The 230,686-nt window shown below is 39.5% G+C and carries 221 protein-coding genes, 4 tRNA genes, 6 pseudogenes and 1 other annotated feature (1 of these 232 cut by a window edge); of the genes and pseudogenes, 41 read left to right on the top strand and 190 right to left on the bottom strand.

All coding sequences use genetic code 11. From position 1 onward, the window contains the following. From adhE to AA980_RS21270, 5 genes are all read right to left on the bottom strand, one after another. Window positions 1-1,529, bottom strand: partial view of a bifunctional acetaldehyde-CoA/alcohol dehydrogenase gene (gene adhE, locus AA980_RS21290; protein ID WP_024028051.1) — the 5' portion only. It extends 1,069 nt beyond the left edge of the window; the window shows 1,529 of its 2,598 coding nt (coding positions 1-1,529); the start codon lies at window positions 1,527-1,529; the stop codon falls past the left edge of the window. A gap of 129 nt (window positions 1,530-1,658) precedes the next feature. Beyond that, the gene (locus tag AA980_RS21285) at window positions 1,659-1,886 is read right to left on the bottom strand and encodes a hypothetical protein (protein WP_024028052.1); all 228 of its coding nucleotides are present in this window, start codon (window positions 1,884-1,886) and stop codon (window positions 1,659-1,661) included. 170 nt (window positions 1,887-2,056) lie between these two features. Beyond that, window positions 2,057-2,551, bottom strand: a complete 495-nt coding sequence (locus AA980_RS21280) for a hypothetical protein (RefSeq protein ID WP_024028053.1) — start codon at window positions 2,549-2,551, stop codon at window positions 2,057-2,059. Further along, the gene (locus AA980_RS21275) at window positions 2,541-2,921 is read right to left on the bottom strand and encodes a hypothetical protein (RefSeq protein WP_024028054.1); all 381 of its coding nucleotides are present in this window, start codon (window positions 2,919-2,921) and stop codon (window positions 2,541-2,543) included. Before AA980_RS21275 ends, AA980_RS21280 begins: the two co-directional genes overlap by 11 nt. 186 nt (window positions 2,922-3,107) lie before the next feature. After that, entirely contained in the window at window positions 3,108-3,608 is a 501-nt protein-coding gene (locus AA980_RS21270) for a hypothetical protein (protein ID WP_024028055.1), read from the bottom strand. 384 nt (window positions 3,609-3,992) lie between these two features. On the opposite strand from AA980_RS21270, the gene AA980_RS21265 reads away from it, so the two are divergent. After that, window positions 3,993-5,003, top strand: coding sequence for a 2-oxoacid:acceptor oxidoreductase family protein (locus tag AA980_RS21265; protein ID WP_024028056.1), 1,011 nt, complete (start codon window positions 3,993-3,995; stop codon window positions 5,001-5,003). An 18-nt stretch (window positions 5,004-5,021) separates the two neighbouring features. Then, window positions 5,022-7,334 carry a thiamine pyrophosphate-dependent enzyme gene (locus tag AA980_RS21260; protein ID WP_024028057.1) on the top strand — a complete coding sequence of 771 codons (2,313 nt, stop codon included), beginning with the start codon at window positions 5,022-5,024 and terminating at the stop codon, window positions 7,332-7,334. A 105-nt stretch (window positions 7,335-7,439) separates the two neighbouring features. Here AA980_RS21260 and AA980_RS21255 read toward each other — a convergent pair whose 3' ends face one another. The 4 genes from AA980_RS21255 to AA980_RS21240 form a co-directional block, all read right to left on the bottom strand. After that, complete coding sequence (locus AA980_RS21255; RefSeq protein ID WP_024028058.1) at window positions 7,440-7,925, bottom strand: nitroreductase family protein; 486 nt, start codon at window positions 7,923-7,925, stop codon at window positions 7,440-7,442. Between the two features lie 2 nt (window positions 7,926-7,927). Next, entirely contained in the window at window positions 7,928-8,563 is a 636-nt protein-coding gene (locus AA980_RS21250) for a hypothetical protein (RefSeq protein ID WP_024028059.1), read from the bottom strand. Window positions 8,564-8,683: 120 nt separating this feature from the next. Beyond that, entirely contained in the window at window positions 8,684-8,941 is a 258-nt protein-coding gene (locus AA980_RS21245) for a fructokinase (RefSeq protein ID WP_024028060.1), read from the bottom strand. 13 nt (window positions 8,942-8,954) lie between these two features. Further along, window positions 8,955-9,386: a MarR family winged helix-turn-helix transcriptional regulator gene (locus AA980_RS21240; RefSeq protein WP_024028061.1), complete on the bottom strand. Its 432-nt coding sequence runs from the start codon at window positions 9,384-9,386 to the stop codon at window positions 8,955-8,957. 274 nt (window positions 9,387-9,660) lie between these two features. Between AA980_RS21240 and AA980_RS21230 the strand changes: the two genes are divergently transcribed. Then, window positions 9,661-10,116 (top strand): CBS domain-containing protein, encoded by a 456-nt coding sequence (locus AA980_RS21230; protein WP_024028063.1) that lies wholly within the window; start codon window positions 9,661-9,663, stop codon window positions 10,114-10,116. Between the two features lie 64 nt (window positions 10,117-10,180). Beyond that, window positions 10,181-11,425, top strand: a complete 1,245-nt coding sequence (locus tag AA980_RS21225; RefSeq protein ID WP_024028064.1) for an MFS transporter — start codon at window positions 10,181-10,183, stop codon at window positions 11,423-11,425. Window positions 11,426-11,460: 35 nt separating this feature from the next. On the opposite strand, the gene AA980_RS21220 is transcribed toward AA980_RS21225, so the two are convergent. From AA980_RS21220 to AA980_RS28090, 14 genes are all read right to left on the bottom strand, one after another. Beyond that, window positions 11,461-12,366 (bottom strand): TIGR01777 family oxidoreductase, encoded by a 906-nt coding sequence (locus tag AA980_RS21220; protein ID WP_024028065.1) that lies wholly within the window; start codon window positions 12,364-12,366, stop codon window positions 11,461-11,463. Window positions 12,367-12,578: 212 nt separating this feature from the next. Beyond that, window positions 12,579-13,337 carry a CPBP family glutamic-type intramembrane protease gene (locus tag AA980_RS21215; protein ID WP_024028066.1) on the bottom strand — a complete coding sequence of 253 codons (759 nt, stop codon included), beginning with the start codon at window positions 13,335-13,337 and terminating at the stop codon, window positions 12,579-12,581. A gap of 240 nt (window positions 13,338-13,577) precedes the next feature. Beyond that, entirely contained in the window at window positions 13,578-14,282 is a 705-nt protein-coding gene (locus AA980_RS21210; RefSeq protein WP_034723871.1) for a DUF2161 domain-containing phosphodiesterase, read from the bottom strand. Window positions 14,283-14,400: 118 nt separating this feature from the next. After that, on the bottom strand, window positions 14,401-15,870 hold the full coding sequence (locus tag AA980_RS21205) for a protein adenylyltransferase SelO (RefSeq protein WP_024028068.1): 1,470 nt from the start codon (window positions 15,868-15,870) through the stop codon (window positions 14,401-14,403). 190 nt (window positions 15,871-16,060) lie between these two features. Continuing rightward, window positions 16,061-18,442 (bottom strand): polyprenyl synthetase family protein, encoded by a 2,382-nt coding sequence (locus AA980_RS21200; RefSeq protein ID WP_024028069.1) that lies wholly within the window; start codon window positions 18,440-18,442, stop codon window positions 16,061-16,063. A gap of 154 nt (window positions 18,443-18,596) precedes the next feature. Beyond that, window positions 18,597-19,286: a respiratory nitrate reductase subunit gamma gene (gene narI / locus AA980_RS21195; RefSeq protein ID WP_024028070.1), complete on the bottom strand. Its 690-nt coding sequence runs from the start codon at window positions 19,284-19,286 to the stop codon at window positions 18,597-18,599. Window positions 19,287-19,348: 62 nt separating this feature from the next. Beyond that, window positions 19,349-19,951: a nitrate reductase molybdenum cofactor assembly chaperone gene (gene narJ / locus AA980_RS21190; protein ID WP_024028071.1), complete on the bottom strand. Its 603-nt coding sequence runs from the start codon at window positions 19,949-19,951 to the stop codon at window positions 19,349-19,351. Then, on the bottom strand, window positions 19,948-21,450 hold the full coding sequence (gene narH, locus AA980_RS21185; RefSeq protein ID WP_024028072.1) for a nitrate reductase subunit beta: 1,503 nt from the start codon (window positions 21,448-21,450) through the stop codon (window positions 19,948-19,950). Before narH ends, narJ begins: the two co-directional genes overlap by 4 nt. Beyond that, complete coding sequence (locus tag AA980_RS21180; protein ID WP_024028073.1) at window positions 21,440-25,123, bottom strand: nitrate reductase subunit alpha; 3,684 nt, start codon at window positions 25,121-25,123, stop codon at window positions 21,440-21,442. Before AA980_RS21180 ends, narH begins: the two co-directional genes overlap by 11 nt. Continuing rightward, a complete protein-coding gene (locus tag AA980_RS21175; protein WP_024028074.1) occupies window positions 25,113-25,400 on the bottom strand; it encodes a hypothetical protein in 288 nt (95 codons plus the stop codon). The genes AA980_RS21180 and AA980_RS21175 overlap by 11 nt, the downstream gene beginning before the upstream one ends. Window positions 25,401-25,417: 17 nt before the next feature. Next, window positions 25,418-25,729: a type III secretion system chaperone family protein gene (locus AA980_RS21170; RefSeq protein ID WP_024028075.1), complete on the bottom strand. Its 312-nt coding sequence runs from the start codon at window positions 25,727-25,729 to the stop codon at window positions 25,418-25,420. 21 nt (window positions 25,730-25,750) lie between these two features. Then, window positions 25,751-26,194 (bottom strand): hemerythrin domain-containing protein, encoded by a 444-nt coding sequence (locus AA980_RS21165; protein ID WP_024028076.1) that lies wholly within the window; start codon window positions 26,192-26,194, stop codon window positions 25,751-25,753. A gap of 233 nt (window positions 26,195-26,427) precedes the next feature. After that, window positions 26,428-27,117 carry a serine hydrolase gene (locus AA980_RS28095; protein WP_160310255.1) on the bottom strand — a complete coding sequence of 230 codons (690 nt, stop codon included), beginning with the start codon at window positions 27,115-27,117 and terminating at the stop codon, window positions 26,428-26,430. A gap of 4 nt (window positions 27,118-27,121) precedes the next feature. Beyond that, window positions 27,122-27,640: a serine hydrolase gene (locus tag AA980_RS28090; RefSeq protein ID WP_024028078.1), complete on the bottom strand. Its 519-nt coding sequence runs from the start codon at window positions 27,638-27,640 to the stop codon at window positions 27,122-27,124. A gap of 210 nt (window positions 27,641-27,850) precedes the next feature. Here AA980_RS28090 and AA980_RS21150 point away from each other — a divergent pair, with 210 nt between their 5' ends. Beyond that, window positions 27,851-29,014, top strand: coding sequence for an acyltransferase family protein (locus tag AA980_RS21150; protein WP_024028079.1), 1,164 nt, complete (start codon window positions 27,851-27,853; stop codon window positions 29,012-29,014). A gap of 123 nt (window positions 29,015-29,137) precedes the next feature. Further along, window positions 29,138-29,959: an RMD1 family protein gene (locus tag AA980_RS21145; protein ID WP_024028080.1), complete on the top strand. Its 822-nt coding sequence runs from the start codon at window positions 29,138-29,140 to the stop codon at window positions 29,957-29,959. Window positions 29,960-30,026: 67 nt separating this feature from the next. Here the strand turns inward: AA980_RS21145 and AA980_RS21140 are convergent, their stop codons facing one another. After that, window positions 30,027-31,100, bottom strand: a complete 1,074-nt coding sequence (locus AA980_RS21140) for an NAD(P)H-dependent flavin oxidoreductase (RefSeq protein WP_024028081.1) — start codon at window positions 31,098-31,100, stop codon at window positions 30,027-30,029. 120 nt (window positions 31,101-31,220) lie between these two features. Next, the gene (locus AA980_RS21135; RefSeq protein WP_034723873.1) at window positions 31,221-32,519 is read right to left on the bottom strand and encodes an MFS transporter; all 1,299 of its coding nucleotides are present in this window, start codon (window positions 32,517-32,519) and stop codon (window positions 31,221-31,223) included. A gap of 94 nt (window positions 32,520-32,613) precedes the next feature. Here AA980_RS21135 and AA980_RS21130 point away from each other — a divergent pair, with 94 nt between their 5' ends. Continuing rightward, the gene (locus tag AA980_RS21130) at window positions 32,614-33,066 is read left to right on the top strand and encodes a DUF2269 family protein (protein WP_024028083.1); all 453 of its coding nucleotides are present in this window, start codon (window positions 32,614-32,616) and stop codon (window positions 33,064-33,066) included. A 113-nt stretch (window positions 33,067-33,179) separates the two neighbouring features. Here AA980_RS21130 and AA980_RS21125 read toward each other — a convergent pair whose 3' ends face one another. The 17 genes and pseudogenes from AA980_RS21125 to AA980_RS21050 form a co-directional block, all read right to left on the bottom strand. Then, window positions 33,180-34,181 carry a ribose-phosphate diphosphokinase gene (locus tag AA980_RS21125; protein ID WP_082195791.1) on the bottom strand — a complete coding sequence of 334 codons (1,002 nt, stop codon included), beginning with the start codon at window positions 34,179-34,181 and terminating at the stop codon, window positions 33,180-33,182. Between the two features lie 61 nt (window positions 34,182-34,242). Then, window positions 34,243-35,343, bottom strand: coding sequence for a DmpA family aminopeptidase (locus AA980_RS21120; protein WP_024028085.1), 1,101 nt, complete (start codon window positions 35,341-35,343; stop codon window positions 34,243-34,245). A 184-nt stretch (window positions 35,344-35,527) separates the two neighbouring features. After that, window positions 35,528-36,427 (bottom strand): acetamidase/formamidase family protein, encoded by a 900-nt coding sequence (locus AA980_RS21115; protein ID WP_034723834.1) that lies wholly within the window; start codon window positions 36,425-36,427, stop codon window positions 35,528-35,530. Between the two features lie 266 nt (window positions 36,428-36,693). Beyond that, entirely contained in the window at window positions 36,694-37,626 is a 933-nt protein-coding gene (locus tag AA980_RS21110; RefSeq protein ID WP_024028087.1) for a metallophosphoesterase family protein, read from the bottom strand. 35 nt (window positions 37,627-37,661) lie between these two features. Continuing rightward, a complete protein-coding gene (locus tag AA980_RS21105) occupies window positions 37,662-39,263 on the bottom strand; it encodes an APC family permease (protein ID WP_024028088.1) in 1,602 nt (533 codons plus the stop codon). 196 nt (window positions 39,264-39,459) lie between these two features. Continuing rightward, window positions 39,460-39,603, bottom strand: a pseudogene (locus AA980_RS26600) (malate dehydrogenase); the annotation flags it as partial. Between the two features lie 26 nt (window positions 39,604-39,629). Beyond that, window positions 39,630-39,998 (bottom strand): BMC domain-containing protein, encoded by a 369-nt coding sequence (locus AA980_RS26595; protein ID WP_024028089.1) that lies wholly within the window; start codon window positions 39,996-39,998, stop codon window positions 39,630-39,632. Beyond that, window positions 39,946-40,881, bottom strand: coding sequence for a phosphate propanoyltransferase (pduL, locus tag AA980_RS21095; protein ID WP_235815135.1), 936 nt, complete (start codon window positions 40,879-40,881; stop codon window positions 39,946-39,948). The genes AA980_RS26595 and pduL overlap by 53 nt, the downstream gene beginning before the upstream one ends. A gap of 42 nt (window positions 40,882-40,923) precedes the next feature. After that, window positions 40,924-41,184: a BMC domain-containing protein gene (locus AA980_RS21090; RefSeq protein ID WP_034723880.1), complete on the bottom strand. Its 261-nt coding sequence runs from the start codon at window positions 41,182-41,184 to the stop codon at window positions 40,924-40,926. Between the two features lie 225 nt (window positions 41,185-41,409). Continuing rightward, window positions 41,410-41,763: a hypothetical protein gene (locus AA980_RS21085; protein WP_024028093.1), complete on the bottom strand. Its 354-nt coding sequence runs from the start codon at window positions 41,761-41,763 to the stop codon at window positions 41,410-41,412. A 13-nt stretch (window positions 41,764-41,776) separates the two neighbouring features. Continuing rightward, window positions 41,777-42,790: a phosphotransferase enzyme family protein gene (locus AA980_RS21080; protein ID WP_024028094.1), complete on the bottom strand. Its 1,014-nt coding sequence runs from the start codon at window positions 42,788-42,790 to the stop codon at window positions 41,777-41,779. 22 nt (window positions 42,791-42,812) lie between these two features. Further along, window positions 42,813-44,075, bottom strand: coding sequence for a class-III pyridoxal-phosphate-dependent aminotransferase (locus AA980_RS21075; RefSeq protein WP_024028095.1), 1,263 nt, complete (start codon window positions 44,073-44,075; stop codon window positions 42,813-42,815). A gap of 65 nt (window positions 44,076-44,140) precedes the next feature. Next, on the bottom strand, window positions 44,141-44,920 hold the full coding sequence (locus AA980_RS21070; RefSeq protein ID WP_024028096.1) for a DeoR/GlpR family DNA-binding transcription regulator: 780 nt from the start codon (window positions 44,918-44,920) through the stop codon (window positions 44,141-44,143). 50 nt (window positions 44,921-44,970) lie between these two features. Continuing rightward, window positions 44,971-45,729 (bottom strand): 3-oxoacyl-ACP reductase FabG, encoded by a 759-nt coding sequence (gene fabG / locus AA980_RS21065; protein ID WP_024028097.1) that lies wholly within the window; start codon window positions 45,727-45,729, stop codon window positions 44,971-44,973. 283 nt (window positions 45,730-46,012) lie between these two features. Beyond that, the gene (locus tag AA980_RS21060) at window positions 46,013-46,564 is read right to left on the bottom strand and encodes a GNAT family N-acetyltransferase (protein WP_024028098.1); all 552 of its coding nucleotides are present in this window, start codon (window positions 46,562-46,564) and stop codon (window positions 46,013-46,015) included. Between the two features lie 274 nt (window positions 46,565-46,838). Then, window positions 46,839-48,224, bottom strand: coding sequence for an amino acid permease (locus AA980_RS21055; protein WP_024028099.1), 1,386 nt, complete (start codon window positions 48,222-48,224; stop codon window positions 46,839-46,841). Between the two features lie 268 nt (window positions 48,225-48,492). Continuing rightward, the gene (locus tag AA980_RS21050) at window positions 48,493-49,236 is read right to left on the bottom strand and encodes an SDR family NAD(P)-dependent oxidoreductase (protein ID WP_024028100.1); all 744 of its coding nucleotides are present in this window, start codon (window positions 49,234-49,236) and stop codon (window positions 48,493-48,495) included. Window positions 49,237-49,511: 275 nt separating this feature from the next. Between AA980_RS21050 and AA980_RS21045 the strand changes: the two genes are divergently transcribed. Beyond that, window positions 49,512-50,525, top strand: a complete 1,014-nt coding sequence (locus tag AA980_RS21045; protein ID WP_024028101.1) for a phosphotransferase enzyme family protein — start codon at window positions 49,512-49,514, stop codon at window positions 50,523-50,525. A 92-nt stretch (window positions 50,526-50,617) separates the two neighbouring features. Here AA980_RS21045 and AA980_RS21040 read toward each other — a convergent pair whose 3' ends face one another. The 3 genes from AA980_RS21040 to AA980_RS21030 all read right to left on the bottom strand — a co-directional run bounded on the left by AA980_RS21040 (window position 50,618) and on the right by AA980_RS21030 (window position 52,436). Further along, the gene (locus AA980_RS21040) at window positions 50,618-51,424 is read right to left on the bottom strand and encodes an RQC domain-containing protein (protein WP_024028102.1); all 807 of its coding nucleotides are present in this window, start codon (window positions 51,422-51,424) and stop codon (window positions 50,618-50,620) included. Window positions 51,425-51,693: 269 nt separating this feature from the next. Further along, a complete protein-coding gene (locus AA980_RS21035; RefSeq protein WP_024028103.1) occupies window positions 51,694-52,035 on the bottom strand; it encodes a hypothetical protein in 342 nt (113 codons plus the stop codon). 152 nt (window positions 52,036-52,187) lie between these two features. Next, on the bottom strand, window positions 52,188-52,436 hold the full coding sequence (locus AA980_RS21030; RefSeq protein ID WP_235815136.1) for a hypothetical protein: 249 nt from the start codon (window positions 52,434-52,436) through the stop codon (window positions 52,188-52,190). Between the two features lie 413 nt (window positions 52,437-52,849). On the opposite strand from AA980_RS21030, the gene AA980_RS21025 reads away from it, so the two are divergent. After that, on the top strand, window positions 52,850-53,908 hold the full coding sequence (locus AA980_RS21025) for a PrsW family intramembrane metalloprotease (RefSeq protein ID WP_024028105.1): 1,059 nt from the start codon (window positions 52,850-52,852) through the stop codon (window positions 53,906-53,908). A 130-nt stretch (window positions 53,909-54,038) separates the two neighbouring features. On the opposite strand, the gene AA980_RS21020 is transcribed toward AA980_RS21025, so the two are convergent. Further along, window positions 54,039-54,359: a ribonuclease E inhibitor RraB gene (locus AA980_RS21020; protein ID WP_024028106.1), complete on the bottom strand. Its 321-nt coding sequence runs from the start codon at window positions 54,357-54,359 to the stop codon at window positions 54,039-54,041. Between the two features lie 151 nt (window positions 54,360-54,510). Next, a complete protein-coding gene (locus tag AA980_RS21015) occupies window positions 54,511-55,611 on the bottom strand; it encodes a glycosyl hydrolase family 18 protein (RefSeq protein ID WP_024028107.1) in 1,101 nt (366 codons plus the stop codon). A 236-nt stretch (window positions 55,612-55,847) separates the two neighbouring features. On the opposite strand from AA980_RS21015, the gene AA980_RS21010 reads away from it, so the two are divergent. Further along, the gene (locus tag AA980_RS21010; protein ID WP_024028108.1) at window positions 55,848-56,336 is read left to right on the top strand and encodes a pyridoxamine 5'-phosphate oxidase family protein; all 489 of its coding nucleotides are present in this window, start codon (window positions 55,848-55,850) and stop codon (window positions 56,334-56,336) included. A gap of 282 nt (window positions 56,337-56,618) precedes the next feature. Here the strand turns inward: AA980_RS21010 and AA980_RS21005 are convergent, their stop codons facing one another. The 3 genes from AA980_RS21005 to AA980_RS20995 all read right to left on the bottom strand — a co-directional run bounded on the left by AA980_RS21005 (window position 56,619) and on the right by AA980_RS20995 (window position 61,124). Then, window positions 56,619-57,632: a pirin family protein gene (locus AA980_RS21005; RefSeq protein WP_024028109.1), complete on the bottom strand. Its 1,014-nt coding sequence runs from the start codon at window positions 57,630-57,632 to the stop codon at window positions 56,619-56,621. Between the two features lie 557 nt (window positions 57,633-58,189). Next, window positions 58,190-59,917, bottom strand: a complete 1,728-nt coding sequence (locus AA980_RS21000) for a glycine betaine ABC transporter substrate-binding protein (protein WP_024028110.1) — start codon at window positions 59,915-59,917, stop codon at window positions 58,190-58,192. A gap of 1 nt (window position 59,918) precedes the next feature. Next, entirely contained in the window at window positions 59,919-61,124 is a 1,206-nt protein-coding gene (locus tag AA980_RS20995; RefSeq protein ID WP_024028111.1) for a quaternary amine ABC transporter ATP-binding protein, read from the bottom strand. Between the two features lie 283 nt (window positions 61,125-61,407). On the opposite strand from AA980_RS20995, the gene AA980_RS20990 reads away from it, so the two are divergent. Both AA980_RS20990 and AA980_RS20985 read left to right on the top strand, forming a co-directional pair. Further along, window positions 61,408-61,602, top strand: coding sequence for a ChaB family protein (locus AA980_RS20990; protein WP_024028112.1), 195 nt, complete (start codon window positions 61,408-61,410; stop codon window positions 61,600-61,602). A 178-nt stretch (window positions 61,603-61,780) separates the two neighbouring features. After that, complete coding sequence (locus AA980_RS20985; RefSeq protein WP_024028113.1) at window positions 61,781-62,476, top strand: class I SAM-dependent methyltransferase; 696 nt, start codon at window positions 61,781-61,783, stop codon at window positions 62,474-62,476. A gap of 422 nt (window positions 62,477-62,898) precedes the next feature. On the opposite strand, the gene AA980_RS20980 is transcribed toward AA980_RS20985, so the two are convergent. The 20 genes from AA980_RS20980 to AA980_RS20885 form a co-directional block, all read right to left on the bottom strand. Further along, window positions 62,899-63,306 (bottom strand): acyl-CoA thioesterase, encoded by a 408-nt coding sequence (locus tag AA980_RS20980; protein WP_024028114.1) that lies wholly within the window; start codon window positions 63,304-63,306, stop codon window positions 62,899-62,901. A 21-nt stretch (window positions 63,307-63,327) separates the two neighbouring features. After that, a complete protein-coding gene (locus tag AA980_RS20975; RefSeq protein WP_024028115.1) occupies window positions 63,328-65,280 on the bottom strand; it encodes a hydantoinase B/oxoprolinase family protein in 1,953 nt (650 codons plus the stop codon). Between the two features lie 60 nt (window positions 65,281-65,340). After that, window positions 65,341-67,377: a hydantoinase/oxoprolinase family protein gene (locus AA980_RS20970; RefSeq protein ID WP_024028116.1), complete on the bottom strand. Its 2,037-nt coding sequence runs from the start codon at window positions 67,375-67,377 to the stop codon at window positions 65,341-65,343. Window positions 67,378-67,441: 64 nt separating this feature from the next. Further along, the gene (locus tag AA980_RS20965; protein WP_024028117.1) at window positions 67,442-67,666 is read right to left on the bottom strand and encodes a hypothetical protein; all 225 of its coding nucleotides are present in this window, start codon (window positions 67,664-67,666) and stop codon (window positions 67,442-67,444) included. A gap of 74 nt (window positions 67,667-67,740) precedes the next feature. Next, window positions 67,741-68,487 (bottom strand): SDR family NAD(P)-dependent oxidoreductase, encoded by a 747-nt coding sequence (locus tag AA980_RS20960; RefSeq protein WP_024028118.1) that lies wholly within the window; start codon window positions 68,485-68,487, stop codon window positions 67,741-67,743. A gap of 56 nt (window positions 68,488-68,543) precedes the next feature. After that, window positions 68,544-69,335, bottom strand: coding sequence for an SDR family NAD(P)-dependent oxidoreductase (locus tag AA980_RS20955; RefSeq protein ID WP_024028119.1), 792 nt, complete (start codon window positions 69,333-69,335; stop codon window positions 68,544-68,546). A gap of 111 nt (window positions 69,336-69,446) precedes the next feature. Further along, window positions 69,447-70,211 (bottom strand): carboxymuconolactone decarboxylase family protein, encoded by a 765-nt coding sequence (locus AA980_RS20950; protein ID WP_024028120.1) that lies wholly within the window; start codon window positions 70,209-70,211, stop codon window positions 69,447-69,449. Window positions 70,212-70,329: 118 nt separating this feature from the next. Further along, window positions 70,330-71,061, bottom strand: coding sequence for an ABC transporter ATP-binding protein (locus AA980_RS20945; protein WP_024028121.1), 732 nt, complete (start codon window positions 71,059-71,061; stop codon window positions 70,330-70,332). After that, entirely contained in the window at window positions 71,054-72,874 is a 1,821-nt protein-coding gene (locus AA980_RS20940) for a branched-chain amino acid ABC transporter ATP-binding protein/permease (RefSeq protein WP_024028122.1), read from the bottom strand. The genes AA980_RS20945 and AA980_RS20940 overlap by 8 nt, the downstream gene beginning before the upstream one ends. Then, window positions 72,871-73,764, bottom strand: coding sequence for a branched-chain amino acid ABC transporter permease (locus AA980_RS20935; protein ID WP_024028123.1), 894 nt, complete (start codon window positions 73,762-73,764; stop codon window positions 72,871-72,873). The genes AA980_RS20940 and AA980_RS20935 overlap by 4 nt, the downstream gene beginning before the upstream one ends. Before the next feature lie 155 nt (window positions 73,765-73,919). Further along, window positions 73,920-75,164, bottom strand: a complete 1,245-nt coding sequence (locus AA980_RS20930) for an ABC transporter substrate-binding protein (RefSeq protein ID WP_024028124.1) — start codon at window positions 75,162-75,164, stop codon at window positions 73,920-73,922. Between the two features lie 20 nt (window positions 75,165-75,184). After that, entirely contained in the window at window positions 75,185-76,357 is a 1,173-nt protein-coding gene (locus tag AA980_RS20925; RefSeq protein ID WP_024028125.1) for an acyl-CoA dehydrogenase family protein, read from the bottom strand. Further along, on the bottom strand, window positions 76,357-77,904 hold the full coding sequence (locus AA980_RS20920) for an acyl-CoA synthetase (RefSeq protein WP_024028126.1): 1,548 nt from the start codon (window positions 77,902-77,904) through the stop codon (window positions 76,357-76,359). Before AA980_RS20920 ends, AA980_RS20925 begins: the two co-directional genes overlap by 1 nt. 22 nt (window positions 77,905-77,926) lie before the next feature. Next, a complete protein-coding gene (locus tag AA980_RS20915) occupies window positions 77,927-78,712 on the bottom strand; it encodes an enoyl-CoA hydratase/isomerase family protein (RefSeq protein ID WP_024028127.1) in 786 nt (261 codons plus the stop codon). A 16-nt stretch (window positions 78,713-78,728) separates the two neighbouring features. Next, complete coding sequence (gene lpdA, locus AA980_RS20910; RefSeq protein WP_024028128.1) at window positions 78,729-80,423, bottom strand: dihydrolipoyl dehydrogenase; 1,695 nt, start codon at window positions 80,421-80,423, stop codon at window positions 78,729-78,731. 11 nt (window positions 80,424-80,434) lie between these two features. Next, window positions 80,435-81,451 (bottom strand): dihydrolipoamide acetyltransferase family protein, encoded by a 1,017-nt coding sequence (locus tag AA980_RS20905; protein ID WP_024028129.1) that lies wholly within the window; start codon window positions 81,449-81,451, stop codon window positions 80,435-80,437. A gap of 17 nt (window positions 81,452-81,468) precedes the next feature. After that, window positions 81,469-82,470 (bottom strand): alpha-ketoacid dehydrogenase subunit beta, encoded by a 1,002-nt coding sequence (locus AA980_RS20900; protein WP_328586690.1) that lies wholly within the window; start codon window positions 82,468-82,470, stop codon window positions 81,469-81,471. Window positions 82,471-82,481: 11 nt separating this feature from the next. Continuing rightward, complete coding sequence (locus tag AA980_RS20895) at window positions 82,482-83,444, bottom strand: thiamine pyrophosphate-dependent dehydrogenase E1 component subunit alpha (RefSeq protein ID WP_407937475.1); 963 nt, start codon at window positions 83,442-83,444, stop codon at window positions 82,482-82,484. Window positions 83,445-83,460: 16 nt separating this feature from the next. Continuing rightward, entirely contained in the window at window positions 83,461-84,066 is a 606-nt protein-coding gene (locus AA980_RS20890) for a TetR/AcrR family transcriptional regulator (protein WP_024028132.1), read from the bottom strand. A 324-nt stretch (window positions 84,067-84,390) separates the two neighbouring features. Continuing rightward, a complete protein-coding gene (locus tag AA980_RS20885; protein WP_024028133.1) occupies window positions 84,391-85,116 on the bottom strand; it encodes a 3-ketoacyl-ACP reductase in 726 nt (241 codons plus the stop codon). Window positions 85,117-85,337: 221 nt separating this feature from the next. On the opposite strand from AA980_RS20885, the gene cls reads away from it, so the two are divergent. Next, window positions 85,338-86,789: a cardiolipin synthase gene (gene cls / locus AA980_RS20880; protein WP_024028134.1), complete on the top strand. Its 1,452-nt coding sequence runs from the start codon at window positions 85,338-85,340 to the stop codon at window positions 86,787-86,789. Between the two features lie 215 nt (window positions 86,790-87,004). Here the strand turns inward: cls and AA980_RS20875 are convergent, their stop codons facing one another. The 16 genes from AA980_RS20875 to AA980_RS20800 form a co-directional block, all read right to left on the bottom strand. Beyond that, complete coding sequence (locus AA980_RS20875; RefSeq protein WP_024028135.1) at window positions 87,005-88,183, bottom strand: thiolase family protein; 1,179 nt, start codon at window positions 88,181-88,183, stop codon at window positions 87,005-87,007. A 104-nt stretch (window positions 88,184-88,287) separates the two neighbouring features. Beyond that, window positions 88,288-89,133: a 3-hydroxyacyl-CoA dehydrogenase NAD-binding domain-containing protein gene (locus AA980_RS20870; RefSeq protein WP_201779391.1), complete on the bottom strand. Its 846-nt coding sequence runs from the start codon at window positions 89,131-89,133 to the stop codon at window positions 88,288-88,290. A gap of 114 nt (window positions 89,134-89,247) precedes the next feature. Next, window positions 89,248-90,705, bottom strand: a complete 1,458-nt coding sequence (locus AA980_RS20865; protein WP_024028137.1) for a 4-hydroxyphenylacetate 3-hydroxylase family protein — start codon at window positions 90,703-90,705, stop codon at window positions 89,248-89,250. A gap of 131 nt (window positions 90,706-90,836) precedes the next feature. Next, the gene (locus AA980_RS20860; RefSeq protein ID WP_024028138.1) at window positions 90,837-92,018 is read right to left on the bottom strand and encodes a M20 family metallopeptidase; all 1,182 of its coding nucleotides are present in this window, start codon (window positions 92,016-92,018) and stop codon (window positions 90,837-90,839) included. A 39-nt stretch (window positions 92,019-92,057) separates the two neighbouring features. Beyond that, window positions 92,058-93,386 carry an MFS transporter gene (locus AA980_RS20855; protein WP_024028139.1) on the bottom strand — a complete coding sequence of 443 codons (1,329 nt, stop codon included), beginning with the start codon at window positions 93,384-93,386 and terminating at the stop codon, window positions 92,058-92,060. Window positions 93,387-93,416: 30 nt separating this feature from the next. Then, window positions 93,417-95,006, bottom strand: coding sequence for a class I adenylate-forming enzyme family protein (locus AA980_RS20850; protein ID WP_024028140.1), 1,590 nt, complete (start codon window positions 95,004-95,006; stop codon window positions 93,417-93,419). Between the two features lie 23 nt (window positions 95,007-95,029). Beyond that, a complete protein-coding gene (locus tag AA980_RS20845) occupies window positions 95,030-95,794 on the bottom strand; it encodes an SDR family NAD(P)-dependent oxidoreductase (RefSeq protein ID WP_024028141.1) in 765 nt (254 codons plus the stop codon). A gap of 234 nt (window positions 95,795-96,028) precedes the next feature. Continuing rightward, the gene (locus tag AA980_RS20840; protein WP_024028142.1) at window positions 96,029-97,426 is read right to left on the bottom strand and encodes a sigma-54 interaction domain-containing protein; all 1,398 of its coding nucleotides are present in this window, start codon (window positions 97,424-97,426) and stop codon (window positions 96,029-96,031) included. 480 nt (window positions 97,427-97,906) lie between these two features. Next, on the bottom strand, window positions 97,907-98,146 hold the full coding sequence (locus tag AA980_RS20835) for a hypothetical protein (RefSeq protein ID WP_024028143.1): 240 nt from the start codon (window positions 98,144-98,146) through the stop codon (window positions 97,907-97,909). 79 nt (window positions 98,147-98,225) lie between these two features. Further along, window positions 98,226-99,647, bottom strand: a complete 1,422-nt coding sequence (locus AA980_RS20830; RefSeq protein ID WP_024028144.1) for an NAD(P)/FAD-dependent oxidoreductase — start codon at window positions 99,645-99,647, stop codon at window positions 98,226-98,228. A gap of 20 nt (window positions 99,648-99,667) precedes the next feature. After that, window positions 99,668-101,134, bottom strand: coding sequence for a sodium/proline symporter (locus AA980_RS20825; protein WP_024028145.1), 1,467 nt, complete (start codon window positions 101,132-101,134; stop codon window positions 99,668-99,670). Window positions 101,135-101,356: 222 nt separating this feature from the next. After that, on the bottom strand, window positions 101,357-101,704 hold the full coding sequence (locus AA980_RS20820) for a cupin domain-containing protein (RefSeq protein WP_024028146.1): 348 nt from the start codon (window positions 101,702-101,704) through the stop codon (window positions 101,357-101,359). Between the two features lie 15 nt (window positions 101,705-101,719). Beyond that, window positions 101,720-102,478 carry an SDR family NAD(P)-dependent oxidoreductase gene (locus AA980_RS20815; RefSeq protein WP_024028147.1) on the bottom strand — a complete coding sequence of 253 codons (759 nt, stop codon included), beginning with the start codon at window positions 102,476-102,478 and terminating at the stop codon, window positions 101,720-101,722. 26 nt (window positions 102,479-102,504) lie between these two features. Next, complete coding sequence (locus AA980_RS20810; protein WP_024028148.1) at window positions 102,505-103,599, bottom strand: Leu/Phe/Val dehydrogenase; 1,095 nt, start codon at window positions 103,597-103,599, stop codon at window positions 102,505-102,507. A gap of 33 nt (window positions 103,600-103,632) precedes the next feature. Next, window positions 103,633-104,457: a thiamine pyrophosphate-dependent enzyme gene (locus AA980_RS20805; protein ID WP_024028149.1), complete on the bottom strand. Its 825-nt coding sequence runs from the start codon at window positions 104,455-104,457 to the stop codon at window positions 103,633-103,635. A 13-nt stretch (window positions 104,458-104,470) separates the two neighbouring features. Next, window positions 104,471-106,147, bottom strand: a complete 1,677-nt coding sequence (locus AA980_RS20800) for a 2-oxoacid:acceptor oxidoreductase family protein (protein ID WP_024028150.1) — start codon at window positions 106,145-106,147, stop codon at window positions 104,471-104,473. Window positions 106,148-106,283: 136 nt separating this feature from the next. Here AA980_RS20800 and AA980_RS20795 point away from each other — a divergent pair, with 136 nt between their 5' ends. Further along, window positions 106,284-106,937, top strand: coding sequence for a GntR family transcriptional regulator (locus AA980_RS20795; RefSeq protein WP_024028151.1), 654 nt, complete (start codon window positions 106,284-106,286; stop codon window positions 106,935-106,937). Window positions 106,938-107,092: 155 nt separating this feature from the next. Here AA980_RS20795 and AA980_RS20790 read toward each other — a convergent pair whose 3' ends face one another. The 20 genes and pseudogenes from AA980_RS20790 to AA980_RS20695 all read right to left on the bottom strand — a co-directional run bounded on the left by AA980_RS20790 (window position 107,093) and on the right by AA980_RS20695 (window position 129,521). Next, the gene (locus tag AA980_RS20790) at window positions 107,093-108,187 is read right to left on the bottom strand and encodes an SDR family oxidoreductase (RefSeq protein ID WP_024028152.1); all 1,095 of its coding nucleotides are present in this window, start codon (window positions 108,185-108,187) and stop codon (window positions 107,093-107,095) included. Between the two features lie 42 nt (window positions 108,188-108,229). After that, window positions 108,230-109,972 carry an acetolactate synthase catalytic subunit gene (locus AA980_RS20785; protein ID WP_024028153.1) on the bottom strand — a complete coding sequence of 581 codons (1,743 nt, stop codon included), beginning with the start codon at window positions 109,970-109,972 and terminating at the stop codon, window positions 108,230-108,232. A gap of 65 nt (window positions 109,973-110,037) precedes the next feature. After that, window positions 110,038-111,471 carry an aldehyde dehydrogenase family protein gene (locus AA980_RS20780; protein WP_034723915.1) on the bottom strand — a complete coding sequence of 478 codons (1,434 nt, stop codon included), beginning with the start codon at window positions 111,469-111,471 and terminating at the stop codon, window positions 110,038-110,040. A 17-nt stretch (window positions 111,472-111,488) separates the two neighbouring features. Then, window positions 111,489-112,466: an NAD(P)H-quinone oxidoreductase gene (locus AA980_RS20775; RefSeq protein ID WP_024028155.1), complete on the bottom strand. Its 978-nt coding sequence runs from the start codon at window positions 112,464-112,466 to the stop codon at window positions 111,489-111,491. Between the two features lie 36 nt (window positions 112,467-112,502). After that, on the bottom strand, window positions 112,503-113,264 hold the full coding sequence (locus AA980_RS20770) for an SDR family NAD(P)-dependent oxidoreductase (protein ID WP_053005481.1): 762 nt from the start codon (window positions 113,262-113,264) through the stop codon (window positions 112,503-112,505). Between the two features lie 335 nt (window positions 113,265-113,599). Next, window positions 113,600-114,889, bottom strand: a complete 1,290-nt coding sequence (locus AA980_RS20765) for an ABC transporter substrate-binding protein (protein WP_024028157.1) — start codon at window positions 114,887-114,889, stop codon at window positions 113,600-113,602. Between the two features lie 27 nt (window positions 114,890-114,916). Beyond that, on the bottom strand, window positions 114,917-115,621 hold the full coding sequence (locus AA980_RS20760; protein WP_024028158.1) for an ABC transporter ATP-binding protein: 705 nt from the start codon (window positions 115,619-115,621) through the stop codon (window positions 114,917-114,919). Beyond that, window positions 115,614-116,330 carry an ABC transporter ATP-binding protein gene (locus tag AA980_RS20755; RefSeq protein WP_024028159.1) on the bottom strand — a complete coding sequence of 239 codons (717 nt, stop codon included), beginning with the start codon at window positions 116,328-116,330 and terminating at the stop codon, window positions 115,614-115,616. The genes AA980_RS20760 and AA980_RS20755 overlap by 8 nt, the downstream gene beginning before the upstream one ends. Further along, on the bottom strand, window positions 116,317-117,315 hold the full coding sequence (locus AA980_RS20750; RefSeq protein WP_024028160.1) for a branched-chain amino acid ABC transporter permease: 999 nt from the start codon (window positions 117,313-117,315) through the stop codon (window positions 116,317-116,319). The genes AA980_RS20755 and AA980_RS20750 overlap by 14 nt, the downstream gene beginning before the upstream one ends. Then, window positions 117,312-118,190, bottom strand: coding sequence for a branched-chain amino acid ABC transporter permease (locus tag AA980_RS20745; RefSeq protein WP_024028161.1), 879 nt, complete (start codon window positions 118,188-118,190; stop codon window positions 117,312-117,314). Before AA980_RS20745 ends, AA980_RS20750 begins: the two co-directional genes overlap by 4 nt. Window positions 118,191-118,197: 7 nt before the next feature. Next, a complete protein-coding gene (locus AA980_RS20740) occupies window positions 118,198-118,992 on the bottom strand; it encodes an amidohydrolase family protein (RefSeq protein ID WP_024028162.1) in 795 nt (264 codons plus the stop codon). Beyond that, window positions 118,992-119,753: an amidohydrolase family protein gene (locus AA980_RS25915; RefSeq protein ID WP_024028163.1), complete on the bottom strand. Its 762-nt coding sequence runs from the start codon at window positions 119,751-119,753 to the stop codon at window positions 118,992-118,994. The genes AA980_RS20740 and AA980_RS25915 overlap by 1 nt, the downstream gene beginning before the upstream one ends. Before the next feature lie 172 nt (window positions 119,754-119,925). Further along, the gene (locus tag AA980_RS20730; protein ID WP_024028164.1) at window positions 119,926-120,948 is read right to left on the bottom strand and encodes a zinc-dependent alcohol dehydrogenase; all 1,023 of its coding nucleotides are present in this window, start codon (window positions 120,946-120,948) and stop codon (window positions 119,926-119,928) included. A gap of 296 nt (window positions 120,949-121,244) precedes the next feature. Continuing rightward, window positions 121,245-122,015 (bottom strand): IclR family transcriptional regulator, encoded by a 771-nt coding sequence (locus tag AA980_RS20725; RefSeq protein ID WP_024028165.1) that lies wholly within the window; start codon window positions 122,013-122,015, stop codon window positions 121,245-121,247. Window positions 122,016-122,451: 436 nt separating this feature from the next. After that, window positions 122,452-122,805: a hypothetical protein gene (locus tag AA980_RS20720; RefSeq protein WP_024028166.1), complete on the bottom strand. Its 354-nt coding sequence runs from the start codon at window positions 122,803-122,805 to the stop codon at window positions 122,452-122,454. A gap of 545 nt (window positions 122,806-123,350) precedes the next feature. Then, complete coding sequence (locus AA980_RS20715; protein WP_024028167.1) at window positions 123,351-123,692, bottom strand: hypothetical protein; 342 nt, start codon at window positions 123,690-123,692, stop codon at window positions 123,351-123,353. 186 nt (window positions 123,693-123,878) lie between these two features. Beyond that, window positions 123,879-124,115, bottom strand: a complete 237-nt coding sequence (locus AA980_RS25910; RefSeq protein WP_024028168.1) for a tyrosine-type recombinase/integrase — start codon at window positions 124,113-124,115, stop codon at window positions 123,879-123,881. Window positions 124,116-124,614: 499 nt separating this feature from the next. Beyond that, window positions 124,615-127,173, bottom strand: a complete 2,559-nt coding sequence (locus AA980_RS20705) for a beta-N-acetylhexosaminidase family protein (RefSeq protein WP_024028169.1) — start codon at window positions 127,171-127,173, stop codon at window positions 124,615-124,617. A 423-nt stretch (window positions 127,174-127,596) separates the two neighbouring features. Further along, the gene (locus tag AA980_RS20700; RefSeq protein ID WP_024028170.1) at window positions 127,597-127,998 is read right to left on the bottom strand and encodes an acyl-CoA thioesterase; all 402 of its coding nucleotides are present in this window, start codon (window positions 127,996-127,998) and stop codon (window positions 127,597-127,599) included. Window positions 127,999-128,034: 36 nt separating this feature from the next. After that, a pseudogene (locus tag AA980_RS20695) lies at window positions 128,035-129,521 on the bottom strand (AMP-binding protein). A gap of 240 nt (window positions 129,522-129,761) precedes the next feature. Here AA980_RS20695 and AA980_RS20690 point away from each other — a divergent pair. Both AA980_RS20690 and AA980_RS20685 read left to right on the top strand, forming a co-directional pair. Next, window positions 129,762-130,016: a Dph6-related ATP pyrophosphatase gene (locus tag AA980_RS20690; protein ID WP_024028171.1), complete on the top strand. Its 255-nt coding sequence runs from the start codon at window positions 129,762-129,764 to the stop codon at window positions 130,014-130,016. A gap of 330 nt (window positions 130,017-130,346) precedes the next feature. Continuing rightward, the gene (locus AA980_RS20685) at window positions 130,347-130,913 is read left to right on the top strand and encodes a DEAD/DEAH box helicase (RefSeq protein WP_082195784.1); all 567 of its coding nucleotides are present in this window, start codon (window positions 130,347-130,349) and stop codon (window positions 130,911-130,913) included. Between the two features lie 193 nt (window positions 130,914-131,106). Here AA980_RS20685 and AA980_RS20680 read toward each other — a convergent pair. From AA980_RS20680 to AA980_RS20670, 4 genes and pseudogenes are all read right to left on the bottom strand, one after another. Continuing rightward, window positions 131,107-131,411 (bottom strand): annotated as a pseudogene (locus AA980_RS20680) (hypothetical protein). Window positions 131,412-131,531: 120 nt separating this feature from the next. Beyond that, the gene (locus AA980_RS27350; RefSeq protein WP_024028174.1) at window positions 131,532-131,705 is read right to left on the bottom strand and encodes a hypothetical protein; all 174 of its coding nucleotides are present in this window, start codon (window positions 131,703-131,705) and stop codon (window positions 131,532-131,534) included. A gap of 538 nt (window positions 131,706-132,243) precedes the next feature. Then, complete coding sequence (locus AA980_RS20675; RefSeq protein WP_082195783.1) at window positions 132,244-133,311, bottom strand: 3'-5' exonuclease; 1,068 nt, start codon at window positions 133,309-133,311, stop codon at window positions 132,244-132,246. A gap of 152 nt (window positions 133,312-133,463) precedes the next feature. After that, entirely contained in the window at window positions 133,464-134,081 is a 618-nt protein-coding gene (locus AA980_RS20670) for a TetR/AcrR family transcriptional regulator (protein ID WP_024028176.1), read from the bottom strand. A gap of 166 nt (window positions 134,082-134,247) precedes the next feature. On the opposite strand from AA980_RS20670, the gene AA980_RS20665 reads away from it, so the two are divergent. Continuing rightward, window positions 134,248-135,441, top strand: a complete 1,194-nt coding sequence (locus AA980_RS20665) for a YhgE/Pip domain-containing protein (RefSeq protein WP_024028177.1) — start codon at window positions 134,248-134,250, stop codon at window positions 135,439-135,441. Between the two features lie 375 nt (window positions 135,442-135,816). On the opposite strand, the pseudogene AA980_RS27925 reads toward AA980_RS20665, so the two are convergent. From AA980_RS27925 to AA980_RS20650, 4 genes and pseudogenes are all read right to left on the bottom strand, one after another. Beyond that, window positions 135,817-136,218: pseudogene (locus AA980_RS27925) on the bottom strand (hypothetical protein); the annotation flags it as partial. Between the two features lie 1,042 nt (window positions 136,219-137,260). After that, on the bottom strand, window positions 137,261-137,428 hold the full coding sequence (locus tag AA980_RS27345; protein ID WP_156351178.1) for a hypothetical protein: 168 nt from the start codon (window positions 137,426-137,428) through the stop codon (window positions 137,261-137,263). A gap of 26 nt (window positions 137,429-137,454) precedes the next feature. Continuing rightward, complete coding sequence (locus tag AA980_RS20655; RefSeq protein WP_024028179.1) at window positions 137,455-138,195, bottom strand: class I SAM-dependent methyltransferase; 741 nt, start codon at window positions 138,193-138,195, stop codon at window positions 137,455-137,457. Between the two features lie 128 nt (window positions 138,196-138,323). Beyond that, window positions 138,324-139,124, bottom strand: coding sequence for a polysaccharide deacetylase family protein (locus tag AA980_RS20650; RefSeq protein WP_024028180.1), 801 nt, complete (start codon window positions 139,122-139,124; stop codon window positions 138,324-138,326). A gap of 944 nt (window positions 139,125-140,068) precedes the next feature. Between AA980_RS20650 and AA980_RS20640 the strand changes: the two genes are divergently transcribed. The 3 genes and pseudogenes from AA980_RS20640 (at window position 140,069) to AA980_RS20630 (ending at window position 142,472) form a co-directional block, all read left to right on the top strand. Next, window positions 140,069-141,124, top strand: a complete 1,056-nt coding sequence (locus AA980_RS20640; protein ID WP_024028182.1) for an AI-2E family transporter — start codon at window positions 140,069-140,071, stop codon at window positions 141,122-141,124. Between the two features lie 641 nt (window positions 141,125-141,765). After that, window positions 141,766-141,987: pseudogene (locus AA980_RS20635) on the top strand (VOC family protein); the annotation flags it as partial. An 86-nt stretch (window positions 141,988-142,073) separates the two neighbouring features. After that, window positions 142,074-142,472 carry a nuclear transport factor 2 family protein gene (locus AA980_RS20630; protein ID WP_024028184.1) on the top strand — a complete coding sequence of 133 codons (399 nt, stop codon included), beginning with the start codon at window positions 142,074-142,076 and terminating at the stop codon, window positions 142,470-142,472. A 108-nt stretch (window positions 142,473-142,580) separates the two neighbouring features. Here AA980_RS20630 and AA980_RS20625 read toward each other — a convergent pair whose 3' ends face one another. The 9 genes from AA980_RS20625 to AA980_RS20585 all read right to left on the bottom strand — a co-directional run bounded on the left by AA980_RS20625 (window position 142,581) and on the right by AA980_RS20585 (window position 149,324). Continuing rightward, on the bottom strand, window positions 142,581-142,922 hold the full coding sequence (locus AA980_RS20625; RefSeq protein ID WP_024028185.1) for an IDEAL domain-containing protein: 342 nt from the start codon (window positions 142,920-142,922) through the stop codon (window positions 142,581-142,583). A 114-nt stretch (window positions 142,923-143,036) separates the two neighbouring features. Further along, the gene (locus AA980_RS20620) at window positions 143,037-143,450 is read right to left on the bottom strand and encodes an RrF2 family transcriptional regulator (protein WP_024028186.1); all 414 of its coding nucleotides are present in this window, start codon (window positions 143,448-143,450) and stop codon (window positions 143,037-143,039) included. Between the two features lie 154 nt (window positions 143,451-143,604). After that, the gene (locus AA980_RS20615; protein WP_024028187.1) at window positions 143,605-143,739 is read right to left on the bottom strand and encodes a BA3454 family stress response protein; all 135 of its coding nucleotides are present in this window, start codon (window positions 143,737-143,739) and stop codon (window positions 143,605-143,607) included. 87 nt (window positions 143,740-143,826) lie between these two features. Beyond that, complete coding sequence (gene spxA / locus AA980_RS20610) at window positions 143,827-144,222, bottom strand: transcriptional regulator SpxA (RefSeq protein ID WP_024028188.1); 396 nt, start codon at window positions 144,220-144,222, stop codon at window positions 143,827-143,829. Window positions 144,223-144,408: 186 nt separating this feature from the next. Continuing rightward, complete coding sequence (locus AA980_RS20605; RefSeq protein ID WP_034723850.1) at window positions 144,409-145,284, bottom strand: aldose 1-epimerase family protein; 876 nt, start codon at window positions 145,282-145,284, stop codon at window positions 144,409-144,411. Between the two features lie 277 nt (window positions 145,285-145,561). Further along, window positions 145,562-146,071: a DoxX family membrane protein gene (locus AA980_RS20600; protein ID WP_024028190.1), complete on the bottom strand. Its 510-nt coding sequence runs from the start codon at window positions 146,069-146,071 to the stop codon at window positions 145,562-145,564. 471 nt (window positions 146,072-146,542) lie between these two features. Further along, window positions 146,543-147,547: an ATP-binding protein gene (locus tag AA980_RS20595; RefSeq protein WP_024028191.1), complete on the bottom strand. Its 1,005-nt coding sequence runs from the start codon at window positions 147,545-147,547 to the stop codon at window positions 146,543-146,545. 449 nt (window positions 147,548-147,996) lie between these two features. After that, a complete protein-coding gene (locus AA980_RS20590) occupies window positions 147,997-148,866 on the bottom strand; it encodes an SDR family oxidoreductase (RefSeq protein WP_024028192.1) in 870 nt (289 codons plus the stop codon). A 110-nt stretch (window positions 148,867-148,976) separates the two neighbouring features. Continuing rightward, entirely contained in the window at window positions 148,977-149,324 is a 348-nt protein-coding gene (locus AA980_RS20585; protein ID WP_024028193.1) for a hypothetical protein, read from the bottom strand. Window positions 149,325-149,557: 233 nt separating this feature from the next. Between AA980_RS20585 and AA980_RS28085 the strand changes: the two genes are divergently transcribed. After that, window positions 149,558-149,683, top strand: coding sequence for a hypothetical protein (locus AA980_RS28085; protein ID WP_268926636.1), 126 nt, complete (start codon window positions 149,558-149,560; stop codon window positions 149,681-149,683). A gap of 137 nt (window positions 149,684-149,820) precedes the next feature. On the opposite strand, the gene AA980_RS20580 is transcribed toward AA980_RS28085, so the two are convergent. Continuing rightward, window positions 149,821-150,825, bottom strand: a complete 1,005-nt coding sequence (locus AA980_RS20580; protein WP_024028194.1) for a DUF3231 family protein — start codon at window positions 150,823-150,825, stop codon at window positions 149,821-149,823. Between the two features lie 186 nt (window positions 150,826-151,011). Here AA980_RS20580 and AA980_RS20575 point away from each other — a divergent pair, with 186 nt between their 5' ends. Then, on the top strand, window positions 151,012-151,203 hold the full coding sequence (locus tag AA980_RS20575; RefSeq protein WP_330217803.1) for a glutaredoxin family protein: 192 nt from the start codon (window positions 151,012-151,014) through the stop codon (window positions 151,201-151,203). Between the two features lie 82 nt (window positions 151,204-151,285). On the opposite strand, the gene AA980_RS20570 is transcribed toward AA980_RS20575, so the two are convergent. Continuing rightward, window positions 151,286-151,996, bottom strand: a complete 711-nt coding sequence (locus AA980_RS20570) for a potassium channel family protein (RefSeq protein ID WP_024028196.1) — start codon at window positions 151,994-151,996, stop codon at window positions 151,286-151,288. A gap of 165 nt (window positions 151,997-152,161) precedes the next feature. Between AA980_RS20570 and AA980_RS28320 the strand changes: the two genes are divergently transcribed. Together AA980_RS28320 and AA980_RS20565 are read left to right on the top strand one after the other, a co-directional pair. Next, the gene (locus AA980_RS28320) at window positions 152,162-152,284 is read left to right on the top strand and encodes a hypothetical protein (protein WP_152681198.1); all 123 of its coding nucleotides are present in this window, start codon (window positions 152,162-152,164) and stop codon (window positions 152,282-152,284) included. A gap of 565 nt (window positions 152,285-152,849) precedes the next feature. Then, window positions 152,850-153,209 carry a Lin0512 family protein gene (locus AA980_RS20565; protein WP_024028198.1) on the top strand — a complete coding sequence of 120 codons (360 nt, stop codon included), beginning with the start codon at window positions 152,850-152,852 and terminating at the stop codon, window positions 153,207-153,209. Window positions 153,210-153,454: 245 nt separating this feature from the next. Here the strand turns inward: AA980_RS20565 and AA980_RS27340 are convergent, their stop codons facing one another. Further along, window positions 153,455-153,592, bottom strand: coding sequence for a hypothetical protein (locus AA980_RS27340; protein WP_156351179.1), 138 nt, complete (start codon window positions 153,590-153,592; stop codon window positions 153,455-153,457). A gap of 238 nt (window positions 153,593-153,830) precedes the next feature. On the opposite strand from AA980_RS27340, the gene AA980_RS20560 reads away from it, so the two are divergent. Beyond that, complete coding sequence (locus AA980_RS20560; protein WP_024028199.1) at window positions 153,831-154,154, top strand: PadR family transcriptional regulator; 324 nt, start codon at window positions 153,831-153,833, stop codon at window positions 154,152-154,154. Window positions 154,155-154,159: 5 nt separating this feature from the next. Then, entirely contained in the window at window positions 154,160-154,711 is a 552-nt protein-coding gene (locus tag AA980_RS20555) for a DUF2812 domain-containing protein (protein WP_024028200.1), read from the top strand. Window positions 154,712-154,779: 68 nt separating this feature from the next. On the opposite strand, the gene AA980_RS20550 is transcribed toward AA980_RS20555, so the two are convergent. The 3 genes from AA980_RS20550 to AA980_RS20540 form a co-directional block, all read right to left on the bottom strand. After that, on the bottom strand, window positions 154,780-155,556 hold the full coding sequence (locus tag AA980_RS20550) for an arylamine N-acetyltransferase family protein (RefSeq protein WP_024028201.1): 777 nt from the start codon (window positions 155,554-155,556) through the stop codon (window positions 154,780-154,782). 72 nt (window positions 155,557-155,628) lie between these two features. Further along, window positions 155,629-156,675 carry a threonine aldolase family protein gene (locus AA980_RS20545; RefSeq protein ID WP_024028202.1) on the bottom strand — a complete coding sequence of 349 codons (1,047 nt, stop codon included), beginning with the start codon at window positions 156,673-156,675 and terminating at the stop codon, window positions 155,629-155,631. Window positions 156,676-156,881: 206 nt separating this feature from the next. Next, window positions 156,882-158,000, bottom strand: coding sequence for an NAD(P)/FAD-dependent oxidoreductase (locus AA980_RS20540; protein WP_024028203.1), 1,119 nt, complete (start codon window positions 157,998-158,000; stop codon window positions 156,882-156,884). 174 nt (window positions 158,001-158,174) lie between these two features. Between AA980_RS20540 and AA980_RS20535 the strand changes: the two genes are divergently transcribed. Further along, window positions 158,175-159,317, top strand: coding sequence for a CAP domain-containing protein (locus tag AA980_RS20535; RefSeq protein WP_024028204.1), 1,143 nt, complete (start codon window positions 158,175-158,177; stop codon window positions 159,315-159,317). 53 nt (window positions 159,318-159,370) lie between these two features. On the opposite strand, the gene AA980_RS20530 is transcribed toward AA980_RS20535, so the two are convergent. From AA980_RS20530 to AA980_RS20475, 12 genes are all read right to left on the bottom strand, one after another. Continuing rightward, window positions 159,371-159,694 carry a BC1872 family protein gene (locus tag AA980_RS20530; RefSeq protein ID WP_024028205.1) on the bottom strand — a complete coding sequence of 108 codons (324 nt, stop codon included), beginning with the start codon at window positions 159,692-159,694 and terminating at the stop codon, window positions 159,371-159,373. 395 nt (window positions 159,695-160,089) lie between these two features. Then, complete coding sequence (locus tag AA980_RS20525; RefSeq protein ID WP_024028206.1) at window positions 160,090-160,560, bottom strand: hypothetical protein; 471 nt, start codon at window positions 160,558-160,560, stop codon at window positions 160,090-160,092. A 130-nt stretch (window positions 160,561-160,690) separates the two neighbouring features. After that, complete coding sequence (locus AA980_RS20520; protein ID WP_024028207.1) at window positions 160,691-161,251, bottom strand: class I SAM-dependent methyltransferase; 561 nt, start codon at window positions 161,249-161,251, stop codon at window positions 160,691-160,693. Between the two features lie 81 nt (window positions 161,252-161,332). Then, the gene (locus tag AA980_RS20515) at window positions 161,333-162,580 is read right to left on the bottom strand and encodes an aminopeptidase P family protein (RefSeq protein WP_024028208.1); all 1,248 of its coding nucleotides are present in this window, start codon (window positions 162,578-162,580) and stop codon (window positions 161,333-161,335) included. Window positions 162,581-162,732: 152 nt separating this feature from the next. Beyond that, the gene (locus AA980_RS20510; protein ID WP_024028209.1) at window positions 162,733-163,896 is read right to left on the bottom strand and encodes an iron-containing alcohol dehydrogenase; all 1,164 of its coding nucleotides are present in this window, start codon (window positions 163,894-163,896) and stop codon (window positions 162,733-162,735) included. Window positions 163,897-164,074: 178 nt separating this feature from the next. Then, complete coding sequence (locus tag AA980_RS20505; protein WP_024028210.1) at window positions 164,075-165,349, bottom strand: L-cysteine desulfidase family protein; 1,275 nt, start codon at window positions 165,347-165,349, stop codon at window positions 164,075-164,077. A gap of 235 nt (window positions 165,350-165,584) precedes the next feature. Further along, window positions 165,585-166,316, bottom strand: coding sequence for a gamma-glutamyl-gamma-aminobutyrate hydrolase family protein (locus AA980_RS20500; RefSeq protein ID WP_024028211.1), 732 nt, complete (start codon window positions 166,314-166,316; stop codon window positions 165,585-165,587). 66 nt (window positions 166,317-166,382) lie between these two features. Next, window positions 166,383-167,414, bottom strand: coding sequence for a threonine aldolase family protein (locus AA980_RS20495; protein WP_024028212.1), 1,032 nt, complete (start codon window positions 167,412-167,414; stop codon window positions 166,383-166,385). 220 nt (window positions 167,415-167,634) lie between these two features. After that, window positions 167,635-167,814, bottom strand: coding sequence for a DUF2187 family protein (locus AA980_RS20490; protein ID WP_047771960.1), 180 nt, complete (start codon window positions 167,812-167,814; stop codon window positions 167,635-167,637). Between the two features lie 57 nt (window positions 167,815-167,871). Further along, complete coding sequence (locus tag AA980_RS20485) at window positions 167,872-168,186, bottom strand: thioredoxin family protein (RefSeq protein WP_024028214.1); 315 nt, start codon at window positions 168,184-168,186, stop codon at window positions 167,872-167,874. Between the two features lie 103 nt (window positions 168,187-168,289). Continuing rightward, on the bottom strand, window positions 168,290-169,807 hold the full coding sequence (gene opuFB, locus AA980_RS20480; RefSeq protein WP_024028215.1) for an osmoprotectant update ABC transporter permease/substrate-binding subunit OpuFB: 1,518 nt from the start codon (window positions 169,805-169,807) through the stop codon (window positions 168,290-168,292). Beyond that, the gene (locus tag AA980_RS20475; RefSeq protein ID WP_024028216.1) at window positions 169,800-170,768 is read right to left on the bottom strand and encodes an ABC transporter ATP-binding protein; all 969 of its coding nucleotides are present in this window, start codon (window positions 170,766-170,768) and stop codon (window positions 169,800-169,802) included. Before AA980_RS20475 ends, opuFB begins: the two co-directional genes overlap by 8 nt. Window positions 170,769-171,075: 307 nt before the next feature. Between AA980_RS20475 and AA980_RS20470 the strand changes: the two genes are divergently transcribed. Then, window positions 171,076-171,321 (top strand): hypothetical protein, encoded by a 246-nt coding sequence (locus AA980_RS20470; RefSeq protein WP_024028217.1) that lies wholly within the window; start codon window positions 171,076-171,078, stop codon window positions 171,319-171,321. A 38-nt stretch (window positions 171,322-171,359) separates the two neighbouring features. Here the strand turns inward: AA980_RS20470 and qoxD are convergent, their stop codons facing one another. The 7 genes from qoxD to AA980_RS28080 form a co-directional block, all read right to left on the bottom strand. Next, window positions 171,360-171,644 carry a cytochrome aa3 quinol oxidase subunit IV gene (gene qoxD, locus AA980_RS20465; RefSeq protein ID WP_024028218.1) on the bottom strand — a complete coding sequence of 95 codons (285 nt, stop codon included), beginning with the start codon at window positions 171,642-171,644 and terminating at the stop codon, window positions 171,360-171,362. Between the two features lie 2 nt (window positions 171,645-171,646). After that, window positions 171,647-172,243 carry a cytochrome aa3 quinol oxidase subunit III gene (gene qoxC, locus AA980_RS20460; protein ID WP_024028219.1) on the bottom strand — a complete coding sequence of 199 codons (597 nt, stop codon included), beginning with the start codon at window positions 172,241-172,243 and terminating at the stop codon, window positions 171,647-171,649. Window positions 172,244-172,246: 3 nt separating this feature from the next. Beyond that, complete coding sequence (qoxB, locus tag AA980_RS20455; RefSeq protein WP_024028220.1) at window positions 172,247-174,190, bottom strand: cytochrome aa3 quinol oxidase subunit I; 1,944 nt, start codon at window positions 174,188-174,190, stop codon at window positions 172,247-172,249. A 57-nt stretch (window positions 174,191-174,247) separates the two neighbouring features. Further along, complete coding sequence (gene qoxA / locus AA980_RS20450; RefSeq protein WP_024028221.1) at window positions 174,248-175,165, bottom strand: cytochrome aa3 quinol oxidase subunit II; 918 nt, start codon at window positions 175,163-175,165, stop codon at window positions 174,248-174,250. A 337-nt stretch (window positions 175,166-175,502) separates the two neighbouring features. Then, window positions 175,503-176,504, bottom strand: coding sequence for an LLM class flavin-dependent oxidoreductase (locus tag AA980_RS20445; protein ID WP_024028222.1), 1,002 nt, complete (start codon window positions 176,502-176,504; stop codon window positions 175,503-175,505). A gap of 121 nt (window positions 176,505-176,625) precedes the next feature. After that, window positions 176,626-176,775 (bottom strand): hypothetical protein, encoded by a 150-nt coding sequence (locus AA980_RS27335; protein WP_156351180.1) that lies wholly within the window; start codon window positions 176,773-176,775, stop codon window positions 176,626-176,628. Between the two features lie 53 nt (window positions 176,776-176,828). Then, window positions 176,829-176,963: a hypothetical protein gene (locus AA980_RS28080; RefSeq protein ID WP_268926637.1), complete on the bottom strand. Its 135-nt coding sequence runs from the start codon at window positions 176,961-176,963 to the stop codon at window positions 176,829-176,831. A gap of 136 nt (window positions 176,964-177,099) precedes the next feature. On the opposite strand from AA980_RS28080, the gene AA980_RS20440 reads away from it, so the two are divergent. The 4 genes from AA980_RS20440 to AA980_RS20425 all read left to right on the top strand — a co-directional run bounded on the left by AA980_RS20440 (window position 177,100) and on the right by AA980_RS20425 (window position 180,949). Next, the gene (locus AA980_RS20440) at window positions 177,100-177,918 is read left to right on the top strand and encodes a S1 family peptidase (RefSeq protein ID WP_024028223.1); all 819 of its coding nucleotides are present in this window, start codon (window positions 177,100-177,102) and stop codon (window positions 177,916-177,918) included. Between the two features lie 216 nt (window positions 177,919-178,134). Beyond that, window positions 178,135-179,118, top strand: a complete 984-nt coding sequence (locus AA980_RS20435) for a ring-cleaving dioxygenase (protein ID WP_024028224.1) — start codon at window positions 178,135-178,137, stop codon at window positions 179,116-179,118. A 227-nt stretch (window positions 179,119-179,345) separates the two neighbouring features. Continuing rightward, entirely contained in the window at window positions 179,346-180,329 is a 984-nt protein-coding gene (guaC, locus tag AA980_RS20430) for a GMP reductase (protein WP_024028225.1), read from the top strand. Between the two features lie 170 nt (window positions 180,330-180,499). After that, complete coding sequence (locus AA980_RS20425; RefSeq protein ID WP_024028226.1) at window positions 180,500-180,949, top strand: S1 domain-containing RNA-binding protein; 450 nt, start codon at window positions 180,500-180,502, stop codon at window positions 180,947-180,949. Window positions 180,950-181,036: 87 nt separating this feature from the next. Here AA980_RS20425 and AA980_RS20420 read toward each other — a convergent pair whose 3' ends face one another. The 6 genes from AA980_RS20420 to AA980_RS20395 form a co-directional block, all read right to left on the bottom strand. Beyond that, a complete protein-coding gene (locus AA980_RS20420) occupies window positions 181,037-182,401 on the bottom strand; it encodes an Nramp family divalent metal transporter (RefSeq protein ID WP_024028227.1) in 1,365 nt (454 codons plus the stop codon). A 235-nt stretch (window positions 182,402-182,636) separates the two neighbouring features. Continuing rightward, window positions 182,637-183,344, bottom strand: coding sequence for a chitin disaccharide deacetylase (gene chbG / locus AA980_RS20415; protein WP_024028228.1), 708 nt, complete (start codon window positions 183,342-183,344; stop codon window positions 182,637-182,639). A 59-nt stretch (window positions 183,345-183,403) separates the two neighbouring features. Further along, entirely contained in the window at window positions 183,404-183,712 is a 309-nt protein-coding gene (locus AA980_RS20410; RefSeq protein ID WP_024028229.1) for a PTS lactose/cellobiose transporter subunit IIA, read from the bottom strand. Window positions 183,713-183,735: 23 nt separating this feature from the next. Continuing rightward, window positions 183,736-185,049, bottom strand: coding sequence for a 6-phospho-beta-glucosidase (locus AA980_RS20405; protein ID WP_024028230.1), 1,314 nt, complete (start codon window positions 185,047-185,049; stop codon window positions 183,736-183,738). Window positions 185,050-185,177: 128 nt separating this feature from the next. Further along, a complete protein-coding gene (locus AA980_RS20400) occupies window positions 185,178-186,521 on the bottom strand; it encodes a PTS sugar transporter subunit IIC (RefSeq protein WP_024028231.1) in 1,344 nt (447 codons plus the stop codon). 8 nt (window positions 186,522-186,529) lie between these two features. Then, window positions 186,530-186,838, bottom strand: a complete 309-nt coding sequence (locus tag AA980_RS20395; protein ID WP_024028232.1) for a PTS sugar transporter subunit IIB — start codon at window positions 186,836-186,838, stop codon at window positions 186,530-186,532. Between the two features lie 275 nt (window positions 186,839-187,113). Here AA980_RS20395 and AA980_RS27920 point away from each other — a divergent pair, with 275 nt between their 5' ends. Continuing rightward, window positions 187,114-187,419, top strand: coding sequence for a GntR family transcriptional regulator (locus AA980_RS27920; protein WP_235815138.1), 306 nt, complete (start codon window positions 187,114-187,116; stop codon window positions 187,417-187,419). Further along, window positions 187,419-187,841 (top strand): GntR family transcriptional regulator, encoded by a 423-nt coding sequence (locus AA980_RS27915; RefSeq protein WP_330217805.1) that lies wholly within the window; start codon window positions 187,419-187,421, stop codon window positions 187,839-187,841. Before AA980_RS27920 ends, AA980_RS27915 begins: the two co-directional genes overlap by 1 nt. 62 nt (window positions 187,842-187,903) lie before the next feature. Here AA980_RS27915 and AA980_RS20385 read toward each other — a convergent pair whose 3' ends face one another. Next, window positions 187,904-188,698: an HAD family hydrolase gene (locus tag AA980_RS20385; protein ID WP_024028233.1), complete on the bottom strand. Its 795-nt coding sequence runs from the start codon at window positions 188,696-188,698 to the stop codon at window positions 187,904-187,906. 206 nt (window positions 188,699-188,904) lie between these two features. On the opposite strand from AA980_RS20385, the gene AA980_RS27060 reads away from it, so the two are divergent. Then, the gene (locus tag AA980_RS27060) at window positions 188,905-189,021 is read left to right on the top strand and encodes a YjcZ family sporulation protein (protein ID WP_082444854.1); all 117 of its coding nucleotides are present in this window, start codon (window positions 188,905-188,907) and stop codon (window positions 189,019-189,021) included. 30 nt (window positions 189,022-189,051) lie between these two features. Then, window positions 189,052-189,192: a YjcZ family sporulation protein gene (locus AA980_RS27055; RefSeq protein WP_024028234.1), complete on the top strand. Its 141-nt coding sequence runs from the start codon at window positions 189,052-189,054 to the stop codon at window positions 189,190-189,192. Between the two features lie 55 nt (window positions 189,193-189,247). Here AA980_RS27055 and AA980_RS20380 read toward each other — a convergent pair whose 3' ends face one another. From AA980_RS20380 to AA980_RS20365, 5 genes are all read right to left on the bottom strand, one after another. Continuing rightward, complete coding sequence (locus tag AA980_RS20380) at window positions 189,248-189,628, bottom strand: RidA family protein (protein ID WP_024028235.1); 381 nt, start codon at window positions 189,626-189,628, stop codon at window positions 189,248-189,250. A gap of 82 nt (window positions 189,629-189,710) precedes the next feature. Then, window positions 189,711-190,547 (bottom strand): M4 family metallopeptidase, encoded by an 837-nt coding sequence (locus AA980_RS28180; RefSeq protein WP_330217804.1) that lies wholly within the window; start codon window positions 190,545-190,547, stop codon window positions 189,711-189,713. Between the two features lie 29 nt (window positions 190,548-190,576). Further along, a complete protein-coding gene (locus tag AA980_RS28175; RefSeq protein WP_328586689.1) occupies window positions 190,577-191,362 on the bottom strand; it encodes a PepSY domain-containing protein in 786 nt (261 codons plus the stop codon). 329 nt (window positions 191,363-191,691) lie between these two features. After that, entirely contained in the window at window positions 191,692-192,321 is a 630-nt protein-coding gene (locus AA980_RS20370; protein WP_024028237.1) for a nucleotidyltransferase family protein, read from the bottom strand. Further along, the gene (locus AA980_RS20365) at window positions 192,322-193,404 is read right to left on the bottom strand and encodes an XdhC family protein (RefSeq protein ID WP_268926639.1); all 1,083 of its coding nucleotides are present in this window, start codon (window positions 193,402-193,404) and stop codon (window positions 192,322-192,324) included. It lies immediately after the preceding gene. Between the two features lie 235 nt (window positions 193,405-193,639). Here AA980_RS20365 and AA980_RS20360 point away from each other — a divergent pair, with 235 nt between their 5' ends. Further along, entirely contained in the window at window positions 193,640-193,948 is a 309-nt protein-coding gene (locus AA980_RS20360) for a hypothetical protein (RefSeq protein WP_024028239.1), read from the top strand. Between the two features lie 141 nt (window positions 193,949-194,089). Here AA980_RS20360 and cyoE read toward each other — a convergent pair whose 3' ends face one another. Continuing rightward, complete coding sequence (gene cyoE, locus AA980_RS20355) at window positions 194,090-195,031, bottom strand: heme o synthase (protein WP_024028240.1); 942 nt, start codon at window positions 195,029-195,031, stop codon at window positions 194,090-194,092. 243 nt (window positions 195,032-195,274) lie between these two features. On the opposite strand from cyoE, the pseudogene AA980_RS28315 reads away from it, so the two are divergent. Further along, a pseudogene (locus tag AA980_RS28315) lies at window positions 195,275-195,400 on the top strand (CotG/ExsB N-terminal domain-containing protein); the annotation flags it as partial. Between the two features lie 32 nt (window positions 195,401-195,432). Here the strand turns inward: AA980_RS28315 and AA980_RS20350 are convergent. The 4 genes from AA980_RS20350 to AA980_RS20335 form a co-directional block, all read right to left on the bottom strand. Beyond that, window positions 195,433-196,071, bottom strand: a complete 639-nt coding sequence (locus tag AA980_RS20350) for a hypothetical protein (RefSeq protein ID WP_152681191.1) — start codon at window positions 196,069-196,071, stop codon at window positions 195,433-195,435. A 207-nt stretch (window positions 196,072-196,278) separates the two neighbouring features. Further along, on the bottom strand, window positions 196,279-197,220 hold the full coding sequence (locus tag AA980_RS20345; RefSeq protein WP_024028242.1) for an N-acetylmuramoyl-L-alanine amidase family protein: 942 nt from the start codon (window positions 197,218-197,220) through the stop codon (window positions 196,279-196,281). Next, window positions 197,217-198,278, bottom strand: a complete 1,062-nt coding sequence (locus AA980_RS20340) for a YARHG domain-containing protein (protein ID WP_024028243.1) — start codon at window positions 198,276-198,278, stop codon at window positions 197,217-197,219. The genes AA980_RS20345 and AA980_RS20340 overlap by 4 nt, the downstream gene beginning before the upstream one ends. 228 nt (window positions 198,279-198,506) lie before the next feature. Continuing rightward, the gene (locus tag AA980_RS20335; protein WP_024028244.1) at window positions 198,507-199,598 is read right to left on the bottom strand and encodes a CotH kinase family protein; all 1,092 of its coding nucleotides are present in this window, start codon (window positions 199,596-199,598) and stop codon (window positions 198,507-198,509) included. A gap of 200 nt (window positions 199,599-199,798) precedes the next feature. Here AA980_RS20335 and AA980_RS20330 point away from each other — a divergent pair, with 200 nt between their 5' ends. Further along, entirely contained in the window at window positions 199,799-200,161 is a 363-nt protein-coding gene (locus AA980_RS20330) for a CotG/ExsB N-terminal domain-containing protein (RefSeq protein ID WP_024028245.1), read from the top strand. A gap of 112 nt (window positions 200,162-200,273) precedes the next feature. Here AA980_RS20330 and AA980_RS20325 read toward each other — a convergent pair whose 3' ends face one another. Further along, on the bottom strand, window positions 200,274-200,996 hold the full coding sequence (locus AA980_RS20325) for a DsbA family oxidoreductase (protein ID WP_024028246.1): 723 nt from the start codon (window positions 200,994-200,996) through the stop codon (window positions 200,274-200,276). Window positions 200,997-201,184: 188 nt separating this feature from the next. Here AA980_RS20325 and AA980_RS20320 point away from each other — a divergent pair, with 188 nt between their 5' ends. After that, window positions 201,185-201,937, top strand: coding sequence for a CPBP family intramembrane glutamic endopeptidase (locus AA980_RS20320; RefSeq protein WP_152681190.1), 753 nt, complete (start codon window positions 201,185-201,187; stop codon window positions 201,935-201,937). Between the two features lie 72 nt (window positions 201,938-202,009). Here the strand turns inward: AA980_RS20320 and AA980_RS20315 are convergent, their stop codons facing one another. The 10 genes from AA980_RS20315 to AA980_RS20275 form a co-directional block, all read right to left on the bottom strand. Next, window positions 202,010-203,545, bottom strand: a complete 1,536-nt coding sequence (locus AA980_RS20315; protein WP_024028248.1) for an amino acid permease — start codon at window positions 203,543-203,545, stop codon at window positions 202,010-202,012. A 20-nt stretch (window positions 203,546-203,565) separates the two neighbouring features. After that, entirely contained in the window at window positions 203,566-203,706 is a 141-nt protein-coding gene (locus AA980_RS27540; RefSeq protein WP_162837350.1) for a hypothetical protein, read from the bottom strand. 28 nt (window positions 203,707-203,734) lie between these two features. Further along, entirely contained in the window at window positions 203,735-204,541 is an 807-nt protein-coding gene (eutC, locus tag AA980_RS20310) for an ethanolamine ammonia-lyase subunit EutC (RefSeq protein ID WP_082195805.1), read from the bottom strand. 250 nt (window positions 204,542-204,791) lie between these two features. Further along, window positions 204,792-206,153, bottom strand: a complete 1,362-nt coding sequence (locus tag AA980_RS20305; protein WP_024028250.1) for an ethanolamine ammonia-lyase subunit EutB — start codon at window positions 206,151-206,153, stop codon at window positions 204,792-204,794. Between the two features lie 195 nt (window positions 206,154-206,348). Continuing rightward, complete coding sequence (locus tag AA980_RS20300; RefSeq protein WP_024028251.1) at window positions 206,349-207,773, bottom strand: ethanolamine ammonia-lyase reactivating factor EutA; 1,425 nt, start codon at window positions 207,771-207,773, stop codon at window positions 206,349-206,351. A 139-nt stretch (window positions 207,774-207,912) separates the two neighbouring features. Then, entirely contained in the window at window positions 207,913-208,353 is a 441-nt protein-coding gene (locus AA980_RS20295) for a EutP/PduV family microcompartment system protein (RefSeq protein ID WP_024028252.1), read from the bottom strand. Beyond that, on the bottom strand, window positions 208,350-208,691 hold the full coding sequence (gene eutS / locus AA980_RS20290; protein WP_024028253.1) for an ethanolamine utilization microcompartment protein EutS: 342 nt from the start codon (window positions 208,689-208,691) through the stop codon (window positions 208,350-208,352). Before eutS ends, AA980_RS20295 begins: the two co-directional genes overlap by 4 nt. Before the next feature lie 24 nt (window positions 208,692-208,715). Then, window positions 208,716-209,372 carry an ethanolamine utilization microcompartment protein EutL gene (gene eutL, locus AA980_RS20285; RefSeq protein WP_024028254.1) on the bottom strand — a complete coding sequence of 219 codons (657 nt, stop codon included), beginning with the start codon at window positions 209,370-209,372 and terminating at the stop codon, window positions 208,716-208,718. Window positions 209,373-209,798: 426 nt separating this feature from the next. Further along, entirely contained in the window at window positions 209,799-213,008 is a 3,210-nt protein-coding gene (locus AA980_RS20280) for a UvrD-helicase domain-containing protein (RefSeq protein ID WP_024028255.1), read from the bottom strand. Further along, window positions 213,001-215,967 carry a PD-(D/E)XK nuclease family protein gene (locus AA980_RS20275; RefSeq protein WP_024028256.1) on the bottom strand — a complete coding sequence of 989 codons (2,967 nt, stop codon included), beginning with the start codon at window positions 215,965-215,967 and terminating at the stop codon, window positions 213,001-213,003. The genes AA980_RS20280 and AA980_RS20275 overlap by 8 nt, the downstream gene beginning before the upstream one ends. A gap of 159 nt (window positions 215,968-216,126) precedes the next feature. On the opposite strand from AA980_RS20275, the gene AA980_RS20270 reads away from it, so the two are divergent. Beyond that, window positions 216,127-216,852 (top strand): hypothetical protein, encoded by a 726-nt coding sequence (locus AA980_RS20270; RefSeq protein WP_024028257.1) that lies wholly within the window; start codon window positions 216,127-216,129, stop codon window positions 216,850-216,852. 37 nt (window positions 216,853-216,889) lie between these two features. Here AA980_RS20270 and AA980_RS20265 read toward each other — a convergent pair whose 3' ends face one another. From AA980_RS20265 to AA980_RS20200, 14 genes are all read right to left on the bottom strand, one after another. Further along, window positions 216,890-217,612 (bottom strand): CBS domain-containing protein, encoded by a 723-nt coding sequence (locus AA980_RS20265; protein WP_024028258.1) that lies wholly within the window; start codon window positions 217,610-217,612, stop codon window positions 216,890-216,892. A 157-nt stretch (window positions 217,613-217,769) separates the two neighbouring features. Beyond that, window positions 217,770-218,297 (bottom strand): response regulator, encoded by a 528-nt coding sequence (locus AA980_RS20260; protein WP_024028259.1) that lies wholly within the window; start codon window positions 218,295-218,297, stop codon window positions 217,770-217,772. Between the two features lie 75 nt (window positions 218,298-218,372). Further along, complete coding sequence (locus AA980_RS20255; RefSeq protein WP_024028260.1) at window positions 218,373-219,404, bottom strand: fatty acid desaturase; 1,032 nt, start codon at window positions 219,402-219,404, stop codon at window positions 218,373-218,375. Window positions 219,405-219,611: 207 nt separating this feature from the next. Further along, complete coding sequence (gene dacB / locus AA980_RS20250) at window positions 219,612-221,072, bottom strand: D-alanyl-D-alanine carboxypeptidase/D-alanyl-D-alanine endopeptidase (protein WP_024028261.1); 1,461 nt, start codon at window positions 221,070-221,072, stop codon at window positions 219,612-219,614. 61 nt (window positions 221,073-221,133) lie between these two features. Then, the gene (locus AA980_RS20245; RefSeq protein WP_024028262.1) at window positions 221,134-222,408 is read right to left on the bottom strand and encodes a LysM peptidoglycan-binding domain-containing protein; all 1,275 of its coding nucleotides are present in this window, start codon (window positions 222,406-222,408) and stop codon (window positions 221,134-221,136) included. A 150-nt stretch (window positions 222,409-222,558) separates the two neighbouring features. Then, window positions 222,559-225,138 carry a DEAD/DEAH box helicase gene (locus tag AA980_RS20240; protein WP_024028263.1) on the bottom strand — a complete coding sequence of 860 codons (2,580 nt, stop codon included), beginning with the start codon at window positions 225,136-225,138 and terminating at the stop codon, window positions 222,559-222,561. A 72-nt stretch (window positions 225,139-225,210) separates the two neighbouring features. Further along, the gene (locus AA980_RS20235; RefSeq protein WP_024028264.1) at window positions 225,211-225,402 is read right to left on the bottom strand and encodes a YbxH family protein; all 192 of its coding nucleotides are present in this window, start codon (window positions 225,400-225,402) and stop codon (window positions 225,211-225,213) included. 209 nt (window positions 225,403-225,611) lie between these two features. Then, a complete protein-coding gene (gene ppdK, locus AA980_RS20230; protein ID WP_047771913.1) occupies window positions 225,612-228,281 on the bottom strand; it encodes a pyruvate, phosphate dikinase in 2,670 nt (889 codons plus the stop codon). A 2-nt stretch (window positions 228,282-228,283) separates the two neighbouring features. Further along, on the bottom strand, window positions 228,284-229,099 hold the full coding sequence (locus AA980_RS20225) for a pyruvate, water dikinase regulatory protein (protein WP_024028266.1): 816 nt from the start codon (window positions 229,097-229,099) through the stop codon (window positions 228,284-228,286). Window positions 229,100-229,122: 23 nt separating this feature from the next. Next, the gene (locus AA980_RS20220) at window positions 229,123-229,755 is read right to left on the bottom strand and encodes a helix-turn-helix transcriptional regulator (RefSeq protein ID WP_024028267.1); all 633 of its coding nucleotides are present in this window, start codon (window positions 229,753-229,755) and stop codon (window positions 229,123-229,125) included. A 286-nt stretch (window positions 229,756-230,041) separates the two neighbouring features. Beyond that, window positions 230,042-230,115 (bottom strand) — tRNA-Trp (locus AA980_RS20215). 4 nt (window positions 230,116-230,119) lie between these two features. Next, window positions 230,120-230,204, bottom strand: a tRNA-Tyr gene (locus tag AA980_RS20210). 19 nt (window positions 230,205-230,223) lie between these two features. Then, window positions 230,224-230,316 (bottom strand) — tRNA-Ser (locus AA980_RS20205). A 30-nt stretch (window positions 230,317-230,346) separates the two neighbouring features. Then, window positions 230,347-230,423: transfer RNA gene (locus AA980_RS20200), tRNA-Met, on the bottom strand. A 53-nt stretch (window positions 230,424-230,476) separates the two neighbouring features. Further along, window positions 230,477-230,562: a sequence feature (5S ribosomal RNA rRNA prediction is too short), on the bottom strand. Window positions 230,563-230,686: the final 124 nt, after the last annotated feature.

Below are 230,686 nucleotides of genomic sequence, written 5' to 3'. Positions count from 1 at the left end.
TCCGGACGCTTTCTTAAATAATAAAGCACCCGATCAACATAGCCTAATCTAACCATTCCTGGGTCGGTTACAATGAATGCTTTAGAGATCTTCGGCATTTTAGCTAAATACTGAGTGGAATTTTTCTCAAAATATATTTTGGATGGCACTTTAAACCATTGCATATTGACATTCCTTTTGGCCACTTTTTTAATATTAATCAAATGAATGGCGCCAACGTTTGTAGAAACAGAGTTTCCTCCATACGTGCCGCAGCCAAGTGTCAAGGAAGGCATAAAGGCATTATATATATCGCCGATCGCTCCTTGTGAGGAAGGTGCATTCACAATAATCCGCCCTGCTTTCATCCGTAAACCAAACTGCTTGATAGCGGGTTGATCCGTGGAGTGAATCACGGCTGAATGCCCTAGACCGCCAAATTCCAACATTTCTTCCGCTCTCGTTAATCCCTCTTCTAAACTGCTAACCGTATAGCATGCTAACACCGGACTCAATTTTTCTCTTGATAACGGGTATCCTGGTCCGACGCCGTTTAATTCAGCGACAAGAATTTTTGTCTCATCAGGGACCATTACTCCTGCCATAGCCGCAATTTTTGCGGCAGCCATTCCGACAATATCGGGATTTACCGCACATGAATGTTCATTAATGACTAATTTTTCGACTTTCTCCTTTTCTTCATCATTTAAGAAATAACAACTATTTGCAATCATCTCTTTTCTAACCGCGTCGTAAATTTCTTTATCAATGATAACGGCTTGCTCGGACGCACATATCATGCCATTATCAAATGTTTTTGATAAAATTAAGTCATTGACAGCTTGGTAGAGATGGGCCGTTTTTTCAATATAACAAGGAACGTTACCAGGGCCTACTCCGAGGGCCGGTTTTCCAGAGCTGTATGCCGATTTAACCATCCCAGCACCGCCTGTTGCAAGAATCATCGATACATTCGAATGGTTCATTAAAGCTTGCGTTGCCTCAAGAGATGGCGTTTCAATCCACTGAATACAGTTCGCAGGCGCTCCAGCTTTGATTGCGGCGTCCCTCAAGACTCGCGCTGCTTCACTGCTGCATTTTTGTGCAGAAGGATGAAATGCGAAAACGATAGGATTTCTCGTTTTTATTGAAATCAGTGCTTTAAACATCGTTGTCGAAGTCGGGTTAGTAACAGGTGTTACCCCAGCTATCACGCCAACTGGTTCAGCGATTTCGATGATCCCTTCATGCTCATTTTCGTTAATGATGCCGACCGTTTTATCATATTTAATATTATGATAGACATATTCAGTGGCAAACATGTTTTTAATGATTTTATCTTCATAGACGCCTCTTTTCGTTTCCTCAACAGCCAGTTTTGCCAGGGGCATATGCTGATCAAGACCAGCGAGAGCCATTTGCTTAACTATCTCGTCAATCATTTTTTGGTCAAAGGTGCGGAACTCTTCCAAAGCTTGAAGAGCATTCACCACCATGCAGTCAATCATCGTAGGTACACTTTGCTTTTCAGCCATTGCTTTCTCTGCCATTGCAATCACTCCATTTGGTCAAAAATTAGTAAAACATTCTAAATTAAATATTCTTTAGAGTTTGTGAATAATTTCACAAGTTGAATTAAAAAAATAATATCCTACAATTTACTGATATCGTCATTCTTGCTATTCGCAAACTGGATTTCGGGGAATCTTTTCAAATGAAATGTCTGTCAGTATTTTTGAAGATCTTTTTACAATAATCACAAAATTAACTGTCCAAATATAAGCGGGAATGTTTTCATTTTCTTTAAACATCATTGCCTCAAATTCATCGCCAACTGCTGCTTCAAAAGCTTCCAAGGTATATGTTTCGGAATCTGTTGAGAAAGTCTTCCATTCACAAATCATCATCGATATCACTCCTTGTTATCTTATGAATCCATCATACCACCAAAATGGAATAAGAGTTTGTGAAATAATGAACAAAAATTGAAATCTTTAAAGAATGGGAAAAGGTGCCTGACCCCCGCTGCTTTAAAGCGTTACATCACTGGGGGAAAGGCACCTTAATATACTTACGTTTACTTAAAAATAGTTGTGATCATTTGGTCTGTGGACATTTCACTATCGACTACATAGGTTCCGGGGCGCAAGTTTTTATCTAGCCCTTTTTTCTCAACATCCATAGAGAAATTAAATCCATTCGGAATCAATTTGGCTTTTTCTAGGCTTTTGCCGACATCGATACTGGTCATACCATCGGATACGTTGACGACCACCCGTGTTACCTCTTTAGCAGGCTTTTTGTCATCAGCCGGGGCTTGTTTTTGAACAGATGCTTTTGCCGCTTTCATATTCTTGTCATATTCAGCTTTCGACTGAACGACATAGCCTTTTGTTTCAAGCTTTTGTTTCATTTCTTTTTCAGATGTTTGAACCTTAACCGTTTTTTGGTTATTGGATATTTTAGCAGCTGTTTTCGGCGCATCACCTGTACTAGAAAAGTAAACAATTCCAGAAATAGTTGTTGCAATAAGGATTCCTGCTGCAAAGCTGCTTAATAAGTTAATTCTCATTGGCAACTTTTCTCCCTTCATCCTTTATTTTCTGAAAAGGAGCCAATCTCTGTTCAATCTCACTTTCTTCTACTTGTTTTTGTTTAGCGATGCTTTCAATCGAGTAATTGCGTTTATATAAGTCTAGTACTTCACGCATGAAAACCTTTTCCTCAGGAGAAAGTTGGATCCCTGCTTCCTTCATTACCACTTCTATATCAAGCTCAATATTGCGAATTGATTCTTGAAGGGCATTGATTTCTTTCATAGTGGATATATGAATCACGTCAATTTGATTATGTTCCATTTTTGCCACTTGAGTAGATTTTAATATTGAAATGATCAGCAATAAAACGGATATCACAAACAATCCGCCTAAAGTCCATACCATCAAAATAATTTCCTCCTTCATATAAATAACAAGTCCTTATTATACATCCAAAACGAATTTTTTTCGCTTTTAATTTTAAAAATGCGTAATAAGTCGGAGGAACTTTACAAATTTTGTGGATTGAGGAAATCATTTTTCCCATTGGCATATGAAAATTTAAAAAAGCACTCCAAAGAGTGCTTTGGATTAGCTTTTCAGCTTTTTCCAATAATCAGAAATGAATGTTTGGAACATTTCGTTTAATGCTCCCTTTTTTTGAGATTTTAACCATTCAACCTGGTCAATTGGCAATTTTAATTTTAAACTAACTTCTTCAATTGGCATTTCCACTTTTCTAATTTCTTCTATTGTTATGCCTTCTTCTATATTCGGAAACCATGTATCATGTTCGTTCACTTTATCGAAATCATCATACTCTTGAATGTCATTAAGTTCGCAGAATAAATTAAGCTGCGGCAATCCGCCTGACAGGATTTTTAGATGCATAATTGAATTTATCAATCTACCATCCTCTAACTCAATCTCCATTATCAGGTTTTCAAACTTTTTATATTTTTTCACCACAATTTCACTAACGATAATATCCAATTCCAAGGTGAATCCCGAGCTTGATTCAAAAATATAGATGGCACTTTTAAAGACATGAATACTTTCACCATCAATTTTTATACTTTTTATTCCAACCATAAACCGTTCCCCCATACAGCTTTGTGATTCATTTATAAACAAACACATATTGGGTTAATTATATCTCTTTATACGTTTTTTGCTACAGTTTTATAGGGTTTAATAGAAAATGACCGAATATTACACCTGTTTGTTCTAAGATTTCTTCCACTGTTATAAAACATTAAAAAACTGTATTACATCAGATTGTGATTTTAAATAAACTAAAACATTAATAATTATTTAAAAGTGTTAAAATACAGGGATTCAAGGGAATTGTTAATTTTCCCCTTAATAATCTGTTGTCATTGATTTTGTATCCTGTTACAATAAAAATGGATAATTTATAGAAAATTTATAAAATTCCAATTGTTAGATTGATTTAAACAGATAGGAGGAATACGTTTGTCAAAACTGCCGAAAACCAATGAATTAGGTTTTTTTGAAATTCGCCTTGAATCAATCGGCGGATTGGGAGCTAACTTAGCTGGAAAAATGCTTTCCGAAGATGGTGTTGTTGGAAACGGACTTAACGGAGTCGGTTTTTCATCTTATGGATCAGAGAAAAAAGGCTCCCCTGTAAAAGCACATATTCGTTTTTGCGAACCTGAAACAAACATCAGAGACACAACACCCATTGAACGCCCACATGTTGTAGGGATTTTCCATGATGCCCTTTTTAAAACTATCGATTGTACAAGCGGGGTTTACCCTGACAGTAACATCTTAGTCAATTCACAAAAATCCCCTGACGAACTTAAGACATTAATGAAAATTACTGGTGGAACAATCGCCATTGTTGATGCAACCGGTATTGCTTTGGAAGAACAAACAAAAGCCAACACGGCAATGTTGGGAGCGCTTTATCGAATTATTGGCTTCTTAGACCCAGAATCTATGAAACAAACGATTCGCCGTACATTTGAGAAAAAGTATCCACACCTTGTTGAACCGAATATTCGGACGTTTGAGCGCGGATACAATGAAGTCGAATTCAAAACCTATTTTGTTGATGATGGCTACGAGCCACAACCATTTATGAGAGCTGAACCGCTCCTAGGCTATCAAACCCAAGCGATTGGCGGGACCATTACAAATCCAGGGAACAGCATATTAAAAGATTTAAGCATTTCCCGTGCCGGGATGCTGCCGCATTTTCACGAAGAAAAATGCATTAATTGTGCAGCCTGTGATACGGCTTGCCCTGACTTTTGCTTTGTTTGGGAAGAAAAGGCAGACAAACGCGGCCGGCCGCAAATGTTCCTCCAAGGGATTGACTACCAATATTGCAAAGGCTGCTTGAAATGCGTCACAGCATGTCCTGTTGAAGCATTATCAGGCGAAAGAGAATTTAATGACGGTTATGCCGACAAGAATCGTGTGCCGCATTTATATGATTTGGCAACCTCAATTTAAGGAAAGGGCGGGATTTTCATGTCGATTAATTTAGAACAAGAAAAGGGATCGATAAAAACAGGGTCCGTTGAACAAACTGTTGTTTTTGAATCAGGTAATGAAATGGCTGCCTATGCAGCACACCAAATTAATTATCATGTTATGGGCTATTTTCCGATTTCCCCTTCTACTGAAGTCGCCCAGTTCCTCGATGGGATGAAGGCCAAAGGAGAACATGATATCGTGTTAATTCCTGCTGATGGTGAACACGGATCCGCCGGCATTTGTTACGGGGCATCAACTGGCGGCGGACGTGTGTTTAACGCAACCAGCGCCAATGGGTTTCTTTATATGTTAGAGCAGCTGCCTGTTCAATCTGGGACTAGATTCCCGATGGTATTGAATTTGGTCAACCGCTCTGTCTCGGGGCCGTTAAATATTCACGGAGATCATTCCGATTTATATTTCGCGTTAAATACTGGATGGCCAATCTTAATGGCCCGTGACCCGCAAATCGTCTATGATATGAACTTGATTGCTATTAAACTAGCAGAAGATCCTGAAGTTCGACTTCCGGTGATTGTATCGTTCGATGGTTACTTCACATCCCATCAAAAGCGACGGGTCCAGGTATTGAAAAATAAACAAGATGTTCATACGTTTATCGGCGATCCTCCAAGGAACTTCCCGCATGCGTTAGATCGCGAGAATCCGGTCACAATTGGTCCTTATATGAATGAACCTGATTATATTAATAACTGTTATCAACAATCGGAGGCCATGTATAATGCAGAGCAAGTCTTCGAGAGAATTTCGAAGGAATATACGGAATTAACAGGCCGGGAATATCCAGTCCTTGATTTATATCGTATGGATGATGCAGAAGTTGCGGTATTTATGCTAAACTCAGCCGCTGAGGTTTGTAAAGACGTAGCCGACAGACTTCGCGTACAAGGGATAAAAGCCGGGGTCATCTCTCCTAATATGATTCGCCCCTTCCCGCAAGCAAAATTAGCAGAAGCATTGAAAAACGTGAAAGCGATTACAGTTGGGGACAGGGCCGACTCGTACGGTGCACATGGCGGAAACATGGCACTTGAATTAAGAGCGGCGCTGCAAACCGTTGGAAATGTCAGGACAAAGGTGATTAACCGCATCTACGGTTTAGGTGGTAAAGATTTTTATGCCGATGATGCAGAACACTTTTTCCGGTTAGCGATTGATGCGGCGGAAACTAGCTTTGTTGAAAGGGGATTTGACTACTTTGGCCATAATCCCGGCAGACCAGAATTCGCACCTAAGCGCGTCTTAAATCCAATGAAAAAAGAAGATTTGAATACCGGTTTAATCACCGTCACCCCTGACGAAAATACCGGTGAACTAAAGGTGAAAATCCCGCCGCTTAGGAGCTTAACGAAAAAACCAAAACGGTTAGCTTCCGGACACGGAGCATGTCCAGGCTGCGGCATTTTCTCAGGGCTCGAATTGTTTTTTAAAGGAATTGAAGGAGACATTGTCGCATTATTCCATACGGGCTGTGCGATGGTCGTTACGACCGGTTTTCCATATAGCGCCCATAAAGCGACTTACATCCACAATCTCTTCCAAAATGGCTCGGCGACGTTATCGGGTCTGGTGGAAATGTTCCATGAACGAAAACGGCGCGGTGAATTGGCTGAACTGGGCTTGAGCGATGATTTTACCTTTGTCATGGTTACAGGTGACGGCGGCATGGATATTGGAATGGGTCCTGCCATCGGAACTGCACTGCGCAACCATAAAATGATTATCCTAGAATATGATAACGAAGGCTACATGAACACGGGCAGTCAGCTCTCCTATTCGACACCGATGGGACATATGACGAGCACCTCAAATGTTGGCTCCTTCCAGAACGGGAAGCCGTTCCATCATAAGGATACAGCCCAAATCATGGCTGCAACTCATATTCCTTATGTATTTACAGGAACAGAGGCATTTGACCGCGACCTATTAAAGAAAGCGGCAAAAGCCGGTTGGTATGCTAAAAATGAAGGACTTGTTTATGGTAAGATTTTGATTACCTGCCCATTGAACTGGAAATCGAAGGATGAATTAGGCCAAACAATTGTTGAGGCTGCCGTCAACTCCAACTTCTTCCCGCTCTATGAGGTGGAACGCGGAATTACGACGATTACCTATGATCCTGAGGCTAAGAATAAACGGTTAGCCGTAACGGAGTGGCTGAAGTTGATGGGGAAAACAAAGCATATGCTAAAAGAAGACAGCCAAGCCATGCTGCAAATGTTTGATGATGAGGTCGAACGCCGTTGGAACCGGCTCAAAGCGAAGCACGAAAGTCCTTATCTATAAGGGTAACTATGCCAATTAGAGATTGAGAGATGAACTGTTACGGTCGCCAATTAGCCCAATTGGCGACCGTATTCTTTCAATTTGATTGTTGAATAGAATCAATGTTTAGGGTAAATATTTGATTTTATTTTCAATCGGAGTTCGTGGTTTAGGGTCTGGGATCATCTCAGGATATCCAACTGCAAGAACACCAAGCAAATCATAGTTATCAGGCACGTTTAGAAGTGCACGTTTTTGTTCTGTTATCCCAATTGACGACCAAAATGTCCCTACTCCCTCGGACCATGCTGCTAAATTAAAATTTTGGATAAAGCAGGCTGTTGCAGCGGCATTTTCTTCGGTTTCAACCTTAGAAGCCCCGTGCTTTGATAATACCGCCATTAACGTAGGTGCGTTGCCAAAATTTGTTTTATGATTTAATGTTCCTCTTGTTTCTGGACCGATAAAATAAATCTCCCACGGCTCAGTCATACGGTGATTGGGTGCCATCGCAGCGGCATCTAACCATATTTTAATCATGGTTTCATCGACCTGATCCGTCTTAAAATTTTTTATATTCCGGCGTGATTTAATCAAATCAATCATATTCATATCTAGCTTCCTCTCATTTGTTCAGAAGGGTTTGTTTTGCACCGAACCCCTTTCTGATGAAGTAAAGTTGTAATTTGTTCAAGTTGTGCAGAATTTCCTATTACAAGGAAATTCGAGTGAAATAGATTCCTTTTCACGTGGATTGTCAATTTATAGGCATTGTTTACCTTCGAATCTAGACCATATAGGTTATGCCATCGGATGATTTGCTCACTCTCATAATTTTTAATTTGACTATAGGTAAAATATTTTCCATTTAGAACGATCCCTTTTGGCAAAATAAATAGATTCCCGCGATGCCGAATCGAGCTAATGATGGCGAAAAACAAATAGGCCAAACTAAAATATGAAGAGTCTATCCAATTGGTAGTAAGGACAATCACCAAAAGAACAGTTAATACAACAAGAGCAGCCACCGTTCCCCATAGTACGTATCGATAGGACTTCGTGTTTTTTGTCAGGGGCTCCATCTGTTTCCATTCATTTGGGATAATGATGCCTGCAAAATCAACCTCATTCATTGGATAAAGTGCATCCTTTGAGAGCTCAGCTGCTTTTTTCAAATTCAAAAGATTTCGGATTAAATAATAAATTCCACTTAAAAAAATGACTGCAAATAAGATAGTTGTTAGTATCAATGATTAGTCCTTCCTATAAGGAATTGTTTTTTAACTCTGTCATATCAAATTTAGCGGACAAGGACCCTAACTCTGTTGTCACATCAGCACCTGCATGATTGGTAAAATGGATGTATTCAGTTAACTGGGAAGGTTCCGCTGGCATCCCTTTTTCATGAAAGCAATATTAAATCGCAGCTCTAAATGTATCACCTGCACTGTAGTGTCAATCGCATATACTTGCACACCAGGAACATTTACTCTGGTCCCATTATAAACAGCAAATGCACCATTACCTCCCATTGTTACAAATAAATAAGGAATCTTCCATTGATATGCTTTCTCCAGCCCTGCCTCTATTGATTTGGATTCCGTTAAAAATGCTGGGGGTGCGGACACTTGCCCTTCCCTCTTACTGCTCTTGAATCGCACATTGATTAAATTTTTTCAAAAGGTCTCCAAATACTTTGCTTTCTTCCTCAGACCAACTTTCCAAAACTTCAACAATTCTCGTCAAACGTTCACGCTTGTTTTCAGTATATTCCTTTTTTCCCAGTTCCGTAATTTGGAGAGAGTACGCTCTTCCATCTAGTGGATCCGGAATTCTGTACACATATCCTTTTTGCTCAAGTGCTGCAGTTTGCCTGCTTACTGTGGAAATATCCAATTGGAATTCACCAGCCAAAGCCTTTACCCCCGCTGCCCCATTCGAGATTATTTGGTGTAATAATAGATAGGCAGATCGGTCAAGATTGCCGAATTTCTTATGGGATGAAATTGACGTGGTCCGGCGAATCAAGATGGCCAGTTCCAGTTCAATCATTTCCAACACATGTTCATTCATGTTATATCTTCCTCACTGTTAACAGTATTTTCTAGACCTATGATAGCATAATCACTATTAACTTTGAAATCACTTAGTATTGTTACAGGTAGCAGTTGTATCATTGCCTTCGCTTTAATTTCCTTGTGAATTCGCAATAATTCGAGTTCAAAATGGAAACGCTGTACTATAAAAACAGTATTGACATCGCGGAAAATGGTTGTATAATACAATTACATAGTTTCATCATACAACTTTTTGAAAAAGAAGGAAATTAATTATTGGGGGATTTAATATGCTCGCACATGAAATCATGATTAGCCAAGTCCATAAGGTGAAGGAAACCGACACAGTCCGTTCCGTTATTGAAAAATTTATTGAGTATCATATCAGCGGACTTCCCGTGGTTAATGACAGAAATGAAATTATTGCCTTCTTAAGTGATGGGGATATTATGCGTTACATCGGTAAACATGATGATCGAATTGTGGATGCTATCTATTATACATTTGTGATAAAGGGAGATGATGAAGATTTCCAGGAACGAGAACAAAAACTATTGAATTTAAATGTGCTTGAAATTGCCAATAAAAAGGTTATCAAAGTCGCCTGGGATGAGAAATTGGAGAACATTGCTGCGATTCTAGGAAAAAGACAAATTAAAAAACTTCCTGTCGAACGGAATGGGGTATTGGTCGGAATTATCAGCCGCGGCGATGTCATCAGACATTCCTTTAAAGCCCTGCTGTAAAACTGGCTTTGCTCACATCCTTGATTGTTTTTCGGAATTTTTTTTACAGAAGAGGGGAAATACTATGTCAGTTAGAACACAATCTGCGCCGGCAACTCAGGCAAAAGCACTTTCTGCAACCGGAGTAAATCCGAGTCTTCTAAAACAACCTAAAGCAGTATGGGCCGTCTTTTTTGCCTGTATTATCGCTTTCATGGGGCTTGGTCTTGTTGATCCGATTTTGCCGGCCATCGCCAAACAATTAGACGCCTCACAGAGTGAGGTAACCTTACTTTTCACTAGCTACAACGCTGTAATGGCAGTGGCAATGCTTATTACCGGTGCTATTTCTTCAAGAATTGGAGTCAAGTGGACACTCTTAACTGGTATTATCATTATTGCGTTATTTTCAGCCCTTGGGGGAGCTTCGAATAATATCTGGGGACTCGTCGGTCTACGTGGGGGCTGGGGTCTCGGCAATGCCCTGTTTGTCGCTACCTCACTTGCCGCAATTGTCTCCCTTTCAAATAGCGGAACTGCAAAAGCCATCATATTATATGAAGCCGCAATTGGACTTGGCATTTCCGTTGGACCACTGCTTGGCGGCTGGTTAGGTGGTATGTCATGGAGAGGTCCGTTCCTTGGAGTGGCAACATTGATGGTGATTGCCTTTATTGGCCTTTCCATCTTAATGCCAAAATCTAATTCCAATACAACTGTAAAAACCAAAACATCCATACTGGATCCGTTCCGTGCTTTAAAACACCGTTCGCTTTTAACTTTCGGAATAGCAGCAGCCCTTTACAACTTTGGATTTTTCACCCTGCTTGCTTACGCGCCTTTCGTATTGGGATTAGATGAACATGGTTTAGGCTTTGTATTCCTAGGTTGGGGGTTATTGCTCGCCGTCACCTCAGTTTTCATGGCGCCAAAACTTCAACAAGCGTTCGGAACGATTAAATCCATGTCACTTATGTTAGTCTTATTTGCTCTCCTACTCTTAGTAATGGGTATCTGGACTTCAACTCAATGGGTCGTTATCGCCGCGGTTATATTAGCTGGAGCATTATTAGGAAATAACAATACGTTAATTACAACAGCCGTAATGAACTCTGCCCCTGTTGAACGCTCAACAGCATCTGCAGCTTATAGCTTCTTGCGGTTCCTTGGAGGCGCGATTGCACCCTTTCTTGCAGGTAAATTGGCTGAATGGTACAACCCGCATGTTCCCTTTATTGTTGGGGCTACGTTTGTTCTAATTTCCGTGCTATTTATTGGCATGAATCATAAACATGTGAAGCACGTCGATCAGTCTGGTGCTGGTCATTAATTAATAGGAAGGATCTGCCTGGTGCAGATCCTTTTTCAATTTTTTATCAGTAGATCTTCCAATGCAGTGTGGAGTGAGGGGAACATAAATTCAAACCCTTCTTCTACTAACAATTTGGGCACAACATGCTGCCCTTCAAGAACAAGTGTGCTTTTTTGTCCCAAGGCCAATTTCATAGCAAATCCAGGTACTGGAATCCAGTGAGGTCGATGTAAAACAGAACCAATGGTTTTACCGAAATCCTTCATCTGGATTGGTGACGGCGAAGTGACATTAACAGGTCCGCTCAATTTGTCATGGTCAATGGCAAATTGAATAGCTCGGACAACATCCATTACATGTACCCATGAAACCCACTGCTTACCCGAACCAACGACCCCACCGACGAACAATTTATAGGGCAAAGCCATGAGGGGAAGTGCGCCGCCTTCATTGCCAAGGACAACGCCGAATCTCATAAAGACAACACGAATTCCCTGTGCCTCTGCCTGTTTCGCTTTGTTCTCCCAGTCAAGTACCGTCTTCCCAAGAAAATCATTGGCTGTTTCTGATGAATTTTCCGTATAGATATTTTTTGCTGAGGCAGGGTAAATGCCGATTGCACTGGCATTGATTAGTACAGATGGCTTTTCAGGCAATCCTGCGATTATTCTTAATAACTCGTCTGTTGCTTTCATCCGACTTTCATAAATTTGTTTTTGATGATTTGTAGTCCATCTGCCGTCGTTTATGGAAACGCCTGCCAAATTAATAAATACATCAGCATTTTTTATTTCTTTTTCCGGAGAAGTGCCTTCTTCAAGCCACTTTACGTACGTCACAGTCCCAGCAGGCTGCATATCCTTCCTTGTTAAAATAACAATTTGATGCCCTTCTGCAAGTAGGATGTCCGTTAATTTCTGACCGATAAATCCGGAACCGCCAGCAATAACAATCTTCATCCTTCCCTCTCCAATCCTGAATACAAAACTATTTATTTCCCGACTCAATAAAAAAGTCATACCAAGTAGCGAACAAACGACTCAAAATTTTTAACTCCACACTTTTAAGAGAACCAAATCTATTCCGGCCATTTTATTGACTTAGTTTACCATAAAGAAAAAAATCCCCCAAAAAAAGGCCATAAGCCTCTTGTCAAGCAAGTTCTATCCTATTACGAAATGGAAAGGATAAAAACTCCTAAAACTGCCAAGACATCCATTAGCCAATGAACAATCATGATTGGTACAAGTCTTCGTATTTTAATATATATAAAACCAACTACTAGTGCGAGCGGGATAAAGCAAATAAAATGCCAAAGCATATACTTACCATCGTTAATGATAATTGGCAATGTAAAATGCTGAAAGGAAAGGAAAAACGCCGAAACTACAAGAGTTGCGATTTTCGACTTCCATAGAATCTCAAGTCTAGGAAAACAATAACCCATATATGTCGGAATCTCTACTAATGAATTCGTAATTGGAAAGACGATTAAGGCTATGAATCCGGCCCATAAAGGTAAAGGTAATATCATATTATCGGGTGGTATCGGATTCCCATACATTACGTAACTAGCTGCATACATGCCTGCAAACCCCACGCCCCCGCCAATGGGGAGCACCCATAAGACCTTTTTTAGATCCTGTTTAAAGAGTATTTTGTCAAAATGAATTAAATCCAAATAGGTATTCCCTTCTCTTCTTGCAAGATTTGATAACAAAATATACATGATGATATTCGTAATGATCGCAAAAAACGGCCACCAAGCAACCGATTGTTGCCACGTAAAGCCTAATAGATAAACAAAAAGAAATTGGATTGCGGCAAACAAAATAGTTCTTGCAGGGAGAACCATTAATGGTAAATTTAGTAGTCGATTTTGCGTAACAATGTCAACCTTTTGCGAGGAATGAACTTGCAATTTTCCCATACTTACAACCTCCAATACAAATAGGATAAAGGAAATGGTCAATATTTCCTTTATCCTAATCTTTACAAAATATTCTGAAAAAGTCAATTCAATGCGGATAATATAATTGTCTGTTCCCCGATGTGATTCTTTACAGCTTGAACCGCCTTTGTTAACCCATCGTTTTTAACTGTAAAAATGTCTTTACTGCGGTTTTCCAAAACCCAATTTAAACAGTTTAATCTAACGCATCCCTTTTACCTATTTTTCCAAATAATATCTCATAAGATCCGGGTACTCCTTTATCTCTTGTACCCCCTTCTTACTAATTACATAGGTTCCTCGTTTGATTCTTTTAAACCATCCATAATAGTTTTTAGTAATAATCGTGGAAGTTTTCTCGCCAGTTCCCATTTGAATTAACTCCTTGGGGGATAATGGACCTGACTTTTGAAGATAACAGGCAATTTGGATAGAATTTTCTTTATAGGCCGTCATGATTTTTGTCTGATTACTACCACCCACATTGAAGTCCGCACTCCGACCATTGATTTCTTTCATTATCGCTGCTCTCTTTTGCTTGCTTTGACCGATACTTTTACGGCGATTAAACGGAGTAGGATGAAAAATTATTTCTGCTTTTGCATACTTCCCTGAATATGAAACAACAATCAATCCCAACTCCAACCTTCTAACTAAATGGCATTTATCTGCCCATCGCCTAGAATTTAGTCGATATTTTGGTTTTGGTATCGCAATGTAAACCTGATCCGTTAACCGTTGCCGTTTTGCAGCCTGGATTAGCAGGTCCACACTTAAGGTGAGCTTTAATTCAATAATAACCAACTCATCGCCTTTTACTGCAGCTATATCACAATCTTTAACTTCCCCATATACCTCATACTCTTCACCTAAAAAGTATGACTGAATCGGCTTGTATAAATCTACCTCTAGCAGCTTTTTCATTTCCTTCAAATGCCATCACCACGGAACAAGGGGACAGGCTTTTTGTCCCACAGAAAATCTATAAAGTTAAACAAATCAAATTGAATGTGGAACACTGTGCCTGTCCCCATTTCCCTTGTCATGTCCCGCAAAAGGTCCGGTAAGGTTGGGTTGATGGCGCTGGAAGTGTGGAATAAGCAGCCTGTTCGCTCGTGTGCGCGAATGGGCTTGAAAGAACTTCAAGAAGCTTCTCCATCAGGCTATAATCTCCATGCTGCACTGCCGCTTCAAGTGCCTCTTCTACCCGGTGGTTCCGTGGGATAACCGCCGGATTGCTGTTTTGCATCAACTGATTCGAGGAGGCTTTCGATTCCTCCTGTCTTTCTTTCCTTGCCTGCCACTGTTCATTCCACTGAGCAAATTCCGGTGTCCTAAACAGAGCCATATCCTCATATTTTTCAAAGGTTAATGCGCGGAAGGTATTGGTATAGTCCGCATGATACTTCTGCATCATCGTGAGAAGGTTTTCAAATAGAGCCTCGTCCGCTGCCTCTTCATTAAATATCCCTAGTTTCGCCCTCATCCCCGAGAGCCAATTGCTTTTATACTGCACCATATAATCTGAAATTGCATCCTGGGCAAGTTTAACAGCCTGTTCCTGATCCTCATGCAGCAGCGGCAATAGGGATTCGGCAAAGCGAGCGAGATTCCACCCGCCAATATACGGCTGATTGCCATAAGCATAACGGCCGTGCCTGTCAATAGAACTGAATACTGTTTCTGGGTCGTATTCATCCATAAAGGCGCATGGACCATAGTCAATCGTTTCACCACTTATTGCCATGTTATCGGTATTCATCACTCCGTGGATAAAACCAACTAGCTGCCATTTGGCGATTAACATGGCCTGACGCTTAATCACTTCCTGAAGCAATGAAAGATATCGACTCTCATTAGCTTCAAGGTCGGGAAAATGACGCTTAAGCGTATAATCAGCCAGGACCCGGAGTTCCTCCACTGTGCCCCATTTTGCAACGTATTGAAAGGTGGCGACACGCAAATGACTTGCAGCCACACGGGTCAGAATCGCACCGGGCAGTTCGGTTTCGCGGATTACTGACTCACCGGTTGTCACCACTGCTAGACCGCGAGTGGTAGGGATACCTAGCGCATGCATGGCTTCGCTAATGATGTATTCGCGCAGCATCGGTCCCAGTGCCGCCCGGCCATCCCCCCCGCGGGAGTACGGCGTTCTGCCTGGACCCTTGAGCTGAATATCAACCCGATTACCTTTGGGAGTAATCTGCTCGCCAAGCAGTATAGCCCTGCCGTCCCCTAACATCGTAAAGTGTCCAAATTGATGCCCCGCGTAAGCTTGAGCAAGCGGCGAAGCGCCTTCCGGAATTCGGTTGCCGGCAAAAACAGCTGCGCCATCATCACATTGTAATGCCTCTTCGTTCAACCCCAAGGATGCAGCTAACGGATGATTGAAAATAATCAATTTCGGCGAGCTTACAGCAGTTGGGTTGACGCTTGAAAAAAATGATTTCGGCAGACGGGAATAACTGTTATCGAAGTTCCATCCTAGATCTTTTATTTCTTTTGTCATCGTATCTCCTTTTCTTCTTTTGATCATTCGTGCTGAGATATAATTTTTTATTTCAAATATTTTATCCTACTCTAATTAATATATCATTATTATCCATTTATAAACTAATTTAACTTTGTCTATTTGCTTAGGTGCTTCAGTATTTTTAAAGTCCTTTTATGCAACCTGAATATTTAGATAGCACAAACGTTTAATGGTCCCGGTTCACAATATAATTCAATAAATGCTTCAAAAAAGTCGTCTTTAGCTGCACCTCTTGCAATGCTTCCATGGCTGAACAGTAATGTTCCCACATCGCCTTTCTGGCACCTTCTAGACCTAGGATTGATACAAAGGTTGAATTTTTGTTTTCAGCATCTTTACCTATCGCTTTTCCTAGTTTGAACAGCTCACCTTCAACGTCAAGCAAATCATCCTTTATCTGAAAAGCAATGCCGGTATGGTAGGCATATTTTTTTAATGCACTTATTTCCAATTCATTTGTCTGTGCGAGAATCGCAGGCATGATGAGTGAAGCTTCGAAACCGATGCCAGTTTTATTGAAGCACATCAGATTCAATTGATCTAGTGTCATTGGCTTCCCTTTGGAATCCAAGTCCATCGCCTGTCCCTTACACATAGCTGCTGTCATTTGGGCAGAATATTGAATTAGCTTAAGCACGGTTTTCGAATCGAACTGGTCAAGAGATGCTTGTTCCTCAGTAGCCTTCTGGGTAAGAAAGAGAGCGGTTAATTCTGCAATGGCGATGTTATACATCTTATGCAGGGTTGGACGCCCCCTGCGGATGGAAGCATTATCCTGTGATGGCAGATCATCGAAGATAAGTGAGGCGGTATGCATATATTCCAAAGATTTCAAAAGCGGCTCGATTGTAGAACTTTTTAATCCGTATTCATTAACGCCCATAACCCAGGCAACGATAGGACGGAGTCGCTTTCCGTCTCCTTTTAAACTGTAATTTGCCGCATCAATGATGGGCTCTACCACCAAAGTGTTATCATTAATTATAGCGATAGGCAAGATGTCGTTAATCTGATGACGAACGGTCTTAATCGTATCTAAAAATTCCTCCTGCTCCTTCCGTTCACTTTTCAAAATTGTGATTATATGGTCTCGAAGCAATTTATCAAAGAAATCCACATCATCCGCCTTTCGAACCATTTTTTCGATGGTACGTTTGAAATTCAGATTTCCAGAAGCAAACAACTTCATTACTTCATTGTATTTTTTTGTTCCAATTCGTTCTTTAAAACGTTTTAACCCATTTATGGCACGATCTAACATCACCTCACTCGTCTTGGTATCAGAGTGGTAGACGTTATGAATTAAATGGTAAATCACTGTCCAGTATAATTCAAAGGGATTGATCAAATCTGAACGCTTATCATGATATGTCAAATAATAGGTATACGGTGTCACGGCGCCATCTTTCATGTCATCAAACATATCAGCAAAATCATCCGCTAGCTGGTTGTAAATGCCATAATAGAATGTGCGGTTGTCAAAACCCTCATCTTCAGGAGCACTGAGGACCGAACGGGCAATCAATCTTGATGAAGAGGATTTTAATATGATCGGGATATAAAGCTCTTCATTGGTGTACTTTCCATAGGATAGATCCTTTACACGGTCGACTTCCTGGGAATGAAAAAACACATAGGCTTGCTCGAAAAATTTGCTCCTAAACTTCGGCCGCTGGCGAACCTTAATATACTCAAAGGCCTCCCGTAGTTGGCTATGAATAGATCGAATAAGCTCCTTGTTTTTTCCAGTCCACTTACCTAATAGCGGCACAGATCCTGTGATAAGGGTGGTACGGATCAAATCGGAATATTGATTTTTCTCCTTAGTGGACAAAACGTCTGAATCCAGGAGATCGTCAATGTAAGGATAAGTCAGACCATAAGAAAGCCCAAGCCGAATCGCTTTATCTAGTTTCTGAGTCCGCTCTTCAGTAGAAATCTCCGAACTCATTTCTTCAACCTGCTGCATAAGGACTCCGGCAATGATTTTAATCAGTTTTCTCTGTGCCTGTTCAGCATCGATTCCGATTGGAATATTGGAGGAAACTGTCTTTAGTTTTTCGACTAGCCAGATTATTGTGGATTCCACACCTTCCTTCTGTGCCCATCGGTACAAACCTGTCATGCTAAATGACCCCGTTTTAGCTTCCCGCTCTGTTGTCAAGTGATTCTTGATTCTGTCAACGGCCTGTCGTACCCTATTCATTGTTTCAGTTGAGTCAAGCGGTTTCCCTAGGTCTCGCATGAAAATATAGGAGATGCTTCGCTCCAGATATGATCCGAGTTTACCTGTGTAATCCAGCCATTGGATATAATTGTAATACTCCCGAGAATCGGGTTTTCCCTTTCCAAGGTTAAAAAAGGATAATAAGGAAGGATGATGAATATGGTTTTGTTTCCAAGATAGAAAATCCTTTGTCAGGGCTGGAACATAGGTCTTCTGCGAGACCAGCTCATAAAGTACTCGGAAATAATCAGCAGCCTTCTCCTCAGCCAGCCGGTAGCATGCATCAGCATTTTTTACTAACTCCTCATTCATCCTGTACATACAATACCTCTGCTTCATATTTTCTTAAAATCTATCAAAATATATTTAAATATAAGCAATAAGTATCATCTTTATTACCAAAAAGAAAAATGAAAAAGGGGTCAGCCCCCCAGTACGCTAACGCTTAGTTCTCTTGGGGACTGACACCTTGTTTTTAGCTCTTATCATATCCGTCCCGCGACCGATATTGCTGTGGCGCCCGTATTGGATAACGTGCTGGGAAACTGAACATGTGAACAAGTTGTGTAAACGGAATGGATGCAAATAGAAAGAATGACAAAATCACATGGACTTTAAAAAGTGTTGGGATTCCTAACATTAAGTTAGACAGAGGTTGGAAGGTGAATAGGCTCCGAAACCAAGGTCCGATGGTTAATCGATACTCATACGCTACAACAGTCGTACTATAGATTAGCGTCATATAGGTCCCCATTGCCGCAATAATGAGGAGCAAAACAATTGCAAAATAATCGCCAAACGTCGTATGGACCCGAACCCGTGGAAACGAGAGCTTCCGAATGATCATGACAATAAGACCGAATACTACCATTAGTCCAGCAATTCCACCGCCTGCAATCGCACCAAAATGGTACAGGTGTTCATTAACTCCGATTGCCTCATAAAACTCAATTGGAATCAAAACGCCCATTACATGACCAATAAAGGCAAAGATAATCCCATAATGAAAAATGACAGAACCCATGCGTAGCCACTTTTTCTCAAAAATTTCTGTTGATGGGGCATACCAGCTTTTTCTACGAAAGATAAAGCGGTAAAATGTTGCCACGATTAGAATGGTGCCACATATATAAGGAAAAATGGTCCACCAAAAAATTTGTTCCATTTCTTCCCTCCTTTATTAACTTGTAGGACACTCAGTTAGCATGAGTTCAATATTTAGCCTTTTTAGCGATACATCACGGGGTATGGAAGTTCATCCAAATCGGCTTCCTCTCGTCCGTTTTCTAATAATGCAACTTCCTCCAGCCCAGGTGCCTCAAATACAAACATCATCAGGAGATCTATGGCTTTAGAATATGGATTGCTGCTGGGAAGATTGTTCAAGAGACGATGGATGGCAAAAGATAAGCGCCGTTTTAGTCTTATGAAATTCTCTTCCTCTGGTGCGACTGCCAAAAGCTCTAGGAGCATCGGGATATAATCAGCCAATTCCTTTCCTTCATATTCATAGCCGCCTTCACAAATGAGCTTCTGTAATTTAATCAATGCGGCACCGCGTTTCCGGCTGTCACCCAGCTCATGAGCGGTTAAATAGAGGCTTGTTTTTTCCTTATAATCAAATGTTTCGACATATAGTTCTTGCAGGTCCTTGAGCCCCATTTCATATAAAGGCTGAATCCTCTTTAAGATTTCTTTCCGATTCGTTTCCGAGTGAATGTTTTCATTCACAAATTCTTCAATGACGGATTTCTCCTCGAAAAAAGAATTATTTGGATACTCCAACATCCGGGACATGATGAAGAGAAGTACAGCAGATTCATTCGTCATTGACTTTCACTTCTTTCATATGGATAGGTCGTAATTCCTTCCGGCGGTGCCAAGTCTTCAATACTGCACGCCCCCTGCTTATAATGTAAGTCATCATCCATTTCCCGCCGTCCTGTCGGAATCACGAATCGTTCATTATATTTGGCGACTGCCAGTAAGCGCGCCATTTCTTCTACCTCTTCCGGTGTCGTCCCCGCTTCTTCCAACAGCTTGCTTACCTTCAGCTTATCGCCTCCGCCCACCGTTTTTTCACGCATATGAACACGCATTGCCGCCATTTTTAAAAGGACTCTGCGAATCACATCAGTATCGTCAGCAGCTAAAATAGAAGCTAAGTACTCCATTGGAATTCTCATTTGATCTACGGCTGGAATATAGCCATCGGCCGATAACTCCTGCTCATTGGTAATATGATTCATGATCGGACTGAGCGGCGGCACATACCAGACCATCGGCAATGTCCGATATTCCGGATGGAGCGGCAAGGCAATCTTCCACTTCATCGCCATTTTGTATATGGGTGATTCCTGAGCGCTTTGAATCCAGCTATGATTAATGCCTTGTTCTTCTGCCTTCTCAATAACTTCAGGGTCGAATGGATCTAAAAAGACGGAAAGCTGTGCTTCATACAATTCCTTTGGATCTTCAACAGAAGCGGCTTCCTTCACCCTGTCAGCATCATACAAGACCACCCCGATATATCGAATCCGTCCGACACAGGTTTCTGAACAAATCGTCGGCAGACCTGCTTCCGTCCGTGGATAACAGAAATTACATTTCTCCGCTTTATGGGTATTCCAATTGTAGTACACCTTATGATAAGGGCAGCCATTTTGACAAAAACGCCAGCCCCGGCAGGCATCCTGGTCAACAAGGACAATCCCATCTTCGTCCCTTTTATATAAAGCACCGGTTGGACACGAAGCAACGCAGGATGGATTCAGACAATGTTCACAAATTCTTGGCAAATACATCATGAAAGTTTTTTCATATTCCATCGCAATATGTTCCTGAATCTTTTGGACATTGGGATCCATCGGAACCACTGCACTGCCGCCGGCCAGGTCATCATCCCAGTTCGGTCCCCATTTAGGCTTATCGATATACTTCCCCGTTATCATTGACACCGGATGTGCTACCGGTAAATTTTCCTTCTTAGGACTCTCATGTAAATGTTTAAAATCATAGGTCCAAGGCTCATAAAAATCGTCCAGTTCCGCCATATCGGGATTGTAAAAAATATTCGCCAGCTTCGAGATTGGGCCGCCCGCGCGCAAATGCAGCCTGCCATTCCGCATAACCCAGCCGCCCTTGTATCGGTCGGTATTTTCCCATTCCTTAGGGTAACCAGGTCCAGGGCGAGTCTCCACATTGTTATACCAGACGTACTCCATCCCCGGACGGTTTGTCCAGACGTTTTTACAAGTAACAGAACAAGTATGGCAGCCAATACATTTATCAAGGTGCATGACCATTGCCACTTGTGCTTTAATTTTCAAGCCAATCGACCTCCTTTAATGGCCGGATAATCGCCATTGTATCTCGCTGGCTGCCTGTTGGCCCATAATAATTAAATCCGTAGCTAAGCTGTGAATAACCGCCAATCATATGGGTTGCCTTCGGATAAATCCTCGTGACACTATTGTGGGTACCGCCGCGCGTTTTATTAATCGTATTCCCCGGCACACCCATTGTTCGGTCCTGGGCGTGGTGCATATAAACGGCACCGCGCGGCATCCGGTAAGTCAGCACAGCCCTCGCCGTCACCACCCCGTTACGGTTGTAAAGCTCAATCCAATCATTATCTTTAATGCCAATTTCGGCTCCATCCTCTTCATTCATCCAGACGACCTGCCAGCCGCGGAACAACTGAACCATATTGGTTGTATCGGTAAACATCGTATGAATACCCCACTTTTGATGGGGAGTCATATAACGGAGTGTAATCGATTTGCCACTGCCCTCGATTTCGTTTTCACCCTTAATAAACGGCCCCTTCGAAATTGGCGGAATATACAAGGGAAGACCCTCGCCGTAATCGAGCATGACCTCATGATCAAGGTAGAAGCTTTGCCGTCCTGTCAATGTATGCCACGGAATCCGAAATTCCTTATTCACTGTAAACGGCGAATAGCGGCGGTTATCATTCTCAAGTCCGCTCCAAACTGGTGTCGAAATCGCCTGACGCGGTTGAATCGTTAACGCATCGAGCGTATAATCCTCTTCTTCCCGTCCCTCGGAGATATGGGCCAGTTTCTTACCTGTTTTTTCCTCCATTGACTTCCAGCCCTCAACCGCCCGTTTCCCGTTTGTGGCCCCGGACATTAAAAGGATGGCATTAATCGCTTTTTTATCGGAATATAAATCGGGATAGCCCTTTCCAATCCCCTCATGCTTGGACGTTCCAAGCCGGCGGAGTAAATCCCTGTAGACCTTATCCCCCGGAATCCGCACACCCTTTGTACCGTAGCCGTTTTTAATATTTGGCCCGACGGTGATCCACATATCATATACGTGGGGATAATCCCGTTTCAAAATCGTGAAGTTTGGCATCGTTTTGCCTGGAATCGCTTCAACTTCTCCTTTACGCCAGTCCATTACTTTTCCAAATGGCTGGGCAATTTCATTTATCGTATCATGTGCCAGAGGTGACATGATCAGGTCTTCCTGGGCCGGGAGATGTTCCTTAGCAAGCTCTGAAAAAGCTTTCGCAATTTCCCTGAAAGCATCCCAATCACTTCTCGTATCCCATGGTGGGTTAATCGCTGCATTAAATGGATGGACAAACGGATGGAGATCGGTGCTGCTAATATCATGTTTTTCGTACCAGGTCGCAGCCGGCAGGATAATATCAGAGAAAAGTCCTGAGCTTGTCATCCGGAAATCCATACTGACAAACAGGTCGGTCTTCCCTTCCGGCGGTTTTTCAGAAATATTCACATCCTTAGGCTGCCTGGAGTTTGCAACATCTGATAGCACCGAATCCTTGGAGCCAATTAGATGTTTCACAAAGTACTCGTGTCCCTTTCCGCTGTCACCAAGCAAATTTGAACGCCAGTTAAAAAACACCCTCGGAAAGTTTCGTGGGTCATTGGGATTCTCAATCGCAAAATCTAGCTTTCCATCCTTCAGCTGTTGAGCTACATCCTTAAACAGCGCCTGGTCGTCACTCGTACGCGCCCGCGCCTCTTTCATGACATCCAATGAATTTTGCGAAAGCTGCGGGAAGCTTGGCAGCCAGCCGAGCCGTGCTGACATAGCATTAAAGTCCGCGGGGTGCATTTTTGCATATTGACTGCCCCAGTCCGTCTCTGAATCATCAACATCATATTCATAGCGGAATTGTTCCGTCGCAAAGTAGAAAAAGGACGTACCATTCATAAAGCGCGGCGATTTGACCCAATCATTTGCAAAGGCAATTTGTGAAAAACCTTCTATAGGACGAACCTTTTCTTGGCCAACGTAATGTGCCCAGCCCCCGCCATTCACACCTTGGGAACCCGTTAGTAAAACCAGATTTAAAATCGATCGGTAAATTTGATCACTATGGAACCAGTGGTTTGTTCCTCCGCCCATGGCAATCATTGATTTCCCTTGCGTCCGTGCAGCGTTGTCAGCAAACTCTCTCGCCACCTGGATCACATGCGCTTTATTTACACCAGTAATACTTTCCTGCCAAGCAGGTGTATACGGCTTATTGGCATCGTTATAATCCGCAGGATAATCCCCTAGGAGTCCCCTGTTAATCCCTGTATGTGCCAGCATCAGATCATAGACAGTCGTTATGATTAGTTCATTTCCTGCTTGGTCCTTGATTCGCTTAATCGGAACACCACGTTCGCTTTTTCCGCCATCTTTTTCAGCAAAATACGGGAATTCAACCATTGCCACAGCATCTTTTTCATTTAAAAAGCTAAGCAGCGGATTAATCTCGGAACCATCTTCCGCCGTCAAATCCAAATTCCATTTGTTACTATTATCCCATCTAAACCCTTGACTGCCGTTTGGAATCGCAAAATTCTTGCGATTATCATCCCAGACAACAGTTTTCCAATCAGCTAATTTATCTTCTTGGTCTGAAATATCAGATGCTCGTAAAAAGCGATCGGACCGATAGCTGCCATTCTTCTTCGTTAATATGACAAGATAGGGCAGGTCCGTGTATTGTTTAGCATAATCACTAAAATAAGGTGTTTCTTTATCAACATAAAATTCCTTTAAAATGACATGCGTCATCGCCATCGCAAGCGCGCCATCAGTTCCTGCCTTTGCCGGCAGCCACATATCTGCGAACTTATCATATTCCGCATAATCAGGGCTTACCCCAACGACCTTCGTGCCGTTATAACGGGATTCCACCATGAAGTGAGCATCCGGTGTTCTTGTTTGCGGAATATTAGTCCCCCAAATGATAAAATACTTCGTATTATACCAGTCACCACTTTCGGGAACATCTGTCTGATCCCCCCAAACCTGCGGAGAAGCGGGCGGAAGATCGGCATACCAATCGTAAAAGCTTAAAATCGTTCCGCCGATTAGCGATAGGAATCTCGAACCGCCGGCATAGCTCACCATTGACATTGCCGGAATTGGGCTGAAACCGACAATCCGATCCGGTCCATATTTTTTAATCGTATAAATAGTGGAGGCGGCAATCATCTGACAAACGTCCTTCCACGTCCCTCTGACAAAACCACCTTTACCACGAGCCTTTACATATTGTTCTCGCTTTTTTGGATCAGTTACAATATTTTCCCACGCCTGGACTGGGTTTTCTGCCTTTTTAAGCTCATCCTGCCATAACGCATTCAAGTCTCCGCGGACATACGGATACTTCACCCGGGTAGGACTATATGTATACCATGAAAAGCTCGCCCCGCGCGGACATCCCCTTGGTTCGTATTCGGGGAAATCATCACCCGTTGACGGATAATCTGTCTGCTGCGTCTCCCAAGCGATAATTCCATCCTTGACGTGAATTTTCCAACTGCATGAGCCGGTACAGTTCACGCCATGCGTCGAACGGACAACCTTATCATACTGCCAGCGTTTTCTATAGACATCCTCCCAATCGCGCGGACGGGGATTCTCTTCAGTCCAGCCATCATTAATCCGTTCACCGCGGACTAAATGCTTGAGGGAATCGAACAGATTATTTTTTTTAGACTGCATCAACGTCACCTCTTCCTTTTAGAATTTCTCCTAATGGATTAAATTCTTCTCCCAAAAGGCGAAACGAGTCTTCACCGCTCTGAAATTCCTCAAGGAAAACCTTCCAATTGGCCGCATTTGCTGCTGCAAGGATAAGTCGCTGTAACGTATTCATATCCTCAATTTCATAGATTTGTTGAATCATTTCTCCAGATATCTCACCAAATCGCATCCTTAGTACGGCAATTAAGTCCTCCCGATCATCGACAAGTAATGGATCCGTTTCAAATGAAAACAATGGACTATTCACTCCTTCTACAGTTTGATCATTTTATAGTAATCTGATATTAACTGAGATTTACACTTTTCAGCTGTTTCTTCAAAAAAACGAACCACTTCTTCATCAGGATTTAAAGCTTGTTCAAAGCTTACCTTAGTTGTAGCCGACTGTGAAAATGAAGGTGAAAACCGTAATGTGAGTTCATAGCCATTTTCACACTTCAAAACGGTTCCATGGACATCGAAAGGATGGATATTCAGATTTGAAAATGTTTCTGACATTTTCTGATAGAGCGCTGGTGCCGCAAAACGCAATAATTTTTCCTCTAATACGGGCTTATTCCCCATCTTCAACCCCACTTCCCTAAGTTAGCTAATTTTCCCTAGGTTATTTTTTACCATTGCTAGCAGATTATTCATTTCATCTTCATTGTGAATTTCATCAATGATGATAAGACTGTCTAACATGGAAATCATCCGTTTATCTGGTTCCTGTGTTTGCAACATCACTTTCATGTTTTCTACGATCCGGCGCATAAGATCATGATCACGTGTTAGTTGGATAACCGTAGATTTTAGTGCTGGATTTTCTTGAACGATATCTTTATATAATCCTTCCTCTTCCGCTTCCGCATGTTTCAGGGTTCGTGTTTCCCAATGTTCGATTGTTACTTCTAAAACCTGTAAGGCCTTTTCCCTTTCCCCATCATCTAGACATTTTTGTAATAAATTTCGCAATTCCAATGCCTCATTCAGCGCTGCTTCATGGATGGATGAATGTGCATCTGGTTTTCTCAAACTCGGACCTGACAATTCACTACACTCCTTTTTATTAACCTATATAAATATGTAAATATTCCCTTAGTCTTATTCAATGCCTAATGTACCCTTTTCTTTTCCATCTAAACCTTAAATCACTACAATCCGCTCCATAAATTCCAATAATAAATACTAGTGGCAGAACAAAAAGGGTGTCAGGCACCATGTGAATTTTTCACATGGTGCCTGACACCCTTAGTGGTTCTATTAAAACCATTATCCCCGTACTACTGAATCCATGCCCCATCATTACCGATCCTGTAATCTCCAATAGTCGTATTGACTGCCATATTACCATCTTTAAATAAGTAATACCATTTCTTTTTAATGAATACCCAACCTGTTAGCATTTCACCTTTTGCGTTAAAAAAGTACCAATCATCGTTATTCAGAAGCGTAGAATTTGATAGCATTGCACCATCTTTAACGACATAATCCCATTTGCCGCTAGAACGGATCCATGTATTTGTTGCCATGACTCCATCCTTTGCAACATAGTACCATTTACCACTGGTCAGTATCCATTTATTGGTTTGAATTGTATCATTAGCGTCAAGGTAGTACCACTTTTTATCTGTGTAAGTCCATTTGCCGCTTACTTTGCTTTTATGGTTTTTATATACAATAGCTGCCAAATCAGCAATCACTTGTTGGGACTTCGTGTATGAAATATTTTTGGTCATAATAGCTACAGCAAAGGGGGAATTATCATAAACAATTCCGACATCATTATAAATAAGCGAATCTGGAATCATCCCAACTTTATGAGCAACCGGCACATCTGGAATTCCTTTGGGAATCGTTGTGTTGTAATCTGATTGTTCAAGGTAACCGACAAGCTCTTTTCCAAGCGAATTAGTTAGTGAAAATTGATAAAGTTTTTTTGCATAGATAATTAAATCATTTGGTGAAGTCAAATTTTTATCCATTTGGATATGTATATTGAGCACCCAAGCTTTTCATGTAAGAAATAAACTGATTGGCGCCTACTCTTTCTTTTAACATGATAAAGGCAATGTTATCACTATGAATCATCGCTTTCCTAACAAGATCACGAATGGAATAAGACGTTCCAACCCTTTCATATTGAATGACCCCGCTTCCCCCAAAGTAGTGCCGCTGTTGATACACCAACTTTTCATTTAAATCGAGTTTTCCATTACTCGCAAGCTCCATTACAGCTAATGCGAGCGGGAGTTTAATCGTACTAGCCGCACGCCCAGCTGTTTTATCGTTAATATCAAACGTTTCCCCTGTGGTTAAATCTTGATACTGAAGAGTTATTGTTCCGCCGGCCTCTTTAATGTACTGATTTAAATCCACTGATAAATCATTTCTAAATTGATTCGTTTTGGAAACAGAAGCTGCGCTTGCCTCCTTAGCTTGTTCAAAAACTAAGAATAGTAAAAACACCAGGATAAAGCTCTTAACAATCTTCATTCTCCCCACCCTATCAACCTTCTATTATAGGAAAATTGTACCACTAACTAAATTTCAAATGAATACTATTTTCCTAATTTAACATAAAGGCGGAAAAACAAAGTAAGACAATAGCTCTATCACTTTCCATAAAAGCCCATAAAATGACTACTCAAATTTTCTTATCCGAGGTAAAATTGGAAATAAAAACAAATGTAAAGGGGAAAAACAATGGATAATAAAGATTCCTTACGAAGATATGATATTGATTGGTTAAGAAATTTCGCAATATTGCTACTATTCCCGTTTCATGCTGCGAGAGTTTTTGATCACTGGGATCCTTTTTATGTGAAAAATGAAACATTGAGCTGGGGATTAAGCTGGTTTATTTCCGTTGCAAATATATGGTTTATGCCGCTGCTTTTCTGGTTAGCCGGATCGGCCAGTTGGTATGCCCTTCGCGTGAAATCCACATCATTTTTTCTAAATGAAAGAATCGGTAGATTATTAATCCCGCTATTATTTGGAGTCCTCTTCATTGTTCCGCCGCAAGGTTATTTTGCCATACTTGATCATACTGGGGAATCTTCAGGCTCCTATTTTATATTCTTAAAGAATTTTTTCACTGATTTTAGTGATTTGTCAGGTTATTTTGGAACGTTTACTCCGGCACATCTATGGTTTATCCTTTATTTATTTGTACTTTCTGTTGCCGCAATACCAGTCTTTTCGTTATTAAATAATCAAAATAGAAAAGAAAAAGTGAATAAGTTTCATAAGATTTTCAGTCAACCACTCATTTTTATGTTACTTTTTATTGTTTTAACGATTACCCAAGCATTGCCTGCACCAGGAGGTCAAAACCCCTTCTACTATCTGGCCATCCTCCTTATTGGATATATATCCTGCAGTGATCCAAGGTATCAAGAAATGTTTAATCGTATTCGTTTCAAGGCATTAATATTGGTGTTAATACTCGTGCCAATCTGGGCAATTCTTGTGGTCCATAACCTTGACGCGAAAGGTTTTTCCACAATTTCTATATTTCTAACGTTATTCCGCTCACTTAATACACTGCTTGGACTAATTGTTATCCTAGGATTTGGTAATAAATTTCTAAATTTCCGTCATAAAATATTGCCCTACTTAAATGAAGCGGCGTTTCCAATTTATATCATTCATCAAAGTGTTTTAGTGGTGATCAGCTATTATGTGATCCGATTAGACATGCGTGTTCCGGCAAAATTTACACTGATAATGCTATCAACACTAATCGCTTCGCTATTAATTTATGAACTAATCATTAAGCGAATGGGAATGACACGATTTTTATTTGGAGTAAAGACTAAAAAAACCACAACATTACACAAACAAGAGCAAAATAAGACAGTTTAAAAATAAGAAAACATTGTCATTCTAATCTAGTTCTTCTCATAGAAATAATTGTAGAAAGAGATTAAAAGAAATTTTTATTTTTCTACTTGCAAGGTAAATATTTCGCTGGAAAGAGTGATTAGAATGACGCCTATCCACTTTAAGGCATTTGCGATTACGAATGAAATTGATTTAAACCAAATTGCCATTCAATGCGGCATTCCTAAAAAGTTCACTTGGGAACAGCCTTTAATTCTAAAAGGCGAAATTCTCCAAACCATCGTGCAAAAAAAGCTGGACGACTCACAAATGGTGATGGTTTTTTCCTTTGGCAGCGTTGTCTTCATTAATCATTCGGACTCAAATGAGATAACCTGCTTTTTGAAATACCTCCATTCCTATGAACCGGATATTGAAATCAAGAATGCTAATAGATATACGGACGATTATAGTCTTCATATCAAAGAAACCGAAAATATTGAATTGACGGACGAATATATTGTAGTTCCAGAATATGAGGTTTATTTTCCTGAATTGATTTCCACGGTCCTTGCCAAATCGGTGGCACTTGAGAAAACAGAGGAGCAGCTCGGAAATATCCATGACAAACTCGAAATGATGATTGACCGGCTGGAAAAAGGCAGGCTGAGAATCGGCAATAAAGAACTGGCGAGGACGACCGCGAAAATCGTCCGCCACGAATACAACACGCTTGCGTATATCATGATTTTAGATAAACCTGATATAACATGGACAAGCAGCACAGCAAACGAATTTTACGACAAGATGGTCGAGTTTTTCGAATTAAATGATAGATATATTATTTTGAAAAATAAAACAGATATTTTATATAACATCATGAATGGTTTTTCCACCATTAGTCATTCCATCCGTGGACTCTTCGTGGAATGGATTATCGTCTTTCTCATCCTCTTCGAGATCATTCTGACGATAATAAAATACTAGTAAAAATGGGTTATTCCCCCGGCGCTGTAATGCTTTATTGCATCGGGGGAATGAACCCTTAAGTAATTTATTTACTAAAAAGTATTCGATCTGCACCTGCTACTAACTTTCTTATTAAGTTCTCAGCAGTTATTTCGTTTAGTAATAGTCTTGTAGCCTGCCCAGCCCACAGCGACATATAGTCGGGATTATTGTGAAAAGCTGCTGCCCTTCGAATGTCACTGGTCAACGTGTTTTGGGTTGGGAAATCGGCTGGTGGTATTTTTGCATCTTGGTAGGCTTCTATAAAAGCATTTTTAATTCCTCTAGCCGGACGTCCTGAAAAGACTTTGGTAATAACTGTACTTTCTTCTGTACTTTTGATTAGTGCTTGTTTATATACTGGATGAGCACCAGACTCTATAGTAGTTAAGAATGCCGTTCCCATTTGAACTGCTTGTGCCCCTAATGCCAATGCTGCAACAATGCCGCGGCTATCCATGATTCCACCTGCAGCCACCACTGGTACCGAAACAGCATCCACTACCTGGGGGACAAGGGAAAAGGTTCCGATCGCGGCACCATGAGTATCTTTTTCTATTTCAAATGTTCCTCTATGACCGCCAGCGTCACTACCTTGGGCGATGATGATATCTGCGCCCTCATTTTCTGCCAGTTGGGCTTCTCGAACAGTCGTTATCATCGTCGTAACTGTTACTCCCTGTTTCTTGGCTGCCGCCATTTTATCCGGGGGAAGAACACCGAAAGCGGTAGACAGTACAGTTACTTTTTCTTCCAATAGGACTTCAAATTGTTTATCAAAAAAGTTGTTTGTCATCACCTGCTGATCCAAATACTTCAAACCTAACTTTTCTCGAATTGGATTCAGTACCTTCTGAGACTCTTCTACTCCTTCATAGTGATCTTGCCAATTGGTACAAAATAAGTTCACGGCAAATGGCTTTGTAGTCCTCACCTTTATTTGTCGAATCGCTGTTCTTATCTCATCTGGTTTCATATAGGCTGCGCCTAAGGTTCCTAACCCACCTGCATTAGAAACATTGGCAACCAAATCCACGGTTGTTGGGCCTCCAGCCATTCCAGCTTGAATTATCGGATAGGTAATACCTAGTATTTCGCATAGTTCAGTGTTTAGGCGCATAAACAACTTCCTTTCAATTTTTTATATTTCTATGTGAGACACATGGAAGGGTTTATTGTCCCACTTACCAATATGAAGTTAATCTGAAGGTGGGTCAGCCTTCCTTTTCCCTCTGTCCTTTCATTTATGACGGGACCATAAAACAACCGGGATCAGCAATAGTGAAAAGATGCCTCCTGCAAGTGAGAGTGTTGCATAACTCGATTGGGCAACAACCATCCCCGAAAGTGCTCCCCCTGTCGCTCCTGATAATGCAATCAAAACATCTACAGTGCCCTGCGTTTTGGCCCGAGTTGAGGGAAGGGTTGCGTCTACGATAAGTGCTGTGCCGCAAATCAAACCGAAGTTCCAGCCGAGCCCGAGCAAGGCAAGTGCGATGATGAGAAACAGCATGGAATCAGCGGGTGCAAGAGCGGCAAAAACACCGGCTGCAAGCAGCGTGGTACCAGCAGCAATGGCCATTGCCGTTCTGCCAATTTTATCAACGAGTATGCCAGTCAGGAAGGATGGCAGATACATGAAGGCCACATGAATGCTGATAACCATTCCGACTTCACTCAAACCATGTCCATGATGCCTCATGTGGACGGGTGTCATCGTCATAATACCAACCATAACCATTTGGGTAAAAATCATGAGTGCTGTTCCAACAACGATACCCCGCCCCTCTAACCTTTGAGTATCGCCGGAGTTCACAATTGAAATAATTTCCTTTTTACTTCTTTTCACTGCTGCAAGACCGTTAGCTACTAGGAGTGGGTCAGGACGAAGGAAAATTAAGTGCACCAAGCCAGCTAGGATAAAAGCTGTTGCTGCTAATATAAAAGGGCCGGCTAAAGCTGGAACACCGATTGACGCAGCAAATCCCCCCATGACATCAACCAGGTTTGGACCTGAAACAGCTCCAAACGTGGTGGACACCATGGCAATACTAATGGCTGTAGCCCGCTGTTTCGTATTGGCCATGTCGGTACCAGCATAACGAGCTTGAAGGTTGGTTGCTGAACCAGCTCCATAGATTAATAGAGAGGCAAAGAGCAATAGAAGATTATTAGTCAATGCCGCAATCACAACTCCGATGGCGCCAATACCGCCAGTAATGAATCCTGCGGCAAGACCAAACCGGCGTCCATAACGTTGAGAAAGCCGCCCTACAAGATAGGCTGCTGCTGCAGAACCTAAAGTGAACAATGCAGTAGGAATGCCGGCAAATCGATCAGTACCTAGCATATCTTGGGCAATCAGTGCCCCGACCGTAATTCCGGCTGCAAGTCCGGCACCTCCAAAAATTTGTGAAAGAACTACAACCATCAACGTCCGTTTATATAACTGCCTTTGTTTTTCCGGAGAATCAATGTAATTTTGTATCCACTCCGGTTGACTTTCTAAAGCTTTTGAATTATCTGCTGTATAAGACAAACAATCAGACCGCCTTTCCTTTTTAAATAGGTGTTCTAATTTTCCGAAATATTCAGTAAAATAAAAAAGTAGTAATAAAGGAGGAGTGAAGAACATGACATTTTACTCATTCGTTTTACTCATTCACATTGTCGCAGCAGTAGTCGGATTGGGTTCTACTTTTGGCATGCCCATTTTAATGGGAAAGGTTAGAAATGTTTCCCAGGCTAAGTTTGCTCTGTCAGTTTCACAAGGAACGGAGAAATTGGCCAAAATTGGAAGTATCACCTTGCTGGTAACAGGCATCATCATGGGCATCATGCATCCGGACTTATTTAAGGAAATTTGGTATATTGTATCCATGGTCATTTACATAGCGGTGCAGCCAATTGCCGCTGGGATGCTTCCGAAGAAAGCAAAGCTTCAAATGGAGATCCTCGAAAATCATGATGGTGAAGAGCTTCCAGCGGAATATATTCTAGTAGCTAAACAGGCTGTTCCACTAAATAATACCTTATACATTTCAGCAATTATTTTAATTATTCTAATGACAATTAAACCATTTTAATACTTAAAATCAATGGTATTACGGGATTTTTATTCATTTATTCTCGAAAATGCAAACATTTCCTTTCAATATGAAAAAGCCAACTATCTTAGACAGTCAGCTTTCCACTAAACCTATTCAAATAAAGGACTTACGGCTTTTTCATTATGGATCCGATCAATTGCCTCTACAAGCAATGGTGCAACGGATATCATTCTTATTTTTCCAATCATTTTCTCTTCCGGTAACTTTATCGTATTCGTCACTACTAATTCTTTAATCGGTGACAGTTGAATTTTTTCAATCGCTTGCCCGGTGAAAACAGGATGGGTACAGCCGGCATAAATAGATGTTGCCCCATTTTCTGCTAATGCCTTAGCTGCGGATGTAATGGTTTCAGCTGTATCAATTAAATCATCAATGATGATGGCATTTTTCCCTTCAACATTACCAATGACATTGAGGGATTCGTGTTCATTTTCCTCAAGTTTTCGTTTATCGATAAGCGCAAGTGGAGCATGTAAAAGATTGGCCATTTTTCTCGCTCTGCCGATGCTGCCATTATGCGGCGCAACGACAACAATATCGTCTAATCCTTTATTTTTAAAATACTGTGTTAGGATAGGGACGCCTATTAAGTGGTCAACTGGAATATCAAAAAAACCTTGAAGCTGCGGTGTATGGAGATCCATTGTAAGAACTCTAGTTGCTCCAGCAGCTTCTAATAGGTTAGCCACTAATTTCGCCGTAATTGGTTCCCGAGAACGAGCCTTTCGATCTTGGCGTCCATACCCATAGTAAGGAATAACTACATTAATTGTTCTCGCAGAAGCCCTCTTAAAGGAATCCAGCATAATAAGAAGCTCCATGATATTTTCATTAACCGGGTAGGAGGTCGATTGAACAATAAATACCTCACTGCCACGTACACTTTCTTCGATATGAATTTGAATTTCTCCATCACTAAATTTAGTTACAGAGCATTTGCCCAACTCACAGCCCAAAAGCTCGGCCATCTCGTTTGCAAGTGTTTGATTTGAATTCAATGTAAACATTTTAAATCTATTATTTAAATGATACGTCACCTTATATCCTCCACACTGTATAAATTCGAATGTTGCCTTTACTCTAATCATTTCATCTTATTTTACTATATTAAACAACATTGTGGTAGGTAAGGCTTCCACAAATAACTTCTTAAACCCGATTATATTCTCTCATTACTCGCAAAAGTTCTTCATGATTGATTGCGTGGACTATTTTCCCATATGGTTTAACGGTAGTCATTGATTCCGCGGCAATCAAAGCATTAACGACTGATTCATCCACTGCTTGGCAAACAGCTTCATAAATTGGGTCAAATCCTTCATCATTGACAAATTCCATCGTCAATTTTTCTTGTGATAATTGGAGAATATCCATTTCATTGGCAGTTGAAAAGGCAAGAAAAATATCACCTGAACTATTTCCCCCAGGGCTCCCGCTCCTGCCAATACCAATTGCGGCACGCTTAGCAACCCTTTTTAGTTGATGGGGTAGCATTGGAATATCTGTCCCTATAATGACAATGATTGAACCTTGTTCATTTTCTAAAAGCTTTCCATTACTCATATGTTTTCCGACAGGGACACCTATAATGGTAAGCCATTCACGTAAACCAAAGTTTGCTTGAACAAGAACACCGATATGATGTTGTTGCCCATTAATCGTGACAACACGTGAAGATGTTCCCGTTCCCCCTTTAAATTCGTAACAGATCATCCCCGTCCCTCCGCCAACATTCCCTTCGGATACTGGTCCTGGATGAGCCCCATCAATTGCTGAGAGAACATGCTCTTCAGTAATATGCTGCCCGTTAATGTCGTTAAGAACACCGTCATATGTTTCAGCAATCACGGGCATCGCCCATAAATGTTCGGTGCTGAATTGTTTTTCATAGTTATTCACCATCCATTTTGTTGTTGCATGGTGAGCAATTCCAACTGAATGGGTATTTGTTATACAAATTGGACTTAGAAAATAGCCGCCATCATTCACCCAATGCACGCCTGTCATTTCACCATTACCATTTAGACTGTAAAACCCTGCCCAAATCGGCTTCATTTTTTCTTTTTTACCACGAGGCAAAATGGCTGTCACCCCAGTTCGGATTGGACCTTTACCGATCTGAACTTGTCCTTCACCTTCTATGATTGTGGTAAACCCGATTTCTACACCTGGAACATCTGTTAATGCATTAAATTCCCCTGGAATACCGGGAAATGGCAATCCAAGATCTCGTGCTCGCTTTTTGCTCATAGTCTTTTTCCTTCCTTTAAGTCGGATGATATGTAAAAAAAGTAAAGTCCTCATTTCCAGATTTTGTTTGGGTCAGTTCCCCTTCTATTTCATAAAAGTGGGACTGACCCGCTTTCCATAATTCTAATAAAATCTGCGATTCATGACTTTCTCTGTAAAATAAATTGGGATTGATGAAGCAGGTCTACTTTGTTTTGTAATTATATTGATCTAATATCCATTGTGGCAGCTCCATTCGTGCTGTCATTAATGGATCAACAACCTGACATATTCTTAAGTCACCAACTAAGGATAAGAGCATTGCAGCTTCGTCAATTGGCAGTCCAAGCTGTTCGACGATAAACGTGTGCATATTTACCGTTGCAAGTTTGCCCGCTTCATCCAATGTTTCTGCCGAGGCAATCATTATTAGTCTCTCTTCACTAACAAGCATTGGTAAAGGATAGGATTCTCCTTTTATAACATCCACTTTGATGGTTACTTCTCCCGGAATTTCTAATCCGCATATGACAATTTCCCCGTCGGCCATCACCGCATGTAAATCGCCCATCGACAGGAGCGCACCGGAGACATTGACTGGTAAATATAAGGTGGAGCCTTTTATGATTTTTTTACAGTCCATATTGCCGCCATGATCACCCGGAGTTCCAGTAGGAATATCCCCATCTGCAGGTGCGGTGCCAATTACACCAATCATCGGTTTAATGGGAATCTGAATTTTCTCGTTGAAAATCGCTTTTCCGTCTTGAATGGCAATAATTTTTGTCGTTTCGCCGGTCACAATATCACCAAGTACGCCAAGTTTCGGAGCCGTCGTCATGACACCTTTGTGTTCGATTTTAATATCTGCTATTTCCACTTTTAAAATATCCCCCGGCTCCGCCCCTTCTACAAATAATGGACCCGTAGCCGGATTTATTTTATCCCAGCCGACTGAGCTAAAAGGCTGGTCTTCCTGCTGAATTTGATTACTGAAGCAATCATACGTTTCAAAAATGACAGTACTTCCCGGCTGTACCTTTTTCACAACTGGATTGTTGCGTGACATATTCAGTACACACTGGTCTTTATAAATAATTTCCATCATTATGACTCCTTCCTCTTACAATTTAACGATTTTTAAGGCTGTTTTGGTAAACATTTTTGCAGAAATCATAGGCAAACTTATAAAGAATCCATTACCGGTGTAAATTTACACCACTTTATTGATTGTTTACAAGCCACTGCCAGTCTATCAGCGAATTTTACGGTTCTATCGGCTATTTTTGCTGTTCAATCGGCGAATCTACGAAAGCAGCAATCTAGAAATAGCCATCTTAAAATTTCATAAAGAGTAATAGGAATATATCATTAACCTGCTGTTAAAGTATAAGACACGTTCCCATCTGCACTAACATCCACCAGGGCTCCTCTAAGCAAGCCTTGGTCATAATCTGTACCAGCATTAATACAGATTGTTCTGCCTAAAGTGGTCACTCCACGGCTTTCATGAACATGACCATGTAAGGAAAGCATGGGTTGATATTTTTCAATGGCATCGCGCACTGCTTTACTGCCAATCGGCGCCGTTGCTAGGGAATCACCGTCTAGAACTGGCTTTAACTCTTCATCGTACAAGGTCCCTTGATCTAAATCAGTGTCGTAAGGAGGGATGTGAATATTAAAGATGCATTTATTCATATCCTTCACCTGTTTGGCAGCGTTTTCAATTTTCTTCGCTAATTCTTCCTCACTGTACTCACGAGGATACTTAAATACACTTGGCTTTCCACCGCCAATTGAAAGAATTTCAAATCCATCTATCTCAATAATTTTTTCATCCCCATTTTGAACAAAACTTCCGGCATTGAGAAACTCATCAAGATAAAAGTCATCCACGCTCCCAGGAATCATTATACATGGAATTTCTGCTGCTTTAAACCGTTCATCAGCCATTTCGATCCACTGCCTGAACACTTCTATTTGCTTCTCTTTAATAATCCGCTCTGCATCGCTCTCATTTAATTGATTTAGCTCTTTTTCTGACACTAAGTAAGGATAGAATCCTGCATCTCGTAAATTCCGTTCCAAATCTGGGAGTTCATTTACTTTTTTCACTTTCACAGTAGATCCATAATATCGGCACGTATAAATGCCAGACTTTTCAACTATCGGGACGACCATTTTCCCTGTAAAGTCGCCGCCATATATGACTAAATCGGCGATATAGAACTTACCGGCATTAGTGAATTTTCGAAACGCAGTTTCTCCTCCATGCAGATCGCCTGCATAAAAAATTTTCAAATTCCTCACCCCATATTATTTTTTAGAAGAATTGATCAATCTGAAGGAATCTCCTGGAATTGGATATCGATATCAATCCCTTTCTTAGCATGATGACGTTTCATCACAAAATAAATGATGATTGGGATAAACATTAAACACAGGGAGACAACAATCATCGTAAATGGTAAATCTCCTCTTAAAAATGGAATTAGGAGATAGTAACAAATCGAGACGCTGATTGCTAAGGTTAGCCAGCCTAAAATGGTAACTAAATGGACCCCTAAGAATTTTGTCTTTACGATTGGAGGTGAAGAGTTAAACAATATTTTCTTTCTGGTTGAAAAAACAATACCAGCAATCCCCAGGAAGATCCAGGCTAAGAACCAAGTGAATATAGTGTAAGCGATATTTGCCGTCCAAGATGGGACGAAAATGTCGAGCATTAAGAAAAACCAGGCACCAATGATAACGGTTCTTAATGCGTACGTAGGTGAATTGGTCTTTTTATTGAGTTCCATAAATTTACTAGGAATTAAACGGTCAAACGACCAAGCAACCATATTACGTGAAGGTCCAAAACCTAAACCAGCAGCAGATCCAAAGGTCGCAACCGCAAAGCAGATCGCAATTAAAAAGACAAAAACGGGACTCTTTGTCATGATCCCAATCATGATGGTGATAAATGGATCATATCCCTTGAACGGATAGGCTTCATGCCCGGAATTATAAAGATAATACAGGCTATTGGACCAGATATCGCCAAAGTTGATATAGGACAACGAGTAAAAAATCGCCCAAACTACCATTAATATCGCCAGTGAGCCAAATAATGCCATCAACTGAGATTTTTGTACGTTTCGAACTTCTCCTGCTAGATTTGCCCCAAATGTGGAACCTAGTGTATTGAGAATAATATAGGTGGAACCCGCCATAATAGTCGCACCGAAGAGGAACTTAGTCGTATATCCATCTGCTTTTGCGAGTTGAATGACATCATTATAGGCTAAACCTGTAAGCTGTGAAAAATTAGCGGCAAAGGTTCCTTGCCCTGTGATTAGGTTAGCAATAATAAAGACAACAGCGCCTACCAGGGTAGCACCCAATGTTAAATACGCTAATCTTACCATCCACTTTGTTCCCTTATAATAGATAAAATAGATGAACAGCAACAATCCTGTGCCAATAATGGCATGCATGTAATTACTATTAAAAAACTCCGCTAAATGAAGCCATCCTGAGTCATTCCCATTAATAAGTGCGATTGAATAGAAGAATTCTACTACGGACCATTTAATAATCCAGTTTAACAGGATTCCAGTCCACGAGATGGAAGTAAACGTAATCATAAAGCTCGCCATCAGTCCAATCGCCGGATGAAGGATCCGGCTAATGTAAATATATTCACCGCCCGACCTTGGCATCGAGACTGATAATAACCAATAGAGACCTGCGATAATGAACATCTGGGCAACAGCCAAAATTGCCCAAACCATATGAGCGCCTGGATATAAAAATGGTGCCCACATAATATAAACGAGCGCAAACATCAATCCTGGGTTTGCAGCAGAGTAAATCATTGTGTCAATGGGACTAATTTGCCGTGCAATTCCACCGGTAGATTTTTGTTCAAACAAAGCGAGACCAGCTTTAGACATTTTTTCTCCCTTCTCTCCTTAAAAGTTAACAACTGGGGTGACATTCACAATTACTTTCCAGCACCGAACCTTCCATTTTCAATGATTGTATCTATTTATCCCCCCTCTAAGTGATTCTGAATATTAAGACAATTATTTTTAAAAATTTTTATCTTAGTTGGTTTATGACTCTCTTTACAGATTGGGCTGAAAGGTCTTATGCCTCCTTTTCCTCAGGAGTGAGCGGTAATTCGATAATACTTTCTACGCCGTTCCCACCGAGGATAGTGGGAACACCCAGATAAATGTCCCTATATCCGTATTCACCTTCCAAATAGGCAATCGAAGGTAAACTCCTTCTTCAGATGAAATAAGTTTGGGAGCAAACTACTCCTTCACTTCATCTTGATTGCTTTCATTTTCTGCATCTTTTTTATTCACATTAGGCTTATTGTCCATTTTATTCGCTTCATACCCATCCGCCGCTTTCATTCTAATTAAGTGATTTGTACTCAAATCAGGATGAGGAATGACATGAAAGGCAACTAAGGCACCCCTTCTTTTCGCTAGTTCCACACCTGCTTCGACTGCAGCTTTTACCGCACTTACATCTCCTTCTATTAAAATTGTCACAAGTGCAGCGTCCACCATCGATTGCTGTACAAGTTGGACATAAGAATTTTTTAACATCACGTCTACTGCCTCAATCGAGGTAGCCAACCCTTGCGTTTCTATCATTCCTAATGCCTTTGTCACCGGCCTCACCCCTTCCAATTTCATTCATTACGATCGAAATCCCTCTTTCTTTTGCCGCATCCCGTGCTAAAGGCGTGATAATCGTATTCGGCTTAATAGTAATAATGCTTTTCTTCCACCCATCAATAATCGTTTTAGTTAATAGCTTTTCATGAAAATCGGCCACAAATGTAGTTCCCAAAATTCCATTCACGTTAGGACCTGCCTTACCATCTCCTGTTTCGTTAAAGAATCTACCTGTTTTAATTAATTTACCCTTAAGTCCACTTTTAATAAATCCGGCATTGGCTTCATCTGTATCAATATGCATTTCCAATACATAGTTATCTGAAATCCGAATCCGTACCTTTTCAAAACTTAACGGGCGAATCGGATGATCAATTTCCACTTTTACATATTCTCCATCTTTCACATCAAGCTGGCAGGCCTGCTCTGACGGCATATGAATATGTGCTTGAGCTATGATTAACCCCTCTTCAAGGTAAATACTTCCTTTTGGACCAACGATTGTAACCCATGAAGACCCTTGTAGGTTTCCTGACTCCCTTATCGGTGGATTCAATCCAAGCTTGATTGCATCTGTTTGGCTTACTTCTACTTGGGTTACTCTTCTTAAGGGTCCGAGAACTCTAACCCTCTCAATGCTTCCCCGTGGTCCAGCGATTGTCACGACTTCGTTTGCCGCAAATTGGCCTGGCTGTAATAAATCCGACTTTTTCGTAAGCCGGTACCCTTTTCCAAAAAGAATTTCTAAATCCTTTTCCTTTAAATGACAATGCCTAGCTGACACGCCAATAGGTATGGTTGGAGTTCCATTTTGCCTTTCTTGTAGACGCCTCACTACTTCTTTTACAATTAGTTGTGAGTTTAGTTCTTTCATCATATGTGCCTCACTCATTCAACATTTATAAGTTTACTAGCGATATTATCCCTCAAATTTTGGTAATATAATTTGCAGTTCATTATGTGGGCGTGGGATGACATGAACAGATAAAATCTCGCCTACTCGCCCGGCCGCCTCACTTCCGGCTTCTGTTGCTGCTTTTACTGCACCCACATCTCCGGTTACAAGCACTGTCACAATCCCGCCGCCGACATGAATCTTCCCTATTAAATTGACATTTGCTGCCTTTACCATTGCATCCGCTGCTTCTAGAGAAGCCACCAATCCCCTTGTTTCAATCATGCCAAGTGCACCATTAATAGCCACGCAACATTCCTCCTAATTTTCAATTAGATACATTTCTGCGACATATTTTTTCGATGCGGTCAACTTGTTCCTGGGAATACGACTGAAACTTTTCTTGCGCTGCTTTTGCCCGCTTGACTGCCGCTCTCATCTCTTGGATCGATTTCAAATCATCATCGAACTCAATAATGGGGAACACTCCTCTCTAATAAACTCACCCTTTCATTCGTGATGCGGGAAAAACTTCACCCGACCCTGTCCCGGTTCTTTCGTGCTTATGGAAACTGAAAGGTCTTTCCAGGTTTTCAATTCTTCCAACGTTAGCGGAACTTCGTGCGGAGATATTTCATCTGCTTTATTTGAAAACCCCACTGTGGAGGTAATTTTATTCCATTGTTTCATCTCCTCTTTCGTAAGTGGGGGATATTCTCCCCTTTCATCAACTGATAAATATTGTTCCCTCCATTCGTTTAGAACAGAACGTTTCGACTGTTCCTCTATCCGCGAAAGTACTAATCTCGTAATCTTTTCAACTAAATCGGCATCCATTTTCTCACCACCTGTAAAAAACTTCATCTAATGGGCATCCTTATATTTTTCCATTCTGCAGATATCTTTTTGCTATTTTGTCAGTGTCTTCAGTAAATCCGTTTCCTAACTCCCTGGTTGTTTCATTATCACGGCTGCCTACCCAAGCAATCAGCTGAAGTCTTCGCATCAGAATAAAAGTTGGAATCTCTTGTTCTTCTTCTTCAGAAAGGGGGCGAACCCTGCGATACCCTTTTAACCAAGAGGCAATTAAGGCTGGGACATATGGTTTATGTTCGATAAAGCTTAGAGAAGTAGCAAAATCATAGAGATACCAGCCAAATCCACAATCATCAAAGTCGATGACCTTAATTTGTTCACGCTCTACCAACAGGTTAGCAAGACGTAAATCAGAATGGATTAAGCCATAACGATTAGCGGCTTTTCCAAATCGATTCAGTCTATCTCTAATTTTCTTTGAAACCTTTGTGAATAATTCCTCTCGTTCCTCGGTGATCGCTAATCCATCCTGCCATCTTCCCCACTTTGGAGCAGTGCCTAGAATGGTATCATAATCCCAGGTGAGTCTGCGGATTTTCCTAAGACTTTCCCAATTATTGATGCTATGTTCATGTAATTGTGCGGTTATTTCGCCAAGCTTGAAAAATTGGCTGATTAGCTCACTTTCGTTCTCTTCATTTGGCGCATCCCCTTCTAAAAATGTGAAAAGTGTACAGTAATATTGCTCGTTTTGATGTTGAACTACTTGAATATATTCGCTGTTCCCTCCTAAAATGGGCAAGGAAATATGAATAGACGAGTGCTTATGGATTGACTTCAACCACTCAAGCTCGCTCTCCACTTCCATCTTTGTATGATATCCCGGGCGTCCGACACGTAAAATATATTTTTCACCCCTACCCGAATCGGTAACAAGATAAGTAGCATTTTCAGAGTAATTTAATAGTTGAATCGTAGATTGAGATAAAAATGGATAGGAAGGAAGTGCGGTATTTGCAATTTCATTAAATTTATTCAAGGATTCTTGTAATGGGTCAACGGAGGGATTGCTCATTTTCTTTTCTCCCTTCTAATGGTTAACTATAGCTATAGGCCATTTTTGCTGCTTGAGTAATACTAAGTTCACATTTTGTCAGTAACTCATCACAATATTCTTGATCACAAAGTAAACCAGGTTTAAATTGAAGGACTTTATTATCGAGCATGGAATAAATGGCCCAAACTCCATTTTTAAAAAGCTGCTGCATGACATAGATGGCACCTTTCGGATGACTAAACTCCAGCCCCATTACAACGCCCAATTGGCGAATGCCCACAAAAAAGTCATGATTTTGCTTTTTAATTGTTTCTAGTCCCGTCCGTAAATAACGTCCAACAAAATCAACGTTCTGCTGTATTTCCTTACGCTGGGAGATTTCTAACACCTTCATAGCCACAATACAGCCTAATTCCGAACCACCAAATGTGGAAATATGGGCAAATCCATCTTCATTCATCCAATTTCCCGCCTTTTTGTTAACAACGGTAGCTGCAATCGGATAAATTCCGCCGCTAAAGCCTTTAGAGGTAACTAAAATATCTGGTTCCACCCCATAGTGTTCAATCCCCCAAAGTTTTCCTGTCCGCATTAAGCCCGTTTGAACCTCATCCGCGATATATAGGGTACCAAATTTTTCACACAATCTTTTAACTGAAGGAAGATATCCTCTTTCGGGAAGCGGGAATCCGTAGGTTGCCGGAATCGTTTCGATCATGACACAGGCAACATCTTCATTCATTAATGCTCTCTCCATCGCATCTAAATCATTGAATGGAACATGAATAAACTCTGTCGGGTCCCCTTCACTCAAAAACAAGCGTGAATACCGTTCATTTCCTAATGAAACAGCGAGTCCTGTATGGCCATGATACCCATTAATGATCGAGACGATTTTTTTCCGTTTCGTGGCATATCTAGCGCATTTTAAGGCAACATCGATAGCTTCACTTCCACCCGCAGATAGGATAGAATAATGTAGGCCATTAGGTGTGCATTGTGACAGTTTTTCAGCAAGCTTGGCACGGGTCATCGCTGGAAAATGATGATTGCCGATATCGAAATCATCTAACGCTTCCTTCAAAGCAGCGATAATTTCAGGATTACGATGCCCTAAATTATAGGTTCCGCCATTTAAATGAACATCCATTAATTTTTTGCCATTCATATCGTAAAAGTAATACCCTTCACGTTTCCCCATAACGAGGTCAATACCATCTTTTTGCCACTGGCTTGTTTTCCCTGGATTCCACCATTGAAGGGATTGATCTATGACTGTTTGTTTACTGCCAAATTCAACCATACTTTTCTCCTCACTTCTCTTACAGCATTTGGATAAGTTTGTTTCACATTTATTGATATTCGCTGCTAGTTCATTTCGTTTGCTATTAATAATTCGATTCCATTTTCAGCTATTATTTTTTTCCATTCGTTTGGGCAACTATCATCCGTGATAATCTTAGTTGCATCTGTTAAAGAGCACATATTAGCAAAAGTAGTTTTCCCAAACTTGGTATGATCCGCCAAAATGATTACCTCTTCCGCACGTTCCATCATTTTTCGAGAGATACTAGATCCGCTGATATCATAATCAGTGATTCCATTAACCGTTGAAATTCCTCCCGCACAAATAAAAGCTTTATTTGCTTGGAGCAGCTCTAGCATTCTTTCTGAAAGAGGACCACTCATGTATTTCTGATTTCTTTCAATTTCACCGCCAATAAAAACAATACGGCCTTTAAATGCATCCATAGCACCAAGCATGACCGGAACAGAATGAGTAATCAAAGTGACCTCATTTTTGTCCGCTAAGTATGGAATCATATCTAATGGAGTGGTTCCATTTCCAATCATAATAATGTCACCATCTTCGACAAGGCTTGCTGCTGCCTTACAAATTGCTTGTTTCTCTTTTTTATTAATCATTGTTTTTTCATCAAATGGTAATTCCCAGTTATGAATCTTCGTTTTTACGGCTCCCCCATATACCTTTTTCAGATAACCTTCCTTTTCAAGCCGGTCTAAATCACGGCGAATCGTTTCATCTGAAACCTGAAGGATAGTAGCCAACAGCCGTACCTGAACTTTCTCTTCTTTTTCTAAAGATTCCATTATGGTTGTTTTGCGTTCTTCAAAGGATAAAGACATATATGCTGCCACCTGCTTAGCAAAGAATGGGAACCTTTTTTAGATGTTAGTTAATTTTCCGGTAAAATTTGTCCGCCATCAACAATAATTGATTGACCCGTGATAAACCCTGCTTCCTTTGTGGCCAAGAAAAGGGCAGCATGACCGATATCTTCAACAGTGCCTAACTTTTTCATCGGAATAGCAGATGCCATTTCTTTCAAATAATCGTCTCCTAATCCTTCCAACCCTTCTGTCAGAACATTTCCCGGTAACACTGCATTCACAGTAATGTGTTCACCAGCCAATTCCAATGCTGCTGTCCGCATAAAACCTAGTTGTGCGGCCTTACTCGCTGCATAGTGCGACCAGCCGGGGTAACCAGTAACGGGACCAGTAATCGATGAGGTTATTACAATGCGTCCATATTCCGCTTGCTTTAAGTAAGGGATACATGCCTGTACAGCATGGAAAGTACCTTTCGCGTTTGTATTCATCACTTTATCCCAGTCTTCATTTGTCATGTCCTCAAGGGATGCTGAAGGAAATATCCCAGCATTTGCACATAACACATCAATGCTACCAAATTTTTCATTGACCTCTATTGCCATCGCTTTCATCGATACACGATCTTGAACATCCGCTGAAAAGGCAGCTACCTTTCCATTTTCACCATTCAATTGGGCTGCACAGGCCTCTGCAGCTTCTAGATTCCGTGCCACCACAGCTACATTCGCGCCATGATTTGCAAATACTCGAGCAATTCCTTTTCCTATCCCTTTACTGCCACCGGTAACGATTACAGTCTTATTCTTAAATGAACTAAACATATGAACAGCTCCTCACATTTTAAATGGGCTTATTTTAAAAACAACAAAATACAAATAAAATTTGAATGAAGTTGTGGGATGTACTGTGAATTGTTGTGAATTTCAGTTGATAGTAATGTGTATGTTTGTTTAGGACTGAATATTCAGTGGGTTTAATGGATTATTATAGATAAATAGAAAACTGCCAGGAAAAATACATCCTGGCAGTTTTTTATTCGGCAAATTTTAAAAAAGATTACCCACTACGAAAACGACCGCAATCACAATAATTGCAGTCGCTGATTTATTCATGAAATCCTGGATTTGCTTCCCATTCCTCACGCAAAAGCCCCATCCTAATAGAATCATAGTATTCTCCGTTGAAGTACCTGCATTTTCGAAGCCGAGCCTCCATTGTCATTCCAAGCTTTTCACCCACCTTTATCATCCGCTCGTTCCTTGACCAAGTTGTATAGCCGACACGGACCAAAGGCAATGTATTAAATAAATGATTGATCCACAGTCGGAGAACCTTTGTACCATAGCCGCCGCTCCAATAGGCAGGAGTATAAATCGCGATTCCCATTTCGAGCCAGTTTGAAGGTTTATGCTCCCAGTAATAGCTAACTGTACCGACAACCTCACCCTTCACAACAATTGCCCAGCGATCTTCTCGGTTTATCCATTTTTCTTTTTGACCTATGTATTCGTCAAAAGATATACGCTTATGTTCAAAATAGGGGGCGTCCCACTTTTTCCATTCAGGGGATACGTCTTGATAAATAAGCTGCCAAAGAACTGGTAAATCTCCCTCTATTATTGGGCGTATCAATAAATCAGCATCTTGATAAAACACCAAATCGCCTCCATGTATGGCAAAATTCAATATATACCATTGTTATAAATCGCTATTTAACAAAATCATCTTACCTTTATTTTAACATAGACTTCTGTATTGCTTTGAAAAATTGTCATAATTTTCACAGGCTTATGACTGGAAAGGTGAATAATATTTTGTGAGCCAATAAAGTACAAAGGCACCATCCAGAAAATTGGAGGTGCCTGGCACTTTATTGTTGGTTGAGACAATGGACCTGCCCCTTAGTAACTCTGCTTCCTAGAGTTTTCACTTAATTAGCTATTTTCCCTTTATTCACCCGATCAATAAGATTCGCATTTGGTTTCCGCATCATATAAATCGCAATCAGCAAAATAAACCAAACGGGAGTTACAAACAAGGCAACACGGGTGTCTTCCGCAAGAGCAAGTACGACAAGAACGAACGCTAGAAAAGCAAGGATTAAGTAATTGGAAAATGGATAGAACGGCAATTTAAATTTGTTCACTTTCGCTAGATTGGGTCTAGTTTTGCGGTATTTCAAATGGCTGATGACCGTAATTCCCCAAATAAAGATGAAACATACTGTTGAAATACTTGTAATCAGTGTAAATACTCCTTCTGGCATAACATAGTTCAAAATAACGGCAATAAGAATGACGAGAGTCGAAAAGAACAAGGCATTGGAAGGTACTTTACGGGCATTAAGCTTAGCAAATGGTACCGGTGCATTTTTATCTTTGGAAAGTGAATATACCATCCGGCTTGTACTGAATATGGCGCTGTTACATGCCGACGCTGCAGATGTTAAGACGACAAAATTGACGATACCAGCAGCTACTGCGATACCAACCGCCACGAAAACTTGGACGAATGGGCTTTTCGCTGGGTTGATAGCGTTCCATGGATAAATACTCATAATGACGATAAGGGCGCCAATATAGAAAATTATAATCCGTATAGGAATATTATTGATAGCTTTTGGGATAACCTTTTCAGGGTCTTCTGTTTCACCTGCAGTTAGTCCTACAAGTTCGATGCCAACAAACGCAAACACTACCATCTGGAATGAGAGAATAAAGCCATTTATGCCATTCGGGAACATACCGCCATGGCCCCATATATTCGTAAAACTGGCTGAGCCTGAATTTGTGGAAAGGCCTTTAATAATCATGAAAATTCCGATAACAATTAATGCTAGAATCGCAATGACTTTAATTAATGCGAACCAGAATTCCATTTCGCCAAAAAGTTTTACAGTTGCAAGGTTCATGATTAGCAAAATAACAAGGGCAATTAAACCAGGCATCCACTGTGGTACATCAGGAAGCCAATACTGAGTATAGAGACCAACGGCTGTTAAATCAGCCATAGCGATTGAAATCCAGCAAAACCAGTAAGTCCAGCCTGTGATAAATGCTGCCATATTACCTAAATAGTATCTTACAAAGTCAACAAAAGAATGATATTTCAAATTGGATAAAAGCAGTTCTCCAAGTGCGCGCATGATTAAAAAGCAAATTACCCCTGTAATCAAGTAAGCAAATAAAATCGATGGACCTGCTAAATGAATAGATTTCCCTGCTCCAAGAAATAACCCCGTTCCGATTGCCCCGCCAATAGCGATTAGTTGTACGTGCCTGTTTTTTAGACCTCTCGACAATTTTTGTTCCTGCATCTGATTTCCGTCTCCCTACTTTCCCGAATTTTGTAATATTTTGATAGCATTGAATAATTTAATAATAAAGGAAAATCAGATAATTGCAAACTGATTAGCGAAAGTTAGGGAAACGAAACGAGAGGACAGGTTCCTTACCACAGAAAATCTAATTTAAACAAATGAAGGGAGGGACACTTACCTGTCCCCCCCCGTCCCTACTAAAAAAGTTTAAACAGCAATAAATAAGACCCCAGCTGCCACTGAGGTCTTATCTCTAAATTGTAAATTATAAATCTGAAATCATTCCGCCATCAACCACGAATTGTGCTCCAGTTGAATAACTAGAATCATCAGAAGCAAGGTAAATAACTAAATTAGATACCTCATATACCTCTGCTCGTCTTCTTAACGGGATGTCCTGTTCTAGTTGTTTCAAATATTCAGCAACATCTCCTTGTTCCGCCATTGGTGTTTTTATAATTCCTGGGTGAACAGAGTTAACACGAATATTGTATTGCCCAAGTTCAGTAGCAGCACCTTTTGTCATACCCGTAACAGCATGTTTGGATGCACTATAAGCAATGGCTGTTGGAGCACTCACTAACCCATCCACTGATGAAATATTTACGATAGATCCTACTCCTGCCTGTTTCATAGAAGGAACGACGGTCTTCATCCCTAAAAATACACCTAATTCATCTACTTCAAATGTTAATCTGAAGTCTTTTTCAGTTAGTTCTTCTAGCGGTTTGAAAATACCCACCCCCGCGTTATTTACTAAAACTGTAATCGGACCAAACTTTTCTTCCGTTTTTTCGACAACTTCCTTCCAGTTATCAGCGTTTGAAACATCCAGTTTTAACGCAATAGCATTCTCACCAATTTCATCTGCTAATTGTTGGGCCGCATCAATATTGACATCTGTTACAGCTACTTTTGCCCCTTCTTCCACAAATTTACGGGCATGCATAGCTCCCATACCTTGTGCAGCGCCTGTTATAATAGCTACTTTTCCATCCAATTTACCCATTTTTGACTTTCTCCCTTCAACATTTCATCACATTATATTATTTGCCATTAATTGAAAAATAATAATATAATTTGAAATCGAGAATTTAGAATTAAAGATTCTTACCACGTATTTATATTAATTCTAATTTAATATTTTGTCAAAAAAGTTGATTTTCCTAACAGCAATACAACTTTAAAAACAGACGCTTCAAAGTCATCTGATAAGAAGTGTTGACGATTTATCGGAATTTTTATAGAATTTTCTTACAATAGTTAAGAGGTGGGGGCTGTACCATGGAAGAATCGGTATCAAGATTATTTACGGAAGAGCTTTTACAAAAAGCTTTATCATTATATACGGCAACAGAACAAGAACCAAAAAAGCTTGGAGATTTCGAGAATTACGCATTTGAGGTCTATCGAAATGGCGTCCCTTTTGTCTTACGTTTAACTCACAGCTCCCATCGATCAAAGGATCAAATTGAATCGGAATTGGATTGGCTAAACTTTTTATCTGATCAAAAGATAAATGTGTGCCGTGCACTTCCATCGATTAATGGAAATTATGTGGAAGCACTTATTTCAGAAGACACATTCTTTTTTGCCTGCCTGTTTAAAAAGGCTCATGGAAAAAATGTTCGAACGGAAGATTTCAACGATACCTTGTTTTACCAATGGGGAAAGTTAGTTGGGAAAATGAATCATGCTACAAAAAACTATCAAAAACCAGATAGTATCACCAAACGGCCTGAATGGGACGAGGACGATTTAAATTTAATTGAAAAATTTGCTCCTACTAATGAAAAAGAAGTAATCGAAAAAGGAAAAGCATTACTACAACAAATTCAGCAGCTTGATAAAGATCCTAATACTTATGGATTAATCCATTCTGATATACATTCAGGAAATTTCTTTGTTGAAAATGGCAAAATTGAGGTATTTGATTTCGACGATTGCTCTTATCATTGGTTTGCCAGCGATATTGCGATACCGATTTATTATGCTGTTTGGTTTAATACGGCTCTTGAAAGTAAGGAAGATCGATCGGAATTCGCCCAAAACTTTGCTAGACAATTTTTAATAGGATATTACGAGGAGAATTATATTGACTCCTATTGGATTAAACAGATACCATTATTCTTCAAACTTCGTGATCTAACTTTATATTCTGTCTTCCATAAAAAAGAAGATTTATCAAAGGCTAGTGAGCGATTACAAAAATTAGTAAGTGATATTAAAAATCGAATCCTTTTGGATGAAGCGATTGTCGATATAGATTTTGAATTGATTTTAAAAGAAATTGAATAAGTTAATAAATAGATTGTAATGGGACTTCAAAAATAGAAGTCCCTGCTTTTTTTATCCAAAAAATCATAGAATTAAATTTGAAAAACTTTTTCTCAGTCAATAACTCTTACTACCTCATTTCCACATTTATGACATTTACCTTGAAGCAGAATTCCATTGGATGATTCTTTGACAATACAATTTTCAATTTTTACAACATCCCGACAAGAACCACACCAAACATTTCGTTCAAGTTTTCTCCGTACCTCTTCAGGTAGAGAAAGCCATTTTTTATTTGCTGAAAATGAAATTACTTCTTGATTCAGTTTTAGATTCTGGGTATCTTCTATATTCTCCAATACATCAATAACTTCTTGGATTCTTATTCTAAGCTTTTTGTATTCAATCCCTTGCCATGCTTTCAAGATTGTAATCAACTCTTTATGACTTGAGTCCGCAATCTTGTCCAATAATAGAAGGATCATGCCACGGTTACGATCTTTTAGTGATTCGACAAATTCATACTGACCATTCTCAGCTGCAAAGATTAGCTTATCCAATAATTCATTAGCATAGGTCTCCCGTTCAATCTCCCAGCCTTTTTCAGTGTATACCAGTAGCGGAAGTCTGTAATTATATTCAATCGCTAAATAATGATGAAGAATCATCCAGTCTATTTTTGCGAGGATTTCTTTTTGCGAACTATCTTTAAATGCCCCATATACGGGGCTGTAATCCAATTCTAGATCCAATAGCTTTTTTTCTTTCGATCCAGCAAGAATCTTGGCAAGCATGGCGCGGCCGCCACTCATGATCAAATCCTCAGCACCTCGCAAGATTATTTTGATTTCATCCATTGGCAAAGACTTAATCCCGTTTGCATTAAGCTCATATGGAACACGGTTTACCTTTTTCCCCATTATAATACCTCATTTATAAATACAATTCATACTACCATACTCTATTACAATTATAGCCATCGATATATTTTTTAAAAAGGTAAAAGTCCTAACCACCGGTGAACTAAACCCATTGGGTGTTAGGTACTATAATCTTGTATTCATTATGTTCAACAGTGGTGTAACAACTTTCGAATGAACCGAATCCCTCTTTTTTGAAATAGCACTATACTTCAATAGCGTCAGGCATCTTATTTTAAGTTTACATAATATATTTATGTTAAATTAATCTATATATCACTTTGTAATAATTGGCAAAGGTTCTTTAAGGTGAAAAGTCTAGCCGTAATGAGGAATAATTCGTTGTAGTTATTGTTTACATATTCATCGATTATGTTGATGCCCTGCCGAAATTGGTCAACTAAATAATAAGTGTACTTTTCATTCCAAGAAAACTGATTTACTCTGAAGAGCTCATCTGCTATTATTTGAAACTTAAACTCTTCCATCCAGAGTTTTATTTGATATATTCTATCTTTATTTGCATAAAGGCTGTTTTTAGTTTGATAGCTTCTTTGGACATATTGAATAAAATCATTTATTTGTTCAGCCAGCATATTTGCTTTTCTCATTTTGAAGCTTATAATCCTCACTCCTTTATGTCCAAATCGAATACCCTACTAAGATATGTATATGTTTTGGGATTGTATTTAACACCGAATTATTGCCGGTATAACTCTTGCCAAAATCCTTTCACCTCAACACGACGTGGAAATTCAGGAGTCTAGATTCTTTTTGTGACCTCATCTCTAATTGATTCCACTACTTCTTCTGGTACATATGCTGGAAATGAGGTAACATCCTCAAAAACCCAGGAATTGATGATTTCAAGGTCTGCTTTTTTAAATGTCATACTATATGTTTTATGATTGTATTTAAATTCAGCAGTCACATATTCATCTACAGCAAAATCGTCATCAATAATCATGTTAGTTATTTTTAATTGCTCCATCGAAGTCATCACCTTTTTCATATTAACTCTTTATATAGTTAGCCTAAAATTAATGTTTATTCACTTTCATTCTCCGCCCTGACCTTGTCTCCTAGTTAGAGCTGCACCCAAAATTGAGCATACAAAATGATCTGTGTGGTCCCCGTGCTTTACCCTTTGATCAATCCTACTGAGAAAATAGGACCACCAATGTCTAAAGTTCCTGGATTTCATCCTATTCCATCACGTGTATCTATTTGTTTTTCAATTATATTTCCATTAGTTGGGCATACTTTTTTTGAGGTTGCTATTCATTTTTTAGGGGATACGTCATTGGCATCCATGCAATAAGCAATTTTACTATTCAAAAATTTCCACATTTGAACTAATTCACAAAATGATTCGATGGAAAACGCCAATATGTTTATCGATAAAATTAAGTGGGGGGAAATTAATTGAAGTGCCCGCAATGTGTTTATACAAATCCGGATGGAGTAAAGTTCTGCATTAGCTGCGGTGAAACGTTTGTTAAGAATAACATGGAAGAGGATGAAAACAGCTTTTTTTATGAGTTTGCCCATTATGTAGATATGGTCCCGAGAATTGAACGATCGATTGAACCAAAATTTCAAAACGTATTTTCCCGTGTTTTCCGAAATCATAGCGAATTAGAGGCGGAGCGGCTATTTATCGTAGGGACGGCGCTTACGACACCTAAAATTTCGGAAGTAACGGATACATGGCCCAAGCCTTGGCTATTTGCAAGGATGTTTATCGTTGCGCTTCTAGCATTCGCAGGATTTTACATAGGCGTTGACTATTTTGGAAATGTGAACTTTATCCCAGGGCTTATCATTGTTGGGGCATTTGCGGTCCCGTTGACAACATTAATCTTCTTCTGGGAGATGAATGCCCCGCAAAATATAGCCATTTACCGGATTATATATGTTGTGTTGATTGGCGGGATTCTCTCCATGTTAGTTGCGCTTGTGTTTTTTGATATTTTGAAAAATATAATCAATCCGATTACGATTGGAATTGCCGAGGAGCTGGCCAAAGCAATCACGGTCATTAGTTTTGTTCGCTACCGAAAATACAGGTACATTCTTAATGGACTGCTCATTGGGGCAGCCGTTGGAGCTGGATTTGCTGCATTTGAAACGGCAGGATATGCCCTTAGGTCGCTCATGTCCGGGGATGCCCAAAATCTTTATACCACAATCCTTTGGCGCGGGCTTTTAGCCCCGGGCGGGCATGTTGCCTGGGCCGCTCTTACAGGGGCCGCGTTTTGCCGGGTACAAGGGGACCATCCCTTTAAGCTGAATACGTTGGTTAAATATAAATTTTTACGGGTCTTTTTCTTAGTCGTGTTGATGCATGCTCTATGGGATACTCCTATTACCGGTATGTTTCCCTTTGGACAGGCCTTTTTGATAATTGCTTCGTGGATAGTCGTTTTTCTGCTGATCCGCGCTGGTCTTAAGGAGATAGGTGAAAAAAAGGTGATGGATTAGGGGAACAAGGAGGAGGTTTCTTCTTCGTTGTTTCATACTCTGCAAAATAAAGTGCCAGGACCAAAATAGAATGGACCTGGCACTTTATTTCTCTTTATCTATGGATATATCTTAGATTCACTCATTTATTTTAATCAACAAATACGCCCCAACCGTCAGAATAACCACCGTGTGATTTACTTAAGCTATCTAATTTATTCTGAATTTTAATTAATTCATTGTAATTTAAAAGCATTCTTTTAGAGCAGCAACAGGCCCACTCTTCTGTTTCGTCGTCTTCCTCTAGGAAACAATTGAATCCTTCTCCTTTTAGTACTTGCAATAATTTTTCACCTGTTGCTTTATCGGGCAAGGCAACAAAAAAGTCCACTGATTGTTGTTTTTTAAAATCTAGTCCATCTTTATATAAACTACGTAATGCATCCCCATCAGCATCATTTGGAAATTTCAATCGTTTCTCCTCCGTATTCTGTACATTCAATGTTGTTATTATAATTCATTTCGTTCCTTTAGAACAACACTGATGCAGCCAAAATATTTTAAATACAATCAACAATTGGGCGCAGTTTTTGCCAAGTAATACGCACATTATACTTACAACATCATTTTTTTACTTTTATCTTCTCTGATATGACCGTCCAGTACTTTGGATCTTCTAAGCCGAGTCGCCAAATCCCGATTCCTTGTAAGTTATACTTTTCCACCAAGTTTAGCTTAGTCCGGAGACTTTTGCTATTTTCAAACCAGACCTGGTGGCTATGTTTTTTTTCATCTACATAACCGAAATAAGGTGTTTGCGAACGGGTATCCCACAAAACGTCAGCTTTATATTTTGTTATATGCCCCTTTAATAGTGCATATGAGCTATAAACGGCTTTGTTCGCTGTTGTGTCCCAGTCCCACCCATAACCAGCGATACCGAGAATAATTTTGGACGGTGGTACTCCTTTATTCAAAGCATAACGAATCGTTGTTTCTGTCCAATCCAACGATGCTGTTGAGCCGGGTGTTGTTTTTGCGTTGTGTTCATCGTAAGTCATGATCATTAACCCATCTGCAAATTGACCAAGCTTTGCATAATCAAACCACGGTGACCACGGATTCGCCCGCGAATCACCTGTGTTTGCTGGGACTGAAACGGTTACTGCTTTCCCATCACGATGCAGCACATCACACAATTTTTTAATCATCATACTAAAGGAATCCCGGTCATTCAAATTCAAATTTTCCATGTCTATATTAATACCGTCATATCCGAACTGATTTATTTCATTTCGTAAATTCTGAATGAAAACATTGCGGTTAATATCGTTATTGATGACATTACTCGCCACTTGTTTGCCCTTTTCCAGGGTTTCATAAAAAAGGTTGTGGACAACTAAATATACCTTCACATGATTATCATGAGCGCTCTTGATAACCATTCTCTTATGATCTGCTGTAACGGAATCTATAAGACTGCCTGGACGCTTATCATCAAGCTTGTACCAAAATGGCGCAATGCTGCTTAAATTCGTGAATTGCGAATTAACAGTAGGTTGCGACCCTGGAAAACTTCCTTCCTTCTCTGTGTAAAAGCCTAATACTTCTCGTGGAGCTTTATTTTCTGGGCTAACCTCTTTTCTTTTTGAAGGATTACAGGATGATAAAATGACCAAGGTTAAAGAAATTATAGTGAATACCCGATAACAATTTCGCGGCATCTATTACACCTACTTCTCTAATTTGTTTATTTCTTAAGTTGGTGAGAAAAATTGTAATTTATTCACGGCATAATATCTTTATATCGAAATGTTTCTATTTAATGCGAAGAAATTAGACTTTTTAATTGCTCCATTAAAGTTTCATTTTGTTAGAGTTAGTTAGTAATCCGCCATATTTGAATAAAAGTTGGTGTAAAGGGTAGATTACCTCTATAAACATTAATGAGGTGATGGAAATGTCTAATATGATGAAACAAGAAGAAATGGAAACATTAAGAGAGTTAATCAAAGACGTAGACACGGCCATGCTGACTACGGTAACTGAAGAAGGGCTTGTTTCTCGTCCTATGAAAACACAAGAAGTAGAGTTTGATGGTGACTTATGGTTTTTCACTAAAAAAGAGACTAATAAATATGAAGAAATTTTACATGATCAAGATGTTAATGTGGCTTATGCAGGTAAATCCTATGTTTCCGTCCGTGGAAGGGCAGAAATTGTTGATGATTTAGACAAGAAAAAGGAATTGTGGACCAAAGTATATGAGAAAATTATGCAAACTTCTTATGATGATCCTAACGTTATCTTGATAAAGGTAAAAGCGGAAGCAGCCGAATATTGGGAAACCGGTAATTTTAAGAAGAAAATTGCCTTTCTCTATAAACGCATGACAGGACAAAGTTCTAAATCGACAGATGTTAATGAAACGGTTGAATTAAATAAATAACAGCAAAAAGGGTTGTCAGGTTATAGGACAATCCTTTTTGCTATGTTAAGTTATGTGCATAATTACTTGCACATGGTGTCAGTTCCAGCAATTCAATTCTTTATTAATTATCTGAGTGTGAATATTGCTTTTGACCAAGAAACTAATTGATCTAACATTTGATTTACTAAATCTTCTTGAACTGCTTTTGGTTTGAAATCTGGACCGTTTCCGAAGTCTGTAAATAATGATTATGCAGGATGAACACGATCATCTGCTAACTTTACATTTTATGAATAGTGGTTACCTTTTTTCAACTCTTCCATCCGCATGACGTGCGAATCTTCCTGACTCACGCTTATTTACAGGATCTGGACGGTCCCATGGCCAGCCTCCAAATTTTGTATTTTGATACTCCCTGAATGCATCACGAATTTCCTGCTCAGTATTCATTACAAACGGTCCATAGGATACGACAGGTTCTTGTATCGGCTCACCCTCTAGGAGCAGCATATAGCTATCAGATGATCCATTTGTAATCGTGATTGCCTGATCACCAGCAAGCTTTACACGATGGTACGTTTCAATCGCTGTTTCGTCTATATTTAGTTTATCTCCCTGATAATAGTATATATTTCTCGTCATTGTCGCTGAAACTGACGGCAGGGTGTAGACTGCTTCCGGCTCCATATGAATAAGGTAGATTCCCACATGATGATTTTTATCGTTTGCCCAAGAAGCAGAGTTTGGTTCTAAACTAGACTTGCCCATCACACTTCCGGCAATTAGTCTTACGGTCGTTTTCTGTCCATTAGCAGCCGCTGATTGTGCTTCCGGTACATCTTCAGCCCATAACATTTTATATTCAGGATCAGCGAATTTATCTTTTGCGGGTAGATTCAGCCATATCTGAAAGAATTCAAGTGGATTGCCTTTGTCCTGATGGACGAGAGGAAACATTTCAGTATGCTGTGCACCCTTACCTGCTGTCATCCACTGAACATCTCCATTCCCGAATCGTCCTACGGACCCATATGAATCAAAATGATCAATAAGACCTTCAAGAACGACGGTTACCGTTTCAAAACCTCTGTGGGGATGTACAGGAAATCCCGGAACGGTTTTACCATGATACATTCTAAAACCATCACGTAACGTAAAATCCTCGCCAAGATTTCTGCCTTCCAATGAAACGTTAGGACCCTGCTGGTCATTTCCTGAAGGATACGCATCTTTATGATGTACTGTCATCAGGAACGGATCTTCTGTCTCCCACGGAAATCCTAATTTTTGTATTTTCATGATTTTGTTATTCACTTCTATTTCTCTCCTTTAATAGCTACCCTGATGTGGATTTATTTCAATTTACTAGTCAAGTGATGAATAAAAAATTAATAACATAGCATTTTACCACAAGTAAAAGGGTTCTTAATTTACTAATTTATTTTCGGTTCGTTACTATCACTTTACTCCTCAAGTAAAAAAAATGCAATAAAAATATCTCGAATTAAGAGTATTTTTTTGCATTTCTTAATTTCATGCTGAAATATTCTTCTCCTTTAAATATTAGATAGCTTTGTTCAGACATTGCTTGCGCAATTTATTTACTTCTGTAAATTGCTTTTCATTTAACTTGAGTGAGTTTTAAAGCACTTGTATTTTTTTCTTGGTCTCTCAGATTTAAGAGAAGATGTACAGATTTGTGCAATATCGTTAAGTTTCCGAAAATCGGTGCCTGCCCCCGCAGCGTTAAAGCGTTAATTCGACAGGGGTCAGGCGCCATAATTCCTGCTTCGCCGTACAAGACGGAAGAAAGTTAATTAAATTTATATAACAAGTTAGCTGCCACCGAATGCAATGATAATCCCAATAATTTACTTCAAATCTTCAATGGAATCAATATCCATATACGTTGGTACAACCAGTCCATTCTTGGTTCCATGGAGGTTGGTTCCTAAATCAACAAGATCGTTCTTATATTGCTTATAAAATTCGTTATGGGTACTAGGCAGCCAGGCGGCCACCATACCGTCCACACTCCCGTTGGCCACACCGGCAAACATAGGACCGACCTCCACTTGGCTTAATTTCACATCATAGCCATTCTGCTCTAGAACCTTAGCAATAACATTTGTACTTGCGATTTCGGTATCCCAAGCGACATAGACAAGATTGATTTTTTTCCCATTGCCTGCATCGGCACCCTTTGTCCATTGCGCCACTTTGTCCCCGTTAGCCTTAATCCATTTATCCGCTGCTTCAGCTGGGTCCATCCTATCTTTAATATCCACCATCACTTTTTCAATATCAGCGGGTTTCCAGTTAAATTGATCGAGGATGGTATATGCACCTGGAGCATCCTGTTCCAGACCTTTTCTTACAATCGTATGAATATCTTCAACCTCACCAAAGGATTTCTTTGGGTCTTTCAGAAATTTAAGATCGTAAGTCGAGAACATCCAATGCGGTGCCCAACCGGTGATTATTATGGGTTTCTTATGGTCATATGCTTTCTTCAATTCAGCTGTCATGGCGGCAGATGAACCTTCCGCCAGCTGCCAATCATTCAGCTGATACTCTTTGATAGCTTGATTCGCTTGTGCCATAATTCCTGCACCAGGTTCAATCCCGATAATTTTATAATCCGTTTGGGCACCAATGCTGTTACCATCCTTATTTTTAGCCGTTTCTTTTGTAATTCCTGTCACAATCGCTGTCACGATAACCAGAACAGCTAAGATGGAAAAGACAATTTTTTTCTTGATCACATTCTCATAGGCCGGTTTTCGTAAGTTTTGCGAAATCCGATCGAGGATAACAGCGATGAATACAATCGATAATCCTGCTTCAAAGCCTCGTCCTACGTCAATTTGGCTGACTGCCCGGTAAACATCTGCCCCAAGCCCCGGTGCACCAACTAATGAAGCCGTCACCACCATCGAAAGCGCCAGCATAATACTTTGGTTGACCCCGGCCATAATCGTTGGTGTGGCGATTGGTAATTGAACCTTAAATAATTTTTGGCTGTTGCTGGAACCAAAAGCATCGGCTGCTTCAATTAAATCCTTCGGAACTTCCTTAATGCCCAGATTCGTCATTCGGATTGTTGGCGCAATCGCAAAAATAAACGAGGCAATAATTCCCGGTACTACTCCGATTCCAAAAAATAAAATTGATGGAATTAAATAGACAAACGCCGGCATGGTCTGCATAAAGTCCAAAATCGGCGTTACGATTCGATGCACCGTTTTTCGTTGTGCACTCCAGATTCCAACTGGGATCCCAATGATGATGGTGAGTAATCCTGATAATAAAACAATCGCAATGGTTTGAATACTGGAATCCCAATAGCCGAGATTATCGATCAAGAGTAAACTGATAAGCGTAAAAATTCCTAACGGCCATCTGCTGGTATAGGCAACTAACAATGTTAAAACGGCGATTAAGATGATTGGCGGGCCAACACTTAATACGTCCACAATAATATTTAATAGGGACTCGATAACGGTGGTTAAAAAGGCGAACAATCCGGCAAAGGCAATGGTTACCCATTTGACAAGTACATCTACCCAATTTCCTAAAGGGATTTTCGGTACATTCATCTCATTCGCCCTCCAAATCGTTCAAAGAATCTTTATTTCCTGCCAATGCCCCGATGACGGCTCCGCGTATGACAATTCCTTGCAAGCGGTTTTCTTCATCGATAACGGAAATGGGTACATTGGATGTAGCCATTACGTCCATTAGATCTGTAAGTAATGTTTCACCGGAGACAATTGGAATATCAGTTGTCATGACATCTGCAATGGTTTGATTCTGCTCAATGGCCTGCCGTGCCTCCTCAGCGGTAATGGCGCCCAAAAGTCTTCGATTGCGATCAACAACAAAGATGCTGGAGTATCCCTGCTTCCGCATAATCTCCAATGCTACTCGCGGTCCTCGGTCGACACCAATTTTTTCTGCCCGTTTCATTACATGGGAGGCGGTTAATATTTTTGCTAAATCTACATCTTCCACAAACTTCTCGACAAATTCATTGGCAGGATTCATCAAAATTTGTTCAGGTGTACCCAGCTGGATGATGCTGCCATCCTTCATTAACGCAACCCTGTCTCCTATGCGAAGTGCTTCATCTAAATCATGGGTGATAAAGATAATCGTTTTCTTATATTTTTCTTGAATATCCAGCAGTTCATCCTGCATATCCTTCCGTATTAACGGATCGAGCGCACTGAATGCCTCGTCCATCAAAATTACATCGGTGTCACTGGCTAGTGCTCTAGCTAGTCCAACCCGCTGCTGCATACCGCCGCTCAATTGTTTAGGCAACTGGTTTTCGTACCCTTTTAACCCGACTACCTCAAGGGCACTTAATGCCCTCTTCCTGCGCTGTTCTATGGGAACCTTCTGGATTTCCAGCCCATATTCCGTATTTTCCACAATCGTTTTATGAGGAAATAAAGCAAAGTTTTGAAACACCATGCTAATCTTTTTCTGTCTTACTTTCCTCAGTCTCGCCTCACTCATCTTCACGATATCTTCATTCTCTATCAGTATTTCTCCGATAGTCGGCTCAATCAGCCTGTTAAACATGCGGATTAAAGTGGATTTCCCACTTCCGGATAAACCCATGATGACAAAAATTTCACCGGGATAAATTTCGAAGGAAACATTTTTTACCCCAACTGTCTGTCCTGTTGCTTTTAAAATTTCCTTTTTGGTCTTACCCTGCCTCAATAGATCAATCGCTGCTTTCGAATTATTGCCAAAAATCTTAGAAACATTTCTGACCTCGATGTAAGGATTCATGCTGTCACCTCATTCTTATAATGACCGTATCATATACATTTTTTCCAGATGTTGTTGTTTTATGTTACTTTATAAGATTAAGTTACGTATCCTGTTACTTGAACCGAATAATTGTCACTAAAAAAAGTCATATAAATCTCCTCATGCAGCCAGGTTGACTTTCTAGAAAGAGGATAAACCGTGGGCTATTTTAGACAAACACCATAGAGTATTGGTAAGTTTGGGATTGATTTATTGGGTTATATACAAATTAACCAATTTAAATAAAAGGAGGATGAAAAAAGTGCCATATCATAAACTTAGTGATTTACCAGATTCAGTTAAGGATCATTTACCCCATCATGCACAAGAAATCTTTTTCGAAGCATTTAATTCTGCCAATGAAGAATATAAAGAGGAAGAAACCGCATTTAAAGTAGCTTGGAGTGCTGTCAAAAAGAAATATAAAAAGAATGAGGACACTTGGGTCAAAAAATAAACAAAACAATCTTGGAAATTATTGTAGAAAGCGCTAACTATTTTCTTTCAGCCATGAAAGCTCTGCACCATATCGCTGGCATATCTCAGTTAACATTACACTTATTTGAACATTGTAAATTTTCTTATATTACAGGATAATAATAGACAGAAAGTTAATGTGCGAAGGGGGTAAAATAGTGAAGAACGATTTAGAATTTGATATGGAAATGGCTAGAGAATACGATAAAGGGATTCGACGTGCATTACCAACATATGATGCGTTATTCCGTATGGTGCAGTCCTTTCTCCGGGCACATGTTAAAGACACAGCAAACGTATTAATCGTGGGTGCGGGAGGAGGAAATGAATTTGTGAAATTTGGTACTGCAAATCCCACATGGACCTTTGCAGGTGTCGACACTTCTGAAGCTATGCTAGAAGTTGCACTGCAAAAAGCAAAGAATGAGGGTGTACATGAACGGGTGTCCATTCATACCGGTAAAATTGAACAAATGCAATTTAATGAGAAATTCGATGGTGCAACATGCTTACTTGTTCTCCATTTTATTGAGACGATGGAAGAAAAACGCAGTTTATTAAGAACAGTGAAAGAACTATTACAACCGGGTTCACCTTTTGTCCTTGTCACGATGTATGGTGATCAATCAAAATCAGAATTCGATGAACGGATGAATTTATGGAAATCAATATGGCTTGATTTAACGAATTTAACCAAAGAAGATGTGGAGGAAATGGAAAAATCAGTTCGGGGCCTATCATTTATATCTGCCATCGAAATCGAAGAACTTCTAGAGCAAACTGGATTTGAGCGTATTGCAACATTTTTTTCAACAACACTTTTTGGTGGTTGGATTGCACACACTTCAAAATAAAAAAGGTTTAAAGCCCCCTTTCAATTTTATGTATTGTGCCTGGCATCTTTTTCTTTAAAGACCGTAATTTTGTTTTATAAAATAATTGTTAGTTAGTTCCATAGAAATTCTAATAAAGAGAGGCAGAGTGACTCATCTGCCTCTCTTTTGCAATCCCTTTTTACTAATCATTTCCTTTAAAATCATCATTTCATTAATGGATCAATCACATTCCTTCTTTGTTATTCCTTTGAAAGGATTAAAAAAACATTAGAGAGTTCGATTGCGTCTCTAATGTTTTTTTGGTAATTTTGTTTAATCATGCCCCAAAAAATCTTTATTCCAATCGTGATATTTCGCGACAATTTTCACTGCGGTAAGAGTTGAAGAAATCGAATGCTCCTGACCATTCTGAGCCTTTAGTATATTTATCCATTTACATTTTATTTCAAAAACTTTTCCATTTTGTTCCGCATCTCAACAGGGACCGGACTACTTTTTTGCTGTTCAAAATCAAAGTGAACGACAACCGATTCCCCGTATGCAAGTAATTCATCCCGATCTTCATGAACGATCTTATGACCTAAAGTAAAATTACTTCTTCCAATCTCTTTTAAAAAGGTATTTACTACTATCCTATCATTTACATAAATTTGCTGCTTATATTCACAATTAGTGGAAACAAGAATAAATGGCCAATTATCTAGGTTTGGAATGATTTCATTATCTAAAAGAAACTCTACACGTGCTTGTTCTAAATAAATAAAATAGCTGACACTATTGATATGACCTAAAGCATCTGATTCACAATACCTTGTAACGATTTGTGTAGTATGATGAATGGCTGCCACCCCTCTGAATATTAGTGTTTATTATTTTATTGCCAATCGCTCCCGTAAAACTTTCGTTGCATCATAATCAACAATAAGACCTTCTGGATCAGTAATTGGATCACCTACGATGATGACCCCATAGACCTCCTTTGCCCCTTCAATCGTAACGTATTCGTCCCGAACATCTCGCTTTACTTTTTCTGGATCACGAGCATAAGGTTCTCCCCATCCCCCTCCAGCATTTGTAATATAGCGAAACATTGCATTTGGCTTTGTTTTCCAAACAGGAACGGTTGCAAAATAATAATATTCACCATTTACTTCAGGCATTTTCGTTTCAGGATTTAATTTACCTGCAACTGGAGTGGAAATGTGATACGCTTCTTTATTATGTGCGAGTAAATTCTCTTCTTTTTCAATATCATAGTTTTCTGGATCCCACGTCCACACAGCTCCTGTTTTGCCGTCTTTTCCACCATTTACACCAAATCCACTTGGTCTTTTTAAATGCAGCGGCATTGAATGATGTTGTGTATCGGTTCTCCAAAGGGTATCCTTTAGTACCCCTGCTCCGCCACGATTTTGACCAGCCCCTGCAGTATCGGGTACATATTCCTTACGGAGTACGACGACTGGAACATCAATTTCAATGGCTTCCGTTGAAGGGTCGAGGTTATTCGCAAGATAGGCCACGCTATAGCTATCAGCATCCCCTGCCTTCGTCGCACCCCATGCACCGTGTTCCCCACCACACTGTGCCATGGTCACCCACGGATTTCCGTCTGGCCAAAAGCCATTTGCATTGTGGATATTTAGCGAGCATGTATCCCCTGCAATCGCATTTTCCTTTAGAACATCCTTCAATGCTCTAAAGATGGACAATAAAACAGGCATCGAGGTTTCCCAATAAAGAAAAATGGCACCATCAGGAGGCATTGCATTTGTAACGCTTGCATCCGGGAGCACGATATCAATATTTCTCATCACCCCTGAGGTAAAGGTTGAACTTGGATCCAATAAGTATTTAAATGCAGCACCTATTGCTGTTTTGGTATCTAAGAAACTTGCATTGATAGAGGTTCGAGCTTGGCGTGAGGAACCGCTTAAATCAACTTCTACCTTGCCACCCCTTACAGTAATCTTCGTTTTTACTTTATACTCCTCGGAATTATCAATCCCATCACAATCAATAAACTCTTCGCCTTCATAAACACCATCGGGAAGTTTTTCAAACGCTCTTCCTATTGACTCTGCAGAAATATCTATTGCATATTTGATGGAACCAAGATAGGCTTCTACACCATACCGTTCTATCGTTTCAATCGTCTCTTTTTCACCTAAAAGAAGGTTTTTATAAATGGTGATCATATCGGGACGCATAATTTCTCCGTATCGGGCATTATCAAAAATTAAATCCCATGTTGGTTTATATGGCTTTCCTTCTTTGTAAAACAATCGAGGACCAAGGACTAACCCATTTTCATAAATATCTTTCTTTGTGCCACTAAAACCAGATGGGACAACCCCACCCATGTCAAGCATATGTGCTTGCATATTGACAAACCCCACGATTTTATTTTCACCCTTTACTTCGTAAAAGACTGGTTTCACGAAGCAAATATCATTAACATGCGTACCTATCCGGTATGGGTCATTCGCAATAATTACATCACCAGGGTTTAAATTCTCTGTACCATACTCTTCTACCATGTTTCTTACAGCATCAGTCATCGGTCCGACGAACAAAACAAGGCTATTACTTACCGCTGGCATTGGATAATCTTGTTCAGGAGGCCCGGATATCGTAGCAGCAAAATCATACCAGTCACGGAGAATAATGGAAAAAGCTGTATTTAATAAATCAGTGCACATATGTTGGACAATATACCTCAAGCGGTTAGAAATGACCATCGCGGTAAAACGATCACATTGATATTTTTCAAAAAATTCCTTTTCACTCAAGTCACGTATTAACACTGCAGTATTTTTCATGAACACTCCTCCTCAATTTCACCTATTTAAGGTGATTTTATCTAAAGACTGCTTTCCACACTATACTCTTGTAATGGTAATCTCGCCAAACTGACCAACTTTTGCACTTTGAGACCGTTCAATAAAAGTAGTCGATAATGCCTCCCGAATAATTGCGGGACCAACGATGATATCCCCATTATAAAGGTCATCTCTTTGGAATACATTCGCATGGATTGGTGAGTCACTAATATATTGAAGCTCGACTATATCAATTGGGATCAATTTTTTTCCTATCCTTTTAGGAATTTCAGGATAACTGACTTTATCGGTTGGGACGACAATTTGCAGACGGAACGTTACCCCAACGACAGGCATTCCGTCAAAACGATTTCCCCAATGTTTCTCATAAGTATCATGGAAATTACCGATAATCTCTTCGATGTGTTCCGATGTGATATTTCCTTCAGGTAACGGAATGAATGGGGTTTCCCATGTTTGGCCAGCAAGGTGACCATCAAACGTCCGCACAATTTTTACATCATTTCGATCAATAGAAACTTTTGATAACAGGCGGCTTTCCATTTCATTAAAAATTTCCATTATTCTATCTGCAGCGTTATCATCTATAGAAAGATAAGCAGATTGACTATCTGCAAAAACAAGATCTGAACTTAATAAACCCAATGCAGAAAATAATCCTGGATACGGTGGAATTAAGACACTTTTTGCCCCCACTTTTTCTAATACAGCAGGTAAGAGCATGGGACCTGCAGAGCCATATGCAATTAAAGAATAATCACGAGGATCAATTCCGTGTTTAACGGAAATATCAACAATACCTTCACTAATCTCATTTAATCCCATTTCATAGGCATACCTCACCCGCTGATTCAAATCAAGATTCGTTGGCAAAGATTGAAAGGCTTCCACGGCTAATTGTTTGTCTAACCGAATTCTACCTCCAAGCGGGGCATCAGAATTTAAAATTCCAATTAATAAACAAGTATCAGTTACGGTAGGATTTTTACCGCCTTTCCCATAGCATGCAGGGCCTGGTTTTCCTCCGGCACTTTCTGGTCCTACCCTCAGTTCCCCCGTACCAGGATCAATTTTGACTATACTTCCGCCGCCAGCTCCAATACTTGAAACCTCATTTGTAAGGGTGTTAACAAGTAAGTCATGCTCAAGTTCAAATACTGTAGTAACAGTGGGTTTTCCATCTTTTACGATACTAATATCACAAGAGGTTCCTCCGATATCACAGCAAAGAATGTTTTTTTCTCCGATTTTACTTCCGAAGTGTGCACTCGAAACAGTACCGGATGATGGTCCAGAAAAGACAATTTTATGTGGGCGCTCTAGAGCAAAATCTGCTGGAGAGAGGTTGGCTGCACAATCAGCAAAATTGATTTCTCCGCCAAAACCAATCTTTCTTAACCCATTGATAAGGTTTTCAGAATAATCTTCATAAATTATTTTCATAAACACATCGATGACGGTGGTGGATGCCCTAGGGTACTCTTTGGCTAGAGGTGAGGTACTTGATGAGATAGAACATGGAATATCGCCTAATACTTCTTTGACCATTTGTTGTAATTTGATTTCATGGTCAGCATTTACGTATGCATTAATTAAACAAATAGAAACTCCTTGTACATTACACTTTTTAAGTATTTGTAGTTGTTTATATGCTTGTTCTTCGTCAAACGGAATTAATACTTCTCCATTGCTCATGATGCGTTCCTTTATTCCCCTTCTTAGATATCTTGGTACTAGCGGAGCACTCGCGTCACCAAAGGATCTGCGCCAATCGGCCGAAGTTTGTCCCTCAAGTGGTCGCCATGCACGTCCCATGTCTAGCATATCTCGATGTCCCTCTGTGGTTAAAAAAGCAATCTTGGGCAAATTGCGTGTTAATACTGCATTTAAGCCAGCGGTACTCGCGTGATTAAATACATCCATATTATTTGCTCCGACCAATTCAGCACCTTCGATAACTGGCAGTTCCATACTTTCTGGATTTGTAGGGACTTTAACCGCCGAAATTTTACCTTCCTTAATGGAGATAACATCTGTAAATGTACCACCAACATCAACCCCGATCATTCCGCTCATAAACATGCTCCTTCCGAATGATTAATTTTACGAACATACATTACGTTATTAAAATAGGAATCTATTATAATGTATCAGTCAGTGTACTCATAGAACCGAATAATCCTGCACGTTCTCTTTCAAGTGATGTTAAGCAGTTTTGACATTTCTTTACTTTCAACCAGCCACCTTCGCTTAAAACAGAGTAGACTTTAATATTTATACTTCTGCATTCAGGACAAGCTTCTCCAGTTACCAATTTTTTGTCTGCATTAATATAGGATTCATTTGGACGCAAAACAGGTTTCATTTGTATTCCTCCCATTTTTGAATTTTTAAAATTATTAAATCATTCTTCCCCCTTTGACCACCTCCTTACATGATTTAACTCATCAACATTCCGCCATTTACATCTAATGTAATCCCAGTAATCCAATTTGAAGCTTGAGACGATAAGAACAGTACAGACTCAGCAATATCCTCTGGTTCCCCTAATCTTTTTAGTGGAGACATTTCATCCCGATATGGCCAGTCTTCTGTCATGTTCGTTCTAACAGGTCCGGGCGCAACTGCATTAATATACACATTATGAGGAGCTCCATCTTGGGCAAACCATTTGACCATGGCATGGACACCGCCCTTAGAAGCTACATAATGAGGACCTGAAATAACTCCACCCACTTTTCCTGCGATGGACCCTACAGTAACTATTTTTCCATAGCCATTCTCTTTCATTTTTGGATATACAGCTTGACAACAAAGGAAGGTACCTTTTAAATTCACATTTTGTACAAAATTCCACTCTAATTCGCTAATATCATCAGAACCCGTTCGTTCACAAACACCTGCTGCCGTTACAAGGATGCTTATGTCGCCAAATGTTTCTACTGCCAATCGAACCATGTTTTGAATGTCTTCTTTCTTTGTCACATCACATTTAACCCCAATGGCATTACCGGCATTTTCTTTTATCAATAACACCGTTTCGTCAACAGAAGTTAAATCACTGGCAACGACATTCGCTCCTTCGCGCGCAAGAGCTATTGCAGTTGCTCTCCCAATTCCCCCAGAAGCGCCTGTAACAATGGCAGTTTGATTAGTCAAATCAATTTTCCCGCTTTTAAAAGTCATTCTTATTACTCCCTCGTTTTTTTTTAACAATCCATTTGCTTTTGAGGCTAAAAACCTTATTTAATTAGATTTAAGCTTTGGGCAATTTTTCTTACTCCCCCGCCTGCAGTCAAACCTGCATCAATGGCTAATTCTGCTCCAGTCACAAAAGATGAATCATCAGAAGCTAAAAATACAATCGATTTTGCGATCTCGTCTGCACTGCCAACACGATTTAAAGCAGTAATTTCAGAAAACCTTTCTGTTAACTCTTTCGCAGGATAAGTGAGCGGTGTCCATACAAACCCAGGGTGAACTGAATTTACTCTTATGTCCCATTCACCAAACTCCATTGCAGCGGCCTTCGTCATCCCACGAACAGCCCACTTACTAGCAGTATAAGCAGCAGCGAAATATCCTGTTAGTCCAGCAATGGATGAAACATTGATAATGGAACCCCCTTGACACACTTTCATCAATGGAGCTATATGCTTCATCCCGAGAAAGGTGCCCGTCTGATTAACCGCAATGACCTTACTCCAATCCTCTATTGTACAATCTGCAAAGCCAACCCGGTGGCTTATACCTGCATTATTTACTAGTATGTTGACTGAACCAAACTCTTTTTTTACTATATTGCATGCACTAATCCAGTCCATTTCAAGACTTACATCCATAACGATAGGTACTGTTTTAATGTCATACTTCCGTTCAATTTGTTTACTGGTTTCGAATAACTCATTCTCTAAAATGTCTGCTAAAGCAATCCTCGTGACGCCTTCTTCAGCAAAACTCTTACAAACTTCTGCACCTAATCCTCTTGCACTGCCGGTAACAAAAGCTATTTTACCTTTTAGTTTTTCAGCCATATTTTTGCATCTCCGAATTTAAAATAATCATAACCATCTTCAAAACACCTGAAAAACCCTCCAATCAATCTATCAAATTATTTCTGCTAGATTGTAAGATAGAAATTTTCTTTATCTATTCACTTTCATCTTTTTCATTTCTTCTACTAAAATTGGAACACCTTCTAAACAAGTATGAATCCCCAGCACACTAACCAATTGGAATACTTCCATAATTTCTTCCTTGGTTGCCCCGTATTTTAACGCATTTTTGATATGGACTCGTGTACCTGGATCATATAAATGAGTGGTGGCAGCATCAATCGCGATATAGATGAACTCCTTCACTTTTGGCTCCAATGTGCCTTTATTCCACGGAACAGAAGAAAACTCTAGATAGGCCTCAAAGAATTCATCATCCAGAAGTAAAAACTGATCCCAAAGCTCTGACCAATACCCGCGGGCTTCTTTGAATTGTTCTTTTAATTTTTCCTGTCTCACAGTTAGTTCCTCATTGAGTTCTACCCCGGCATTTTTTAGTTCGTCAACGAGAATAGGAATACCAGAGGTACAAGTATGGATCCCAAGTACACTCGTTAACATAAAAACTTCCATAATTTCTTCTGGAGTAGCCCCGTATCTGATTGCATTTTGCATATGGGCTTGGGTACCAGGCGAATATAAATGAGTAGTAGAAGCATCAATCGCCACATAAATTAACTCTTTCACCTTAGGATCAAGGGTTCCTTTTTTCCACGGGACTGCTGAAAATTTAATGTACTTTTCGAAAAAGTCTTCGTTTAATCTTAACGTATCCTCCCAAAAATCAGCCCAGTACCCTCTTTCAGCAATGAATTTTTCCTTTAGTTCTCTTTGTTTGTTAGTTAATTGTGTCATATGATCACTCCTTATCTAAAATAGATATTTTACATAGAATATTTGAAAAGCCTTAGATGGCATACAAATCATTACCTAGCCATTTCTAACAAATGGATAATATCAGCGTTCACTCCCTTTATACTTTTGCCTCCCCAAAGTAAACAGCAGACATTTCGTCAGAGTCCATCATCGATTTCAAGTATTGTACGTCGCCCTTTCCAACGATCTTTCCACGCTCTAGTACGTACCCAAAATCTGCGATACGCATGGCTAGTGCTGCCATTTGTTCGGAAACAATAATGGTAACCCCCATTGCTTTTAATTCATCTAAGTACTGATAAACTTGATCTACTACAATCGGTGCTAATCCTAATGATGGTTCATCAAGTAGTAATAATCGCGGTTTGGAAAGTATTGCCATTGAGATTATCAACAATTGCTGTTGACCACCACTTAATGTGCCAGCTAGTTGGTGCTTTTTTTGACCTAATATCGGAAATCGTTCATATACTTCAGTAATTTGTTTTAGCATATTTTTTTTATTTTCTTTTGAATTTCGAAAGTAAAAACCTAAAAGTAAATTGTCATGAACAGATTGATCCTTAAATAAGCGGCGTCCTTCCATTACATGTGCAATTCCGCGCTTAACTCTTTCTTCTACTGGTTTGGTCTGGATTGGGGTATCTTTGTAATAAATCTCACCTTGGTCTGGAATAATCAACCCGCTGATTGCGCTTAGCATGGTTGATTTCCCTGAACCATTTGCACCGATAATCGCAGTGATTTTTCCCTCTGCAATGTCTATAGAAATACCTTTCAAGGCGTTTATTGGTCCGTAGTTCACATGAAGGCCATTAATTTTAAGCATGTTTAGCCACTCCCAGATAAGCTTCAATTACTTGTTTATTTTGTTTCATACCCTTCATATCACCAGAGTAAATTTCTTCTCCAGAATCTAACACAAACACTCGATCTACTAGACTAGCGACAAATTCCATATGATGATCGATCAAGACAATTGGAATTCCTCTGCTCTTCACATATCGGATGAGTTGGATTAACAACTTTAACTCTGTCTCAGAAAGTCCTGCTGCCGGTTCATCTAACAAGAGAATTTTAGGTTCTGCTAAAATCGCTCTTGCTACCTCGACGATTCTTTGAATTCCATATGGTAGATTGCCTACTTGATCATCCGCGTAATGAGCAAGTTCAGATAAATCCATGATTTGCTCCACTTTTACTAGCATTTCTTGTTCCTCTACCAGACTCCGTTTGAAATTTATCGTACAAGACAGAATCCCAGACTGATATAAGCGGTGATTTCCAAGAAGTAAATTTTCGCGAACCGTCATGTTTGCGACATTATGTGGATCCTGGAACGTACGGATAATTCCTCTGTTTGCAATGTAATGGCTTTGTTTATTTGTGATGTCATGGTCTTCAAAGGAAATCTTCCCCGAAGTAATGGGATAGATTCCGCTGATTAGATTTACGAGCGTACTTTTTCCCGATCCATTAGGGCCGATTAAACCTAGAATTTCCCCTCGATAGAGTTTAATAGAGATCCCATTTAATGCTCTTAAACCAGAAAAGTCTTTAATGACATTGGTTGTTGTAAGAATCGGTTGATTGCTTCTATTTGCTTCTGAATCGATAATTTCTCTTTTTGCCAGTACATTATGCACAGGTAATGGAGACTTTTCCTTATGTTTAAGGTTTTTATAGAGGCTAGTTCTTAAATTCAGTACACCAGCAAAGCCTTGTGGAATGATTAAAAAGGAAACAACTAAAAGGAAAGCATAAATCATCAATTGATATTCCTGGATAAATTGAAGCTTATTGGGTATAAAGGTTAGGAAGCCTGCACCCAAAATCGGACCTATGATTGTTCCGAATCCTCCAAGAATCCCCATTACTAGAATTTCGATTGATTGCATCATTCCAAACGAATTCGAGCCAATATATCCCATTAAGTGCGCATACAAAGCCCCGGCAACACCTGCCATTAACGCACTTACTGTATATGCTAATTGTTTAACATATTGTGGGGAGATTCCAATACTGGCTGCACTTAGCTCACTGCGGTGTACTGCTAGGAAGGATCTACCGAAATACGATTGAACAAAGTTTTTGAACATCCATAAAAAGAATACAACGATGATTAAAACAACCCAGTAGTAATACGCTAGTCCCATTGGAATTCCTAAGAAGGTGAATGTACCAAGTTGGGGAGATGGAATCCCACTCAATCCCATTACTCCTCCTGTAACAGAAGACCATTCTTTGGCAACCTCTTGAATAATAAACCCAAATCCTAGAGTCATCATCGCTAGGTAAAATTCTTTTACTCGTCCAGCAGGGAAGGATAACAAATATCCGACCAGTCCATTTACAAGCGCAGTTACCAAAATGGTCACAACTAAAGACAACCCGAAATTTGTCATCAAGATTCCCGATGTATAAGCACCAATCGCATAAAATGCAGCATGACCTAAAGAAATTTGTCCAGCAAAGCCACTTAGTAAGTTAATACTTTGGGCAAGGAGAATATTAATTCCCCAGAAGATAAATAATTGAACATCATTTACAGCAAAAACAAATGGGATAAAAGCAAATAACAGAAACAAGACCAGCTTTGTAAAATGACTATCCGTGATTTTATGGAATGTACTCTTTGTCATACTTTTTGGACCACCTTCACTCCAAAGATCCCGTCAGGTTTAAGGGCTAAAATAATAATCAAAATCAAAAATGCTACTCCATGCTCAGCAGAGGTTGAGATATAGCCCCCGACTAATTTTTCAATGACTCCAAGCATTAGACCACCAAACAAAGCTCCTTTGGAACTACCGATTCCACCTAAAACAGAAGCAACAAAGCCTAAAACCATGATGTTCATTCCAAATTCAGGAGTGATGGTCCCATAGATTGGTGCAATCAGAATTCCAGCAACTCCTGCTAATAAAGCACTGATCATAAATGACAAAGTCATGACCATCTTTGATTTAATCCCCATGACTCTAGCAAAGTTCGGGTCATGAGCAACTGCTTTCATTGCTTTTCCCCAAATGGTTTTATTGATAATCACTTCCATTATTAGCATAATGACTAATGCCATGACTAAAACAAGTAAATATTGAGCCGATAATTGAATTCCAAAAATCGAAACATAATCCGTCGCTTTAAAGATAAATGGTGGAAAAGCTAATGCTTGAGCGCCCCATATTTTTGAAGCTAAAGCCTGTAAAAACAGACCTACACCAAGTGTTGAGACTATCCATCCCATACTAGTTGGATATTTTAATAGAGGTCGAATGGAAAATCTTTCCAGAATAAATCCTAAGAGAATAATTATAAAAAATCCTAAAGGGATGGAAACGATCCATGGTAACCCATTCAATAAAAATGACAACACCAGCATGGAACAAAACATAATAAATGGACCATGACCAAAGTTTACAACCTTTGTGGTCCAAAACGTGATATTAAAACCGTGTGCAATAAGGGAATACACGGCACCGACACATAATCCAGTAAAAATTAACTCTAAGGCGAACTCTAAACTAGACACCGTAATGACCTCCTAACACGAATTCACTTCCAATTAAATCAACTACTGGCTGAATACGATTTAAGCACCCAACCAGTATAGGATTTTTACCTTACAAAACATTTACTAATCATCCTAAGGGAAGTGAAGGACCCTTCACTGATAGTAATTTCACTTTACTTATATGGGACTAGCTTAATGTCCTTGCCTTCTTTGACATATTTAAATAAATTGAGTGCTTCTTCTGAGATAGCATGATGCTTTTGCCCACTAAATGAATAGGTCGCATTTACCCCTTTATAGTCTTTAATGGATTCTAAAGATTTGATGATATCTTCTGATTTCGTACTTTTGGCATTTTTAATTGCTTCAAACAGAACATTGGCACCATCATAAGCATTCGCTACGTTTAAAGACATAAAAAGCTGCGGGTTTTCTTTGTCATTTCCCCAGTATCGGTCGACACCATATTTTTCTTTATAAGCATTCGCAAATATTTGTGCTTCAGTTGATAATGGATCTTGCCCAAGAGCTCCAACCATCGATCCAATGGTCCCAAGAACTAAATCACCAGCTCCTTCTACATATGGAAGTGACAGTGCACCATTTGTTGCGACTAGTGGCACGTTAAGCCCTAAGCGATCCATCCCTTTTTTAATATTTGCTAGGTCAGCGCCCAGTCCTACGACAACGACTACCTCTGCCCCAGCATTCTTAATTTTTGATAATTGCGAGGTCATATCAGAAACACCCTGATTGTATTCTTCACGAGCAACTGGTTTAACCTTGAAATCCTTTTCTAACATTTCTGTAATCAAATCAATCCCAGAATTTCCATAAGCTGTACTTTCATGAAGTAAAGCAATCTTTTTCCAGTTTTCACCGGTGAATTTTCCTAGAACATGTGCCTCTACGTCATTCTGTAAGGCAAATGAGAAGACATTTTTTCGTGGTGGTTGATCAGTTCCATTTGGGTAGGTTACTGCAATCGTTTGTGGGACAATGTTCATATGAACAATCCCTTTGGCTTCTGTAATCGGAACAGTGGCCAATCCTGGACCACTTCCTGCAGGACCAATAAGGGCAACAACCTCTGGATCTGCGATTAATTGTTGAACATTCGTTGCAGCTTTATCAGGAACTAATTGATCGTCTAAAATTTCAATTTCGATTTTCTTGCCGTTAATTCCACCATTTTTATTCCATTCATCGATGGCTAATTTAACCCCACGTTTATTTCCTTCCCCGTATTCACTATAAGGACCTGTAATCGCGGAGGTCATACCGATTTTAATCTTCCCTTTATCAGAATCACCTTTTGATCCACTTGAAGAATTCGTAGAACTGTTAATTGCTGAATTACTGCAAGCTGTTATGAATAACAAGATAAATCCGAGCACGATTAACGAAAGCCTTTTCATCTTTAACGCCCCCAAACATATTAATAAGATCTAGGCATTCCCAAGTTATGCTGAGCAATAAAGTTTAAAATCATTTCTTCTGATACTGGTGCAATTTTAAAGAGGCGAACATCTCTCCATATTCGTTCAACATGATATTCTTTTGCGTAGCCAAAGCCTCCCAGTACTTGCATCGCTCGATCACAAAGTCCAAATGCGGCTTTGCCGGCAATTAATTTTGCAGTATTTGCTTCTGCTCCATTCGGGATGGATTGATCATAAAGCCAAGCTGCCTTGTAGTTCATTAGCTGAGCAACATTGATTTCCGCACTCAGCTCAGCAAGAGGAAATTGAATTCCTTGGTAGGCACCAATTGGTGTATTATTAAAAACAACTCTCTCTTTTGAATAATCTACTGCTAGTTTAAGGGCCAGTTCTCCTGTACCTACTAGGCCAGCCGTTGTGACAATTCGTTCAGCGTTTAGTGTATCAACAAGATAACGCCAGCCTTTTCCTTCTTCACCAATTAAATTGTCTTTATGAACTTTTAAGTTCTCGATAAACACTTCATCAGATTGAACACAATGTGTCCCAACTTTTTCAATTGGCTGCGTAACAATCGCAGAATCTTTTGAATCGACTAAAAACAAACTAATGCCATCCGTTTTCCTTTGAACGTCTTCCTTTTTTGTTGTCCTCGCCACAAGTAGCATCTTGTCAGCAACATTCACACCTGAAATCCAAGTCTTCTGACCATTAATGATATAATGATCACCCTCTTTCCTGGCGAAAGTAGTAATCTCAAGAGAATTACTTCCTGCATTAGGTTCTGTAAGGGCCATACAGAAATTCATCTCACCTGAAGCAATTTTAGGTAAGTATTCTCTTTTTTGAACTTCGCTCCCATGACGTTCAATTGTTATGCCTCCGAATATGGGTGTCAGCATAAATAGCTGACCAACTGTTGAACCTGCACCTGCTTTTGAAAGTTCTTCGATTACCATCGCCATTTCAACTAGGCCTAAACCAACACCTCCATACTCCTCGGAAATTGAAACACCTATATAGCCGTTTTTCCCCAATTCACTCCATAATTCATGTACAAACTCATGCTTTGCATCTTTTTCCCGCCAATATTCCAAGCCAAAGTCATTGGCAATTTTTCTAACACCTTCTTTTAGCATTAATTGATCTTGAGTGATTTCAAAGTTCATTATGCTCGCTGCCTCCTATTTTCTCTTAATTCCCTTTTTAGGACTTTTCCTGAAGGATTTCTCGGTAATTCATTCACAAATTCAATTTCTTGTGGAACTTTATATTTTGCTAGTTTTTCCTTGCATAAGGATAGGAGTTCTGCTTCTATTATGTTCTCATCTTTCTTCGCAACAATGAAAGCTTTTGGAACTTCTCCCCATTTTGGATGAGGAATTCCAATCACGGCAGCTTCTAACACGAATGGATGCTCATATAGAACCCTTTCTACCTCAAGTGTTGCGATATTTTCTCCGCCACTAACGATCATATCCTTTTTACGATCAGTGATGTATAAATAGCCTTCTTCATCCACGTAGCCCATATCTCCGGTATGAAACCATCCGTTTCGAATCGACTTTTTGGTTGACTCTTCGTCTTGCCAATATCCTTTTGTTACCTTTGGTCCTCGAAAGACAATCTCACCAATTTCACCAGGCGGGACTTTGTTTCCATCGTCATCAACAACTCTCATATCCAAGTGAATGCAAGGTTTTCCCACGGAGCCAAGCTTTTCAAATGTTTTGGAGCGTGGGAGGAAAGTATCACCAGAAACGGTTTCTGTTAACCCATATGCATCGCAAAACCAGGCATTTTTAAATAGCTTCTGAACCCTTTCAATTAATGGTTCTGGCATCCTTTCTCCTCCAGCAATGATGAAACGAATCGAGTCAAGATTATATCGATGGGCCTGTTCGAATTGAAGTAACATATTGACCATGGCTGGTGCTAACCAAATATTGGTTGGCTTTTCTTGCTCAATTGCAGCGAGTACTTGCTCAGGATCAAATTTCCTTAAGATCACTACACTCCCACCCCGATATAGAACCCCTGTTGAAGGAAGATCCAATCCTCCTACATGGTAAAGGGGACCAACGATTAACGTTTTATCATCTGGTCCAATGTTGAAGTTCCAAATGTGACCTATATTTTTCCAATACAAGTTTTCAAACGATATTTTGACTCCTTTTGGTCGAGAGGTTGTTCCAGACGTATACATTAATCGATGTAAATCGTTTAATTCTACATGTGCGTCTAAAACTTGTGTACCTAGATTGGAATCTATTAATTTCTGATAGGACTTCCATGATTTATCCTCTGTCACCGATAGGGAAACATAATGTTGAAGTTCCGGCAAATTTTCTCTGATGCTATCGATTTCATTATGGAAGTCATCTTCACTGATAAGGGCTTTAGCTCCCGCATTTCCTAAGATATAAGCAAGTTCATCTGGAGCTAAGCGAAAATTAAGCGGCAGAAAGATCGCACCGATACGATTGACTGCAAATATAGTTTCGAAAAATTCTGAACAATTATAAACTAAAATCCCTACACGGTCGCCTTGTTCGATGCCAAGAGAGAGAAGCCCTTGTGCTAACGCATTCACTCGATCATTCAGCTCTTTGTATGTAATTCGTTTATTTTCATAAACAATTACCTCTTTATAAGGATTTTCTTCGGCCCATTTGTTAACGACAGATGAGAAGTTGATATTTCCTTCAATACTCAATGTCCTCTCCCTCCTTAGACAATTATCTTCCCAAATAATTGGGTTTCCTTTTTTCTAAAAATGCACTTAAACCTTCCACACGATCTTCTGTACTAAAGTTAACAAGCCATGCTTCTGCTTCTAAACTTAATGCATTATCAAGGGAAATTTCACTGCCTTGGTTAATCGCTTTTTTAGACTGAATCACAGCCATTGGACTATTAGCCAATATACTCTCAGCTAGTTCTACACAGCTACTCATTAGTTCATCGTGTGGGACAATTCGGTTCACAATCCCTAATTCTTTTGCTTCGTGGACAGAAATGCGTCTTCCGGTAAAGACTAATTCCTTCGCAACACCTTTTCCTACTAATCTTACTAATCTTTGAGTTCCTCCCCAGCCTGGATAAAGTCCGATACAAACCTCAGGGAGACCTAATTTCGCCTTATCTGAAGCAATGCGAATATCACAAGCCAATGCTAACTCGGTTCCGCCTCCTAATGCATAGCCATTAATCGCAGCAATGACTACTTTGTTGCTGTTCTCTATTTTGCTTAATACGCATTGTCCTTTATAAACAAATCTTTCACCTTCGATTACACTCATTCGTTTCATTGCATCAATATCTCCGCCAGCCACGAATGCTTTCTCACCACCGCCTGTGATGATGACAACACGAATCTTTTCATCTTTTTCAATCACATTAAAAGTGGTTTCTAACTCTTCTAAAACCTCATCATCAATCGCATTTAACACATCTGGACGATCAATTGTGATGGTGGCAATTCCAGACCCGATTTGGGTGCGAACATATTTTACTTTTTCCATACATATCTCTTCCTTTCTATACATGAATTCCTTTACCCATACTTGCTAAAGCTGCCTCTAGCAAACCTTCGGATAAAGTAGGGTGCGGGTGGATTGTTGCTGCTATTTCCTCAGTTGTCGCTTCAAGGTTTATAGCTAGTACTCCTTCTGAAATTAATTCGGATGCATTCGTTCCGACAATATGAATCCCGAGGATTTGATTATATTTTTTATCGCGAACGACTTTTACAAATCCCTCTGCTTTTCCATTTGTTAATGCTCGCCCATTGCCGTTAAAATAGTACTTACCAATCTGGTAATCTAGATTTTTTGTGTTCGCCTCTTTTTCGGTAAGACCAACAGACGCGATTTCAGGGGACGTGTAAATACAACGGGGAATCAATTCGTAATTCATTCTTTTTTGATATCCCATGCAATTTTCAGCGGCGACCATTCCTTGTGCTGAAGCAACATGTGCTAAATTTTCTTTACCTGTTATGTCCCCGATTGCGAAAATGGATGGGATACTTGTACGAAGTGATTCATCGACCATAACTCCCCCATTTTCTTCTTCAAGTCCTATTGCTTTTAGCTTTTCTAGTCTAGCTTTCCTACCAGTTGCTACAAGAATCTCTTTGACAACAATTTCTTTATAATGATCTTTGTGTTCGATATATAAAGTCTTTTCACCATTTTCTTCTTTAATTTCTTTTACTTGTGAAGAGGTTAGGATTTCGACTCCATCTTTTTTAAGTGATTTTTTTAGGAATTGAGCGACATCAAGATCCGCTCCTGGCAGAATTTCGTTTTCACTCTCAATTAACACGACTTTTACACCAAATGGAGCATAGATACCAGCAAATTCACAGCCAATGGCCCCTGCCCCGATAATCGCAATACTTTCAGGTAATTCCGTCATGGAAAGAGCCTCTTTGCTTGCCCATGGTTTAGCATTTTTTAAACCTGGAATGTTCGGAATATGGGCCTCTGAACCTGTAGCTAAAATAATATTTTTACTAGTAATGGTTTCTATTTCCCCATTGCTCTTGGTGACCTTCACCTTATTTGGAGAGACGATTTCGCCTACCCCATTTATAACAGTGACCTTATCTTTCTTCAGCAAATGACTAATTCCTTTTTGAAGCTGCTGTATAAGCGTTTCCTTTTTCTTCATCAGTTTTGCAAAATCTATCGTTGGTGGTGGATAATAGACACCAAATTCCGATGAAAAGGTATGGATTTTGGTCAGTTCTGCTCCTTTGAGTAGTGTTTTAGTGGGAATGCACCCTGCATTTAAACAAACTCCACCGAGCTCATTCCGTTCAATTAAAACGACTTTTCCTCCTAATTGAGCAATACGGAGTGCTGCAAGATAACCACCTGGACCGCCGCCAATTACAGCAGCATCATAGCCAGGTGAGGCGGTTTCATTTGAAGGGCTTTTTAACACTTCATTTGCAGAAGGAAGGGCAATATTTTCCTTTTCATCCCGGTATGAATGGGTGGTATGCAAAGTGGCTAATGTTTCCCCAACGAGAACTTCCTCACCTTCTTGCTTTATAATGCTTACAATTACTCCACTTTCTGGTGCCTCTACTTCTATTGTCATTTTCTCTGTCATTAATTCTGCAATGGTGTCATTTTTCTTCACTTTTTCACCTTCTGCAACTAACCATGTGGTGACAGTTGCCTCCGTCATCGTTAGACCTGCTTTAGGAACAATAATATCCATTTTCATTTCTCCTAGTTTTGAAGTGACAGAATATCTTCTGGATTTTCAATAAAATGTTTAAGTTCACCCAAAAATTCTGCTGCCGGTGCCCCATCCATAACACGATGGTCAAATGAAAGGGATAAAACCATCGTTTTTCCGATACGGATTTGACTGTTTTCTACAATAATATCTTCTATTATTCTACCAATGCCAAGTATCGCACTTTCAGGTTGGTTGATCACGGGGGTAAAAGCATCCACCTCATACATCCCTAAATTACTAATAGTAAATCGACTGTTTTCGGTATCGGTTCGTTTCAACTTTCTTGTTCGCGCCCTGTTCACTTTATCTTTCACGTCAAAAGAGATTTGTTCAAGCGATTTTTGATCCGCATTGTGAATCACTGGAACAATTAATCCTTCTTCCCGGGCAACGGCAATCCCAATATTAATATCGTTATGATAGGTAAGCATCTCTTCCTCTAACGAAACATTGATTATAGGGTGCTTGCGCAGGCTTTCAGCAACAATTTTTACAAATAAATCTGTAAAACTAATTTTGATTTTATGTTTTTCCATATAAACGTTTCGGTAGTTAACTAAATGCGTTGCTTCGGTTTTTACTGTAAGTGTCACGTGAGGAGCATTTCTCTTACTATCAGTCATCCTTTTGGCAATTACTTTTCGAATTCCCGCTAAACGTAATTTCTTTTTGTCAGTGATGTTATTTGATTGTTGGACTTTTATTAAGATATCAGCACTGACAATTTTCCCGTCCATGCCGCTTCCTTGTACTTGTTCTATACTAATATTTTGAATATTGGAAATATTTTTTGCGAGTGGAGTGATTTTTCTATGTTGTTTCTTAGTTGGAGTTAAATCTTTAATCTGACTATTAATTTTTTCAGTATAATGAATGACATCTTGCTCGATAATTCGTCCATTAGGACCGCTTCCTTCAAAATGATCTAGCGCAATTCCTAATTTATTCGCATAGGCTCTTGCTCTAGGGGAGGCAAAGGTAGGTTTAGCTAATAACGAAGTCAAAATCCCTTCCTCCTTTATTAATGGCTGGCGAATGAGAATTGGCGGCCAACACAAATTTTTTTGACTGCATTAATGATATCGTTTTCATTTGGCAAATAATAGTTTTCAAGTGGTTTACTATACGGGACAGGTGTAAATGGTGCACCAACACGTTGGATTGGGGCATCCAAATAATCAAAGATATCTTCTTGAATCATGGCCGCAATTTCTGCACCCACTCCGCCAATTTTTACTGCTTCATGTACAATGATTAGTCGACCTGTCTTTTTAACGGATTGTTTAATGGTGTCTGTGTCCAAAGGTGTAATGGTTCGTGGATCAATAATCTCAGCAGATATTCCGTTATTTTCAAGAGTTTCTACAGCTGCCAATGCTTTGTTTACCATCTGGCCTACGGCAACAATGGTAACATCAATTCCTTCTTTGACAATTTTCGCCTTTCCAAATGGAATCGTATAATCTTCTTCGGGTACTTCCCCTTTCATCCCATATAAAGCTTTATTTTCAATGAACACAACAGGATTATTATCACGAATCGCTGTTTTCAATAAACCTTTTGCATCATATGGATTCGAGGGCATTACTACTTTTATCCCTGGAATATGAAATAGAAGCGCTTCCAAACTTTGTGAATGTTGAGGACCGGCATTTAAACCTGCTCCACCTTGGGTCCTAATCACTAATGGCAATGCCATTTGTCCCCCAGACATATATCTCATTTTGGCGGCTTGATTGATAATTTGATCGAAACAAACGGCAATAAAATCCATAAACATGATTTCAATGACCGGTCTCAATCCTGTAGAGGAGGCACCTACAGCCATTCCGACGATTGCTGATTCACTAATCGGTGTGTCGATGACACGTGCTGAACCAAATTCAGCAATCAATCCTCTCGTGATTCCAAAGGATCCACCAGCATTGCCTACATCTTCGCCTGCAATAAAAACAGTCGAATCCTTCTGCATTTCTTCTCTTAGCGCATTATTAATGGCTTTGTTATATCGAATGAGCATGATTCCACCTCCTATTAAGCGTAGACATCTTCTAATGTAGACAATTCATTCGGAAAAGGGCTTTCGCGCGAAAACTTTTCTGCTTCATCGAGTTCTAGTTTGACAGCTTCTTCAATCGAAACGAGTGAACTTTCCTGGATATGATATTCAGAAGTTAGGATGGAACGGAAATTTTTAATAGGATCATTTTTCTTCCATTCGTCAATTTCACCTTCTGGTCGATAACGTTGTGGATCGCCTTCAAAATGGCCGCTCCAGCGATTGGTTACACATTCAACTAGGAAAGGTCCTTCTCCATTTCTTACTCGATTTATGATTGGTTTCATTGTTTGATAGACTTCTACCACATCATTTCCATTTACTAGAAAGCTCTCAATGCCATAGGCTCCTCCTCTTTCTACAATGGTTTTTACTGGTAAATGAGTTTCCCGAGGGGTAAATTCTGCATACTGATTACTTTCACAAACAAAGATAATCGGTAGTTTAAGAACTGAGGCCATGTTAACCGCTTCGTGAAAATAGCCAATTCCTGTAGCTCCTTCACCGAAGAAAGGAATCACGACCTGACCTTTATTATTCGTTTTGGCTGTAATCCCAGCCCCAACTGCAATCGGCATACCTGCTCCAACAATCCCATTTGCTCCAAGAATCCCTATTTCAACATCGACGACATGCATCGAACCGCCTTTTCCTTTACAATAGCCGGTTTCTTTTCCAAATAACTCTGCCATCATTTTTTTTACATCTGCACCTTTTGCAATACAATGTCCATGTCCTCTATGTGTACTCGTAATATAATCTTCCTTTGATAGATTTTCACAAATTCCAGATGCTACTGCCTCTTGACCTATGTACAAGTGCAAAAATCCTGGTATCAGCCCATCTGAGAACAAACTAGAAACTCTTTCTTCAAACCCGCGAATCTTGACCATTGTTTGATAAAGGGACATTAACTCCTCATTCGGAATGTGGCTCAACCCTTCTTCCCCCTTTTTAAGCTTTATCTTTTTCATTTAGAATTCCGTTTTTGATGATGTTCAAATAAATTCTTGCTAGTTCATCCATTGGCTTTTCACCATTTGGGTTATACCAATGATACATAAAGTTACTAGCACCTAAGATAAAAAAACTAGAAATTCGGCTATTTTCTATATTAAAAACGCCATTTATTCTTCCTTCTTCTAAAACGTTAATGAAAATGCTTTCATAGTCATCTCTTTTATTCATAACAATCTTATAATTCTCGGGCGATAAATTATTGTACTCTTTATAAAAGATGGTGATATCATCCTTATAATCCTTAATAATTTCTAAGTGTGTTTTTAATAATTTTACTAGCTTCTCTTCGGTTGGAAGTGACTCTTCTTCGATTAACTTCAACTTCGAATAACCTTCAGATATAAATCGTTCGTGGAGCAAAAAAAGAATTTCCTCTTTACTTTTTAGATAATGATATAACCCCCCTTTCGTGATTCCTGCTGCATCTGCAATATCTTGAATTGAGGTTCTATTAAAGCCATTTTTTACAAACAGCGTTAGCGCAGCATCTAATATTTCTACTTTTCGATCTTGGCCTTTACTCTGCAATACATTTGTCATTTTAGAAAACCGCCTTAACTAGATTCACTTAATACCAAAAACCGACCGGCTGTCCGGTTTATTTATTTGTTATTAGCATACCGGCTGTCCGGTTTTTTGTCAATAATATTTTAATAATCATTTGAATTTTTAGAAAAATATAATTAACTGTTTGAAGGATCAAGTCGTTTCATGGTACAGAGATTTTAAGGAGTGCACAAAAAACCCTCCATTTTTAAGAGGTTTAATTTTTAACCTTTTCTTTTTTGGTTTACCCATCATTGCAAATCCAATTGCTAGAAGACAAAAAAATTCGAAGTCGGCATGGACCGACTTCGAATGTGATTAGAATGGATTGGTTGCTAAAAGGCTTGCGGTTTTGATATAAACTCGCGGATGTAATTTTAATTGGGAAACGATAAATTCAGCAATATCTTCAGGTTGCATATATTTTTCATCATCGTTTTCTGCGATTAAATTGGTTTTGACAGCCAGTTCTGTAGCTACCGTGCTAGGAGTTAGGCCCGTCACTCGGATATTGTTTCTCCGGACTTCTTGTGCTAATGATTCAGTTAGACCAATTACTCCAAATTTAGATGCGCTATATGCACTAGAAGTAGCAGCACCATTCAACCCATTAGTCGATGAAATATTAATAATATCACCGCCATTTTTTTCGATTAACTGTGGAAGTACAGCACGAGTTACATAATATGTACCCATTATATTGACATCAATGATTTTCTTCCATTCCTCTGGATCCATTTCTAAAAGAGTTGCAAATTTTCCAATTCCGGCATTATTTATTAGAATATCCGCCGTGCCCAACTGGTTTGTCAATTTTTCAATGGCTTGATTTACTTCTTCTAAGGATGAAACATCAACTGCAGCATATGCTACTTTAACTCCCAAACCTTCAACTTCACTTGCCACTTCCCTTAAAGCAGCTTCTGTTCTTGCAAGCAAACCAACATTTATCCCTTCATTTGCTAATGCAATCGCAATCGCCTTGCCAATTCCTCTTCCAGCACCAGTTACAAACGCAACTTTTCCTTTTAATGATTGTCCCACTACAAACAACTCCTTCGATAAACTATCATTCCCTACTTTTCCATTATATATTGAGGAAAGCAGCCATTCTAAAATTATGCCTGCAAGGTTGATTTAAAGTAGTGCCTTAAGTGAATTTTTCAACAACGCGACAATCTAGTAACCGTCATATTCCTTTTAAAGTCCACCCAATTCAGGTAAGATTTACTAGGAGACTTGTAACAAAGAGGAGTTTTTTTCGTATGGATGTGACAAATGTAACGACATTGCTTGTAACCATTGTTCTCATCGGGAATATTGTGCTTGCGGGTGTGGTTGTGTTTATAGAACGAAGAGACATTGGTTCTACATGGGCCTGGCTGATGGTCCTTTTCTTTATTCCAATCGTGGGATTTTTAGTTTATCTGTTCCTGGGAAGGCAATTAAAACAGAGGAATTTTTACCGTTTATCAGCTGAAGAAAGAAACTATCTTCAATCAACTGTAAAAGAACAAATTCAACAGCTGCAAAACAGGCGTTTTTTCGACTATAAACTGCTAACAAAACATTCTGATTTGCTCTTGATGAACTTGAACTCCTCCAATGCATTACTGTCGATGTACAATGAAATTGAGATTTTCAGTGATGGTCATAAAAAATTTCATGCTTTGTTTGAAGATATTAAAAATGCGCAAGAAGAGATTCATCTGCAATATTACATCATACAGCGCGATTCCCTTGGAAAAAGACTGCGCGATGAACTGACAAAAAAAGCTAAAGAAGGGGTCAAGGTCCGGGTTCTCTATGACGAAATTGGTTCTAAAAGGATTTCTCCTGGTTTTTTTAAAGAACTCATTCATTATGGCGGTGAAGTTGAGGCCTTTTTTCCCTCGTTTCTTAAATTGATCAATTTTCGCATAAATAACCGGAATCACCGAAAAGTTTGTATCATCGACCGAAAGATTGCTTTTATCGGCGGCTTTAATATCGGAAATGAGTACTTGGGCTTGGATAAAAAATTCGGCTACTGGCGTGATACCCATCTAAGAATTAAAGGTGAATCGGTGAATCAATTACAAGGAAGGTTTCTTTTAGACTGGAATTATGCTGCCAAGAATAAATTGAACCTTGAGCCCTATGCTGTACCAATGGAAAAACCAGAAGGGAATAGTCCTGTTCAAATCATTGCAAGCGGACCAAACTCTGAAACGGAACATATCAAAAATATGTATATTAAACTGATTATGGCGGCTAAAAAAACCGTATACATCCAATCCCCGTATTTTGTTCCTGATACCAGCTTTATGGATGCCTGCAAAATTGCCTTGCTTTCAGGTGTTGATGTTCGAATTATGATACCTAGTAAAGGGGATTTTCCCATAGTTTATTGGGCAACCTTGGCATACACTGGTGAACTGGTCGATTACGGCGCAAAAATTTACTTGTATGAGAAGGGATTCATCCACGCAAAAACGATTGTAGTAGATCAGGAAGTGGCTTCTGTTGGGACTGCCAACATCGACAAACGCAGCTTTCAATTAAATTTTGAGGTGAATGCCGTAATATACGATGAAAAAGTCGCTAAACAGCTTAGTGATTTGTTCCTGCAAGATTGTCATGATAGCTCTCAACTGACAATGCGAAAATATAAAGAGCGCTCCATGTCTATCAAGTTTAAAGAGGCCATCTCACGTCTTTTATCGCCTATATTGTAAAAAACTTGGCACCCCATTGAGTACCGAGTTTTTTACGAATGTGGTCAGTCAACTGGTGCGTTAGCTTTGGTTTACCGGGGGACTGTCCCCAATGTCCGGATTCTAACCAATAATTTTTAAAAGTAATTTTTAATATAAAAATAGAAATAGACGCAATCCTTTTATAGAATTACGCCCATGAAAAACTGGCACATTAACCAATTAGCTTGTAAAAATTAACATGCCTCAACTAGTATAGCAATTCCTTGCCCTCCCCCAATACAGAGAGAAGCAATCCCGAAACGTCCGTTTATTCTCTTTAATTCTAGTATAAGTGAATATAAAATCCTCGCCCCGCTTGCTCCAACAGGGTGTCCAAGAGCGATTGCTCCCCCGTGAACATTTGTCTTTTCCCGGTTTAAACCCAGTTCCCTCTCAACAGATAAATACTGTGAAGCAAAAGCTTCATTTACTTCCAACAAATCAATATCATGAATCGTTAAATTTTCCTTATTTAAAAGTTTTTGAATAGCAGGAATGGGGCCGATTCCCATTAATGTAGGTTCGACACCTGCAATGCTCCAGGAAACAATACGGGCAAGCGGTGTCTTAGTATTTTTAGAAATAAACGAGTCACTAGCAACCACAAGGGATGCAGCCCCATCATTAATTCCACTGGCATTCCCTGAGGTAACCGTTCCTTCCGTCTCAAATGCAGGTTTTAGTTTTCTTAACGCTTCTATATTAGTACTCTCCCGAATATGCTCATCTTCTGTTATCAAGAAACTTCCTTTTCTATTCTTTATTTCAACTGGAACAATTTCTTTTTGGAATACACCACTGTTTCTCGCAGCAGATGCCCTTTGTTGACTTTGTAATGCATATTCATCTTGATCTTCCCGTGAAATATTATATTTCTTAGCTATATTTTCAGCTGTAATCCCCATACCAATTCCACTATATTCATCCGTGAGCGTAGCCCACAACATATCATCTAATTGCGGACTCTTTAAGCCTGTTCCAAAGCGGCTCCCATACATTACATAAGGAGACTGGCTCATATTTTCAGTTCCACAAGCTAAACCAGCTTCACCCTCCCCTAATATGATTGACTGGGCAGCAGAAATTACTGCTTGCAAGCCTGAGCCGCACAAACGGTTAACCGTTAAGGAAGGGCTTGTAATTGGAAGTCCTGATTTTAAGGCAATATGCCTGCTTAGATAGGAAGCATTACGGGCAGTATGGATAACGTTCCCTACAACAGAGAAGTCAATATGGTCTGGTTCTATACCACTTCGTCTGATCGCCTCTTTACTTGCAGTCACCCCGAGATCTGTGGCGCCCACATCTTTTAACACTCCTCCAAATGAACCAAACGGTGTCCTGGCTCCTTCTAAAATATAGATATCTTTCATTTTCTTCATCCCTTCTTATTTAAATCGTACTGTCATCCCTTTTGCTACTTGGATTTCTCGGCAATTACCATAATCCCAAACCTTTTCTGACCATTTTTTATTAATTAATAGGAATAAAACCCCTTCTTGGTTTTTCGTCCTAAGTAGCCGCTCCGAACCATTTTACGTAAGAGTGGAGCTGGGCGGTATTTACTATCTGAAAACTCATCGTATAAAACATCCATCACCTGTAAGCACACATCTAAACCGATTAAATCGGCTAAAGCTAGTGGACCGATCGGATGACTTGCACCTAATTTCATTGATTGATCAATTTCTTCAGCCGATGCGACTCCTTCCATCAATAGAAATACAGCTTCATTTATCATTGGGACTAACATTCGGTTTACAACAAAGCCAGGGGCTTCATTCACTTCAATCGGTACTTTTCCAATTGAATGTATAAACTCTTTACTTCTCGTTACAATCCTATCATCTGTCCGGTGCCCGCGAATGACTTCTACTAGTTTCATTATGGTTGGCGGATTAAAAAAGTGCAGTCCTATTACTTGATCTCGTTTTTCTATATACGACGAAATTTCGCTTATACTAATCGATGAAGTATTTGTAGCTAATATAGTTTTTTCATCACTGATTTTATCCATTTGTTTAAAAACGGCACTTTTAATCTCCTTCTTTTCAGGTACAGCCTCGATGATGAGATCAAAACAAGCGTGTGGAAAGGTAGAGGTTGGTTCTAGATGTTTTAAAGTGGTTTCTTTTTGTTGTGCATCTATTTTTCCCTTTTCTTCTAAAGAATTAAGCTGCTTTTCAATGCTGTCTATTCCCCTATCAAGCTGGTCTTTGGATTGATCGAACAATGTGACCTCGTGATTATGGTGTGCAATTACTTGAGCGATTCCTGCTCCCATTGTTCCTGTTCCGATAACGAGAACCTTTGACATGTTTATTTCCTCCCGTTTCCTATTTTTTCATTCTATGTAAAAAAGCTTATATAAAATGAAGCCGAGCAGCTGCAAATGGGCATCTGCTCGGGCAGCAAAGGATTTATTGTTACTTGTAGATTAGCTAGTTACTTCACTTGGTTCCTCTGAATCTTTGACGATTTCCGAAGCATATTTAATTTTTTCACCCCAATTAATTGATCTTTGGATGACCACTTTTTGTGCCTGCGGTGATCCCGCACCATGCATACACTCAATAATTGGAGTCGAGCCGGTCATATTTTCAATAAGACGTCCCATTTTAATTCTTTGAATTGGATCTACATTTTCACCTGTCCGATAGTATTTATAAATATAAGGAGCAATTCTTGGGTTATCTAACTCTTTTTCAGAAGGCAGTGTGGCTACAAACCCACCTGCTAAATCTTGGGAAAGCTTTGTTACTTCCGGATAATAACGAGCAGTATTTAGTTTAGATGTATTTGCCAACACGGGATCAACAAAAGCAGTACCACATCCAGATGTAGAACAATTAAATGAACAGGCGAGGGCTCCACTATACATAGTTTCAACTAAGTGAGCCATTTCAGAAAGTTTCTCCTTCACATGACTGGCTTTTGAGATTCCATGCATGTCTGCAAGTGACGCTGTTGCCCCAATCAGAACATCAAGATTTCCTGCCTTACAAGCACCATAGTTTTGACGATGGTAGGATGCGAAGCGATCAACAAGTTTTCCGGTATACTTGGTTTCTTTATACATAAATACACGTTCCCATGGAACAAATACATCTTCAAAAATAATCAGCGCTTCTCCGCCGACCACTCCATATTTGGCATTTCCTTGATCTATTTTTCCTTCCCATTTACGGCTGTCATTAACTTGCCGTCCAAAAACATAGACAATCCCTGCTTCATCGGCTGGAACAGCGAAGGAAATGGCGTAATCTGCATCGTTTGGCGTCATCGCAGTACCCGGCATAACTAAAATTTGATGTGAATTGATGGCACCGGTTTGATGCATTTTTGCACCGCGAACAACAATCCCATCTTCTCTTTCTTCTACCACCCTGACATACTGATCAGGGTCTTGTTGTTCTGACGGTCTTTTCGAACGGTCTCCTTTTGGATCTGTCATGGCTCCATCTGTCATAAAGTCATTATTTTGTGTATCAATTAAAAATCGTTTAAATCTTTCATGATAATTCGTACCAAGATCCCGGTCCATCTCCCATGTGGTTGAATATAGGGTAATCAAGCCATCCATTCCAACACATCGTTGAAAACAGGTTCCTGTTATTTGTCCCGCAACCCGAAGCATCATCGCTTTCTTAACGAGATCTTCTTGGTTTTGCGGAATATGTGTCCAACGGTTTATTTTTTCTCCTGTCAAATGTGAGGTTGCACTGCCAAGTTCTTCATATTGCTCTTCTGTACCCAATTTATAGGTAACAGATGCTGCATTAATATGCGGTCTCATCGCCGGATGATCGACTACATTTTCAACCCTTTCTCCCATAAAATAAACTTCCTTCTTTTGCTTGCGAAGACTTTCAATATATTCTTCTTGTGTCATCATAGTAATTTTCCTCCTCTTTTTTTAGACGCATTGTTTTATGAGTTGTAATCTCATCTAACATTCCATTAATGAATTTAAAAAGTTTATTAATCAATTAGACACACTGCAGCTATTTACCTATCGAACAAATTCTAGCTTTCACCCAAATAATCAATCGCGAGGGCCATAAAATAACGGATAGATTCGATGAATTTATCAATTTCTACATATTCGTCTGGCTGGTGTGCAAGTTTTGGATTTCCCGGGCCAAATATAATCGTCGGTATTTTCAAATGAGGGCAATAAACAGATGCATCCGTATAATAATTAACACCTGAAGGAGTTAGCTCTATGTTTAAATGGTTCTTAGCAGTATTAACAGCAAGTATCACAAAATCATCTGATTCATTGGTGCCTACGGATTCCATACTATTTATGACCTTTATTTGGCAGGTTGATTGTGACCGGATTGAGATTTCTTGGATCATATTCTCGATATCTTTTAAAATCCTATCTTTATCCTGTCCAGGAATTGTTCGTATGTCTAAAGTCAATTTACATTGATCCGGTACAACATTTGTTTTTACACCACCATCAATTGTCCCAATATTAATCGTTGGATGACCTAATAATGGGTGCGGCGTGTAATCAAATTGATAGGATTGGAGAGTATTTATAAACTCATTCATCGTTAAAATAGCATTAATACCCTGGTCTGGCATTGAACCATGCGCTGTTTTTCCATTGGTAGTGATTTCTAGCCATAAACAGCCCTTATGTGCAGTGAAAAGTTGGTTTTCGCTAGGTTCCGAAACAACCAATGCGGTTGCCTTGTCTATTTGCCCTTTTTCCACGACTATTTTTGCACCGTATCCATCGACCTCTTCACCTGCAGTCCCGACAAACTGTACCGTTCCCTTTAGTTTCACTCCGGCACGTTCTAAATATTTCAGAGCCAGGACCATTGCAGCAACACCACTTTTCATGTCGGTCGTTCCTCGCCCATATATTTTATTACCTACTACCTTCCCGGAAAAAGGATCATGTTCCCATTCGACCTTCCCCGTTGGAACGGTATCTAAATGACCGCTGTAAATTAAATATTTTTCATCTGTCTCAACATATGGATAGGTAACAAATAGATTAGCGCGATTGTTACCAAGATCATCTAATGCAACGTGAAGATTGGATGGTGTTAAATATGTCTGTATCACCTCAGCTACTCTTTTTTCATTTCCCGGTTGATTCACACTGTTCACTTGTATAAGTGATTGTAAAAATTGAATGGCCTCTTTTTCATTAATCGTTTCAAAAATGGATGGCAAAACCTGCATGCTATATCCCACCTTTTTTAATATGGTTCTCAGAAAAACCTAACTAATCGATTTCTCAGTTTTAATCAATTTTATACTGGCATTCGTTACCTTCTTTTCCTTCAAAATGAAAGAACAAACTGCCGCTACTGCCGAAACTATGGCAAAGAAGATAAAAACTCTGCTAAAATCTTGTGCTCCATTTGCCCCTACTTTTACTAAATACCCTGCAACCAGAGGAGAAACAAATGCACCCATTTGACCAATTCCATTCGCTAATCCTGTTGCACTTCCAACAACTTCCTTTGGATATAATTTAGGCAGATAAGCATAAATCGAGCCAAAGTTTAAGTTAACAAAGAAACCAACGAGCAATAGCAGTGTAAGTAATAGACCCGTATTACCTTTTTCTACTGCACCAAGCATCCACAGTACAGGAATACTGCAAATATACCCAATCAAAGCAACAGGCTTCATTCGATGAAGAACGTTATCCATCAGCCATCCCCCAAGCATCATAGCGAAGAAAGCAACGATATATGGTGCAGATGCGAACAAGCCCATTTCCTTAAGATTTAACCCATGCTGGGTAACCAAAAAGGAAGTTAACCAGGTCGTTGTTCCCCAATAAACAGCTAATTGACAAAATAGACACAAGGTAAAAACATAAAAATTAACATCTTTGAGGAAAATACCGTAGCTTTTTCTTTTCTCTTCTTTCGAAATCGTTCTAACAGAAGCAACATCATCCCCATCAATATCCTGATCCTTACTCAATTTCCCTTTCGCAATCATTTCTTTTGGAGAATCTGATATAAAACGCCATAGTAAGAAAATTCCGATTACTCCCGGTATAGCAAGCACATAGAAGACCGGTCTCCAATCACCACTGAAAAAATAAACAGAGATACTAGTAACGATAACCGGCACGATTGCCGGGGCAACGGCCCATGAAGTTGCGAAAAACGAAACAGCCCTTCCTCTTTCTTTATGAGGGAACCAGTTATTTATTGCCCGAATGGCCGGGGCAAAATGGTGTCCTTCTCCAAGCCCTAATCCAATTCGGAGGGCCAAAAACTGGCCGAAGGTTTTTACCATTCCTGTTATAGCGGTAACGAATGTAAAGACTGTAATGGCTACATACATAACTCTTTTGGCTCCAAATTTATCAGCCAGGAAACCAGCGCTAATTTGCGCAGCAGCATAGGCAAAGAAAAACACAGATGCTAGCTGCCCTACTTCCACAGGGGTTAAGTTTAAATCCTTCTGTATGAATGGCAGAAAGGTTAAGACCGCCATCCGGTCAAAATAATTAATAATATAGACTAACCAAAGAACGATTAAAACCGCATATCGATAGCCCCAAGCCTTTTTCACAATTGTAGACATTGCATCTCTTCCTCTCTTTTGTAAAAAAAATTAGTGATGCTGTAAATTCTTCAGCACATTCTTTATAATTTTCCCCGCCGCATTACGAGGCAGTTCGGATACAAATTCTACTAGTTTCGGAACTTTAAAATTTGCTAATCTTTCTGCAACAAAATCTTTTATTTCTTGGCTCTCAATGGTTTCATCAGACTCTGGGACAATCACCGCTTTGACAATTTCCCCAAAGAGAGGATCTGGAACTCCTACGACAGCCACTTCATATACTTTAGGATGATTATAAAGAACATTCTCGACCTCAATGGAAAATATCTTTTCACCGCCCCGATTAATTAAGTCTTTTTTTCGATCGACAATATAAACAAAACCATCTTCATCTATTTTTGCTAAGTCGCCTGAGCGCCAAAATTCATTATGGAATGATGTTTGGTTGGCAGCCTCATTGTTCCAATAGCCTTCAACGATCATGGGCCCTTTAATTAATAGTTCACCCACTTCACCAGGTTTACATGGTTCATCCAAATCATTTACAACTCTTATTTCGCCAACAGGAACAGGCAGTCCAACGGAATCTACCTTTGACTCATTAAAGATTTGCGGCATAATGGTTGCAGGAGAGGAGGTCTCAGTGGCTCCATATGCATTATGCAAGTACGAATTCGGAAAATACTTTTTCAATTTATAAATCGTTTCCGACGACATCGGAGCACCGCCGTAGGCGATACAATTTACTTTTGAATAGCTATATAATGAGAAATCTGAATGTGCCATCATCATATTGTAGATGGTTGGAACATTAAACAAAAAGGATACATTTTCTTCCACTGTTAATCGGATGTATTCTTCTGTCTTAAACCTCCTCATTATAACGAGTGTCCCCCCTACCTTAACCATGTGAAAAAGCTGGCCAATTAAGCCTGTAACATGAAAGAGAGGAACAGCGATTAGGGTTATTGTTTTGTCATTTGTCTTTAACACGTATTCATAATTGATTGCACTGTGAATCGCACCAAAATGACTGCCGATCGCACCTTTTGGAAGTCCAGTTGTTCCAGATGTATACATAATAAATAATGGATCCTCTTCCGTTACATGAACATCCGCACCTGAAGAAGGTTGTTCTAAGATTTCAAAAGGCAAATAATCTTTTCGGTTTGGTGTTCTATTCCCCACTAAGAAAAAGTATTGAACATTTATGATGGAATCAAGATCTCTCATGCTTTCGACCTTCTCTAAAAATTCATCATCCACAACCAAGATCTGGCTGTTAGATTGTTGAATCATAAAAGAAAGTTCATCTTCTCTTAGTCTAGTATTTAATGGCACCACAATGGCCCCTAATTTAGCACAAGCAAAAACGAGTAAACAAAATTCAATACTATTTCCTAATATAAGTGCAACACGATCTCCCTTTTTTACACATAGCGAGTTCTGTAAATTACCGGCAATCTGCTCCACTTTTTCGTGCATTTCTTTATACGTTAAGCGATTTCCATTCATCACAAGGACCTCATGTGATGAATATTTCTGGGCAGTCTCTTTCAACATCGCATGCAGGTTTTTAGGCCGATTCTTAAAGACTTTTACTTTACGATTAAAGTGGACTTCATTGGTGATATTCATTTACTAACCTCCTAATCATTCCTTTAACGAGCAGTACATCCGCCATCAACATTTAATATCTGGCCAGTAACATAGGCTGATGTATCAGAAGCAAAGAAAACCACAGGTCCCACAAGATCCGAAGTTTCTCCGATTCTTTTGATCATGCTGGCATTGATTATTTTCTCAGCCCGTTCAGGATCAGATAACCAATCATTGGTCATTGGTGTTTTTATGTATCCTGGCCCAATGGCATTAACGGTGATATTATAGGGTGCTAACTCATCAGCCCAGACTTTTGTTACTTGGTTAATGCCTCCTTTACTAGCCGCATATGATGTCTGGAACGGCATTCCAATTGATCCTAAAATAGATGAGATGTTGATGATTTTTCCATAATTTTGTTTAATCATTTGTTTGGCACAAGCTTGTCCCACTAGAAAAAGTCCTTTTAAATTGACCGTTAATACTTGATCCCAATCGCTTTCTTCTACTTCAACTAACAGCTTCCGGATATTCATTCCTGCGTTGTTCACTAAGATATCAAGCGAGCCGAATTGATCCACAATTCGCCTGACTAGCAGTTCCACCTGATCCTTTTTCGTAACATCACAAGGAATATAGGCTGCTTCGATATCCTCTTCCTTTAACTGTGAAACAGCCTTTTCCCCTTCTTCAGCCCCTCGGCTGGAAATAACAAGCGTTGCTCCATAATGCCCTAATGCCTGAGCCATGCTAAATCCAATCCCTTTACTTCCTCCTGTAACGAGGGCAACCTTGCCTTTTAAATCAAATGTTGGAAGATCCATCCTCTCAATCACCTTCATCCTCTTTTATTTGTTGTCGTATTATTTATTATATATTGCAATAATTGTGCCAATTTTTCATATTTTATGAAAATATATAATAATTCGACATAATATTGCAAAAATACAGACATTTCTTCCTTTATCACCGTTAATATATTGATAATTATTCGTTTTCCCATTGAGTGTAATGAAAAAAGCCAACGAATGAACGTTGACTTTTGATTCCTTTTTTCATCAAAAACCTAATTTCTGCATTTTTTTTACCAGGGCTGATTGGCTAATCCCTAATTCTTTTGCAGCATGGCGTGTTGTCTTTGATTTTTCCATTTGCTCTTTGATTAGCTTTCGCTCAACATTCGCAATAATTTCCTTTAATTTCCCCGTTTCTATCTTTTTACGAGCCTTTCCTAGTAACAAGCTAGCTGGTAAATCCTGCATCTTTATTTCCTCATTGTCTGTTGTTACTACTAATCTTTCAATTAAATTTTCTAACTCTCTAATATTCCCTGGCCAGCGATATTCTTCGAAAAAATGAATGATTTCATGATGAAACCTTTTATTTAACTTATTCTTTTTATTGTTTTTATTTAAAAAATAGAAGGCAAGTGGAACAATATCTGCTATCCTTTCTCTTAAGGGAGGGACCTTTATAGGAACTATATTCAGTCGGTAATAAAGATCCCTTCTAAAATCATTTTTATCTACCATTTCCTCTAAATTCATATTTGTCGCTGAAATGACCCTTACATCAATTTTAAAGCTTTTTCTTCCGCCAACGCGCATGATTTCAAATTCTTGGAGAACCCTTAATAATTTTACTTGCAGATCCATTGGCATGTCGCCAATTTCATCTAGAAATATAGTCCCCCCGTCCGCCTGTTCAAACAATCCGGGCTTTCCCTGACTGTCAGCCCCTGTAAATGCGCCTTTTTCATAGCCAAATAATTCAGATTCCAGCAAGTGTTTTGGTATTGCGCCGCAATTCACTTTAATCAAAGGTGCATTCGCCCGATCACTTTCTTGGTGGAGATAATTAACAATCACTTCTTTCCCTACTCCAGACTCTCCTAAAATAAGGACCGTAGAATCAACCTTAGCTACCTTCCTTGCAAGATGAAAAACCTTCATAATTTCTTGGCTTTGACCGATAATTCCATCAAGATGCAAATGGATTAATTCTCTCTTTTTTAATTCTTCAATTTCACATACATACTGTTCCGTCAATCTCTTTGAGTGCAGCAGCTCAGTTTTCATATAATTTAAATCAGATATATCCCTTACGTTTGTTACAACATAGGTAATTTTCCCGTTATGGTCAAATACAGGATTGCCCGTTACTAATAATTCCTTCCCTCTAACCGTTTGAATAATCGTTTGAGCTGTTTTTTCCTCTAAAACCTTTATAGTAACAGATTCTGAAACTAGCCCTTCTTTTACCACAGTCATCATGTTCTTTCCCAGTAACTCTTGGCTATTTACACCAGTAATTCTTGAGTAAGCGGAATTAACCATAATTCCCACACCATCATTGTCTGCAACGTAAATACCATCGTAACTTGATTGAAAAATGGACAATAAGATGATTTCAATATCGGATTTGTTCACACTATCAAGCTTCGTGTTCTCAATCATGGAAATATCCTCATTGGTATATTAATTGTCATTTGATGCTCCCCCTTAGTTCGATTGAATTGAAAGCACTGTTTTGTAATGTGTTTTTTTAATAAAAAGAGTTGATTACTTTTTAAATCAAATTTTATATATGATTCTTAATCGAATCGTTCACACTATATAATTCTCTAAATATGTAAAACTTCCTTTTATTTTTTGTTTTTTTGAAAGAATTCGAAAGTTTTAAAATTAAAAACCGAAAATAGTTCGTTCTTTTCTAGCAGCTAAATCAATACCATTATAATAGATAATTTTGGAAATGAGGTTTTTATAATTCCATTTGTTAATGGTGTCTTAAAGCTTTAGTTTACCGGCCTATTTCTTTTTGGGATAGGGTAGTATCACTCCTATAAATTTCTCCACAGAAAAGAGCCTGCCCTATTAAAAAACATCACCCGGGTCAGGCCCTTACCAGGGTCCTACAAAAACATTAAGTTATTATTAATAATTGGGAGATTTACAAATATACTTTTCCAACAAGGCAATCATTTCTATAAATTCCTTGGGATTGGTGAATTCTCTCTCAGTCCAATTATTCTTAATCCAATCCACTAGCTCTGTTGGACTATTAAAATATTCTCCACTTGAATCTGAATTCCTTAGCATATACCTCCCATTTTCTTCATCTAGGGTCACTTCACAAGGAAATGCGTTATCATAACAACTTAAAAAGAATTCCATCCTTATGCCACTCCTTGCTTTTTGCCGTACCATAATTATTTCGGACAACCTACTGGTGTTATTACTATTATTTTTTTCGTTAATGACGAATCATTCGTTCTGCCAAGGTATTTCCTTTTGGTGCTATCCCATATAATTCCGATCTTTTATCAAGTCGACCAATTTCTGATTGAACATACCTGGCTCCCGCCCATCGCAATGGCTCCGGAACCCATTTTGCTGAAGAATGTTGAACCATCGGCAAGTTAGTAAGGGAAGATTTTTTCTCAAAAATAAGATCCGTGAGAATCCGGCCAGCCAAATTAGCGGTAGAAACACCTTGACCAAAGTATCCAAAAATTTTGGCCACTCGGGTTTGCTGATTAAACTGAATGTTGGGGGTCCAGTCACTTGTAACCCCAATTGGTCCTCCCCAAGCATGGGTGAACTGATTGACGGAAACCGAAGGGAACCATTTTATGACCCTTTGCTTTAACCAGTCAATGACGGAATCATGAGTGTCAAATGAATCCTTTATTTTTGAAGCATAACGGTAGCGGCCCGCATTACCGAGTCCAAATAAAATTCGGCCATTAGCAGTTCGTTGGAGATAATCTTGACCTAATGTGTTTGACCCAACTGCCTCCCGATTTTCCCAACCAATAGAAGACCATTGAGCCTCTGATAAAGGTTCAGTTACTACCATTGATGAGTACATCGGAATAATATGGCGGCGAAATAGAGTCATTTGACTAAGATATGCCTCTCCCGCAATTACGACTGCTAAATTAGCGGTTACAGTCCCACTCCTAGTCATTAATTTCGGAGGATTTGACGAGTGACCTTCTTTAAAGTCTACTACCTCCGTTTGTTCATATATTTTTACTCCTCTCTCCTCAAGTATTCTAGCCAATTGCCTAGCTAATTTTGCAGGATGAAGAACGGCTGATACCTTAGTGAGAATACTGCCTTTAAGTCCATTAGCATTTATTCGGTCCTTTGTTTCGCCTCTGTTTAGAAGTTGATAGTACTCCTCTAAACCAAGTTTCTGAAACGTTTTCATTTCATTTTCAAATTGAAAGAGTAAATGTTCTCCCATTGACACCTTCATAAATCCGGATTTTTTCCAATCTACTTTCATCTTTTCTTCCTGAATAACACGTTCCATTTCATTTACAGAAGCATACATTGTTAAAAGTAATTCTCTAGCAGCCACCTCACCATACCGTTCAATAGCTACTTCAGGAGTTAATGAAAATTTCGGTGAACACCAGCCTGCATTTCTGCCAGAAGCACCAAAACCGGTAATATGCTTCTCAATAATCACTATTTTTAAGGACGGATCTTGAAGTAATAAATAATAGCCAGTCCATAAACCTGTGAATCCTGCTCCCAATATTGCAATGTCAGCAGTTATTTCCTCATTCAAACTTGGTCTAGGGCTTAAATCATCATCGCTGCTTTCAAGCCAGAAACTCCTTGAAGCATAGTATTTTACTAAACCAGAACTGTCATCTACCACTTTAAACACCTCAATGAATATTAGGTCAAATTAATTCCTTCACTCTTTACAGATGAAATTTCTTTTTTCTCGGGAATTGCCAAACTAACTATTACTCCTCCTATTAATGCTAGGATTAATGTTGCTCCACGGGATGTCACTATTCCTTCAAGAGGTGTATTGATCCAAATAATGGTACCAATAAAACCTGTAAGAAGTGCAGCAATAACACCAGCCCCGGACATACGTTTCCAAAAGAATGTTAAAAGAATGGCAGCGGCAAAACTGTTTCCTACACCTGCCCATGCCCAGCCAATTACTACATATATTAACGATTTAGACATGAGACCGATGACCAAACCAATTAAACCAACAACCGATACTGAAATACGCGAAATCAATACTAATTGTTTCTCATTTAATTTCAGCCCCATAACCTTGTGTAAAATATCCTCACTTATGGAGGTGGAGACGACTAATAATTGAGAAGAGGCTGTTGACATAATGGCAGCAAGAATACCTGCAAGTAATATTCCAACTAACCACCCAGGAAGTAATTCAGTCAGCATAAATGGTAATATCATTTCAACGTTTTTAACTCCACCTGATCCGTACAAGGTCAACCCTGTAATACCAATCAAAAATGCTCCTCCATATGCTAAAACTCCCCAGAGAATCGCTGCATTTCTACCGATTTTCGCATCCTTTTCATTTCTTAACGCCATAAATCTTGCACTAATATGTGGCTGGCCTCCCAAATAACCGAGAGCCCATGATAAGTTTGTATAAATAAGAAGCCCAATTCCTAACCCAGTTAATCCACCTGTCCAAGAGGAAGCACCATTTCCAGCTTGAACAAGTGCATCGGTAATGGATAGGTCTAAAGAACCGATTTTAAACAAGGCAACAATCGGCAGAACAACGAGCGTGGCAACCATTAAAATAGCTTGAATTGCATCCGTCCATACAACCGATAAGAACCCTCCTAGACATGAATATACGACGACAACAACTGCGACAATTAGGATGCCAACTATTGGTTTAATCCCCATCGTTTGTTCCAAAGTCTGACCTGTACCGCCAAATTGGGTCCCTACATATAGAGTAAAAAAAGGAATGATAATTATTGCCCCTATCCCTCTTATAATATTGGCGTGTTTTGGAAATCTAGCTGATAAATAGTCTGGAAGAGTCATCGCATTATACTTTATTCTCTCCTGCATAAATTTTTTTGCTAAAAATAACCATGAAATTATAATTCCCACTAACATCCCGATAAACAACCATACACTAGAAAGTCCAGTCGAAAAAGCAAACCCCGTAGCTCCAAGCAGTAACCAGGCAGACGCTTCTGTGGATCTTTCCGAAAAAGCCAAGGCCCAACCGGGAATTTTATCCCCCCCAAGGTGGTAATCTTTATATCCCAACTCTTTGCGGCTAAAATAGACTCCAATTCCAATCATAGCCACAAAGTAAATAATTAGTTCAACTAGAACAATCTTATCCATACTATGCCAGCCCCTTTTCCAATTTTTCTTCATCGTTCAAAAGACTATTGATTAAAAAGAAGGTATTTCTGCACTTAGACTATTCATAATAATCAGAATATTAATTTTGTAATTATTCGCTTTTTACTTTATAAAAGCTAACATTGATGTTTTTAACAATGGGGCGTTTGTAATAGATGAAACATCTATCTTATTTAAAACAGATGTTTCATCTTAAATTGACTATAGTTTGTTCCAATTGGCTGGGTATAAAGAAAATAGAAAGGTTCCTTGGGACACAGCCTCATAAACAATTGGTGACCCCTTTTCTATGAAAAATGAATCGCCCTCCTTTCCAACCATGTTTTCTCCATTTGATTCGATTATTATTTCACCTTCAGTTACATACAATATTTCATCGTAACGGACAGTCCAGGGAAATCTACACTTCTCTATCTTTACCATTCCGCCGCCAAGAGTAGGAGAAAGTTCATCTGTTACAAACCGAGCGATTTTCGCCTCACCAGTTCCGATTGTTCCTGCTAATGTTTCAAAAAAATAGCCCTTTTCTTCTAATAATTTGACACCCATCAAATTCCTCCTTTTCTACCAACCGCCATACGCAACCCATCCACCATCGACATTGTAAATGGAACCTGTTACATAACTTGATTCATCTGATGCTAAAAATAATACAACGTCTGCCACTTCTTTTGTCGTACCAAAACGATTTAATGGTGTACGTCTGATTACATCTTCATCCCCATACCCGCCAGCGTCCTGATCGGTTTCATCTAAAGGCGTTTTAATATAAGCAGGAGCTACACCATTGACACGAATATTTTTTTCTGCCCATTCCACAGCCAAGACTTTCGTTAACCCATTCATCGCAAACTTTGTTGAACTATACGCCGCTCTCATAGGGACACAGACTTGACCATAAACAGATGTGATATTAATGATGGATCCCCCATTCCCTTGCATATACTTGGCCGCTTCTTGACAGCCGAAGAATGTACCCGTCAGATTTGTATCTATTACAGTCCGCCAATCTTCCTCACTTAATTCAATAGACGGACCAATCCGATTGACTCCTGCATTATTTACGACTACATCAATCCCACCGTACTTTTGAACAGTTTTATCCATCAGTGCAACCACCGATTGCTTGTTGGACATATCTGCAGCGATAGCGTATACGTCGTATCCTTTTTCTTTAAGGGCTGCAGCAGTCTTGTCAGCACGTTCTAGGCTTCTTGAATTCACGACAACTTTGGCACCTTCTTGCGCAAATCGTTCGGCGATTGCTTCACCAATTCCCATACTTGAACCTGTTACAATACAAACCTTATCTTTTAAACGCAATTGGATCACACTCCAGGATTATTTTTTTAATTAAAGATAGAAACCTGTTTCCGTAATTGTTTCGCTTTTCCAACACTCTCAATCCTTCTTTCTGCAAATAAATCGGCAGCTTTGTAGGTTGGAATATTTTCAGCTTTTGAGATATGGATTAAGTCTCTCATCGTTTCATAGATTCGTTTGACAGAATTGATCCCTCTTTGTTCATTAAATCCACCCGGTTTGATTCGATCTGTATCAAAAATCGTTCCACCTGCATTGGCAATATAATCAGGAGCATAAAGGATACCTAATTCATCTAAAAAGTTACCATGCTTCTCTTCCGCTAGCTGGTTATTTGCAGACCCAGCAACAATCGAACATTTTAACTCACCTAGTGAACGGTCATTGATTACCTTTCCAAGTGCACAAGGCGAATAAATATCTACATCCAATGCATGTATCCTCTCAACTGACTCTATAGTAGTTCCAAACTCATCGGCTACTTCCTGAACCCTCTTATTATCAATATCTGCAATCGTGATATCGGCTCCTTCTTGCGCAAGGTATTTAACCAGATGATAACCAACATTTCCAACACCTTGAACCGCAATTCGTACACCTTCAAGACTTTCCGTTCCAAGTTTCTCCTTAGAGCAAGCCTTTATTGCTTGGTATACACCCAGTGCTGTATAAGGCGAAATTTCTCCCGCACCGCCAAATTCTCGTGGAAGTGTAACGACATAAGGCGTTTCCGACCGGATGGTTTCCATATCTCTTAACGTCGTACCTACATCTTGCCCAGTTATATATAATCCATTTAAGCGATTTATAAAGCGCCCAAATGCCCTAAACAATGCTTCACTTTTTTGCTTTTTGGGATCGCCAATTATCACCGCTTTTCCACCGCCAAGGTCCACTCCAGCTGCTGCATACTTATAAGTCATTCCCTTACCGAGCCTAAGGGCATCCTCGATTGCATCCCATTCGTTTTGATAGGTCCACATTCTTAAGCCGCCCGTTGCTGGTCCCAACGTTGTGTCATGTATGCAAACCACACCCTTAAGACCCGTTTCGTTATCGTTAAAAAAGAATAGATTTTCATAATTGTATTTTTCTAAGTACTCATAGATTTTGCCTTCCATTTCTCCACCTCAAATTTCATTAGTTTAATAGAACTAAATAATTCTTGCTTTTAGATATGAAACAATATCACTATCGACAACTTTTTGTTGCTGATATCTAGCCGTATCCTTTTTATTCTGCCAGAGTACTCCAGCTGTAAACGGATTTTCAGAGAGTAAAGAAACAAACTCTGGGCTTGTTTCCGCCGGACGATCTTGATAGGTAATTCTCTTTTTGTAAAAATCGTACCCTTGTGCTTTATTAAAAACGACACACGGGCTAAAAACATTTATTAAGGAAAATCCATCATGTTGAATACCCTTAATAATTAAATCTTCCAAATGTTTAATGTCACCAGAAAAGCCTTGGCCGATGAAAGTAGCCCCGGATGACCATGCTAATAATAGCGGATTTATGGGCTGATCAAGATTTCCCTCGGGTGAAGTCGATGATTCATATCCCAATGGACTTGTTGGTGATGTTTGACCCTTTGTATTTCCATAAACCGAATTATCCATAACAATATAAGTGACAGGTAAGTTCCTTCTGGCTGCATGAACTAGATGCCCTACCCCTATTCCATATCCATCACCATCACCACCTGCTGATATTACCGTTAATTCAGGTCTTGAGGATTTAATCCCAAGTGCAGTTGGTAAGGTTCTCCCATGAGTAGTATGGATTGAATATCCTCCAAAGTAATGAGATATTTTTCCGCTGCAGCCGATTCCCGAAACAAGGACCGAATTTTCAGGACTTATACTTAATTTTGCTAATGCTCCTTGGATTCCCCTCAATACTCCAAAGTCTCCACATCCGGGACACCAAGTCGGCGTATTACCATTGGAGAAATCCTTTGCAGTTAATGTTGCAGACATTTTATCCCCCCCCCTAATTTGTCAGATTACTTGTAACTTCGTTTAAAATGGTAAAGATTTCTTCATTAAATTCTTTGTCAGTAAAGTGTTCACCATCAAACCTTAAAAGTGAATGAACTTCTTTATTCTCTAACCCAGGTTTTAAAATAGTTCGTATTTGGGCTTTAGCATTATACTCTGCGACAACAATTCTCTTGGAATTTTTCAATGCTACTGTTAATTCTTCCTTTGGTAAAGGAGCAAGCTGACGTATGAGCAAGCCTTGATAAACACTAGGGTTATCCTTTACAAAGTTTTCAATTAATTCTCCCATTGCCCCTGTTCCAATGATAGTAATTGGGGCGTCTTTATCACCGATTGTGGAGAAGGGTCTATTATATCGAATGGAGTTAGCCTTATTTAACCTTCTGATATGCAATGTACTTCGAACCTTTTTAAAGTCAGGTTCCATTAAGCCTCTTTCATCATGCTCATCTCCACTGGCTACGTATGCTCCACCTTTTACCCCAGGAACAGTTCGAAGTGGAGGAGAACTGCCTACTGCTTCAAATCTTTTATAAGTTCCTTCAATTTGTGATTCTAAAATAGTAGGTCCACGGTCGATTTCAACAGACCTGATAGCGCTTTCAACTTTTTCCCATGGAATGGATATCTTCCTAAGTGCAAGATCTAAATCTAATGCAATAATCACGGGGCATTGATAATATTCTGAGAGGTTGAGTGCTTCTTGAATTGTGACGATACAATCTAACACACTTGTTGGGGTGAGTAGGATACGGGCAAATTCCCCATGTCCTGCATTCATAAGGTGTAATAAATCACTTTGTTCGGTTTTGGTTGGCATTCCAGTTGAAGGTCCACCGCGTTGATTATCTACTAACACCAGTGGGATTTCTGTTGCCGCTGCATAACCCAACCCTTCGGTCATTAACGCTAATCCAGGTCCACTAGTTGCAACAAATGTACGTTTACCGGCATAACTGCATCCTAATGCAGCATGGATTGCTGCTATCTCATCTTCTACCTGAAAGGTTCCTCCCCCTAAAGGCGGCAGCCACTTTGAGAAGTTCTCCAATATTTCGGAAGCTGGAGTTATTGGATATCCGTAATAATACCTTACATCTGCGGCAATTCCCCCAAGGCATAATGCATCATTTCCAGAGATGGTTACATTTTCAATCCCAAGGTCGATTAATGGTTCACCAGATAAAACTGTTAATCCCAATTGATAACCTGCCTCGAATAAATCGGTATTTTTCTCCTTTTTAAATTTCATTTCCACCTCTTTCAATACCTGTTGATACGGAATACCTAGATGTCCACATATAATCCCTAAAGACCAAACGTTAAATCCAAGTTTAGGAGGATTTTCTTGATGCTCACTTGGTATGCTCTTAACATTATTAGGACCAAATATCATGGACTTATCTTTTAACCTGGATAAATACCGATCGACACCTTCATCGGTCCAAACAATGGCCAAATCGATTTCTTCCATTCTTGGCGGGGATTCAGTTTCAAACTTATCGGCAATATAAATCTCAAAAGAAGTATTTCCACCACGAATGATGGTTGAAAAATCACGCCAATTTCGATGAGTATATCCAAGGGATTCAATAACTTTTGAAAGGATTTCACCGGCAGTTTCAACCCCCTGACCCGTTAATCCAAATAGTGCTATACTTTTCAAAAAATTTCCTCCTTTTGCAATGATATTATCTAGCGTTGATATATAATATCTGATATATTAGATATTAATACCAATAATTTTAGTTGTCAATAATTTCTGAAAATAAAATATATTTTTATATATGGAGGAAATGAATATGATAAATGCTGCTTTCGATAACCGTAATTTAAATGAAAAGATTTATTACTTTTTGAGGAATAAAATAGTAAATAATGAATTACCACCGGGGACAAGAATTGATTATAATGAAATCGCAAATGAGTTGGGTGTCAGTAAAACTCCTGTGAGAGACGCATTGCAACTACTCTCTCAAGATGGTTTAGTGGATGTAAAAAGCAGGTCTGGCACATTTGTTAGTCAACCAAATGTAAAAGACATTGAGGAAATATATGAAGTAAGAAAAGCGCTGGAAAGGCATGCAATAAAATTATCAATGACAAATATGCCGCGCTCAATTATAGAAAAAATTTATCAAAATGTCCTGGAAGTTGATCACGATATCGATTCAGGGGACTTCAACTCCTTTTTTCAGTCCGATAGAAATCTTCACAAAACCCTAATAACCTATTCAGGAAACAACCGCTTAATAAAAATGATGGAGTCACTTGAAGCTCAAATTAACTGGATTGGTGTCATGATTGCTCACTCCCAGGAAAGACCGCGGCAGGCAAATAACGAACATAAAGAAATTCTAAGTGCGCTTTTAAATTCAGATATCCTTTTAGCGCAAAATCTTATGGAGGATCACATCGAAACTATTAAGCAAATGACATTGAAAGATTTTAGATAAAGAAATAAATAGGGATCAATAATTTGTTGATAAATTATATTTATTGACAAAAATAAGTACCTGACCCCCGGTGTGCTAATACATAAAGACGACGGGGAGTCAGGCATCAAAAAAAGTAAGAATAATTATATAGTTTTTCCTATATGATAGGAAGATTAGTTTTGAGGTAAAAGTCTTTTTTCCTGGAACAATTTTAACCATTTGATAAACATTTCTTCCGTGTCAATACACTCATGAAAGCCTGCTTGTCGCAGCTTAATATCAGAATATAATGGTGGATAGCGCATTTCTCTTTGCCCGTAGGCGAAGTATCGGTCGGCAAATTCTACGGACAAACCGACAAAATCTTTTATCCCCGGCGCAACAAGATTATGTTTCTCACAAATGTGTCTCCATTCTACCTCACGTTTAGGGATTTCCTCTGTTAGCGATAGAGGAACATGCTCACCCGGCTCCATACCCAAAGTTTCAGCTAAGGTGGGCCATAATGTTGACCAGACAAATACATCCCCATTTGTGATATTAAATGCTTCACCTTCTGCTTTTTCTGATTCACCTGCCCAAGCTATCGCCCGCGCGAGCAGATCAACATCGGTGGCAACAAGAATGGTTTCGACTCCACCAGGAAAATGAAGCGGCTTTCCTTCTTCCTTCAATAGAGCGGCGTACACACCAAATGCTGTAAGAAGATTCATCGGACTACCGATTGATTCACCAAAAATGACTGCGGGCCGAAAAATAGTCCAATTCCAATCCTTCCCTTTTTGTTTTTCTTTTATATAATCCTCTTGTAACCAATAGAAATTTGGTTGTTCGTACATCTCTGACTTGCCCTCACGAGCGGGGTTTTGAATCGATTTTACATGTACTCCATAAGCTTTGGCACCCTGCATTAAGGTTACATGCTTCAGGTCTTTAGAGGAACGTTCCAATGGTTCGAACACATTGCGGAGCATTCGTGAATTCGTATCAATTTGCTCCTGGTCCACCCAGCCTGAGATTAGATCATCTGGTTTTTCATATAGGGCCGAATAAACAATATGTGTAATATCATTCATACTCCCGAATACTTCCGAGCACTGCTTCTCATTATTTAAATCAACAGAGATGTGCTTTGCTCCGTAAGATTGTTCTGGTGTCCTACGAGATACAGAAATAACATTGCAATCCTCCTGGGTGCTGAAATGTTTAAGTGCCGCATGGCCAACTAGTCCGGTCGCTCCAATAATTAATACCTTTTTCCCACTCATTCTACTGTCTTCCATATCAATCTTGAATTTTCTTTAATACTCTTACACATTTTGAAGTACACTCATAAACGGTAGTGGTGGAATAGATGTAGGATCTGAAATCAAATCTAGGACAACAGAACCTTTTGTTTCAAATGCCTCTTTCAAAGCTCCTGCTATTTTCTCTGAAGAATCAACCCGGATTCCTTTAACACCACATGCCTCCGCCACTTTCGAATGGTCTACTGCTGTCAAATCGCAAGCAGATGTATTCCTTCCCCAGCGAGCGAGCTCTGCTAATTTTTGATAGGCAAGAACCTCGTTGTTGATTACTGCAACAACAACTTCTATTCCGTGACGCTTACATGTTTCAAGTTCACTCCAAACATGAGCGAAACCGCCATCACCGGCAAGACAAAAAACCTTCCTATCCGGTTGGGCTACCTTTGCCCCCATTGCCAATGGAAGACCCCAGCCCAGACCAGCTAGTCCTCTAGGAAAGATAAATTTCCGATTCCCTTTTGCTTTGATATAGTTTGCCAGCCATATGGATGAAAAAGAAGCATCAGCAACAATGATATGATCATCTGATAACTGTTTTTCAAGCTCAGCTAGGAATCTTTCTACTTTAATTGGTGAGACGTCTGTATTTTGAATTGTTTTCGCCTCTTCAATATGAGCAACTCTTGCTTTTTCAATTGTTTCTTCAATCGATGGACGTGCCTTTGTTCTTTTATCCAAACTATTTCTTAATAGTGCATTTTTTAGTGCAGTTAATGTTAGCTTCGCATCTCCTACTAACCTTAGTGATTCATAGTTTCTACCAACTTCCATTGGATCAATATCGATATGAATGATGCTTGCATCTTTTGAAAATAATGACCATGAATCTGTTCCATTCTGATTTGTTCGATTGCCAACTAATAAGATAACATCAGCAGTTTGTACCATTGGCTTTAAATATTTTGTGGCCCCACCTTTGCCCATGTAATAACCAATTGGTCCCATTGTCAACGCGTGCTCTTCATCAACCGAGCCTTTTCCCATAGTGGTAGTTGCTACCGGGATAGAGCATTCTTCCTGAATTTGTCGTAAAACATCTGTCGCACGTGATGAAATCACGCCACCACCTGCATAAATAAAAGGTCGCTCCGCATTTACAAGGAGTTTTGCTGCCTCTTCGATTCTTTCAGAATCTGCGGTGGTTCTGTCTAAAGGATAATTTCCCAGCGATGCCTTTCTTTCCGTTCTTACTGGATTTTTCTTCGTGTCAAATGTAAGATCTTTTGGGCAAAGTAAGACAGCTGGACCAGGTCTTCCACTTGCAGCCGCAGTAAAGGCCATGTCTACATAATCTTCAATTCTTGCTTCTAAAGGGATCTTTTTCACCCATTTTGCGACTCCTGAAAATAGCTTTATATGGTCAAGATCCTGAAATGAGTTTTTCTCCTCTTCTGAAATTGGGACATCGTCCACAAGTGCAACCACCGGGTGAGAAGCTTTTAAACATTCTGCTAAACCTGGAACTAATAATGTCGCTGCAGGTCCATTTTGTGCGGCTACAACGGGCACCGAACCTGAACACATCGCATAGGCTTGAGCCATGTATGAACCAGCATTCTCTTGTCTAAATCCGATTTGTTCGATTCCAAGATCTGCACATGCTAACATAATCGTTTGCGGGTTGCTTTGTCCAAATATATACTTCACACTGTTTCGCTTTAAAGCTAGAGCAAATCTCTGCGCATTTGTTAATTCCTTTATTGAATCATCCGTTTCCTTATGGGTTTCTGTTAAATTATTCATAATCTAATCTCCTTTTACCTCTCAATTCATTTATAAAAAAATATTTTTAATATGAGTGAACCAAATTAGTTACGATTAAAGACAATGAGCTTTAGTTCCGTCATCTCTTCGACAGCATATTTAATTCCTTCCCGTCCCATTCCACTTTCCTTTACACCCCCATATGGCATATTGTCGACTCTAAATGTTGGAATATCGTTGATGAGTACACCGCCTACATGAAGTTTCTCTGCTACATCAAGGGCAGTGTGGATGTTTTCTGTATAAACCCCAGCTTGTAGACCATAACGGGAATCATTCACCCTATCGACTGCCTGATCAATTGAACTATATTTTTCAATAATTACGACTGGAGCAAATACTTCTTGGCAGGAGACTTTTACTGTCGGTTTTACAGCAACGAGAACCGTTGGCTGAAGAATATTTCCTTCAACTGAACCACCCGTTTCAATCCTTGCCCCGCCATTTTGGGCTTCCTGAATCCACTCCACCACTCTTGCAGTTTCATTCGGATTAATAAGGGCAGATACATTTGTAGAAGGGTCTAGGGGATTACCTAACTTTAATTTTTTTGTCTCAGCTACAAATTTTTCAACGAAGGTATCATAAAGATTCTCATGGACGTAGATTCTTTGTAGTGAAATACATATTTGACCTTGATAGGAAAAGGCTCCCGTTACACAACGTGGAATTACCTTTTCAAGGCTTACACCGTCATCAATAATAACGGCTGCGTTGGAGCCAAGCTCAAGTGTAACACGCTTCAACCCTGCTTTATTTCGAATATCAATCCCAACTGTTGGACTTCCTGTAAAGGTAATCATTTTAATACGCCTATCTCTAACAATCTTATCTCCAATTAGACTTCCACTTCCGGTTATGATATTTAGTGCACCGGCAGGCAAGCCTGCCTCTACCAGTAATTCTCCAATGAAGAATGACGATAAAGGCGTTTGTGATGCTGGTTTTAGCACAATCGTATTGCCAGTAGCAATGGCAGGACCAATTTTATGTGCAACAAGATTCATGGGAAAATTAAATGGAGTGATTGCACCAATGACACCTAATGGCTCGTGTACTGTATACGCTATCCTTCCTTCGCCTCCTGGTGCAGCGTCTAATGGAATGGTCTCACCACTAATCCGTTTTGCTTCTTCAGCCGCAAATTTATACGTTTGAATCGTACGTGCTACTTCAACACGAGCAGCTTCAATTGGCTTTGCTGCTTCGGAAACGATTATTTCGGCTGCTTCTTCTGCTTTAGTGGTTAAAGAAACGGCTAATTTCTCCAAAATAGCGGAGCGTTGATGTGCTGCCATTTTCCCCATTACTGATCTTGCATTGTAAGCCGCTTCAATCGCCATCTCTACTTCCTCAACCGAGGCAACAGGGATTTTACTAATTTCCTCACCAGAGTAAGGTGAAATAAGGCTTTTATATTCCTTTGCTTCTACCCATTGACCATCAATAAGTAACTTCTTTTTTACCAAACTTTTAATCACTCGATTTCCTCCTTTTATTTCACCTTCAAGACAATCTTCCCAATATTCTGGTTGCTCTCCATATACCTGTGCGCATCAGCTACATCGTGCCAATCAAACACACGATCAATAATGGGAGCTAATGAGCCATTTGAAAATTTTTCTTTCGAGAAGGCCTCAAATTTACGTGTTAATTCAATTTTAAATGCAGTGGTCCTTGACCTTAGGGTTGAACCAACAAACTGTAAACGCTTCTGCAGGAATGGACCCAAATTAACATTGGAAACTTCCCGTCCCCCTAGAGATCCAACGAGTATCCATCTTCCATCGACCCCAATTGACCTAATATTTCTATCCCAGTAGGAAGCCCCAACAAAGTCAAGAATGAGCTGAACTCCCTTACCGTTCGTAACTTTCTGTACTTTTTCCGAAAAATCCGCTTCCTTATAATTTACTATGTAATTCGCCCCAAGAACTGAGCAACGCTGTAATTTTTCGTCAGAACCAGCGGTTACAATAGAAGTAGCACCTATTTCCTTTGATATCTGTATCGCAGCTGTTCCAACTCCACTAGCACCCGCATGAATAAGAACATGTTCTCCGGATGTCAATTGACCAATTTCAACAAGATTTAAATAGGCTGTTAGGAATGCTTCTGGAATCGCCGCAGCTTGTTCGAAGGACATCGTCTCTGGTATTCTCATACCCATATCAGCAGGAATAACTACCTTTTCTGCATATCCACCACCAGGTAATAAAGCTGAAACACAATCTCCTTCCTTCCAACTTGATACTCCAGTTCCCACTTTTTCTACCACCCCAGCCATTTCTAATCCAAGAATTGTTGGGGCACCGGGAGGAGGAGGATATAATCCTTTACGCTGAAGGAGATCTGCCCGATTAATGGCAGTAGCTTTGATTTTTACAAGCAATTCTCCTTCTTTAGGTATTGGTTCCTTTACATTATCTATAAAAAGATTTTGATTTCTTTCATCCACAAGTACTGCTTTCAAATGGACATCCACCTTTCATTTCATTAGTCTCCTCGCTTAATTCATGAACGTCCCACCATTAACATCGAGCGTGGCACCAGTTATATAACCCGCGTCATCAGAACACAAGAAGGATACTGCAGCAGCAACTTCTTCTTGTGTACCAAGTCGACCTAACGCGGATAACTTTACAAATTCTTCATTTTTTTCTTTGGGTACAATTTTTGCCATAGGTGACATGATTCTTCCTGGAGCAATACAGTTCGATGTAATCCCATGCGAGCCATATTCAGTTGCAATATTACGAGATAATGCTATTAAGCCACTTTTACTTGCCGCATAATGCGTTCCGGCTACCCGACTAAATGTTCTGGCTGCCTGGGAGGAGATATTCACGACTCTTCCCCAGTTATTTATCATCATCAATGGTAATGCTTCACGCGCACATAAAAATGCACCTGTCAAGTTAACCTGTAAAACTTTATTCCATTCTTCAAGTGGCATATCTATAATCTTAGTCCTTACCCCTTTTATTTTTGGTGATATTCCCGCATTATTAACCAAAATATCTAAGCGTCCATACGTTTCTTTAATTTTTGAAATAAGCAGTTTTATATCGATTTCGCTACTGACATCAACTGTGAAACTTTCAACTTGTTTCCCCTCCTCTCTTAACCGAAAAGTCTCCTGTTCCAATTTATCTTTAAGTAAGTCGGTCATTACTACCAAAGCTCCATCATTAGCTAAGCGCTCGGCGATCGCTAGCCCTATTCCCTGCGCTGCCCCGGTAACAAGTACAACTTTATTATTGGACCCCAATACATTCATCTCCTTTACGCCCACATGATTCCGAATTGCGGAATCGAATTGCGCAATTCGGTATATTAAAAATATAACACCCTTTTGAAAGCGTTGTCAATAAAATGTTAGAATATTTAAAAATATTATTCAATTTAGAGTAGCAATTAATTAATCTACTTTTCACTGGTTAAAAGCTACTAATTAAAATTTAGAAAATATAAATGATAAAAAGAACCTATTTTTGAAAATGTATATCAAAAATAGGTTCTTAAAATGATAGTTCTACATTAAGGATGTGGGGTAAATTAGAAGCGAATTTGATATACCCATTAGAAAAGAACCTTCTTATTCTATTATTTTCCTACGTTGGCACGATTACCCCATTCTGGTAGTGGAATCGTAACCTTTTCGGTCAATCCAAACTCTTTAGGATAAATAGTTATAATTTTTTGTTCTTGCCACTGGTCAATCATAGGGAATGCAAGCGTGTTATTTTGCGTCTTCGGATCAAATTTTACACCCCAGCCAACAATGGTTGAACCAATTGGCTTGTCCATTGCTAATGCAGCTTTTCTAATATCTTCTGGTTTAAAGGATCCAGCTGCAGGAATGACCTCTTTTAATAGAAGATACATGGCATTGAAGCCCATTGCTGCATGTGCAGAAGGTAAATTACCATCATTTTTTGCCGCATAACGTTCTTGGAACTCTTCATATAGTTTCTTTGCATCTGCATCTAAACCATCCGTGTTAAAATTCGAAGATGTTCCGGCATTAAAAATACCATTTGCATCATCACCCATTGCTGCTGCAAAATCCGGAATATTATGTGCACCACCATTTCCGATCATAGCTTTAAGATTTAAGCCCGCTTCTTTTGCTTGACGCCAAAACAGAATACCATCAGCAGTATATTGACAGGCAATAATCACATCAGGTTTCAGGGATTTTAACTTAGACACAGTGGAAGAAAGATCATTCGTTTTATAGCTGTAAGCTTCCGATGCAACTAACTGCATTCCAGCCTTTTCCACTACTTCTTTTGCACCCTCAGCTACTTTTGAGCCATAAGAAGAATCTTCATGAATAATCGCAACTTTAATATCTTCAGTCTTCATGTCTAGCTTAGGAGATACCTCATCCACAAGGAAGTTTGCTGCTGCTCTTCCTAAATCTGACGCAGGGTAAATTAAACGAAATAAATATTTAAAGCCTCTTTCTGTAATATCATCCGCTACCGCGCCTTGTTCCCAAAATATTACCTTATTCCTTTCAGCTACCTGACTTGCTGCAAACGATATGGCACTTGAATAAGAACCTGTAATAACACTAACCTTATCATTTTGAATCAAGCGATTCGCTGATGAGGTGGCTGAATTAGAATCTGGGGCATCTGCAACCGCAAATTTAACTTGCTTTCCAAGAACCCCGTCTTGTTCATTCACCATTTCTTGAGCAATATCAAAGCCACGCTTTACTTCATTTCCTAACTGTGCCAGTGGTCCACTTAGAGGAAGAATAACGCCCACTTTTTCAGAACCTTTAGACCCGGATTTACCATCAGAACCAGATTCCTTAGCACATCCAACTATCCCAATTAACATAACCAAGGTTAAAAATAGAATACTAAACTTATTTTTCACTTAAATTCCCCCTTTGAATGTAGTTGATTATATACCTAAATAAGCTTTCCTTAGATAAGGATCTTCTAATAAAGAATTACCTTCTCCTTGCATTACAATTCTTCCATTTTCTAAAACATACGCTCTGTGGGCTATTCGAAGCGCATAATTTACATTTTGGTCGATAAGTAAAATAGTGGTACCCAATTCATTAATTTCCTTGATTGTCCTGATTGTATGTTTCACCAATAGTGGTGATAGTCCCAAGGATGTTTCATCCACCATTAATACCTCAGGCATCGACATCAAACCTCTTGCTATCGCACACATCTGTTGTTCCCCACCACTTAATGAACCGGTTAATTGATGTCTTCGATCATACAATTGTGGAAATATTTCATACATGTTTTTTAGATTATCTTGAGCTTTAGCCCTAGCTCGTTTTGGATATGACCCTAATTCTAAATTTGCTTCAACCGAGAGCCTTGGAAATAGCCTCCTCCCTTCGGGAACTTGGATAATTCCCTTTTCAACAATTTTGTCTGAATCCAATGTATGGATGTTCTTCTCATGAAAAAGTATCTCTCCTGCTTTTGGTTTTAACAAACCAGAGATTGTTTTTAAAGTAGTGGATTTCCCCGCTGCATTTGCACCAACAAGGGCTACTATTTCACCTGGTCGCACCTGTAAGGAAACGTCGAAGAGAACTTGAACATCACCATAAAACACATCGATATTTTTTATATCAAGCATGGATTTCATCTCCCAAATAGGCCTCAATTACCTTTGGATTATTCGCAACTTCTTGAGGTTTTCCGGTTAATACTTCCTCTCCATAATTTAGTACAAGAATTCTGTCTGATAGAGTCATCATAGCTTCCATAATATGCTCGATAATTAAAACGCTTGTTCCACGTTTTTTTAATTCGAAAATGAGATTAATAAATTCTTTCACACCAGTTTGATTCAATCCGGCCATTACTTCATCCAAAAGAATTAACTCTGGCTCCGTTGCAAGCGCCTTCGCCACTTCTAATCTTTTTCGATCAGAAATCGTTAAGTTTGAAGAAGGTGTATCATAAGGAACATTAAGTTGTACAAAATCTAAAACTTCTTTTGCCTTTTCTCTTGCTTGATTAATAGATTTTGTTCTTAACAAACTCCCAACCATCACGTTTTCAAGAACTGACATTTTGGGAAAGGGTTGTGCTATTTGAAACGTCCTACCAATACCCAGTTTACAAATATCCTTTGGAGACCTTTTTTCAATTGAATTTCCTTTAAAAGTAATCGATCCACTGTCTGGTTTAATGAATCCAGAAATTTGGTTGAACATGGTTGTTTTCCCAGCACCATTTGGTCCAATAATTCCAAATATTTCTCCTTTTTTTACTTCAAAGCTTACTTTTTTAGTCACCTGTAAGCCGCCAAAGCTTTTCACCAGATTATTAACCTCTAACATCAGGTACCTCCTCAAGTTGTACTTCTCTTTTTTTCTTCCTTTTCTTATTGAATGAGGAAATAAAGCCCATAATCCCGTTTGGATTCTTTAAGACAACAACCATTAATAGCACTCCATAGAGTACCAAGTGTAATCCCTGTACAGAACCACTAAACAAAGCTCTTAGAGATTCACCCAATGGAATTAATATGATAGCCCCAATAACTGGACCAGCTACTGTACCAATCCCACCAATAATTGAAATTAGAGCAAGTTCCGTAGATATAGAGGTGGAAAAGGCGCTTTCAGGTTCAATATAAAGAATATTCTGAACTAATATTGTCCCACCAATCGCTGTAAAAAAGGCGCTGATTGCAAGTGCTTTAAACTTGGAGGCACTAGTTGGAACTCCAAGTGCTTGTGCTGCCTCATCATTCTCTTTTAATGCATTTAGGAAAAATCCAAGGCGGCTATTTTTTACCTTCCATGAAATCACTAAAATAATAAGTAGGTAAACAAAACTGACATAGAAGTAGCCCATTGGACCATCAAATATCATATTTGTGAAAGAAGGTTCATAGTTAATTGTTACCCCATATGGAATAGTCGTTTTGTTCCTAAAATAAACGAATAATATTCGAATGACTTCTCCAAATGATATTGTCACCATTGCAAAGAATACGCCACGTAAACGAAAACTTGGATAAAGAGTTATAAAGCTAACTATGACTGCTAAAAAACCACCAACTAGCATTCCTATCCATGGAGAAATCCCAAGGTAAACATAAAGTAATGTCGAAGTATAGGCCCCTATTCCAAAAAAAGCTGTATGACCTAAAGATAATTGTCCAGCAAATCCGCCAAGGATATTCCAGCTACTGGCTAGACCAGCATAAACCAGCACTGAAGTTAAAACATGGAGGTAAAATTCATTTTGTATTAAATATGGAAGTAACAAAGTTACAATGAGGAGGCCAATTAGCATTCCCTTTTTCTGTTTATTCATCGTGCGCCCTCCTCTCCTGCACCTTTTACACCAAACAAGCCATTTGGTCTAATTAATAATATGACGATAAAAAATATGAAATAAGAAGCCTCTTTAAGTTCTGGGACAAAAACACCAGTTATAGATTCCAGTAATCCCACAATAATTCCACCAACGATTGCCCCTGGTATACTACCAATCCCTCCGAGAACAACAACAACGAAGGATATTAGGATAAATGAAACACCTGCAGTTGGAAATGCATAATATTGTGGTATTAACAAGGCACCAGCTAGTCCCGCACATGCACACCCAATTCCTACTGCATACATATAAATTCTTTTCACACTTATTCCCATTAGCATGGCTGCTGAGCGATCTTGCGAAACAGCTTGAATGGCTTTACCAATGTACGTTTTTTTAAGAAAAATGATAAGAACTAACAAAATTAGTAATGAAGTAACAAAAGCTACGACCCGAGAAACACTGATACTTATTTCAGGGCTAATTGTTACTGCCGTATTTGAGTAAAAAGTTTTTACAGTTCGATAATCTGCACCCCAAAGTAATAATGCTAGATTTTGTAAAAGAATGGATAACCCTAAGGTCGCAAAAACCTGTGTAAGTTCGGGAGCATTTAAGGATGGCCGAATGACAAACAAGTACATCAAGGTTCCTAATAAAAAGAAGATAGGAATCACGATAGCAATTGAATAGGTAGGATCCAGATTAAATATTGAATATAGCCAAAACGTTAGATACATCCCAAGCATTAGGATTTCACCATGAGCAAAATTGACTACTTTTGCTACCCCGAATATCAATGTCAATCCAATACTAGCTAAAATATAAACTCCACCTAATAAAATTCCTGATATTAGTATTTGGAGAATCATTATTACTTCACCTCACTCGTTGGTCTATAATTTTTTGGAAATTATCTTTAGCAATTTTTTGGAGGTCATCATAAGGAAGAATCGATGTTTCTAATTTTAACGTTGTGCATTCTGGGTACCAGTAAGGCAGACCTGTACCAAACAGGACTCGGTCAACTCCAACCTTTTCAACAAGTAGTTCCAATGAACGAAAAGGAGTTTGGACAAACGAAAGCTCGAAAAATACTTTTTGATGAGTTAATTGGTTAAGTAGTTCCTCCGCATCAGTAATTCTCATTCCACCAATAATAAATGTTGTTTCCGGATGATTATTCAAGAATTTTGAGAGTTCTTCTATGATTAAAGGCGGAACCTTTGCTACCGGATGATGTACTCGTTCATCTTCAAATCGAAAAGTGATAAAGATTGGAACATTAAGTTCACTTGCGTGTTCCGCAATACCATCTACCTCGGTAGTATGGAGGGAATAGTCATGATAGGTTGGGTACAAACGTATTCCATGTAAATTACAGTTATTAACCAGCATTTCAACGTACTCCCTACTATTAAATACATTAGGATTAATAGTATAAAATGGAAGTAATTTTTCTGGATATTCCTTCACCGTCTTAAATAATTTATGGTTAACATCAGGAATGTCACGGTCTATGCAAAATACACTATCTAAACTAGAGATGAACGCTTTTTCAATGTTTACCCTTTCCATTAGATGAAAAATACCTTCTAAATTGTTATATCTAAGTTGATGAAATGGCCAATTACCGATGAAAATATTTGAGTCAAAGTAGGTAAGCTTTGTCATTATTGATCCCTCCCTAAAATCCGAAGGAAATTTTCTCCTAATATTTTTGACTTATCATCCTCCGGTAAGTCTGACCCGATTATTTTACCTATTGTGGATGCGAAGTCTACACCAATACAATCTGATCCAAATACCAAGCGGTCAACACCAATATGGTCCACTGCTTTTTCAATCATTCCTAGCTCAGCAATCGGACTTGCTGTATCCATAAAAACATTTGGACAATGTTTCACTTTTAATACTGCTCGTTCGTTATGAGCCATGACAATTTTCACCTCAGGATACTTTTCTGCAAGATCGGCTACATCAAAAGACCTTGATTCATTTGGAAAATAACCTGTTACTTTATCCCAAGTGTGTTGTAAAATCGGTACACCATACTTAATGGCCTCCTCTACCACAGGAAAAAACCTAGGGTCATTACATTTTGTTCCTGTCCACATTTTTACACCAATCATTCCGTACTCCTCAATGCCCCGTTTAACTTCGTCGACTGCTCCAGGATATGCTGGATTGATATATGCCCATCCCCAAATACGGTCGGGATACAATTTCATAATCTCAAACAAATCGGCATTGAAGGAAGCGCATTGTTCCTGTGTAGGTTCATGGATGAGTTTGGTTGGGTAATAGCATCCAGGACCTAATGAAGCAACACATAGCTTTTTTATTCCAAATCTATCGGCCCCGTCTAAAACCTCCTCAACTTCCTTCACGGAAAATGGATTTGTTAAGAGATGGGTATGAACATCAATTATCATGCGTGTCCTCCGTTCTTTTTGATTATTAATCTACAAATATATTAATTATTGTAAATCATTAAATGGTTCTTTCCACCATGTTGCTTTAACTAGGGGTCTGGACAATTATAGAAAGCATTCGCAAAAAACATAGTACATGAAGTGTTTTTCTAGAGGTGTTTAAATTTCTGTATTATTTTGGATAGGGGGTAAATAATATCTTCGGTCCGCCATTATTAAGGCATTCTTCAAAACCCTTTTCGAAATCCTTAAGCTCAAGGTACTTTTTTACTATTAACAGCGCTTTTGATTGGAGCTTTTCCATCAATTTAATCGCTGTATTCCAATCTTCTCTTATTGCACTGATACTTCCAGTTACTTTTAATTCCTTATATGCAATATCCATAAAAGAAATATTTTGCATCTTTGAGGATGTACCAATTTGAACATATTGACCTTTTGGACGTAGTATATTGAGACCTAGGTTAATCCCGTGAGGATTACCAGAACATTCAAACACAATGTCGACTGTTATTTTTTTTCGCCTCAACATCTCATGCAAATCTCCGGACATGTCTGTCATATCAACGCCCATTTGGGAAGCAATCTCTAAACGCTCAGCATCTGCGAGTGTTCCACAAACAATTACTTTAGCACCAAATTGTTTTGCTACAAGGGCCGTAAATAAACCGATTGTACCTGGACCAATAACGAGAACCGTATCTGTAGGCCTTATATCCGTCTTGTAAACTCCCCTTACCGCAACTGTTAGCGGTTCAATTAGGGCACCAGCATCATCAGATATACTATCAGGAACATGATAAATTTGTTTTTCATGCAGTTTGACATACTGAGCAAATACACCATCGTAATCGAAACCGATTCGTTTTCTGTTATTGCATAGGTTAAATTCGCCTCGATTACAGTACGTACATTCTTCACAGCTACTATAGGTCGGCTGTGCAACGATACGATCACTTATGGCGACTTTAGTAACCTTGTCGCCAACGGCTACCACCTCACCGATAAATTCATGGCCAAGAACGATTGGAAGTGCTTTACTATCAATATGGTAATTTCCTGTATATAACTTTAAATCTGTCCCACAAATACCTGCTCGCTTCACTCTGGCTAGTAGTTCGTATTCTCCTAATTGTGGTATGTCTTTATCATCCAGGACTACATTTTTTCCCTCTTTTAATAAAACGCATTCCATTTAAAAAAATACCCCCTCTTTATTTGTTTGCTAAGTACGTATAAATTTTCAGTCACTTTACATACTTTATCCTCCCCATTATTTCTAAAATAATGGAGAGTCTTTGATACGAATTCCGCATTACGGAATATAGTAACACGATACGGTATGTGAAAATAATAACCGCAAATGAAAACGTTGTCAATTTATTTTTTTAAATTTTCAGAATACTGACTTTTTTCTCATGCTCACCATCATACGAATAGTAAAGAAATAAAAAAGCACCTAGTTTTGTATACTAAGCGCTTTGTCTTCTCTTATTGACCATTCCATCCAAGTTCACGGGACAACTTATTTGCAGCCTCTTTTAATATTTCCACAATCTTTGGTAGTCTCTCGTTACTAAATCTCATCTCTATACCACCAACACTAATTGCTGAAACCACGATTCCTTCATGGTTAAATATAGGAACCCCTACCGCGGCAGTACTTTGATTTACTTCGTTACTACTAAATGAATATCCATTTGATTTTATAAGTTCTAACCTGTTTAAGAAATATTTTTTTTCATCATTGCTTAGATTAAATGTTTCCATGATTTCGTATTGTCTACTCGTATCCATATTAGCAAGAATTGCAAGAGGTGCTCCACCACGATTTAATGGTAAAACATCCCCAATATTGGTTGTTGCATCCTGTATAAAATAGCTCCCCTTAACGGCATCAATACAATATGCCTTGTTATTACGCTCAATGAACAAATAGGAGCTATCCTCTAATTGATTTGAGATTTCTTGTAGATGTTTTTTAGCTCTCTCAGGAATATTAACCGCATTAATTGCCATGCTACCTATTGTAAAAAGTTCGATCCCTAAACGATAATAAGGGACTTGACCAATATACACCTTTTCTAAATAACCAATACTAGTAAGTGTATTACAAAACCTCATCGCCGTCGTCTTACTAAAACCTGATATTTGGTGAATATCGTGAAGAGTTAACATTGGTTTTTTTTTAGTAAAAAGTTTTAATATAACCGCAACCTTTTCTACTGATTGAATTATCGATTTATCTCTCGTATCTTCCATGTAATCCCTTCTCCCAAATAAAATGTAGCACTTTATTGCTCTAAGCATATATTTTTATTCCCTATTTTCATGGGCTCTACTATCACATATGTCTATTAGTTTAAAATAATTTAGACCATTGGTCTAGAGTAAACGGTTTCATAAGGCTTACCTAATGAAAACCGATTAAATAAGTATCTGCAGTATAAATTGTTTTTATATATACTCTTTTTCGAATTATATTATATTCATATATATTTAAAACTACCTCCAGTACGGATAGGGTGTAACTTCAATTTTTTCTGATAAGGCTTTTTTCTCCTTCCATTGTCTCTTTTCTAGTTTTTGAAAGATTAAGGTCACTAAAAATGAAAACAAGAATCCTCAGTCAGGTTCCCACTCCACAGGATTTTCTTTTACAGTTTCAATCATGCTCAAGATAGATTGATTTTTTAAATCATTGCACAACTCTTCCATTTACATAAAGCGTTTCCTCATCATCCCAATTTGTGATTAATTTTGATTTTGAAAATAATCGTGTATATCTTGAAGTTGTCTGCTTCGATTTCGGTGAAAACTGCAGAACCAAGGATTCAAGGGTTTTTATGTTTCCTAAGCGTTGCTCTACATTCAAGGGACCAATTTCCAGAGTTAACTTTAAGCGATCATCTTTTAACCGTTCAAACCAAAAAGTGAACGTACTGTTATGCCCCAACCATTTCTCACATGTACTTCCATAGGTTTGTTTAAGTTCACGAAACGCTGGTAAAAGGAATGAAATGTTACGACTTTGAAAACAATAATTGTCCATAGTTCTCCCTCGGGTTTCGCCAAATTTAACAAATGCTTCATCAGGAATATTTCCTGTTGATTGGTTAGCATGGTGAACTATCCTTTCAATCTAACCCTATTCTACGATATCTTCCTCCATCGTTTCCACAGCAAATGCAATCTATTTAAACAGAGATTTTTGGATCATAGGTTAGTACAATTTTTATAGTTTCATCCCAAACAACCGCAATTTTATTAATGTTGAATTTGGATTTAGACGAACATTTTTTTCTGCTAATTGTGCAAACTCGAATTATTCATTCCACGTTCCGGAATTGGTGCCTACACTCGCTGCGCTAGAGTTTCAGCACACTGGTCCAGGCACCTACTCTATTAATTAAAATACCTCTTATAAAGTGACTTCTCCTTCAATGCTACAAGGTTTTTATTACTTTATCGACTGTTTCCTTATTCTTCTTAAAGAAGTGCAAACATGCTTTTGATTCCCTCAATCCTTTAATCGACAAAAACACCCCAACCATCTGAATAACTGCCATGTGGTTTACTTAAGCTATCTAATTTATTCTAAATTTTATTTAATTCATTATAATGTCCTTTTACTACGGGTTGCTCTTCATAACGATGGGAATATTGGTTAGGGTCTTGTCCTGAAATCAAATTGTAAATTAATTTTATTTCGTCGGTTCTACCTCCGCCGTAAGGAGTATAATTTTTTACTGCTTTTATCTTTATCCACGCATGTCCCACACTAAGAATTTCTATATCATGTTTATAAAATTCTTCTGCGATTTGTTCCATGTCACCTGCGCAATAAATACATCCTTCTTTATTATTATGATTAGCACTTAAATGCCATTTTTTTAACTTAGTAGAAGTTACGTTAAATGTACCGTTGCTATAACTCAAAACTAACATCCTTTCTTTAAAACAAGTTGAATAAATTATATCAAATACTTCTTTATGTAAGTAAAAAAAGAGTAGCCGTTATATGGCTACCCTAGCATTATTTACGCTTTTTTAAACTGTTCAACGGACTAAACTTCTTATGTCCTTCGGCTACTTCGCTACTAAATAGGTTAACGTAAACCTTCGTCATTTCAACGTTGTATGCCCCAAAATACTCATTAGCTGAAACGTATTAGCACCGTTTAATACGCATAGTTTTGCAAATGTATGCCGTAGTGGATGGCAACTAACACGCACGCCCTTAATACCCAATTTCTTACCGTATTCAATAACACGGGATTGTTTTTGCCGTTTACTTAACGCAGTACCTTTAAGCGTAATAAAAAGGCTTTCGGTAATAGAGTCCCCTTTAACTTTATCCATTTGCGTAGCTACTCTTTAATTCTGGCTTGTATCGGCACTAAACGCTACCTATAACTTTTAGCGTTTCTAAACCGTATGTTACCGTTAGCAAAATCAATGTCATTAGCAGTAATACCCGCTAATTCGTTTCACGTAAGCCCGTTTCAATAAATAACAGTAAAATCGTATAATCCCTTACGCCCGTTAAAGTAAGCAAGTTGCAGGCGTTTAGTAGTTCCTCTATTTGTTAAAAGGTAATTGTTTCCATAACCTCTTTACGGTCCGTAACTTGCTTACCTCTTCCAGGGTTACGCTTAATGTAACGTTATTTGTGTAGCCAATTAAACAACGCCTTGAATGCCGTTAAGCGTGTGTTTATGCTTACAGGTTTAATATTCGCACCCTGCATAGCTTTTATTACGTTATTTTTAATATCTTGAGCCGTTATAGCCCCTAAAAATAGGGTCAGTCCCCCGCCGAAATAAAGCGTTAATGCAACGGGGGACTGGCCCAAAATTCGCTATGGTGCAATAATCAGCACAATTCCATCCTCGATTTGAATGGTGGTCCCAATCGTCGTATTGTCCCGCAGCCAATCGTTCGCATGGATACTTAATACATATCCGTTAGCAGGGATGACGGAATCGTTGCCCCCTCTTTGTACGACCTTGCCATCAACTACCGTTACTTCGTATCCCCAAATATTAGTTCCGGTCGTCTTTCCGCGTACAGGAGTGTACTGAATGAGTTCACCGGCACCGCGACCTCTATTTACACCGTCTAACTTTCGATAATCGCTGACATGGCGATTCCTCCACATGGATTCGATTAAGAACGGTTTGACCACCTGGTCTCCGATTTCTTGCGGCATCTGATAAGCCTGAATCATTAAGGTTTTTAATTGATTTTTTAATACACTTACTTCGTTTGCCTGTCCCGCTTTTTGGGCCATTAAGTACTGAACCGCAACATACCCGGCATCACCAAATACCTTAAGGTTTTGCAGATGTGAATTAATGGAAATCAGGAATTCCTCGCTGCTGCTTTCTTTCCGAAAATTTTCAGGAATTTGCCGAAGCCGATCAAATTCGGCCATCAACTGTTCTGCAGCTTGGGCTCCATCATTTCCATCAAGCGCTTTCCAGAATGCTTCTATTTCCGGTTTTAAGGTTAATGATAACGGCGGCAATTCTAAAACGCTCTCTACAAGGAAGGGTTTGATGACACCTTGTCCGATTTTTTGCGGAATTTGTTCAGACTGATTGAACAATGTAATCAGTTTATCCTTGTACGCTTTTGCCTCAGTGGTTTTCCCTTTTTTTTCTGCCGTTAGGTAGTGAACAGCCGCTTCGCCGGCCTCACCATATAATTTCAATTTTTCATTGTAAGGTTTGATTTCCTGCAGAAAGTTGTCATTCTTCATTTTTTGCTGAAGAGTTGCCGGAACCTGTTGCAATTTCTTGAATTCCCCAATCAAGTTTGATGCAGCTTGATCTAGATTTTTATTGGATACATAAGCTTTCCAAAACGCATCAATCAAGGGAGTGAGTGTAAGCGATTCCGTTTTATTAATCGGTGAAGAGTAGGTATTTTCAGCAAAGGTTTTTAACGCATCTGCACCATCCCCGCCAAAGGATTGAATACTGCGCTTCCACGATTCTTCCGGGTTATAGGCCGCCCCGTTCCAAGTATAATCGGCAATGGTATACAATGGTATTTTGGAAGCCTCTGCCTCGTTCATTGGATTAGCCGTTATCCCAAGGACTCCTTGTTTGGATAAATCTGCATCACGTCCTACGATTGGGCCAATAAACAGGCTGTTGCGATCATAATCGTTAACCGGGTAATTGTCCCATAATAACATATCGTGGTTAAATGCGCCTTGAACCTGTTTGGCTTCTTCGGAAGTGACTTGTTCCGATACGACCTTCTCACCGGTCCACATCACAATCGTATCTTTATCGAGTAATTCGGCAAACCGATCACGGTAAGGTGTCGGCCCGTTACCGGCATAGTCCGTCGGGACGGTTATTAATCGCTCGGCACCTGGATGGGTTTGAATAAATTCCTTCGTAAAACGATTCAACAAGTAAGCTTGTGCAGCAGCGGCAGGATTTTTGTCCTTTCCAAATTTATCTTTATCTTGCTGATACTTTAAACTCGAATCAATATCGTCCAGGAAAATGGCATAGGAACGCACACCTAAATCCCACACCTTTTCCATCTTCTTTTTCAAAAATTCAAAGTCTTGGTCATTCGAGAAGCAAATGGAATTACCTGGAGATAGGGAGAACGTAAATTTCACATGATTCTTTTTTGCCCGATCAATGAGCTCCTTTAATTTCGCAATTTCTTGCTCTGGGTAGGGGTCACGCCAATTGTCTCGGTGATATGGATCATCTTTGGGCGCGTAAATATACGTATTGAGTTTATTGTCACCGTAAAAATCCAACTGGCTCAGCCTGTCCTCCTGTGTCCAAGGCGGTCCGTAGAATCCCTCAATCGAACCGCGGATGGCCATGTCAGGCCAGTCACGGATTTCTACCCCCGGAAACCGATCTCTTCCCTTTTGTTCCTGGATGATTTGTTTAAATGTCTTTGCTGCATAAAAAGTGCCTGTCGTGTCCTTTCCAGCCAGAACAATCTGATTTTTACCTTTGCTGCTTGATGCCAGGACATACCCCTCATCCTTCAAGGCATCTGGACCTTTAATTCCCATTTGCTCCAACACTTTTTTGGAGTCTTGATTTTCGGCAGGACCGCCAATCCATATCGTGACGGGTGTTGTAGCCTTTTCGCCGGCGTTATATTGAATGATTTGCTTTACATCCGCAGCTTTCAAGGCGCCAACAACCTCTTTAAATGCTTGTTCATCGGTTTTCTTCCCGGTAACGATTCCCACTTTCGGCGTCAGCGGAAAACCTTGATCCCTTATTTTGGCTTCCTGTGGTGTGGGGTTAATAGACAAAGTGACATTGCTTGCTGCTGACGCTTTTTGCACCCCCTGTACACCTGGAATACATAACAGCAAAGCGGAAGAAACAACCAGTGCCCTTTTCAACCTTTTTAATCCATTCATCCCTCACTACTCCTCCTTCAAATAGAATTGAATTACGAACAAATATTGGCTATTCTAGATTTCTATGAAAAAAAGGCATAGAAAACGAAGTGGGTTAATCCCGCTTTGTTTTCCATGCCTAGTATCATCTAGTAACATGAAACCAATATTTACCTCAATGGTAAACCGCTTACATTATGATGTCAATTATATTTAGAATATTCAATGAATTAGTCCTATGAAAAAATGGATACAAGGACTGCTGGTAGTACTTTGGTTATACTTATCTGATGAAAACACTTTTCCCCTCACTTCATTCATTCTTACTTATTTTATCGCTTAAATACAATAAATGCTATTTGCAGCAAATAACCGCAATAATAATCTTACGAATAAAAAAATCGGCCTTGCTCATCACAGCAAAGCCGATTATCTCTATAAATTTTAATCTTCATCCACGAATCCGGATCTGATTTGCTCGATGACTGGCAAGCTTTTTCTTGATGAAATATCAAACATGACAAAGATTTTCGTAGATTCGGTAATAAGCTCTTCAAGTTGATTGTAGATTTCCTGCCTCATGACAAAGCTTTTCGTGCCAACTTTGCTCGGGGTTGTGACCACTCTGAGGACATCTCCCAATCTAGCTTCCTTTAAGTAAGATACCTCCAATTTAACTAATACGGTGCCGATTTTATTTTCCGCAAGATAAGCATGAGATACTCCCACACCTTCGTACCAATCCCCCACACCTTGCTCTAAGTAGGCAATATATTTGTTATAGTTCACATGGCCCAGATAATCCAGGTCTTCTTCCTGAACAATTATTTCTGTTGTTGTTTGCATTTGATCATCACCTTTTACTGCCCTTTCATAGAATAATTAATTAACTTTCTTCGGTCCTGACCAGTGCATTTCCCTTAACCGATATTTTTGTAGTTTTCCTGTTGCGGTTTTTGGCAAGGAATCCACAAACTCCACTGCCTTAGGAGCTTTAAAATGAGCCATAACCAAACGGCAGAATTCAATTATCTCAGCTTCCGTTACCTTAGCCTCAGGCTTCAACACGATGATCGCTTTTGGCACCTCACCCCATTTTTCATCAGGGATGGCGATGACCGCTGTCTCCAAAACATCAGGATGCTTGTAGAGTATTCCCTCAACCTCGGTGGAAGAAATATTTTCTCCGCCGGAAATAATCAAGTCCTTGGCACGATCCCGGACTTCGATATAGCCATCCGGATAGGTAACAGCTAAATCACCGGTATGGAACCAGCCACCCCTTATTGCCGCGGCAGTCGTAACCGGATCCTTGTAATATCCCGCCATGACGACATTCCCGCGGGTTACGATTTCTCCCAATTCCTGCCCGTTCCAGGCTACTTCTTCACCGTCTTGGCGAACAACCTTCGTTTCCCCGTTAAATACGAGCTCAATTCCTTGTCTTGCCTTAATTGTCGCTTGTTCATCCGCAGATAGTTCCGCAAATTCCATTTTCCATTCACAATAGAGAATAAATGGCGATGTTTCTGTCAGACCATAGACATGAATCATATTTAAGCCAAGAATTTCTTGGGCTTTATGAATGAGGGCAGCTGCCGGCGGAGCCCCTGCCGTCGCCATTCTTGGGCTCGTCTTAATCTCGACTTCCTTGGCCCGAGGGTCATTGACAAGCATATTGACCACTGTCGGTGCACCGCATAATAACGAAATTTGTTTGCTTTCAAACAATTCTAGAATAATCGGTGGGTCTACTTTACGTAAGCAGACATGGGTGCCTCCTGCAGCTGTGATTCCCCAGACACCGCCCCAGCCATTGGCATGGAACATGGGCAATGTATGAAGATAGACATCATCATGCTGAACGTTCAGATGATATAGGAAATTGGCCGCATTCAGGTAGTTGCCGCGATGTGTCAGCATGACCCCTTTTGGCTTGGAAGTCGTGCCGCTCGTATAATTTAGAGTGAGAAGCTGATTTTCATCAATTTCCACCTCGGGAAATGATTCACCAGCATGTTCAAGAAAATCCTCATAAGAGACACCATTTAATGAACTTTCATGTCCCTCTACTGGTACGATGACGATTTGTTCGAGAGACAGAAGATCGACGATTTTTTCAATTGGTGCGCTAAATTCCGAATCAACAATTAACATTTTCGCATCGCTGTGACTGATGATATATGCATTACGGCAACATGGTCGCCCTGATCAATACCTGCTTGATTTAATGCGGAAGACAACTGGTCAACACGCCTGCCAAATTCACGATAAGTAAATTCCTTTTCGCCATCGATGACGGCGACCTTCTGCGGATAATATTTCACCGCCCTGCGCTTCCAGTCCAATGGTGTTAACGGAGAAATCATCAAAACCAGCCCCTTTATTCGAATATTCATATAATTATTTCACCACTGGATTGTCATTTCCCTTTAATTTATATGCTTTTATTCAAAAAAAATAGGACGGGCCAAAGCCGCCTATTCAAATTCAAAGATTATCTCGCACCAACCCATTTTCAAAATGTAATATACACATAAACAAATATATTCTTATATTTGCAGGTACGAATTTATAACTAAAAGGGGTAACCGAAAAATGGGATCAGTGTGGGAGAAGATGTATTAGATGAAACGTGGCTTAGGAGAATCATTGATGATTCATTTTTGCAAGATATACAAAAGAAACCTAACTGTCCAATGGGCGAATCAGGTGAATATCATACCTTTGTATATGATGGACCTTTATTTTCAAAAAGGATTGATTTGAAACATAGAGAATTAATTCGGCATGAAACGACAAGGAAACTAGAATTTAAGAGTTATCGCCTAATAGATAGGGTACACAACCCCCTTGAAATTTAAAAAAATTCCTATCTGTGGTTGGTACTGTTTTTAGAAAATGCGGTATCGACAATTCTACATTACTCAGGTGGGATCATTCACTCCCTCTTCAAACAAAATGCTTACCATGCAAATAAAAAATGCTCGATTCGATAATAAGTTTTAAGTCTCATATTTTACCTAGTATCCAATAAACTGTCTCATTGATCGTCGCTGCTAGTATTACCATCGCCAATACACACCAGTCTGAAACGAAACAAAGTCAGGTCTTGATTCTATAATAAAAAACTATCTTCCTGTCCTGTTCCATATAAAACCTTAAGTCTCCATTTTCATAAGAAGTTAAGAAGGATTTTTCCTTATCAACACACTAATCTTCAAGAAATCTACCAGTCCATATCAAAGGATGAGCAGCGGAATCAATTACTATTTGATGATGTTTTAAATGAATTAGATAAAGGAAGTTCCCCAATTGTTTTGACAGAGAGAATTGAACATCTTGAATTCCTTCGTGATAAATTTAAAGGTTTTGCCAAAAACATTATTATCCTTACAGGGAAAATGAATAAAAAAGAACGTAGGACGGAATTGGTACGCCTGGCTAACATCCCCGATAACGAAGAGCGACTAATAATTGCAACTGGTAAATACATTGGTGAGGGTTTTGATGATCCACGTTTGGACACTTTGTTTTTAGCCATGCCCATATCTTGGAAAGGTACACTCCAGCAATATGTTGGACGGTTGCACCGAATTCACTCTAACAAGCAGGAGGTAAAAGTCTTTGATTATGTTGATGGGCATGTCCCTGTATTGAAAACAATGTTTGAAAAACGACAAAGTGGGTATAAGTCATTAGGATATGTTTCATTGAATAATAAAGAAAACAATTCAACCGAGCAAATGCAATTGTTTTAGTGGTGAGGAAATTGGAATTCTTAGCTCAACCCTATAACCGGTTAGGTAAATTGGGTTTTGTATTGAAACAATGCTGCAGCTTATTATTGGCTGCAGCATTGTTTACCTTTTGTATTACATTTGTTAAATTCTTGCATAGTGCAGGGTTTTATCCAACCCTCAATAGGGCCAGGTCTATATGCTGGATAGCTATTTATGAATAATTGTTTCTTTTCTTACTATAAATTTCATAAGCAAAAAACCAAATAAATAGCCTATTCCAGCTCCTATACTAACTGTAAATACTAGAGAGATCGGGAAAAACATGCCAAAAATTACACCGATAGCACAACCAAAAAGCATGCCCATTGGTATTAAACTATCTAATAAATCTTGAGCACCTTTTGATTTTTTCTTACCTAGGTTGCCTTGGTTATATTTATGTTTAAGCCGTTCAATTACATATACTACAATTCCTCCCACTATTACAACAGGCGTAATTGCCATGACTAACCACATGTTAGAACCTCCTTTCACTTTTTAATCAGATCATACCTGCTACTCTTAAACATAATGGTCCTTTAATGGAAACAGGCACAAACCTTATTCCATTATTGCGTCCTATATCGGAAAACAAAATTAAAACGGAAGGTTTTGAAAAAGCGAAATAGTAATTATTATTGTTAATAAAGAGCTTAAAGATACCAAAGATACAATTTTTCGGTTGTTTTGCTTTTTTGAAGGCTTACTTAGTTCATTGATTACTGCACCCCATAAAAGCACGGAAGCTAAAATAATAATACTCATAGTCATATTTGGCATCTCCTTTCTAAATATTTTTACTTTGCTTATATTCTAACACATTTGGCTTTTAACTTTAATCAGCCGGAAGATGTGGTGGTAATCACCTGTGATTTACTGGTACATCCCTTGTCATTTAGTGGTAAATAGTATATCAACGTCGGTACATTTCCTTGGCTGAAGTTTGGTGCCTGACCCCCGGTGCAATTAAAGCATTACCGGACCGGGGATCAAGTACATGAGATAACATGCCATGCATCATCCAGTAGTATTAACACTAGATGAGGTACAAGCTATTGATTAGATTTTTGAAAAGGTAATACTGCCAATAACGATTTCGAGGCCTATAGAAAATTTTCTATAAACAAACGATTTATGGTAAAATATAATTCCTTGGCAGGGGCATCAAAAGAGAGTCGGCACATTGTTGTCCAGACTCTCTTTTCTTGTGTTTTTCACTTTAATTAATATATTTTTTCTAGCAATCTAGCTTGTGTTTATCAAAACTCTTTATACAAACAAGCTAACTATTCTATTATAACCGCATCCATCAATTTGAATATATTTCTCTTACTTCCTTAACCATCCTACCACCGCAAACCGAACATGGTATTTGTTCATTAAGCATTTCCTCATAGGAAGCTATTCGTTTCCATGAATAACATGTCACAGTTGTACATTCCCATACAAGAGAACTCTCGACTACTCTCTTAGTTGATTTTGGCAGCAATGGTTGTTTTCTATTTTTAGTTGATCTTTGGTTTAATTGTTGATTATTATTTGTTTTAACTACATTCGGTTGAGTAAATACATCCAAAATAAATCTTGATGTGACCACTTTTTGCCCTCTGGGTTCAGTCGGCGAGCTAATATATAACTCCTCTTCCGCTCTTGTTACTGCAACATAAACAAGTCGACGTTCTGCTTCAATGGCAGAGTGAATTTTATCTGGTCCTTTAGATGTTAAGATTACGTCTCTTCGTTCTTCTATATCCAAAGAAGATGCATGAAGGAGGAAAGTTTCTGAAACACCAATTAAATACACGATGGGAAATTCTAAACCCTTAGATTTGTGAATGGTCATTAATTTAACTACGTCAGCTTTTGGGTCCTTCCTTAACTCTTCCATCCTTTTATTTTTTTCAATGATTTCTTCTACAAAAGCTAAAAATTCTGAAATCGTTTTAAAACGGGCTGCCGATGACTCTATTTCGGCTAGCGTTTCTTTTACCATTTCTTTATGCATTGTTACGTTCTTTCGCTCATCTGCCTCCAAATATTTGTCATAGACCTTTCGGATTAATTTAATGGCATTAACAGGCTCCATTGTTTTGATATTTTGTAATAACGTTAAACGATTAATGATTTGATTTTTCTGGAAACCCTTTAGGTTAGCAATTTCTAATGTATGCAATAATAAATTATTAGCGGGATTTGTTAGTTCCCTAATTTGTATAAATTCATATGTCCTCTCACGATTAAGATAAAGAGTAGGTATTATACCTTTAACTGCCTCTATATTTTTCTCATCCATTGCAACCCTTAGGTGATCAATGACTGGTTTTACAATCGATTGCTCGTAGAATGTACCGCCATTTCCGAATGTTACAAAGGGAATCGGTGTCTGCCCCCACTGCGTTAACGATTTAACTTACTGGGGGTCAGGCACCGAAATAGAGCAATGCTTATTGGACTCTTTTAGTTTAATAAACATATAAATAATAAAGGGATAGCACCAGATATTGGTACTATCCCTTCTCCTTGAAGGATTTATTTTTTCAAACCAGCAGCAAAGAAGGGACCATTAATTGACATTGTTGAGAGAATTCGAGCCATTTCTTGAGGAGATTCTTTCCTGCCACTATCTAACCATTTTTGAATGACTCCTATATGTGCAGATGCAATATAAGAAGCTAAATATTGTCCTGGAACGAGTAAATTTTGCTCCTTAATAAGTGCACCTGGATCATTGCCAAACAGTGTTTTCCACATAAAATCTTTCAGTCTTGTTTGAAATGATAAATCTCCTTTTGGACCTAGCACAGCTTTCATAAAACCACTTTTTTCATTAAGATACTCAAATATTAAAACGGCAATGGGAAATAGTGTTGCAGTCGGTGAGTTAGTTTCAAATGCGGTAAGAACACCTGGAAAGTTCTGTTTTGCAATTTTGGACATTTCAAGCATAATTTCGTCTTCGCATTTCGTCATTAAATCAAATTTGTCTTGATAGTGTGCATAAAATGTTCCTCGATTAATCTTCGCTCTGGTTGTTATGTCTTTAACCGTGATTGCTTCAAAACTTTTTTCATCGATTAATTCCACGAGTGCATCTCGGATTGATTCTTTTGTCCGAATGATTCGTAAATCCGTATTTCGATCTCGCAAGCTACTTTCCTCCTTCATTTTATCCAACACATTTATAAAAGATGTTCCATAACCAACACATCTTCCATTTTTGATTATTGAACAGCAATGGATTCAATTATAAAATTTATACATAATGAACGACAGGTTGTTCATTATTATAACAAAAAAACAGGGAGGATAACATATGTTCAAAAACAAACTGTTAATCGTTTCACCGATTATCGCATTGGCAGTTATTTTTATTTTTTCATTAACATTATTTCCATCGGTTCAACCTCAACCAAAAAATTTGCCCATTGCAATTGTAAATGAGGATGTAGGGGTGGAAATTCCTAATCAACCAAAGATGAATATGGGTCAAACAATCCTTGACATGATACAAAAAAATTCAAAAACAACAATTGATCAAAACCCTGCTGTAAAATGGGTTGTAGTAAAAAGTTCAGAGGAAGTACAAAAAGGGTTAGATAATCAAGAATATTACGCGGCTTTGGTAATCCCGAAAGATTTCAGTGCTAGACAGGCTTCTTTACGGACTCCTACACCATCATCGCCCGAAGTTGAAATATATATTAATCAAGGTATGAATATGGCAGCATCAACCGCAGCGGGGCAGATATTGAACGGCATAATTGACAATATGAATAATACTATTCGTACACAAATACTTGATGGTTTTGAAAATCTTGGAGCAACATTAACAGTAAAGCAAGCTGCAGGTCTTGCAACTCCTATTACAAAAAAAGTCACCAATGTTAATGAAATTGGTACTAATAGCGCAAACGGAAATTCTCCTATTTCCTTATTTCAGCCATTATGGATAGCAAGCTTGGCAAGTGCTGCTATTATCTTTATCGCTGTTAGTAAATTATCCATTACAAATCGGAAAGAGAACCTTATCGCAAAGATAGGACAATTAGTAATGGGGGCAATTGTCGCTCTTGTTGTTGGATTTGGTTTACCTTGGTTGGCAGATGGGATGATTGGACTCCATATTCCACATTATATGGATACTGCTTTATTCCTATCGATTACTTCTTTTAGCTTTTTCCTAATGATTTCAGCTGTATTTTCATTGTTGGGAATTAGGAGTATTGCTGTATTTGCCTTAATGTTATTCTTTGGTGCACCATTGCTGGCAATGGCTCCAGAAATGATGTCACCATTTTATCGAGATTGGGTTTATTCTTGGTTGCCAATGCGATTTATGATTCAAGGTTTACGTGAATTGTTCTTCTTCGGAAAAGGATTAACCTGGAGTTCCCCTTTATCTACTCTGGTATGGATTGGAGTAGTAAGCATGGTTATCGTTCTAGCTTCCGCTTTAAAACTTAATTCAATAAAAGACAAATCACAAAGCCAAAAAATAGAGGGATAACACAGTTTTCCAAAATGAAATGAAAACAGCAATTGGACATTTATTTCGTCAAAAAGAGGTAAACTTGTATCACCAAATTTTGGGCAGAATAGCTTAGTAGTAACAGCTAGGATCTTGTTTAATTGGCGTTTTTACCAATGTGTGACGTTATGAAACTGAATATATAATGATAAGGATTTTAAAGGTAAAAAAGCCTAATCCCTCCGTATTTTTAGCGAGGAATTAGGCTGATAATTTTCCGTATACGCGCCATATTCTTGAATAACCGAGTGCTAAGATTAGCTGCGAATTCACCTTTCAGTTCGTCAAGAGACGCATACAATTTAGAAGAAATTGAAACGGTGTAACGGGAACCTGTCCCCTCGACTCAATTCGCTAAAATAGGAACTTTCCCACACCGAATAGACTGCTAATAATTCCCATTCCATTCATGGTGCCTTTTCCCACTTTAAGTAAGCCTCCAAGTATTCCCGGCTGGCCTTTACCTCCGTTATTCCCCCAGCCCATCGGGGTCCACGGACCACCCCAGCCCATTGGATTTACCTGTCCCCCTAAGCCTGCTGGGTTTCCAAAACCGCCCCAGTTCGCCTGTTGCCCACTGGCGCTAAAACCAAAAGGATTGGCGGGCGGCGGCAGCAAAGCCGTAGTATGTCCTTGTCCGAATATCCCAGCATGATTGACCGGTTGTGCCCAAGGGAAGGGCTGTATTTGGGAATTGAAACCCTTATTGCCGGCTGGTGGGGCCCAGCTATCCGGATGTACTTGAGTCATCATTCCCGTCTGGTTGTTTGGTTGCGCCCAAGGTAAGGGCTGTTTTTTAGGGTTAAAACCCTTATTGCCAGCTAATGGAGCCCAACCAAGAGGCTGTCCTTGTGCGATCATTCCAACATGGTTGATTGGTTGCACCCAAGGAGTGGGCTGTCCTTGAGGCGCGAAACTTGGATGTTCGGGAAGCTGTGGCAAGTTGGCCGACTGCTCTTGCGACTCCCAATCGTCGTGATCGACCGGCAGCAACCAATTCCCGTTGTATTCTTGAGACATGAAACCTGGATGTTCGGGAAGCTGTGGCCATTTGGTAGACTGTTCATGTGACTCCCAATCGTCGTGATTGACCGGCGATAACCAATTTCCGAGTTGTTTTTGAGACGTGAATCCCTCATGGTCAGCCGATTGCGACCAGTTGGCTGGCTGCACATTCGCCTTCCAATCGTCATGATCAATCGGCGTCATCGAATTCCCGTTGTCAGCCGGTGTTGTCCAACCAGAAGAAGGTTCTTGTGCTGTCAAACCCATTTGGCCAGCGGGAGAAGTCCAATTAACAGGTTGTTCCATACGCTCAAAACACTCTAACCTCCCAGGTCTCTTCCAACCAGCCCGATGGACTCGACCACGCCAATCCTCTGGAATCTCAAGTCCATTTATTCCTCCAAGTTTGGGTATTTGGGGCTGTGAATATAATGGTGGTACTGAATTTTGGTTATTATATAGCTGCCCGCTCCCCCTTGAATTTACATACCAATTCTGGTGCATATGCCTATTCCCCTCATTTTAAAAACGTATTGTTAGACTTAGCCTATGTGATATTCCTTTTTTTGGCTGGTTAAATAACTAGGCGTACAAGCCCATATTTAAAAGAATGGGTACGTGGTTATCATTTCAGAAAATGGGGAAAATGGGGTCAGTCGCCCGGTGCGTTAAAGTTGTAGACCGGGGATGTAATTTTAATATTTACAGTTTATTAATTCAACAAATAGCAACTCATTATTTATAAATTCCACTATAGCCTAAAATTCAATTTACCCACATTCAATTCTCCTTGTTAATACTTTGTTAATTTTTTCATGATTTCTGTTTTTCTTTGCTTGTCATTTATTCTTGTCAAATCAAGGACCACTTCATGGCCTTTATGTTTCGATCGCAAAATTTCTCTGATTGCATTTTTCACACTTTCTTCTTCATCCGTTACAACGATGACATTTCGCAGCATTTTCTCCCTTCCCTTCTATCATATTTTTATGATTTTTTGCGAAGCAGATAGAATACATAGCCATAATACTCAGAGTAATTTCTGTATAAGTCAATTTCCGTTTGAAATTCAATTAATGTATTTAATGCCTTTTGATTATGTTGATATTTTTCTCTGAACAAGCTAATTCTTTTTTCTAATGGCGTATAGTAATGCTCCCACCAGCCGGATTCCGGTAACACAATGGTATCGATTACTTCATACCCATGCTTTTCAGCCTTTTCCCTGTTTTTATTTATTGAGTCCGCGCCTGGGTAAGCAATTTTCCAGAAATCAACGGGCTCTTGAGGGGGATTTTCTTTTAGCCATGAAAGCTCTGAAACAACTAAGATACCATCTTCATTTAGAAATCGCTTCCATTCCTTCAAACCATTTTCATAGCCGATAATATAAATGGCTCCTTCTGACCAAATGACATCAAATTCTCCCTCAGAGTATGGCAGTGACTTCATATTTGCCTTTTCGACGCTAACTTTATTGGAAAAATACTGCTGGTTTACCTTCTCGCGTAATTCGTCCAAGAACCCGTCATTCATATCAGTTGCTATTATCTTCCCATCAGTCAATGAGGCTAGCTCCATTGTTTGCATTCCCGGACCACAGCCGATATCTAATATGGTTGGCTTAGAAACGAATTTCTCAATCGTCTGATAGGCTTTTCTTGTTGTCTCATTATTCCCAGGTCCTTCTCTTGGGATTTCTTTATGTAGTTCATAAAATATATTCATTTTTTGGCCTCCTTTAACCATTTACAAAATCATTTTCACATAACTACCTCGCAATCTGTTCCTTTTAAAATAGCACATTTTTCAAATAATGTTAATAATCAGTATTCTATCCCTCTGTAAAAATACATTTAATATATTAAATCAATGTGAGAAGTTTTTCCTTTCTTTAAAGGATAGATCCCGTAAGACTCTGGAATTTTTTGTGTTGAATGGTAAAGCAATTCAGATACCGTTACACTCTTATATCCGTTCTTGTCTAAAAAGTCCAAAATCTTATCTAATGCTTTAACAGTAGAACAGGTTTGAGTATATTCACTTCCATGCCAATCGTGAAAAAGAATAATATTACCAGGCTTTATTCCTTTTTTTATATAACTGCACATTTGATTTGCCGGTGGATTTGCCCAATCACGGGAATCTTGATACCATGACCATAATACGACCGTTTTACCATTTTTTAAAGCCGTATTGATAATGACATCATTATAAAAACCTCCTACGGGCCGATAAAGTGACGGATTTACCCCAGTGAATTGCTTAATCAATTTATCTGTTTCTTCTAATTCGGATGATAGTTTTGCCGAGGTTATATTTCCATAAATATGGTGGAAAGTATGATTAGCAATTTCATGCCCCTCTTTCACTTCTCTTTTTAACAGATCAGGAAATCTGACTACTTTATTGCCAGCTACAAAAAATGTAGCTTTAGCATCATGTTTTGCCAATATATCAAGTATTTGTGGAGTGAAAATAGGATGTGGACCATCATCGAAAGTAAGGGCAACTAACTTTTCCTGAGTGTTTACTTCCCAAATAACACGCCCTGTTTTTTCAAATGCTTCTCGACTATTAGTGGTTGCAGCGGCATTTACTTGAAAGTTAAATAAAGGAATTATTAAAAGAATTGGAATGAGCAAAGTTTTTTTCATTGAATACGCTCCTTATTTATGATGAACTTATTTTTTGATAACTTTATTAAAAATATTTATCAAAAACAGGTATTGGTGGGTTTTCTATAGGGAAGGGAAATGATCCTTTTCCCTCTCCCCCTCCAAGAAGTTTGTAATCTTACGACAAAATACAACAAATACTGGGTGGTGCCAGACACTCAGTACTAAAAACGGCACAAAATTCAACTAATGGAGAGTTATGAAAGGCAATAAGTTTGGAATTTTATATATTTTATAGTGGGCCTATTTCTTCTATTACTAATAAAGTAATCAAGAACAGATTGGGGCACCTATCTTGAAAACAATTAAATCGTTTATATTATGGCTGCTATCGCTTGTAGCTGTGCTAATTTTCACTTTCGTTATTTCTATTTTCATCTCATTTATCCAAGAAAAGCTGTTTCTGCCCAAAAATTATCTCATTTGGATTTTCAAATCTCCTGTTGCAAAATTTGTTTTCATTTATGACCTATACAGCATGTTTATTTTTTTCTGTTTATTTAATAAAAATTTAAGCAAGAGCTCTATCAGTTCTTATCATAAAAAAAGTGCCAGGCACCTTCCGGTTTTCTGGTTAGTGCCTGTGGCACTTGTATTCGCTTTCAAAAATCAGTACATATCATTCTAAACTTCGCCATCTTCAACCACTTTCCTTTCTTCTAATAATTTTCTTTCAAAGAAGATAAATAAGTAAAAGAAGGAAATGGAAATTGGGCTAAGTCCTCGGTGCGTTAAAGCATTAGCTTGCCGGGGGACTTTGAATTTGGACCTAAAATTTATAACGCCTTAATTTTGTTGAAATAGTTAGGAGATTTTTCTTTATACGTTTATGTAGGACAAAAAGAGGATAGTTATATAGAAAAATATTAGCAGCAAATTAAATTCCTGTATTTTTATAAATATTTTCTTCTAGGGTGGATGGTATGTGGATCAAGAGACCTTTTTTTAAATATGCAACAGCTATCCTGTTAATTTTATTAATCATTTTCTTCTTTGGGAAAATTGATTACTTTGTTTGGCCCTTTAAAAAATTCATTGCTACTATATTTTTTCCGATTCTCATTTCCGGAGTCATTTATTATTTAATGAGACCATTTGTAACCTTTTTCTCCAAATATATCAGTAAAAATTGGAGTATATTGATGGTTTATTTACTATTCATCGGTACTGGATATCTTTTTGTTCTTTTTACTGGTACACCGATTGCACAACAAGTCCAGCAGCTTTCAGACCAATTTCCAAATAAGGTTGAAAAAATATCAAATGTGTCCCATAACATGGTTAAGCATAATAGCTTTGGAAACAGTTCATTAAGAATGATTGAAGAAAAAGCAAGTTCCCTCTCAAACTCCTTTTTTCATCATGTTGAACAAAATATAACGAATATCCTATCAACAATCACTAGTATTGCAACGGTGCTTGCAGTTGTTCCGTTTATTGTTTTTTATTTTTTACGAGATGACGAGAAACTTAAGCCCGCTCTCTTAAAAAATCTTCCCGTCGAACATGTGGAAGCGGGAAATTTGATTCTTGTTGATATAGATAAGACTTTATCCGCCTATATAATCGGACAATGTATCATCGCATTATCCGATGGAATCCTGCTGTATATCGGTTTTTGCATTATTGGCCTGAATAATAGTCTATTGCTTGCCATTTTCGCCATGTGTATGACGATTGTTCCCTTTATTGGCCCTGTGATTGGAATGGTCCCGGCCGTCCTTGTCGCACTTTTACAAAGTCCATTTATGGTTTTGAAAGTCGTTTTAGTTGTAATCGTGGCCCAGCAAATAGATGGAAATCTTGTTACACCAAGAGTTATGGGAAAAAAACTAAATATTCACCCGTTAACAGTCATTTTCATTTTGTTAATTTCAGGGGCTATTTATGGATTTGTAGGAATCATTATCGCCATTCCACTCTACTCGGTTGTTAAAGTAACCCTTAAAAATGTGATTCGTTTTTATAAGCTGAGGTGAATTGAAAATAATTAGCAAAAAAACAGAGTTTCAAGGGCATGAGATGTTTTATTATTCTACATTTTATAACCCTTCCATCATATGGTACCGTTTTCTATCACAAACATTAAAAATGTAAGATAAAATGAGTGCCAATTTGCATATGAAATTGACATTCATTTTTTATTGGAGTAAAGCAATTTTTGACGAAATTACATAATTTGCATTGGAAAATGCACCCTAAATTGTAGGGGTACAATGGCTGTTGTACCTCTACAATTTAACCTTCAATTTGGTATACAATTTGTCTTACAAAAAATGCTACTCAACACATAATAATTGGATATATATGTTAAGATGATGTCTTATCCTTAATTTAGTAACCAATGATTTTTAAAATAAGCGGAGATTTTCCGGTTAGTCCGCCGAGAAGAGCCCAGTTTGGGGGATATAAGCGGAGTTTTTCCGATTAAGCAAAGCAAAATTACCCATTTTCACGTTTTTTGAGTCAATAGTCGGAATTTTTCCGTCTATTTGAGCTATTTTTAGTGCTATTTCCTATTTAAGAGAAATTTCTCCGCTTATTTATCAAACCATGTTGATTCCTCATCTGGGTCCGCTCTTTTATGGTTGGCGGGAGAAAAAATAGATATTAATAATGTTTCCAAGGAATGTTTGAAAAGAACATTCTGACCTTTAATCCAGGCTGGAATGAAAATGCTGTGAAACTTGAATCGTTTACGGACATTCGAGACATTCAAAAACAACTTAAGGCTGAAGGAATAAACATGCTGACTGCAGCAGTTGAAACAAATGAAGGACCAGCACATTTTGTCATTGAAGATCCAGACGGAAATCAAATTCTTGTCGATCAACATCGATGAGTTAAGAGTAACTAACAGCCATGAGGGGTTAGTACACTTCTTTTATTTCTAACCAGGATAATTCTTGAAAGGAAAGGATGATTGAAATGGGCATGGAACAGGAGTTTACAACGAACCTCCCACTCAAAGAGAAAGCTGTGTCTTTTCTACAAATCGTAGCATCAGGGAAAGTTCGTGAAGCATACCAGACATACATTGGTCCTGACTTTCGTCACCACAACCCCCATTTCCCTGGTGATGCAGAATCACTCTTGCTTGCAATGGAAGAGAATGCAGCTATCAACCCTAATAAAATATTTAGGGTCAAACTTGCTATTCAAGAGAGAGATACGGTTGTGGTTCACTCCCATGTAAAGCAAAATCCCGAAGATCTTGGAGCAGCTGTTGTACATATCTTCCGCTTCCAAAATAACCAAATCGTTGAATTGTGGGATATCGGACAATCCATACCAGAGAATTCCCCTAATGAGAACAGCATGTTCTAACATTGTTAAATGGATATGCTGCTATAACACGGTTATATAAAAAGGTGCATTCATTCGTTACTGGATAAATGCACCTTTAGTTCAACTAAACGAAATTCTTTGTGTATTTTATTGGACTCCATTTACAAGCTGCTTCATTGCGTTTAACTCCGAAGAAAGCGCCAAAAACCATTCCTTATCCCCTGTTGATAATGCCAAGTCCAGGAGGAATTCAATTTGTGCCTTGTTGGTTACATTGGAAACAGGCAGTTTTTTCACCCGTTTACTTAGAATAGGTATTGTTTTTCCAATCGTTTGATTAAGGTCACTTGTAACAACGGTTACCTTCACTACTCCTTCTAGTGTATCCGGTGACAGCGATTCAACATAACCAATTATTAATTCGCCATCCCGTGATTCTGCCTTAATCCAATCACCTGTTTTTAAAATCGTATTATTGTTGGAGAACATGGTTTTTTTCACCTTCTTAATTTTTTTGTTTCATCATAGATTACGCTAGCTTTCATTGATCTGTAATTTTTTTTATTACATTTTATTTATAGATTTATGCAGTCATATATCCAGTTACTGACTCTTTTTAACAAGGTCAACTACTTCTTTAATTGTATAATCCTTTAAATATTCTCCCATATGCTCTTCCGCACCAAAGAAAATGCTGCATAAGACTTTTTGCATATTCGCCCCGACAATACAGTTTTCATTGGATTCAGGACATTTAGGCTTTAGTGCACCTTCTGAGGTTATTTTATATATATCCCAAAGATTCACTTCACTTAGATCTAACCCAAAAATAAATCCGCCGCCAATTCCCTCTTTTGATTTGATAAATCCATGTTTTTTTAACAAACTTAACACTTTTCGAATGCGAACCGGATGGACGCCAGCACTTTCCGAAATCGAATCGCTAGTTGACATGCGATCCGGCTGTAGTGCAAGAAAAGTTAAACTATGAATGGCAAGGGTAAAATCACTATTCATGAGCATGCCTCCTAAGTAATAAATCTTCTCACGTTTTTTACTATTACATCTATTGTCTGCATCTTTTTAAATTATCAACGTACTGTAATAGTAATCATTACAGATTGACTAGTCAAGCACTTTGCTTTTCTAAGTCCGTAGCAATGCAGTTTTTTTAAATATCCCATTGTTTTTTGACTTGCTTTTCTGCTATCCGGTTAATTTTTTCCCATGTCATATCTTTTTTCACTAATACATTGGTATGGTAATTTCGATTTTTATAATTTACTGTCACGAATACTTCAATCATCATTTTTTCCTCCTTTTAAACAACATATTTCAATAAAATATATTAAGGTTTTTTTAAAGGCTTAGCATTTTTCCTTATATTTTCATATTAATTTGCCGCTTTTTGCAATTCGGTGTACAAAAAGTTTCGGATCCTACGGGGCAGAAAACTACGTATTTCGTCCTCGTTATATCCAACTTGTAATCTCTTTTCGTCCAGGATAATTGGCCGGCGTACCATTTTGGGATGCTCCATGATTAATTTATACAATTCATTAAGCGGAAGAGATTCAATATTTACGTTTAATTCTTGGAACGCCTTTGAATTTGTTGAAATAATTTCACTAGTCCCCTCTTCTGTCAAGCGAAGAATCGATTTAATTTCATCAACTGTAAGAGGATTAGATACTATGTTTCTTTCCATATAGTCAATTTGATGCTCTTCAAGCCAAGCTTTTGCTTTTCGGCATGAAGCACAACTTGTTGTTGTATAGACAGTCACCATACTTTTACACACTCCTTAGTGTATTTGGCAAGTTTATTTAAGTGTAATAAAAAGACTTACAGTTATCATACTGTAATTTTATTCGTTACAGTACATTTTGTCAATTGTAAAGTTTTGGTTTGATCATTCACTCTTAGCAAAACGATAATGACTCCGGCAGACAGTGTCTGCCGGTTTTTATACGGCTCATATAAATCTCATTTTATACTCTGCCCTGAATGCTTCTCTTGGTTCAATCTTATTGATTCCAAATTTCTCTTTCAAGTTTCCATTTGTATCGTATGTATCAGCAATGCCGTGCCACGGTTCAATGCAAACAAACGGAGCCATCTTACCATCTGTGTATTTCGACCAAATTCCAACGAACGGAAATCCTTCAAACCTTACTTCTACACCATGATTCGACTTATTCGATGAAAGTGTAACTTGATCAATATTGTTATAAATAAGTGCATCTTGCGCAAATAGTGAGTCTGTGAGTGGAATCGATACTAGATCATTGGCAGTTCCTTTCTCGCGAATCAGAGAATTCTCTATCACATATTCCATCACATTCTTATTTGCAATAGGAATCAAATGCAAATTATAGTCCCCTATTGTTTCCTTTTCTATGAGTGGAATCCTAAATGCGGGATGGGCACCAATAGAAAAATACATCTCATCCCTGTTTTTATTTACGATTTCCCAATGAACAGTGAGTAGGTCCTCATTGAGTGTATAACGAATTATCGCTATAAACTCGTAAGGATAAACATGGCCGAAACGTCCGCCAGACTCGAAACGAAAAGAAACGTCTGCTTGAGACTGACCATCCACCTCAAATTCCACATCACGCAAAAAACCATGTTGTGACATTTCGTAGGTCTCACCCTCAAGTTTATAGCGGTCTTCCTTTAAACGTCCTACAATCGGAAATAACACGGGTGAGACACGTCCCCAATAGGCAGGATCTCCCGTCCACATATAGTCCAGCCCATTTTTCTTGTGCTTAACTTTGCGGACTTCTGCCCCAAGGGGACTAATTTCCACCTTCAACCAATCATTTTCAATAACAATCATCATCTGGTCTCCCTCATCTCTGGTCTGTATTGTTTCCTTTTATTATACCGAAAGTGCTGCTATTTCAAAACAAAGGCAAATTTGCACCATTTACATTGGGGTCAGGCACCATTTGCAGGGGCTTTACACTGCTTTCAGGGTAAAAATTGGTTCCGTTACTCCCGCAAACAAGGTAAACACCGTTCCAATTCCTAAACTATATACTATCCAATTTCCTGTTCACTGAGTGACTACAAAAAAGACGATTCGGAGCCCGAATCGTCTTTTTTATTACTTCTAGTTAAGCAACTACTTTATTTTGCACATTTTTGGTCTTAGCCGCTTTGCGAATGAAAGGAACCACCCAGCGGTCTAAGCCGATTCTGCCTGCGTTATATCCAGCAGTGAGGATGATAAAGCCTAAGAAAATATCTGTCGGGTTGTGAGATACGGTACCGGCCATGAAGAATGAAAAGTTCATTACTAAGCCAAAGAACATCGCTGTTGTAGTTAGGCATCCAAGGAGAAGTCCTAGGCCAATTAACGTTTCGCCCCAAGGGACGATAAAGTTGAACACATCCACATTTGGTAGAGCAAAGCTATTTAAGAATTCAACATACCAGCCATAAACTATAGCACCATCTGGACCTTTAACGGGATTTGCGGTTACTCCTTTTAGAAATCCTGCAGCATCGAAGCCACCAGTTAATTTATGAAGACCTGCAGTAAACCAAGAATAGCCAAGATATAAACGAATGATTGTTAAGATAGCAGCAGAGGTTTTCTTTTCTCTTAAAAATTTGTTAAACATATTGTTTTCCGCCCTTCAAATTTATTTGTTCTTTATAGTTACACTATATTCCATTCTTCACTTTACTAACATGGCTATAGTGATAAGTTCACAGTTTGTTTGAAATGTTTTGACGGAAAATTGAACAAGACTAATTGACTAATTCACAGTTTAAAAAATTGCCCATTTTGAACATTTTACTATCCACTTCGCAAAGTTCACACACAAAACCTGATCCAATAATGATTAAGACAAACGTTCAAATAATCAATTCCTCCGATTTTCAAATATTTTTTCACAGTAACTCCTTCTATTTATTTATGAAATTGTCTTACAATCTGAAGTAAACTAAAAAGGTGTACCGAAAATGGCACACCCATACGAATACAAATCATAAATTTTCTCGATTTCATCTTTCATCAGCAGCAATTTCGACTCATTTGCCCATGGATAGTGCCTGGCATTCGATTCTTTACTCACATCCCAAAGAGATTACTCACTCGGAATATGGATTTGTCCAGTCCGATCCTGTAGCAATAATGTTTGAAAAATAATTTTTGATAGTTTACTTGGCCGATTTGGCTTTATTAAATACTCATTTGCGCCGAGTGCTTTTCCCTTTTCCTTATCATCTAATGCTGAAGAAATAAAGATTGGTATTGTTTTTAGTTCCTCTATTTCCTTAACCTGTTTAATGAAGTCCCAACCGTTCATGGCATTTTCACCCAGCATAATATCAAGAACGATGACATCCGGTTGATCTGCTTTGACTGCCGCTAGCGCCGTTTCCCCATTTGAAAATACCTTTACGTAAAAGCTATTTTCCTCTAATTCAGTTAGCAGGAGGTTTGCATGGCTAATGTCGTCTTCCACGATAATGACATTTACTTTCCCTGTTTGATCAGGGACTGGCTCTGATCTCATCTCTTTCGTGTTTTCAGTAATACCTGAAACAAGTGGAAAACTTACTGTAAATATACTGCCTTCTTTCGTAACAGATTGAATAGAAATATCCCCATCATGGGCTTTGACTATTTCCTTCACAATCGCTAATCCAAGCCCCGTTCCACCGATTTTCCGCCGATTCGAATTATCTACTCTGTAAAATTCCGTAAATAATTTATCGAGGGAATCTGCTGGGATACCAAGCCCTTCATCTTTTATGGCAATTTTCAAATTGGAACCCTTTTCATAGATGGTAACAAATATATTTCCACCCTCAGGGGAATATTTAATCGCATTACTTATTAAATTATTAAATACTTGAGATAGTTTATCTTTGTCTCCAAAAACGATTGTATTTCTAATCTCTGCCTCAAAATGAATCGTATGATTTCGATTATTAGGTTCATACGTCTCAAGAATGTTACAAAGAATCGGGACTACATCCACATATTTTTTTTCATAGGTTTGTTTTCCTGCTTCCATTCTTTGGACATCTAAATCCAATTGTCGCAGCAGTCCCTGCAATAGAATGTAGGAACCTATATATTTCATTATGTTTAATAGCCCCTTGTTCATTTAACCATTGCTCAAGCTGCGTTCTAACGTTTTTAACCAAAGTTTGTTTATATTTGTTCATAACACACCTTCATTTTCTTAATAATCCTAATATATCAATTGATATTTTTTTCGACATTTTATTTCATAGATTGGCATAATTCGCCATACTCTAATATTATCATATATACACCTCTTGACATACTCGAAGTTTAGTAGTTTTTTCTCGATTGAATTCTAAAGAATTAAATTTCAAAATGGTTACTGATTTTCTGTTTTCTTTCAAAAATACCACAAAGACTCAGACCTAACGGAAAAAAGAGGTTTACCAAAAATGGTAAACCCTGTTCTGTAGACCAACAGCTTTATTATTCTCGATTTGGATTTAGTTTATCTTCTGAAAAGTAAATAGGAAATCAATAAAAAAGGGAAAGATACCAATGAATTTAGCCATTTACGATGGTTCCCCCATTAACATGCAGAATTTGTCCTGTTACATAGGAAGAATCTATATTGGATGCGAGATATACATAAGCAGGCGCGAGTTCTTCGGGCTGTCCTGGCCGCTTCATTGGGGAATTTTGCCCAAATTTACTTACTTCTCCTTCCGAAAAAGTAGAGGGAATAAGTGGTGTCCAGATAGGTCCTGGAGCGACTCCGTTAACCCTGATTCCCTTCTCTACTAACTGAATTGCAAGAGAACGGGTAAAGGATGTGATGGCACCTTTTGTTGAAGAATAGTCGATTAACTTTGGATTACCTTTATAGGCTGTAATCGATGAGGTATTAATGATGGCACTGCCTTCCTTAAGATGCGGTAAAGCGGCTTTTGTCAGATGGAACATCGAGAAAATATTAGTTCGGAAGGTTTGCTCCAGCTGCTCCGTGGAAATGTCAAGGATGCTTTCTTGAGGGTGTTGTTCCCCAGCATTATTCACCAGTATATCAAGCCCGCCAAATTCATCGACAGTTTGTTGAACAGCTTGCTGACAAAAGGTTTCATCACCAATATCACCAGTCAATAACAGGCATTTTACACGTTCTTCCTCGACCAGGTGTTTCGTTTCTTCCGCATCATGACTTTCATTTAAGAAAACAATCGCTATATTGGCTCCTTCTTTTGCAAACGCAATCGATACAGCTCGTCCTATGCCACTATCTCCGCCGGTTATAATCACGTTCTTGCCTTTTAGTTTGCCGCTCCCTTTGTATTCTGGATTTATTGTCTCAGGAGCTGGCGTCATTTCCCTCTCGATTCCAGGTTGTTGCTTTTGTTCTTGTGCAGGTAATTTAGTTGGGTATTTTTCATTGTTCATGCTTGTGTTTCCTCCTATAGATGGGTGATAGCAAGGGTAATACCCTTTGTGTAGGTTAATAAACCAATTGCAATTTCAAAATAACTATCTCATCTCAAGATGCCGCAAGTTTAAAATCTGTCCTTTTGTTGGTTTACAATATCTTCATTTAAGATTCCCATTTGTCTAATATGTGCACGGGTTTTTTCATCCCCTAGGTAAAATAGCATGGTATAGATCAGCAGCATTTGCTGGTCATATTCCATATTTTCAGGCTGATGATGGTATTCAAGAAAAGGAAATTGTGCACGAAAAAAGCTTTCCCAGTCCGTTTCGTCGTTTTGATCAAAAAGTCGTTCCAGAACAGCTAGTTGGGATTCTGTTGCTTCAATTTTAACATCCCATTCTCCTTCGAAAGGGTCCCTGAGAATATCGTGAGATTGAATATTAATATAATAACTTTGTTTTTGTTCACCCATTCGATTCATCTCCTATCTTTTTGTATGTTTACCACAACTTTAAGGGTTTTAACCATTTTCAAAAAATATGTAGAATGATAAAAGAAAATAGAATAGAATAATAGGTTTACGAATTTGAAAAAATTGGGTATACGAATAGTAGAAAGATGAAAATTTAGTTCTAGATCAAGATGTATTAACATGTTTTTTATGGCTCTCTTTAAACGAACAAAAAGTTAATGGAGGGATGTATCATGAAAATTAATAAACCTGAATGGCTTTCTTTAAGTAAAGAAATAAAAGTAAAGCTAATTCGATTAGCGATATTGGAAAACCGAACCAAATATTCAGAATCTCATAAGGTCTTTTCTACTAAATAAAGCCAGTCCCCCACCACTTTGCAAAGTATAAGCGCTGGGGGACTGGCACCTGATTATGCAATTTTCCAAGCTGTATTATTTTGTTTCAATTTCATTTTCAGAATATAGTCTTCGTTCTTACTTTTTCATTCATCGTATTAACTCTTTATTAATTGATCACGGTCATCTGCCAGTGGCGGCTCTTCTAACCATCCATGCTTAATCATAATCTTGGCTCCATCTTCGGCATATAGCGAAATTTCCGGAATTAAAGATGCATATTTTAATCCTAAGTCTCTTCTTGGGCTTGCTGCGATTCCCATTCCAAAATTGCCAATTCCTGTGGCAATCATGGCTGAAACATGGTACATCATTAATTTATCGGAAAAAATACCTCGGGTTGTGTTTGAAACAGCCGAATCCCAACTCATAGGAGCAGGCAGGTTATCTTTTATTAAAAAAGAGCTAAAAACATCAATATATTTTTGGGAAAGCTGTTTTCCTTTATTGAAAAATTCTCTTACTTCCCCATCTTGTGCAGTTTGAGCAAATCCGGTTATTAAGACTTTTCCAACGGCATTCGATTGAACATTTAAAAACAAATTAGAAACTTCGACTGAAGAAAGTGTCCTCTTATTCCCAAAAAATCCGGCAAGGAAATGTTGTTTTTCTACAAAACCTACCTTATCAGGAGTAGATATATATGGTGGTCTTACATAAGTCCCTTGTTTTAACATTAAATCGCGTGTCCTATCCTGCAATCTGACTGCCTTTTGTAAAATACGCTTATGAAAATCAACCACATCTGGTCGTGTTACCAATCCAAGTGCTGCGCTGCTTGCTGCCATTGCAATATTTGACATATGTCGTAAATACATTAAGAAAAATGTATCGGAGAAAAGTCTTGGGGCTTGTGGATTTACATCTTGTTCAGTAAAACCTATAGGTATCGGAAAGTCATTCCTCCTAAACAGTTCCTGCATAATAGAAATATTCTCTTTGGCTGTATCCAGCACCCATTCCACAACTGGACGCACTTCTTCATCTTCTACTTTTTCTAAAAAATAGCTGTTCACACAAGTAGCTAATGTATCGTTAATATATTGAGTCCATAATGCAGACATTTCACCAGCCGTTAAACGAATATTTTCTTTTTCTTTCACCTGAACGCCCTCCTACACAATAAATACATCTAAAAATAATATCACCAACTACTTAACAAAATATTAATCTAAAGTATTTAATTGTACCCATGAAACCAGGATTCATTGTACAATAACATTAATGAAGTGGAGGTAATTTAATGAAAAAAGTGATTATTTATTCACAAGTGACGTGCCCGCCATGTCATGAGGAAAAGGTTAAAAGAAAATGGGATTGAGTTTGAAGAAAGAGACATACGAAAAGACGATCAATATCTGCAAGAACTTATTGAACTAGGTGCAGCTGCTACGCCAGCAACCATTATCAAAGACGAAAATAGCGAAGAAGTTATCCTAGGGTTTGATCAAGCGAAATTGGCCCAGATCTTAGGGATATAAAGTATAAAAAGCGGTCACTATGATATTCATTCGACCGCTTTTTTCCTGAAAATCAAGTTATATATTTCACCATCATAGGGTTTCATTCTTTGCTTTGTTCTTTTTGGTAAGCTTTCAATTGTTCAATCATGACGAGAAGCTCTGGTTCCGTAAGCGACGGATAATCATCAATCTTATCCCTTACGTATTTCAATCGTTCAGGCAAGTCCCCTTTTTTATTAGAAAATATCGAAGCCACCGTTCCGGTTACGACCCCAATTAACCCGATCCCAACAAACATAAGTATACTAGCAATTATCCGCCCGACATTTGTTTCAGGATATAAATCTCCATAGCCAACGGTTGTTGTCGTTACCACTGTCCACCATAAAGCATCTCCATAGCTATGAAAACTTGGTTCTATCCATGTCATAGGAATCGCAGTTATAAATAATAAAGCAATAACTGTTACAAATAATTTATCTAAGCGATATTTTTCAATCAATAGATCTAAAATCGAATTATTTCTTTTTACTACGAGAATGAGCCTAACTAAGCGAACTAAGCGAATTAAACGGATGGTTCTAAATAGATGATCGAAAGGGATGAGTGCAAGGAGCTCAATCGGGTGACTTTTGACAAATTCCCATTTACGCTTGCTTAGGAAAAAACGAATCACATAATCAGCGGCAAAAAGCCCCCACACCATCCAGCCTAAAACAAAATCTTCTCTTTTGGGCAAATCAACCATTAACGAATAAATAATTATTCCTGCTAAAATTAATTCATAAATAAAACCAATCTTTCTTTGCAACTTTTTCACCTTCTAACTCTTGTTTCACTGAAAATGAGGTCAGCCCCCTGGTGCGTAAAAACTTTGGTCCGATGCAGCATAATACTTGTTAATTAATATAATTTGATAGTATCATAATTCCATAATTTTTATAGTTTTTCGAGGAAATGGTTAAAAGAAAATGGGATTGAGTTTGAAGAAAGAGACATACGAAAAGACGATCAATATCTGCAAGAACATATTGAACTAGTTGCAGCTGCTACGCCAGCAACCATAATCAAAGACAAAAAAGCGAAGAAGTTATCCTAGGGTTTGATCAAGCGAAGTTGGCCCAGATTTTAAGGGTTAAAGTATGATAAAAAGGGAAACCAGTCATTGGTTTCCCTTTTTATTCATGTCGTTAAGCGATTATTATAATGAACAAGACGGTCTAAATCAGCAACCATTCTGCGACACAAATTATAATCCTTTTCACGACTTTTTTCGACTCTCATTCTTACTGAATGATGTCTCATGTACTCTTCATAACCTACACCATGAGCACAATGCATCGCTTTTTCCATCTCGCACGTATAACTTAATTGTAAATGATCGATAACAAATCATTCCTTTCAGTTTTTTCCATATGGCGAAGTGTTCTTTTGCATAGTTCTAAGCTTATCATTGAATTCCAGGGCACACAAAGCCCAAAAAACGGTGTATTATGCTGTATATTGGAATGACATTCAAACTCGAGAAATTATCAATGATATGCGTACCTTTATCGCTATATCCTTCCTCATCCTACATAACCCTTACTCCGATTATTTAACATTAATAATTAAATACGATAAAATAGAGTGGAAAAGGAAATCGAAAGAAGGTTGAGTCTATTATGGAAAAATTAATGTTTATAGAAACCGGGATGGGGATAGATGTACATGGTCAAGATATTACGTCTGCCGCAGTTCGTGCTGTAAAAAATGCAATTCACTATAATTCGATGCCAGGTATTCGTTCTGTGCTCCCTGATAACAACTTAGATAATATGAGGGTAAACGTGAAGCTTGCAGTTCCTTGTGATAAAGAAAAACTCGATATTAACGCTGTCAAAGATGCCTTACCATATGGGATAGTCACTGTGGAAATAATGGATGGAGGAATGAAGACCACCAGCGGAATTGTCCTCGAGGATAAGGGTGACAAAAATGATCTGATGTACATAGTTGTTGCGTCGGTCGAAGTTGGCTATTAATTTTGAGCCATCGAGATCAAACCCTAAATTGAACTATCAAAGATATCTTTATGGAATCAGCTAATATTCCAGAACTGATTAACACACCCCGCCTCCATCAATAAAATGGAGGTTTTTTAATGTAAAATTGGACAATCTATCGGTGGATAAAGCTTTAGTCCGCCGGGAGACTGTCCCCCTCACTTTAAATAGAAAAAAACTATCTTTCTATGTAACTTACAAAAAAGATAGTTTTTCTTTTTCTTTTATTGTTTTTTGACAGGAGTAACTACTGCATATAAATTTTCGGCAGGGTCTGATACATTAAATTCAATAATTTTATAGCCACTTTCTCCATCTTTGTACTCATTTTTCCCTGTGGTAATGATTTGAATGTTATTCATATTCATCCTTCTTTCCTAATATTTCTCACACAGAAGTTAATATATGATGAAAGTTAGAATATGTGATTAAATTTTTACAAATTATTTCTTTTTAAACTTCTCACCTGATTATCAATCTAAAAACCCGTTAGACCCTCAATGAAAAAAATTGAATCAATTGTTGATATTTATATCAGTAGCCGATATAATATAACTGCGAACGATATATCGTCAAACGTAATAGTTTAGGGGTGAGTAAATGGCTGAAAAAATGGAACACAGTGCATTGACAGAAGCAGTTTATTATATTCTATTGTCCCTTTATAAGCCGATGCATGGCTATGGCATCATGCAAAACATTAAAGAATTAAGTAATGGACGTGTATCACTTGGAGCAGGCACTATGTATGGTGCGATTAATACTTTACTGGAAAAAGGCTGGATACACCCTGTAGCAGTAACTGAAGAAAAATCGCGTAAAAAGGAATATCAAATTACTGAAGTGGGAAAAGAGATCATTAAGCTTGAGTTATTGCGGCTAAATGAACTAATTAAAAATGGCGATGACATTGCTGGAGGTTGATTGTAATGAAGCATGTAATAAGAAAAATCTTTGTAGATTTTGAAAAGGAAGAAAAATTTTTAAATGAAATGTCAGCAACCGGTCTATCTTTAACAAAATATTCCTTTAATAAATATGTATTTGAGGATGCTCCTAAGGGGGAATACATTTATAGGATTGAATTGCTAGAACACCCAGTCGAACATCTAGAAAGTCAGGAGTATATTCAATTTATGGAGGAAATGGGCGCAGAACTTGTAACCTCTTATCATCGGTGGGTTTATTTCAGAAAAAAAGCGGCAGATGGTGAATTTACTATCTATTCCGACAATGATTCCAAATTAAGGCACTATAAGCGAATCATGCTATTATTCTGGTTTGTAATCGGATTAAACATGTTTATCGGACTGCTCAATTTATTTTTGGGCAATTTGATCTCTTCCGCAGGCAGACCACCAATTAATAGCTATCTATCAATTGTCTCATTTTCATTAGTTGGACTGCTTCTCTTATTTTTGGTCATACCTTTACGAAAGAAAATTGATAGATTGGAAAATGAAAAGAAAATAAGAGAATAAGAAAAAAGTGCCAGGCACCATACAATTTTTCCGATGGACCCTGGCGCTTTTTGGTAATTGTATTGTATTTACATCCCAAAATGGTGTTTTGCCAGCTCTTTGAATTTCGCCTCATCAATGGTCTCCTTTGAGACCATTCCATCAGCCCATTGTGTAAAAGTGGTATTTGTTAATGTGATATTTCCCTTTTCGGTCAGCCGGGTCATTAATGGATTTTTGTTAAATGAAGACACTGGGTGTTCCTTGATAATTGTTTGGATTTCATACAAATTCTGCATATTTGTAATCGATTTCCTTGAATCAAAAGCATAGCCGATTTTCCAATTTGTATCTTTATGCTTCAATCTCATTTCCAGGACATAATCACCATGTTCAGTATTTACTTTCTTAATTCTAAATTCTCCATTATAAGATACTATGGTTTCACCTGATAATGGAACAGGCTTTAATGGTAAATTGCTGCCAAAACCTGTATCAATCAAATATGTTTGCTCCTCGTGTCTTATCAGAATCGTTACATGCGTTCTTCCAAGTTTTGTATAGTTTTGGGCAGCATGATTGTATACAACCCCGGTTGCTAAGGCTGCGTTAAAGCCATTTTCTATCAGGTAGAAATAGAAAAGTGGATTTAATTCGTAACAAAGTCCTCCTTCATTATTTTCTAACATTTTGTTTATCAAGTTTTCTCTTGTGATATCACGGGTTTTGTTTTCAATAATCGTTAAATTTTCGAATGGAATCGTTTGTGCTGTCCTTTCAAGAACGTCAGCTAATTTTTCAAAGGTAATGGTTTCGTTTTCTGGCATGCCAATTCTTTTATGAAATAGTGAATGCAGCTTTTTCATTACTATACCTCCACCTTTCGTACACTTTTATCGTTTTTTCATCTTCTCATCTAGCAGATTAAACACTTCGATTCATTGTTCATGTGGAAGATTCGCATACAAATCACCAACGCTCACTTCGTAAAAACTAGCATTATTTGTCGCTTCTCTTACATAGCTGGATAATCCGATGCCCGTTTCCCGACAGATTACTGTTAAAATTTGTTCCATTTCCTCTTTTGGTGCATCAAAATGAACATGAAACATATTTGAGACAGGTACCTGTGGTTTGGTGGAAACAGCATAACATTGATTATAGAATTGAGCGAGTTCTTTTGCTCCTTCATAGTACTGTTTCATTTTGCCAATCCGTCTTTCAAAGTAATAGTCTGCACTGAGGAAATAAGGATATAAACTAATTAAATCTCCACCATGGCGTCGTTTCCATACTTTTGATTTCTCAGTAAAGGCTTCATCCCCCGCAAGAATGGCTCCAGCAATCCCGCCGATACCTTTATAAAAAGAAATATAGACACTATCAAATAAACTGCAAATCTCAGCGGCCGACTTTTCGTAATACGGCAGGATTTCAAAGAGGCGCGCACCGTCCAAATGTAATATAATGCCTTTTTCTTTACAATAAGCGGCGATTGCTTCAAGCGTTTTATATTCAGGGAGCTGACCGCCAATCTCCCGTTGCGGCAATTCCAGCAATAGACAGGCGACTTCTTCCTCCATTCCCCTCACGTCTTCATATTCAATCACTCTGTTTTTATCTGCCATTAAAATGGATTCTATTTGATGCAATTCTTTTAACCCATCTTCCTCATGAATCTCCAAATGGCTCAACGGGTGATATGCTACCTTTTTTATCCCTTTATGATCACACCAAATGCGCAGGGCGATTTGCTGGGCCATCGTCCCGCTCGGAAAAAACACCGCCGAGTCTTTTCCTAAAATTGCGGCCATTTTCTCCTGGAATTCTTCAATTATTTTCCCCTTCCCATACATCTCACTTTCCAGTTGACCATCCAAGTCGTTGAATACATCTTTTAGAACCTGAACATTTCTAGCACCATGGCCATTCACTTGATATTTTGTCTGTTTAAACGCTTCTAGTAAACTATTTTTATCGCTCATTATTCCCGCTCCCTTCAAAACTGCAACCTCTGGATCTTAATCCTAATTTTACTATACGAGCTTGAATATTTGTTTTTATTCTCTCGGCATTTTTTTAAAATTGCGTTCGTAAATTATTTAAGTTTTTGTCATTTAACGGGAAAAAGCCCACCATTCTGAATGCAGTGGACCAATAATTGATAAAAATTATCACCTCTTCTAAGATATTAAGCCCTTAGCGCTCCAGCGACATCATAGCTACTAAAGTCAATTTCTGTTTCTTTTCCTAACACTAGTTTGGCCAGTTCTGCGCCGAGATATGGCCCACTTGTTAGTCCAGATGCCCCCAATCCATTTGCTATAAAAATCCCGTCATAATTTGGCAAAGCTCCTGCCACTGGAAGAAAACCCGGTGCAACCGGCCGGAAACCTACCCGTGTTTCAACAAAAGTGCTATTCGTAAGACCAGGAGCAGTCTCTAATACTTTGCCTAAAATCTCATTCACTCTGCCAGCGGTTACGCGGGGATCAAACCCGGCTTCGTTTTCGTGTGTTGAACCGACGATTACACGGCCATTGTCAAGTGTGAGCAGATATTGGTTATTGGGCGGCATGACAACCGGCCAAGAGGCAGTATCTGTCTCAGGTATTTCCAGGTGAACGATTTGCGCTTTTTGCGGTTTTATTAAAAAATCAACACCTAAAGGCTGGAGAAGTTCATTTGCCCATGCCCCTCCTGTAACAATCACCTGATCAGCAAACATGGTTTTATCCTCAAGTTTAATTCCAATAACACGATTTTGGCTAAACACAAGGGAAGCATTCCCTTTCAGAAAAGTAATCCCTTGCTTTATTGAATCGCGAATCAATGCTTTACATAAAGCCCTTCCATTTACGCGTGCACCGCCGCTAACGTAAACCGAACCAAATTCCTCTGATAACGGTGGAAAAAGTTCTTTTGTTTCTAAAGGCGATAAAATCTTAATCTCGCCAATTTCAGGTGCATCCTCCCGGCGTTTTTGTGCTCGTTTCGCCATTTGTTCTAGTTTATGAATATCAGTGTGAAGGCTTAACGCCCCTACCCGCTTATAACCTGTATCTTGTTCTCCGTTTGCTTCTAATTGCGCAATTAATTCCGGATAGTAACGAGCCCCGCCTTTTGCTAACCTGTACCACGCTTGATTGCGCCGCTGCGAAAGCCATGGACAAACAATCCCGGCTGCTGCGTCTGTTGCCTGTCCTGTGTCCTCGCGATCCACTAAGAATACCTCAGCATTTTGTTTTGCAAGATGATAGGCCGTTGATGCACCGAGAATTCCTGCTCCAATAATGATTATTTTTTGCATAGTACACCTATTCCCATGTATAATAGACTCCTCTTTTCAACTTCATCATATAATAAACCAATTTTCTTCGCGAAAAAAATGACTCATCAGCTCTTTTTATATTCATCATAAGCAAATTGCTTATACATTTTAACTAGATTGGTTACAATTCTAATAGAAATGGAGGAAACGATTATGATGCGTTTTTTTTCAATACTAGCATTATTGTTTATATTATATGTTTCTGGACCTTTTATTAAACAAAAGATAGAAAACTCCGAATACGGACCGGCAATTGGACACGTTGAAGCTAAAATAAATGATGTCAAAGATAACCCGGAAGTTCTAGCTGCAATTAATACTTTATCTGGAAAAATTCAACAATTATGGGAACAGCTTTATCTTAAGTTAAAAGATTTACCGCAGTCACAACAAAAGGAAAAACCGGCAGATAGAGAAAAATTAGCGTTAAAAACACCGGTTGAGCAAGTCTTTTCTATTCATAATGTTGAACTTGGAGAGACTATTGAAAATATTGAACACAATTTAGGTCAGGCAAACCGTGCTTCCCTTAACGAATATGGGGCTAAATGGTATGCCTACCACGACAACTACCGAGATTTTTTTATGATCATGTATGATGAAAAAAATAAAGCAGCAGGTCTTTACACAAACCAGGATTTAATAGCGTCTGCCAATGGAATTAAGTTAGGTAGCTCGAAAGAAAGTGTTCGAGCTACCTTGGGGGAACCACTTACCAAAATTCAAAAAGGTCTGATGATCTATCAATTACAGGAAAATAGCGACAATGATGTGTTCTTGCTTGATGGCGTTTATGTAACTATTTTTTACGATAAACACGAGAACAATACGGTTACAGCGATGCAATTGATCAATAAAGACACGGAACAAAAGAAACGCGAACTTTACACCGAGGCAAGTCCGGATTTGAAAGAAGGATTTGAATACCAGTTATTCGATTTAACGAATGCTTCACGCGTTGAACACGGGCTCCCAATCCTAACATGGGATAACGATGTCAAAGAAACAGCCCGTAAACATAGCACGGATATGGCAGTCAATCAGTATTTTGATCATACTAACCGTAAAGGTCAATCACCATTTGACCGAATGAAAGAGGATCATATCATCTTTCACTTGGCCGGGGAAAACCTGGCTTATGGACAATTTAGCAGCATCTTTGCCCATGAAGGTTTAATGAACTCACTTGGCCACCGGGAAAATATATTGCGCGATGGATATAAGTATTTAGGCGTAGGCGTTGCCTTTAATGATCAATCACAGCCCTACTATACAGAAAACTTTTATGCTAAATAAGAAAAAGTGCTAGGAACCTTTCGTTTGTTTGCAAGTTCCTGGCACTATTTTTTTCAACATAATTTCTGCCATATTCTTGTGTGATCAGGAATTGAACTTAGTTCGACAATTGAGTAGGCGGCATTCGAAATTGCTTGTGCCAACGTCTCCCCGGTTGAACAAATGTCATCAAAGCAAACCTTGGAAAATCCTTTTATTGAATAAGTAAATCCTAATTCTTCCAATCGCTTAACAATTAGCATTGCATGGTCAAGGTTTTGTTCTGGCTGAAATTCAGACTCATGAATGAAAATCCTCTTTTCATAATCATACCATCGATCCCATCTATTTAACTTCCAACCAAGTATTCTCCGTCCAATCGAGTCGATTTTTATCATGTCTTCTTCTCCTTTACTATTCCATTTACCATCTTTTTTGTTATACAACAGTTATTTTATATTATAGTAACCATATAACAGGATGAGATAAATTTTCATTATTTTTTTTAAAATTTTTATATAAACTTTGAAATATAGGAAAGAGCCCAATCTAAGAAAAGATTAGGCTCTTTAAAATCGTCAATATTAGATGTTATTTATCTTTTTGATCATTGGTCGCTCACGTGGAATGGATAATTGATCACTGCAGCGCTTGGCTGGCTGCTTAAATGGGGATTTAAATTGAAGCTATAATGGATGAAATACATATGAGGAGTTTCTCTTCATTTAACACGGATACTGTTCCTATTGTTTTCCCCACTTCTTATCACTTGCTTGTATTTGTCAATTAGTTGCTAGGAAAGGCCCATAGTTTTTTGAACACGTAAGATACTTTTCTTATTATTCCATGTCTCTTCTTTTAAAATTTCGATGCTGTCTTCTTGGTTCTTTAATTGTTCTTTAATTTCGCCAAAATCTTTAGCGTTTTGAAGTTTCATTTCACTTATTTCCGCCTTTAGAAATTCTTGCCCTGTCCTCAATGCACTTAAGATTCCACCATGCTCTTTTAAAGTTTCACCCTGGCCATCTAAGATACCACTGTGATCGTTCAAAATTTTACTGTGATTGTTCAAAATTTCGCTGTGCTCTTTCAAAATTTCACTGTGATCGTTCAAAATTTCGCTGTGATCGTTTAAAATTCTGCTGTGATCGTTCAAAATTTTGCTGTGATCGTTCAAAATTTCGCTGTGATCGTTCAAAGTACCTTCTACACGGTCTAGCTTATTAATTATTTTCTGTAGTAAGGTAAAAATCTGCTTCTCCATTTATTTCACCTCCATTCCAATGCCATTATTATATCACTAAATATCAGATTCTGCTTACTAATATAAGATATTTGTCGAAAAAGAAAAAAGATGTCAAATACGGAGGATGTCTGATACCTTTTTGGGAACCCTAACATTTCTGACAAAAAATAGTTTGCCGTCCTTTTGGTTCATTTTCCTCATAAAAAAGAACCTTCCACTCTCCAAATTCCGCCAGTAGCTCTCCTGGTTGTAGTTTATATTGATTAGATACGCCTTGATTTTCGTGCATTGGTGACATATAAAAGGTTTCCATGAAGAAATACCCATCCTCTTTAACGATTGACTTAACAACCGGAAATAGAGACCGATCAAGGTAATTCGTAATGACAACCAACCTAAAAGAATTCTTTTGCAAATGAAGGTTGGATATTTCCGTAAGATCACATAATTTGGGATAAATTGCAAGCTTTTGCTTTGCTACTATTTCATTGAGATATTTGACAGCCACATCAGATATATCGATTGCTTGTACTTGAAAGTTTAATCGTGCCAGGAACAGGCTGTTTCCACCAAGACCACAAGCAAGATCAAGAGCTGGACCTCCCGTCAAATAAGGACAAAGGGTTTTTAATCTGTCATTCGGTGCAGGTTCTTCCAGTTGATTAATTCGTTCTTTGTGTTTATGATTCCATTTAATTCTCGGATTCATTTGGTCACTCCTCGTATATGTATAAAAGGAATTCAAGAGTGCGGAATAACTAAATTCCGCACTTATCTCTAACATCCATTCTTATTGTTCGTTCATAAATGCTTCAATTTCCTCAACTGAACGGATTATATCCTTGGAAAGTACCTCGTGTCCGTCGTCGGTGACTAACACATCATCTTCAATTCGGATTCCGATTCCTTCTTCCTCAATATATAAACCTGGCTCAATCGTTAACACCATTCCAGGTTGTAGGATTAAATCCTTATAGCTGCCAACATCGTGCGTATCTAGACCAAGAAAGTGGCTGACTCCATGATAGTAATAATTTCCGATTTCATTTTCTTCCTTAATCAATCCAGCTTTAATGCACTCTTCGGCTAACACTTTCTTTGTATGCTCATTCAGTTTTGCAAAAGGGACACCCGGTTTTATCAGTGCTGTCGTTTCCCTTAGTGCTTTTAAAACAATGTTGTAAAAAGTTTTTTGTTTTTCAGTAAAAGTACCATTTGCAGGAAAGGTATAGCTTATATCCGCATTGTAATAGTTGTATTGGGCACCTAAATCAAGCAGGACAAGACTCTCGTTCTCAATTGCCGCATCATTTTTGTCATAATGAAGAATCGTGCCATTTTTACCGCTTGCGACAATTGTTGGGAAAGCATAATGTTTTACACCTTCTGACTTAAGTGTAAAATCAAAATAAGCCTCAAGTTGATATTCTTTCGTTGCTGCTTTCGCATGACTCATAAGGTTTTTTATACCTTTATAGGTAATTTCAATTGCCTTTTTGATCTTTTCGATTTCTTCAGGTGTTTTATAAACGCGCAGTTCACAAATTTCCGGATAAACATTTTTCATTTGCAGGTATGGGTAATTCGCCTGGATTTTAGCTGCAAATTGTTGTGCCTTCGTCGTAATTTGATCTAGCTCTCTTCTTTCAAGATCTAAATAAATATTCGTGAGCGAATTTGTAAAAAGAATTCGCGACAACAAAGATTCAAATTGTTCGATAAATTGGATATTCCCGATTCCAGAAACTTCGGCAGCCTCTTCTTTTGAGATAGATTTACCAATCCATTTTTCTAATACAGGATCTGATTTTTCGATAAAAAGATATTCTTCTACTTGATTTTTTGTTTTAAGGGCAAAAAAGATAAGATTTGGTTCGTCAATTCCTGTTATGTAATAAAAATTTCGATTTGGTACAAATCCGTAAGCTTCATCTGCCGATTTTTGCGGTGCCTTTCCAGCAAACAAAACAAGCAGTGAACGGTCTTCAAGCTTCTCATATAAACGATTTCGATTATTTTCGTAAAAATCCTTACACATTTCATTACCTCGCTTCTAAATATTTTAAGTTACTGGTTTAACTATACTATACTATTAATACTCGAAATATTATTAATTATTTATTATCAAGCGATTGATTACCAAAAAACCTCGCTACATGCAAATTCATGTATCCGAGGCTTTTTAGATTTTTATTTTGCTAATCGATATATTTGATAGACATCGGTCTCATATAACTTGATAAAGTTGCCTAATGGTCCGTTTTCTGTTGCCTTTTTAGCCATTTCCTCTAGGTGTTCTTCACCAATTTCAGCCTCTTTGAGGGTAATCGGCATGCCAATGGACTTAAAGAATTCTTCTGTTTTCTTGATCCCGGCCAATGCGGTTTTTTCTAAATTGTTCATATCAATTTCGATATTCCATACTCGGTTGGCAAATTGAACAAAACGATTGACGTCATGTTTATATACATACTTCATCCACGCCGGAAAAATAATGGCTAAACCGGCTCCATGTGCAATATCGTAAATACCGCTTATTTCATGCTCGATATCGTGGCTTCCCCAATCTCCAATTCTTCCAGTCCCTAACAAATCATTATGCGCAATTGTCCCAGACCACATAATCTCAGCTCTTGCATCATAATTTGTTGGCTCCTCTAAAACAGTGTGAGCATTATGGATAATCGCTCTTAAGGCAGCTTCACATAAGCGGTCAGTTAGATCCACATTTTTTTCATTTGTAAAGTATCTTTCTAAAATATGTGCCATCATATCGGTAATACCGCAGGCAGTTTGATAGGCTGGCAATGTGTATGAAAGCTCCGGATTTAGGATGGCGAACTGTGGCCTCATTGTATTATGACCTGATGATTTCTTATACCAGCCATCCTCGTTTGTAATAACAGTGCCTGAACTCGATTCACTGCCGGCCGCTGGGATCGTCAGCACAACACCAATTGGCAAACACTCGGAAATTGCTGCTTTCCCAGTAAAGAAGTCCCATACATCCCCGTCATACTTTGTTCCGGCTGCAATCGCCTTGGCAGAATCAATTACACTCCCGCCGCCTATAGCGAGAATAAAGTTGATATCATGCTCCTTGCAAAGGGCAACACCTTCTCGAACTAGACTTACTCGAGGATTGGGCTGAACTCCGCCTAACTCAATGATTTCAATTCCCTGGTCCTGCAATGACTTCACAACCGTGTCATATAAGCCGCTTTGTTTAATGCGGCCCCCACCGTAATGAAGAAGAAGTTTTTTTCCGTAAACAACGGCTTCTTGCCCGACTAATTGCTCTTTTTGCTTGCCAAAAATAATCTTCGTACTGTTTTGAAAAATAAAATCCTGCATACTAACACCCCCATGCCTATCTTAAACCATTTTTCGAAAAAAAACACTATTCACTACGCTTTGTGAGCATAGAACCAAGAGAATTTATATTATCTTACTATTCTTGCAGCTGCTCAAACACGAAAAAAGCCGGCTAAGGACCGCCGACTTCTGTTCATACCTATTAAATATTCTCCTATTATTTCTCCATCATTAATTTTAAAATAAGATCATCCGTTTGCTTCGTTCCTTCATTTCCGAGTTTGCAGAAGCTTTCGATACTTTTTTCGACGTCGTCGTGAATAAAACCATCGGTTGATTTTATTTCTTGGTGGTTCAGAGCCAACAAAGCTGATTGGACAGCGACATTAGAACAAGTCGACACTTTCATGGCACAACCTGCCTTAGCCCCATCGCAAATCATACCGGATACGTTTCCGATTGTATTTTGAATTGCTGCTTTAATTTGCTGAAGACCCCCGTCAAGCAAATAAACAATTGCACCACTCGCACCCATTCCAGCTGCCGTAACACCGCATAAAGCAGAAAGGCGGCCAAATTTAGATTTGATATGAATCGTGATTAGATGACTTAAGGCAACCGCGCGGATCATCTTCTCCTCGGATACTTGCAGCTTTTCTGCCGCGGCAACAACAGGAAGTGTAACAGCAATACCCTGATTTCCACTCCCCGTATTCGCCATAACCGGAAGTGTCGAACCAGCCATTCTGGCATCAGAGCCAGCGGCAGCTAGTGACATGGCCACAGTAGCTAAATCATCGGATAGAATTCCTTTTTTTACATTTTCCTTAATCGTTTTCCCAACATTTAGACCATAATCACCAGAAAGCCCTTCTAAGCCAATCCTTTTATTTAATTCGATACTCTTTTTTATAAGCGTTAAGTCGTTAAGATCCGCCGTTAAAGCCCACTCATAGATTTCATCAATTGTAAGTGCTTCTAATTCCTCTTCATCTGTTTGGATTCCGATATTTTCACATCCGCCCAGGTACACTGCTTTACCGTCTACCTCGATTAAAGTGATATTGCTATGATTATCCGAGATCACTACTTTTGCAGTCTTCTGATCTGTTTCCACAATGACTTCAATATAAAGTCTTTTTGGTGAATCCGCTTGGCCGGCAGTTACCTTCCCCGCCTCAATTAACGTTAATGCCGACTGCTGATCCTCCATTGTGAGCCCATCTAATATCTCCAATTTCTTTTCCGGGTCTCCAGCTGCCGCTCCGAGGGCAGCCGCGAATTCTAGACCCTTAGCTGACATGCCGGGAATCCCAACGGATTTTGCATTTTTAATGATATTTCCACTAGCTTTTACCGTTATTGATTGTATTTGTCCATTTACATAGCTCTTTGCCGTTGCGGCAGCTAAGCAAATAGCTACTGGTTCAGTGCAGCCAAGGGCAACAACTAATTCTTTCTCCAAAACAGTTAATATTTTATGTTTTCCCATTTTGCCCCCCTGGTAAAAATAACTTTTCTAACATTTTATCACAATAACACCAAAGGTCCTCAGTTATTTTCTTCCTATTATTCATAATTGGGCTCAAGATCACGGAGGTTAATAACATTAAGAATGTATTTTATCAAGTGGTGCATGTAATAGCGCGGGGATAATCTTCTTGAAATATTAAAAGAAGAAGGCAATCATTTAGATTACCTTCTTCTCATTGGCATGCTCTAAACCATTACGAATCCGATCCCTTTGAGCTAATTTTAATAAATTCGGCAAACAAATTATTCATGGACTGGTTTGAACTTGCCATCGATTCAGGATGCCACTGAACCCCAATCATAAATGCGGCCGGATTAATATACTCTACAGCTTCTATGATCCCGTCGGATGACTGAGCGACAATTCGTAAATCGGTTGCTACAGTTTCGATTGATTGATGATGAAGACTATTAACTCTTATACGTTCAGAACCTACAATTTGAAATAATTTGCTATCTTTGGAAATAGTCACCCAATGGGAATCCCTGTATCTTTCTATCTTTTGAGTGTGTTGGATCGAGTCTTTGACTTGACTTGGGATATCCTGGATTAATGTTCCACCTAGGGCTACATTCAATATTTGAATACCTCTGCAAATCGCAAGCAGTGGAATCTTGTTCATAATGGCGTATTCCACGATGGTTAACTCTACTAAATCCCTCTCTAGAATGACCTGACCTAGCTGAGGGTGTGGTTCCTGATTGAAAAATTTTGGATCGACGTCCTCTCCCCCACTGAGAATAATTCCATCGCATATTGGCAGTGTTTCCAAAGACACATCAGGGTTAATGAAAGGAAGGATAATCGGTATACCGTCATTTGCGGCAATACTTCGATGATAATCATGATGCACATATACCCCTTCCATATTTTTGTTATGGTTTATATATGCACCCGTTATGCCAATAATCGGTTTTTTCTTCATGATTTTTCCCCCTAAGGAATTTTCCTGTACCTTTTTAATATAGGGGATTTCTACTACTATGTACATTTATTTTATAAGTGCCTTATTCAAATCCTCAATAAAAGCGGCTACCTTGTCCTCTTTTGTTGCCCAAGAGGTAACAAGGCGAATCGCCGAATGATCGGCATCAACTTGTTCCCAAACATGAAAAGAATACTTCCTTTGAAGTTCGGTAATCAGTGCATTCGGCAGGATTGGAAAAATTTGATTGGATGGTGATTCCGTCAGAAATGGAATTTTCGCATCACTTATTTCAGTCCTAAGCAATTCTGCCATCTTGTTGGCATGCGAAGCCAAGTCAAAGAACAGATTGTCGCGGAATAGTTCAAGAAATTGTATCCCCAACAGTCTCCCTTTTGCAAGCAGTGCACCCTTTTGCTTTAAATGATAACGAAAATCTTCTTTAAGAGCATCACGACAAATCACTAACGCTTCCCCTATGAGTGCCCCATTCTTGGTTCCGCCAATATAAAAAGCATCCACAAGTCTTGGTAGGTCACTTAGTAAAATGTCGTTTTCTGCGGAACAAAGCGCTGATCCTAATCTCGCACCATCCATAAACAAAATAAGCTGGTTTTCGTCGCAGAAATTCCTTAATTGCACCAGTTCATCTTTCTTATAAATCGATCCTATTTCTGTCGAATTTGAAATGTAAACGAGCTTCGGCTTCACCATGTGCTCATCTGGATGTGCATTTAGTACAGCTTGCAATTGTGCCGGAGTCAGTTTTCCATCTTCTGCTTCAATTGAAAGGATTTTATGTCCAGTTGCTTCGATTGCACCCGTTTCATGACCCAGTATATGGCCAGTACTTGCGGAAATCGCTGCTTCATGCGGTCTTAAGAAAGCTGAAATAGCGGTTAAATTCGTTTGTGTTCCGCCTGATAATAGATGAATATCAACATCAGTACGCCCGATTGTTTCCTTTAATAATTCTATTGCTTTTCGGGTAAATCGGTCTTGCCCGTAGCCCTCCTCCTGCTCGAAGTTGGATTCCACTAAAGCATTCAATATTCTAGGATGTGCGCCTTCGCTATAATCGTTCTTAAAGCTGTACATTAGAAATAGCCCCCAGTTTATTTTTTTACATTGTATCATTATTTTTATTAAAACATAGCTATCTACCACTCGGCGAATTTCTAGCGGCAACATTGCAAAGTATGAATACTTACACTGTTTTGCAATCAAATAAAGAAGACACCATCCAATTTTATGGATAGTGCCCAATCCAGTTTCAAGTTGAACAATTATGTTATAGAGATACCATCCACTGTTCCAATTATTTTTTAGTAATTTTGTAATTTTTATGGTTAACGATCGTCGTAAGTGGTTCATCTTTGGCTTTTGAAAAACCGTATTGGACTATTACGGAATTTTCCCTAATGCCTGAAACGACACCTTCGAGGGTTTTTCCCTCACGTTTAAACGAAATCACATCGCCAATTTTTGCCGTGGTCATCCAATCACCTCGCAATTATAATCTCCAAAAAGGCTTAAGAAATACAATGAATAGTAATTAAAAATTGTTTAAGAATTCTCTAACTTGATCTTGTGTTTTGGCGTTGGCACTATGTAAATGAGCTAATTTTTCGCCATTTTTAAATACTAATAAGGACGGAATCCCCATAACATTTTGTTCCTCAGAAATTTCCGGAAACTCATCACGGTCAATTTTTATCCACTGTTTGTCTTGATTCTCTTCAATAACTTCATCGATGAACATCGCTAACCGTTTGCAGTCCGGACACCATGTGGTGGTAAAGATGCCTACTGTCAATTCATCGTTTGCGATTTGATCCCGATATTCTTGTTCTGTTTTGACTTCCCTCATATTCTATCTCTCCTGCTTCGTGGTAGTGTTTTTATGCTAGTCTTAGATTAAAATCATTTAACCTGGAAAGCAAGGATTTAATCCTTAATTTGAATAAGTATAATTATTTAATTAATCCCTCTTCTTGTAAAAATTGCTTGGCAACATCTTTAGCGCTTTTACCGTTGACATTTACTTGATAATTCATCTCGCGCATTTGATCATCCGTTATTTTTCCCGCAAGCTTATTTAAAGCAGCTTTGATTTCCGGATATTTTTGCACCGTTTCCTTTCTTAATAATGGTGCCCCTTGGTAAGGAGGAAAAAGATGCTTATCATCCTCTAAAACAAATAGGTTATATTGCCTTAATTCACTATCTGTTGAGTACGCATCAACCAAATCAATATCCCCTGATTTAATCGCATTGTAGCGGAGTTTCGGCTCCATCGTAATGACGTTAGCAAATTCGATGCCATAAAGTTTTTGAATCCCGCGATATCCATCCTCACGATCGGCAAACTCCAGGGTAAAACCGGCCTTTATGCTGCTGCTCCTAAATTGCAAATCAGAAATTTTCGTTAAAGCCTCGCTATCAGCCAAAGTCTTTGGAACCGCTAAGGCATACGTGTTGTTGTAACTCATTGGTTCTAACATTTCCATATCATACTTTTTTAACATGCCAGTTCGTGCTTGGTCATATACCTGGGCACTGTCCGTGCTTTCAGCCGTTTCTTTTAAAAATTCCGAAATCGCCGTTCCGGTAAATTCAGGGTACACATCAATACTGCCTGACTTTAACGCATTAAAAACAAACGAAGTTTTACCGAGACCAGGCTTAAGGTCGACCTTTAGGTCTGTATCTTCCTCGATAAGCAATTTATACATGTTTATCAAAATTTCTGGCTCAGAACCAAGTTTTCCGCCGATGACAATTTGTTTTTGGTCATGGCTTGTAATCGACGGAATCGTAATGGTAAGGAGTGCTGCCGCTCCGATTACGACAAAAGTAATCAAGGTCTTTTTGAAAGATATTCGTTCAAATTGCCGCAAGCATATATCAATAAGAATGGCAAGAACGGCTGCTGGGATTGCACCAAGAATAATCAATGCTGAATTATTTCTGTCAATTCCGAGAAGAATTATGTCTCCTAATCCTCCAGCGCCAATAAGAGCCGCCAATGTTGCTGTTCCGACAATTAACACCATTGCCGTTCGAATTCCCGCCATTATCACCGGCGTGGCAAGCGGAAGTTCTACTTTTACTAATCTTTGTCTACTGTTCATCCCCATCGCTCTTGCTGCTTCGATAAGCGAGGGATCTACTTCTTTGATACCGGTATATGTATTTCTAAGAATAGGAAGAAGTGCATAAATCACTAAAGCTATGATGGCGGGCACTTTTCCAATGCCAAACAAAGGAATTAATAGACCTAATAGAGCTAATGATGGGATTGTTTGCAGAATGGCGGTAATGCCAATAATCCCTTCAGCAATCCTTTGCTTTTTTGTCAAATAAATCCCGAGTGGAATCGCAATCAGGATGGCAAAAAATAAGGCAATAAGAGAAAGTTCAATATGCTCGAACAAGGCACTCCACAATTGCGATTGTCTTTCTTTGAAAACATCTGCAAATTTATCCATTCCCGATACCTACTTCCTGCAAACCTTCCGCCATATATTGTAAAGCCGTTTGCCTTGTGATCATTCCAACGATTTGCCCTTCTTTTGTCACTGACAAGCGTTCGTGCTCAGTTAATAACATAAGTGCCTCTCTTAATGAGGCTGATACCGGAATAGTTACTGAAGATGTTGCCACACTATCGCTGGTTATGAGTTGCTCAATGATGTCTTCCAACCGGATATTATCCTTGACTGCAGCTGAGTGCGTCCCGACAAAATCTCGGACAAAATCATTGACCGGGTTCTCGATAATTTCTTTAGGGGTTCCAACCTGCACGATTTCTCCATCCTTCATGAGGCAAATTCGATCTCCAAGTTTGATTGCTTCCTGCATATCATGGGTAACGAAAACAATCGTTTTATTAATTTTTCGCTGCAGTTCAAGGATATCATCCTGTAATTTTTCCCTGCTGATTGGGTCAAGTGCACTGAATGGTTCGTCCATTAATAAAATTCCGGGATTCGAGGCTAGGGCACGTATCACGCCAATTCGCTGCTGCTCGCCGCCAGAAAGTTCTTTCGGTTTCCGGCCCCGATATTTTTCTGGCGGCAGTCCCACCATTTCCATCAATTCATCGGTTCGCTGCCGAATCTTCTCATTGTTCCATTTTTTCAATTCTGGAACTACTGCAATATTTTCTGCAATCGTCATATGGGGAAACAGCGCAATTTGCTGAAGGACATAACCCATGTTCCAACGAAGCTCGTGGATGTTGTAGTCACTAATTTTTTTATCATCAACAAAAATGGTACCGTCAGTTAATTCAATTAGTCGGTTCATCATTTTGAGCAGCGTGGTTTTTCCGCAGCCGCTAGGACCAATTATGACAAAAAACTCCCCATCATTAATTTTCAGATCAAGGGGCTTGATCGCAGCGTTACCGTCTTGGTATCGCTTTGTTACCTTTTCAAAGCGGATCATTCTCTCACTCCTCAAATTGCCTGGTCAGGCTGGAAATCATCGCCATTCAGGGGAAATTTACTCTTTCTACTAAGATAACAGGTATTTGATTGTTGGGCAAAAGAAAACACCGCCTTCATTAATCCTTGACCAGATTATTCATCAAATTCTGGTTTGAATAGATCTTCACCCGATTTTAAAATAAGGTATTTTCCTGTTTAGCTTAATCTTTTCCTAGCATTTTTGAACTATTTCTGATAATTCATAAAAATTAATTTTGACAATTTTGTGAACAAAGGGAATAATATATAGAAAGGGGATGAGAAATGTGGTATCAAATACAAAAATCTTGAATAGTGTGAAGGTTTCTGGAAGTGTTTTACTAGCAATTGGAATGTTAACTTTTTTCTATAGTTTATTTGCAAACGGTTCCAGTAGTTTAATTGGTATTTCCATCGGGATCATTATGGGCGCCGTTTTCATCTTTCTAATGGGTGTGTTTTTCGTTGCAACAGAAGAAATGCTGAAAACATCAGATAAAGGCATTCATTTAGAACCAACTAATAAAAATTAGGAGCGTCATGACAATGACGCTCCTTTTTCGTTGCTCTATTAAATATAACCCCAAATCATGCACAATAATGTACCGAAAACGGTGACCAACGCAATAATTAGTCCGTAATAGACGTTCGTATATATAGCTCCCTTATCCTTCGTTTCACCAGCATGCATGAATACTACAAGCTGTACGGCAGCTTGAATGAAAGCAGTAACAAGGAGAATGGTCATGCCAGTTGTTATGGTCATGTCTAAAAAATATACAGCCATTGCGATTGTAGTAAGGAGGATTGAAAAGACAAACCCCATCACCTGCTTCATCGGGAATAATTCTTTCATGTTTACATCATTCCTTTCAGATAGACGAAGCTGAAAATAAAGATCCATACAACATCTAAGAAATGCCAGTAAAGCGAAAAGATAAATGATTTATTCGCTGTTTCAGGGGTTAACCCGCGCTTTTTCACTTGCAAAATGATGAATAATCCCCAGAATAAGCCAAATGTTACGTGCGCTCCATGTGTGCCTAATGTCGTTAAGAGTGCAGCAGTGAAGGCACTGGTTTGCAGACCTGCCCCAATGTGTACGTAATGAACAAACTCAAAGATTTCAAAACTTAAAAACCCAAGACCTAGCAGCAATGTAATGGTAAAGAATGCCAGCATTGCTTTCTTATTCCCGATCCGCATCGCATGGATGCCAAGACCTATGGTAAAGCTACTTGTTAACAGCAATATGGTTTCAATTAGGACGGGAGTGATTTCGAAAATCTCTGCCCCTGTTGGCCCTGTTCCCGTACGGTCCACTAATGTGAAATAGGCTGAGAAAAGCGTTGCAAACAGCATAATTTCTGCGCCAAGGAAAATCCAAAATCCCAAGATTTTATTACTATTTTCATCCGTACTATATTCAAGTGGCAGCGAGTTATCTATTTTCATTTGTTAAGCACCTCGCAAATTATTTTCTGTCTCTTCGATTTCATCAACGGAAATGTAATGACCGTGATCTTTTTCAAAAGAACGAAGTCCCATACATACAAAAATTCCGATTGTGGTCAAAATAAGTGGTATCCATAAGCTGAATACAAAGGAAAATCCCCAAACAAAGAAAATACAACTCATGATAAACGGTACACCGCTATTATTTGGCATATGGATTTTTTCATATTCACCTGGAAACAATTCATGACCATGTTTTTTTGCATCCCATAATGCTTCAGATGATTTCACATGCGGCAAGATGGCAAAATTATATGAAGGCACTGGCGTATGTGTTGCCCATTCTAATGAACGTGCATTCCATGGATCTGCTGAAATATCCCTTGAAGCGTAGCGAGTGCTGTAGTAGATATTGTATACGATTAACGCAAACCCTACAGCAAGCCCTGCTGCACCAATAAACGAAACCATATTCCACGGTCCAAATCCAGTTGATTCGGAATAAGTGTACATCCGGCGTGCCTGCCCATCCAAGCCAGAGAAAAACATAGGGATAAATGCCAATAAGGTACTCATGGAAATAACCCATGCAGACAACTTACCGATTTTTTCATTTAACATAAACCCAAACATTTTTGGCCAATAGTACGTAAGGCCAGCCAACATGGCAAATACAACACCAGGAATAATTACCATGTGGAAGTGAGCAACTAAGAACATCGTATTATGGTACTGATAATCTGCAGCTGACATACCAAGCATAACCCCTGTTACCCCGCCAATTGTGAAGGTCGGAATAAACAACAGTGCATATAGCATTGGTGTCGTTACCTCAATTTTCCCTTTCCAAAGCGTGAACAGCCAGTTAAACAGTTTCACACCTGTCGGTACAGCTATCGCCATGGTCGTTATCGAGAAGATACTATTTGTTAAGGCCCCTTGACCCATAGTAAAGAAATGGTGCGTCCAGACTAAGAATGATAATAGGGAAATGATCACCATTGAGCCGACCATTGATTTATATCCATAAAGGTTTCTACGAGCAAAGGTTGAGATTACCTCACTGTAAATCCCGAATGCCGGTAAAATTAAGATATACACCTCGGGATGTCCCCAAACCCAGAAGAAGTTCGCCCAAAGCATATCCATGCCGCCATTCGTCGTTGTAAAGAAATGCGTCCCAAATAAACGATCCATTGTTCCCATTGCCAGTAATACGGTTAATACTGGGAAAGCAAAAACGATGATCGCATTCGTTACTAATGAAGCCCACGTGAACATCGGCATTTTCATTAATGTCATCCCTGGTGCTCTCATTTTTAGAATGGTCGTGATAAAATTGATCCCAGTCATTAAGGTCCCGATACCGGCAATTTGAATTGCAATCATATAATAATTCGTCCCTACCGATTCACTAAAATCGGTACCTGCCAGCGGGAAATACGAAGTCCAGCCGGCGTCAGGTGAGCCTCCGATAACAAAAGAAATGTTGAAGAGCATTGCACCCATAAAAAACAACCAGAAACTTAAGGCATTTAAACGCGGGAACGCTACGTCGCGCGCGCCTATTTGTAATGGCACAACAAAGTTCATTAATGCCATAATAAATGGCATCGCCATAAAGATAATCATGACGACTCCGTGTGTAGTGAAAATTTCATTATAGTGCTGAGCATCTAGCAGTTTGTTATCAGGAACAGCCAGCTGTGCCCGCATCATAATTGCGTCCACCCCACCGCGGAATAACATTAAAAGTGCAGAGATTAAATACATAATCCCAATCCGTTTATGGTCAACAGTTGTTAACCATTCTTGCCATAGATAACCCCACTTTTTAAAATAAGTTACCCCGGCGATGATTGCGATAACTGTTAGACCAATAGCAACCATCGAGGCATAAATCACAGGACTTGGATTTGGGATGGCAAAGCGATCAAAGAAATCCATACTAATTTGACTCCTTTCAGGAGAATTTTTTTCCAATCGTTTCAAACATTTAAACTATTAATGGTGATGATGTTCTGATTCTGAACTAGTTTCACTTGCTTTTTCATCTTTTTCCATGTTCATAGAATGACCTGAACCATGGTTGTGTCCGCCATGTTCCCCTTCAGGTGGTGGCAAAAATCCTAAATGGGTTCCAGTATACGTGGACTGCCCGAGGTGACCCGGTTTAAGTAATTCGGTAAATTTGTCTTCTGTCAAAGGTTTTGCGGTTTTCTTAACCTCTTTAACCCATTTATCAAATTCAGTCTCAGACATCGCCTTTACATTAAACGTATTTTCAGCGAAGCCCTTCCCGCTAAAGTTCGCATTACGCCCCATATATTCACCTGGAACATCTGCTGCTAAGTGCAGCGTGTTGACCATGTCAGACATCGCGTATTTTTGTCCTCCAAGCTGAGGAATCCAGAAACTCGTGATTGGTCCATAGGAATAAAGCTTAAATTCAATTGGCCGGTCTGTTGGAATGTACAAATAATTAACTGTTTCAATGTTTTCTTCCGGATAACTAAAATGCCATTTCCAATTGGAGGAGGATGCGTAAATTATTAATGGTTCTTTATCACCATACCCCGCCGGTTTCGCTTCAACTTTATAGTTACTTTGAACAGATACAAATGAGAGGAAAATGACTATTAGTACTGGAATTCCTACACAAATTGTTTCAACTAGCAAACTCCCTTCAATATGGGGAGGCTCATAATCTTTACTTTGTTTCGATGCACGATATTTTGTCAGCATAAATATCAGGATACCAAAAACGGCCAGAACAATAATCGACATAATTCCGATTGACAGCATAATGTCCTTGGCTTGTGTGGCTGCCTGCGGTCCTTTAGGATCCAAAACCTTTAATGGTTCACAACCCGTTAGCACAGTGGCTATAGTAAAAAGAAGTGACAATAAAGCCCATTTCATTTTTTAGTAATTCCCCTTTCTATTATTCTAGAAAACCTTTTTTAAATTAATATGTGATATAAATCACACTCTTGGATATATCTTAATACCAAATCGTTAGAAAGGACACCTCCAAATGAAATGTGTCACCGAATGTTCATATTCACCTATTCAGAATAGAATTATTGGGCAAATTATTAGCTTTTTGGATGGAAATTTACTATCATAGAGAGTTTTGGTATTCGATAAACCACGAAAAGGATGGCTAATATCAGGATAACAATTACAAAGGCACCATCCAATTTTGGATGGTGCCTGACACTTTATTCTCTTTCAACAGTGGTTTATTATTATTTCATCATTTTCCATCTACTACTTCTTTCAGAATTTCATACGAACGTTTTTGGTTATTAGGATCGTAAATATAGGACACAGCCATGATTTCATCTACGTTATATTTTTCTTGAAAACGGTTCAACTGTTGTTTGACTGTCTCTTTGCTTCCCAATAATGTCACACTTGACATCGATGCGGCCATTTCTTTTTCCATTGGATTCCAAAGCTCATCCATGTTTTCAACGGGCGGCTGTAACGGATTCCGCGAACCACGTACCACATTCAGGAAAAATTGGTGCTTCGTTGTTGATAACCAGTTGGCTTCATCATCTGTCTCCGCTGCAATGACATTTAAACAGACCATCATATATGGTTTGTCTAAAAACTCTGACGGCTGGAAGCGGTCACGATAAATCGAAATCGCTTCTTCCATGAATCTTGGTGCAAAATGGGCGGCAAATACATAGGGAAGACCCATTCTTGCTGCCAAATAAGCGGAATCCGTGGAAGAGCCAAGGATATAAATCGGAATATTTGTGCCAACACCTGGATAGGCTCTAACATAACTTTGCTGTTCTTCCGGACCAAAATAGGTAAGTAATGACTTAACATCATCTGGAAATGTATAAACAGAATCATTTTTCGAGCGTCTTAGGGCATTGGCTGTCATCATATCGGTGCCAGGTGCGCGGCCTAGACCTAGATCGACACGATTCGGATAAATCGTGGCCATCGTACCGAATTGTTCAGCTACCACTAACGGAGAATGGTTAGGAAGCATAATCCCGCCAGATCCAACACGAATGTGATTGGTATGCTCTAATGTATGTTTAATCAAGATTGACGTTGCTGAACTGACGAGCGTCGGAGAGTTATGATGCTCCGCAATCCAATACCGTTGATACCCCATTTTTTCGGCTGCTTGTGCAAGATCCACCATTGCTTCAATGGATTGTTTGGAATTCTGCCCCTCCCGTATCGGAGCTAGATTTAAGACAGAGACGGGTATATGAATGTTTGCCATTTAAATTTGTCCTTTCATTAAAAAGATTACTTTTATAGTAACAATTGAAATACAGGAAACAAACTTAAATGCTTATGGAATCAAATTCAGTCCTTGGATATTACCAAATTCACCATTTTAACTATTTCACCATATTCCTATTCGACTCCTGAATAGGTACATGTTTTGGGCGTTCCGGATAGGATGCCTTACCTTCATCGTCAGGACCAGTCAAGTTATTTCTTTGGTCCAGGACCTTTCCTGTATACTCAATTGGATTTTTCTTTGGCATTATTTTCACCTCTACAATTTAAAAAATGGCTATCTTATCCTTTTTTATTCACACTAGCTATTCCTTCCTTGATTTTTCAGCCTTCTCTCTGCTTCACTCATAATTGGGTTATTCTTAGGTTGACTTTTTCTTAACGCCTTTTTCAATTCTACAGTGGCATCATCGTTCGTGTTATATTTCTGATCCATGCTATTCCCTCCTATTTGTACTTATTATGAACTTAAACAAATTGTTCATTCTTTCATGGCTTTAAACACTTTCTTTTAAATATGTTTGTAAAAATTGATACAATAGGAATATACAACCATCATATGAGGAGTAATAATGGAGAAGGAAAATAAGGATAATAACCAAGAACAGTTGGATGAAGAAATGGATTGGGATGCCTTCTTTGCAGGTGAAGAGCCTCAAGAATGGGAGAAAGAAAAAGCACAAAGAAAAAGGCGGAAAAGAGTAATCGCTAAAATAATTAGTTCACTACTCGTGTTTGCCTTATTAATAAGTGGATTAGGAATGTGGTTTGATGTCTTTAATCTCCCGGCAATCCGTTTTATTGAGGTGTCAAATAGGCTTTCGAAAAAACCTGAAGTAAGGGAATACAAAAAATCTGTTGTAACCCTTGAATGGAATGGGATAAAAGGAACAGGCTTTACTATCGCTTCCAATGGGTTAATCGTAACAAATGCACATGTCGTTGAAAATACAGAAAGAGTAAATGTACATTTAAGTACAGGGGAATCCTTTGTTGGACAGGTCATCGCAAATCATCCAGAAATTGATCTTGCGATTGTTGTTATCGAGGCGAAAAACCTCCCCGTTCTGCCGCTTGCTATTGAAAAAGAGTGGGAGCAGCAAAAAGGCGAGAAAATTACCTTTATTGGCAACCCGCTAGCCTTTACCCAAATAGCGAATGAAGGCACGATTGTCGGTAAAGTCATGTTAAAAGACTTGGATGCTCCGGTTATGATGATTAAGGCACCCATCTATAAAGGCAATAGTGGAAGTCCAGTTATAAATCAAAATGGAGAAGTAATAGGTGTCATCTTCGCCACGATACAGGACCCTACTATTGAAACAAAAGAAACTCTTGGGGCTGCAATACCTTCCTTTTACATACAAAAAATCCTGGATGAAATCAACTGATGAGGGGACAGGCATCTTGTCCCCCTTCTATCCATTGACATTAATCATAAACCATGATATCATTTATCTCGAATTAAAGATATTTGAAATCAAGGCAGTTGCTTATGCGAATTTATTAACTGCTTTGGTCCTAGATTCACTATTTCCTGAGTAGTGAACAGGCACAATTGGAATCATATAAATACACAAAAATTGAGATTAATTGGAGGAGATAAAATGAACGAACTAAAAGGAATTCACCATGTTACAGCGATTACAAGCAGCGCTGAAAAGAATTATCAATTTTTCACGTATGTTTTAGGGATGCGTTTAGTAAAGAAAACGGTCAATCAAGATGACATTCAGACCTATCATTTATTTTTTGCTGATGATGCTGGCAGCCCCGGAACTGATATGACTTTCTTTGATTTTCCTGGCATTCCTAAAGGTGTCCATGGGACGAACGAGATTTCAAAAACTTCTTTCCGTGTACCAAGTGATGCTGCCATCGAATATTGGCTAAAACGGTTTGATCGTTTAGAAATCAAGCATACCGGTATTAAAGAACAATTCGGTAAAAAGACGCTGTCTTTTGTCGATTTTGATGACCAACAATACCAATTGATTTCAGATGAAAATAATCAAGGGGTTGTGAGCGGTACGCCATGGCAAAAAGGACCGATTCCATTAGAATTTGCCATCACTGGATTAGGACCCATCTTTGTTCGCGTGGCAAATTTTGATTACTTTAAAGAAATGATGGAAAAAGTTCTGTTATTTAAAGAAATTAATCAAGAAGGTTCTTTTCATTTATTTGAAGTGGGTGAAGGAGGAAATGGAGCCCAAGTGGTTGTCGAATATAATGCAGTTCTTCCTTCATCCCAACAAGGTTTTGGTACCGTTCACCATGCTGCCTTCCGTGTTGAAGATCGTACAGTTTTGGAAGAATGGATGAAACGGATAGAAGGCTTCGGGTTTGGTACCTCTGGATTTATTGACCGTTTCTTCTTCGGGTCATTATATGTTAGAGTGGCACCGCAAATTTTATTTGAATTTGCGACAGACGGACCCGGATTTATGGGAGATGAACCGTATGAAACACTCGGAGAGAAATTATCCCTGCCTCCATTCTTAGAACCAAAACGAAATCAAATTGAGAAATTTGTCCGCCCGATTGATACCGTAAGAAGTACAAAAGAGTTAGTGAAAGAATACAATTAAACTTAGTTAATCCAAATAAAAAAGCCCACTGGGCTTTTTTATTTTGGCTAATAGAAAAGTGCAACTATGCCTCTGTCTTCGCCCTAACGGGCTCGCCAATTGGCGAGTTTTCTTTATCTCCTCCCCCCTTTTTTCTTTGACATCCTTTTAAAAATAATGTACATTACCAATGTACGAACGTTTTTTATTAAAAATTACTTAAATATTCGTGTTTAGGGGTGCGGTTTATGGAAAATGTATTTGATTACGAAGATATTCAGTTGATTCCAGCAAAATGTATAGTAAATAGCCGATCTGAGTGTGATACAACTGTAACATTGGGCGGCCATAAATTTAAATTACCCGTTGTGCCAGCAAATATGCAGACAATCATCGACGAAAAGATATCGGTATATTTAGCGGAAAATGGCTACTTCTATGTGATGCATCGTTTTGAACCAGAAAAGCGCATAGCTTTTATTAAAGATATGAAATCCCGCGGATTAATTTCCTCAATAAGTGTTGGCGTCAAAGCGGAAGAATATCTATTCATCCAGCAATTAGCAGAAGAACAACTTTCGCCTGAATTCATTACCATTGATATCGCACATGGTCATTCCAACGCTGTGATTGATATGATTAAGCATATTAAGAAGCATTTACCGCAAAGCTTCGTTATTGCTGGAAATGTCGGCACTCCTGAGGCAGTAAGAGAACTAGAACATGCCGGTGCAGATGCAACCAAAGTGGGCATTGGACCTGGAAAAGTATGTATCACCAAGATTAAAACAGGCTTTGGAACGGGCGGCTGGCAATTGGCGGCACTACGTTGGTGTGCTAAGGCAGCAAGTAAGCCTGTTATTGCTGACGGCGGGATTCGGACCCATGGAGATATCGCCAAATCCGTCAGATTTGGCGCCACTATGGTCATGATTGGATCCTTATTTGCTGGACATGAAGAGTCACCAGGAGAAACCGTTGAGAAAGATGGCAAGCTCTATAAAGAATACTTTGGTTCGGCATCGGAATTTCAAAAAGGTGAAAAGAAAAATGTTGAAGGCAAAAAAATGTTTGTCGAGTACAGGGGTTCTTTAAACGATACTTTGATTGAAATGGAACAAGATTTGCAATCTTCTATTTCGTATGCTGGAGGAAATAAATTAGAATCCATCCGTAATGTTGATTATGTCGTCGTTAAGAATTCCATCTTTAACGGGGATAAGATATATTAATAATCATAAATTTTAACTAGATGAGCGGTACTTTGATACCTGCTCATCTTTTTTCTTTCTCAACAATAGAGACGATATTCATTTTTTATCCCATTTTATGGAATTGATTTTTTTAAAAAGTTTGTTATAATTATAAGTTGTTAACTTTATTGAGGGGGAACAATAATAATATGTCAGTAGAAGTCGGCAGTAAAGTCCAAGGAAAAGTAACAGGAATCACTAATTTTGGAGCGTTCGTTGAATTGCCTGGAGGCTCCACAGGTCTTGTCCATATCAGTGAGGTTGCAGAAAGCTATGTAAAAGATGTTAATGACCATCTCAAGATTGGCGATCTGATTGAAGTAAAGGTGATTAGTGAGAAAGACGGAAAAACTGCCTTATCGATAAAAAAAGCAATAGATAGGCCCGAGGGACAATCCTCTTCTTATTCACAACGCCCGCCGCGGCAAGGAAGAGTGGATAGTCGTTCAAAAGACTTCCGTTCAAAAGGAAGTTTCAAACCAAAAGAAAATTTCGAAGATAAGATGGCTAAGTTTTTAAAAGCAAGTGAAGAAAATCTATCTAGCCTCAAGCGAAACACAGAAACAAAAAGAGGCGGTAGAGGCGGAAGACGCGGGTAACCCGTTCCAAAAGTTGAGGCATCTCGCCTCCTCTTTCATTCCAAATTTAAGATACGAAAAAAGATCGCCTTCTGGCGATCTTTTTTTCTAACCTAATTCTTGTCCGGTAACGATAATATAACCAATTAAAAATATATTCAATGCCACAATCACAACGGTACAAACCCATGCTAATATTTTTACTGGTAATTTATTGGCGAATTCACCCATTTTCTTTTTATCACTTGTAAATAACACTAAAGGGATAACGGCAAATGGAAGTGCCAGGCTTAATACAACTTGACTCCACAACAATAGTTCACCAGTTCCTTTTGATCCTGCCACCCATGTCACAATAAAGGCAGGAACAACTGCTAATAATCGGGTAATCAAACGGCGAAGCCATGGTGAAATTCGTAATTGAATAAATCCTTCCATGACAATTTGCCCGCTTATCGTTCCAGTTATCGTCGCATTTTGCCCCGAAGCAAGTAAGGCAACTGCAAATAATGTACTAGCAATCCCTACACCTAATGTTGGACTTAATAATTCATAGGCTGCTTCAATTTCTGATACATTTAAATTTGTTCCATAAAAGGCAGCTGCTCCAAGTATTAGAATAGCTGAATTAATGAAAAAAGCACCGGTTAAAGAAAATGTGGAATCAATTAACGAAAATTTAATTGCCTCTCTTTTTCCTTCGATTGTTCTTTTGTATTGTCTTGATTGAACAATGGAGGAATGCAAATATAAATTATGCGGCATGACCGTTGCCCCTAAAATCCCGAGAGAGATAAAGAGCATGCTTGGGTTTGTAACAATTTCCATTTTCGGAACAAATCCACCAAACAAAGCCGAAATTTCCGGTTTAGAGACAATCACCTCAAAGGCAAATACAACAAAAATAGTTACCATTAACACGATGACAATAGATTCAATTATGCGAAAGCTCTTCTTTTGTAAGTAAAGCAGGAGCAATACATCCAAGGTAGTAATTGCGATCCCTAATAATAAAGGAATGCCGAACAATAAATTTAGGGCAATCGCAGAACCGATGACCTCAGCTAAGTCGGTTGCGATTATGGCAAGTTCTGTTAGTATCCAAAGGAAAAAACCAGTTTTCTTCCCCGTTGCATCTCGTGTTGCCTGTGCCAAGTCCCTTCCTGTTACAATCCCAAGTTTTGCTGACAATGCCTGCAAAAGCATTGCAATTAAATTAGAAAGAAGAATGACAATCAACAGAGTGTAACCAAAACGTGCCCCACCTGCAATCGATGTCGCCCAGTTTCCTGGATCAACATAGCCAACGGCAACCAGGGAACCTGGCCCGGCAAACGCCAAAAGCTTCCGCCAAAAACCACCTTTAGTTGGAACACTCACGGTGCTATGGACCTCTTCTAAACTTTTATTTGAGCTCTTCTTTAGCCAACCCTGCTCTTCCACCGCAGGTTTTGTTTGCGTTTGAGTACTCATCAAACATTCCCCCTTTAAAAATTGCATTAAACTAAATCAGTTTCCTTAATGCAACTTTTTAAGAAATCTCGTTTACTCATTTATATATATGCAAGTATAGTAACATGGTTTCTTGTACTTGTAAATATTTTTTGCCTGAATGCAACTTTTTGTTTTATGGAAAAGATTACAGCAAAAAAGTGCAGGGCACCGTCCAAATATCGACGGTGCCCTGCACCCCTATTTTTCTTTCCTATTATAATAAAACCATTTCTTCTGGTAAGGTGACCGTTGTCAAAATCTTATGCTCAGTCATTCTCATAAACGTATAGGAAGACCTGTTAATGAGTGAATGATCTACAAAGGCTGGATGACACATAATCTCAACGGTCGTCCCATCTCTAATCCGTGTTGATAACGTTGAAAAATAATCCTCAGTAACTCCTTCTCCGTAAAAATCGAACAGCGACAAGTCAGCGTAGGGTTCAACCCCATCTATCGCAATCCAACCATTTCTGCGTACCGGAAGCCGATATTTTTTAGCTAGTTTCTTGACCACGGGCTCCAGTTCCTTCAGCGTATGGACATGGTGATGGCTGTCGAAATGAGTAGGGGTAAGACCAGAAGCGATAAATCGTTCGATTTGAGCAGTCCATTCTTTTTCTACCTCAGCCAAGGAAAGGTCACTGCCATTGTTAAAAGCAGCCAACGATTTAAAATAGCCATTTTCACTAATCAATGTCGGCACATCCGTTGCAATCGGTTTCCCGCTCGTTAGAACTAGATGAACGCCTACCCTTAGTCCTGAGGTTTTTTTGGCCAATTGAATCGCATGGTCCGTTCCCGCCATATTCATCATCATTGTCGTTGAATTGACCACTCCATACAAATAGCTATCGATGATTCCGTGGTTTACACCTCTGCTTAACCCAAAATCATCTGCATTTATTATTAATTTAATCATATTTAATCATCCTTATCGGATTGCCTTCACCATGTTCAGGGGTCCTGCCATTTGATCAGTTATTGGATTCTGCGGTAAAGTTCAACCATTTCCACAGCCAAATCCCTAACCATCATCGCATTCATTAAATGATCTTGCGCATGCACCATTAGCAAGGAAATTTCCGTTTTTTCGCCCCTTATCTCCCCTTGAATCAAAGAGGTTTGAATATGATGTGCCTCATTCAAGGCATCAGCGGACTCCTTTAATTTATCCTTTGATCCTTCAAAGTCACCTTTCCTTGCTGCCTGAATTGCCTCCATCGCTGCACTTCTTCCGTTCCCGCCATGAAGGATTATTTGAAAAATTACTGTTTCTAAGTTTTCCACCTGTTTCTACCCCCTTCTAAAACTTAATGAAACTGTGGAAGGTATCGTTTATGTGCCTCCAGCATTTCGTCTAAAATAACCTTCGCAATTCGGTCACTTGGGACCAGCGGATTAATGGTCATCGCTAGTAAGGCCGTGCCATAATCACCGCTGATGGCAGCATTAATAGCGGCCCGTTCAAATGATTTTATTTGCTGGACAAGACCGTTCACTTGCATTGGCAACTCGCCCACTGCGATTGGCTTTGGTCCAACACTAGTAATAATGCAGCTGACTTCAACCGCAGAATCCGAAGGAAGGTTTGAAATCGCACCGTTGTTCCGTGTGTTTACAGTCTGGATATCTCGTTTATCCGTATATATGGAGTGAATCAGCCTAACGGCGGCTTCGCTATAATAAGCGCCGCCCCGCTTCTCTAACTGCGGCGGCTTTATGGCTAGCTCAGGATTCTTATATAACTCAAACAACTCAGCCTCCAGTTTTTTGACCACCTCTGCACGAGTGCCGCCTTCCTGATAATTTTTCAGTTCCTCTGCCAGCATTTCTCCTGATTTATAATAATAATTGTGATAAGGGCATGGGAGAACATTTAATGCCTTTAAAAACTCGGGCTCCCATCCCATCGCATGGATGTTTTGCATCGTTATACTCTTTTCAGGGTCCGTTAATAACGTCATCACTTGCTCCTTCACAGATATCCCATCGACAAAAACATCCAATCCGTACACCATGTGGTTTAAGCCGGCAAAATCAATCCGAACTCTGTTTGGATCAACGCCTAAGAGCGCGGCGACCCCCATTTCCATTCCAATCGGCACATTGCATAATCCAACGACTTTTTCAATATTACTAAAACGAAGCACTGCCTCCGTCACCATACCAGCTGGATTCGTAAAGTTTATCAACCAGGCATTTGGACAAAGCTCCTCCATCTCCCGGCATATATCAAGGATGACAGGGATGGTTCTCAGCGCTTTAAATAAGCCGCCTGGCCCGTTGGTCTCCTGCCCGATAACACCGTGCTTCAAGGGAATCCTTTCATCTTTCCCCCTCGCTTCAAGCATACCGACCCGGAATTGCGTAGTGACAAAATCTGCAGATTTTAACGCCTCTTTTCGATCTAAAGTTAAATGGATTTCAATTGGAACACCGGCCTTTTTCACCATCCTTTTTGCCAAGTTACCGACAATTTCAAGTTTTTCCTTCCCGTCTACCACGTCCACAAGCCATATTTCTTGAACTGGCAGTTCATTATAATAATGAATAAATCCTTCAATTAGTTCAGGGGTGTAGCTTGAGCCCCCGCCAATCGTAGCAATTTTCAAACCTGTTTTCATTCCATCACACCTCTGGTTGTATCATCATTTATCGGGCTTTATTCTTGGAGCAATAAGTATGACCCTGGGTTCTTTTCAGTGGAATTCTGAATGTCCCAGGGCTTTTGGTTAAAATCATTTGAAAAGGACTATGCTAATGGCTTCTTTTCTGCTTTCCTTGCATCTATTCTTCCGGTTACAAAAACAAACGGCAGGTAAATGACGATTGAAATAACTAAATTCACTGCCGCTAAAATGGCACCTGATACGTGGCCGCCTGTTGCCAGTAATCCACCGACAATCGCCGGCGTTACCCAAGGAATATCCGCGACAACTGGGTGAACCAAGCCTAGACTAATAGATGAATAGGCTACAATTGTCATAATAATTGGACTGAGGATAAAGGGAATAAACCAGATTGGATTCAAGACAATTGGCAGTCCGAACAAAATCGGTTCGTTAATTTGAAAAATTCCCGGCGGTGTCCCCAAGGCGAGTAATTGCTTATAGCGTTTTCGCCCTGCGATAAACATCGCAATAATTAACCCTAATGTGGCACCTGAACCGCCCAAATAGACGAATGCATCTAGGAATGATCCGGATAGAACGTGATACTTGCTTAAATTATCGACGCCTTGTGCATACATATTGATATTATCTTGACCCAGCTTCGTCATTAAAGGTGTTGTAATGCCTCCAAGAATATTTGGACCGTGAAGTCCTAGAATCCAGAAGCAGTGTACTAAGAATACGATTAGAATCGCAAAAGCAAGCGTGTCTACGGCACCGGTGAGCGGTGAAACGAGTACCTTATTTAACCAGTCGTTTAGATAGGCGCCATCACTGATAAATTTTCGTAACAATAAACCGAACAAACCAACCGTAAATATGGTCACCATCCCCGGTAAGAGCTTCGCAAAAGAACGGGAAACTGCCGGTGGAACTCCATCAGGCAATTTAATAATAAGGAATTTGACCTTTGCCAGCCGAACGAATATTTCCGTAGCTACGAGGGCGACGATAATTCCAGTGAAAAGTGCAGTAGAATTGAAATAATTCCAGCTAATAAACCCCCAAGCACCCCCGGTTACTGCTTCTCCACCCTCAGGAGTAAGAGAGACATTCGCAACTTGTGGAATAAGGACAAAAAAAGAAGCAGCAGAAACAAGCATCGCCTCGAATCCATCATCACCGTAAGACCTTGCCAGTCGATTAGCAATCCCGAAAACGGCAAAGATGGTCATAAAGGCAAGTGTTCCCCACCAAATATCTGAGCCAAGTGTTTTCCATGTTTCACCAAAGATAGAGATCATAAACTTTTCGTAATATTTTCCAACACCTGGTACTGCGCCTAAGTTGGTTACTAATACGGATAAAGAACCAATCATCGTAATCGCAATCATTCCGACCAAGGCATCACGAATGGCGAGAAGATGCCTATTGCTGCCAAGCTTATTTGCGAACGGCATAATAAATTTATCAACAAAATTCATCCTGTCCCTCACTCCCCTTTAAGTAGATTTAGAGCTTGCTTCAAAACTTCCTCACCATTGCATAGGCCATAATGTCTTGGGTTAATGGAGTCTACAGGAATCCCTTTCTCCTCTCCAGTTTTCTTTAGCTGTGTAAGTAAATAGCGAACCTGTGGCCCGAGAAGCAGTACATCCGCATGATTGATTTGTTCATTTATTTCCGTTGAACCTACTGCCCAAATTTTACAGTCAATTCCTTGCGACTTCGCACAAGCTTCCATCTTTGAAACTAAAAGACTAGTAGACATTCCGGCGGAGCAGCATAATAAGATATTCATCTTCAACCCCCTATTGATATGAAAGCGATTTCAAAAGAAAATAATAAGAGCAGCAACAAATGTGGCCAATGAAACGAATGTCTTTTTACCAAAAAGCCTTGGTTGGTCCTCCTCCCAAAAATACTTTGAGCATACTGCATTATCATTGTATTAATGATTCGGAATATTTATAATACAATTTATCAATTTGTTACTACAAATTTTATTGATTGTACATTTTAGACATTTTATTTAGTTTTTTTGATTAACTATAGTAAAGAGGGAGGGATAAAAAATTGCCAGTAGAAACAAAAGATGGAAGTGCACTTCACCTTAAGGTAAAGGATGCAATCATTCAATTAATTAATGATGGAGAATATAAGCCGGAAGCGCAGCTGCCGACTGAAGCAGAATTTTGCGATAAATATGGTGTCAGCAGGACAACCGTCCGCACTGCCTTACAACAATTAACAATGGAAGGATATATTTATCGTAAAAGAGGAAGCGGAACCTTTGTTGCAGCGCACAAAGTAAAACAAATCCTAACTACCACTGTAGAACATTTTTCGAAGCAAATTACAATGCAAGGAAAAAACCGCTAATTAAAGTACTGCAACTCGAAGTAATTCCCGCAGATGAATATCTAAGTGAGCAGCTCAAAATTGCGGAGGGCGAGCCCGTCAATATGCTAGAAAGAGTCCGTTTTGTTGATGAAGAACCTCTCCAATATGAAATTGCCTATTTGCCGTGGTATAAAACTCCTGCGTTAAATAGAGAAGCTTGTGAGAAATCGTTATATAACCTTTTAGATACTCAATATGGCTTAAAAATTAACAAAACAATCGAAAGTCTTGAATTGTTTATCGCCGATGAGGACTCAGCCGAAAAACTGCAAATCAAAATTGGCAATCCATGCTTTGCACTCGATACACTTGCCTACCTTTCAGATGGAACCATCATAGAATATTCAAAAACAATCTATCGCGGTGATTTGGCCCATTTTGTCATTGAGCGGAACTACTAATTGATTAATTGAGCCGAAAAACGAGTCTCCTGAGCAAGAAGACTCGTCTTTCGGCCATATGTTTACCCCTCCGCCTTTAATTCCTCTAATAGGCTAAACAGCTCTTCCAAATGCTGAATTTCATAAGCGGGTATTACTTCATTTCGCTCTTTCTGACCTCTGTTAACCCAAACCGATTTGATTCCGGCACGATTTGCACCGAGAATATCTGTCATTAAGTTGTCCCCGACCATGATAACCTCATTATTCTCCAAGTTCATAAGTGACAAGGCATATTGGAAAATAGCTGGATCTGGCTTCCCTTTGCCAAAATCACCCGAAATGACAATTTGATCAAAGTATGGGACAAGCTCAGGTGACAGGTCTAGTTTCGTTTTTTGCAAGTCCGGTGATCCATTGGTTAACAAGAGAAGTTGATAATTTTCCTTTAGCAAGTCCAACGTTCTAAAGGTTTCTTCATACACATACGGCAAGTTTCTCCGTTCATTTGGAAACCGTTCCGCTAATTCGGATCCCAATTCGGGATCATCCACGCCTAATACCTTTAGTCCTCTAGTCCAAGCTTGTTTTCGATAACCGGGAACAATTTCTTTCATTTTTTTAAACTCATCGTAATCGTCGAAGAAATCACCCCACAATCCTTCAAACGGATTTATCCCAATCAGTTGCGAAAAAGCGTAAGTTTCATAGGAAGAGTATAAGTTTCTAGCTGCTTCGCGTACTGTTTCTTCAAGTTGAACAGGGTTTGCCCCACAGCGGTCTTCAGCAAATTTGCAGGTCGCCGCAAACGCTTCCTTGACACTTTTTTGATCCCAAAGGAGTGTATCATCTAAATCGAAAAAAATCGCTTTTATCATTATGAACCCCCTCATTTATCATCTTTTTTTAATAGTTTAACATTTTTTGATACGGTTTTATTTTTTTTACTTAAAAACAAGGCGTTTTCCAGTTTATTTATGATCAATGATTTGGTCGGTTGTCTTCAATTTTAGGTTTGTGCCCTTCCCATTTTAAATTTTTTACATATTTTATAAATAAATAATGGCAAGGGAGGTTTTGTGGAATGTCTGATGGTGCAGGTGGAGGTTTTGCTTTAATTGTTGTCTTGTTTATCCTGCTAGTAATTGTAGGTGCTTCCTTTATGGGCGGAGGCTTCGGCGGGTACGGCGGCTACTATTAATAAAATAAAACCATAAAAGGAGAGATTACTATGTTCGGTGGATATGGCTTTGGTGGTTGTGGTGGATATGGATACGGCGGAGGCTATGGTTTCGGCGGCGCCGGCGCATTTGCCTTAATCGTTGTCCTGTTTATCCTTTTGATCATCGTTGGAGCAGCTTGCTTCTATTAATTTCTGTTTTAAAAAAACAGGGAATTTCCACTATCTGGAAGTTCCCTGTTTTCACTTATGGTCTTTTGGCAATCATTTCAATTTCAACATCTGCGCCAAGCGGCAGAGCTAAAACTGCAACACATGTCCTCGCGGGAAATGGTTTGGAAAAATACGTTTGATAAACCTCATTCATGGCAGAAAAATGATTCATATCCGTTAAATAAACATTTACCTTTACAACATCATCCGGAGTCAAATTTGCCACCGCTAACACCTCGATTAAGTTGATAAAGCACTGTTTCGTTTGGTCCCCAATACCGCCTTTCACTAGTTCCCCCGTAGATGAGTCCAATGGTGTTTGACCTGATAAATAAACCAATTTCCCAGCATCGACCGCATGAGAATATGGTCCCACTGAAACGGCCCCTTCTGCACTATAAGCCTTTCTCGCCACTATAATCCCCCATTTTTAAAAGTATTGTTATTGATAGGATAATAGCACAATTATTGATGGCTCTTCAATCATGGCAGCTTAATTATTCCAAAATTCCTACTTTATTAAATCCGTTTGCAGCAGCTGCAGCTTCTGAACTGCCATCCCCATAAAGGTCAACAGCTGATTGAATAATGGCTTTCCGAGCGTCACTAAAATCAGATGTTGGTGTTAAATAAACAGTCAGTGCACGGTAGTAGATTTTCCCTAATTTTTCACGTCCAATATCCTGTGCTGTGGTATAGGCAGCATGATTGATGATGGAAGAATTAATATGAACACCGCCATTATCTAAATTTCGTGGAAGGTCATAGAACTCATTCATATGGGCTGGATATTTACCTTTTCCATTCCCATATGGTACATACGCTGCGCCTACTGGGTACTTACTTGGGTCACTTAAACTTCGTAAAGATTCACGGCCATCCGCTTTCGCACCTGGGCCCATAATATCCTCGCCAATTTCCCAATTGGCATCATCAATTAATGCGCCGAAGATGTCAGAAAACGCTTCATTTAGTGCTCCAGGCTCGAACCGATATTGTAAATTTGCTGTATTTGTCGTCACACCATGAGTCATTTCATGTGCCGCAACATCAAGTCCGGCGGAAAGAGATATCATGTATGAGCCGTCCCCGTCACCATAGGTCATTTGCTGGCCATCCCAAAAAGCGTTATTATAGTTCGTTCCATAGTGAACGTAAGAATTGATTGCCATGCCTTTATCATCCAGTGAGTTTCGGCCGTGTTCATCAAGGTAGTAGTGATATACTGTTTCTGAATTATAATGAGCATCAACAGCAGCCCTGTCGTAATCTTTCTTAAATGAAGCGCTATTACTAGTAAATAAAGATCCTGTCGGAGCATCATAGGTAAAAATTCCATCTAAGTTTTTATGGGCATAATCTGCTAATTGAAAAACGGTACCTGATTTAGGACTTTTACTTTGAGAGATATGTAATAGACGATGTGCCCCAAGTACACCCGTCCTGTACCAGTTTGTGTTTTAATTTCATCAGCGTCCATTATCGCATTGTATTTATCAATCACTTTACCTGAATGGGCATCGACAAAAACAAACCAGTTGCCAGGTTCTTCACCATGGAAATTTACATTCACTTTATAAGCTAAACTACTTTCTCCCTCAAATGGATAGACGACAAGTTCTGTTGTCGGTTTGTATTGTAATTGAGTTGGAGCGTCTACGGATGATTTTGCCGCGGCCAAGGCTTCTTCACTATTTACTTCAGGTTTAGTATTGAGGTCTAGTTCGTCTACTTCGGCGTTAAGGGAACCATTGACAGCAACTATCTCATTCTTTTCGTTGTAGTGGACGAGTACCTCAGCACCTTCTACCGGTATTCCATTTTTCGTTTGGTTAAAACGGACATGCGTCATTCCAAGATCATCTTTATCCGTTTTTTTAACTTTTAGATCCGCTTTGGGATTCTTGATTTTTACCTTACTCTTTTTTTCTTCTAAAAAGTTTAGGGCATCACTAGCATTACTAGAGTTTCGTTTTTCTAGCTGTTTCTCGCGAACAAAAATGGGGACATTCACCTTTTCATTCCACTTATTTGTTAGCCAAATAGATGTAATTTCCTCAGGTTGTTTCGCTAGGACATTACTAAATGGAAGGCTTCCAGCAAGAAGCGCAGTAGATAAAACAACTGGTACAATTAGTTTCTTCTTCAAATTATTACCCCCTATGGTTTATTAACATTTAGTATATTTTTTATTATTCCTAATTGCATGATTAGTCGGAATTATCTAAATAATCTTGTTTGCTAGGACTTAATTTCTATGAAATTTTTTCTTCCTATGAAAAATGAAGGATAGATAGAGGTTTTTTTAGTAGTTTCGATTCTCGAAATAAATAAATTGAACAATTGGCGGCACAATTTAAGCGGAAAAAGGTAAAGGACTATTTCAGGAGAGGGACAGACCAAATGACTAGTTTTGTCTAGCATTCCCCTAGTTCAAATCTATCAAATAAAAAAACTAGCCACTTGAAGAAGCTAGTTTTAATGGTTTCCTGTTCTCTGTGTAAAAATGGACAGTGCTTTCTGATAATCCTGTGGCGTATCTATATCAAAAATAACACCAACATCATTGGTATCTATGAATTCACGATTCTTCAATTGCCCTATAAGATGTTTTGCACCCATATCCCCGTGGAGGTCGCTCCAGTTTAGCCCCTGAAAATGGCCGATAAACACGGGATGTCCCTTTTGTTTCTCGTACTGCGGCTGAATGGCAAACGGCTCGCACACACCATTTAAAAGAGTAACTCCGGCTTCAAAAACTTGTTTGATTGTCTTCAACTGGATTAGCGGCAAGTCGACAAGCATCAACAACACAGCTTCATGGTTATCTGCTGCGTAATTCAAACCAAATTTCAGGGAAGAACTTAATCCTTCTTGATAAGTCTGGCAATTGAGCAATCTAACTCGTGGATCCCCAATCGAAACCTTATTGAGAATCGTTTCAGCCTCGTTGCCAAGGATAACGATAATTTCTGAAAATGGAAGCATTGCCAGCTGCTTGATTTGATATTCCAGTAAAGTTTGTTCTTTCCATTGGAGCAGTGGTTTAGGAAACTTCATTCTTGATGAATTTCCTGCAGCTAAAATCATCGCACCGGTCCTTTTCATTTATGCCCCATTAATAGGGACTCGAGATTTTTGGTGAATAAAATATTTCTCCCTTAAAAATCCACCTTGATGACGATTACGAAAAGCGATGATTTCTGACATGATACTTAAGCCAATCTCTTCCGATGTGTCAGCGCCAATATCAAGGCCAATCGGGCTAAATAATTTTTTCATCTCCTCTTTTGAAAAAACAATTCCTTGGTTATGCAAATGTGCGATAATTTTTTCGCGTCTCGTTCTTGGTCCTAACATCCCAACATAGGAGGCAGCTGAATGTAATGCAAAGGTTAACGCATCTGAATCCCGTTCAAACTGATGGTTCATGATTACAATATAGCTGCGAGAATTAATGACCGATATATTTTCGTATTGCTCCGTTCCTGCTATCAACATATCAGCAAGAGGAAAACGATCTTTTGTGTTAAAGGCCGGTCTTGGGTCAATCACGGTTGTTTGAAAACCAAGCATAGCACTTAAATTAGCAAGCGGAATGGCATCATCACCTGCCCCAAAGATTATAAGCTGCGGGGCTGGGAAGTGAACATCAAAGAAAACGAAAACCTCTTCTCCCTTTTTCGCTTTTAGACAGATACTTTCGGAGGCGGCTGCTTGTTGACTTAATTTCTGGTGAGCAATCGACACTGCCCTTTCTTGTAAAACCTCATCCGTCCAATCGCCGAAAACATCTGAGTTGGTTACGAGGAGCAATGGGCCGTAAGTTTCTTTCGTTTGAAGAACTTTACAGACTACCATTGCCTCAGAGTTCACGCAAGCCTCAGCTAAATGTTTCCATACAGCAGAAAAACCAATCGGCTCAATAAGTATTTCAACCGTTCCGGGGCAGCCCAATCCAAGCCCCCAGACGAGCTCTTCATTTAACTTATATTTCTTTATCAGCGGTTTTCCTGTGACCTCGACTTGATCTGCTATCGCCACGATATCCGACTCAAGGCAGCCTCCGGAAATCATCCCGTGGCAGGCTCCATTCGCTCCGACAATCATTTTTGCACCTTCCCGTTTATAAGCAGATCCTTGGACCGAAACAACTGAAGCCAAAACCCCCTTTTGATTGCATTTTATCATAGTTGATAAACGTTCAGTTATATTCTGGTTAGAAAGCATTCTCTACCACTTCCTTGTTATAAGCCTTTTCTTAAAATCTCTATTCAAACTGCCTCAAAATCATTCTTATCAAGTAGAAATTAGGCTATTTTGTGACACCGAAACGATGGACTTTGTAAAGATAATCATTGGCTGGTTTTCATATATCCTTTTTTTTTGGCATATTGTTTTATGATGGGAAAGGAGACTAATACGTATGGCCAGTGTTGAAACAAGTAAGAAAATTGAGAGTATCGCTCATCCAAAGGTACGAAATATTGTAAGAGTATGTGTGGAAAAAGGATGCGTGTTTAAAGCGCATCCAAGCAACCCAAATTTAGTTCATTTATTTGACCCGGTCCAAAGAAAAAAAATTATCGGGGATATTAACCTGTTAAGTGAGCGGGGATATTTCACCTTAGAAGTTGAAAATGGACGGTTCAAGCCTTTTAGAAATGAAATTTTAGGATTGGATATAAACCATTCAGATTTTGAAGAACATGTCCTTAAACGCTTGAAACGATAGTCCTGTTTACGCCTCCCATAACGGATAAAAGTAAACGATGTCATCGGCTTAATTTTCTAGCGGTCCATAGACGAGAAAGGGTCAGTCTTTTCGGCACAACTGTGCAAAAGACTGACCCTTTCTAATTTTTTCTGAATCTACCTAGCCAAAAAAAGGCAAGGTAACAATAACCATCAAAACGAACAAGATAGTAATATAATTGACTGAATAAATAAAAACCACTCGTGCCCATCCTTGATCATCTTTCGTGAAAAACCCGTAAATACTTAGAGCAAACCAGCCAATATTTAGAACGGTGGCAATCACGATAAAGGTGGTACCAAGTGAGGTTAAATAAAATGGCAGCGGCAGTAAACAGGCAACATAGACAAAAATTTGCCTTTTCGTCATGGCAAAGCCGTGAACTACGGGAAGCATCGCTACCCCTGCGGCTTTATATTCGTGATATTTCCGCATCGCTATAGCAAATGTATGGGGCATTTGAAAAACAAACAAAATTAGAAATAGGATAATCGGGACGATATGAAAACCAGATTCAATTGCCGTCCAGCCAATAAGAGGCGATACGGCACCTGACACACTGCCAATCACGGTATTAAGTGTATATCTGCGTTTTGACCACATTGTGTACAGAATCACATAAGTAAACCAGCCCACGAATGCCCAAATAGCAGCTTCAATCGTTGTAAATAGCAGCAGGATAAACCCAAGAACTGATAAGGCTAATCCCAGTGTTAATACGGTCTTTAAAGAAATAGTCCCTGTAACGGTTGGGCGGTTTTTCGTTCGGTCCATCACCGTATCAATATCAACATCATACCAGTTATTAATAACCAGTGCCCCAGCCATAACCAGTGTACTTCCAATCATCGTTAGCAAAAAAACGTCCCAATTTGCACTAAATGCAGTACCCGAAAAATAGAGCGCTAACCAGTAGCCTGTAAAAACTGGAAGCACATTAGCAAGTAAAACATTGGCTTTAAAAAGTGCTTTTAAATCAGATAAAAGAGTTGACGTATTTTGCCTATTCGCTAATAAAACTGTCCCATCCTTCTGTGAGGAAGGTAACCAATCTTTTTTCAATTATAATCCTCTCCTGAATCTAGGTTCTAAATGATTCCTATTGATAATGTTTTTCACCCTTCATATTTTAACATAATTATATAACGAACCGTATAGAAAACCTCAAAAAGAGCACCTCTGAGTTGGAACGGGTCCCTGTGTATGCTGTATGGACAAACTTTTTTCCATTAATAAGCAATTTCCCTATACAAAAAAAAATCGCCGACGTAGATTAATAGGAGAGGAGGAGGTGCGAAGGCAATAATGGTTATTATGTGTTCGGCCTTCCTTTTCAAGAAAAACAGAGGTGAAAAAATGAGAAACTTTTCTTCAGATGATATTCAAAGGGCTGCGGAAGAAGTTAAAAGATCTGGGCATGGCAAATTCATGTTTAGGGATCCTGGTTTAAAGCATAAATCACATCATAAAAAACATAGCAGAAAAAAAACGCCACCCCCACCCCACCGGAAAACTTCACGGCGGAAGACTTCTAGAAATCGGCAAACTTCCATTATCATTACTACTAGACGGAACACTACCAGAAACCAGCAAACTTCAATCATGGTGACTTCTAGACGGGTTACATCCAGACAGCGTCCGACTTCAGTCATGGTGACTTCTAGGCGGATTACTTCCAGACGACAGCTGGTTTCCTTCAGGGTGACTTCTAGACGTATTACCTCCAGACAGCAGCCGGTTTCCCTCAGGGTGACTTCTAGACGTGTTACTTCCAGACAGCAGCCGACTTCCGCCAGCGTCACTTCTGGACCAAATACCACCAGAAATCGCCAAACATCAGTCGTTGTGACTTCTAGACGTAATACCTCTCGGAGAAATACATCCAGACGAAACACTTCTAGACGCAATACTTCCCGGAGAAATACATCTAGACGGAACACTTCTAGACGCAATACTTCCCGGAGAAATACATCTAGACGGAACACTTCCAGACGCAATACTTCCCGGAGAAATACATCCAGACGGAACACTTCCAGACGCAATACTTCCCGGAGAAATACATCCAGACGGAATACCTCACGGAGACCATCAAGATGTTGCAATCGTCCAGGCAGGAGCAATGTTGAACAAGGAAATTGGGGCTGGAGCACAACACCAAATGATAATTTCGAAATGGAAGAATATTATAGAAGTCGTAACATGTGGCTACCAAAAAGGAGCTAAGTCTATCCTAACAACGTTAGAATAATAGTAAAAAAGATGCCAATCGGCATCTTTTTACTATTATTCTACGATATACTCGCAGCCCCCTACTTTTTAAGGCTCGCATATTGTAAGATTCCATCGGCAACGTTGCTTAGAAGATTCGTTAGATACGTTGGGTCTGAAAGGTTTCTGTCTTCCACAGGATTGCTCATAAAACCCATTTCAATCAATGTGCTTGGCACCTGAGACCAGTTAAAACCTGACAAGTCACTTCGATACGAAATTCCATTCACCTTAACAGAGGTATTTTTTTTCGTTTCAGCTAAAATCAACTCTGAAGCTTTTAAACTGTCCTCGTAAATCGCTTTGGTGTACGGGTCGTTATGAGCGGGAGTCAACACAGATAGTCCGCTAACATTTTTATCGGTTGATCCATCCGCATGAATCCTAATGAACAAATCCGCTTTATGTTGATTGGCGAATTCCGCCCTTTCCTTGTTGCTCAAATTGACATCGTGGGTTGTCCGTGTATAAATGACTTTTACCCCTTGCTTCGCCAATAGATCCCCTAAAATAACCGAGGCTTCCAACGCTAATTGATACTCTGGCTTCCCAGTTGCAACACCGGATGTACCGCCTGTAACCTTCATCTTCATCTCCACTGCCCCTGGTCCTACAGGCTCTTTTCCTAAATTTGCATGCCTTTGATGACCGGGATCGATGACAACCAAAAAGTCCCTTTGAATCTCCTTTTTTTCTTCAGAAGAAGCCTTTTCCGACGTCACTGATTCCTCTTTTAATGATTCATCGCCGTTATTTACTGCGGCTGCTTCTTCCGGGTCTTTTTTCGAATATTCGTTTGCCGTTTCTTTCTTTTCGTCCTGCGATTTTTGAGCCGTACTCTCTTTCGCTGCCAACTCGGATTTTTCATTTTTACTATTGGCAGCCTTTTCTTTTGCCGCAGCAGGATTGAAAAAATAATAGAGAGGGATCATCGCTAATAAAATGATAAGGGCAATTCCTATCTTGACTGCTCTTGCGTTCACTTTAGGTACTCCTCTCGACTCTTTATCAAATCTACGTTGTATTTTTCGATCGGGCTTAATGTGTCGTTATAGGATGGGTCTGGGAAGTACCACGATTTCTGGTCGAAATAAGCACGCAGCTCCTCTTTGGTAAACACATGACCATGTCGTGCAAAGATTTCATTTCTTGCCAAGCCAAGTTCTTCAAGAGAAAGCGGCGCAATCTCACTATCTGTTAACCTGTTAACATCACTATGAGGAAAAATAAACTCATTAGTACCGGAAACTGTGGTATTTTCAGTGGAGCCAAATACCTTACTATGAATCACTAATGATAAACTTCCCTTATCGGAACCCGATAATACTGGTATCGAATAACCGCATGAACCAGAGTACGCCATTAAATCCGATTGGGAAAGAGTAATCGGATAGTTCGACACACATCCATTACCAACTTCAATGTCCCATTTTGTCTTTAATTCCCCCGATAAGTCATCAGCAATGAAGTACACTTCTTTTGCCCAATCTTTTAAAGGCGATAAGTCCCCACTATCATAGAGATCAAAAATACGAGTCAAATTTCTCGAAGGGATATTATTAGCTTCCAAAAATAAAGTACCATCCCGGTTCGAAACGTCCCACTTACCTAGCGATATATTCTCCCCAGAGGCATTGATTTTCAAATTGTTTAATTTTCTCGCATAGTTTTTAATAATCGTTTCCTCATCATTTACTGCTGCTTTTTTTTCCTTAGTGTCAGTCTTTACTGGGTCGCTTCCCCCATCTTTTGCTCCAGATGTCATATTATGAGAAACCGTTTGTGGCTTCGTTTCTTTTAATCCTGTTACAATAAAATAGGCACCAACCAATACTGCTAAACCGCCGATAATTGATAATACAGTTATTAATAGATTGCGATTCTGTTTGTTTTTAGTTTGTTTAACGTAAGTTGTTCTCTCTGTTGGGGAAAAATCCCCGGGATACTCAGTCCTTTGAACCCTTACCTTTGTCCCACAACCAGTACAAAAAACTTGTCCATCCTTTAATTCATTTCCACAATTCGTACAAAATTTCGCCACTTAAGTATGCTCTCCCTCTTACCTAATTTTTAAGAAAATTTCCTATTATATAGAATTTCGACATTCCCATCAAAAACCCTACTTCTTCCAAATAAAAAAAGAATGTCCCATCTAACGATTAAATCTATTCTAGATTACAAAAATACCAGAAATAGCAAAACTACTCCATTGTTATTGAAAAATAAAAAGGACTAGCTGTCCTTTCAGATTTCTTCAATCTATTAAATTCTAATCTAATTTTGCTAATTTCCGCTGTAGATACCTTCTTCTTTCTTCAATATATTTCGCGATAACCGCTGACTCCTTGTCAAAGTCGCCAATCGTTTGTTTTTTATAGGGATCCTGTAATACATAGGGGCGCACCAATTGAAGCAGATTCTCGACATTGGGGATCATAAAATCAACCGTAAATTGATGATTCATAATTTCTTCAAGCAGGGTTCGATATTGCTTGCGAAAACTCCCCACATCTAGCAGCCGCGCCGTTAAGGTATTAAAGCCGTCTATCGGGACATAATTCGCTTCCATTACCTTTCCATTTACATCCCGACCCCAGGTGGCATCATAATCCCACGGGATGACTTCAAACAGACCAGTATCTCCATTCCTGTAAAGCGCATAGTTATGGACAAATCCATCGTAGTTTGATGTGAAAATAATTCCCGCTATCCAGCGAAGGTATTTGTCGACATCGACAAATTTCAAAATTTCCTTTTCAAATTCACTTTGGGGAATTGTATTGATTTTATAAATAAATTCTTGTAGGTAAAAATCATCTGTTGCGGTCCCGCATTTTCTTTCATAGCCTAATTCCAGTGATTTTTTTGTTTCCTTATCCAAGTCGCTCATCAGTGAAAAATTGGCATCCCCATCGACTGCATAAAAAATACTTCCATCCGGAAGGCTTCTTCTTTTCAAAAAGTTTTCGTCCACTGATTCGATTTCTAGATAGACCCCTTCTGATTTTCCATTTTGCGATAAAAAAACATGACGTGATTGCGGTGCTAACACACCGATTTCCGTAAAGAAATCAAATGATAATTTATTCCGAATTAACGATGGGTCCTTGAATTCAGCGTTTAAATGAATTTGTTTGGAACCTTTGAATTTTGTCGGTTTAAAGAAAGAAATTTGATATGACTTTTTCGAAAAATCACGGATATGAGAGCCGCGGTAGCTTAAATCAATTTCAAGTCTTTTCCCCTCCACCGTTAACTGCGCTGGAATCGGATCATCAATCCAAATATCTCTTCTCAGCTCTCTTACATCATTGGGTTTTATAAACAGCTTATATTGTGGTACTTTCTCAGCCTCGTCCATGTTCAATCCCTCCTCCTTTATTCGTATGTAAGAAAAAAGGAGGATGTCACGTTGAAAAAGCATTTTTTCTGCTATTAGGCTTATGTCCCATACAAAAACAGACCTGGATACGTAAATTGGTAAAAGAAGAGTGAGTTTTATAGACAAATGGTCAATTAAGTTTTCGTACTCCCTTTTCTATATTTAAAGGAGGTGCTAAAATGGAGGAAATTACACCGGAAGAGATTTCACCGGAGAAGATTCAAAGTGCAGCAGATGAGGTAAGACGCGGCGGTTTTGGGGATTTCATGTTTAGAGACCCTGGCTTTAACCGTGGTGCTTCACGGAGGAGAACAACCAGACAACGAACTTCTAGTCGTGGAGTAACTTCACGGAAGAATACTTCTAGACGCCATACATCCGGACAACGTAACACATCAAGAAGGAACACTTCTAGACGCAGGACGACAAGAAGGAATACAATCAGGCGCAGAAACTGCAAAACCACGATTCAAGGAAATTGGCTAGTTGAAAGATGTTGGGACGACAGTAACCAGTCCTATTTTAGGATGAAAAGCAGATAGCATCATAATTATTCAGACAAAAATGGGAAAGGGCACGGGAATCCTTTCCCATTTTTATTGTTCTTAGTTTATTCACCCATTTAAATTCCTCAAATTTATGAATTCTGGAATTTTATTTTTTCTCTGGAATCACACAGTTCCCATCGGCACAGCTGGCATCATCGGTAGTGGAAAGATCCTGGAACATAGGAGAAGCAGATTCTTCCTGCCATACTTTTTGAAGGGCACCGACAAAGGTTTCCGTTGGCTGGGCACCGGAAATTGCATATTTTTGATTTAGCACAAAATAGGGAACACCACGAACGCCGTATTGCTGTGCCAGGGATTCATCTTGACGGACATCAGCGGCAAAGGCATTTTTATCATGAAGGAGCGTTACTACATCTTGCCTGTTTAAACCTGCATCCTCGGCAATGTCTGCCAACGTTTCCAAATCGCCAAGATGCTTTCCATCTGTAAAGTAGGCATGAAGGAGTTTTTCAGAGACCACTGCTTCTTTCCCCATCGTTTTTGCAAACTTGGCCAAACGATGAGCATCAAAGGTATTGGTAGGCTTCATTTCATCAAAATTGAAGTTTAAGCCAACTGTTGCTGCCTGCGAACCAACACCTTGGTTCGCTTGTTTAGCTTTTTCTAGACTCATGCCATATTTTTTTGCTAACACCTCGTGAATATTTTCTCCACTATTCTTTGGCGAATTTGGATCGAGCTCAAAACTCTTGAATTCAACTTCAACTTGATCCTTATCTGGAAATTGACTTAACGCCTCTTCCAACCTTCTTTTCCCTATATAACAAAATGGACAAACATAATCTGACCAAACTTCAATTTTCATCTCAACACACCTCGTTTTTCTACGGTTAGCTATTATAGTACCACAACGTGCTTAAAAAGCATGAAAAGTTGCCTGAGAAAAATTGGTTCATTTCACCTCTAAATAAGGTAAAATGAACTAGTTATTACTTTTATTGGAGGTGACTTGTCATCAAATACGCTTTGAAAGGCATAATTGGTTTTATAATTTTGGACTTATACTTTAATTTAGTCCCTGTTCAACTTGGAAATCCTTACTTCCAATTTGCGTCTACTCTTATATTCTTCCCACTTGCTTATTATATTGCCAAATGGGTTGGATTAGATGGGTTAAAGGGGATTGGCCTGGTATTTCACAAAGGATGGTTAAAAAATTTCCTCTTTAGCTTTGGGTTTGGTTTTGTGTTTTGGTTGGTATGGTATGGCATCGAATTCTGGGGTGGTCAATTAGAATTTGTCGGTTTCAAAAAGCCAGCGGAAGTAATCATGCCGGTTATCCTTGTATTGGTCGGTTTTTTCGTTGGCTCGATTATTAATGATTTGATTATCAGAGGGTATCTTTTTACTCTATTAAAAAAGAAAATTCAAATCGGCTGGGCTTTTTCCATTAGTATCTTGATTTATGCTCTTGATGATTATTGGTACGCCGGTTTTAGCTTGAGCAATGTCATTTTTTCGATCATCTTAGGTCTTTCTTTAACGTTTGCCTTCTATAAAACGGGCTCGATTTGGGCAGACACGGGTATCCATTATGGTTTAAATGTTGCCTACGGTCTTTTGTTTGGACTCGTTGGAAATTCAGGGAGTGCTGTTTTTATTATTAAGGAAACAGGTCATGAAACGGTCTTGTCCAATTCACTTTATTATTTAGTCCCTGCAGCCATGTTTATTTTTGTCCTTTGGTTTATTAGATTTTATTCCAATCATGTAAGGACTGTAACCAATGTCCCTTTTTCGGGTTAAGGTCTCCTTATGTTGAAAACGCGAAAAAGTGCCCTGTAAGATTTATACGGGCACTTTTGTTATTTTTACTTGCTATTCTTTCTCATGCTCAAACTCTTCTTCCAATCTTTGAATCTCTTCAATTGATTTTTCAAGCGCTGCTTGCGGACCTTTGAAATGTTTCTTGTAATAGCTTAGGTCCATGATTATTAAGATAATAAACATTCCTCCCAAGGCATAGGCGGCCATTTGGTTTGGCGGAATCACCATCATTATGGAAATAAAGAGGATCCAGATGATGCTAAGAATATTTATCGGCTTGCTCCATTTTCCAAGACTCCAAGGTCCGTAATGCTTTCGTAAAAAGATTCCTTTCGCTTCGGCTTCTAATTTAAGATAGATTGGAATCCCATAGGCAACATACAAGCCAACAACACTGACCCCGGTCAAGAAGGCAATGGTTGAATAACCGGCATTTGGGTTTAGGATTTTTGTGAGATAATCAATTAATGCTAAGGCAAAGGAAAGGATTACGGCCAGCCAAATCGCTTTTGCCGGTGTCCGGAATTTGCGGCTGATTTCTGCCCAATGACGACTGAATGGCATGCCCTTATCACGCGAAAACGCATACATCATCCGTGAGAATGAGGTAATCGATGAGAGACCGCAGAAGAACATCGCAAAAGTGACGAGCCAGAGAACGATCGATCCAAACGTCCCCCCCAACGCCTGGCTGATGACATAGATAAAGGCATTGTCAGAGTTCACCGCACCAGCCGCATCGTGAATCGAAAGGGTCACGAAGGCAAGCATGATAAACCCAAAAACGAAGGAAAAGGCTACTGAATTGTAGATCCCCCACGGGGCACGGACACGCGGATGAACGGTTTCTTCAATCGTATGTGCCGAGGCGTCATATCCGGTAAAGGTCCATTGCGCCTGCAATAAACCAATTAAAAACGCCAAGAAATAGGGTTTATCGGAAAAAGTTTGCCCGACCTGGAATAAGTAATCAATTGGCTGCAAACCGTTTTTTGTAAAAAAAGCTAAACTGACAACCAAAATAGCGACGACAAGCATATGATACCAAGCTGAAAAGTCATTTAATTTGGCAACGATTTTAATTCCGACATGGTTGAGGATTCCGTGTAATAGAAGAATGACGCCAAAGACAATTAGAATGGTAGTATCGGTGGAAGTATAACCAAAGACTGTTGCTAGGAGTGGGTCAGCGAATAAGGCACAAGAGTAATCAATTCCCGCGACAATTCCGATTTGACCAATAAGATTAATCCAAGCGGTATACCAGCCAATCCTTCTTCCTTTTAGAGTGGCAGCCCAGTGGTATAGAGCACCCGCGGTTGGAATCGCTGACGCAAGTTCAGCAAGTGAGGCGGCAACCAGTAGCACGAAAAAAGCGACAATCGTCCAGCCAAAGCCCATCATTCCAGGGCCGCCGTAGGTTAATCCATGACCGTATAATGAAACGGCGCCAGTTAAAATAGAAATAATCGAAAACGAGATGGCAAAGTTTGAAAATCCCCCCATATCACGCAGCAGCTCTTGGGCATAGCCATACCGGTTTAGCTGCTTTCGATCCTCCAACATTTGTTGGTCTTTATTTTTCATTCCTTTCTCCCCTCTCCTGTTTAATTTCTGACATCTTTATCAACAAAAATTTCATGTTCCTCCTCTTTAAAGGTACGGACGTTTTTATTGGCATTCAAGCCAATCGCAGTGCCGACGCAAAGGGTAATGACCACTAAAGCAAAACCGATAAATACCTCCATTTAACTCCCCCCCTTTCTAAGTTGTTTTTTATAGCTCCAATTTCACACCGCTTGTTTTTTGTTCCAACATTTTTTGTAAAACGGTGCCGATATGGGCACCGGCCTCAACTGGCGGAGTGCCCAGCGGATGAATATTCGAGATGACATTGCGGTCCGATTCGACAATCCCTTTTCGTGGCCGATAACACATATAGGCACTCATTGAACTTGCCGAAACAAGCCCTGGCCGTTCGCCAATCAGGAGAACAAGTACCTCTGGCTCAAGGATTTCGCCGATATGATCCATACAGGCGACCCTGCCCCCTTTCACAAAAAAAGGCGTTCCACAGGTCAGATTGCTAAGTTTCAATGAATCCAGTAAGGCGGGATATACATCCTTCAAATTGGTTTCTACGGCACTAGCGCTAAGACCGTCTGAAACGACAATTTGCGCCTGCGGCCGATGCTGGCACCGCTCCTTTATCGTTTGGACGGCCGCGTCGGTCAGCACCCTTCCTTTATCCGGCCTTTTCAAATAAACTTCCTTGTTCTCATAGCATGTTTCCACCGTGAATAACTCGAATTCCTGCAGATAGTTTTCGAGCACCTCGCCGCCGACTGCATCGATAGCGGCTGCATGGTCGAATTGCAGCTTTAACATCGTTTTCGTCAGCGGGCGGGTGCCAGTTCTCCAGACGCCAATCCGCGCTGGGGTTGAAGCAGTCAAGTCCGCAGCTCCTTCCTGAAAAGCAGGCTTCGGAATGGATGTTTCCCAGTCTCTTTCCGTAAATATGAGTCCTTTATCAACTGGATCTACTCTATTCTCCGATGGAAACTTTGCTTGCAACTGCTCCATTACCTTTTGAACAATCAATTCAATTTGTTTTTCCTTCAAAAATGCTCGCCTCCTTTCGATAATTATGCTTGTTCGACAGTTGGGGTACTCTTGGCGACAGTTAGACCACTCCACGCGACAGTTGGGGTACTCTTGGCGACAGTTAACACCCTGCACGACAGTTAGAGGAGCTTTGGCGACAGTTGGTGCACCCTTTGCGACAGTTAGAGCACTCTTGGCGACAGTATCGCCACCAATACCTCGGATCAATCTAAATAAATATGGTCGGGTCCCCAGCCCGCTCCGTTAATCTCCCATTCTCGAAAATCCCCAATTTCTCGAGCCATTTTTCAAAATAAGGCGCCGGTCTTAGGCCGAGAACACTGCGTACTGAGGCGATATCATGAAAACTCGTAGATTGATAATTGAGCATGCAGTCATCCGCCATCGGTACACCAATGAGGAAATTTACCCCCGCAGACCCTAACAAAATAGCGAGGTTTTCCATATCATTTTGATCGGCTTTCATATGGTTCGTATAACAAACATCGACCCCCATCGGAATACCCTGGAGCTTCCCCATAAAATGATCCTCGAGCCCTGCTCTAATGACTTGTTTACTGTTATATAGGTACTCTGGTCCAATAAAACCAACAACCGTGTTGACAATAAATGGTTTATATTTTTTGGCGAGGCCATAGCATCTCGATTCGAGCGTCACTTGGTCAATGTCGTGATGGGCATCGGAGGACAGCTCTGAGCCCTGTCCGGTTTCAAAATACCAAAGATTCGGTCCATGGGAAGTGCCTTCTTTTTGAATTAACTCATTTGCCTCGTTTAAAAGATCGATACTAATTCCAAATGCCTTATTCCCAGCCTCCGTTCCCGTTAAGCTTTGAAAAAGCAAATCAGAGGGAGCGCCATTTTTGATTGCCCGCATCTGCGTCGTCACATGCGCTAAGACACAGTTTTGCGTCGGGATTTGGAATCTGTCAATTTCCTCTCTTGTCATTTGTAAAATTTGCTTCACACTTTCTGCCGTATCAATAACCGGGTTGATCCCGATTACAGCATCGCCGATTCCATAGCTTAAGGCCTCATAAAGTGAGGCTTTGATTCCTTGGATGCTATCGGTTGGATGGTTCGGCTGTGCTCTGCCGGCGAGAGTCCCTTTGTGGCCGATTGGGTAATTGCACTGAGTTACGACTTCTATTTTTGATGCCGCTTGGATTAAATCGAGGTTGGACATTATTTTGGCAGCGGCGGCAGCCATCTCACTCGTCAGCCCTCTGCGAATACGGCTGATTTCAATGTTTGTCGTGTTATCAGAGAGCAGGGTTTCACGGAGCTCACTTACGGTCCAGTTGGCGATAGATTGATAGATTTTTTCGTTGATGGATTCCTCAATCAAGCGTGAAACCTCGTCCTCTTCTGGTGGCAGCACAGGGTTGTTGCGAATATCGCTAAGGGTTAATTCGGATAACAGGTGCCGTGCGGCGAGCCGCTCCTGGGCATCATTTGCAGCAATACCGGCAAGCTGGTCGCCAGACTTTTCCTCATTCGCTTTAGCGAGAATGTCTTTCAAATCACGGAATTGATAGGTTTTATTAAGTAAAGTTATCGATGATTTCAAAAATATCACCTCCTATTTAAGATTGTTAAGAACTTTTTTCAAAATGCCTTAGCACTATCTACAAAATTATGGGTTGAATCTACAAATCTTAAGGTGTATTCTACAAATTTATAGGTTGATTCTACAAATCTCAGCATTCATTCTACAAATTCAAAAGCACATTCTACAAAACGAAATATTCAAATTACGCCAACCCTAAGAAAACGCCAATGTTTTGACAACCACTGGTACCAATTCGTCATTCAACGGGGCACCAATATCAATATAATCACCATGTTCGATCCCAATTTGATCAATGCAAATTACTTGATAGTTCGTTTGCAGCCGTAATGCCTGCCCTAGAGCCTTGGCCATGTCATTTTCACAAACTACAGCGAGAACCTCCGCCAAAGGAAAATTCATAGCGTACAGCTCCCCGATAATATCTGCAACCTCTTTTAGCTTTACGTAAGATAAATAGAGTGTACCGCCTAAACCAATTGCAAATGGTAAGTGGTCATTTCCCTCAAACCATTCCTTTCCCTTTAAAAAAACCTGCTCTATCTGCTCTTCAAAATCCATTTCCGTTAAGGCCGCCTTCACTACAGGAACATTCCGTAAGGGCAGGAGCTCAGGTTGAATTAAAATGGTCGCTCCGCTTAGCTTTGTCGTTTGGGTTCCGGCCCCAATAACTGTTGCGCTGGATGTCTGTGCCGCCTCCACCACAGTAAAATGGTACCTCTTTACCGCCTTCATTAGCTCACTTGCCAGCAGCGGACCGATGTCGTTAAATTTTGCCACATCCTCCAATGTCGCGGGTGGTTCTTCCACTGCAAGCCGCCCCACTCCACCAGAAACCATTACCTCGTGAATTCTCGGTAAAGCCGGGCAGGATGTGCTGTGGACCAAGCATTCGAGTGAGGAAATTGATTTTCCCCCTGCTAACACATCAAGTAAATCGCCGCATAGTGCTGATGTGATTTCGACCAGCTTCGGCAGCGACAAGCGCATGCCCTTTTCTACTTGAAATTTTTTAAAAAATAGCCATGGTTTCAAAGACGGTGATACCGTTAAAACCTCACCAAGTGAATTCATCTCAATCAATCGTCCGCCAACATGAAAGGTGATGGTTTCAAGCACTTTTCCCTGCTGAAAAACAACAACATTCGCCGTACCGCCGCCAATATCAATGTTTGCAATTGCCGCTCTCGATGATTGCGAATGCCTAGCCGCCCCTGAACCTTTTCCTGCTAACACGGCTTCCAAACTAGCACCGGCGATTGCGACCACAAAGTCACCTGAGCGTTCAGCTAAATAATGAATGAGGGCATCGGCATTCTTTTTGATTGCCGTTTCTCCGGTTATGATGACAGCCCCAGATTTAATGTCTGAAAGTGTTAGACCCACTTGCTGATACTCCTTCTCAAGCCAGGAAACGAGCAGAGGCAGATCAATTTCCTCTTCATTTTTTAACGGGGTGGAAATAATCTCACTTACGTAGGTAACCTTGCGTTGAATGATATCGAACTGCGGCAGGGAAAAATTGCTCGATACTCGGCCCAGCGTCAATTCGCTCATCATAAATTTGGATGTGCTTGTACCGATATCAATGCCAACACTTTTTATTACTACAGTGCTCAAACGCACCTCACTCCGATCGCAGTGTCTAAATTTTTTCCGCAAATTTGTCCCACTCTGTTGTGATGAAGTTTGTACCATGTTATTCGAACTATTCAAATAATATTCGCCAAGAATGGATGTTACGGTGCTGAAATTGCCGCTACAGATATTTCTGGATGGCTGTCCGCAGCTCTGAAATTCCCTTTAAAGTAACAGACGATACGTGAAAAATCTCATTTTGCGGTAGAACCTGTATTAAAAGTTTCTCCGCCTTTGCCAAATTCGCATCCGGATGATCAATCTTTGTAATCACCCCTAATGGGATAATCGGAAAGCCTTGGGCAAAATTAGGAGGCAGAATCTGATGAAGCCTTGTGGCATCTTGAATCACCAGCAATACCCTCGCTTCCAGCGATGTCGCCATCAACGAGCGGTAAAACAACGGATTTTCGCTATATTCACCAGGTGTATCGATAATCCAATCCATGTAACTGAGTGCTTGCGTTTTTAGCACAGGCGACGAATCCTCCAATAGACACTTCGTTAACGTCGATTTCCCAGACCCAATCGGACCAATCATCATAACTTTGCCTTTTTTCATGAGCGGGTAATCTCCGCTGGTTCAAATTTTAAATGCCTGCTTAAAAATTGATTAATGGCTTGGATGGCCATGTCCACGTCGGATACTGTTCCGCAAATGACTAAGGAACCAGTAAATCGGTCCAAGTAGCCAATTTCGATAGCGGCAGCTTTTGTAGCAATATCGGCGGCGATTATCGCGGTTTCTGTCGGCGTTAACGTTAAAATCCCAATCGCACCGGCCTGTCCGATTCCAAGTTTTGTATACAATGCTTCATCGGGATTGGCAATGATGTGTGCTAATGTCAGTTGTTTTCCGGGAACATACTCTTGGATGACGCGTTGCTTTTTCTCCGTCAATTTTCTCAACACCTTTTTAAAAAGCTAAAATGAACTATGGGGGTAAAGCGCAATTTTCTTAACGGTTTCAGCAAACGCTTCTGCCGCCGCCGCACAGGACGATTGGCTGCCGGTTAACAGCCCGCCGCCGAAGTTTGTTTCCGTTGGCGGTCCATAAAAGACACAAATCCTTACATCAGCTGCTTTCAAAGCAGCATCCAAGCCCACCATTGCTTCAAGCGGTGGAGCAATCAAGTAGGCTAACGGCTCGCCAGGATTTATGCCCGCCACCTTTGACAAATATGTTCCTGTCCGTGATATTGTATGGGCAAAATAGGCATGATCCCCCGCCTCGTCCACAGCAAAAAACGTCGGTCCCTCATTTATCAGCTGAACAGCCGCCTCGATGCCGCTTTTTACCTCTGAAGGTGTTTCTCCTCCTAAAATACCTAGGAACTCCCCCGATAATGGCCCCGAAGCATGGGCCGCTCCAGCATAAAATGACTTCGCATAAACGACCTCCACCGCTGCCATTTTCGTTGCTTCATCTAACGAGGTATAGCCGACATCATCGCTCGTGCTTGTTACGAGACCTAGGCTTTTAATATTGGCGGGTACCTGCAAGGCCTCTCTTAAACCATCATCAATGTTGGGAATGATTTGACTTGCAAGGGCAAAAGCCGGAACTCGTTTGACATCCATTTTCTTCACCTCCTAAAAAATTGCCCTGATGACAGTACTAGACTCCAACCAAGGCAGTATTTCCTAAGTCTATTCGTTATATTATTCAGTCTATTATTTAAGGGTAAATTTATTACTTCTATTTAACACAAACTGCGCTGCGTGAAATCGGAAATAACAATAAAGTTAATAAAAAGATAGAAAGAAACACAAAAAGAGCACCATTGTGCTCTTTCAGAGTGTAGACAAAATACATTTTTGAAAAAAACACTGACGAAAAAGTGGTTTTCCTTTCTTCGGATTAGCTTATGTAGTTGTTTCGTTTGAAAAAAACACAAGATATAGCTAATGAATTTTATTTAAAAAACTGCTGTCGACTTTGTCGACAGCCTGAAAGAGCACCATTGTGCTCTTTCCTCATTACTATTAAAAATTCTTTATATATTTTTAGCTGCCAGCAACAGCCGTCAGCCTATCCGGCAATAGGAAATAGAGTAATCCTCCCGACACTTTCTCCCCCGTCACCGCTTCCCAAGCACCTTTATAGAATGCCAGCTGGCTGCTATAAAAGGCATGAAGTTTTATATAGTCTTCCTCATGTTTCGCCCGGTCTGTTTTATAATCCACAATAGTCCAGGAGCCATTCCGTTTGTAGATAAGGTCAATTGTTCCTTTGACCAAGAATGGATGCTTATCCTCTGGATTCTTAGTGATTAGCGTATAAAGTTTGTGTCCCTTTTCGACCTTCAACGTAAATGGTACCTCTGTCAGCACTTCATCTGCTGTTTGTAAATGATCCCATAGCTGAGACTTCTTAAGATTTTGCAAATATGTTTCAACTTCTGCTTCTCTCGCTGCTGGAAGGTTAAATTTATTCAAAGCAGTTTTCAAATAATGTGTTAGGTCGTTTCCTTGAACCGCCTTTTCAAACACATCATGAATGAGCGTCCCCCAGTCTTTTCCGCCGCCGGATTCCCGTTCTATAGTGATTTCACTATAATCCTTGTCCTTTGTCGGTGTCCAAAGATCATAGCTCTTTTCACTGCTGGCATCAATCCATTCGTGTTTACCAATGGTTTTGGATTGAAATTCATTTAAAGTAATTTCACCTTGAGGAATTTTCCTTTCAAATGCGTCTCCCACTGGAATTTCCAGTTCTTCAATTGTATTCATTTCAAAAAGAATGTTCCAAGGGTTTTTCTTGTTTCCACCGTTCGCGCTAATAATCAATGCCTTCTCAGCACGGGTGGAGGCAACGTAAATAATCCGCAGCTCTTCTTCGCTTAAGTACATTAATTCCTCCGCCTTATGTGCTGCCCAATGAAGCGGTATCGCCATCTCTTTTGATTGGTAGCCGGTATCGACTGTAAACGTGAAGAATCCTTTCGAGGACAAGTCCTCTCGTCTAATATGCTTCGATAAGAAGGATTCAGGACTAACCGCTTTTGCCGGGTGGGCCAAAAAGACAATTGGGGCTTCAAGGCCCTTGGCTTTATGGACATTCATGATGCGGACCGCATCGGCCTCTTCCTCGAGGTTTGCCACGACAGTTTTTTCAAAAATCATCTCTGTAAGCGTTTCTACAACCTGTTTATAGATTGTATTTCCTGAGGTCTCCTGCTTCCTAAGGGCTTCTATTACTTGCAACAAGCTTTTATACATCCGTTTACCGCGAACATTTTTCAACAGTAATGGATAGAATCCTATCTCTTCGCTAATTTTTTCGATGGCAACTGTTGGTGAAAGCGTTCGAATCTGCTTTTGGCAGTGCTGTAATTTGCTTAAGGTTAATGCAAATTTAGCTTTCACATCTGAGGATAGTCCGTCCGGTATGTCTGCATATACCGAAAATCTCCCCTTGGCATGCTTCCACTGATACAGTTCCTCGTCACTTATGCCGAAGAATATCCCCCGTAAAACAGCTACAAAGGCGACTTCATCCGTCGGGTCCAAGAAGGATTTTAAAAGGATCCACAAATCCTGGAACTCCCGTGTCTCACCAAGGATGACTTCGCCGCTGATACTGACTGGAATCCCGATATCTTCAATCAGTTTCGCATAGGTGGCAACTCCGTCGTTGTATCTTGTCAGCACCATGAAATCCTTAGCTCGATATCCTTGCTTCATTAGATTGTGAATCGTCAAAGCAATGCTCTCGGCATCCTTTAAAATAATCTCTTCCTTCTTTTTAACATCTGCCGGCACGGACAGTAATTTAACCCCCGAAAAGCCAATTCCCTCATCCTCATGATAGGAAATCAGCGGACGGTAGGCTGCTTGGTAAACGGTTTCTACTACCGGTAATTGCTGTTCAAAAACGGTATTTAATGGTTTCGTCACGGTGTCGAGGGTCCGGAAATTCGTTGTCAGCTGCAATACCTCTCCCCCATGCTCCTCCAATAACTGCTTAACTCGGTTGTATGTATCAATATCCGCCCGGCGGAAACGATAAATCGCCTGCTTTGGGTCGCCAACCACAAACAGCGAACCCGGTTTCGGTTTACAGCTTGTCCAGTTTTTTTCCTCGCTATCTTCACTAGTTAAATAGAACATGATTTCCGCTTGAAGCGGGTCGGTATCTTGAAATTCATCGACTAGCAGGAAGCGATATTTGCCCTGAAAGTAACTGCGGACCTCACGATTTTCTTTTAACAGTTTTGAAGTATGCATCATTAAATCTTGAAAATTTAACAGAGATCGTTCCTTTTTCAGTTCCTCATAGGATTGTACTGCCCCTATTAGGAAACTGACAATTTTCGGATGACAGAATTCTTTCCATGCCTGGATCAGCGGCTTAATATTTTCCTCAAAGGCAGCGGTGATTTTCTCTTCATAATATTGAGCGTCTTCTTTAGAAGGCCAGCGGTTATAGGTTGGCTTGAGATTTTTAGCAAATAAACTAAAAATGCCGATGATGTCCTTATCCTGCAATGAGTCGATGAATCTTGTCTTTTGACAAGCAGTTACGACGGCTTTCTGGAGGGCATCATAACCTTTTAGCGGCTCCGTATCTGGAACGAACTTTTTCGCTTCCTGGATAAGCATCATGAAATACTCGTAGTCCTTATGCAGCTCCGGCTTCGATACTGTATCCGCCTCCCATGCAACATCGGAATATTCCTTTAATTCCTTCAGCCATGGAAAAATATCATCCACGTTAATCCCTAACTCGGCGATTTCCCTAAAATGATGTGAGTCCTGATCCATTAATTCCTGCAAATAGAGCTGCCATGCTTCTGCTAAAATATCCAAATCATCGGCTTCTTCAAGTTCCTTAAAGGTCAAATCTAAATGAGCTTCGATTGGACGCTCGCGCAGTAGTTTAGCACAAAAGGAATGGACGGTTCCTAAAAAGCACCGTTCCATGTTTTGCAGTGCATCACCTAAACGATAATTAGCATCAAGGTCCGTTTCCTTTTTCCAAGCTTCCTCTAATTTTGCTTGAAAGCGAAGCTTTAGTTCGTCCGCCGCTTTTCTTGTAAAGGTGATCGCGACAATTTCTTGGATTTCAGCTGTTCCGGTATGGATGAGATTCACCATTCGCTCGACTAAACTTGTTGTTTTTCCCGAACCGGCACCGGCTTCTACTAAAAAATTGGTGCCGAGCCTGGAGGTAATCTTGTCGCGTGCGGCCTGGTCCTGAATAACCTTAGTCATAGGCTCTTACCCCCTTTAGCTTCTGATTGGATTGTTTCAATTTCAGCATTTCTTTATCATAAAAATGCCGGCGGCAGACTAGCTTAAGCTCGCAGAACTTACAATCATTTTCATCATCAGTCATTTCAAAATGACCGTTTTTGATGACATCAACTAATTTTTCAAGAATATCTAAGCCATTTGTTCTAAGCGTGCTATTCTGCTTTCTTGTAAACCGCTCGGCCATCCCCTTCACAGTTGGAAAATAATACGAGCTTTCTTCCACTGCCCCAGCATCAAGATTTAAGTGCTGTTCAATCGCTAAAGCGTATATCAAATGCTGAAGCTGACGTCCGCCACTAAAAGCGCCATTTTGCTTATAACTGTATGTGCTCCCCGTTTTATAATCGATAATGTGGTAGCTGCCATCGTTCGCTTGATCGACGCGGTCAATAATTCCCGAGATTTTCACTTCCCCTGATGGAAGTGTAATAATGGCTGGGGCCGTTTCGCCGATGCCAAAGGAATATTCAAAATGAAGCGGATTGTAATTTTCGCAGTGACGCTCCTCTTCTTTCAAAAAAATTTTGCAGCAGGCCAAAATATCGTTTAACTCACGAAAATAAACTCTATCATTTGGCGGCGGCAGATTTTCTTTTTGCTGTTCGACTAGATTTGCTGCAATCGCTAAGATTTTGTCCACATGTAAGGCATAAACAGGCTTGGCTCTTTCCCCCTTTAATTGCTTATAGAAATTTTCAAAGATGCTGTGGATCAGACTTCCCCGTGTTGCTGGGTCGAGCCAATTGTTGGCATCAAACGAAACATCCTCAATTGGTCTTATTCTCAACACTTCCTTTAAAAAATAGGAATACGGACATTTCGCGAGTGTTTCAAGTTTGCCGGCAGTCATGGTTTTTTCTGGATTAAGGCGCGGATCATACTGCGCTGCATCAATTTGCACGAGTCCGTCGAATTCCGAAAAATTGATAGTATGGCGAGCCGTTTCTGCTTCCATTCCATCTTTAACATTTTGAAAATAATTTAAAATCCCTTCCGTTAGTTGAACAGTCACGAAGCTGATTAATTTTTCATCCCAATAGTCCTTTTCTTCAAAAATATCATTAGCAATGAGGGTGGAAGGCAAGGAAGCTAACTCTTTGAATTCGGCGTCTTTATTGCCAGCGATTAATCGGTAACACTGCAAAAAAACAAAAGCTGGGTTAACAACACGATTAGCATTGATATCAAAATTACAGCAGCTGACTGTTACCGTTCCTGTCGATTGCGCCAAAACCTGTAATAGGATAAATAAGTTCACATGGCCTTTTTCCCGCAGCAATGGCAGCTTGTTTCCTAACTGAATCCGCTCTATGTCCAGTAGTAACGGGTCTTCACTGGAATTGCCAGGGAACTTTTTATTATCTAAGCCCGCGAAAAAGACAGTTGGCCGGCTATTGTAAATACCATTTTTATAGGAAGAGATATGCAGATGACCTGGCTTTGGACGCGATTGATTGATTCGGACGGATAGCAGTAGGTCCTTTACCTTTTCAAACACATCGTAGCTTGATAAGGATTCATCCGCATACGGGAGAATCTTATCGATTTCATCCAGCAAGGAAACTTTCGAAATTTCATCAAGAGCGGAGCTAATTTTACTATTATTTCTGAGAATATAGGAGAATCCAGTTAAGCATTTTTTATAGTTCATTGTATTCTCTAGGGGCGGAAGCTTTTTAAAGAGGGACGCAAACCAATGCTTTAACCATGAAAGATCTTTCAGGCGGTTTTCATAGGAAGGATTTTCTTTCACTTGCAATTGCCTTTCATCCAGCCGGTCGATTTCCATATCGAGATGTGTTAGGTAGCGGTCCTGCGCCCAGCCAATTTGTAAATCCCGGAGTAATCTAGCGATTTTTGATTTAGAAGGAGCGTCTTCTCCAAGTACAATCAAGCCCTCATTCAACAAATCAAGAAAGGCTTGGACACTATAATTGGACTGAATCCAGCCTATTAACCCGGTAACTAACCGTCCCGGGCGGCTGAAAGAAACCGGCAGTCCCTCGCCAAAGGTAATCGGGATGTCCAGCTTTTGTGACAGGTGATAAAAAAGCGTTATGTAGGAATCAGCGTTTGTATAATAAACGACGCACTCATCAAGTGGAGACTCTGTTGTTTTAATCTTTTCTAGGATTTGTTTAACTTCCATTTCCTCTGTTTTTGCGGTAAAAATACATAAGTCCAGCTCACCGGCTGCTTCTTCCTGTTGATAGAGAAAACTAAGCGGAGTCGGTTCTCCTGTTCGAATCGAACCAACGCTTGTCCCCTCAGGTGGATTGATGCCATAAACGGGTGCAAGCGGCAGTTTATAAACAGACTCAAGCATAATTTTACCAAGGAGTTTTTCCTCTAGATGTGTGAGATTTAGTCCAGATTGTAAAATATAAGCTGCCTTTTCATCAACTTGCACGAATTCCAGCGCTTTTGTTATAAGAGCTGCTTTGTCGGTAAGGTGATGGGTGTTTAAGACCCTTTCATATTCAGAAAGAATTTCATTTATATCTTCCGCCTTAACTTCTGTGAGGAAGGCATCTTTTTTCAACGTGTCTTTTGTATATCCAGCTAGTCGCAATGTTTGAATGGTTGTATAAATGGCATGGCTAAAGGAAGGCGTAATCTCCATTCCGCGGAAGTAACAAAGTCTGCCTTTTTCCTTCAGTTCCGTAAGCAAAGTTGAAGTAAAATGGAGCCCGACGGTATGATCTAAACTATTTAGAGGTTGGTCTGTATGCAGCTCCACTAGGTTCTCGGCAAGATCATAGACAGTTTTATACTTCAAATTGATTGCCTGATGGCCTTCCTTTACAAACGCCTCATTGATTTGTTCCCCGATGGCATGGGAATCAACGATAACGATTTTTTCTCTTAGGGGAAAGGTAGTGCAAATTTGACTTAATTCATTTACTAGGAAAAGCATAGGAAACCTCCTATCATTTCTATAATCTTGTCTCGAGTATATCATTTTTTCCCACTAGATGTATCCAAGTATTTACAATATTTAAACCCCTAGAAGAACATAAATTTTTAAATGTTGGTAATAATAACCTCGATTAACATTGAAAGGATGGGATGTTTGATGTCGTTAGAATGGTTTGACAGAGTATGTGGAGAATTGCAAGAACACCTGGAGTCAATTTGTGACGAATATGATCAGGTTGGCCAAATGACAATTGAAAGAGCGGCTAAACATCCGAGGATTGAGTTTTTCGTCGATACCGCTGATGTTGATACCGAAGAACTTGACCGTGATTATTTCTGCTCGCTGTTCTTTGACCCGCAAAACGAGGAATTTTATATTGATACCTTCGATGCTGACAGCGGACTTACGGCGAAAATCATCCTTTCAGACATTGAAGACATTATCGAGGAAGTCCATGGGAGTCTTCACGATTACATGAACGGCGATGATGACGACTCAGATGATGGCGTCTACCTCCAGCCAAATGAAGTGTTCGAGGATGTGGAGGTTTTTGGAGCCGAGGATGAAGAAATGGAATATTATCAAGCTGAACAACTCAACAGTGACGACATTTTTGAAGAAATTGATGTTGACTGGTCCACTCCTGAAGTTACAGCCTTTAAGCATGCAGATGAAGTAGAAGTTACCTATCAATTTGGGGTCGTTCAAGCAACAGGAGACGGTGTCCTTAAACGTATCAACCGTATCTGGACAACCGAAGACGAGTTGATCAGGGATGAATCCCATTTCATTTTTAGCAAAGAAGAAGCTAGTACCATTATTGCGATGATTGCCAGCCACATGGACCAATTAAGCGAGTTTGATTTTGACAATAATCCTTAAAATACAAGGGAGCATGCCATTTGGATGCTCCCTTTCCTTAATCAACTGTATAATCAATTTCAATTAAATCCCAAGCAGTGATTATCCCTAGCGGCACCTCGTCGGTTTTGCCGTTTTCCGTAATAATGACGCCTTCTAATTTCCGTTTCTTTTTATGTGCTTTTTCGAAAATATTTTCAACCTCAAAAATATTAATCTCTTTTGGAACGATTTCAATCAGAAGTTCTTTTTGATAATTCATGATATCCCAAACATGGATATCGGATAGATTTACTAGACCGCTCTCCATATTTTGCGCCATCCATTTAACAATCGATCCTGCCGTCAGAAGCCCAACACATTGTTTATTTTTATAGATTGGAAATTTAGAATAACCATGCTCCTTTATCGCTGCCGTCACTTCCAAAATGCTGTCATGATAATCAAAATAAACCACATGTTTCGTGGCGATGGAAAGTGCGTAATTAGGGCGGCTAAACACATTGGCGATTTTTTCAATATGGGAAACCACTTTTGCGTTGGGCTCTGCTATATAAAATCCTACCTCCATTTTTTCATGGACAATCGCATTTCGAAGTCTAGCATATTGCTCCAGATCTTTTTTATAGGTTTCAATGATTTGATATTTTTTTGCCCCAACCTTGACCAAAACTACAAATCTATCATCATTAATTTGCACAATATCCCTCAAAGCATCGTGTACCTGGTTATACGCTACTTCAAACCGTTCAGACAATAATGGCCCTTGTTTTTTATTCATAAACATTTTGCGCTCCTATTACAGTGCTTTTCTTCCTTACTATTATCTAATCATTATTTCGATAGAAAAATCAATACTTGAATAGTAAAAACATTTGCAGACAAAATGAAAAGACCGCCCTTTTTAACTAGGGCAGTCCTTTGTATCGTATGAAAATTCATCCGGTTGGTAACTTAATTTTATCGATAATGGTTGATATATAACTTTTTACCGTTCCATTTATGGTACTTTGCTGAGTTGTGCAATCCATTTGGCCTTGCCCATCGCCCGGTACCCGTTCGGTAGAATTGGATTCTTTGTCGATTAATTCGGGGGAGTAAATTCGCTCACCATTCATAATGCTGCGAATCGAACAGGCTAACTCCTCACTAGGGCTGTCCTTCAATAAATAACCTCTTACATCCGCTTGTAATACCCGGTCAAAATAACCGGTCCTAGCAAAGGTGGTAAAAAGAATCACTTTGCACCCAAATTGCTTTAAAGCGTCTGCTGCCTCAAGTCCGCTCATTTCCGGCATCTCTATATCCATGATACAAACATCTGGCTTGAAACGACTCACTAGAACAAGGGCCTCTTCTCCATTCCTCGCCTGACCAACCACTTCCATATCATCTTCCAAATTGAGGAGGGAACCGATTGCCTCTAGCAGCATTTCCTGATCCTCAGCAATAACAATTCGAATCATCCCTGTTCTCTCCTTATCTGGCAGCACTTTATAAGCTAAGACTCCCTTAAAAGGGAGTCGGCAAAAATGGTGGGCTTATAGCTCAGGCTTCGCTTGAATGGAAATCCTGCTTTTAGTTAAAGATTTTATTTCTTTAAAGGTCACAAAATTCTTTCTCTCCTCATCCCATAAGCGGAAACGGAGTGACTTCAAGCTAGTTGCAAGAGTGATGGTTGGTACGTTTTGTAATGGAGGCGTATTCTCGTGCGCCTCTTCCAGTTTATAGTTTGGCACCCTAGGGCTTAAATGGTGCACATGGTGATAACCAATATTACCAGTTAGAAATTGCATCAGTTTTGGAAGCTTATAGAACGAACTTCCTTCCACTGCCGCTTTCACGTACTCCCACTCTTTATCTTCTTCAAAGTAAGAATCTTCAAAAGTGTGCTGTACATAAAACAGCCAAATGCCTGCAGCTCCTGAAATCATGAAAATCGAGCCCTGTACTAATAGAAACGACTGCCAGCCAACTGCCCAGCAGAGCAATCCAATTAATGCAACTATTAATACATTCGTCAAATAGGTGTTCATGCGTTCTTTCTTTTTTGCACCTTTGCGGTTAAATCTATTTTTTAAAAGGAAAACATAAATCGGTCCTAATCCAAACATCACGAATGGATTGCGATAAAAACGATAGGCTAGACGAAGTCTAAGTGGTGCTGCTAAATATTCGTCCACTGTAAGCGTCCATATATCACCTGTACCCCGCTTATCCAAATTCCCACTTGTTGCGTGATGAACAGAATGCTCATGCCCCCATTGATCAAACGGGAAGATGGTTAAAACTCCCATGGCTGTTCCAACGATGCGATTGAGACGGCGGCTTTTAAAAAAGGAATGATGGGTGCAATCATGAAAAATAATGAAAATCCGTGTTAAAAAGCCTGCGGCTATTACAACGGGAACAAGCGTTAACCAATAAGATACGGAAAGGCTTATATATGCAAGGAACCATAAGATAATAAATGGTCCGACCGTATTAATAATCTGCCATACACTTTCTTTTGTCGTTGATTTTTCAAAAGGTGCAATTTGCTTTTTCAAAGTTTTCGTGTTTTGTAAGGTCATTTTATTCGAATTCCCTTCCTTATTTGTGTTGTTAATTCGAATTATAAAGGAAGGGTGTTGGACTTGTTAGTAGCAGGTGTCATGTGCTGGGTATGACGAATGTCATATACCAGACGATCTTAATGTTTTTAAGTGGTAAAACGCTTCCAATTGTTTTTTCCTATTGACCTTAAATATCACTACTAAAACCCTTTAGTATGAGGAAAATCATGAATTTGTTAATAGCTGAACGATTCGGTCCTCAATTTTTTTTCCTTTTTCTTCGTCAAGCAAATTATTTAATAAAATCGAAAAAATTAATGTTTGCCCACTTTTTGTCTCCAGATAGCCTGATAACGAACTGACAGTAGAAATGGTTCCCGTTTTCGCTTGGACTTTTCCTTGGACTTCTGGATCTTTCAAGCGATTTCTTAGTGTGCCTCCGACCATCTTTTCTCGTGCACCGGCCACAGGTAAGGAATAAAGGTAGTGGGGAAACCACTTTTCCTTCTTTACTGCAAATAACAGCTGCGATATTTGATTGGCAGGAATTAAATCAACATGAGAAACTCCTGATCCATCGCGGATAACCATCGTTTTAGGGTTGAGGCCCCATTTTGCGATTTCGTTTTTCAACACTTCAATTCCTTTTTCCCAGCTGCCCTCCCCTTTAACCGCCTTGCCCATTTCCTTCATCAACATTTCAGCATGGCCGTTATTACTCAACTTCATAAATGGCACCAGTAGCTCTGATAATGACATCGAGCGGTGAGTCACCAAAGTTTCTGCGGTGTCAGGCACCAATCCTGTTTTAATTATTCCCGTAATGGTAATCCCCTGTTCTGATAATGACTGTTTCATAAGGGAAAGGGCAAATCGGGTTGGGTCCCAGACACCAATCCAATTTTTTTCAACCTTTGCGTTGATTGGTATGGTTCCTTTTATTGTTATTATGTTTTTGGCGTGTTCCCTTTCGATGTTGATTTCCTTACTGCCGTCAGCTGGAACTGTTTCAGCATTATTTATTATTTTTACGTAGTTCGTTTTCGGGGTGATTTCTACTCCGGGTTTGTCCCCCGTTTTTGTTCCCGATTTTATGGAAACCATGACGGAACCCGCATCGTAATCTGTTGTCGGTGAGGCTGTTAGCGCAGAAATCTGCGCCCCATAATGAGTCGTCTCATCACTCCATGGTAAGTCAAGGGAATAGCGGACATCATCATACCAGGAATCATCACCAACGAGATTACCAGATATTTTTTTGATACCTTGCTTTTGTAATTCCGCTGCCATTTTATCAAAATCGGATTTTAAAAGCGTGGGATCGCCCTTTCCTTTTATAAAAAGATCTCCCTTAAGTATTTTCTTTTGCACCGTTCCATCCGTAAGTATTTCCGTCTGAAAGCTGTAGTCTTCTCCTAAAACATTAAGGGCCGCTGCTGCCGTAAGCAGCTTCATATTTGAAGCGGGCCGCAAACGGACATCACCTTGGTGATCATAAATGATTTCCCCGCTTGCGGCTGAGCGAATGCTCATACCCGCAATCGCCCCTTGTAAATCCGGGTCATTCATAATCAAATGATTAAGCTGCTGTACCATTTTTTCGTAATCATTCTTTGCAGTAACTTGACTGCAGGGAACAGTTGCCATTAATAAAAAAAGTACGAAAAATTTAACCTTTTTAATCAATCTATATCCAGCCTTCCTTAGAACATTTCCACTGCATATTTTGATAAATAGAATGCAATTTCTAAATTCTATTCTTGACCACTTGAATGTTTTTATTAAGGTACGCCCAATTTTGTGGTGCTGGCAGGCTGATTTGCCAAAATGTTGTGCCTGTCAATTGGTAGAGATCGATGAGCCGATATTTTTCTATAAAACTACGAATATCTTCAAACCAGACAACGTGCTCCTCCACTCCATGCCAATATCGATACCACGGCGATTTAAGGGTATTGTCGAATTCAATCGGCGAACCGGTAGAAATAGCCTTATTTTGGGCAGCAAGCACCGATAGGGCATGGGCAGCATTCGTAGGCACAACCTTATCATACCCATAAAGCGGCATTGCGATTTGCAGCTTTTGCGGATTGATTTGGGTGATTGAGTACCGGATAACTTGTTCCATCCACGTAATTGGAGCAATCGGATCAGGTGGACCGCCGGGGTAGCCGTAATCCATTGTCATCACGGCAACGAGATCGACCACACTGCCAATCGCGGCATAATCGTAGGCACCAATGATTCGATTTGTTGGAATATCTGCTGTTTTCGCGTGAACATTCACATGCAGGATAAGCTCGCCTAATGCATTCTTTAAACCCGTTAAAAAGGAAATAAAATCATGGCGTTGTGCCGGCGGAATAAATTCAAGGTCGATGCTGATGCCTCCAAACCCCCTAGTTCTTGTTAAATTCACCAAACTAGCTATCAAATTTCCACGATAGGCTGGATTTTGGAGCACTCGCCCTGCCAATTCCGCACTGAAATCATTTCCGGCAATATTCCGAATCATTAATAACGGAGTGATGTTCAATTGATTGCTTCTAGCAACAAGGGCTGCATCGTCTATCACATTAACCGCAAATCCTTCCTCAGTAAACGAATAAGCAACAATAGCTAAAAACGTCAGCTGTCCCGCTAGACTATCAATCGTTGCAAGGTTTGCACTTTCGGACGAGGGCACCAAAAACCCTAGTGTGGCTATTGCTAATTGTAATAGGGATGGTATGTTGATGATTTGGCCAATAAACAGTTTGTTCGGGTCAATGCCTGGATTTGCAGCTAAGATAGTTGGAATATCATTATTGAATTGTTGTGCCAGCTTCCAAATGTGATCGCCAGCTTTTATTTGATAAGGACGGATTGGCGGCAGGGTGTCAGGAAGGTATAATGCTAGGCCTGGAACGAGGGTATTTGCTGATAATAATCCATTCATCTCTACAATCATTTGAATTGAAACTCCGTAAATCGTGGAAATCGTCCCGAGGGTCTCGCCCTTCTTAACCACATGAACTGCCATAAACCTCTCACACTCCTTTCTATCCATCATATGGGCGAACGAAGTTAATATACTTGGACCTTGAGGTAAAAAAATGAACTTGCCGGCTGACAAGTTCGTTTAAAAACTTTCTATAGTCGTGGATCAATCGGTTCGAGTTCATTATGTCTTTTAAAAATCCCAATCATCATACCGATATCGACGATATTTCTCCCGATAGCACGAGTCACAAGTTGGAAATGAATGATCCCAAGGTAGTTTTTTGCCACATGTCTTGCATTTCTTAACGAATTTTTTTATATCCGTTTTTAACCTATCTTGTACTTGATCGCTAATTTGCTCGCGGAGCCGTTCCCAATAAATCGCTTCCGTTCGTTCCCCTAATCGGTACAAAAATAAGAGATGAAGTCCAACGGCTTTATAGCTGAGTTCAAGTTCCTCTAAGCTCCGGTCTTTTATCATTGGTTCAGGCAGTTCGCTTCCCTGAATGATGCTATACATCGTTTCTTCCCATTGCCTCGTTAAGACGGGCTCATTTTTCGAAAAAGGCAGGTGTAAAAAGCCATATAAATCCATTAACGGCAACCGTGCTTCAATCTCTGTTCCGGCAATCATTTGATAAAGTGACTTCTCTTCTGCAAGTGAGGCTTTTTTTGTTCCCTTCGGACTTTCAAATTTTCCCCATAACTCAAAAAAGGTTCCTAAATCCCGGTAATAGCGCTGAAACCGTTCAAAAACAGAATTGGTCGGGGCAATCGAAAACGTGTGAACAGGCTCATCCACCTGCACAAGCAGGTTCCGCATTTTTTTGATATCACTTGTAAAAGCAACTTTTCCGATATCATATATCCCTTTACGCCCAGCACGTCCGGCAATTTGCTTCACTTCTTGCGAGGTTAAGAGACGCCTGCGCGTTCCATCGAACTTTTCATTTTCAAGAAAAACAATCCTGCGAATCGGCAAGTTTAAGCCCATTCCAATCGCATCCGTTGCGACAATGACCTTTGTTTTTCCTTTATTAAACTGCTCAATCTGCTTTTTCCGCGTTTCCGGGGGCATGCTGCCGTAAATCATGCTGACAGAATGGCCGTCGTTTTGCAGCCGTGAGGCGGTCTCAAGGACACGCCTCCTTGAAAAGCAAATCAGGGCATCCCCTTTTTTAATATGCTTAATATGAAATTCCTTCGTTTCGACCTCGAGCGGAGTGTCACGGCTGTACTCGTGAATTTCAATATTTGCATCTCCTAAAAGCTCGAGCAGCATCGTTTTCGAATTTTTGCTGCCAATGATATGTACTTCTTCCGCACTCGCTTTCGTGATTGCCTTATACCATGAAAAGCCTCGGTCCTTATCGGTGATCATTTGCGCTTCATCAATGACAACCACATCATAAACCTCTTTTTCATGGAACATTTCTACTGTACAGGAGATATGGGCAGCATTAGGAACGATCTTTTCCTCCTCACCCGTTTTCAATGAACAGGGTGTACCTTCTGCATTTAACTTATCGTATACTTCAAGGGCTAATAGCCGCAACGGCGCCAAATACAAACCGCTAGCTGAAGCCTTCATTTTTTCGAGGGCATGGTGCGTTTTCCCTGTATTCGTTTCGCCAATGTGAAGGACATAGCGAACATGCCGTTGTAATGAAGGGTCATACTCCGCACCAAAGATGTCTTTCATCATCCGTTCTTCCGCTTCTTTTTTCCGCTTAATTTCCGCTTGCTCTTCTCTCTGTTTTCTTTCCCTCTCCTGTAAATCCCTTTCGAACCTTGCTTTGTGCACCCTAGGGTCAAATGGAATTTCCGCCAAACTAACTAAGTCAGAAAGGTATTCCGCTTGAATATCCTCTATCATGTACCCCTCAACATCGTAGAGAAGCTGGGCAATGCTGCCTTTTACAAAAGAGGCCGATAATTTTTCCTTAAAGGTTTTTAAAAACTCATCTTTAAGTTCCAAAGGTAGTTCAGCTAATACTTTTTCTGGTATAAGTTCCGACAGGTAATCAGAAATTAAGCTTTCATAAACAAAGAAATAGGTTTGATACTCATAGGTGCTCCGGCCCCAATTTAATGTTTTATGAATATCACCTGTCAATTCTTCAAAAAAAGCAGCAACCGTTGTATAAGCAGACGGATTAAACGCACCTTGATCGACTAATTTTTCCTCAAGGGCAAAAGGATCGACAGCTTGAAACTTTACATTATTTCTCAGGTCGGCGGCTAGTTGTTGGGCAACGAAGTGACGAACATATAAATAGAAAAGGTCATATTGTTCTTCCAGAATACCAACAGCAGTATCTTCAATTTCGCTCCTAATTGCTTGCTTCTGTTCTTCAAGCTGTTTCTGTTCTGCGCGCTTTAAAAAATGGTCCTTTGCATCCAGATAACGTTTTTCCCAATTTTCTTCATATCCAGCGAAAGTTTCCTTTATCCAACCCATTGCATCGAAGGGCTGATACGTCCGCATCTCATCGCGGAAAAGCTTATTCAGTAATTTCCGGTCAACCCCTTGTACTTCAAACCCTTTTTCGCTTAAAAATTGCTTTTTTTCATTTTTGGGAACATCGTTGGTCGCTTTATTCAACCAAACATTCACCCAAATTTGTTCAATGTAATGGCTCCTGTCGGTTATGTATTGTTCGAAGGTTGGCAGCGTTTCTTTCGCTTCTAAATAGCGGTCAATATCTTCATATATTTTCGTTTTAGTATGTTCAATCGCTTGAGGGTAAATGGTTATTAATTTGCTCATGAATTTCCCTCCTTTTTAAATTTTCTTGAGATTATTTTACCACAAAACTAAAGACCGAACGAGTATTCGGTCTTATATATCATGTTGAATACAATATTGATCAACTAGATCTTCGATTTGATCTAGTTCCGGAAATTTCCCTGAAAACTGAAATTTTATTTCTTCGATAAATTGATCTTTGTTGTAGACGTGGACGGCTCCATTTTGTTGAATGACACTGTATTCCGGTACAAACCGATAACCGCTTCGTTCAATAGCCCCCATTTTGAGTCCCCTTTTTCATTTTTTTATAGTATAAGCAGAAATTTGGAAGCTAATCCGACGAAACCTTTATCGCGAAAAATTCGGCGGTAAAATGGTTTTATTTGCGGTTCCAACCTTTTTATTTGCGAATCGACCTGTTTTATTTGCGAATCGAAATTTACCATTAAAAAAGAGGACGGCACCTTTTGAGTACCGTCCCTACAAAGAAATTATGCTGTTGTATAAACCTCTTCTTTCTTCTGTTCATGGCGAATGGTTGCCTGCGCGGCAGCCAAACGAGCAAGCGGCACGCGGTATGGTGAGCAGCTGACGTAATCTAAGCCCGTTCTGTAGCAGAAATCAATTGAGCTCTTTTCCCCGCCGTGTTCGCCGCAAATACCTGTTTTTAACGAAGGCTTTGCTGTGCGGCCAAGTTTCACGCCTGTTTCTACTAGCTTACCAACGCCCTCTTGATCAAGTACCGCAAACGGATTTTCAGGAAGCACTTTATTTTCGATATATGCTTGTAAGAATTTGCCCTCTGCATCATCACGGCTGTAGCCAAAAGTCGTTTGTGTTAAATCGTTCGTTCCAAATGAGAAGAAATCAGCTTCCTCGGCAATTTGATCAGCAGTCAAGGCGGCACGCGGTATTTCAATCATGGTTCCGATTGTATACTCGATACTCTTACCCGTTTCTTCCTGAACAAGAACTGCTGCATCAATAACCAGCTGACGCATTTGTTTTAATTCATTCACATGACCAACAAGCGGAATCATGATCTCCGGCTGCACTTCCATTCCTTTTTCCGTTAATTTTGCCGCGGCATAGAAAATCGCTTTCGCCTGCATTTCGTAGATCTCAGGATAAATCATGCCGAGACGGCAGCCGCGGTGTCCGAGCATAGGATTGAACTCCTCTAATTGGCGGACCTTTTTCAGCAATAGCTCTTTTTTCGTCAATTCCGCTGATTCCGGATCTAAGATTTGCAGTTTAGTTACGTCCACTAACAGTTCTTCTTTATCTGGCATAAATTCATGAAGCGGCGGGTCTAGTAATCGGATTGTAACCGGTAATCCTTCCATTGCTTCAAAAATTCCTTCAAAATCACCCTGTTGCATTGGTAAAAGCTCTCCAAGTGCTTCCATTCTTTCCGAATAATTTTCCGCAAGAATCATTTTTTGGACAATTGGAATCCGTTTTAAATCCATAAACATATGTTCAGTCCGGCACAACCCTACACCGCCTGCACCAAATTCAAAGGCCTTCTTTGCATCTTCCGGATTATCCGCATTTGCACGGACACCTAATTTTCGTTCTTGGTCCGCCCATGCAAGTAACAGCTGGAATTCATCCGAAAGCTCTGGATCAATCATCGGAATTTCCCCTAGCATAATTTCCCCAGTAGAACCATCAAGCGTGATGATGTCACCATAGTTAACAACGGTGTCACCTACTGTAAAATGTTTTGCTTTCAAATCAATCTTAACGGCTTCGCATCCGCAAATACAAGCTTTCCCCATCCCCCGTGCGACAACAGCTGCATGGCTGGTCATTCCGCCGCGGCTTGTCAAGATTGCTTGCGAAGCAACGATTCCATGGATATCATCTGGTGTTGTTTCCGGTCTAACAAGAATCACCTTTTTGCCATCGTTGCCTAAAAGCTCCGCTTCATCTGCATCAAAGACGACTTGACCTGTCGCTGCTCCCGGTGATGCCGGCAAGCCTTTTGCTAAAATTCTCTTTTCAAACGTGTCATCAATGCGGCGGTGCAGCAATTGATTTAGTTGATCCGGATCCACACGTATCAGTGCGGTTTTTTTATCAATAATTCCTTCTTCGACCATTTCAACAGCAATTCGAATGGCCGCTTGCGCTGTACGTTTGCCATTACGAGTTTGCAGGATGAACAGCTGACCGCGTTCCACCGTAAACTCAATGTCCTGCATTTCTAGGTAATGCTGCTCGAGCCGTTTGCACGTATCGGCAAATTGCTTGTAAACATCCGGCATTTCATTCTTCAAAGCGGCAATTGGCTGTGGCGTGCGAATCCCTGCAACGACATCTTCTCCTTGTGCATTGATTAAGTATTCACCGTAAAGAACGTGCTCGCCCGTCGAAGGATTTCGTGTGAAGGCAACACCCGTACCTGAATCATCCCCCATGTTTCCAAATACCATGCTTTGAATGTTAACGGCAGTACCTAAGTGGTCCGGAATTTTATTCAGGCGGCGGTAAACAATCGCACGCTGATTATTCCAAGAATTAAAGACGGCATTAATCGCAAGAAATAGCTGTTCGTTCGGATTCTGTGGAAACTCTTTTCTAGTATGCTTTTTAACAATTGCTTTGTAGCCGATGATCACCTCTTGCCAATCCGGCGCGCTCATTTCCGGGTCAGAGGAATAACCTTTTTGTTCGCGTGTTTCTTCTAAAAATTGCTCAAAATAATAGGTATCAATTTCAAGCACGACATTACTGAACATTTGAATAAAACGGCGGTAAGAATCATAAGCAAACCGCGGATTATTTGTCAATTTAGCCACGCCGAGTACCGTCTCATCATTCATGCCAAGGTTTAAAATCGTATCCATCATTCCAGGCATGGAAAACACAGAACCGGAACGGACAGAAACAAGCAATGGATTTTGCGGATCACCAAGTTTCTTGCCCATTTTTTCTTCTAAACAGGTAAGCGCTTCTAAAGTTTGTTTCTCTACTAAAGCTGGGATTGTTTTGCTAGCTTCATAGTAAGCATTGCACGCCTGTGTAGTAATCGTAAATCCATAAGGGACCGGGAGGCCAATTCGTGTCATTTCGGCTAAGTTCGCACCCTTCCCTCCTAGCAGTTCTTTCATATCGCCATGACCTTCGTGAAATAAATATACCAATTTATCCATTATCAAAAACTCCTCTCTTTTTTTAATATGTCTAAAATTAACCCAGCCGTCTCTTCTATTGCCTTATTTGAGACATCAATAACTGGACAGCCAACGCGCTTCATAATTTTTTCAGCATGGTCAAGTTCCTCAAGTATGCGCTCAAAACTTGCATAATTTGCCTTTGAAGCTAATCCTAATGCCTTTAAGCGTTCCTTGCGAATCTCGTTTAATTTATCAGGCGAAATGATTAATCCAATACAATTTTTCCTTGGTATTTCGAACAATTCATCTGGTGGAGGTACTTCTGGAACCAACGGAACATTAGCTACCTTAAAGCGCTTATGTGCTAAATACATTGACAACGGTGTTTTAGAGGTCCTTGATACACCTATTAAAACAATATCTGCCATTGTAATTCCTCTCGGATCGCGGCCATCATCATATTTAACAGCAAACTCGATTGCTTCAATTTTACGAAAATATTCTTCATCTAGTTTTCTCATTAACCCGGGACGATGATGTGGCGGTTTTTTAAATCTAGTGACGAAAGCATTCATTAATGGACTTAGCAGGTCAACAGCTAATATTCCTTCTTCAAGTGCCCTTCTATCTAAGTAGTCCTTTAATGCGGGAATAACTATTGTATAGGCAATGATTGAGTGCTCTTTTTTTGCCAATAAAATGACATCTTCAATATCTTCAATGTCTTCCACATATGAATTTCGGCGAATCTCAACATGGCCGCCGTTAAACTGAGTGGCGACTGCTTTTACAACAAACTCAGCGGTTTCCCCAACCGAATCAGATATAACATAAACAACCTCTTTTTGTACCAAAATGGCAGCAGCTCCTCTTCGTCTCATCTTTCCATTATTTCTAAATAGGCGCGTGTGATCGTGGTTTTAGTGATCCGTCCTAACAGAAAATATGTATTCCTCTGCTCCTCTACTTCCTTCACAACAGGCAGGGAGTCAATATGATTATCAATCATTTTCTTCGCTGCTTCGAGCAAGGTTGCATCAGGCCGGATGGTGAAAATATTAGGCATCCTCGTCATAATGACACTAACAGGTAATTCATGGAGATTTTTATTTCCTAATGTTGCCCTGAGCAAATCCTTACGTGAGACTACCCCGGCTAAATGACCTCTAGAATCCACTGCGTATAGCGTACCGACATCCTCTAAAAACAATTGGACAATCGCATCATAAACGGCGGTTGATTTATCGACGACAATTGGATGTGCCTTATAATCGATAACTTGTTGATGGAGAAACTTTTCGGCTTGACGCTTCACTTCATAATTTTCATTGAAAAAATAGCCCACCCGCGGTCTCGCATCTAATTTTCCAGACATGGTTAAAATAGCGAGATCCGGTCTTAATGCAGCCCTTGTTAAAGACAGCTTTACCGCAATTTCTTGTCCGGTAATAGGTCCATTTTGTTTGACAATTTGGAGAATTTTATCCTGCCGTTCTGTAAGTTTAATCATTATCACCCCCTCGTTTTCGTTTAATGTGCCGTATTTATCAAGTTTTTAATAAATGTGCTATACTTATTTGTATATAGTATAGTACATTTAAGCGAAATCCGAAACAATTACTTTTATTTTTTTTGACAAATTATCAAACTATTTTAGAAATTCCTATGCAAAAAAAAATCCCGCCTGCAATGGCGGGATTTTCCTTAGTTATTTGTAAATGAAATTTTCCTGCAGTTGGTCCTTAAAACAAAAAAATCCCATAGCGTGAACTATGAAATCAAAATTTGCGTATATTTGGCAGGGGCAGTAGGAATCGAACCCACACTGAAGGTTTTGGAGACCTTAGTTCTACCTTTAAACTATGCCCCTAAAGTGGTGGAGGGGGACGGATTCGAACCGCCGAACCCGGAGGGAGCGGATTTACAGTCCGCCGCGTTTAGCCACTTCGCTACCCCTCCACATATAAAAAAATAAAACTGGAGGAGGAAGAGGGATTCGAACCCCCGCGCGGTATTACCCGCCTGTCGGTTTTCAAGACCGATCCCTTCAGCCAAACTTGGGTATTCCTCCAATATTAAAAAAAAGATTATAAACGAATTTTGGTAGCGGCGAAGGGGATCGAACCCCCGACCTTACGGGTATGAACCGTACGCTCTAGCCAGCTGAGCTACACCGCCAAAATAAAAGTAAAGAAAAAATATAACGTGTATTTTCTTTTCCATTAAGTTTTACAAANCAACTACCATCGGCGCTGAGAAGCTTAACTTCCGTGTTCGGTATGGGAACGGGTGTGACCTTCTCGCCATTACTGCCAGACTATATTCACTTGAGGTTTCATTCCCTCAAAACTAGATAATGCAGAAGAAGTGTTGTAAAAACGAGTTCGCTTTAAAAATTTGGTTAAGTCCTCGAACGATTAGTATCAGTCAGCTCCACACGT

Origin of the sequence: Neobacillus vireti (assembly GCF_001026695.1) — a bacterium.
Taxonomy (GTDB): Bacteria; Bacillota; Bacilli; order Bacillales; family Cytobacillaceae; genus Neobacillus; species Neobacillus vireti.
Note: the sequence above shows the minus strand (reverse complement) of the source record. Positions and strands in the feature narration are given on the sequence as shown.

What these genes read in the sequence shown, in the direction of transcription:
- AA980_RS20365 (WP_268926639.1), bottom strand. Translation starts at nt 193,404, where the DNA reads ATGATAAAATGCAATCAAAAGGGGGTTTTGGCTTCAGTTGTTTCGGTC.
- AA980_RS20510 (WP_024028209.1), bottom strand. Translation starts at nt 163,896, where the DNA reads ATGCAGGATTTTATTTTTCAAAACAGTACGAAGATTATTTTTGGCAAG.
- AA980_RS20705 (WP_024028169.1), bottom strand. Translation starts at nt 127,173, where the DNA reads ATGAATGGATTAAAAAGGTTGAAAAGGGCACTGGTTGTTTCTTCCGCT.
- AA980_RS21105 (WP_024028088.1), bottom strand. Translation starts at nt 39,263, where the DNA reads ATGTCTAAAGCTGGTCTCGCTTTGTTTGAACAAAAATCTACCGGTGGA.
- AA980_RS20650 (WP_024028180.1), bottom strand. Translation starts at nt 139,124, where the DNA reads ATGAAAAAAACTTTGCTCATTCCAATTCTTTTAATAATTCCTTTATTT.
- AA980_RS20555 (WP_024028200.1), top strand. Translation starts at nt 154,160, where the DNA reads ATGAAGCATGTAATAAGAAAAATCTTTGTAGATTTTGAAAAGGAAGAA.
- AA980_RS20950 (WP_024028120.1), bottom strand. Translation starts at nt 70,211, where the DNA reads ATGACACAATTAACTAACAAACAAAGAGAACTAAAGGAAAAATTCATT.
- AA980_RS20740 (WP_024028162.1), bottom strand. Translation starts at nt 118,992, where the DNA reads ATGACAAAGCTTACCTACTTTGACTCAAATATTTTCATCGGTAATTGG.
- AA980_RS21180 (WP_024028073.1), bottom strand. Translation starts at nt 25,123, where the DNA reads ATGCAGTCTAAAAAAAATAATCTGTTCGATTCCCTCAAGCATTTAGTC.
- AA980_RS21090 (WP_034723880.1), bottom strand. Translation starts at nt 41,184, where the DNA reads ATGATTGAAACAAGGGGATTGGTGGCTTCTCTAGAAGCAGCGGATGCA.
- AA980_RS20475 (WP_024028216.1), bottom strand. Translation starts at nt 170,768, where the DNA reads ATGATCCGCTTTGAAAAGGTAACAAAGCGATACCAAGACGGTAACGCT.
- qoxC (WP_024028219.1), bottom strand. Translation starts at nt 172,243, where the DNA reads ATGAAAATAGATAACTCGCTGCCACTTGAATATAGTACGGATGAAAAT.
- AA980_RS21285 (WP_024028052.1), bottom strand. Translation starts at nt 1,886, where the DNA reads ATGATGATTTGTGAATGGAAGACTTTCTCAACAGATTCCGAAACATAT.
- AA980_RS21220 (WP_024028065.1), bottom strand. Translation starts at nt 12,366, where the DNA reads ATGAAGATTGTTATTGCTGGCGGTTCCGGATTTATCGGTCAGAAATTA.
- qoxD (WP_024028218.1), bottom strand. Translation starts at nt 171,644, where the DNA reads ATGAAAGAATTATTCCCGATGAAGCAGGTGATGGGGTTTGTCTTTTCA.
- ppdK (WP_047771913.1), bottom strand. Translation starts at nt 228,281, where the DNA reads ATGGATAAATTGGTATATTTATTTCACGAAGGTCATGGCGATATGAAA.
- AA980_RS20795 (WP_024028151.1), top strand. Translation starts at nt 106,284, where the DNA reads ATGATAAATGCTGCTTTCGATAACCGTAATTTAAATGAAAAGATTTAT.
- AA980_RS20440 (WP_024028223.1), top strand. Translation starts at nt 177,100, where the DNA reads ATGGAGAAGGAAAATAAGGATAATAACCAAGAACAGTTGGATGAAGAA.
- AA980_RS21145 (WP_024028080.1), top strand. Translation starts at nt 29,138, where the DNA reads ATGACGCCTATCCACTTTAAGGCATTTGCGATTACGAATGAAATTGAT.
- AA980_RS21130 (WP_024028083.1), top strand. Translation starts at nt 32,614, where the DNA reads ATGACATTTTACTCATTCGTTTTACTCATTCACATTGTCGCAGCAGTA.
- AA980_RS20550 (WP_024028201.1), bottom strand. Translation starts at nt 155,556, where the DNA reads ATGAAAAAGCTGCATTCACTATTTCATAAAAGAATTGGCATGCCAGAA.
- AA980_RS20575 (WP_330217803.1), top strand. Translation starts at nt 151,012, where the DNA reads ATGAGGAAAAGGTTAAAAGAAAATGGGATTGAGTTTGAAGAAAGAGAC.
- narJ (WP_024028071.1), bottom strand. Translation starts at nt 19,951, where the DNA reads ATGACGAATGAATCTGCTGTACTTCTCTTCATCATGTCCCGGATGTTG.
- AA980_RS20945 (WP_024028121.1), bottom strand. Translation starts at nt 71,061, where the DNA reads ATGCTTAAAATTAATGGCCTTCATGTGAACTACGGACCAATAAACGCC.
- AA980_RS21085 (WP_024028093.1), bottom strand. Translation starts at nt 41,763, where the DNA reads ATGAAGTTTTTTACAGGTGGTGAGAAAATGGATGCCGATTTAGTTGAA.
- AA980_RS20995 (WP_024028111.1), bottom strand. Translation starts at nt 61,124, where the DNA reads ATGAATCCTTACATCGAGGTCAGAAATGTTTCTAAGATTTTTGGCAAT.
- AA980_RS21115 (WP_034723834.1), bottom strand. Translation starts at nt 36,427, where the DNA reads ATGGAAATTATTTATAAAGACCAGTGTGTACTGAATATGTCACGCAAC.
- AA980_RS20825 (WP_024028145.1), bottom strand. Translation starts at nt 101,134, where the DNA reads ATGGATAAGATTGTTCTAGTTGAACTAATTATTTACTTTGTGGCTATG.
- AA980_RS21070 (WP_024028096.1), bottom strand. Translation starts at nt 44,920, where the DNA reads ATGTCTTTATCCTTTGAAGAACGCAAAACAACCATAATGGAATCTTTA.
- AA980_RS20725 (WP_024028165.1), bottom strand. Translation starts at nt 122,015, where the DNA reads ATGGAAGATACGAGAGATAAATCGATAATTCAATCAGTAGAAAAGGTT.
- AA980_RS20805 (WP_024028149.1), bottom strand. Translation starts at nt 104,457, where the DNA reads ATGTCTGCAACATTAACTGCAAAGGATTTCTCCAATGGTAATACGCCG.
- AA980_RS20385 (WP_024028233.1), bottom strand. Translation starts at nt 188,698, where the DNA reads ATGATAAAAGCGATTTTTTTCGATTTAGATGATACACTCCTTTGGGAT.
- AA980_RS20520 (WP_024028207.1), bottom strand. Translation starts at nt 161,251, where the DNA reads ATGAATCCGAGAATTAAATGGAATCATAAACACAAAGAACGAATTAAT.
- AA980_RS20545 (WP_024028202.1), bottom strand. Translation starts at nt 156,675, where the DNA reads ATGAGCGATAAAAATAGTTTACTAGAAGCGTTTAAACAGACAAAATAT.
- AA980_RS20325 (WP_024028246.1), bottom strand. Translation starts at nt 200,996, where the DNA reads ATGAAAATTGAAGTTTGGTCAGATTATGTTTGTCCATTTTGTTATATA.
- AA980_RS20930 (WP_024028124.1), bottom strand. Translation starts at nt 75,164, where the DNA reads ATGAAAAGGCTTTCGTTAATCGTGCTCGGATTTATCTTGTTATTCATA.
- AA980_RS21210 (WP_034723871.1), bottom strand. Translation starts at nt 14,282, where the DNA reads ATGAAAAAGCTGCTAGAGGTAGATTTATACAAGCCGATTCAGTCATAC.
- AA980_RS20875 (WP_024028135.1), bottom strand. Translation starts at nt 88,183, where the DNA reads ATGAAAGATATCTATATTTTAGAAGGAGCCAGGACACCGTTTGGTTCA.
- qoxB (WP_024028220.1), bottom strand. Translation starts at nt 174,190, where the DNA reads ATGGATTTCTTTGATCGCTTTGCCATCCCAAATCCAAGTCCTGTGATT.
- pduL (WP_235815135.1), bottom strand. Translation starts at nt 40,881, where the DNA reads ATGATGAAAGAACTAAACTCACAACTAATTGTAAAAGAAGTAGTGAGG.
- AA980_RS20400 (WP_024028231.1), bottom strand. Translation starts at nt 186,521, where the DNA reads ATGAATTTTGTTGATAAATTTATTATGCCGTTCGCAAATAAGCTTGGC.
- AA980_RS20265 (WP_024028258.1), bottom strand. Translation starts at nt 217,612, where the DNA reads ATGAATAAAAAACAAGGGCCATTATTGTCTGAACGGTTTGAAGTAGCG.
- AA980_RS20295 (WP_024028252.1), bottom strand. Translation starts at nt 208,353, where the DNA reads ATGAAAAAAGGCAAAGTTATGATGATTGGTCCGATTGGGTCTGGGAAA.
- AA980_RS20785 (WP_024028153.1), bottom strand. Translation starts at nt 109,972, where the DNA reads ATGAATAATTTAACAGAAACCCATAAGGAAACGGATGATTCAATAAAG.
- AA980_RS21040 (WP_024028102.1), bottom strand. Translation starts at nt 51,424, where the DNA reads ATGGGGAAAAAGGTAAACCGTGTTCCATATGAGCTTAATGCAAACGGG.
- AA980_RS20515 (WP_024028208.1), bottom strand. Translation starts at nt 162,580, where the DNA reads ATGTGTAAGGATTTTTACGAAAATAATCGAAATCGTTTATATGAGAAG.
- narI (WP_024028070.1), bottom strand. Translation starts at nt 19,286, where the DNA reads ATGGAACAAATTTTTTGGTGGACCATTTTTCCTTATATATGTGGCACC.
- AA980_RS21200 (WP_024028069.1), bottom strand. Translation starts at nt 18,442, where the DNA reads ATGTACAGGATGAATGAGGAGTTAGTAAAAAATGCTGATGCATGCTAC.
- AA980_RS20395 (WP_024028232.1), bottom strand. Translation starts at nt 186,838, where the DNA reads ATGAATATCTTATTATGCTGCTCCGCCGGAATGTCTACTAGTCTTTTA.
- AA980_RS20260 (WP_024028259.1), bottom strand. Translation starts at nt 218,297, where the DNA reads ATGATTCGAATTGTTATTGCTGAGGATCAGGAAATGCTGCTAGAGGCA.
- AA980_RS20235 (WP_024028264.1), bottom strand. Translation starts at nt 225,402, where the DNA reads ATGGGGGCTATTGAACGAAGCGGTTATCGGTTTGTACCGGAATACAGT.
- AA980_RS20640 (WP_024028182.1), top strand. Translation starts at nt 140,069, where the DNA reads ATGTGGATCAAGAGACCTTTTTTTAAATATGCAACAGCTATCCTGTTA.
- AA980_RS20280 (WP_024028255.1), bottom strand. Translation starts at nt 213,008, where the DNA reads ATGACTAAGGTTATTCAGGACCAGGCCGCACGCGACAAGATTACCTCC.
- AA980_RS27055 (WP_024028234.1), top strand. Translation starts at nt 189,052, where the DNA reads ATGTTCGGTGGATATGGCTTTGGTGGTTGTGGTGGATATGGATACGGC.
- AA980_RS20865 (WP_024028137.1), bottom strand. Translation starts at nt 90,705, where the DNA reads ATGATGACACAAGAAGAATATATTGAAAGTCTTCGCAAGCAAAAGAAG.
- AA980_RS20790 (WP_024028152.1), bottom strand. Translation starts at nt 108,187, where the DNA reads ATGAGTGGGAAAAAGGTATTAATTATTGGAGCGACCGGACTAGTTGGC.
- AA980_RS21215 (WP_024028066.1), bottom strand. Translation starts at nt 13,337, where the DNA reads ATGGGAAAATTGCAAGTTCATTCCTCGCAAAAGGTTGACATTGTTACG.
- AA980_RS27340 (WP_156351179.1), bottom strand. Translation starts at nt 153,592, where the DNA reads ATGAATAACATTCAAATCATTACCACAGGGAAAAATGAGTACAAAGAT.
- spxA (WP_024028188.1), bottom strand. Translation starts at nt 144,222, where the DNA reads ATGGTGACTGTCTATACAACAACAAGTTGTGCTTCATGCCGAAAAGCA.
- fabG (WP_024028097.1), bottom strand. Translation starts at nt 45,729, where the DNA reads ATGTTTAGTTCATTTAAGAATAAGACTGTAATCGTTACCGGTGGCAGT.
- AA980_RS21150 (WP_024028079.1), top strand. Translation starts at nt 27,851, where the DNA reads ATGGATAATAAAGATTCCTTACGAAGATATGATATTGATTGGTTAAGA.
- AA980_RS20600 (WP_024028190.1), bottom strand. Translation starts at nt 146,071, where the DNA reads ATGTTTAACAAATTTTTAAGAGAAAAGAAAACCTCTGCTGCTATCTTA.
- eutC (WP_082195805.1), bottom strand. Translation starts at nt 204,541, where the DNA reads ATGGAGCAGTTGCAAGCAAAGTTTCCATCGGAGAATAGAGTAGATCCA.
- AA980_RS28085 (WP_268926636.1), top strand. Translation starts at nt 149,558, where the DNA reads ATGAAAATTAATAAACCTGAATGGCTTTCTTTAAGTAAAGAAATAAAA.
- AA980_RS20925 (WP_024028125.1), bottom strand. Translation starts at nt 76,357, where the DNA reads ATGAACTTTGAAATCACTCAAGATCAATTAATGCTAAAAGAAGGTGTT.
- AA980_RS20845 (WP_024028141.1), bottom strand. Translation starts at nt 95,794, where the DNA reads ATGGATCTTCCAACATTTGATTTAAAAGGCAAGGTTGCCCTCGTTACA.
- AA980_RS20245 (WP_024028262.1), bottom strand. Translation starts at nt 222,408, where the DNA reads ATGGCAGTTCATGTGGTTAAGAAGGGCGAGACCCTCGGGACGATTTCC.
- AA980_RS20860 (WP_024028138.1), bottom strand. Translation starts at nt 92,018, where the DNA reads ATGCAGGTTTTGCCATCCATTTTTGAAACGATTAATGAAAAAGAGGCC.
- AA980_RS27345 (WP_156351178.1), bottom strand. Translation starts at nt 137,428, where the DNA reads ATGCTGCGAAATGTCATCGTTGTAACGGATGAAGAAGAAAGTGTGAAA.
- AA980_RS20965 (WP_024028117.1), bottom strand. Translation starts at nt 67,666, where the DNA reads ATGAAACCTGTTTTGCGTCCAAATGAATCCTATATTAATGCAGACAAA.
- AA980_RS25915 (WP_024028163.1), bottom strand. Translation starts at nt 119,753, where the DNA reads ATGATAATTGATGTTCATACCCATCTCTTAACAAATCCATTTTCCGTG.
- AA980_RS20500 (WP_024028211.1), bottom strand. Translation starts at nt 166,316, where the DNA reads ATGAAGAAAAAACCGATTATTGGCATAACGGGTGCATATATAAACCAT.
- AA980_RS20485 (WP_024028214.1), bottom strand. Translation starts at nt 168,186, where the DNA reads ATGAGGGAAGTCAAAACAGAACAAGAATATCGGGATCAAATCGCAAAC.
- qoxA (WP_024028221.1), bottom strand. Translation starts at nt 175,165, where the DNA reads ATGAAATGGGCTTTATTGTCACTTCTTTTTACTATAGCCACTGTGCTA.
- AA980_RS21205 (WP_024028068.1), bottom strand. Translation starts at nt 15,870, where the DNA reads ATGACAAAAGAAATAAAAGATCTAGGATGGAACTTCGATAACAGTTAT.
- AA980_RS20435 (WP_024028224.1), top strand. Translation starts at nt 178,135, where the DNA reads ATGAACGAACTAAAAGGAATTCACCATGTTACAGCGATTACAAGCAGC.
- eutL (WP_024028254.1), bottom strand. Translation starts at nt 209,372, where the DNA reads ATGGATGTCAAACGAGTTCCGGCTTTTGCCCTTGCAAGTCAAATCATT.
- AA980_RS20255 (WP_024028260.1), bottom strand. Translation starts at nt 219,404, where the DNA reads ATGACCTTACAAAACACGAAAACTTTGAAAAAGCAAATTGCACCTTTT.
- AA980_RS20590 (WP_024028192.1), bottom strand. Translation starts at nt 148,866, where the DNA reads ATGAACAATGAAAAATACCCAACTAAATTACCTGCACAAGAACAAAAG.
- AA980_RS20560 (WP_024028199.1), top strand. Translation starts at nt 153,831, where the DNA reads ATGGCTGAAAAAATGGAACACAGTGCATTGACAGAAGCAGTTTATTAT.
- AA980_RS21170 (WP_024028075.1), bottom strand. Translation starts at nt 25,729, where the DNA reads ATGGGGAATAAGCCCGTATTAGAGGAAAAATTATTGCGTTTTGCGGCA.
- AA980_RS21255 (WP_024028058.1), bottom strand. Translation starts at nt 7,925, where the DNA reads ATGAATATGATTGATTTGATTAAATCACGCCGGAATATAAAAAATTTT.
- AA980_RS20810 (WP_024028148.1), bottom strand. Translation starts at nt 103,599, where the DNA reads ATGGAAGGCAAAATCTATGAGTACTTAGAAAAATACAATTATGAAAAT.
- AA980_RS21280 (WP_024028053.1), bottom strand. Translation starts at nt 2,551, where the DNA reads ATGAGAATTAACTTATTAAGCAGCTTTGCAGCAGGAATCCTTATTGCA.
- AA980_RS20445 (WP_024028222.1), bottom strand. Translation starts at nt 176,504, where the DNA reads ATGGCAAACATTCATATACCCGTCTCTGTCTTAAATCTAGCTCCGATA.
- AA980_RS20840 (WP_024028142.1), bottom strand. Translation starts at nt 97,426, where the DNA reads ATGATTGAGAACACGAAGCTTGATAGTGTGAACAAATCCGATATTGAA.
- AA980_RS20615 (WP_024028187.1), bottom strand. Translation starts at nt 143,739, where the DNA reads ATGATTGAAGTATTCGTGACAGTAAATTATAAAAATCGAAATTACCAT.
- AA980_RS20665 (WP_024028177.1), top strand. Translation starts at nt 134,248, where the DNA reads ATGTTCAAAAACAAACTGTTAATCGTTTCACCGATTATCGCATTGGCA.
- AA980_RS20820 (WP_024028146.1), bottom strand. Translation starts at nt 101,704, where the DNA reads ATGGGTGTCAAATTATTAGAAGAAAAGGGCTATTTTTTTGAAACATTA.
- AA980_RS21045 (WP_024028101.1), top strand. Translation starts at nt 49,512, where the DNA reads ATGGAAGAATCGGTATCAAGATTATTTACGGAAGAGCTTTTACAAAAA.
- AA980_RS20940 (WP_024028122.1), bottom strand. Translation starts at nt 72,874, where the DNA reads ATGACAAAGAGTACATTCCATAAAATCACGGATAGTCATTTTACAAAG.
- AA980_RS20720 (WP_024028166.1), bottom strand. Translation starts at nt 122,805, where the DNA reads ATGGACAATTATTGTTTTCAAAGTCGTAACATTTCATTCCTTTTACCA.
- AA980_RS27350 (WP_024028174.1), bottom strand. Translation starts at nt 131,705, where the DNA reads ATGACTATGAGTATTATTATTTTAGCTTCCGTGCTTTTATGGGGTGCA.
- AA980_RS20315 (WP_024028248.1), bottom strand. Translation starts at nt 203,545, where the DNA reads ATGAAAAATAAAGACCAACAAATGTTGGAGGATCGAAAGCAGCTAAAC.
- AA980_RS20370 (WP_024028237.1), bottom strand. Translation starts at nt 192,321, where the DNA reads ATGAAAAGGACCGGTGCGATGATTTTAGCTGCAGGAAATTCATCAAGA.
- AA980_RS21075 (WP_024028095.1), bottom strand. Translation starts at nt 44,075, where the DNA reads ATGGTTGAATTTGGCAGTAAACAAACAGTCATAGATCAATCCCTTCAA.
- cls (WP_024028134.1), top strand. Translation starts at nt 85,338, where the DNA reads ATGGATGTGACAAATGTAACGACATTGCTTGTAACCATTGTTCTCATC.
- AA980_RS20955 (WP_024028119.1), bottom strand. Translation starts at nt 69,335, where the DNA reads ATGGCTGAAAAACTAAAAGGTAAAATAGCTTTTGTTACCGGCAGTGCA.
- AA980_RS20630 (WP_024028184.1), top strand. Translation starts at nt 142,074, where the DNA reads ATGGGCATGGAACAGGAGTTTACAACGAACCTCCCACTCAAAGAGAAA.
- AA980_RS20330 (WP_024028245.1), top strand. Translation starts at nt 199,799, where the DNA reads ATGGAGGAAATTACACCGGAAGAGATTTCACCGGAGAAGATTCAAAGT.
- AA980_RS21240 (WP_024028061.1), bottom strand. Translation starts at nt 9,386, where the DNA reads ATGAATGAACATGTGTTGGAAATGATTGAACTGGAACTGGCCATCTTG.
- AA980_RS20565 (WP_024028198.1), top strand. Translation starts at nt 152,850, where the DNA reads ATGGAAAAATTAATGTTTATAGAAACCGGGATGGGGATAGATGTACAT.
- AA980_RS20335 (WP_024028244.1), bottom strand. Translation starts at nt 199,598, where the DNA reads ATGGACGAGGCTGAGAAAGTACCACAATATAAGCTGTTTATAAAACCC.
- AA980_RS21050 (WP_024028100.1), bottom strand. Translation starts at nt 49,236, where the DNA reads ATGGGTAAATTGGATGGAAAAGTAGCTATTATAACAGGCGCTGCACAA.
- AA980_RS20220 (WP_024028267.1), bottom strand. Translation starts at nt 229,755, where the DNA reads ATGATTAAACTTACAGAACGGCAGGATAAAATTCTCCAAATTGTCAAA.
- AA980_RS20530 (WP_024028205.1), bottom strand. Translation starts at nt 159,694, where the DNA reads ATGATAAAAATCGACTCGATTGGACGGAGAATACTTGGTTGGAAGTTA.
- AA980_RS21030 (WP_235815136.1), bottom strand. Translation starts at nt 52,436, where the DNA reads ATGAAAAAGGTGATGACTTCGATGGAGCAATTAAAAATAACTAACATG.
- AA980_RS20850 (WP_024028140.1), bottom strand. Translation starts at nt 95,006, where the DNA reads ATGAATATCACCAATGAAGTCCACTTTAATCGTAAAGTAAAAGTCTTT.
- AA980_RS20275 (WP_024028256.1), bottom strand. Translation starts at nt 215,967, where the DNA reads ATGCTTTTCCTAGTAAATGAATTAAGTCAAATTTGCACTACCTTTCCC.
- AA980_RS21275 (WP_024028054.1), bottom strand. Translation starts at nt 2,921, where the DNA reads ATGGTATGGACTTTAGGCGGATTGTTTGTGATATCCGTTTTATTGCTG.
- AA980_RS20360 (WP_024028239.1), top strand. Translation starts at nt 193,640, where the DNA reads ATGGCCAGTGTTGAAACAAGTAAGAAAATTGAGAGTATCGCTCATCCA.
- AA980_RS20540 (WP_024028203.1), bottom strand. Translation starts at nt 158,000, where the DNA reads ATGCAAAAAATAATCATTATTGGAGCAGGAATTCTCGGTGCATCAACG.
- AA980_RS20420 (WP_024028227.1), bottom strand. Translation starts at nt 182,401, where the DNA reads ATGAGTACTCAAACGCAAACAAAACCTGCGGTGGAAGAGCAGGGTTGG.
- AA980_RS20960 (WP_024028118.1), bottom strand. Translation starts at nt 68,487, where the DNA reads ATGACTTTTAAAAGCGGGAAAATTGATTTGACTAATCAAACTGCCATT.
- chbG (WP_024028228.1), bottom strand. Translation starts at nt 183,344, where the DNA reads ATGATTAAATTAATAATAAATGCAGATGATTTTGGGTTAAGCAGAGGT.
- AA980_RS27335 (WP_156351180.1), bottom strand. Translation starts at nt 176,775, where the DNA reads ATGCCAAAGAAAAATCCAATTGAGTATACAGGAAAGGTCCTGGACCAA.
- AA980_RS20535 (WP_024028204.1), top strand. Translation starts at nt 158,175, where the DNA reads ATGATGCGTTTTTTTTCAATACTAGCATTATTGTTTATATTATATGTT.
- AA980_RS20730 (WP_024028164.1), bottom strand. Translation starts at nt 120,948, where the DNA reads ATGGAATGCGTTTTATTAAAAGAGGGAAAAAATGTAGTCCTGGATGAT.
- AA980_RS20270 (WP_024028257.1), top strand. Translation starts at nt 216,127, where the DNA reads ATGTCGTTAGAATGGTTTGACAGAGTATGTGGAGAATTGCAAGAACAC.
- opuFB (WP_024028215.1), bottom strand. Translation starts at nt 169,807, where the DNA reads ATGGATAAATTTGCAGATGTTTTCAAAGAAAGACAATCGCAATTGTGG.
- AA980_RS20620 (WP_024028186.1), bottom strand. Translation starts at nt 143,450, where the DNA reads ATGAATAGTGATTTTACCCTTGCCATTCATAGTTTAACTTTTCTTGCA.
- AA980_RS20505 (WP_024028210.1), bottom strand. Translation starts at nt 165,349, where the DNA reads ATGGGAAAACATAAAATATTAACTGTTTTGGAGAAAGAATTAGTTGTT.
- AA980_RS20760 (WP_024028158.1), bottom strand. Translation starts at nt 115,621, where the DNA reads ATGCTTGATATAAAAAATATCGATGTGTTTTATGGTGATGTTCAAGTT.
- AA980_RS20970 (WP_024028116.1), bottom strand. Translation starts at nt 67,377, where the DNA reads ATGAGCGGAATGATCGGGGTTGATGTTGGTGGTACATTTACAGATGTT.
- AA980_RS20700 (WP_024028170.1), bottom strand. Translation starts at nt 127,998, where the DNA reads ATGCAAACAACAACAGAAATAATTGTTCAGGAAGAAGACCTGGATTAT.
- AA980_RS20975 (WP_024028115.1), bottom strand. Translation starts at nt 65,280, where the DNA reads ATGAAAAATACTGCAGTGTTAATACGTGACTTGAGTGAAAAGGAATTT.
- AA980_RS20655 (WP_024028179.1), bottom strand. Translation starts at nt 138,195, where the DNA reads ATGAATATATTTTATGAACTACATAAAGAAATCCCAAGAGAAGGACCT.
- AA980_RS21120 (WP_024028085.1), bottom strand. Translation starts at nt 35,343, where the DNA reads ATGAGCAAAAAGCGAGCACGAGATCTTGGATTGCCATTTCCCGGTATT.
- AA980_RS28090 (WP_024028078.1), bottom strand. Translation starts at nt 27,640, where the DNA reads ATGAAGATTGTTAAGAGCTTTATCCTGGTGTTTTTACTATTCTTAGTT.
- AA980_RS21035 (WP_024028103.1), bottom strand. Translation starts at nt 52,035, where the DNA reads ATGAGAAAAGCAAATATGCTGGCTGAACAAATAAATGATTTTATTCAA.
- AA980_RS20605 (WP_034723850.1), bottom strand. Translation starts at nt 145,284, where the DNA reads ATGATGATTGTTATTGAAAATGATTGGTTGAAGGTGGAAATTAGTCCC.
- AA980_RS20855 (WP_024028139.1), bottom strand. Translation starts at nt 93,386, where the DNA reads ATGTCTACAATTGTGAAAAAGGCTTGGGGCTATCGATATGCGGTTTTA.
- AA980_RS21010 (WP_024028108.1), top strand. Translation starts at nt 55,848, where the DNA reads ATGTCTAATATGATGAAACAAGAAGAAATGGAAACATTAAGAGAGTTA.
- guaC (WP_024028225.1), top strand. Translation starts at nt 179,346, where the DNA reads ATGGAAAATGTATTTGATTACGAAGATATTCAGTTGATTCCAGCAAAA.
- AA980_RS20240 (WP_024028263.1), bottom strand. Translation starts at nt 225,138, where the DNA reads ATGAGCAAATTAATAACCATTTACCCTCAAGCGATTGAACATACTAAA.
- AA980_RS21000 (WP_024028110.1), bottom strand. Translation starts at nt 59,917, where the DNA reads ATGAATGTACCGAAAATCCCTTTAGGAAATTGGGTAGATGTACTTGTC.
- AA980_RS21230 (WP_024028063.1), top strand. Translation starts at nt 9,661, where the DNA reads ATGCTCGCACATGAAATCATGATTAGCCAAGTCCATAAGGTGAAGGAA.
- AA980_RS20755 (WP_024028159.1), bottom strand. Translation starts at nt 116,330, where the DNA reads ATGTTAGAGGTTAATAATCTGGTGAAAAGCTTTGGCGGCTTACAGGTG.
- AA980_RS20625 (WP_024028185.1), bottom strand. Translation starts at nt 142,922, where the DNA reads ATGTTCTCCAACAATAATACGATTTTAAAAACAGGTGATTGGATTAAG.
- AA980_RS21140 (WP_024028081.1), bottom strand. Translation starts at nt 31,100, where the DNA reads ATGCGCCTAAACACTGAACTATGCGAAATACTAGGTATTACCTATCCG.
- AA980_RS20525 (WP_024028206.1), bottom strand. Translation starts at nt 160,560, where the DNA reads ATGGAGAAGCAGATTTTTACCTTACTACAGAAAATAATTAATAAGCTA.
- AA980_RS20490 (WP_047771960.1), bottom strand. Translation starts at nt 167,814, where the DNA reads ATGACCACGGCAAAAATTGGCGATGTGATTTCGTTTAAACGTGAGGGA.
- AA980_RS20890 (WP_024028132.1), bottom strand. Translation starts at nt 84,066, where the DNA reads ATGACAAATGTATTGCAGAGTAAAGGCCAAGATCGAAAAGTAGAAATA.
- AA980_RS21125 (WP_082195791.1), bottom strand. Translation starts at nt 34,181, where the DNA reads ATGATTAGAGTAAAGGCAACATTCGAATTTATACAGTGTGGAGGATAT.
- AA980_RS21270 (WP_024028055.1), bottom strand. Translation starts at nt 3,608, where the DNA reads ATGGTTGGAATAAAAAGTATAAAAATTGATGGTGAAAGTATTCATGTC.
- AA980_RS20750 (WP_024028160.1), bottom strand. Translation starts at nt 117,315, where the DNA reads ATGAATAAACAGAAAAAGGGAATGCTAATTGGCCTCCTCATTGTAACT.
- AA980_RS20745 (WP_024028161.1), bottom strand. Translation starts at nt 118,190, where the DNA reads ATGATTCTCCAAATACTAATATCAGGAATTTTATTAGGTGGAGTTTAT.
- AA980_RS20425 (WP_024028226.1), top strand. Translation starts at nt 180,500, where the DNA reads ATGTCAGTAGAAGTCGGCAGTAAAGTCCAAGGAAAAGTAACAGGAATC.
- AA980_RS20585 (WP_024028193.1), bottom strand. Translation starts at nt 149,324, where the DNA reads ATGGGTGAACAAAAACAAAGTTATTATATTAATATTCAATCTCACGAT.
- AA980_RS20405 (WP_024028230.1), bottom strand. Translation starts at nt 185,049, where the DNA reads ATGAAAACAGGTTTGAAAATTGCTACGATTGGCGGGGGCTCAAGCTAC.
- AA980_RS20915 (WP_024028127.1), bottom strand. Translation starts at nt 78,712, where the DNA reads ATGGAAAAAGTAAAATATGTTCGCACCCAAATCGGGTCTGGAATTGCC.
- AA980_RS27060 (WP_082444854.1), top strand. Translation starts at nt 188,905, where the DNA reads ATGTCTGATGGTGCAGGTGGAGGTTTTGCTTTAATTGTTGTCTTGTTT.
- AA980_RS25910 (WP_024028168.1), bottom strand. Translation starts at nt 124,115, where the DNA reads ATGGATAAAGTTAAAGGGGACTCTATTACCGAAAGCCTTTTTATTACG.
- AA980_RS20835 (WP_024028143.1), bottom strand. Translation starts at nt 98,146, where the DNA reads ATGGAATTCTTTTTAAGTTGTTATGATAACGCATTTCCTTGTGAAGTG.
- AA980_RS21015 (WP_024028107.1), bottom strand. Translation starts at nt 55,611, where the DNA reads ATGCCGCGAAATTGTTATCGGGTATTCACTATAATTTCTTTAACCTTG.
- AA980_RS21260 (WP_024028057.1), top strand. Translation starts at nt 5,022, where the DNA reads ATGTCGATTAATTTAGAACAAGAAAAGGGATCGATAAAAACAGGGTCC.
- AA980_RS27540 (WP_162837350.1), bottom strand. Translation starts at nt 203,706, where the DNA reads ATGGAGGTATTTATCGGTTTTGCTTTAGTGGTCATTACCCTTTGCGTC.
- AA980_RS20595 (WP_024028191.1), bottom strand. Translation starts at nt 147,547, where the DNA reads ATGAAATATATAGGTTCCTACATTCTATTGCAGGGACTGCTGCGACAA.
- AA980_RS21080 (WP_024028094.1), bottom strand. Translation starts at nt 42,790, where the DNA reads ATGAGCAATCCCTCCGTTGACCCATTACAAGAATCCTTGAATAAATTT.
- AA980_RS21055 (WP_024028099.1), bottom strand. Translation starts at nt 48,224, where the DNA reads ATGCAGGAACAAAAATTGTCGAGAGGTCTAAAAAACAGGCACGTACAA.
- AA980_RS20495 (WP_024028212.1), bottom strand. Translation starts at nt 167,414, where the DNA reads ATGTACAGCTTTAAGAACGATTATAGCGAAGGCGCACATCCTAGAATA.
- AA980_RS21225 (WP_024028064.1), top strand. Translation starts at nt 10,181, where the DNA reads ATGTCAGTTAGAACACAATCTGCGCCGGCAACTCAGGCAAAAGCACTT.
- lpdA (WP_024028128.1), bottom strand. Translation starts at nt 80,423, where the DNA reads ATGGATATTATTGTTCCTAAAGCAGGTCTAACGATGACGGAGGCAACT.
- AA980_RS28080 (WP_268926637.1), bottom strand. Translation starts at nt 176,963, where the DNA reads ATGGATCAGAAATATAACACGAACGATGATGCCACTGTAGAATTGAAA.